231 protein-coding genes, 5 tRNA genes, 1 pseudogene and 1 riboswitch (2 of these 238 only partly in view) are annotated in these 220,073 nt (G+C 71.7%); of the genes and pseudogenes, 145 read left to right on the top strand and 92 right to left on the bottom strand.

Features of this window, described 5'->3' with window-relative positions; all coding sequences use genetic code 11:
* Together K6T13_RS15525 and K6T13_RS15520 are read right to left on the bottom strand one after the other, a co-directional pair.
* Positions 1-2,493, bottom strand: partial view of a PAS domain S-box protein gene (locus K6T13_RS15525; RefSeq protein ID WP_222895432.1) — the 5' portion only. 279 nt of this gene lie to the left of the window's left edge; the window shows 2,493 of its 2,772 coding nt (coding positions 1-2,493); the start codon lies at positions 2,491-2,493; the stop codon falls past the left edge of the window.
* A 135-nt stretch (positions 2,494-2,628) separates the two neighbouring features.
* A tRNA-Phe gene (locus tag K6T13_RS15520) sits at positions 2,629-2,705 on the bottom strand.
* 130 nt (positions 2,706-2,835) lie between these two features.
* On the opposite strand from K6T13_RS15520, the gene K6T13_RS15515 reads away from it, so the two are divergent.
* The 3 genes from K6T13_RS15515 to K6T13_RS15505 all read left to right on the top strand — a co-directional run bounded on the left by K6T13_RS15515 (position 2,836) and on the right by K6T13_RS15505 (position 3,528).
* Positions 2,836-2,908: transfer RNA gene (locus tag K6T13_RS15515), tRNA-Glu, on the top strand.
* A 92-nt stretch (positions 2,909-3,000) separates the two neighbouring features.
* A tRNA-Asp gene (locus tag K6T13_RS15510) sits at positions 3,001-3,074 on the top strand.
* 100 nt (positions 3,075-3,174) lie between these two features.
* A complete protein-coding gene (locus K6T13_RS15505; protein ID WP_222895431.1) occupies positions 3,175-3,528 on the top strand; it encodes a metallopeptidase family protein in 354 nt (117 codons plus the stop codon).
* On the opposite strand, the gene K6T13_RS15500 is transcribed toward K6T13_RS15505, so the two are convergent.
* Complete coding sequence (locus tag K6T13_RS15500) at positions 3,525-4,463, bottom strand: ATP-binding protein (RefSeq protein WP_222895430.1); 939 nt, start codon at positions 4,461-4,463, stop codon at positions 3,525-3,527. The genes K6T13_RS15505 and K6T13_RS15500 overlap by 4 nt on opposite strands.
* A 149-nt stretch (positions 4,464-4,612) precedes the next feature.
* Here K6T13_RS15500 and K6T13_RS15495 point away from each other — a divergent pair, with 149 nt between their 5' ends.
* From K6T13_RS15495 to K6T13_RS15485, 3 genes are all read left to right on the top strand, one after another.
* Positions 4,613-6,115, top strand: coding sequence for an NAD(P)/FAD-dependent oxidoreductase (locus tag K6T13_RS15495; protein ID WP_222895429.1), 1,503 nt, complete (start codon positions 4,613-4,615; stop codon positions 6,113-6,115).
* Positions 6,116-6,190: 75 nt separating this feature from the next.
* Complete coding sequence (locus tag K6T13_RS15490; RefSeq protein ID WP_222895428.1) at positions 6,191-7,501, top strand: CehA/McbA family metallohydrolase; 1,311 nt, start codon at positions 6,191-6,193, stop codon at positions 7,499-7,501.
* 235 nt (positions 7,502-7,736) lie between these two features.
* On the top strand, positions 7,737-9,071 hold the full coding sequence (locus K6T13_RS15485; RefSeq protein WP_222895427.1) for a NupC/NupG family nucleoside CNT transporter: 1,335 nt from the start codon (positions 7,737-7,739) through the stop codon (positions 9,069-9,071).
* Between the two features lie 36 nt (positions 9,072-9,107).
* On the opposite strand, the gene K6T13_RS15480 is transcribed toward K6T13_RS15485, so the two are convergent.
* Positions 9,108-9,260 (bottom strand): hypothetical protein, encoded by a 153-nt coding sequence (locus K6T13_RS15480; protein WP_222895426.1) that lies wholly within the window; start codon positions 9,258-9,260, stop codon positions 9,108-9,110.
* 136 nt (positions 9,261-9,396) lie between these two features.
* Positions 9,397-10,083, bottom strand: coding sequence for an InlB B-repeat-containing protein (locus K6T13_RS15475; RefSeq protein ID WP_222895425.1), 687 nt, complete (start codon positions 10,081-10,083; stop codon positions 9,397-9,399).
* 583 nt (positions 10,084-10,666) lie between these two features.
* Here K6T13_RS15475 and K6T13_RS15470 point away from each other — a divergent pair.
* From K6T13_RS15470 to K6T13_RS15455, 4 genes are all read left to right on the top strand, one after another.
* Positions 10,667-12,784, top strand: a complete 2,118-nt coding sequence (locus K6T13_RS15470) for a DUF262 domain-containing protein (protein WP_283247929.1) — start codon at positions 10,667-10,669, stop codon at positions 12,782-12,784.
* The gene (locus K6T13_RS15465; protein WP_222895423.1) at positions 12,781-13,578 is read left to right on the top strand and encodes a hypothetical protein; all 798 of its coding nucleotides are present in this window, start codon (positions 12,781-12,783) and stop codon (positions 13,576-13,578) included. Before K6T13_RS15470 ends, K6T13_RS15465 begins: the two co-directional genes overlap by 4 nt.
* A 1,042-nt stretch (positions 13,579-14,620) precedes the next feature.
* A complete protein-coding gene (locus K6T13_RS15460; protein WP_222895422.1) occupies positions 14,621-14,842 on the top strand; it encodes a hypothetical protein in 222 nt (73 codons plus the stop codon).
* Complete coding sequence (locus K6T13_RS15455) at positions 14,839-15,642, top strand: DNA/RNA non-specific endonuclease (RefSeq protein WP_346729093.1); 804 nt, start codon at positions 14,839-14,841, stop codon at positions 15,640-15,642. The genes K6T13_RS15460 and K6T13_RS15455 overlap by 4 nt, the downstream gene beginning before the upstream one ends.
* A 363-nt stretch (positions 15,643-16,005) precedes the next feature.
* On the opposite strand, the gene K6T13_RS15450 is transcribed toward K6T13_RS15455, so the two are convergent.
* Positions 16,006-16,081: transfer RNA gene (locus K6T13_RS15450), tRNA-Lys, on the bottom strand.
* A 39-nt stretch (positions 16,082-16,120) separates the two neighbouring features.
* Entirely contained in the window at positions 16,121-16,972 is an 852-nt protein-coding gene (locus tag K6T13_RS15445; RefSeq protein WP_222895420.1) for a response regulator transcription factor, read from the bottom strand.
* 256 nt (positions 16,973-17,228) lie between these two features.
* Between K6T13_RS15445 and K6T13_RS15440 the strand changes: the two genes are divergently transcribed.
* The gene (locus K6T13_RS15440; protein ID WP_222895419.1) at positions 17,229-18,071 is read left to right on the top strand and encodes a hypothetical protein; all 843 of its coding nucleotides are present in this window, start codon (positions 17,229-17,231) and stop codon (positions 18,069-18,071) included.
* 69 nt (positions 18,072-18,140) lie between these two features.
* On the opposite strand, the gene K6T13_RS15435 is transcribed toward K6T13_RS15440, so the two are convergent.
* Positions 18,141-19,388 (bottom strand): S8 family serine peptidase, encoded by a 1,248-nt coding sequence (locus K6T13_RS15435; RefSeq protein ID WP_222895418.1) that lies wholly within the window; start codon positions 19,386-19,388, stop codon positions 18,141-18,143.
* Positions 19,389-19,775: 387 nt separating this feature from the next.
* Here K6T13_RS15435 and K6T13_RS15430 point away from each other — a divergent pair, with 387 nt between their 5' ends.
* The gene (locus tag K6T13_RS15430; protein WP_028650227.1) at positions 19,776-19,979 is read left to right on the top strand and encodes a cold-shock protein; all 204 of its coding nucleotides are present in this window, start codon (positions 19,776-19,778) and stop codon (positions 19,977-19,979) included.
* 159 nt (positions 19,980-20,138) lie between these two features.
* Complete coding sequence (locus tag K6T13_RS15425; protein ID WP_222895417.1) at positions 20,139-20,300, top strand: hypothetical protein; 162 nt, start codon at positions 20,139-20,141, stop codon at positions 20,298-20,300.
* Positions 20,301-20,313: 13 nt separating this feature from the next.
* On the opposite strand, the gene K6T13_RS15420 is transcribed toward K6T13_RS15425, so the two are convergent.
* Positions 20,314-21,363 carry a hypothetical protein gene (locus tag K6T13_RS15420; protein WP_222895416.1) on the bottom strand — a complete coding sequence of 350 codons (1,050 nt, stop codon included), beginning with the start codon at positions 21,361-21,363 and terminating at the stop codon, positions 20,314-20,316.
* 42 nt (positions 21,364-21,405) lie between these two features.
* Between K6T13_RS15420 and K6T13_RS15415 the strand changes: the two genes are divergently transcribed.
* The 5 genes from K6T13_RS15415 (at position 21,406) to pstB (ending at position 26,214) form a co-directional block, all read left to right on the top strand.
* Entirely contained in the window at positions 21,406-22,275 is an 870-nt protein-coding gene (locus tag K6T13_RS15415; RefSeq protein WP_222895415.1) for an NUDIX hydrolase, read from the top strand.
* Between the two features lie 166 nt (positions 22,276-22,441).
* Positions 22,442-23,395, top strand: coding sequence for a PstS family phosphate ABC transporter substrate-binding protein (locus tag K6T13_RS15410; RefSeq protein ID WP_249423820.1), 954 nt, complete (start codon positions 22,442-22,444; stop codon positions 23,393-23,395).
* Between the two features lie 122 nt (positions 23,396-23,517).
* Positions 23,518-24,372 carry a phosphate ABC transporter permease subunit PstC gene (gene pstC, locus K6T13_RS15405; RefSeq protein WP_249423819.1) on the top strand — a complete coding sequence of 285 codons (855 nt, stop codon included), beginning with the start codon at positions 23,518-23,520 and terminating at the stop codon, positions 24,370-24,372.
* Positions 24,372-25,274: a phosphate ABC transporter permease PstA gene (gene pstA / locus K6T13_RS15400; protein ID WP_222895413.1), complete on the top strand. Its 903-nt coding sequence runs from the start codon at positions 24,372-24,374 to the stop codon at positions 25,272-25,274. The genes pstC and pstA overlap by 1 nt, the downstream gene beginning before the upstream one ends.
* A gap of 169 nt (positions 25,275-25,443) precedes the next feature.
* Entirely contained in the window at positions 25,444-26,214 is a 771-nt protein-coding gene (gene pstB, locus K6T13_RS15395; RefSeq protein ID WP_222898326.1) for a phosphate ABC transporter ATP-binding protein PstB, read from the top strand.
* A gap of 147 nt (positions 26,215-26,361) precedes the next feature.
* Here pstB and K6T13_RS15390 read toward each other — a convergent pair whose 3' ends face one another.
* Together K6T13_RS15390 and K6T13_RS15385 are read right to left on the bottom strand one after the other, a co-directional pair.
* Complete coding sequence (locus tag K6T13_RS15390; RefSeq protein ID WP_222895412.1) at positions 26,362-27,438, bottom strand: hypothetical protein; 1,077 nt, start codon at positions 27,436-27,438, stop codon at positions 26,362-26,364.
* A 210-nt stretch (positions 27,439-27,648) separates the two neighbouring features.
* Entirely contained in the window at positions 27,649-29,730 is a 2,082-nt protein-coding gene (locus K6T13_RS15385; protein WP_222895411.1) for an RNA degradosome polyphosphate kinase, read from the bottom strand.
* An 82-nt stretch (positions 29,731-29,812) separates the two neighbouring features.
* Here K6T13_RS15385 and K6T13_RS15380 point away from each other — a divergent pair, with 82 nt between their 5' ends.
* Positions 29,813-30,859 (top strand): alpha/beta hydrolase, encoded by a 1,047-nt coding sequence (locus K6T13_RS15380; protein ID WP_249423818.1) that lies wholly within the window; start codon positions 29,813-29,815, stop codon positions 30,857-30,859.
* On the top strand, positions 30,859-31,326 hold the full coding sequence (locus K6T13_RS15375; protein ID WP_249423817.1) for a nitroreductase family deazaflavin-dependent oxidoreductase: 468 nt from the start codon (positions 30,859-30,861) through the stop codon (positions 31,324-31,326). The genes K6T13_RS15380 and K6T13_RS15375 overlap by 1 nt, the downstream gene beginning before the upstream one ends.
* Here K6T13_RS15375 and dtd read toward each other — a convergent pair.
* Positions 31,304-31,729 carry a D-aminoacyl-tRNA deacylase gene (dtd, locus tag K6T13_RS15370; RefSeq protein ID WP_222895409.1) on the bottom strand — a complete coding sequence of 142 codons (426 nt, stop codon included), beginning with the start codon at positions 31,727-31,729 and terminating at the stop codon, positions 31,304-31,306. The genes K6T13_RS15375 and dtd overlap by 23 nt on opposite strands.
* A gap of 18 nt (positions 31,730-31,747) precedes the next feature.
* On the opposite strand from dtd, the gene K6T13_RS15365 reads away from it, so the two are divergent.
* Entirely contained in the window at positions 31,748-32,599 is an 852-nt protein-coding gene (locus tag K6T13_RS15365; protein WP_249423816.1) for a beta-keto acid cleavage family enzyme, read from the top strand.
* 16 nt (positions 32,600-32,615) lie between these two features.
* Here K6T13_RS15365 and K6T13_RS15360 read toward each other — a convergent pair whose 3' ends face one another.
* On the bottom strand, positions 32,616-32,978 hold the full coding sequence (locus tag K6T13_RS15360) for a DsrE family protein (protein WP_222895408.1): 363 nt from the start codon (positions 32,976-32,978) through the stop codon (positions 32,616-32,618).
* 23 nt (positions 32,979-33,001) lie between these two features.
* On the opposite strand from K6T13_RS15360, the gene K6T13_RS15355 reads away from it, so the two are divergent.
* The 3 genes from K6T13_RS15355 to ygfZ are packed head-to-tail and all read left to right on the top strand — an operon-like array spanning position 33,002 to position 34,858.
* Entirely contained in the window at positions 33,002-33,514 is a 513-nt protein-coding gene (locus K6T13_RS15355; RefSeq protein ID WP_222895407.1) for a heme-binding beta-barrel domain-containing protein, read from the top strand.
* A 1-nt stretch (position 33,515) separates the two neighbouring features.
* The gene (locus tag K6T13_RS15350) at positions 33,516-33,932 is read left to right on the top strand and encodes a Fur family transcriptional regulator (protein ID WP_222895406.1); all 417 of its coding nucleotides are present in this window, start codon (positions 33,516-33,518) and stop codon (positions 33,930-33,932) included.
* On the top strand, positions 33,929-34,858 hold the full coding sequence (gene ygfZ / locus K6T13_RS15345) for a CAF17-like 4Fe-4S cluster assembly/insertion protein YgfZ (protein ID WP_430228246.1): 930 nt from the start codon (positions 33,929-33,931) through the stop codon (positions 34,856-34,858). Before K6T13_RS15350 ends, ygfZ begins: the two co-directional genes overlap by 4 nt.
* Positions 34,859-34,924: 66 nt before the next feature.
* Here the strand turns inward: ygfZ and K6T13_RS15340 are convergent, their stop codons facing one another.
* The 3 genes from K6T13_RS15340 to K6T13_RS15330 form a co-directional block, all read right to left on the bottom strand.
* The gene (locus tag K6T13_RS15340; protein WP_222895404.1) at positions 34,925-35,881 is read right to left on the bottom strand and encodes a hypothetical protein; all 957 of its coding nucleotides are present in this window, start codon (positions 35,879-35,881) and stop codon (positions 34,925-34,927) included.
* 130 nt (positions 35,882-36,011) lie between these two features.
* On the bottom strand, positions 36,012-36,836 hold the full coding sequence (mshD, locus tag K6T13_RS15335) for a mycothiol synthase (protein ID WP_222895403.1): 825 nt from the start codon (positions 36,834-36,836) through the stop codon (positions 36,012-36,014).
* 78 nt (positions 36,837-36,914) lie between these two features.
* Complete coding sequence (locus K6T13_RS15330) at positions 36,915-37,646, bottom strand: response regulator transcription factor (RefSeq protein ID WP_222895402.1); 732 nt, start codon at positions 37,644-37,646, stop codon at positions 36,915-36,917.
* Positions 37,647-37,694: 48 nt separating this feature from the next.
* On the opposite strand from K6T13_RS15330, the gene K6T13_RS15325 reads away from it, so the two are divergent.
* The gene (locus K6T13_RS15325; protein WP_222895401.1) at positions 37,695-37,967 is read left to right on the top strand and encodes a MoaD/ThiS family protein; all 273 of its coding nucleotides are present in this window, start codon (positions 37,695-37,697) and stop codon (positions 37,965-37,967) included.
* 119 nt (positions 37,968-38,086) lie between these two features.
* Here the strand turns inward: K6T13_RS15325 and K6T13_RS15320 are convergent, their stop codons facing one another.
* On the bottom strand, positions 38,087-38,512 hold the full coding sequence (locus K6T13_RS15320) for an Hsp20/alpha crystallin family protein (RefSeq protein ID WP_222895400.1): 426 nt from the start codon (positions 38,510-38,512) through the stop codon (positions 38,087-38,089).
* A gap of 113 nt (positions 38,513-38,625) precedes the next feature.
* Between K6T13_RS15320 and K6T13_RS15315 the strand changes: the two genes are divergently transcribed.
* Entirely contained in the window at positions 38,626-38,892 is a 267-nt protein-coding gene (locus K6T13_RS15315; protein WP_249423815.1) for a MerR family transcriptional regulator, read from the top strand.
* Here K6T13_RS15315 and K6T13_RS15310 read toward each other — a convergent pair.
* Positions 38,889-41,009: an alpha/beta hydrolase gene (locus K6T13_RS15310; protein ID WP_222895399.1), complete on the bottom strand. Its 2,121-nt coding sequence runs from the start codon at positions 41,007-41,009 to the stop codon at positions 38,889-38,891. The two genes, K6T13_RS15315 and K6T13_RS15310, sit on opposite strands and share 4 nt — an antisense overlap.
* Positions 41,006-42,088, bottom strand: a complete 1,083-nt coding sequence (locus K6T13_RS15305; protein ID WP_222895398.1) for a class I SAM-dependent methyltransferase — start codon at positions 42,086-42,088, stop codon at positions 41,006-41,008. Before K6T13_RS15305 ends, K6T13_RS15310 begins: the two co-directional genes overlap by 4 nt.
* 132 nt (positions 42,089-42,220) lie before the next feature.
* Between K6T13_RS15305 and K6T13_RS15300 the strand changes: the two genes are divergently transcribed.
* From K6T13_RS15300 to K6T13_RS15260, 9 genes are all read left to right on the top strand, one after another.
* Positions 42,221-44,959: a helix-turn-helix transcriptional regulator gene (locus K6T13_RS15300; protein ID WP_222895397.1), complete on the top strand. Its 2,739-nt coding sequence runs from the start codon at positions 42,221-42,223 to the stop codon at positions 44,957-44,959.
* A 167-nt stretch (positions 44,960-45,126) separates the two neighbouring features.
* A complete protein-coding gene (locus K6T13_RS17600) occupies positions 45,127-50,400 on the top strand; it encodes a beta strand repeat-containing protein (protein WP_222895396.1) in 5,274 nt (1,757 codons plus the stop codon).
* A 4-nt stretch (positions 50,401-50,404) separates the two neighbouring features.
* Positions 50,405-51,103 carry a sortase domain-containing protein gene (locus K6T13_RS15290; protein ID WP_222895395.1) on the top strand — a complete coding sequence of 233 codons (699 nt, stop codon included), beginning with the start codon at positions 50,405-50,407 and terminating at the stop codon, positions 51,101-51,103.
* A 46-nt stretch (positions 51,104-51,149) separates the two neighbouring features.
* Positions 51,150-51,722, top strand: a complete 573-nt coding sequence (locus K6T13_RS15285) for a TlpA family protein disulfide reductase (RefSeq protein ID WP_222895394.1) — start codon at positions 51,150-51,152, stop codon at positions 51,720-51,722.
* Between the two features lie 86 nt (positions 51,723-51,808).
* On the top strand, positions 51,809-53,218 hold the full coding sequence (locus K6T13_RS15280) for a coiled-coil domain-containing protein (RefSeq protein WP_222895393.1): 1,410 nt from the start codon (positions 51,809-51,811) through the stop codon (positions 53,216-53,218).
* Positions 53,215-54,264, top strand: a complete 1,050-nt coding sequence (locus K6T13_RS15275) for a coiled-coil domain-containing protein (protein WP_222895392.1) — start codon at positions 53,215-53,217, stop codon at positions 54,262-54,264. Before K6T13_RS15280 ends, K6T13_RS15275 begins: the two co-directional genes overlap by 4 nt.
* A gap of 304 nt (positions 54,265-54,568) precedes the next feature.
* On the top strand, positions 54,569-55,039 hold the full coding sequence (locus K6T13_RS15270; RefSeq protein WP_222895391.1) for a DUF4395 domain-containing protein: 471 nt from the start codon (positions 54,569-54,571) through the stop codon (positions 55,037-55,039).
* 114 nt (positions 55,040-55,153) lie between these two features.
* Positions 55,154-56,002 carry a sulfurtransferase gene (locus K6T13_RS15265; protein ID WP_222895390.1) on the top strand — a complete coding sequence of 283 codons (849 nt, stop codon included), beginning with the start codon at positions 55,154-55,156 and terminating at the stop codon, positions 56,000-56,002.
* A gap of 237 nt (positions 56,003-56,239) precedes the next feature.
* Positions 56,240-56,536: a DUF1416 domain-containing protein gene (locus tag K6T13_RS15260; RefSeq protein ID WP_222895389.1), complete on the top strand. Its 297-nt coding sequence runs from the start codon at positions 56,240-56,242 to the stop codon at positions 56,534-56,536.
* A gap of 81 nt (positions 56,537-56,617) precedes the next feature.
* Here the strand turns inward: K6T13_RS15260 and K6T13_RS15255 are convergent, their stop codons facing one another.
* On the bottom strand, positions 56,618-57,538 hold the full coding sequence (locus tag K6T13_RS15255) for an LCP family protein (RefSeq protein ID WP_222895388.1): 921 nt from the start codon (positions 57,536-57,538) through the stop codon (positions 56,618-56,620).
* Positions 57,539-57,730: 192 nt separating this feature from the next.
* Between K6T13_RS15255 and K6T13_RS15250 the strand changes: the two genes are divergently transcribed.
* The 5 genes from K6T13_RS15250 to K6T13_RS15230 are packed head-to-tail and all read left to right on the top strand — an operon-like array spanning position 57,731 to position 60,544.
* Entirely contained in the window at positions 57,731-57,970 is a 240-nt protein-coding gene (locus tag K6T13_RS15250; RefSeq protein WP_222895387.1) for a hypothetical protein, read from the top strand.
* A gap of 51 nt (positions 57,971-58,021) precedes the next feature.
* Positions 58,022-58,294, top strand: a complete 273-nt coding sequence (locus K6T13_RS15245; RefSeq protein ID WP_222895386.1) for an SAV_915 family protein — start codon at positions 58,022-58,024, stop codon at positions 58,292-58,294.
* Complete coding sequence (locus K6T13_RS15240) at positions 58,287-58,583, top strand: hypothetical protein (protein ID WP_222895385.1); 297 nt, start codon at positions 58,287-58,289, stop codon at positions 58,581-58,583. Before K6T13_RS15245 ends, K6T13_RS15240 begins: the two co-directional genes overlap by 8 nt.
* Entirely contained in the window at positions 58,573-59,751 is a 1,179-nt protein-coding gene (locus tag K6T13_RS15235) for a WXG100 family type VII secretion target (RefSeq protein WP_222895384.1), read from the top strand. Before K6T13_RS15240 ends, K6T13_RS15235 begins: the two co-directional genes overlap by 11 nt.
* Positions 59,752-59,770: 19 nt before the next feature.
* Positions 59,771-60,544, top strand: a complete 774-nt coding sequence (locus K6T13_RS15230) for a hypothetical protein (RefSeq protein WP_222895383.1) — start codon at positions 59,771-59,773, stop codon at positions 60,542-60,544.
* On the opposite strand, the gene K6T13_RS15225 is transcribed toward K6T13_RS15230, so the two are convergent.
* The gene (locus tag K6T13_RS15225; protein WP_222895382.1) at positions 60,541-61,977 is read right to left on the bottom strand and encodes an O-antigen ligase family protein; all 1,437 of its coding nucleotides are present in this window, start codon (positions 61,975-61,977) and stop codon (positions 60,541-60,543) included. The two genes, K6T13_RS15230 and K6T13_RS15225, sit on opposite strands and share 4 nt — an antisense overlap.
* A gap of 153 nt (positions 61,978-62,130) precedes the next feature.
* Here K6T13_RS15225 and K6T13_RS15220 point away from each other — a divergent pair, with 153 nt between their 5' ends.
* The 7 genes from K6T13_RS15220 (at position 62,131) to K6T13_RS15190 (ending at position 69,229) form a co-directional block, all read left to right on the top strand.
* Positions 62,131-62,883, top strand: coding sequence for an FkbM family methyltransferase (locus K6T13_RS15220; RefSeq protein WP_283247928.1), 753 nt, complete (start codon positions 62,131-62,133; stop codon positions 62,881-62,883).
* A 131-nt stretch (positions 62,884-63,014) separates the two neighbouring features.
* Positions 63,015-64,208 (top strand): glycosyltransferase family 4 protein, encoded by a 1,194-nt coding sequence (locus K6T13_RS15215; protein WP_222895380.1) that lies wholly within the window; start codon positions 63,015-63,017, stop codon positions 64,206-64,208.
* The gene (locus tag K6T13_RS15210; protein ID WP_249424050.1) at positions 64,208-64,960 is read left to right on the top strand and encodes a sulfotransferase family 2 domain-containing protein; all 753 of its coding nucleotides are present in this window, start codon (positions 64,208-64,210) and stop codon (positions 64,958-64,960) included. The genes K6T13_RS15215 and K6T13_RS15210 overlap by 1 nt, the downstream gene beginning before the upstream one ends.
* Positions 64,961-65,345: 385 nt before the next feature.
* Entirely contained in the window at positions 65,346-66,332 is a 987-nt protein-coding gene (locus K6T13_RS15205; RefSeq protein ID WP_222895378.1) for a lipopolysaccharide biosynthesis protein, read from the top strand.
* On the top strand, positions 66,329-67,189 hold the full coding sequence (locus K6T13_RS15200; protein ID WP_222895377.1) for a glycosyltransferase: 861 nt from the start codon (positions 66,329-66,331) through the stop codon (positions 67,187-67,189). Before K6T13_RS15205 ends, K6T13_RS15200 begins: the two co-directional genes overlap by 4 nt.
* Positions 67,190-67,223: 34 nt before the next feature.
* A complete protein-coding gene (gene gmd / locus K6T13_RS15195) occupies positions 67,224-68,258 on the top strand; it encodes a GDP-mannose 4,6-dehydratase (protein ID WP_222895376.1) in 1,035 nt (344 codons plus the stop codon).
* Positions 68,255-69,229, top strand: coding sequence for a GDP-L-fucose synthase family protein (locus K6T13_RS15190; RefSeq protein WP_222895375.1), 975 nt, complete (start codon positions 68,255-68,257; stop codon positions 69,227-69,229). The genes gmd and K6T13_RS15190 overlap by 4 nt, the downstream gene beginning before the upstream one ends.
* Before the next feature lie 20 nt (positions 69,230-69,249).
* Here K6T13_RS15190 and manA read toward each other — a convergent pair whose 3' ends face one another.
* The 3 genes from manA to cysD are packed head-to-tail and all read right to left on the bottom strand — an operon-like array spanning position 69,250 to position 72,753.
* Positions 69,250-70,497, bottom strand: coding sequence for a mannose-6-phosphate isomerase, class I (manA, locus tag K6T13_RS15185; RefSeq protein ID WP_222895374.1), 1,248 nt, complete (start codon positions 70,495-70,497; stop codon positions 69,250-69,252).
* Between the two features lie 22 nt (positions 70,498-70,519).
* Positions 70,520-71,812: a sulfate adenylyltransferase subunit CysN gene (gene cysN / locus K6T13_RS15180; protein ID WP_222898322.1), complete on the bottom strand. Its 1,293-nt coding sequence runs from the start codon at positions 71,810-71,812 to the stop codon at positions 70,520-70,522.
* A 20-nt stretch (positions 71,813-71,832) separates the two neighbouring features.
* A complete protein-coding gene (gene cysD / locus K6T13_RS15175; protein WP_222895373.1) occupies positions 71,833-72,753 on the bottom strand; it encodes a sulfate adenylyltransferase subunit CysD in 921 nt (306 codons plus the stop codon).
* Between the two features lie 316 nt (positions 72,754-73,069).
* Here cysD and K6T13_RS15170 point away from each other — a divergent pair, with 316 nt between their 5' ends.
* The gene (locus tag K6T13_RS15170; RefSeq protein WP_222895372.1) at positions 73,070-73,387 is read left to right on the top strand and encodes a hypothetical protein; all 318 of its coding nucleotides are present in this window, start codon (positions 73,070-73,072) and stop codon (positions 73,385-73,387) included.
* Positions 73,388-73,462: 75 nt separating this feature from the next.
* Positions 73,463-75,199: a DUF4012 domain-containing protein gene (locus tag K6T13_RS15165; protein WP_222895371.1), complete on the top strand. Its 1,737-nt coding sequence runs from the start codon at positions 73,463-73,465 to the stop codon at positions 75,197-75,199.
* Here K6T13_RS15165 and K6T13_RS15160 read toward each other — a convergent pair whose 3' ends face one another.
* From K6T13_RS15160 to cysC, 3 genes are read right to left on the bottom strand one after another with little or no spacing between them, the layout of a single operon-like run.
* Entirely contained in the window at positions 75,200-76,207 is a 1,008-nt protein-coding gene (locus K6T13_RS15160; protein ID WP_222895370.1) for a sulfite exporter TauE/SafE family protein, read from the bottom strand.
* On the bottom strand, positions 76,204-76,743 hold the full coding sequence (locus tag K6T13_RS17505; protein ID WP_249423813.1) for an arsenate-mycothiol transferase ArsC: 540 nt from the start codon (positions 76,741-76,743) through the stop codon (positions 76,204-76,206). Before K6T13_RS17505 ends, K6T13_RS15160 begins: the two co-directional genes overlap by 4 nt.
* Positions 76,740-78,032, bottom strand: coding sequence for an adenylyl-sulfate kinase (gene cysC / locus K6T13_RS15155; protein ID WP_249423812.1), 1,293 nt, complete (start codon positions 78,030-78,032; stop codon positions 76,740-76,742). The genes K6T13_RS17505 and cysC overlap by 4 nt, the downstream gene beginning before the upstream one ends.
* Before the next feature lie 52 nt (positions 78,033-78,084).
* On the opposite strand from cysC, the gene K6T13_RS15150 reads away from it, so the two are divergent.
* From K6T13_RS15150 to K6T13_RS15135, 4 genes are all read left to right on the top strand, one after another.
* Positions 78,085-78,447: a phosphomannose isomerase type II C-terminal cupin domain gene (locus K6T13_RS15150; RefSeq protein WP_249423811.1), complete on the top strand. Its 363-nt coding sequence runs from the start codon at positions 78,085-78,087 to the stop codon at positions 78,445-78,447.
* Positions 78,444-79,421, top strand: a complete 978-nt coding sequence (locus K6T13_RS15145) for an asparaginase (RefSeq protein WP_222895369.1) — start codon at positions 78,444-78,446, stop codon at positions 79,419-79,421. Before K6T13_RS15150 ends, K6T13_RS15145 begins: the two co-directional genes overlap by 4 nt.
* Positions 79,422-79,635: 214 nt before the next feature.
* Positions 79,636-80,022: a helix-turn-helix domain-containing protein gene (locus K6T13_RS15140; protein ID WP_222895368.1), complete on the top strand. Its 387-nt coding sequence runs from the start codon at positions 79,636-79,638 to the stop codon at positions 80,020-80,022.
* An 8-nt stretch (positions 80,023-80,030) separates the two neighbouring features.
* Entirely contained in the window at positions 80,031-80,645 is a 615-nt protein-coding gene (locus tag K6T13_RS15135; protein WP_222895367.1) for a hypothetical protein, read from the top strand.
* 169 nt (positions 80,646-80,814) lie between these two features.
* Here K6T13_RS15135 and K6T13_RS15130 read toward each other — a convergent pair whose 3' ends face one another.
* Positions 80,815-82,230: a tyrosine-protein kinase domain-containing protein gene (locus K6T13_RS15130; RefSeq protein ID WP_222895366.1), complete on the bottom strand. Its 1,416-nt coding sequence runs from the start codon at positions 82,228-82,230 to the stop codon at positions 80,815-80,817.
* A 91-nt stretch (positions 82,231-82,321) separates the two neighbouring features.
* Here K6T13_RS15130 and K6T13_RS15125 point away from each other — a divergent pair, with 91 nt between their 5' ends.
* Positions 82,322-82,609: a DUF2516 family protein gene (locus K6T13_RS15125; RefSeq protein ID WP_222895365.1), complete on the top strand. Its 288-nt coding sequence runs from the start codon at positions 82,322-82,324 to the stop codon at positions 82,607-82,609.
* 9 nt (positions 82,610-82,618) lie between these two features.
* On the opposite strand, the gene rfbB is transcribed toward K6T13_RS15125, so the two are convergent.
* Positions 82,619-83,617: a dTDP-glucose 4,6-dehydratase gene (rfbB, locus tag K6T13_RS15120; RefSeq protein WP_249423810.1), complete on the bottom strand. Its 999-nt coding sequence runs from the start codon at positions 83,615-83,617 to the stop codon at positions 82,619-82,621.
* Between the two features lie 73 nt (positions 83,618-83,690).
* Here rfbB and rfbA point away from each other — a divergent pair, with 73 nt between their 5' ends.
* Entirely contained in the window at positions 83,691-84,560 is an 870-nt protein-coding gene (gene rfbA, locus K6T13_RS15115) for a glucose-1-phosphate thymidylyltransferase RfbA (protein WP_222895363.1), read from the top strand.
* Here the strand turns inward: rfbA and K6T13_RS15110 are convergent.
* Positions 84,554-86,008 (bottom strand): sugar transferase, encoded by a 1,455-nt coding sequence (locus tag K6T13_RS15110; RefSeq protein WP_222895362.1) that lies wholly within the window; start codon positions 86,006-86,008, stop codon positions 84,554-84,556. The genes rfbA and K6T13_RS15110 overlap by 7 nt on opposite strands.
* Positions 86,009-86,223: 215 nt before the next feature.
* Positions 86,224-87,201, bottom strand: a complete 978-nt coding sequence (locus tag K6T13_RS15105; RefSeq protein ID WP_222895361.1) for a GDP-mannose 4,6-dehydratase — start codon at positions 87,199-87,201, stop codon at positions 86,224-86,226.
* Between the two features lie 211 nt (positions 87,202-87,412).
* Between K6T13_RS15105 and galE the strand changes: the two genes are divergently transcribed.
* Positions 87,413-88,426 carry a UDP-glucose 4-epimerase GalE gene (gene galE, locus K6T13_RS15100; protein WP_222895360.1) on the top strand — a complete coding sequence of 338 codons (1,014 nt, stop codon included), beginning with the start codon at positions 87,413-87,415 and terminating at the stop codon, positions 88,424-88,426.
* On the top strand, positions 88,426-89,193 hold the full coding sequence (locus K6T13_RS15095; protein WP_222895359.1) for an N-acetylmuramoyl-L-alanine amidase: 768 nt from the start codon (positions 88,426-88,428) through the stop codon (positions 89,191-89,193). The genes galE and K6T13_RS15095 overlap by 1 nt, the downstream gene beginning before the upstream one ends.
* 26 nt (positions 89,194-89,219) lie before the next feature.
* Here K6T13_RS15095 and K6T13_RS15090 read toward each other — a convergent pair whose 3' ends face one another.
* The 5 genes from K6T13_RS15090 to K6T13_RS15070 form a co-directional block, all read right to left on the bottom strand.
* On the bottom strand, positions 89,220-89,690 hold the full coding sequence (locus tag K6T13_RS15090) for a hypothetical protein (protein WP_222895358.1): 471 nt from the start codon (positions 89,688-89,690) through the stop codon (positions 89,220-89,222).
* A gap of 128 nt (positions 89,691-89,818) precedes the next feature.
* Positions 89,819-90,571 carry a calcium-binding protein gene (locus K6T13_RS15085; RefSeq protein ID WP_249423809.1) on the bottom strand — a complete coding sequence of 251 codons (753 nt, stop codon included), beginning with the start codon at positions 90,569-90,571 and terminating at the stop codon, positions 89,819-89,821.
* Between the two features lie 14 nt (positions 90,572-90,585).
* Positions 90,586-91,188: a signal peptidase I gene (locus K6T13_RS15080; RefSeq protein ID WP_222895357.1), complete on the bottom strand. Its 603-nt coding sequence runs from the start codon at positions 91,186-91,188 to the stop codon at positions 90,586-90,588.
* Positions 91,189-91,191: 3 nt separating this feature from the next.
* Positions 91,192-91,857, bottom strand: a complete 666-nt coding sequence (locus tag K6T13_RS15075; protein ID WP_222895356.1) for a hypothetical protein — start codon at positions 91,855-91,857, stop codon at positions 91,192-91,194.
* Between the two features lie 85 nt (positions 91,858-91,942).
* The gene (locus K6T13_RS15070) at positions 91,943-92,674 is read right to left on the bottom strand and encodes a hypothetical protein (RefSeq protein WP_222895355.1); all 732 of its coding nucleotides are present in this window, start codon (positions 92,672-92,674) and stop codon (positions 91,943-91,945) included.
* Between the two features lie 195 nt (positions 92,675-92,869).
* Here K6T13_RS15070 and npdG point away from each other — a divergent pair, with 195 nt between their 5' ends.
* The 3 genes and pseudogenes from npdG to K6T13_RS17670 form a co-directional block, all read left to right on the top strand.
* Positions 92,870-93,547, top strand: a complete 678-nt coding sequence (gene npdG, locus K6T13_RS15065; RefSeq protein WP_222895354.1) for an NADPH-dependent F420 reductase — start codon at positions 92,870-92,872, stop codon at positions 93,545-93,547.
* Between the two features lie 3 nt (positions 93,548-93,550).
* A complete protein-coding gene (locus tag K6T13_RS15060; RefSeq protein WP_222895353.1) occupies positions 93,551-94,021 on the top strand; it encodes a SixA phosphatase family protein in 471 nt (156 codons plus the stop codon).
* An 86-nt stretch (positions 94,022-94,107) separates the two neighbouring features.
* Positions 94,108-94,446, top strand: a pseudogene (locus tag K6T13_RS17670) (GNAT family N-acetyltransferase); the annotation flags it as partial.
* Positions 94,447-94,643: 197 nt separating this feature from the next.
* Here the strand turns inward: K6T13_RS17670 and K6T13_RS15050 are convergent.
* Positions 94,644-95,534: a dihydropteroate synthase gene (locus tag K6T13_RS15050; protein ID WP_222895352.1), complete on the bottom strand. Its 891-nt coding sequence runs from the start codon at positions 95,532-95,534 to the stop codon at positions 94,644-94,646.
* Positions 95,535-95,571: 37 nt separating this feature from the next.
* Between K6T13_RS15050 and K6T13_RS15045 the strand changes: the two genes are divergently transcribed.
* Positions 95,572-96,231 (top strand): dihydrofolate reductase family protein, encoded by a 660-nt coding sequence (locus K6T13_RS15045; RefSeq protein WP_222895351.1) that lies wholly within the window; start codon positions 95,572-95,574, stop codon positions 96,229-96,231.
* A 9-nt stretch (positions 96,232-96,240) separates the two neighbouring features.
* Here K6T13_RS15045 and K6T13_RS15040 read toward each other — a convergent pair whose 3' ends face one another.
* Together K6T13_RS15040 and K6T13_RS15035 are read right to left on the bottom strand one after the other, a co-directional pair.
* A complete protein-coding gene (locus K6T13_RS15040) occupies positions 96,241-96,762 on the bottom strand; it encodes a type 1 glutamine amidotransferase domain-containing protein (protein WP_222895350.1) in 522 nt (173 codons plus the stop codon).
* A 180-nt stretch (positions 96,763-96,942) separates the two neighbouring features.
* Positions 96,943-98,109 carry an acyl-CoA dehydrogenase family protein gene (locus K6T13_RS15035; RefSeq protein WP_222895349.1) on the bottom strand — a complete coding sequence of 389 codons (1,167 nt, stop codon included), beginning with the start codon at positions 98,107-98,109 and terminating at the stop codon, positions 96,943-96,945.
* 83 nt (positions 98,110-98,192) lie between these two features.
* On the opposite strand from K6T13_RS15035, the gene K6T13_RS15030 reads away from it, so the two are divergent.
* Positions 98,193-98,789, top strand: a complete 597-nt coding sequence (locus tag K6T13_RS15030) for a rhomboid family intramembrane serine protease (protein WP_222895348.1) — start codon at positions 98,193-98,195, stop codon at positions 98,787-98,789.
* Positions 98,790-98,911: 122 nt separating this feature from the next.
* Complete coding sequence (locus K6T13_RS15025) at positions 98,912-99,541, top strand: hypothetical protein (RefSeq protein WP_222895347.1); 630 nt, start codon at positions 98,912-98,914, stop codon at positions 99,539-99,541.
* A 34-nt stretch (positions 99,542-99,575) separates the two neighbouring features.
* On the opposite strand, the gene K6T13_RS15020 is transcribed toward K6T13_RS15025, so the two are convergent.
* On the bottom strand, positions 99,576-100,163 hold the full coding sequence (locus K6T13_RS15020; RefSeq protein WP_222895346.1) for a TetR/AcrR family transcriptional regulator: 588 nt from the start codon (positions 100,161-100,163) through the stop codon (positions 99,576-99,578).
* A 94-nt stretch (positions 100,164-100,257) separates the two neighbouring features.
* On the opposite strand from K6T13_RS15020, the gene K6T13_RS15015 reads away from it, so the two are divergent.
* On the top strand, positions 100,258-101,013 hold the full coding sequence (locus K6T13_RS15015; protein ID WP_222895345.1) for a hypothetical protein: 756 nt from the start codon (positions 100,258-100,260) through the stop codon (positions 101,011-101,013).
* Positions 101,014-101,078: 65 nt separating this feature from the next.
* Here K6T13_RS15015 and typA read toward each other — a convergent pair whose 3' ends face one another.
* On the bottom strand, positions 101,079-102,953 hold the full coding sequence (gene typA, locus K6T13_RS15010) for a translational GTPase TypA (protein WP_222895344.1): 1,875 nt from the start codon (positions 102,951-102,953) through the stop codon (positions 101,079-101,081).
* Positions 102,954-103,103: 150 nt separating this feature from the next.
* Between typA and K6T13_RS15005 the strand changes: the two genes are divergently transcribed.
* Entirely contained in the window at positions 103,104-103,385 is a 282-nt protein-coding gene (locus tag K6T13_RS15005; RefSeq protein WP_222895343.1) for a sigma-70 family RNA polymerase sigma factor, read from the top strand.
* Between the two features lie 12 nt (positions 103,386-103,397).
* The gene (locus K6T13_RS15000; protein ID WP_222895342.1) at positions 103,398-104,282 is read left to right on the top strand and encodes a ribonuclease HI family protein; all 885 of its coding nucleotides are present in this window, start codon (positions 103,398-103,400) and stop codon (positions 104,280-104,282) included.
* 167 nt (positions 104,283-104,449) lie between these two features.
* Here the strand turns inward: K6T13_RS15000 and K6T13_RS14995 are convergent, their stop codons facing one another.
* Together K6T13_RS14995 and K6T13_RS14990 are read right to left on the bottom strand one after the other, a co-directional pair.
* Entirely contained in the window at positions 104,450-105,139 is a 690-nt protein-coding gene (locus K6T13_RS14995) for an aspartate/glutamate racemase family protein (RefSeq protein ID WP_222895341.1), read from the bottom strand.
* A 43-nt stretch (positions 105,140-105,182) separates the two neighbouring features.
* Positions 105,183-105,929, bottom strand: coding sequence for an SDR family NAD(P)-dependent oxidoreductase (locus K6T13_RS14990; protein ID WP_222895340.1), 747 nt, complete (start codon positions 105,927-105,929; stop codon positions 105,183-105,185).
* 83 nt (positions 105,930-106,012) lie between these two features.
* Between K6T13_RS14990 and K6T13_RS14985 the strand changes: the two genes are divergently transcribed.
* Complete coding sequence (locus K6T13_RS14985; protein ID WP_222895339.1) at positions 106,013-106,405, top strand: hypothetical protein; 393 nt, start codon at positions 106,013-106,015, stop codon at positions 106,403-106,405.
* 10 nt (positions 106,406-106,415) lie between these two features.
* Here K6T13_RS14985 and K6T13_RS14980 read toward each other — a convergent pair whose 3' ends face one another.
* The gene (locus K6T13_RS14980) at positions 106,416-106,763 is read right to left on the bottom strand and encodes a thiol-disulfide oxidoreductase DCC family protein (protein ID WP_222895338.1); all 348 of its coding nucleotides are present in this window, start codon (positions 106,761-106,763) and stop codon (positions 106,416-106,418) included.
* A gap of 79 nt (positions 106,764-106,842) precedes the next feature.
* Between K6T13_RS14980 and mshA the strand changes: the two genes are divergently transcribed.
* Both mshA and K6T13_RS14970 read left to right on the top strand, forming a co-directional pair.
* On the top strand, positions 106,843-108,099 hold the full coding sequence (mshA, locus tag K6T13_RS14975; RefSeq protein WP_430227530.1) for a D-inositol-3-phosphate glycosyltransferase: 1,257 nt from the start codon (positions 106,843-106,845) through the stop codon (positions 108,097-108,099).
* The gene (locus K6T13_RS14970) at positions 108,096-108,596 is read left to right on the top strand and encodes a type III secretion system chaperone family protein (RefSeq protein WP_222895337.1); all 501 of its coding nucleotides are present in this window, start codon (positions 108,096-108,098) and stop codon (positions 108,594-108,596) included. The genes mshA and K6T13_RS14970 overlap by 4 nt, the downstream gene beginning before the upstream one ends.
* Here K6T13_RS14970 and K6T13_RS14965 read toward each other — a convergent pair.
* From K6T13_RS14965 to K6T13_RS14955, 3 genes are all read right to left on the bottom strand, one after another.
* Positions 108,593-109,525, bottom strand: a complete 933-nt coding sequence (locus K6T13_RS14965; protein ID WP_249423808.1) for a DMT family transporter — start codon at positions 109,523-109,525, stop codon at positions 108,593-108,595. The genes K6T13_RS14970 and K6T13_RS14965 overlap by 4 nt on opposite strands.
* A gap of 96 nt (positions 109,526-109,621) precedes the next feature.
* Complete coding sequence (locus K6T13_RS14960; RefSeq protein ID WP_222895336.1) at positions 109,622-110,302, bottom strand: response regulator transcription factor; 681 nt, start codon at positions 110,300-110,302, stop codon at positions 109,622-109,624.
* Complete coding sequence (locus K6T13_RS14955) at positions 110,299-111,429, bottom strand: sensor histidine kinase (RefSeq protein WP_222895335.1); 1,131 nt, start codon at positions 111,427-111,429, stop codon at positions 110,299-110,301. Before K6T13_RS14955 ends, K6T13_RS14960 begins: the two co-directional genes overlap by 4 nt.
* Positions 111,430-111,549: 120 nt before the next feature.
* Between K6T13_RS14955 and phoU the strand changes: the two genes are divergently transcribed.
* Positions 111,550-112,200, top strand: coding sequence for a phosphate signaling complex protein PhoU (phoU, locus tag K6T13_RS14950; protein ID WP_222895334.1), 651 nt, complete (start codon positions 111,550-111,552; stop codon positions 112,198-112,200).
* A 59-nt stretch (positions 112,201-112,259) separates the two neighbouring features.
* Here the strand turns inward: phoU and K6T13_RS14945 are convergent, their stop codons facing one another.
* Together K6T13_RS14945 and K6T13_RS14940 are read right to left on the bottom strand one after the other, a co-directional pair.
* Positions 112,260-113,333: an S-adenosylmethionine:tRNA ribosyltransferase-isomerase gene (locus K6T13_RS14945; protein ID WP_249423807.1), complete on the bottom strand. Its 1,074-nt coding sequence runs from the start codon at positions 113,331-113,333 to the stop codon at positions 112,260-112,262.
* Positions 113,330-114,040, bottom strand: a complete 711-nt coding sequence (locus K6T13_RS14940; RefSeq protein ID WP_222895333.1) for an SDR family NAD(P)-dependent oxidoreductase — start codon at positions 114,038-114,040, stop codon at positions 113,330-113,332. Before K6T13_RS14940 ends, K6T13_RS14945 begins: the two co-directional genes overlap by 4 nt.
* Before the next feature lie 53 nt (positions 114,041-114,093).
* On the opposite strand from K6T13_RS14940, the gene soxR reads away from it, so the two are divergent.
* Positions 114,094-114,573, top strand: coding sequence for a redox-sensitive transcriptional activator SoxR (soxR, locus tag K6T13_RS14935; RefSeq protein ID WP_222895332.1), 480 nt, complete (start codon positions 114,094-114,096; stop codon positions 114,571-114,573).
* A gap of 113 nt (positions 114,574-114,686) precedes the next feature.
* On the opposite strand, the gene K6T13_RS14930 is transcribed toward soxR, so the two are convergent.
* The 3 genes from K6T13_RS14930 to K6T13_RS14920 are packed head-to-tail and all read right to left on the bottom strand — an operon-like array spanning position 114,687 to position 116,738.
* Entirely contained in the window at positions 114,687-115,430 is a 744-nt protein-coding gene (locus tag K6T13_RS14930) for a phosphoglyceromutase (protein ID WP_222895331.1), read from the bottom strand.
* A complete protein-coding gene (locus K6T13_RS14925) occupies positions 115,430-115,960 on the bottom strand; it encodes a hypothetical protein (protein WP_222895330.1) in 531 nt (176 codons plus the stop codon). The genes K6T13_RS14930 and K6T13_RS14925 overlap by 1 nt, the downstream gene beginning before the upstream one ends.
* Before the next feature lie 31 nt (positions 115,961-115,991).
* Positions 115,992-116,738, bottom strand: a complete 747-nt coding sequence (locus K6T13_RS14920) for a UbiA family prenyltransferase (protein ID WP_222895329.1) — start codon at positions 116,736-116,738, stop codon at positions 115,992-115,994.
* A 198-nt stretch (positions 116,739-116,936) separates the two neighbouring features.
* Between K6T13_RS14920 and K6T13_RS14915 the strand changes: the two genes are divergently transcribed.
* A complete protein-coding gene (locus K6T13_RS14915; protein WP_222895328.1) occupies positions 116,937-117,422 on the top strand; it encodes a CarD family transcriptional regulator in 486 nt (161 codons plus the stop codon).
* 139 nt (positions 117,423-117,561) lie between these two features.
* Entirely contained in the window at positions 117,562-117,918 is a 357-nt protein-coding gene (gene nirD / locus K6T13_RS14910) for a nitrite reductase small subunit NirD (RefSeq protein WP_346729092.1), read from the top strand.
* A 3-nt stretch (positions 117,919-117,921) separates the two neighbouring features.
* On the opposite strand, the gene ispF is transcribed toward nirD, so the two are convergent.
* On the bottom strand, positions 117,922-118,404 hold the full coding sequence (ispF, locus tag K6T13_RS14905; protein ID WP_430227520.1) for a 2-C-methyl-D-erythritol 2,4-cyclodiphosphate synthase: 483 nt from the start codon (positions 118,402-118,404) through the stop codon (positions 117,922-117,924).
* A 33-nt stretch (positions 118,405-118,437) separates the two neighbouring features.
* On the opposite strand from ispF, the gene K6T13_RS14900 reads away from it, so the two are divergent.
* On the top strand, positions 118,438-119,949 hold the full coding sequence (locus K6T13_RS14900; RefSeq protein WP_222895326.1) for a molybdopterin-dependent oxidoreductase: 1,512 nt from the start codon (positions 118,438-118,440) through the stop codon (positions 119,947-119,949).
* Between the two features lie 3 nt (positions 119,950-119,952).
* On the opposite strand, the gene K6T13_RS14895 is transcribed toward K6T13_RS14900, so the two are convergent.
* Positions 119,953-121,179, bottom strand: coding sequence for a C39 family peptidase (locus K6T13_RS14895; protein ID WP_222895325.1), 1,227 nt, complete (start codon positions 121,177-121,179; stop codon positions 119,953-119,955).
* 105 nt (positions 121,180-121,284) lie between these two features.
* Between K6T13_RS14895 and cysS the strand changes: the two genes are divergently transcribed.
* The 6 genes from cysS (at position 121,285) to K6T13_RS14865 (ending at position 127,424) form a co-directional block, all read left to right on the top strand.
* Positions 121,285-122,679, top strand: a complete 1,395-nt coding sequence (gene cysS, locus K6T13_RS14890; RefSeq protein ID WP_430227516.1) for a cysteine--tRNA ligase — start codon at positions 121,285-121,287, stop codon at positions 122,677-122,679.
* Positions 122,679-123,641 (top strand): 23S rRNA (guanosine(2251)-2'-O)-methyltransferase RlmB, encoded by a 963-nt coding sequence (gene rlmB, locus K6T13_RS14885; protein ID WP_222895323.1) that lies wholly within the window; start codon positions 122,679-122,681, stop codon positions 123,639-123,641. The genes cysS and rlmB overlap by 1 nt, the downstream gene beginning before the upstream one ends.
* Positions 123,641-125,278, top strand: coding sequence for a metallophosphoesterase (locus tag K6T13_RS14880; RefSeq protein WP_222895322.1), 1,638 nt, complete (start codon positions 123,641-123,643; stop codon positions 125,276-125,278). Before rlmB ends, K6T13_RS14880 begins: the two co-directional genes overlap by 1 nt.
* A gap of 124 nt (positions 125,279-125,402) precedes the next feature.
* Positions 125,403-126,035, top strand: coding sequence for a hypothetical protein (locus K6T13_RS14875; RefSeq protein ID WP_222895321.1), 633 nt, complete (start codon positions 125,403-125,405; stop codon positions 126,033-126,035).
* A 46-nt stretch (positions 126,036-126,081) separates the two neighbouring features.
* Positions 126,082-126,666, top strand: a complete 585-nt coding sequence (locus tag K6T13_RS14870; protein WP_222895320.1) for an RNA polymerase sigma factor — start codon at positions 126,082-126,084, stop codon at positions 126,664-126,666.
* The gene (locus K6T13_RS14865; protein WP_222895319.1) at positions 126,663-127,424 is read left to right on the top strand and encodes a hypothetical protein; all 762 of its coding nucleotides are present in this window, start codon (positions 126,663-126,665) and stop codon (positions 127,422-127,424) included. The genes K6T13_RS14870 and K6T13_RS14865 overlap by 4 nt, the downstream gene beginning before the upstream one ends.
* Positions 127,425-127,443: 19 nt before the next feature.
* On the opposite strand, the gene K6T13_RS14860 is transcribed toward K6T13_RS14865, so the two are convergent.
* Both K6T13_RS14860 and malQ read right to left on the bottom strand, forming a co-directional pair.
* Positions 127,444-128,655 carry a DUF4032 domain-containing protein gene (locus K6T13_RS14860; protein WP_222895318.1) on the bottom strand — a complete coding sequence of 404 codons (1,212 nt, stop codon included), beginning with the start codon at positions 128,653-128,655 and terminating at the stop codon, positions 127,444-127,446.
* A gap of 89 nt (positions 128,656-128,744) precedes the next feature.
* A complete protein-coding gene (gene malQ / locus K6T13_RS14855; RefSeq protein ID WP_249423806.1) occupies positions 128,745-130,853 on the bottom strand; it encodes a 4-alpha-glucanotransferase in 2,109 nt (702 codons plus the stop codon).
* A gap of 36 nt (positions 130,854-130,889) precedes the next feature.
* On the opposite strand from malQ, the gene K6T13_RS14850 reads away from it, so the two are divergent.
* Positions 130,890-130,962, top strand: a tRNA-Thr gene (locus K6T13_RS14850).
* 59 nt (positions 130,963-131,021) lie between these two features.
* Here K6T13_RS14850 and pdxY read toward each other — a convergent pair.
* From pdxY to K6T13_RS14820, 6 genes are all read right to left on the bottom strand, one after another.
* Positions 131,022-131,864 carry a pyridoxal kinase PdxY gene (gene pdxY, locus K6T13_RS14845; protein WP_222895317.1) on the bottom strand — a complete coding sequence of 281 codons (843 nt, stop codon included), beginning with the start codon at positions 131,862-131,864 and terminating at the stop codon, positions 131,022-131,024.
* Between the two features lie 46 nt (positions 131,865-131,910).
* The gene (locus K6T13_RS14840; RefSeq protein WP_222895316.1) at positions 131,911-132,495 is read right to left on the bottom strand and encodes a hypothetical protein; all 585 of its coding nucleotides are present in this window, start codon (positions 132,493-132,495) and stop codon (positions 131,911-131,913) included.
* Positions 132,496-132,559: 64 nt separating this feature from the next.
* On the bottom strand, positions 132,560-133,333 hold the full coding sequence (locus K6T13_RS14835; protein ID WP_222895315.1) for a dioxygenase family protein: 774 nt from the start codon (positions 133,331-133,333) through the stop codon (positions 132,560-132,562).
* A gap of 15 nt (positions 133,334-133,348) precedes the next feature.
* Positions 133,349-134,053, bottom strand: a complete 705-nt coding sequence (locus K6T13_RS14830; protein WP_222895314.1) for a uracil-DNA glycosylase — start codon at positions 134,051-134,053, stop codon at positions 133,349-133,351.
* A 32-nt stretch (positions 134,054-134,085) separates the two neighbouring features.
* Complete coding sequence (locus K6T13_RS14825; RefSeq protein ID WP_222895313.1) at positions 134,086-135,174, bottom strand: SMP-30/gluconolactonase/LRE family protein; 1,089 nt, start codon at positions 135,172-135,174, stop codon at positions 134,086-134,088.
* The gene (locus K6T13_RS14820; protein WP_222895312.1) at positions 135,171-136,670 is read right to left on the bottom strand and encodes a flavin monoamine oxidase family protein; all 1,500 of its coding nucleotides are present in this window, start codon (positions 136,668-136,670) and stop codon (positions 135,171-135,173) included. The genes K6T13_RS14825 and K6T13_RS14820 overlap by 4 nt, the downstream gene beginning before the upstream one ends.
* A gap of 58 nt (positions 136,671-136,728) precedes the next feature.
* Here K6T13_RS14820 and K6T13_RS14815 point away from each other — a divergent pair, with 58 nt between their 5' ends.
* Complete coding sequence (locus K6T13_RS14815; protein ID WP_222895311.1) at positions 136,729-137,391, top strand: TetR/AcrR family transcriptional regulator; 663 nt, start codon at positions 136,729-136,731, stop codon at positions 137,389-137,391.
* On the opposite strand, the gene K6T13_RS14810 is transcribed toward K6T13_RS14815, so the two are convergent.
* Positions 137,388-139,106: an alkaline phosphatase family protein gene (locus K6T13_RS14810; RefSeq protein ID WP_222895310.1), complete on the bottom strand. Its 1,719-nt coding sequence runs from the start codon at positions 139,104-139,106 to the stop codon at positions 137,388-137,390. The genes K6T13_RS14815 and K6T13_RS14810 overlap by 4 nt on opposite strands.
* 162 nt (positions 139,107-139,268) lie before the next feature.
* On the opposite strand from K6T13_RS14810, the gene K6T13_RS14805 reads away from it, so the two are divergent.
* A complete protein-coding gene (locus tag K6T13_RS14805; protein WP_222895309.1) occupies positions 139,269-139,679 on the top strand; it encodes an MmcQ/YjbR family DNA-binding protein in 411 nt (136 codons plus the stop codon).
* Between the two features lie 4 nt (positions 139,680-139,683).
* Here K6T13_RS14805 and K6T13_RS14800 read toward each other — a convergent pair whose 3' ends face one another.
* From K6T13_RS14800 to K6T13_RS14790, 3 genes are all read right to left on the bottom strand, one after another.
* A complete protein-coding gene (locus K6T13_RS14800; protein ID WP_249423805.1) occupies positions 139,684-140,877 on the bottom strand; it encodes an alpha/beta fold hydrolase in 1,194 nt (397 codons plus the stop codon).
* A 63-nt stretch (positions 140,878-140,940) separates the two neighbouring features.
* On the bottom strand, positions 140,941-142,374 hold the full coding sequence (locus K6T13_RS14795) for an alpha,alpha-trehalose-phosphate synthase (UDP-forming) (RefSeq protein ID WP_346729091.1): 1,434 nt from the start codon (positions 142,372-142,374) through the stop codon (positions 140,941-140,943).
* Between the two features lie 10 nt (positions 142,375-142,384).
* Positions 142,385-143,386, bottom strand: a complete 1,002-nt coding sequence (locus tag K6T13_RS14790) for a Gfo/Idh/MocA family protein (RefSeq protein ID WP_222895306.1) — start codon at positions 143,384-143,386, stop codon at positions 142,385-142,387.
* Between the two features lie 146 nt (positions 143,387-143,532).
* On the opposite strand from K6T13_RS14790, the gene napA reads away from it, so the two are divergent.
* The 8 genes from napA to K6T13_RS14750 all read left to right on the top strand — a co-directional run bounded on the left by napA (position 143,533) and on the right by K6T13_RS14750 (position 149,979).
* Positions 143,533-143,829 (top strand): nucleoid-associated protein NapA, encoded by a 297-nt coding sequence (gene napA, locus K6T13_RS14785; protein ID WP_222895305.1) that lies wholly within the window; start codon positions 143,533-143,535, stop codon positions 143,827-143,829.
* A complete protein-coding gene (locus K6T13_RS14780; RefSeq protein WP_249423804.1) occupies positions 143,826-144,338 on the top strand; it encodes a LytR C-terminal domain-containing protein in 513 nt (170 codons plus the stop codon). The genes napA and K6T13_RS14780 overlap by 4 nt, the downstream gene beginning before the upstream one ends.
* 41 nt (positions 144,339-144,379) lie before the next feature.
* Positions 144,380-145,228, top strand: coding sequence for a trehalose-phosphatase (gene otsB / locus K6T13_RS14775; RefSeq protein ID WP_222895304.1), 849 nt, complete (start codon positions 144,380-144,382; stop codon positions 145,226-145,228).
* A gap of 145 nt (positions 145,229-145,373) precedes the next feature.
* A riboswitch (SAM riboswitch) is annotated at positions 145,374-145,501 on the top strand.
* A gap of 11 nt (positions 145,502-145,512) precedes the next feature.
* A complete protein-coding gene (gene thrC / locus K6T13_RS14770) occupies positions 145,513-146,793 on the top strand; it encodes a threonine synthase (protein WP_249423803.1) in 1,281 nt (426 codons plus the stop codon).
* Positions 146,794-146,816: 23 nt separating this feature from the next.
* Entirely contained in the window at positions 146,817-147,095 is a 279-nt protein-coding gene (locus K6T13_RS14765; protein ID WP_222895302.1) for a MoaD/ThiS family protein, read from the top strand.
* A 75-nt stretch (positions 147,096-147,170) separates the two neighbouring features.
* Positions 147,171-147,986, top strand: coding sequence for a hypothetical protein (locus K6T13_RS14760; protein ID WP_222895301.1), 816 nt, complete (start codon positions 147,171-147,173; stop codon positions 147,984-147,986).
* Between the two features lie 140 nt (positions 147,987-148,126).
* A complete protein-coding gene (locus K6T13_RS14755) occupies positions 148,127-148,537 on the top strand; it encodes a TadE/TadG family type IV pilus assembly protein (protein ID WP_222895300.1) in 411 nt (136 codons plus the stop codon).
* Positions 148,534-149,979, top strand: a complete 1,446-nt coding sequence (locus tag K6T13_RS14750) for a pilus assembly protein (protein WP_222895299.1) — start codon at positions 148,534-148,536, stop codon at positions 149,977-149,979. Before K6T13_RS14755 ends, K6T13_RS14750 begins: the two co-directional genes overlap by 4 nt.
* A 19-nt stretch (positions 149,980-149,998) precedes the next feature.
* Here the strand turns inward: K6T13_RS14750 and K6T13_RS14745 are convergent, their stop codons facing one another.
* Together K6T13_RS14745 and K6T13_RS14740 are read right to left on the bottom strand one after the other, a co-directional pair.
* A complete protein-coding gene (locus K6T13_RS14745; RefSeq protein ID WP_222895298.1) occupies positions 149,999-150,472 on the bottom strand; it encodes a GDYXXLXY domain-containing protein in 474 nt (157 codons plus the stop codon).
* A complete protein-coding gene (locus tag K6T13_RS14740; protein ID WP_222895297.1) occupies positions 150,469-151,674 on the bottom strand; it encodes a DUF2157 domain-containing protein in 1,206 nt (401 codons plus the stop codon). Before K6T13_RS14740 ends, K6T13_RS14745 begins: the two co-directional genes overlap by 4 nt.
* 272 nt (positions 151,675-151,946) lie before the next feature.
* On the opposite strand from K6T13_RS14740, the gene groL reads away from it, so the two are divergent.
* The 8 genes from groL (at position 151,947) to K6T13_RS14700 (ending at position 159,767) form a co-directional block, all read left to right on the top strand.
* Positions 151,947-153,578 carry a chaperonin GroEL gene (groL, locus tag K6T13_RS14735; RefSeq protein ID WP_222895296.1) on the top strand — a complete coding sequence of 544 codons (1,632 nt, stop codon included), beginning with the start codon at positions 151,947-151,949 and terminating at the stop codon, positions 153,576-153,578.
* Positions 153,579-153,678: 100 nt separating this feature from the next.
* Positions 153,679-154,980: a serine hydrolase domain-containing protein gene (locus K6T13_RS14730; protein ID WP_222895295.1), complete on the top strand. Its 1,302-nt coding sequence runs from the start codon at positions 153,679-153,681 to the stop codon at positions 154,978-154,980.
* A gap of 41 nt (positions 154,981-155,021) precedes the next feature.
* The gene (locus K6T13_RS14725; RefSeq protein WP_222895294.1) at positions 155,022-156,089 is read left to right on the top strand and encodes an alpha/beta hydrolase family protein; all 1,068 of its coding nucleotides are present in this window, start codon (positions 155,022-155,024) and stop codon (positions 156,087-156,089) included.
* A gap of 40 nt (positions 156,090-156,129) precedes the next feature.
* Positions 156,130-156,675: an RNA polymerase sigma factor gene (locus tag K6T13_RS14720; RefSeq protein WP_222895293.1), complete on the top strand. Its 546-nt coding sequence runs from the start codon at positions 156,130-156,132 to the stop codon at positions 156,673-156,675.
* Positions 156,672-157,301, top strand: a complete 630-nt coding sequence (locus K6T13_RS14715; protein WP_222895292.1) for a hypothetical protein — start codon at positions 156,672-156,674, stop codon at positions 157,299-157,301. Before K6T13_RS14720 ends, K6T13_RS14715 begins: the two co-directional genes overlap by 4 nt.
* 65 nt (positions 157,302-157,366) lie before the next feature.
* On the top strand, positions 157,367-157,927 hold the full coding sequence (locus tag K6T13_RS14710; RefSeq protein WP_222895291.1) for an NADPH-dependent FMN reductase: 561 nt from the start codon (positions 157,367-157,369) through the stop codon (positions 157,925-157,927).
* Between the two features lie 99 nt (positions 157,928-158,026).
* Positions 158,027-158,593 carry a nucleotidyltransferase family protein gene (locus K6T13_RS14705; protein ID WP_222895290.1) on the top strand — a complete coding sequence of 189 codons (567 nt, stop codon included), beginning with the start codon at positions 158,027-158,029 and terminating at the stop codon, positions 158,591-158,593.
* 43 nt (positions 158,594-158,636) lie between these two features.
* Positions 158,637-159,767 carry a phospholipase D-like domain-containing protein gene (locus tag K6T13_RS14700; RefSeq protein WP_222895289.1) on the top strand — a complete coding sequence of 377 codons (1,131 nt, stop codon included), beginning with the start codon at positions 158,637-158,639 and terminating at the stop codon, positions 159,765-159,767.
* A 9-nt stretch (positions 159,768-159,776) separates the two neighbouring features.
* Here the strand turns inward: K6T13_RS14700 and K6T13_RS14695 are convergent, their stop codons facing one another.
* A complete protein-coding gene (locus tag K6T13_RS14695) occupies positions 159,777-160,220 on the bottom strand; it encodes a pyridoxamine 5'-phosphate oxidase family protein (RefSeq protein WP_222895288.1) in 444 nt (147 codons plus the stop codon).
* Between the two features lie 90 nt (positions 160,221-160,310).
* Between K6T13_RS14695 and K6T13_RS14690 the strand changes: the two genes are divergently transcribed.
* The 4 genes from K6T13_RS14690 to K6T13_RS14675 all read left to right on the top strand — a co-directional run bounded on the left by K6T13_RS14690 (position 160,311) and on the right by K6T13_RS14675 (position 164,566).
* The gene (locus K6T13_RS14690) at positions 160,311-161,189 is read left to right on the top strand and encodes an AAA family ATPase (protein ID WP_222895287.1); all 879 of its coding nucleotides are present in this window, start codon (positions 160,311-160,313) and stop codon (positions 161,187-161,189) included.
* Entirely contained in the window at positions 161,186-162,301 is a 1,116-nt protein-coding gene (locus K6T13_RS14685) for a vWA domain-containing protein (RefSeq protein WP_222895286.1), read from the top strand. The genes K6T13_RS14690 and K6T13_RS14685 overlap by 4 nt, the downstream gene beginning before the upstream one ends.
* Entirely contained in the window at positions 162,294-163,412 is a 1,119-nt protein-coding gene (locus K6T13_RS14680; RefSeq protein ID WP_222895285.1) for an XdhC family protein, read from the top strand. Before K6T13_RS14685 ends, K6T13_RS14680 begins: the two co-directional genes overlap by 8 nt.
* Positions 163,413-163,621: 209 nt before the next feature.
* Positions 163,622-164,566, top strand: coding sequence for a glycine betaine ABC transporter substrate-binding protein (locus K6T13_RS14675; protein WP_222895284.1), 945 nt, complete (start codon positions 163,622-163,624; stop codon positions 164,564-164,566).
* 83 nt (positions 164,567-164,649) lie between these two features.
* On the opposite strand, the gene K6T13_RS14670 is transcribed toward K6T13_RS14675, so the two are convergent.
* From K6T13_RS14670 to K6T13_RS14660, 3 genes are read right to left on the bottom strand one after another with little or no spacing between them, the layout of a single operon-like run.
* Positions 164,650-165,510, bottom strand: coding sequence for an ABC transporter permease (locus K6T13_RS14670; RefSeq protein ID WP_222895283.1), 861 nt, complete (start codon positions 165,508-165,510; stop codon positions 164,650-164,652).
* A complete protein-coding gene (locus K6T13_RS14665; RefSeq protein WP_222895282.1) occupies positions 165,507-166,670 on the bottom strand; it encodes an ABC transporter ATP-binding protein in 1,164 nt (387 codons plus the stop codon). The genes K6T13_RS14670 and K6T13_RS14665 overlap by 4 nt, the downstream gene beginning before the upstream one ends.
* Positions 166,671-166,699: 29 nt before the next feature.
* Positions 166,700-167,359, bottom strand: coding sequence for an ABC transporter permease (locus K6T13_RS14660; protein WP_222895281.1), 660 nt, complete (start codon positions 167,357-167,359; stop codon positions 166,700-166,702).
* 140 nt (positions 167,360-167,499) lie between these two features.
* Between K6T13_RS14660 and K6T13_RS14655 the strand changes: the two genes are divergently transcribed.
* Positions 167,500-168,738 carry a GAF domain-containing protein gene (locus tag K6T13_RS14655; RefSeq protein ID WP_222895280.1) on the top strand — a complete coding sequence of 413 codons (1,239 nt, stop codon included), beginning with the start codon at positions 167,500-167,502 and terminating at the stop codon, positions 168,736-168,738.
* A gap of 54 nt (positions 168,739-168,792) precedes the next feature.
* Positions 168,793-169,554: a hypothetical protein gene (locus tag K6T13_RS14650; protein WP_222895279.1), complete on the top strand. Its 762-nt coding sequence runs from the start codon at positions 168,793-168,795 to the stop codon at positions 169,552-169,554.
* Positions 169,555-169,574: 20 nt separating this feature from the next.
* Here the strand turns inward: K6T13_RS14650 and crcB are convergent, their stop codons facing one another.
* Positions 169,575-169,916, bottom strand: a complete 342-nt coding sequence (gene crcB, locus K6T13_RS14645) for a fluoride efflux transporter CrcB (protein ID WP_222895278.1) — start codon at positions 169,914-169,916, stop codon at positions 169,575-169,577.
* A complete protein-coding gene (locus K6T13_RS14640; protein ID WP_222895277.1) occupies positions 169,913-170,284 on the bottom strand; it encodes a fluoride efflux transporter FluC in 372 nt (123 codons plus the stop codon). Before K6T13_RS14640 ends, crcB begins: the two co-directional genes overlap by 4 nt.
* Positions 170,285-170,369: 85 nt before the next feature.
* Between K6T13_RS14640 and K6T13_RS14635 the strand changes: the two genes are divergently transcribed.
* Genes K6T13_RS14635 through K6T13_RS17500 form a run of 4 tightly spaced genes read left to right on the top strand, consistent with a single transcriptional unit; the run spans position 170,370 to position 175,028 of the window.
* The gene (locus K6T13_RS14635) at positions 170,370-170,861 is read left to right on the top strand and encodes a (2Fe-2S)-binding protein (protein WP_222895276.1); all 492 of its coding nucleotides are present in this window, start codon (positions 170,370-170,372) and stop codon (positions 170,859-170,861) included.
* Positions 170,858-173,320, top strand: coding sequence for a xanthine dehydrogenase family protein molybdopterin-binding subunit (locus K6T13_RS14630; RefSeq protein ID WP_222895275.1), 2,463 nt, complete (start codon positions 170,858-170,860; stop codon positions 173,318-173,320). The genes K6T13_RS14635 and K6T13_RS14630 overlap by 4 nt, the downstream gene beginning before the upstream one ends.
* Positions 173,317-174,171 carry an FAD binding domain-containing protein gene (locus K6T13_RS14625; protein ID WP_222895274.1) on the top strand — a complete coding sequence of 285 codons (855 nt, stop codon included), beginning with the start codon at positions 173,317-173,319 and terminating at the stop codon, positions 174,169-174,171. The genes K6T13_RS14630 and K6T13_RS14625 overlap by 4 nt, the downstream gene beginning before the upstream one ends.
* Positions 174,171-175,028: an SRPBCC family protein gene (locus K6T13_RS17500; RefSeq protein WP_249423802.1), complete on the top strand. Its 858-nt coding sequence runs from the start codon at positions 174,171-174,173 to the stop codon at positions 175,026-175,028. The genes K6T13_RS14625 and K6T13_RS17500 overlap by 1 nt, the downstream gene beginning before the upstream one ends.
* Positions 175,029-175,038: 10 nt before the next feature.
* On the opposite strand, the gene K6T13_RS14615 is transcribed toward K6T13_RS17500, so the two are convergent.
* On the bottom strand, positions 175,039-175,650 hold the full coding sequence (locus K6T13_RS14615; RefSeq protein WP_222895273.1) for an alpha-ketoglutarate-dependent dioxygenase AlkB: 612 nt from the start codon (positions 175,648-175,650) through the stop codon (positions 175,039-175,041).
* A 143-nt stretch (positions 175,651-175,793) separates the two neighbouring features.
* Between K6T13_RS14615 and K6T13_RS14610 the strand changes: the two genes are divergently transcribed.
* Entirely contained in the window at positions 175,794-176,507 is a 714-nt protein-coding gene (locus K6T13_RS14610) for a GntR family transcriptional regulator (RefSeq protein WP_222895272.1), read from the top strand.
* Here K6T13_RS14610 and K6T13_RS14605 read toward each other — a convergent pair.
* Positions 176,476-176,844, bottom strand: a complete 369-nt coding sequence (locus K6T13_RS14605; protein ID WP_222895271.1) for a hypothetical protein — start codon at positions 176,842-176,844, stop codon at positions 176,476-176,478. The two genes, K6T13_RS14610 and K6T13_RS14605, sit on opposite strands and share 32 nt — an antisense overlap.
* A 61-nt stretch (positions 176,845-176,905) precedes the next feature.
* Here K6T13_RS14605 and K6T13_RS14600 point away from each other — a divergent pair, with 61 nt between their 5' ends.
* Both K6T13_RS14600 and K6T13_RS14595 read left to right on the top strand, forming a co-directional pair.
* On the top strand, positions 176,906-177,631 hold the full coding sequence (locus tag K6T13_RS14600) for a copper homeostasis protein CutC (RefSeq protein WP_222895270.1): 726 nt from the start codon (positions 176,906-176,908) through the stop codon (positions 177,629-177,631).
* On the top strand, positions 177,628-177,888 hold the full coding sequence (locus K6T13_RS14595) for a DUF4031 domain-containing protein (protein ID WP_222895269.1): 261 nt from the start codon (positions 177,628-177,630) through the stop codon (positions 177,886-177,888). The genes K6T13_RS14600 and K6T13_RS14595 overlap by 4 nt, the downstream gene beginning before the upstream one ends.
* A gap of 7 nt (positions 177,889-177,895) precedes the next feature.
* Here the strand turns inward: K6T13_RS14595 and K6T13_RS14590 are convergent, their stop codons facing one another.
* Both K6T13_RS14590 and K6T13_RS14585 read right to left on the bottom strand, forming a co-directional pair.
* Positions 177,896-178,474: an HD domain-containing protein gene (locus K6T13_RS14590; RefSeq protein WP_222898313.1), complete on the bottom strand. Its 579-nt coding sequence runs from the start codon at positions 178,472-178,474 to the stop codon at positions 177,896-177,898.
* A gap of 2 nt (positions 178,475-178,476) precedes the next feature.
* Positions 178,477-179,361, bottom strand: coding sequence for an oxygenase MpaB family protein (locus K6T13_RS14585; protein ID WP_222895268.1), 885 nt, complete (start codon positions 179,359-179,361; stop codon positions 178,477-178,479).
* Positions 179,362-179,473: 112 nt separating this feature from the next.
* On the opposite strand from K6T13_RS14585, the gene K6T13_RS14580 reads away from it, so the two are divergent.
* Both K6T13_RS14580 and K6T13_RS14575 read left to right on the top strand, forming a co-directional pair.
* Positions 179,474-179,896, top strand: coding sequence for a hypothetical protein (locus tag K6T13_RS14580; protein WP_222895267.1), 423 nt, complete (start codon positions 179,474-179,476; stop codon positions 179,894-179,896).
* Between the two features lie 52 nt (positions 179,897-179,948).
* Positions 179,949-181,142, top strand: a complete 1,194-nt coding sequence (locus K6T13_RS14575) for an MFS transporter (protein WP_222895266.1) — start codon at positions 179,949-179,951, stop codon at positions 181,140-181,142.
* On the opposite strand, the gene K6T13_RS14570 is transcribed toward K6T13_RS14575, so the two are convergent.
* Positions 181,106-181,303: a PspC domain-containing protein gene (locus K6T13_RS14570; RefSeq protein ID WP_222895265.1), complete on the bottom strand. Its 198-nt coding sequence runs from the start codon at positions 181,301-181,303 to the stop codon at positions 181,106-181,108. The two genes, K6T13_RS14575 and K6T13_RS14570, sit on opposite strands and share 37 nt — an antisense overlap.
* A gap of 92 nt (positions 181,304-181,395) precedes the next feature.
* On the opposite strand from K6T13_RS14570, the gene K6T13_RS14565 reads away from it, so the two are divergent.
* Together K6T13_RS14565 and K6T13_RS14560 are read left to right on the top strand one after the other, a co-directional pair.
* Positions 181,396-182,082: a hypothetical protein gene (locus K6T13_RS14565; protein ID WP_222895264.1), complete on the top strand. Its 687-nt coding sequence runs from the start codon at positions 181,396-181,398 to the stop codon at positions 182,080-182,082.
* A gap of 34 nt (positions 182,083-182,116) precedes the next feature.
* Positions 182,117-182,422, top strand: coding sequence for a DUF1905 domain-containing protein (locus tag K6T13_RS14560; protein ID WP_222895263.1), 306 nt, complete (start codon positions 182,117-182,119; stop codon positions 182,420-182,422).
* Between the two features lie 20 nt (positions 182,423-182,442).
* On the opposite strand, the gene K6T13_RS14555 is transcribed toward K6T13_RS14560, so the two are convergent.
* The 3 genes from K6T13_RS14555 to K6T13_RS14545 are packed head-to-tail and all read right to left on the bottom strand — an operon-like array spanning position 182,443 to position 186,959.
* Positions 182,443-184,077 (bottom strand): DNA repair helicase XPB, encoded by a 1,635-nt coding sequence (locus tag K6T13_RS14555; RefSeq protein ID WP_222895262.1) that lies wholly within the window; start codon positions 184,075-184,077, stop codon positions 182,443-182,445.
* Between the two features lie 54 nt (positions 184,078-184,131).
* Positions 184,132-184,659 carry a CGNR zinc finger domain-containing protein gene (locus K6T13_RS14550; protein WP_222895261.1) on the bottom strand — a complete coding sequence of 176 codons (528 nt, stop codon included), beginning with the start codon at positions 184,657-184,659 and terminating at the stop codon, positions 184,132-184,134.
* A gap of 20 nt (positions 184,660-184,679) precedes the next feature.
* Positions 184,680-186,959 (bottom strand): helicase-associated domain-containing protein, encoded by a 2,280-nt coding sequence (locus K6T13_RS14545; protein WP_222895260.1) that lies wholly within the window; start codon positions 186,957-186,959, stop codon positions 184,680-184,682.
* 66 nt (positions 186,960-187,025) lie between these two features.
* Between K6T13_RS14545 and K6T13_RS14540 the strand changes: the two genes are divergently transcribed.
* The 6 genes from K6T13_RS14540 (at position 187,026) to K6T13_RS14515 (ending at position 193,973) form a co-directional block, all read left to right on the top strand.
* Complete coding sequence (locus K6T13_RS14540) at positions 187,026-187,844, top strand: PP2C family protein-serine/threonine phosphatase (protein WP_222895259.1); 819 nt, start codon at positions 187,026-187,028, stop codon at positions 187,842-187,844.
* On the top strand, positions 187,841-188,890 hold the full coding sequence (locus K6T13_RS14535) for an FHA domain-containing protein (protein ID WP_222895258.1): 1,050 nt from the start codon (positions 187,841-187,843) through the stop codon (positions 188,888-188,890). The genes K6T13_RS14540 and K6T13_RS14535 overlap by 4 nt, the downstream gene beginning before the upstream one ends.
* A complete protein-coding gene (locus K6T13_RS14530) occupies positions 188,890-189,864 on the top strand; it encodes an RDD family protein (protein WP_222895257.1) in 975 nt (324 codons plus the stop codon). The genes K6T13_RS14535 and K6T13_RS14530 overlap by 1 nt, the downstream gene beginning before the upstream one ends.
* A gap of 5 nt (positions 189,865-189,869) precedes the next feature.
* The gene (locus K6T13_RS14525; RefSeq protein ID WP_222895256.1) at positions 189,870-191,720 is read left to right on the top strand and encodes a helix-turn-helix domain-containing protein; all 1,851 of its coding nucleotides are present in this window, start codon (positions 189,870-189,872) and stop codon (positions 191,718-191,720) included.
* Positions 191,721-191,808: 88 nt separating this feature from the next.
* Complete coding sequence (locus K6T13_RS14520; RefSeq protein WP_222895255.1) at positions 191,809-192,579, top strand: 3-hydroxybutyrate dehydrogenase; 771 nt, start codon at positions 191,809-191,811, stop codon at positions 192,577-192,579.
* Positions 192,580-192,608: 29 nt separating this feature from the next.
* Positions 192,609-193,973, top strand: coding sequence for an MFS transporter (locus K6T13_RS14515; protein ID WP_222895254.1), 1,365 nt, complete (start codon positions 192,609-192,611; stop codon positions 193,971-193,973).
* A 48-nt stretch (positions 193,974-194,021) separates the two neighbouring features.
* On the opposite strand, the gene K6T13_RS14510 is transcribed toward K6T13_RS14515, so the two are convergent.
* Positions 194,022-194,801: an inositol monophosphatase family protein gene (locus K6T13_RS14510; RefSeq protein ID WP_222895253.1), complete on the bottom strand. Its 780-nt coding sequence runs from the start codon at positions 194,799-194,801 to the stop codon at positions 194,022-194,024.
* 45 nt (positions 194,802-194,846) lie between these two features.
* Complete coding sequence (locus K6T13_RS14505; RefSeq protein WP_222895252.1) at positions 194,847-196,964, bottom strand: S8 family serine peptidase; 2,118 nt, start codon at positions 196,962-196,964, stop codon at positions 194,847-194,849.
* Between the two features lie 124 nt (positions 196,965-197,088).
* On the opposite strand from K6T13_RS14505, the gene larE reads away from it, so the two are divergent.
* Positions 197,089-198,510: an ATP-dependent sacrificial sulfur transferase LarE gene (larE, locus tag K6T13_RS14500; RefSeq protein WP_222895251.1), complete on the top strand. Its 1,422-nt coding sequence runs from the start codon at positions 197,089-197,091 to the stop codon at positions 198,508-198,510.
* Positions 198,511-198,613: 103 nt separating this feature from the next.
* Positions 198,614-199,009, top strand: coding sequence for a cold shock domain-containing protein (locus tag K6T13_RS17595; RefSeq protein ID WP_222895250.1), 396 nt, complete (start codon positions 198,614-198,616; stop codon positions 199,007-199,009).
* A 1-nt stretch (position 199,010) separates the two neighbouring features.
* Here K6T13_RS17595 and K6T13_RS14490 read toward each other — a convergent pair whose 3' ends face one another.
* Positions 199,011-200,432, bottom strand: coding sequence for an MFS transporter (locus K6T13_RS14490; protein WP_222895249.1), 1,422 nt, complete (start codon positions 200,430-200,432; stop codon positions 199,011-199,013).
* A gap of 78 nt (positions 200,433-200,510) precedes the next feature.
* On the opposite strand from K6T13_RS14490, the gene K6T13_RS14485 reads away from it, so the two are divergent.
* Complete coding sequence (locus K6T13_RS14485) at positions 200,511-201,296, top strand: DUF3027 domain-containing protein (RefSeq protein WP_249423801.1); 786 nt, start codon at positions 200,511-200,513, stop codon at positions 201,294-201,296.
* 51 nt (positions 201,297-201,347) lie between these two features.
* Here the strand turns inward: K6T13_RS14485 and K6T13_RS14480 are convergent, their stop codons facing one another.
* On the bottom strand, positions 201,348-201,656 hold the full coding sequence (locus K6T13_RS14480) for a DUF2530 domain-containing protein (protein ID WP_249423800.1): 309 nt from the start codon (positions 201,654-201,656) through the stop codon (positions 201,348-201,350).
* Between the two features lie 73 nt (positions 201,657-201,729).
* Here K6T13_RS14480 and K6T13_RS14475 point away from each other — a divergent pair, with 73 nt between their 5' ends.
* The 7 genes from K6T13_RS14475 to tuf all read left to right on the top strand — a co-directional run bounded on the left by K6T13_RS14475 (position 201,730) and on the right by tuf (position 209,605).
* A complete protein-coding gene (locus K6T13_RS14475; protein ID WP_222895247.1) occupies positions 201,730-203,214 on the top strand; it encodes an NCS2 family permease in 1,485 nt (494 codons plus the stop codon).
* A gap of 184 nt (positions 203,215-203,398) precedes the next feature.
* Positions 203,399-203,848, top strand: a complete 450-nt coding sequence (locus K6T13_RS14470) for a MarR family winged helix-turn-helix transcriptional regulator (protein WP_249423799.1) — start codon at positions 203,399-203,401, stop codon at positions 203,846-203,848.
* The gene (locus K6T13_RS14465; protein WP_222895245.1) at positions 203,845-205,116 is read left to right on the top strand and encodes an MFS transporter; all 1,272 of its coding nucleotides are present in this window, start codon (positions 203,845-203,847) and stop codon (positions 205,114-205,116) included. Before K6T13_RS14470 ends, K6T13_RS14465 begins: the two co-directional genes overlap by 4 nt.
* A gap of 182 nt (positions 205,117-205,298) precedes the next feature.
* A complete protein-coding gene (gene rpsL, locus K6T13_RS14460) occupies positions 205,299-205,673 on the top strand; it encodes a 30S ribosomal protein S12 (RefSeq protein WP_222895244.1) in 375 nt (124 codons plus the stop codon).
* Complete coding sequence (rpsG, locus tag K6T13_RS14455; protein WP_222895243.1) at positions 205,673-206,143, top strand: 30S ribosomal protein S7; 471 nt, start codon at positions 205,673-205,675, stop codon at positions 206,141-206,143. The genes rpsL and rpsG overlap by 1 nt, the downstream gene beginning before the upstream one ends.
* Before the next feature lie 126 nt (positions 206,144-206,269).
* Entirely contained in the window at positions 206,270-208,330 is a 2,061-nt protein-coding gene (fusA, locus tag K6T13_RS14450; RefSeq protein ID WP_430228243.1) for an elongation factor G, read from the top strand.
* A gap of 81 nt (positions 208,331-208,411) precedes the next feature.
* Positions 208,412-209,605, top strand: a complete 1,194-nt coding sequence (gene tuf / locus K6T13_RS14445) for an elongation factor Tu (protein ID WP_222895241.1) — start codon at positions 208,412-208,414, stop codon at positions 209,603-209,605.
* An 88-nt stretch (positions 209,606-209,693) separates the two neighbouring features.
* On the opposite strand, the gene K6T13_RS14440 is transcribed toward tuf, so the two are convergent.
* The 5 genes from K6T13_RS14440 to K6T13_RS14420 are packed head-to-tail and all read right to left on the bottom strand — an operon-like array spanning position 209,694 to position 212,805.
* Entirely contained in the window at positions 209,694-210,137 is a 444-nt protein-coding gene (locus K6T13_RS14440; protein WP_222895240.1) for a VOC family protein, read from the bottom strand.
* A 9-nt stretch (positions 210,138-210,146) separates the two neighbouring features.
* Positions 210,147-210,599, bottom strand: a complete 453-nt coding sequence (locus tag K6T13_RS14435) for a helix-turn-helix domain-containing protein (protein WP_222895239.1) — start codon at positions 210,597-210,599, stop codon at positions 210,147-210,149.
* On the bottom strand, positions 210,596-211,942 hold the full coding sequence (locus K6T13_RS14430) for an aspartate aminotransferase family protein (protein ID WP_249423798.1): 1,347 nt from the start codon (positions 211,940-211,942) through the stop codon (positions 210,596-210,598). The genes K6T13_RS14435 and K6T13_RS14430 overlap by 4 nt, the downstream gene beginning before the upstream one ends.
* Positions 211,943-211,965: 23 nt before the next feature.
* A complete protein-coding gene (locus K6T13_RS14425) occupies positions 211,966-212,298 on the bottom strand; it encodes a hypothetical protein (protein WP_222895238.1) in 333 nt (110 codons plus the stop codon).
* Positions 212,299-212,352: 54 nt separating this feature from the next.
* Positions 212,353-212,805, bottom strand: a complete 453-nt coding sequence (locus K6T13_RS14420; RefSeq protein ID WP_222895237.1) for a GyrI-like domain-containing protein — start codon at positions 212,803-212,805, stop codon at positions 212,353-212,355.
* A gap of 113 nt (positions 212,806-212,918) precedes the next feature.
* On the opposite strand from K6T13_RS14420, the gene trmB reads away from it, so the two are divergent.
* On the top strand, positions 212,919-213,647 hold the full coding sequence (gene trmB, locus K6T13_RS14415) for a tRNA (guanosine(46)-N7)-methyltransferase TrmB (protein ID WP_222895236.1): 729 nt from the start codon (positions 212,919-212,921) through the stop codon (positions 213,645-213,647).
* On the opposite strand, the gene K6T13_RS14410 is transcribed toward trmB, so the two are convergent.
* Positions 213,642-213,992, bottom strand: a complete 351-nt coding sequence (locus tag K6T13_RS14410) for a hypothetical protein (protein WP_222895235.1) — start codon at positions 213,990-213,992, stop codon at positions 213,642-213,644. The genes trmB and K6T13_RS14410 overlap by 6 nt on opposite strands.
* A gap of 396 nt (positions 213,993-214,388) precedes the next feature.
* On the opposite strand from K6T13_RS14410, the gene rpsJ reads away from it, so the two are divergent.
* The 12 genes from rpsJ to rplN form a co-directional block, all read left to right on the top strand.
* Positions 214,389-214,697 carry a 30S ribosomal protein S10 gene (gene rpsJ, locus K6T13_RS14405; protein ID WP_008360994.1) on the top strand — a complete coding sequence of 103 codons (309 nt, stop codon included), beginning with the start codon at positions 214,389-214,391 and terminating at the stop codon, positions 214,695-214,697.
* 10 nt (positions 214,698-214,707) lie between these two features.
* The gene (gene rplC / locus K6T13_RS14400) at positions 214,708-215,382 is read left to right on the top strand and encodes a 50S ribosomal protein L3 (RefSeq protein WP_222895234.1); all 675 of its coding nucleotides are present in this window, start codon (positions 214,708-214,710) and stop codon (positions 215,380-215,382) included.
* A 2-nt stretch (positions 215,383-215,384) separates the two neighbouring features.
* Positions 215,385-216,293, top strand: a complete 909-nt coding sequence (rplD, locus tag K6T13_RS14395; protein WP_222895233.1) for a 50S ribosomal protein L4, sunset domain variant — start codon at positions 215,385-215,387, stop codon at positions 216,291-216,293.
* A complete protein-coding gene (rplW, locus tag K6T13_RS14390; RefSeq protein WP_222895232.1) occupies positions 216,290-216,586 on the top strand; it encodes a 50S ribosomal protein L23 in 297 nt (98 codons plus the stop codon). The genes rplD and rplW overlap by 4 nt, the downstream gene beginning before the upstream one ends.
* Before the next feature lie 23 nt (positions 216,587-216,609).
* Positions 216,610-217,443, top strand: coding sequence for a 50S ribosomal protein L2 (gene rplB, locus K6T13_RS14385; RefSeq protein ID WP_222895231.1), 834 nt, complete (start codon positions 216,610-216,612; stop codon positions 217,441-217,443).
* A 14-nt stretch (positions 217,444-217,457) separates the two neighbouring features.
* Positions 217,458-217,739: a 30S ribosomal protein S19 gene (gene rpsS, locus K6T13_RS14380; RefSeq protein ID WP_222895230.1), complete on the top strand. Its 282-nt coding sequence runs from the start codon at positions 217,458-217,460 to the stop codon at positions 217,737-217,739.
* A 33-nt stretch (positions 217,740-217,772) separates the two neighbouring features.
* Positions 217,773-218,201, top strand: a complete 429-nt coding sequence (gene rplV, locus K6T13_RS14375) for a 50S ribosomal protein L22 (protein ID WP_222895229.1) — start codon at positions 217,773-217,775, stop codon at positions 218,199-218,201.
* On the top strand, positions 218,201-219,007 hold the full coding sequence (gene rpsC / locus K6T13_RS14370; protein WP_222895228.1) for a 30S ribosomal protein S3: 807 nt from the start codon (positions 218,201-218,203) through the stop codon (positions 219,005-219,007). The genes rplV and rpsC overlap by 1 nt, the downstream gene beginning before the upstream one ends.
* Before the next feature lie 5 nt (positions 219,008-219,012).
* Positions 219,013-219,432, top strand: coding sequence for a 50S ribosomal protein L16 (rplP, locus tag K6T13_RS14365; protein ID WP_222895227.1), 420 nt, complete (start codon positions 219,013-219,015; stop codon positions 219,430-219,432).
* Positions 219,432-219,677 carry a 50S ribosomal protein L29 gene (gene rpmC / locus K6T13_RS14360; protein ID WP_222895226.1) on the top strand — a complete coding sequence of 82 codons (246 nt, stop codon included), beginning with the start codon at positions 219,432-219,434 and terminating at the stop codon, positions 219,675-219,677. The genes rplP and rpmC overlap by 1 nt, the downstream gene beginning before the upstream one ends.
* Positions 219,674-219,943, top strand: coding sequence for a 30S ribosomal protein S17 (gene rpsQ / locus K6T13_RS14355; protein WP_222895225.1), 270 nt, complete (start codon positions 219,674-219,676; stop codon positions 219,941-219,943). The genes rpmC and rpsQ overlap by 4 nt, the downstream gene beginning before the upstream one ends.
* 84 nt (positions 219,944-220,027) lie before the next feature.
* Positions 220,028-220,073: the 5' end (the start) of a 50S ribosomal protein L14 gene (gene rplN / locus K6T13_RS14350; RefSeq protein WP_222895224.1), read on the top strand. 323 nt of this gene lie beyond the right edge of the window; the window shows 46 of its 369 coding nt (coding positions 1-46); it begins with the start codon at positions 220,028-220,030; the stop codon falls past the right edge of the window.

The raw sequence follows: 220,073 nt of genomic DNA, 5'->3' as shown, positions 1-220,073 counted from the left end.
GCGCTGGAACAGGCTGAGCCCGTCCTTGACCAGCTCGTGCAGCATGTCGATGCGGGCGAGGTCGAGGACGTCGCCGCGCGGTCCGGGCAGCTGCGGCTGCACGGTCTCGGCCGAGGCGGTGCCGTCGATCCACCCCCGCACGACCTGCTGCAGCCGCGCCGAGTCGACCGGCTTGGTCAGGAAGTCGTCCATCCCGGCGGCGAGGCAGCGCTCCCGCTCGCCCTCCAGCGCAGATGCGGTCATCGCGATGATCGGCACCCTCGTGCCGAGCGGCTCGTTGGCGCGGATCTCCCGGGTGGCGGCGAACCCGTCCATGCGCGGCATCCGGCAGTCCATCAGCACCGCGGCGTACTGGTGCCCGTCATGCAGCGCCGCCACCGCCTCGACGCCGTCCTCGGCCACGTCGGCCTCGAACCCGGCGTTCTCCAGCAGCCCGACCGCCACCAGCTGGTTGACCTGGTTGTCCTCGACGACGAGCACCCGCTGCGGGGCCGCCGTCGGCGGGGTGGCCCCGTCCTGGACCGCCGGCTTGTCCATGGCGTCACGGGTCGCGGTGCCGAAGACGGCGGTGAACCGGAACGTCGAGCCCTTGCCGGGGACGCTGTCGAGGGTGAGGCGGCCGCCGAGTGCGTCGACGAGCTGCCGCGCGATCGCCAGGCCCAGGCCGGTCCCGCCGTGGCGTCTGGTCGTGGAGGGGTCGAGCTGGGTGAAGGCGTCGAAGAGTCCCGGCTGGGCGTCGAGCGGCACCCCGGGTCCGGTGTCGGACACTGCGACCGCGATGACCGTGCCCAGGGTGTCTCGCGGCTCCACGCCGACGCTGACCTCGACGTGCCCCGCGTCGGTGAACTTGACCGCGTTGGAGAGCAGGTTGGCCAGGATCTGGCTCCAGCGCACGGCGTCGCCGCTGACGTACGTCGGCACCTCGTCGCCCACGGTGAGGGTGAGGTCGAGGCCCTTGTCGACGGCCTGGGCGCGGAGCAGGTCGACCGCCTGTCCTGCCACCGTCCTGACGTCGAAGTCCACGACCTCCAGCTCCAGCTTCCCGGCCTCGATCTTGGACAGGTCGAGGATGTCGTTGATGATGCCGCGCAGGGTGCGTCCGGCGCCGTGGAGTGCCTCGGCGAGCCGCCGTTGCTCGGGGTCCAGGTCGGTCCGCAGCAGCAGGTCGTTGAGACCGATCACCCCGTTCATGGGCGTCCGGATCTCGTGGCTCATGGTCGCCAGGAACTCCGACTTGAGCCGCGATGCCTCCATCGCCTCGTCGCGGGCCTCGGCGAGCTCGGCGGCGGCGCGCTCGCGCTCGGCGACCCGGCCGAGCTGGGTGGCGATCTGCGTCATCAGGTCGCGGGAGGCGGTGTCGGGCGGCACCTCGTCGCCGACCAGCTCGACGACACAGGCGACGCCACCGCCGTGGGCGATCGGGAGCGCGACCAGGCTGTGGGTCTCCTCGCGGCCGATGACGGGCAGGTGCTCGACCTGCCCGCTCTGCCAGGCGCGCTCGGCGAGCTCGAGGTCGGGCGGCTGGTGCCACGGCAGCTCGGGAGTGCTGAGGTCGAGCGCCGCCAGCGACCCGTCCGCCTCGCGGACGATCGCGGCGAGCGGCTCCCAGCCCGGGGTGTCGGCCAGGGTGTCGGCGGCCCTGGCCAGGGTCTCGACGAGGTTGGTGGACTGGTTGGCTGCCTCCGCGACCTCACGCAGCAGGGCGAGCCGTCGGGTGTACTCCGCGACCTCCCGCTCGGCGGTGACCTGGTCGGTGACGTCCTGGTTGGTGCCGATGACCCGGATCGGGCGTCCGGCGTCGTCCCGCACCACCTGCCCCATGCCGTGGCACCACAGGATCCGGCCGTCGTCGCCGCGGACAACGCGGGCGGTGAACTCGAAGTCGTCGGCGCCCTCGAAGATCGAGGAGATGGCGGCCTGCACCTGCTCGCGGTCCTCGGGGTGGATGCGGGAGAGGTAGCCGGCGAAGTCGGCGACGAAGTCGCGGCCCACCCCGTAGGTCTCGTAGAGCTGGTCGGACCACCACGTCTCGTCGCGCAGCACGTCCCACTCCCAGCTGCCGATGCCGGTGATGGCCTGCGCGTCGGCCATCAGCTGCTCGCGCTGCTCGAGGGCCTTGAGCTCGAGCCGGTGCTCGGTGTGGTCGTGGTACTGGTGGAGGAAGCCGACGCGGCTCCCGTCTGCGGCGTGGACGGGCCGCCAGCTGGCCTGCAGCCAGATCGGGGAGCCGTCGGCGCGCAGGTACATCGCCAGCCGGTCGTCGTGGCCGGGGTCACCGTCGCGGGCGTGCTTCATGTGCTCGGCGAACTGCGCCTTCCCGAGCTCGTCGTGCACGTCGTAGGCCGAGAGGCCTTCCATCTCCGCGGGGGTGCGGCCCAGCATCTCGGCCATCCGCGCGTTGGCGTAGAGCGTCCGGCCGTCGTCGTCGAGCAGCCACACGCCCGCGGGGCTGGTCTCCACCAGCGCGCGGAACAACGCCACGTCGTCGATCACCCGGCCTCCTAGGTAGTGGGACCATTCTGGCGCGACGTTGCCGGGATTTGCCGCCAAACGGCAAAGTCACGCGAGCACGACCGACCACGAGCACAACGAGGGCCGTACCCCTGGGGGTACGGCCCTCGTCGCTGGTGGTGGCCAGGGGCGGGGTCGAACCGCCGACCTTCCGATTTTCAGTCGGACGCTCGTACCAACTGAGCTACCTGGCCGGGTTCCGGGGCGGCGGGCCGCCGCCGGACCGAGGGAACCATACCCGAGCCCGCGCGGGCGGTCCTAGTCGGGGCGGACGCCGGATTGGTCGCCGCGACGCCGCCCCGCCTATGCTGGGCCGGCAGTCCGGCCCCCATCGTCTAGCGGCCCAGGACCCCGCCCTTTCACGGCGGTAGCACGGGTTCGAATCCCGTTGGGGGTGCCGCTCGCGGGGGCGCCGATCTCGATTGGGACGCGGCGCCGCCCATGGGTTAGAGTTCCACCGCTTCCGCACCGGGAGCACAGCACGATCGAGGCCCCGTAGCGCAGTTGGTTAGCGCGCCGCCCTGTCACGGCGGAGGCCGCGGGTTCGAGTCCCGTCGGGGTCGCAGAGCGACGACAAGCCCCGGACCACCACGGTCCGGGGCTTGTGTCGTCCGGCCCGTCTCTCGGGGCTTGTCTCATCGGGGGCGGAACTAGGCTGGACCCATGCCGGTGACGATGGGGCGCGAGGAGTTCGAGCGGCTCGTCGAGGCCGCCCTCGACGACATCCCCGACGAGATCGCCGAGCTGATCCGCAACGTCGTCGTCCTCGTCGAGGACGACCCGCCGCCCGACGACCCCGACCTGCTGGGCCTCTACGACGGGGTGGCGCTCACCGAGCGGTACGGGGAGCCCAACCTCGAGCTGCCCGACCGCATCTTCGTGTTCCGCCGGCCGCTGCTCGCCTTCGCCGAGGACGAGGAGCACCTCGTCGAGGAGGTGCGGATCACGGTCGTCCACGAGGTCGCCCACCACTTCGGGATCGAGGACGACCGGCTGCACGACCTCGGCTACGCCTAGGCGCGGACGCGCTGGGGCTGCTCCCGGGCGAAGGGCAGCGGCGACTGACCGGCCTGCTGCCGGATGAACTCGGTGAGGAACCAGGTCTGGAACGACCGCTGCTCGGGGCTGCGCGCCAGGGCCAGCATCCGCTCCTGCCGGCAGAACTCGTCGGCGAAGTCGAGCAGCTCCACGAACCGCCCCATCGTCTCGGCACTCTCCCGGGACAACCGCACGGTGAGGTCGGTGGTCGCCTCGCCCGCCTCCCGCGCCCGGCGTACGTCGTCGCTGTCGAGGCCCTCGCGCAGCTCACGCTGCATCGACCCGAAGAGCGCCGAGAGGTTCTTGGCCAGCGGGTACTCGTCGTCGTGGGCCAGCGCCAGCAGTCGCACCTCGCGACGCAGCTCGCGGTAGTGGCGCTCGAAGTCGGCGAGGTGACGGACCGGTGCCCCCAGCAGGTGGAACGGGATGTTGTCGGGGCTGGGGCTGCGCTCGAGCAGCTCGGTCAGACCGCTGATCGTGCCGAGCGTGCCGTGCTCGCGGGTGGTGAGCGCGGGGGTGAACCAGACGACCTTGCCGGTCTCCTCGATCTCGGCTCCCCAGGCGTCGGACGAGCGGGCCACGATGTCGAGCCCGCGGCCGAAGGTCACCATCAGGTCGGCCTCGTCGACGTCGGCGAGGGGGTCGAGCTCGGAGGGCTGGGGCAGCACGGGCGGTTCGGTGGAGCCGTCACGGACCTCGATGCGGGGGTGGCCACGGGTACCGCGGACCAGCACGGAGATGGGGGGCTCGGCGTGGAGGACGGCGTTGGTGACCAGCTCGGAGACTGCGAGCTCGGCGGGCTCGGACAACTCGGGTCGGCCGATGTCGGCGAGCACCTCGACCACCCAGCGGCGCGCGGCGTGGACGCTGCGAGGCCCGGTCCCCACAGCAAGCGCAGGCCTGCTCAGCGGCATGCCGGCCCCCATCCACGGTCGACTTCTTGTGCGCACCCGCCGGGAGTGTTCCCCAAGCATTCCACCACCAAACGTCGCCGGAGGCGGGCTGCCGCTCTGATGGCGGGACGCGATGGGGACGTTCTGGCCGATCGCGAGACAATGGGGCCATGGTGAGCAACCAGCCGACCAACGAGCCGGCCACCGAGCCGGTCGACGGCCAGCGACACCGGGTGGTGGTCATCGGCTCCGGTTTCGGAGGCCTGTTCGGGACCAAGGCGCTCCGGCGGTCCGACGTCGACGTCACGATGATCGCCAAGACGACGCACCACCTCTTCCAGCCGCTGCTCTACCAGGTGGCCACCGGGATCCTCTCCGAGGGCGAGATCGCGCCGCCCACCCGTGAGGTGCTGAGCCGCCAGAAGAACGCCCGGATCCTGCTCGGTGAGGTCACGGGGATCGACCTGGAGCAGCGGCTGGTGACCTCCGAGGTCCTCGGCCGGCCCACGGTCACGCCCTACGACTCGCTGATCGTCGCGGCCGGCGCGGCCCAGTCCTACTTCGGCAACGACCACTTCGCCGAGCACGCGCCCGGGATGAAGAGCATCGACGACGCGCTGGAGCTGCGGGGCCGCATCTTCGGGGCCTTCGAGATGGCTGAGCTCGGCGCCACGCGCGGCGACGACGTGGACCACCACCTCACCTTCGTGGTCGTGGGCGCCGGTCCCACCGGCGTGGAGATGGCCGGCCAGATCGCCGAGCTGTCGCGGCGCACCCTGGAGAAGGACTTCCGCGCCATCAACACCCACTCGGCGCGGGTGATCCTCGTCGACGCCGCCGGTCAGGTGCTGCCGCCCTTCGGTGCGCGGCTCGGGGCCAAGGCGCAGGCCGAGCTGGAGAAGCTCGGGGTCGAGGTCGTCCTCGGCGCGATGGTCACCGACGTCGACGAACGCGGCCTCGAGCTCAAGTACAAGGACGGGCGCACCGAGCGCGTCAACGCGGTCACCAAGATCTGGGCCGCGGGCGTGCAGGCCAGCCCGCTGGGCCGGACGCTGGCCGAGCAGACCGGGGCGCCACTGGACCGGGCCGGCCGGATCGGTGTCAACGCCGACCTGACGCTGCCCGGCCACCCCGAGGTCTTCGTGGTCGGCGACATGATCGCCCTCGACAACCTCCCCGGCGTCGCGCAGGTCGCCATCCAGGGCGCCAAGTACGCCGCCAAGGAGATCGACGGCCGGCTGCAGGGCAAGGCGCCGCAGAAGCCGTTCAAGTACTTCGACAAGGGCTCGATGGCGATCATCAGCCGCTTCGACGCGGTCGCGATGGTCGGCAAGCTCCGTTTCTCCGGGCTGCTGGCGTGGTTGAGCTGGCTGGCCGTCCACCTCGTCTACCTGACCGGCTTCAAGAACCGGGTCACCGCGCTGCTGCGCTGGACGATCTCGTTCCTCGGCAGCGGCCGCTCGGAGCGGACCACGACCGAGCAGCAGATCTTCGCGCGGTCCGCCCTGGCCCGGCTCAAGGGCGGAGCGGCCGACCTGGTCTCGCCGCCCGGGGCCTACGACGCCGCCCGCGACCTGATCGAGGTGACCAGGCGCGAGCTGGAGGAGCGGGCCGAGGAGGAGGCGCGGCTCACCGACGCGGGCGTCCGCGGCGTACCGTCCGACGGGCGCTGACCCGACCCCCTGCTGGTCGCGGACTGTTCACCGGCCCGTCAGTGACCTGCGGCGGGCTCGCCCGTTGTGCCGGGCATGTGCGACGGCCACCACCACGGCACCCCGCCCCACCGACCGCTCACCCGACGTACGGCGCTGGCGACGGCGGGCACCGGCCTGCTGCTCGCCGGACTGACCTCGCCCGAGACCGCCGCGGCACGGGCCCCCGGATCGCGGCCGGCGACGGGCGCGGCCCGCAGCTCGCGGATCACGGCCGGCCGCACCCTCGTGCACGCCGACCTGCACAACCACACCCTGCTCTCCGACGGCGACGGCGACCCCGCTCTTGCCTTCGACTCGATGCGGAGCGCGGGGCTCGACGTCGCGGCCCTCACCGACCACGCGACCATGTCCGACAACGCGCTCGGGGACCTGATCAAGGACGCGATGCCGCAGGACTACCACCAGGTGGGCGGGCTGACGCCGCAGGGCTGGGACCGCACGGCCGCCTATGCCGACGCCGCCGACGTCGACGGGGCGTTCACGGCCGTCCGCGGCTTCGAGTGGTCCCACCCGCTGCTCGGCCACATGAACGTGTGGTTCAGCGAGCACTACACCGACGTCGTGCAGTCGGGACTCATGGCGCCCTTCCTCGAGTGGCTCCGTCGCGAACCCGGGCTGGTGCTCGACGGCGGCGGCGACGGCATCGCGGGCTTCAACCACCCGGGTCGCGAGCCCGGCCGCTTCGAGGAGTTCCGGTTCGACCCCCGGCTGCGCGACCGCGTGGTCTCCCTGGAGATGTTCAACCGCACCGACGACTACCTCTTCGAGGGGTACGCCGACGGCCGGAGCTCGCCGCTCTCGGCCTGCCTCGACGCCGGCTGGCGCACCGGCATCACCGGCGTCACCGACGAGCACGGCACCGACTGGGGCCACCCGGAGGGCAAGGGCCGGACCGGGCTGTGGGTCGCCGAGCACACCCGGGCCGGCGTCAAGGCTGCGATGCGTGACCGGCGCTTCTTCGCGACCCGGACCTCGGGGCTGCGGGTGGACGCCGTGGCGGCGGTGCAGGGTCGTCGGCCGGCGCCGATGGGGTCAGCGCTGCCACTGCGACGGGGTGACGTCACCTTCGTGCTCGACCTGGCCCGGGACGACAGCTGGCGTGGCCGGATGCTGTCGGTACAGGTGCTGCGGCCGGGCGGGAGGGTGCCGGAGGTGGTGGCGACGCGGGACTTCCGGGTGGGGGGACTGGTGGCCGTCACGGTGCCGCTCGACGTAGCGGACGGTGACTGGGTGCTGCTGCGGGTCGCGGACCCGCACGCGCGCAACGAGACGCCCGGGCCCGACGGGCACCCCGGCAACCTGCGGGGGATCGCCTACACGAGCCCGTGGTGGCTCACACCGTGACCGGGCGCTCGCCGTCCTGCCGCTGCGTCCGGGGCTCGTGGTAGGCGAGCCACCGCTGCAGCAGGTCCATGGTCTGGAGCGGCCTGGTGGTGACCGGTGCCGCCATGCCTCCGATAGCCATGCCCCGTCAACGAGGTGACCTGGGTCACGTTACGCCCGGTCTGGACCACCGGGGTGCCGCTGGGGGTGGTCGTCGTGGCACGCTCGGTCGCCACGTGACCCGGAGGTGGAACGAATGATCGACGTCGTGTGGGGCATCGGCGGCATGGCCGGTCTGCTGGTGATCGCGCTGGCGCTGTCCAGCAACCGCAAGGCCATCCGCTGGCGCACCGTCCTGGCCGCGCTGGGGCTGCAGGTCGGATTCGGCGTCATCGTGCTCTCGTGGTCGCTCGGCCAGCGCGGTCTCGAGGCGGCCTCGCGGGGCGTCCAGGCGGTCATCGACTCCTCGCGGGAGGGGATCGGCTTCCTCTTCGGGCCGGTGCTGCCCGAGGAGGGGGACGGCGTGGTGTTCGCCTTCCAGGTGCTGCCCGTCATCGTCTTCTTCGCCGCCCTGACCGCCGTGCTCTACCACTGGGGGGTCCTGCAGCGGGTGGTCTCGTGGCTCGGTGGGGCGCTGGGGCGCCTGCTCGGGACGTCGCACGCCGAGTCGGTCAACGCGGCCGCCAACATCTTCGTGGGCCAGACCGAGGCGCCGCTGGTGATCCGCCCCTTCGTCTCGGGGCTCTCCCGATCGGGGCTCTTCGCGGTGATGGTGGGAGGTCTGTCGACGGTCGCGGGGTCGGTGCTCGTCGGCTACTCGCTGCTCGGCGCGCCCTTGGAGTACCTCATCGCCGCCAGCTTCATGGCGGCCCCGGGCGCGCTGCTGATGGCGAAGATCATCGTTCCCGAGGACGACCCGGACGCCGTGGCGAGGGAGCGCGAGCTGGTGTCCTCCACCTCGTCGGCGCGGGCAGCCGGTGCCGGGGACAGCTCCGCCGACGTACCGCCCGCGGAGGTCGAGGACGACGCGCGCGAGGAGGAGGACCGCGGGGAGGCGGAGTCCGACGGGCTGCACCACCGCAACACGATCGACGCGGCGGCATCGGGAGCGGCCGACGGCCTGCGGCTGGCCGCGACGATCGGCGCGATGCTGCTGGCCTTCATCTCGCTGATCGCGCTGATCAACCTCGCGGTCGGGGGCGTGGGCGGCTGGTTCGGCCAAGAGGACCTGACTTTCGAGCAGATCCTGGGGTGGATCTTCGCGCCCGTGATGTCGATGATCGGCGTGCCGTGGGCCGAGGCCGCGGAGGCCGGCAGCTTCCTGGGTCAGAAGGTCGTGGTCAACGAGTTCGTCGCGTTCACCGGGTTCGGGCCGGAGATCGGCAGCTACAGCGAGAAGACCGCCGCCATCATCACCTTCGCGCTCACCGGCTTCGCGAACCTGGGGTCGCTGGGCATCCTGCTCGGCGGGCTGGGCGGGATCGCGCCCGAGCGCCGCCCCGACATCGCGGCGCTCGGCCTGCGCGCCGTGCTCGCGGCGACGCTGGCCAACCTGATGAGTGCCGCGATCGCGGGCATCCTCATCGGTTGACCGGAGTCGCTGGTCGGGGCGGGAGTCCCGCCCCGGTCAGCGGTACGGGTCGGCGATCCGGACGTGCTCCGGGTGGTCGATAGCCACCGTGTCGAGGCACTTGTCCCGGAACTCCAGCCACTTCTCCAGCAAGTCCAGCCCCTGCACCGGTCCACGGACCTCGGGGGCTGCCATCCCCATGATTGCCATGCCTGCTCAACGGTGTGACCCGGGCCACGTTACGCCCGGTCCAGACCACCGGCTTTCCGTGGCAAGGGCCGAGCTCAGAACGCCGTCCGGGCCGTGCGCCCCGCCGCACGGCCCGGACGACCTTGGCTGCGAGCTGCTAGCCGGCCACCTGAACCGCCAGGTCGATATCGGAGTCAAGCGTGAGAGTGCACGAGGTCACGTTCGTGTCTGTGCACGGCCCGTTGAGCCAGTTCACGGAAAACCCGAGCGTGCTGGCTGTGAGAGTGACCTGCGTACCGACGTCGTAGGTCGCAGTGCACGACCTTTGGGTCCCGGATCCGGTGGTGGTGCACGGATCGGGACTGAGGCTCGGCTCCGGACTAGCGACCATGGCCATGGTCCGGTGTCCCTGCTGTAGGAGAACCACCCTGAGCGTGACCTGCTCGATGAAGGTCGCCGCAACTGTCTTGTCGCTGTTCATGGTCACCGTGCACTCACCCGTTCCCGTGCAGGCGCCGCTCCAGCCGGCGAAGCGGTAGCCGGCCGTCGGGGTCGCGGTCAACGTGACCTGGTCACCGCCCGGCAGGACGGTTGAGCACGTCGTGCCGCAGCTGATGGCGCCGCCCGAGACTGTCCCGCCGTCGGTCGCGCTCTTGGTGACCGTCAGGGTGTGGATCGTGCTCGGGACGCACGTCAGGCTCAGCTCGCGGACAGCGTCAGTGACGGGTCCGTAGCCGATCTCGATCACGCCCTCCCCGACCTGGCCGACGCGGCACGGCAGCCCGTCGAGGCACGGTGAGCAGGCATGAGTGACTCGCTCGCCGGTCTCCTGCAGTAGCTTCACGCGTTTCGAGGTAGGCGCGATTGGGAGCCGTTCCATACCGCCAGGAATCTGGCAATGGCTATGGCCGCCGAAGCCGGCGAGGTCTTAGCGGAGCTGCAGTTGAGCTAAGACCATGAGGTCGAGCTCGCGTTGAGCGAGCCAGCATCTGACCTGCGCGGCCGCCTATCAGCCGAGCTGGCGATGTCCTGATCTACCTAGTTCTGTTGGCAGATCGGACGGGCGTTGACCGGGAGCATTGGCCATGGCCAAGCACGCGCGCAATGAGCGGCTCTTCCCACCCCAGTAGGTCGGACCGCTTCCATGTCTGCTCATCATGATGCCCAAGCACGCGCCGCGACTGTCGGACCCGTCCGCGGAACACACTGGACCCCAGGTGGGGTATGAATAGCCCCATGCTCGGGACTCGGAAGTCGTGCAATCCGCGTCGGGACTCACTCCCTGCCCTGACAATCGAGCAGGCTCCCAGCGGAGGGTTCCTGCTACCAAGTGCTCCACGACGTCCGCCCTCGACGCCAGACCAGGACTGAACCGACGAGTTTCATCGCGTGCTTCTTCCAGCTACGCACAATCGTGACGGAGAGTAATGAAGGCGACCGCAATCACAGTTCATCGGCTGATCCAGGGATCGAAGGTGTTCCTGATCCCCACGTTTCAGCGTCGATACACGTGGCGCAAAGAACAATGGGAACAGTTGTGGAATGACCTGCTTATCGAGTACGGCCTCGAGCACCCAGACGACCCCGAGGCTCTATACGGCCATTTCCTCGGAAGCGTCGTGCTTCATCCAGCGCTCGGCCCCGCATCGACGCTAATGCGACACCAGGTTATTGATGGCCAGCAACGGTTGACAACCATCCTGATCCTGCTCGCCGCATTACGCGACGTCAGGAAGGAAGCCGACCCCACTTGGAATCCAGGCTCCATCGACGATCAATACTTGCGTAATCCGTTCAGCACGGACTTCCCGGACCGCCTCGTCCCCACCAAACTCGACCGCGAAGCCTACGAGCGAACTGTACGACTCCAGGACCCGACAGGGGATATTGGGGTGGCGTACAATTTTTTCAAGATGGCTATCGAACGCGCCATGCGTACTGATGATCTATCGCTGGACCGTCTAGAGAATACGCTGCTGCTTAACATGCTGCTAGTGGAGATAACAACCAAAACCGGCGATTCGGTCAATAGCATTTTCAATACGTTGAATTCGAAAGGCATGGACCTCTCAGCTGCCGATCTCGTTCGCAATGAAGTGCTTCACCACATTGGCACAGGCGCTGCTGACGAAGCGCACAGCGAGTACTGGGTGCCGATGGAGGTCAACCTCGTCACTCCGCGATCGAAGTCTCCTGATCGCGAGTTCGTCACTTTTCTGTGGTCTCGCGAGGTCGCGATCAACCCCAAGACTTCTCGGGACGACCTTTTCTCGAAGTTCGAGAAGCGGCTTCGAGTCACTCTCAACGCATTGCCCGCTCAAGAACGAAACGACCACGCTCTGGGCGTTCTCCAGGAGATGTACGACGATCATCTCCTGTTCCTCATCGTGCGGGACCCCGCTCGCGGGCAAGCCGATAGTCGCATCGCACGTGAACTGCTCGAATCTCTGCAGACCCTCAAGGATTGGCGATCCGAACCAGCTACCCCCGTTGCCCTTTGGCTCTTGAAAGCGGCCATGGCGGGTGACATCGAGCAAAGCGACGCCGCGGCCGCCATCGACGTCCTCATGAGTTACCTTGTCAAGCGTACTCTCAATGGCGTTCCCACCAACCAGCTTAACCGGCTCCTAACTCCCGTGGCGCACGATCTCGCGCAGCGCGGCGCCAATGAGTCTGTAAGCGAGCGAATGAGATTGCTCTTGAGCAAGCAGGGGTACTACTGGCCCACAGATGATCAGGTACGTGCCGCGGTCGTCGGGAATCCGATCTACGCCTCTGCGCGCCGGTACGTGAAGTTTCTACTCTCAGTTGCTGAGGAACGCCTCCCCGGGATGGAGTCGGCCGACCTTTCCAAAAGCCAAATCGAGCATGTCATGCCGCAGTCGCTTTCCGGGGAGTGGCGGGCGTACTTCGAGTCGGCCGATATTGACCTCTCTGACGCGGAGGCCCTCACACACACACTCGGCAATCTGACCTTGACTGACAATAATCAGCGAATGGGTAACTCGAGTTTCAAGGTGAAGACCCAGGAGTTCTTCGATCAGTCAGCTTTGCGGCTAAACAGGGCACTCGCCGAAATGCCGCGATTCTATCCGGCGGATATCCAAGCCCGTAGTGAATCCCTGGCGAACTCTATCCTCGAAAGGTTCCATCATCAACCGCTGGCCAGCTCCGCTGACGCCAGTCAGGACGAGTCCGGAGCTTCGGTGCGGGATCGACTGCAGTCTCTGCTACAGAGCTTGCCTGTGACCCGGTGGGTCACCGAGGACGACCTGGTTGCCGTTCTAGGTGCGGCCCATGACGACATTCGAGAGATCGTTGCAACGCTCGACGCAACACTTGCCCGGCTAATTCGGACGGAAAGCAAGGCAATCCCCACTTGGCTACCGGGTGAGCTCAAGTCGAGGGTGGCTGACCAAGACCGGGCACAATTCGACCTCGGCAAGAGAATGCAGTCGGAGGAATTGAGCGAGTTTACGGCTAAGGCAGATCGCCAGGACGGCGATCCCGATGACACCGGCGACACTTTCGATGATGAGCAGTGACTGACATCGACCCTGGAGAAGAGCGGGCGCCGTCATCCCTGCGACGCAGATTGTGGGCGGCGATGGCTGCCATACCAGTCGTCGTGATCCCAGCGCTCGAGTGGCTTCCTTGGATTCCGGAACAGGCTCGTCCCTATGCGATCTTGGTGAGCCTGGTGCTTGCAGTCGCTGGCCTCGTCCTCTTGAGACGCGATGAGCGAGATGTGGAGCGACGGTTAGTTGAGAATCAGCGGCTGCGGCAAGGTATACGAACTGCGCAACCTGAGTATTTACTACGGCAAATAGCGGGCACGCTGTTCGCGAAGGGAGCCTGGAGGCTGACCGTGTACAAGAAGCAGCACTCTTCGGAGTCGCATATTGGGGACCACTTGGTAAGGCTGGCGACAGCAGCAAGCGACAAGGACCAGGAGGAGCTGGGCGCGACTCAGCTGCTGATAACTGCAGACACAATGTTCGAGTTCACTTTTCGCGCGAACCTAGCAGACCCTAAGTTCCGGCAACCAGTCCAGTCTGGCCTTTCACCGGAGGACGTTCATTCGTCTGCGTGGAATGACTGGCGGGACGAGATATTTGGCGTTGCCGCGGTCGTAGGCGACACCTCGACGTTCCGCGCACGCAAAATGGTGTGGTACGCGGCGCAGGACCCAGAGCGTCAAACCATCTACTGCGCTATCGCCGAATCCGCCGACCCAGAAGGCATCGTGGTCGACCACTTGGACCATGGATTCACTCCTGCCTGGCTGTTCTTCGTTGCACGAGTTGCGGAGATGCGGTCAACGGTGGCGAGCAACTAGGACCGACTCCCTCTCGTCCCCGGGGGGACCCCGCCGGAAGTAGCTCGTTCACCGGAGCGTCTTAGCAGCCGGGAATCCGCCACGGTTTAGGCTGCGTTTCTATCGATGGCACCGGCAAAGCCCTCGGTCGCGCAACAAGTGGGCCCTTGTGGGTAAGAGGCAGTGCTTGGACCCAACATCGCCCTAGTCTGCTGCGCATTCTGGTTGTCTGCACATGAGGCTGCCGATGTTCTTGGCGTTGTCGTAGGTACGGTTTATAACCTCGCGAGCGATCGCCTGTTGGGAGGGCGCGCGCCACTGATCGAGGTGGTCGCAAGCCGGGTGCAGCGACATCGCGTGGACGGCTAGGGTCACTCCGGCGAGGGCAAGTACCGAAGCACGCTCGAGCACCTCACCAGCCGTTTGCATGCCTAAACGGTCGTCCACCAGTCGGACGCGAACCCGACAGCAAGGACACACCACCGTGGTCTGCGCAATCAGCCACCTCTGACCACCTGACTCACAGGTTGAAGGCACGGGCCGGGCAGTCAATATCTAGGTCTCCAGGTAAGAACTGAGTGGCGAGCTCCTCCACGCACGCGATGATATGAACCTTTGCAGACAGCACGAAGCCACGTTCGTCGATGCGCCACCGGCACGCACGGCGTGTGATCGCGCAATGCCGAGGCAGAACGGGGGCTGCGGGAACCCCAGTCGCGGGCGCTTCGACTGCCCGAACCGCGTTAAGGACGCACCGCCCGCTCGTTGTCCGCCCAGCCGACCGTCCAGGTTCATTCCGACTATCTGCCGTCGGTCGACGCCGCGGCAGGGCAGTGTGACCCGACTCTCTTGGACCCTCGACGAATTGAACTCGGTAGGTCTGACTCCTTACGCCCCGGAACATCCCTAGTTAGGGTGACGTGAGTCACACTTGCCTGAAAGGACTGGGACCTTGCCTTCACTGACACCCGACTACCTCCGCGGTCACATCGATACGCGAATCCAGAACGCAGACGGAGCGCCAGATGCTGGCAACGCTGGGGACGCCGAATACGGAGAGCTCATGTACAACATGATTCTCGAGGCGGCTGCCAAGCAGATGGAAGAGTCGGGAGAAGCATCCGCGGATGAGGTGACCGTCGACCTGAAGGCGCGGCTGCGGCCCAAGGAGCTCCCTGAGGGCGAAACTCATCCGCTCGGCGGGTGTGTGGAGGTCTGCGTCGGAGTAATCGTTCAGGTCTGCTATCACCGCAACTTTAAGGGAAGTCGGCCCGGGAAAGGATGAATCAGGGCACAGAGGCGGTTGGCTTCGACCCAGACTTTCTGCGCGAACCCCTCGCGGTGCCCTCGGCCCCCGGGATGGCAACGGCGCAGCTTGACTATGTGCATTTCTCCCTGCAGTTGAACACCGAGCGACGGCTCGCGTGGTGGGTCGCTTGGAACATTGACGGCCGGCGCCTCTTCAGTGCGGACGGCATCCATCGCGTCGACTTCCGAGCTGACGACCGCCTCTCTGACGAGCTTCAAACCCTCAACGACTTGTACCTCGACAACCACTTAGACAGAGGCCACATCGCGCGACGAGCTGACCTGCTGTGGGGCACGCTGCCCGAGGCCTTAGCCGGCAACCGCGACTCCTTCTTCTACACGAACATCACTCCTCAAATGCGTGACTTCAATCAGTCGAGGCGCGACGGAGTGTGGGGGCTGCTTGAAAATGCAGTGCTTGAGCTCGACAAGATCGAGAGTCGGCGAGTGACCTTGTTCGGGGGTCCAGTTCTTGCCGCCTCCGATCCTGTCTATCGCGGCAGGCAGATCCCCAAAGATCACTGGAAGGTCGTTGCCTATGCAGTCGGAGGACAGGTGCAGTTCCGCTGCTTCGTACTTTCACAAGATCTCAACCCTGACCGCATCGAGACCATGGACTACCTCGATGAGTTCAAGACCCACCAAGTGACCTTGACCGACCTGGAGATGCGGACAGGACTCCAATTTGAGAGCCTTCGAAGCCACGACGACGGGCTCCTGGCCCGCGCGTTGGAGGGGGGGAGGGTCGTCGCGGACGCTAGGGACGTTGAATGGTGAGCGGACTTCCGGCGCCCAAGCCAGCTCAAACCGGGGCCTCGGCGGCACAACGTCGGCCGCCTCTAGAGACTGACCCTTACCGTAGCTGCATCCGCTCGAAGCGGGAACCATTGCCGCGACGCGAGGTCACGACTTCGGAATCGCGATCGCCAGCGCGGGCCAGCGCACCCTCAGCGTCTGAGGCGTTGAGGGAGCGTTTCGTCAACGGAACGGGCACATGAGGACAAGACCAAAGCCACGCGAGCCTGGTGGTGGAGGACTCTCGTGAACCCATTCGAGCCCAGGTGCTAGCAGGTGCGTAGCAGGGACGCTCGCGCGGCGAATCCCAGGTCGGAGGCGCAGGCCGCTGACCTGGGCTAATGCTGGTAGGCCCTGTGGGACTCGAACCCACAACCAACGGATTAAAAGTCCGGAGCTCTGCCAATTGAGCTAAGGGCCCGGCAGGGACTCTAGTCGGGGTCGGCGGACGGGTCGGCGGTCAGGCCGTCCGGGGGCTTTCGTCGTACAGCCGGGCAGGGGTGGGGCTGGTCCAGCGGAACTCGAGCGGTACGGCGTCGAGGTCCGCCCCGCCCGCGCGCCCGGTCGCGAGCACCCCGAGCTCCTGCGCTGCGAGCACGGCACGCATCCGGTCGCCCACGCCGAGCTTGCGGTAGATGCTGCGCAGGTGGGCGTGGACGGTCCGCGGCGAGAGCTGCATCCGGTGACCGATGGCGACGGCGGTCAGCCCCTCCTGCAGCAGGGCCAGCACCGCGACCTCCCGCGCCGTGAGCCCGACCCCCTGCAGGTGGGGTGGCTGGCCCTCGAGCAGCTCGGTCTGGCGTTCCAGGACGGCGAGGAGCGTCTGGATCCGGCGGGCAAGCTCGAGCTCCTCGTCGGTGAAGTCGTCGCTCGAGCGCGCCATGACGAACGTGCGGTACCTGCCCGGCGCGAGCACGTAGGGCATGGAGAGCTGTTGCTCGAAGCCGTAGGGCTCGAGCACCTCCTGCACCAGCGCGAAGCCGTCGGGGGGCACGAGGTCGCGCGGGACCCGGCCGTTGGTCATGGCCGTCGCGTCACCGGTCCGCGTGAACCAGCACACCAGCGGGTGCTTGAGGAGCGCGTCGGCCATCCACGCCCCGTCGTCGGCCGTGGTGGCGAACCCCGGGAGGGGCCCCGAGGTCTCCCAGCCGAACCGGCCTCCCTCGTCCATCCAGTTCCACGAGATGTTGCAGTCGAAGGTGTCGAAGAGCTGCTCGGCGATGATGGCCCGCGGGAACGGCCCGTTGTGATGTCGGGTCAGGTCGGCCAGCAGGTCCAGCCACTCGTCGTACCGCGCTCGAGCGCTCCTCATCGATCCCACCCCCGCAGCGACCGGTGCGGCCGCTCTCGGCCGCATTCCGGACGCCATCGGCATCAGTGCCGGATACCCGAACAGATTGCACCCGGTGCCCGGTGGGGGCAAGACCGGTGTCCGCAACCGGACACCCGCTCGGCGGTCGCGGTCACCGGTTTAGACCATCTGGGTGATGGGGGCGCGCGGCTCGTGGCCCTACCGTGGCCTGAGGCGACCCTGTGGGTGGTGGGGTCCAGCGCGCAGGGGGTCCCACATGTCCACGACGAGGTCTCGGCGCGCGCGGCGGGTCCTCGCCGCCGGCGGCGCGCTGCTGGTGTGCCTGCCGCTCGCACTCTCCGGACCGGCGTACGCCGCGCCGCCGCCCAACGACGACATCACCGGTGCCACGCGCATCAGCCAGGAACCCGCGAGCCACCGCTTCGACTCCACCGAGGCGACCCGCGAGGCCGGCCGGCTGCCGTGCGTCGGCTCACGGAGCGTGTGGTTCCGCTTCCGGGCCACCGACACCGAGCGGCTGCGCCTCACGACAGCGGGCTCCTCGTTCGACACCGTGCTCGCGCTCTTCAGCGGGCCGCGCCGGTCGCCGACCCTCATCGACTGTGACGACGACGCGCGGTTCGACACCACGTCCTCGCTGCGCCAGCAGGTGCGGCAGGGCGGCCGATACTGGATCGCGGTGAGCTCCTTCGGCGGCGGCCCCGGCGGCGAGGGCGTGCTCACCGTCGGCGACCCCGTGCCCCCGAGCGTCGAGGTCACCATCGAGGAAGCCCGTGCCGGGCGCGCGTCCGGGCGCCTCGTCGTCGTGGGCGAGATGACCTGTGCCTCGCCCAACAGCTTCAGCGTCGCCGTGCTCGTGAGCCAGCGGGTGAGCAGCGGCGGAGTGGCTCGGGGCACGGGTTTCGGCGACGCCCCCTGCGACGCCGACACCCGGACCTGGGAGGCGGTCCTCGACAGCGAGACCGGTTGGGCCTTCGAGGACGGTCCGCTGGCTGTGGACGTGGTCGCCCAGTCGTGGAACGGATTCGCCCGCGCCCGTACCGAGGAGTCCGAGATCCTCACCGCCTCCAGCGACTCCAACGCCCGCCCCGGCCGCTGAGGCGGCACAGACCACCGCCCGGCTCCCCCAGGGCAAGGGGAGCCGGGCGGCGTGCCGGGGCGGGAAGCGTCAGTACGTCGCGACGTTGAGCAGCTTCTCCTTGGTGTTGTCGGGGTCGTCGACGTCGTTCCAGTTGGTGGTGGCGGAGCCCTGCAGCGCGCTCTTCACCTGCGCGGGCGTCGCGCCCGGGTGGGTCGCCGCCCACAGCGCGGCGCCGCCGGCGACGTGCGGGGCAGCCATCGAGGTGCCCGACAGCGTCGAGTAGGTACCGGCCATGGAGGTGCTGCGGATGCAGACACCGGGGGCGATGATGTCGACGTCGGCGCCGTAGTTGGAGAAGTTGGCGAAGGTGTCGTCGACGTCGGAGCGGCAGGTGCTGGCCGCCCCACCACCGGGCGTGCCGTTGAAGTCGGCGAGGGCGCTGACGGTGATCACCTCGTCGTACGCCGCCGGGGTGGAGTTCTTGGCGTCCTCGGAGTCGTTACCGGCGGCGACCACGAAGGTCACGCCCGCGGCCACGGCGTCGCAGATCGCGGCGTGCATGGCGTCGTTGTTGCTGGCGCCGCAGTTGCCGTCGTCGGAACCGCCGCCGCCGAGGCTCATGTTGGCGATCTCGATCTTGTCGGCGTTGGCAGCGACGTAGTCGATGCCGCAGATCACGTCGGAGTTGAGGCCCGTGCCGACGGCGGTCAGCACCTTGACCGGCCAGATCCGGGCACCGGGGGCGACGCCGACCACGCCGGTCTTGTTGTCGAGCGCGGCGACGGTGCCGGCGACGTGGGAGCCGTGGCCGTGGTCGTCCTCGGCGCCGAGGCCGACCGAGCAGTTCTTGGCGCCCTGCCGATAGACGTTGAGGTCGGGGTGGTCGAGGTCGACACCCGTGTCGATCACGGCGACGTCGACGTTGACGCGCTGGTCGACCCCGTTGATGGCGGCCGTGGGGGAGGCGTCGGCGTCGACGCGGTTGACGCCGGTCGGGGTGGACTGGGCGGTGGCCTTGACCGGCGTGTCGCGCTGCACCCACGCGACGCCGGGGAGCGCCTCGACGGCCGCCGCGGTGGAGGGGGTCATCGTGGTGGAGTAGCCGTCGATGGCCGTCGTGTAGACGTGGCCGAGCTCGAGGCCGAACCGGTCGGCGTGGGCGTTGGCGACAGCCTTCGCTGCCGCGCCGTCCTCCAAGACGACGATGTAGTTGTCGGGGGCGCTGCCCGGCTTGCCGCTGGGCTCGGCGGACGCGGTGGCGGGGGCCAGCGCCGCTGCACCAAGCGCGAGGGCGGCCGCGCCTGCGGCCGCCATGGTCAGGGGGGTCCTGTGCATGGGGATCCTTGTCCGAGATGGTCGCCGCGAGGTGCGGCCTGACGTGAGGGCCAACGAGGCCCCGCGCGCAGGAGTGACGGCCGGTGTTGCTTCAGGTCTCTGCAACGCAGGTCTCTGCAGCGACGACCTCACCGACTGGCCACCGGACGTTCGTCTCCGTCTGCGGAGAAAACGCCGCTCCGAATCTTCCCTTGTGCGCCGAGGTTGGTAGTGTCAGGGCCGCAACAGGTGCAAGTTCCAGCAGGTCTGACGCCCGCGGAGTTTGTGAGCCAACGGCGTTTCTTCGGGTGTGCCTTCCAGTCACGCAAGTCGGAGCGACGTGTCACCGCACCTGGTGTGGGCCGTCGAAGTGGCGGCTCTCGCCCCGACGAAGGAGTAACGAGCACAATGGCTCAGGGCACCGTGAAGTGGTTCAACGCCGAGAAGGGTTTCGGCTTCATCGCGCAGGAGGACGGCGGCGACGACGTCTTCGTGCACTACTCGGCCATCCAGAGCCAGGGCTACAAGTCCCTGGACGAGAACCAGAAGGTGGAGTTCGACGTCACCCAGGGCCCCAAGGGTCCCCAGGCTGAGAACGTCCGCCCCCTCTGATCAGCACCTGATCAGGCTTCGACGAGGCCCCACCCGCTCGGGTGGGGCCTCGTCTTTTTCAGGGATTTTTCATCCATTCCGCGTTTGGCTGTCAGACCGACCGGGCATCGTTGACAGTGGGAGCAGCAGCAAGACACGGGGGTGGGAGGAATCATTTCGGTGCACGACCAGTTCGACGTGTCCCTCGAGGACGCCGACCTCCTCGGCGAGGTCGAACTGACCACCACTCTGATCATCGCCGCGAGCGAGTCGGAGGATCACCTCACGCCCGAGGAGATCGACCGCATCCTCGGCGTCACGCCCCACACCGAACGCACCTGACTCGGCTCCAGACTCAGCAGGTCGCGAAGAGCACCGGGCCGCTCGACAGGTCCGACAGCACGTAGCTCCCGGCCAGCGGGTCCAGCCGCATCGTCACCACGGATCCCTCGGCCGTGACCCGGCCCAGCGTGAACCGGTCTGCGAAGTCGCCCCCCTGGCCCGGTGCCGGCCCGCTCGCCAGCCGGGCCCGCGAGTCGGCGTTGGCGCGGGCCTGCTCGTCGCTCTCGAACGACATCGCCACCCGTACGCCGCCACCGGGCTGGGCCGACATCGCGAACCCCGTCAGCGGGTCGACCCTCCCCGCGGCCGCGATCAGCTGGTCGGCCTGGTCCTGGTCGGAGTCGCCGGCCGAGCCCATCGCCAGCCGTCCGCAGACGACCTCTCCGTCGAAGACCGCCGCCGCGAGTGGCTCGCCCGAGGCGTCCACGACCTCGTCGAGTCCGTCCAGACCACCCTCGCCGCCGGTCACGGCGGGCAGCGCCTGCTCGAGGTAGCCCTGGGTGTCGGAGGAGACGACGACCCGCTGACCCTCGTCGAGGGCGAGGAACTGCAGCTCCGGGGTGAGGGTCCCGATCCGGGGCAGCAGGTCGATGCCGCCGACCCACACCCCGTCCTCATCCTCCGGCCGCTGGTAGCCCAACCCCTCCAGCCGGTCGGCCAGCTCCTCGAAGTCGGTGCCCTCGACGACCCGCATCACGACCACGGCGCCGTCCTGCGACTGGCTCAGCAGCTCCCAGTCCAGCGTGGCGGGGGAGAAGCCGAACCGCTCGTGCATCACCTCCGTCGACTCCGGCAGCGCCGACATCGACGACAGGTCGCGATCGAACGCGCGGGTCATGAACGCCGACACCTCGCCACTGGGGGCGTCGGCTGCGATCTCGACGCCGAGCTCGCGGCGTACGTCGCCCCAGTCGGTGAAGGTCAGCCGCTGCGCGTCGGGCGGGGCCCAGGAGATCGCCCGCTGGAAGTCGTTCTGCTGCAGGGTGCGCCACCACCACGCCACGCCGGCGAGCAGGGCGAGGACGGCGACCACGGCGACGACGGCCCACCAGCGGTTGCGCACCCAACCCTCCTGTCCGGCTCGAAGTGGTGTGAGACTAGCCCCATGCCGTCTGCCAGGGACGTGGTCGCCGCCGGCGTCGTCACCTTCCGCCCAGGCCGCCAGGTGCTGCTGGTCCACCGTCCCCGCTACGACGACTGGTCCTTCCCCAAGGGCAAGCTCGACCGCGGCGAGCTGGCTCCCGTGGCCGCGGTCCGCGAGGCGGCCGAGGAGACCGGCCTCCACGTCAGGCTCGGGCCGCCGCTGGCCAGCCAGCGCTACCCCATGGGCGGTGACCGGCACAAGGTGGTCCACTACTGGGTCGCCTGGCCGGTCGACGACCACGACGTGTCGGGCTACCGCGTCAACGACGAGATCGACGAGGTCGTGTGGCTCCCCTACGACCAGGCGCTCCACCGGCTCAGCTACGCCCGGGACCGCAACACCCTGGTGGAGGCCAAGCGGCTGCGGAAGCGGACGCGGGCGCTGGTCGTGCTGCGGCACGCCAAGGCCCGCTCGCGCAAGGGGTGGGGCAGGAAGAAGGACGATCTCGCCCGACCACTCATCTCGCTCGGCCACGGCCAGGCCAGCCGCCTGGTGCCGCTGCTGTCGGCGTACGACGCCACCCGGGTGGTCAGCTCGCCGGCGGCCCGCTGCGTCGACACCGTGCGGCCCTACGCCGACGCGTCCGGCTGGAAGGTCGAGGAGCTGGACGGCATCAGCGAGGAGGGCGCGTCGGCAGAGTCGGTGGTGACCGCCGCCGACGACCTGCTCGCCGGCCACGACAGCGCGGTCATCTGCACCCACCGGCCGGTGCTGCCCGCGGTGTTCGACGCCCTCGCCCTGCCCGACCGCCCCCTCGACCCGGGCGGGATGGTCGTGGTCCACCACCGCAAGGGGACGGTGGTGGCGACCGAGGTCCACGAGCGGCCCTGAGCACCTCGCGCGGGCCCGTTCACGTGACGGTGGTCTCACGCTCGGCCGTTTGTGGCCGAATCGCCCGGTCTCGTTCACCACCCGTTCACCTGTCGCCACGGGTCCTGCAACCTCGGCTCCCTAGCGTCGCCGCTGTCAGACCCGACTGATACTTCAGGAGACCGAAGTGAAGACCACGTCCATGCGCCGGGCGCTCGTGCCCGGCATCGCGGCCCTCGGGCTGCTCCTCACCGCCTGCGGTGGGGGCCAGACCGGTGCTGGTGGCGCTGGGGGCGTCAGCGGCTCGGTCGCCGTCGACGGCAGCTCCACCGTCTTTCCCCTGAGCGACGCGGCCGCCGAGCTGCTCGCCGAGGAGAACCCCGACATCCGCGTCACCGTCGGCGAGGCCGGCACCGGTGGCGGCTTCGAGGTCTTCTGCCAGGGCCAGACCGACGTCTCCGACGCCTCGCGCCCGATCGAGGAGGACGAGGTCGAGGTGTGCGAGAAGCAGGGGATCGAGTACACCGAGCTCCAGGTCGCCACCGACGCGTTGACCATGGTGGTCCACCCCGACCTCGACGTCGACTGCCTGACCGTCGACCAGGTGAAGAAGCTGTGGGGACCGGACTCGAAGGTCGACAACTGGCAGGACCTCGACCCGAGCTTCCCCGACCAGGAGATCTCGCTCTTCGGTCCCGGCACCGACTCCGGAACCTATGACTACATGGCGGCCGACGTGATCGGCGACGAGTCCGAGTCGACCCGTGACGACTACGAGTCCTCCGAGGACGACAACCAGCTGGTCTCCGGTGTCGCGGGCACCCAGGGCGCGACCGGCTACTTCGGCTACACCTACTACGAGCAGAACGCCGAGCAGCTCAAGGCGCTCCAGATCGACAACGGCGACGGGTGCGTGGAGCCGTCCCCGGAGACCGCTGCCGACGGCACCTACACCCCGCTCTCGCGGCCGCTGTTCATCTACGTGAACAACGCCAAGTACACCGAGAACGAGGCCACCTCGACGTACGTCGACTTCTACATCGAGAACCTGGCCGAGCTCGCCGAGGCGGCGCAGTTCATCCCGCTGAACGACGAGCAGTACGCTGACACGCAGTCGAGCCTCGAGGGCATCTCCGGCTGAACGAAGCCACAAGAAAGCGCTGCATGACTACGACTACCTCTGGTGCCGCAGGCCCGCCCCCCGGGGCGGGCCTGCGGTCCGCTCCCCGATCCCTGAAGGGGCGCTCCCGCCCCGGCGAGACCGTGATCAAGGCGGTCCTCTTCGTCGCCGCGATGATCTCGATCCTGACGACCATCGGCATCGTCGTCACCCTGCTGCGGCCGAGCCTGGACTTCTTCGCCGAGGCCTCGATCATCGACTTCCTCATCGGCACCGACTGGGCGCCCCGGCGCGGCGAGTTCGGCGCCGTGCCGCTGGTCAAGGCGACGTTCCTGATCACGCTCATCGCCCTGCTGGTGTCGGTGCCCGTGGGCCTGGGCGCGGCGATGTACCTCTCGGAGTACGCCTCCGCCCGTACCCGCAAGATCTTCAAGCCGGTGCTCGAGCTGCTGGCCGGTGTGCCCTCCGTCGTCTACGGGTTCTTCGCCCTGACGGTGATCACCCCGTGGCTGCTGCAGGACCTGCTGGCGCTGGACGTCGGGTTCACCAACGCCCTCGCCGCCGGCCTCGTCCTGGGCGTCATGATCGTGCCGACCGTGGCGTCGCTCTCGGAGGACGCGATGAGCGCCGTACCGCTGGCACTGCGGCAGGGCTCGCTCGCGATGGGCGCCAACAAGATGCAGACCACGCTCCGCGTGGTGTTCCCGGCCGCGCTCTCCGGCATCGCGGCCGCGATCGTGCTCGGTCTGTCGCGCGCCGTGGGGGAGACCATGATCGTCACCCTCGCCTCGGGGTCGCTGCCCAACATGAGCGCCGACCCGCGGGACGGCATGCAGGCCATGACGGGCTACATGGCGACCACCGCCGGCGGTGAGAACCCCGTGGGGTCGCTCGAGTACAACACCCTGTTCGCCATCGGGCTGCTGCTGTTCGCGATCACCCTCGTGATCAACATGGTCAGCATCAGCCTGGTCCGACGCTTCCGCCAGGAGTACTGATGGCCACTGCTGTAGCCACCACACGCCCCGGCGCCATCGCGACCGGGCGCAGCCGCGACCGCACCCCCGGATCCATGGCCTTCCTCATCGCGCTGTGGGCGTCCCTGTTCTTCGGGGTGACGGTGCTGCTCGTGCTCATCGTGTCCACGGCGCTCGACGGCGCCGCACGCATGGACGGCGCCCTGTTCTCCAACTACCTCTCCTCGCTGCGGCCGGAGTCGACGGGCTTCCGGGCCGGCATCCTCGGCTCGATGTGGCTGATGCTCGGCACGGCGCTGCTCTCGGTGCCGCTAGGCATCGCCTCGGCGCTCTACCTCGAGGAGTTCGCCGACCGGAACCGCTGGTACAACCGGCTGATCGAGCTCAACCTGCAGAACCTCGCCGCCGTACCCGCGGTCGTCTACGGGCTGCTGGCCGTCGCGGCGATGGCGCTGCTGGGCTTCCAGGAGACGGGGATCGTGCTCGGCGGCTCGCTCGCCCTGGCGCTGCTGATCCTGCCGGTCGTCATCATCACCACGCGCGAGGCCGTCCGGGCGGTGCCCAACGAGATCCGGTTCGGATCGCTCGCGCTGGGGGCCACGGTGTGGCAGACCACCTGGCGTCAGACCCTGCCCTCCGCCGTACCCGGCATCGCGACCGGCACCATCCTCGGGCTGTCGCGCGCCATCGGTGAGGCGGCGCCGCTGCTGTTGCTCGGTGTGGCCGTCGGCATCCGGTTCGACCCCAACGGCTTCCTCAGCCAGTTCACGGCCCTGCCGATGCAGATCTACAACCAGACGTCGCGGTCGCAGGAGGAGTTCCAGACCGCCGCGGCCGCTGCCATCATCGTGCTGCTGGTGATGATTCTCGGGATGAACGCGCTCGCAATTTTCATCCGCAACAAGTTCCAGAGGACGTGGTGAGACCATGGCCACACACCCGCACACCTTCTCGACCCGTGAGGACAGCGCCGTGACGACCGCCGACCGCGACACCACCGGGACCGTGGACGACACGGCCGGCAGCGTGAGCGGCCTCGCCGCTCCGGGCTCGGCCGAGCGCGAGCTGCCCGACGCCCCGCCGGACCCCGTGATGGAGGCCTTCGGGCTCAACGTCTACTACGGCGACTTCCACGCCGTGCACGACGTGAACCTGTCGTTCGGCAAGAACGAGATCACCGCGCTGATCGGCCCGTCGGGCTGCGGCAAGTCGACCGTGCTGCGCTGCCTGAACCGGATGAACGACCTGGTGGCGGGCGCGCGCGTCGAGGGCGACATCCTCTACCACGGGCAGAACATCTACGGCCGCGGCGTCGACCCGATCGCCGTGCGCACCCACATCGGCATGGTGTTCCAGAAGCCGAACCCGTTCCCGAAGTCGATCTACGACAACATCGCCTACGGCCCCCGGGTCATCGGCATGAAGGTCGACAACATGGACGACACGGTCGAGGAGGCGCTGCGCGGCGCCGCGCTGTGGGACGAGGTCAAGGACAAGCTGAAGGACTCGGCGTACGGGCTGTCCGGCGGTCAGCAGCAGCGGCTCTGCATCGCGCGGACCATCGCCACCAAGCCCGACGTGATCCTCATGGACGAGCCCTGCTCGGCCCTCGACCCGATCGCGACCTCGCGCATCGAGGACCTGATGGTGGGGCTGCGCGAGGAGTTCACGATCATCATCGTGACCCACAACATGCAGCAGGCCGCGCGCGTCTCCGACCGGACGGCGTTCTTCACCGCCCGCCCCGACGAGACCACCGGCAACCGCACCGGTCTCCTGGTCGAGTACGACCTCACCAGCCGGATCTTCACCAACCCCAACGACAAGCGGACCGAGGACTACATCTCCGGCCGTTTCGGGTGACCGGGGGCCCGGGGGACCCCGGGGTCGGGCCCGGGCCGCAGGGTCGGTAGTCCCTAACGAAGGGGCTGCCGAACGGGCACTTTCTCAGCCCTTTCGTTAGGGACTACCCCACCCCCCGGGGTGTGCAAGGGCGTCGGACGGACGGCGTCACCTACGCGGGGTGCCGGGGAGCCCACCGGTCCGCAACCGGTGGCGGAGCAGCCGCGAGCGCATACTCGGGTCGAGCGCCCGGCGTTGGTCCACCGTCACCGTGGGCGTCCACCACGGCGGTGGCTCGATGGTCCAGGCGCGCGTGCTCTCCGCTGCGTGCGCGGCGCGGGCGTACGTCGCGTGCAGGCGGGAGACGAACCCGTCGATGTCGCTGAAGTCGGGTGCCAGCATCACCACGTACTCGAGCCCGACCGACCGGAACAGGTGCTCCCGCCGGACGTCCCTGGCCCGCTGTCGCCCGGCGAGGTGGACCGCCCCGTCGTACTCGCCGACGACTCCCGCCACGGGATCGAGCAGGTCGGGAACTCCGAGGAGTCGGCCGGCCCGGTCGAAGACGGGTCGGTTCGTGAGGGGCCGGGGCTTGCCGGCGTCGACCTCCCACACGAGCCGCATCAGGGACTCGCGGACCGACCAGCTGTTCTCGTCGGCCAGCGGCAGGGCGGCCCGGCACTGGGGGATCCCGGTCCACCCGTTGAGCTCGTCGGCGAACGCGGCCGCTTCCGAGATGCTCACGAGGTCGGAGTACGCCGCCATGTCGAGGACCACCGCAGCTGACCGTTCGTCCGCGGCGTACCGCATCTCGAAGGTCGCCGAACGCACCGCCGTGGTGACGCGCAGCCCGTCGACCTCGGTGAGGTCCTCCGGCCGACACCGTTCCTCGCTCATGGTGATCCCCGGTTGCGAGCGACCGTGGAACATCCCGGTGGCGAGAGTCACCGGCCGTGGAGTCACCCCGTCGGCGCCGAGTCCGTCGAACCACGGCGCGTGCTGCCAGCGGAGGGCTGCCCAGCCGGTGACGCCGCCGTACGGCAGCAGACAGGCCGCAGCCTCCACGATGCGCTGCTCGACGACGGTGGGGTCGAGGTACGCCGGGACGTACCAGCCGTGGGCGCTGGCCCGCCACCTCGGCCCCCGTGCCTGGCCTCTGGTCGGCCCCGCCAGGCCGGCCGGGTCGATGCGGACCGGAGCCACGAGCCCGGGCCGGTTCGGGTGGAACGGAGGTGGGTGGAACACCCCGACATGCTCACCGGTCCCGGGGAGCCTGGGCGCCCCTCATCCACAGGGGGCTGGGGGGTGCGGTCGGTGGTGCCGCCGGTGGGCTCGCCCCGAGCGAGGTAGTCCCTCACGAAATGGCTGTGTTTTGGGCCGTGAGCCAGCCCTTTCGTTAGGGACTATCCCACTCAGCGGACCAGGGTCGACGGGCCAGGTCGGCGGGCCAGCCGGCTAGCGACGTTGCCTCTCGATGAGCACGTCGTGCAGGTGCACGGTGCCGGCGTTGCGCTGCCAGCGGCCGTCGGGCTGCAGGATCCAGGCGGCCGTGTCGTCGTCGAAGGCGACGTCGAGGAGCTTGCCGAGCTCGGCGACCTCGTCCTGGCCCGCGACCTGGACCAGCACCTCGACGCGCCGGTCGAGGTTGCGGTGCATCAGGTCGGCGGAGCCGATCCAGGCGGTCGGCTCGCCGCCGTTCTCGAACCAGAAGATCCGGCTGTGCTCGAGGAACCGCCCGAGGATCGAGCGCACCGTGACGTTCTCCGACAGCCCGGGGACGCCGGGCCGCAGCGCGCTGATCCCGCGGATCAGCGCCTCGACCCGCACCCCCTCACGGGAGGCGAGGTAGAGCGCGTCGATGACTGCCTCGTCCACCACCGAGTTGGCCTTCATCCGGATGGCCGCCGGCAGCCCCGAGCGCGCGTTCTCGATCTCGCCGTGGATCCGCTCCACCAGCCCCGACCGGACCGAGCCGGGGGCGACCAGCACGCCGGCGTACGACGCGTTGCGGGAGTAGCCGGAGAGGTTGTTGAACAGGTGGGCGACGTCCTCGCAGATCGCCTCGTTGGTCGTGATCAGTCCCAGGTCCTCGTAGTGGCGGGCGGTCTTGCCGTTGTAGTTGCCGGTGCCGATGTGGACGTAGCGCCGGATGCCCTCCGGCTCGTCGCGCACCACCATCGCCAGCTTGCAGTGGGTCTTGAGCCCGACCTGCCCGTAGACCACGTGGCAGCCCGCTTGCTCCAGCTTGCGGGCCCAACGGATGTTGGCCTGCTCGTCGAAGCGCGCCTTGATCTCCACGATCACCAGCACCTGCTTGCCGGCCTCGGCGGCGTCGATGAGGGCGTCGATGATCGGGGAGTCGCCCGAGGTGCGGTAGAGCGTCTGCTTGATCGCCAGCACGTGCGGGTCGGCGGCGGCCTGCTCGACGAGCCGCTGGACGCTGGTCGCGAACGAGTCGTAGGGGTGGTGGAGCAGCACGTCGTGGCGGCGCACGGCCTTGAACACGTCGACCGGCGTCGCCGTCTCCACCTCCGCCAGGTGGCGGTGGGTGGTCGGGATGAAAGCCGGGAACTTCAGCTCCTCCCGTGCGAGGTCGGCGATCCCGTGCAGCCCGGACAGGTCGAGCGGCCCCGGCAGGGTGAAGACCTCCTCCTCGGTGACGCCCAGCTCGGAGGTCAGCAGCTCGAGCACGTCGGGCGTCATCGACTCCTCGACCTCGAGCCGCACGGGGGGCCCGAACCGGCGGCGCAGCAGCTCCTTCTCGAGCGCCGCGAGCAGGTTCTCGGCGTCGTCCTCCTCGACCTCGAGGTCCTCGTTGCGGGTGACCCGGAAGGTGTGAACCTGCAGCACCTCCATGCCGGGGAAGAGCTTCTTGAGGTGCTCGCGGATCACGTCCTCGAGCGGCACGAACCGGTCGTTGCCCAGCTCGACGAAGCGACCGAAGTTGGGCGGCACCTTCACCCGGGCGAAGTGCTCCTTGTCGGTCTGCGGGTTGCGGACCAGCACCGCGAGGTTGAGGGACAGCCCGGAGATGTAGGGGAACGGGTGGGCCGGGTCGACGGCCAGCGGCGTCAGCACCGGGAACACGCGGTCCTTGAAGAACCTCTTGCAGTGACGCTGCTCGTCGCGCTCGAGGTCGGGCCAACGCACCAGCTGGATGCCGTGGTCGGCCAGCTCGGGCACGATCCGCTCGCTGAAGAGCGAGGCGTGGCGCGGCGCCAACCGGCGCGTCTCCTCCCAGATCGCCTCCAGCACCTCACGGGGCAGCAGCCCGGACGCGGCGCGGACGGCGACGCCCGCGGCCATCCGGCGCTTGAGCCCGGCCACGCGGACCATGAAGAACTCGTCGAGGTTGCTGGCGAAGATCGCGGCGAACCGGACCCGCTCGAGCAGCGGCACCTGGGGGTCCTCGGCCAGCTCGAGGACCCGCTCGTTGAAGTGGAGCCAGGAGATCTCGCGGTCGAGGAACCGGTCCTCGTGCTTGGCGATCTCCTCCAGCGCTGCCTCGTGGGTGTCCGGGGCGGCCTCGGTCGTCATGGCCCGAGTCTCCCACCACGAGGTGAACGCCCGGTACGGCCTCCGGGATCCGCGGCGGCCGGCCGGCGGTAGGTTCGGGGACGTGAGGATCCTCGAGCGGCTGGAGCGGCTGTCCGTGGCTGGGGCTTTGGCGCTGCCCGAGCAGGTGCAGCGGCGGCTGCTCGGCCGGCCCGTGGTGCGCGACGGGCTGACGCTGTCGACGGAGTGGCAGTGGCTGTTGTGGCTCCAGCGGCTGGCCCGGATTCCCGGGGCCGAGACGCTGCCCCTCGACCGCGCCCGCGACGTCGTACGCCGGCAGGCGCGCCTGGTCGGCGGCCACCAGTCCGTGGGGTCGGTGAGGGACGTCCGCGTCGGGGACCTGCCCGGCCGCCTCTACACGCCGGAGCACGCGGTGTCGCCCGGCCCGCTGCTGGTCTTCTTCCACGGCGGCGGGTTCGTCTACGGCGACCTCGACTCCCACGACGCCGCCTGCCGCTTCCTGACTCGCCGCGCGGGGGTCCGGGTGCTGGCGGTCGACTACCGGCTCGCCCCCGAGCACACCTTCCCCGCCGCCCACGACGACTGCGTCGCGGCCTACCGCTGGGTGGTGGAGCACGTCGCGGAGCTCGGTGCCGACGCCGATCGGCTGGCGGTCGGGGGTGACTCCGCCGGCGGCTGCCTTGCTGCCACCACCGCCATCGCCGCCGCCCGTGAGGGTCTCCCGCTCGCCTTCCAGCTGCTCGTCTACCCGGTGACCGACCTGCGCGGCGACACCGAGAGCCGGCGCACGTTCGCCGCCGGCTTCTACCTGACCGAGGAGTTCTCCGACCTCGCGGAGCGCTGCTACCTGAACAGCCCCGCCGACCGCACCGACCCGCGCGCCTCGCCGCTGCTCGCCGACCTGCCGGCCGGGCTCGCGCCGGCGTACGTCGCGACGGCGGGGTTCGACCCGCTGCGCGACGAGGGCGAGGCCTACGCAGCGCGGCTGGAGGAGGCGGGGGTGCCGACCGAGGTACGCCGCTTCGAGGACCAGATCCACAGCTTCTTCAACGTCGTCGGGGTCGGTCGCTCCGCCCGGGCGGCCAACGAGGAGATCGCGGCGGCGCTGCGCACCGGACTGACCACGGCCGCGGAGCGCTCGCCGGGCTGATGCGAGGCCTGGCCGCCCTGGGCGCGCTGGTGCTGCGGACGCCGGCGCTGGCCCGGGCGCCCGTGCCGCTCTACCGGCACGGCCTCGGGTGGCTGCTCGGGCCCCGGCTGATGATGCTCGAGCACCGCGGCCGCCGCACGGGCGAGGCCCGCTACGCGTGCCTCGAGGTGGTCGAACGCCCCGAGGCGACACGGGTCGTCGTCGCGAGCGGCCTCGGCGAGCGGGCGCAGTGGTACCGCAACCTGCGGGCCGACCCCACCTGCTTCGTGAGCGTCGGCCGGCTGCGTCGCCGCCCGGCGACCGCGCGGGTGCTGGGTGACGCCGAGGCCTCGGCGGTGCTGGAGCGCTACCGGGAGGCCCACCCGCGGGCGTGGCGCACCCTCCGGGCCGCCATCGAGGCGGCGGGCGGGCCCGCCGACCACCTGCCGGTCGTCGAGCTGGTGCTCAGCGCTCCAGCCAGACCGTGACCGGTCCGTCGTTGACCGACGCCACCCGCATGTCGGCCCCGAACCGGCCGCGCGCCACCGTCGCGCCGAGCCGTTCGAGCTCGTCGCAGAAGGCGTCGTACGCCGGTTCGCTGACCGGCCCGGGTGCGGCGGCCTGCCACGTCGGCCGGCGACCCTTTCGCGCGTCGCCGTAGAGCGTGAACTGGCTGACCACGAGCACCGGCGCATCGACCTCGGAGGCCGACTTCTCCTCACGGAGCAGCCGCAGGTCCCACACCTTGCGGGCCGTCCACGCGATCTCGGCCGGGCCGTCGTCGTGGGTGACGCCGAGGTAGACCAGCAGCCCGGGACCGTCGATGGCGCCGACGACCTCGCCGTCCACGGTGACCGACGCCGACAGCACCCGCTGGACCACCGCTCGCATGGCGCTAGTCTCCCAGCCGTGAGCCAGCCCGACCTGCCTGCCGACCGCCTCCTGATCACGGTCGCCCCGACGGGGGCGGAGACCGCCAAGGCGGACTGCCCCCAGCTGCCGACGACGCCGGAGGAGATCGCCACGACGGCGGCGGAGTGCGAGGCCGCGGGGGCGGCGATGATCCACATCCACGTCCGTGACGCCGACCACCGCCCGACGCTCGACCTGGGCCTGCTGCGCGAGTGGGTGGCGGCCGTGCGGTCGGCCTCCTCGATGGTGGTGCAGCTCTCCACCGGCGGCTCGGTGCACGACCCCCTCGAGGACCGGCTGCGGGTGCTCGACGCCGAGCCGGACTCCTGCTCGCTGACCATGGGCACCACCAACTTCGGTGACGACGTGTTCTCCAACCCGTGGCCGTTCGTGTGCGAGCTCTACCAGCTCTCGCAGGAGCGGCAGGTGGTGCCGGAGTTCGAGCTCTTCGACCTCGGGCAGGTCCACGCGCTGGCGCGGCTGCTCGACAAGTTCGGTCTGCCCTACGGCGGCCGGGTGCACTGCGACCTGGTGATGGGGGTGCCGGGCGGCATGAACGGCACCGCCGACGCGCTGGTCGCCGCGGTCCGCGACCTGCCGGCTGCGGTCACCTCGTGGTCGGCCACCGGCATCGGCCGCTCCACGCTCGCGGTGGCGCTGGTCGCGCTGAGCAAGGGCGGCCACCTGCGGGTCGGGATGGAGGACGTGCTGACCCTCGCCCGCGGCGTACCCGTCGAGCACAACCGGCAGCTGGTCGAGCGCGCCGCGGCGCTCGGGGCGCTCGCGCAGCGCACGCCGATGACCCCCGACGAGGCGCGGGTGCTGCTCGGGACGCGCGCCGGGAGCTGAGGCGGCACCCGCCCCGTCAGTAGACGAGCGCCTGGACCCCGTCCTCGAGCACGGCCTCGGCGAACACGGCCGCCCCGGCGATCCGTACGCCGTCGAGCACGCCGTCCTCGCCGATGTCGCGGCGCGCGGCGCACTGCGAGCAGAGGGTCACCGACCCGCCCGCGAGGACCGCGTCGCGCAGGTCCGCGAGCGGGGTCGCCAGCGGCAGGTCGAACTCCTCGGCCCTGCCCGGTACCGCGAACCACGCCGCTTCCCCGGTCAGCCAGAGCGAGACCGAGGCCCCTGACGCGAGCGCGGACGCGGCCACCGTGAACGCCTGGTTGCAGCGCTCGGGGTCGTTGGCACCGCAGGTCACCTTCACCACCAGTGAGCGAGACATGCGCCGACTCTAGACTCGTGGCCATGCCGTTCGAGATCCCCCAGAACATCCACGAGAACTGCGCCCGCCTGGCGTGGCTCATCGGCACCTGGCAGGGCAACGGCCACGGTGAGTACCCCGGCATCGAGCCGTTCCAGTTCGGGCAGGAGGTCATCTTCCAGCAGGACGGCCGCCCCTTCATCCACTACTTCAGCCGCGCGTGGGTCACCGACGCCGAGGGCAACGAGATCCGCCCGGCCGCGCAGGAGACCGGCTTCCTCCGGCCGCAGCCGGACGGCACCCTCGAGATGGTGCTCACCCACAACCTCGGCTTCGTGGAGGTGTGGCAGGGCGAGATCCACGCCGAGCAGCCGCGGTTCGAGATCGTGACCGACGCCGTGGGCCGCACGGCCACCGCCAAGGAGTACGCCGGCGGCAAGCGGCTCTACGGCTACGTCAACGGCGACCTGATGTACGCCTTCGACATGCAGGCGATGGGCCACCCGCTGCAGCCGCACACCCACGCGCAGCTGAGGCGAGTGGCGGACGGAGGGTGAGGTGTCGACCCGGGACGACTGGCGGGAGAGGCTCCGCGGCAGCGGCTACCGGCTCACGCCCCAGCGCGAGCTGATCCTGGCGTCGGTGGAGCGGCTGGGTCACGCCACGCCCGACGAGGTGCTGCGCGACGTACGCCGGCACTCCGAGGCGGTCAACGCCTCCACGGTCTACCGGACCCTGGAGGTCCTCGAGGAGCTCGGCCTGATCCGCCACGCCCACCTGAGCGACCGCGCGCCGACCTACCACTCCGTCACCGACCACGAGCACTTCCACCTGGTCTGCCGGAATTGCCGGGAGGTGTTCTCCGTTGATCCTGATGTGCTCTCCGAGCTGCAAGAGACCCTGGAGGCCGACCACCGGTTCGCGATCGACGTCGGCCACCTGACGATCTTCGGAAGGTGTGAGAAGTGCCGCTGACCAGTCCCTTGCTCGACCTCCCCGACGCCGTCGCGGCCGAGGGGATCGACGCGGGTGTCGCCGCCCACTACGGCTCGTTCAACCGCGAGCAGCGGACCCTCGAGGCGGGTGACGGGTTCGTCGACCTCTCGCACCGCGAGGTGGTCCGGGTCACCGGCCCCGACCGGTTGACGTGGCTCCACTCGCTGACGACCCAGCAACTCACCGCCGTACAGCCGGGGGAGTGGACCTGGTCGCTCGTGCTCAGCCCGCAGGGACACGTGGAGCACGCCTTCGCCATCATCGACGACGGCGAGACCGCGACCCTCCACACCGAGCCGGGCGCCGGGCAGCCGCTGCTGGAGTTCCTGCAGCGAATGGTGTTCATGACCCGCGTCGAGGTCACCGACGCCACCGACGAGCTCGCCGTCACCTGGCGGCCGAAGGGCTACGACCTCGTGCCGCGCGAGCGGTTGACGGCGTACGCCGAGGCGGCGGGCCCGGCCTGCGGCATCTGGGCGTTCGAGGCGCTGCGGATCGCCCGCGGCGAGGCGCGGTTCGGGCTCGACACCGACCACCGGACCATCCCCAACGAGGCCGGCTGGATCCCCTCGGCGGTCCACCTCGACAAGGGCTGCTACCGCGGGCAGGAGACGGTCGCGCGCGTCCACACGCTCGGCCGGCCACCGCGCCGACTGGTCATGCTCCACCTCGACGGGTCCGAGAACCGGCTGCCCGAGCGCGGCGCCGACCTGCTCAACGGCGAGAAGGTGGTCGGCTTCGTCGGCTCGAGCGCCCGCCACCACGAGCTCGGCCCGATCGCGCTGGCGCTGGTCAAGCGCAACGTGCCGGTCGACGCGGTGCTGACGGCCGACGGCCTCGTGGCGGGCCAGGAGGTTGTGGTCGACCCCGACGTGGGGCTCCACGTCCGCCCCAAGCTCGGCTGACCCGGGCGGTCGCGGGACCGCCGACGTTCCGGGCCGCCCGGTGACTCGGGTCGTCGGCCATGTCCGTCACGCGGCCACGCGGCAGGCGGGACAGGCGCGCACCTGGCCGCACCAGCCTCCTCGGGTCAGGAGCCGACCGACCGCGGCGGCCGTGCGGCACGGTCGGCCGAACACCTGTCCCCATCCCAGACGCACGGCCCGCCGCCCGGCCACGGCCGACGCCAGGTCGCGATCCAGGTCGAGGTCGCGGGCTCGCGCGTTGTCGTGGAACAGTCGACCATCGAGCTCGAGATCGAGCGCGTACGCGGCGTACCTGACGTCGCGGAGGACGGGTCCGCGGGCCGAGTCGCGACACTGGCGTGCGGCCGCCGGCAGCCCGTGCGGGCGTTCGACGCGACTGAGGTAGCCGTGCTCGAGGACCGAGCAGGTGCCGGCCGCGACGTCGCCCAGGACGCCGGCGATGAAGTCCCGGCGTGCGATCCGGGTCCGGCCGTCGAGGGCCGTGCGGATCCGGTCGGCCGTGGTCAGCCGCGCTTGGACGACGTCCGCCAGCCGCGCGATGGTCGTCAGCTCGTCCGGCGCCCCGGCGGCGACGTCGAGCGCTGCCTGCTCGATGCGCACGCGGGGCGGTGAGGCGTGCCAGAGCGTCTTGCTGGAGAGGTCGGCCAGGTGGTGGATCCGGACCCCCGGCGGCGCCACCAGGCTGCGCCGTTCGCGCGCGACCGCCACGTGGATGATGCGGTCCTCGGCGACGCGGAGGCCCGGACCGCAGACGGCGCGGATCGCCGACTCGTGGGACAGGGCGGCCGGCGCCGTCGCCAGCACTCCCGCCCAGGCGCGCTGGAGCCAGGTGGGGTGACCGGTGTGGTCGAGGTAGACGCCGGCGTGGACGGACGAGAGCTCTCGCCGGCGCACGAGCCGCCTGAGGTCGTGCGGCTGCAGGCCGGCGTCGAGGGCCTGGGAGCGGGAGATCACGCCGGACTGGATGCCCAGCAGGTCGGCGATCGCGGCGGGGACGGCCATGCCTGACCCTGCCGCGGCGGCGAGGCGGGCACAACGGGGTCGGCCACGGCCTGTGGATGACGGGACAGCCGCCGATCCGCGCCACCCCGTGGCACCGATCGTCGGCCGTGACGTCCGGCCCGGGACGGGGTCAGCCGCGCTGGTACATCACGTGGGTGTCGCGGGCCTCGTGGACGAAGCCCAGCCCCTGGTAGAGCCGGATCGCCGGGGCGTTGTCGGCCTCGACGTAGAGCAGCACCTCGGTGATGCCGCGCTCGGCCAGGTGGGCCAGCCCGGCGCGGGTGAGGGCCCGCCCGAGGCCCATGCCCTGCGCGGACGGGTCGATCCCCACGACGTAGACCTCGCCGACCTCGGCGGAGTGGGCCTTGGTCCAGTGGAAGCCCAGCAGCCGTCCCTCGTCGACGGCCACCAACAGCCCGGAGGGGTCGAACCACGGCTCGGCCATGCGCTCGGCCAGGTCCTCGGCGGTCATCTTCCCCTGCTCGGGGTGGGTGGCGAAGGCGGCGGCGTTGATGCGGAGCAGCTGCTCCTCGTCGCGCTGGTGGTAGCCGCGGATCGCGACCCCCTCGGGCAGGGAGACCTCGCCGGCCGGCTCGGCGGCGCGCCGTCGCATCACCCACAGCTCACGCACCTTCGTGAAGCCGTGGCGCTCGGCCAGCCGGGCGGCAGCGGGGTGGTCGACGTGGGACCAGGCCCGCAGTGCCCCGTCGTACGCCGGCAGGAGCGCCTCCAGCAGCGACCCGCCCACGCCCTTGCCGCGCGCGCCGGGCCGCACCACCAGCGACAGCTCGTCGCCGATCAGCAGCACGAACCCGTCGCCGGTGACGTGCCCCTCGAGGTCGTCGGAGCGGTGTCGCAGCGCGAGCCAGGCCGCCTCGTCGAGCGGGGAGGTGCCGTCTGCTGCCTCGGCGTCGGCAGCGATGTCGGCGATGAGTCGCACTCCGTCGGCGTCCACGGTCCCGAGGTTATGCGGTGCCGGTGACGAACGGATCACCCCCCGGGGTACCCCACGCCGCCGGCCGCGGCGGGGCGCTCACACGTCCTGGGAGTCGCGCTCCTCGACCTCGGCCGTGGCCGCCGGGGACCGCGCCGGGAGCACGAACCGGTAGCCGACGTTGCGCACCGTGCCGATCAGCGTCTCGTGCTCGGGCCCGAGCTTGGCGCGCAGCCGGCGGACGTGGACGTCGACGGTGCGGGTGCCGCCGAAGTAGTCGTAGCCCCACACCTCCTGCAGCAGCTGGTCGCGGCTGAACACCCGGCCGGGGTGCTGGGCGAGGTGCTTGAGCAGCTCGAACTCCTTGAAGGTCAGGTCGAGCACGCGGCTGCCGAGCCGGGCCGTGTAGGCCGCCTCGTCGATGACCACCTCGCCGGACCGGATGACGTGGGCCTCGGGGTCCTCGGCCTCCTTCTGCGCGGTGAGCCGGCCGGTGGCCAGCCGGAGCCGCGCCTCGAGCTCGGCCGGGCCGAGGGTGTCGAGCACCACGTCGTCGATCCCCCAGTCGTGGCTCACCGCGGCGAGACCGCCCTCGGTGAGCACCAGCAGCACCGGTACGTCGACGCCGGTGGTGCGGATCAGCCGGCACAGGTCGCGGGCCTGGGCGAGCTCGCGGCGGCCGTCGACGAGGATCACGTCGGACTCGGGGGCGTCGAGGAGGGCGCTGCCCTCGGCGGGCAGGATCCGCACGTGGTGCGCGAGGAGCGCCAGGGAGGGCAGCACGTCGGCGGAGGGTTGCAGCGAGCTCGTCAGCAGCAGCACCTGGCTCATCACACGGCCTCCCTCGGTCTGCGGGCCCGTGCGCAAGGATAGTGAACGATGAACGAGCCCGAGATCACCGTCCATTTCTGGGCGGCCGCGCGCGCGGCGGCCGGCACCGGCGAGCTGAGGCTGCCGGTCGAGGGCCCGGTCACGCTCGCCGACGTCGTACGCCGGGTGGTGGCCGAGCGGCCAGAGACCCGGCTCGCGGGCGTGCTGGAGGTGTGCTCGGTGCTCGTGGGTGAGCGGCCGGTCACCACCCGCGACCCGGCGCAGGTGTGGGTCGAGCCGGGGGAGACCGTCGAGTTCCTGCCGCCGTTCGCCGGCGGCTGAGGGAAGCCCCCGGGGGGCGGTAGTCCCTAACGAAATGGCTCGCTATCGCGCGGATCGGCGACCGTTTCGTGAGGGACTACCCACCCCACCGGGGGAGGCACCAGCCTGGTCGGACCGGGTCAGGCCTCGATCGCGGTCCGGTCGGAGGACTGCCCGCTGATCTCGATCTTGCGCGGCTTGGCCTTCTCGGCCACCGGGACGGTCAGCCGGAGCACGCCGCCGTCGTAGCCCGCCTCGATCCGGTCGAGGTCGAGGTTGTCGCCGAGCACGAGCTGCCGGCTGAAGACGCCCCGCGGCCGCTCGGTCGCGAGCATCTCCCAGTCGCCGTTGCGGGGCACCCGCTCGGCGCGCACGGTCAGCACGTTGCGCTCGACGTCGAGGTCGATGCTGTCCCGGGCGACGCCGGGCAGGTCGAACTCGATGACGAAGTGGTCTCCCTCGCGCCAGGCGTCCATCGGCATCACCGCGGGGCGGTTCGTGGTGCCGAGGAGCTGCTGGGTGAGACGGTCGAAGTCACGGAACGGGTCCGTGGAACGCAGCAACATCACAAGTCCTCCTCCGGATCGTGATCGGTCGTTGTTGGTGATGTCCGACAGGTGTAACCTGCAATGACAGTTATAGATTCCCTCCATCGCAGATTTCAAGTAGGAGGTACGCCGTGGCGCGGTCGCACGGGGTCTACGCCATCTCGGTGGTGGCCGAGATGGTCGAGATGCCCGCCCAGAACCTGCGGGTCTACGAGCGCCACGGGCTGGTCGAGCCGGCCCGCACCGACGGCGGCACCCGGCGCTACAGCCGCGACGACGTCGACCGGCTCCACCGGATCCGGGACCTGCTCGCCGAGGGCCTCAACCTCGCCGGCATCGCGCGGGTGCTCGCCCTCGAGGAGGAGGTACGCCGGCTGCGCGCCCGGCTGGACGCCTAGAGCAGGTCCGCGAGCAGCTGAGCCGCCCGGGCGGCCCCGTCGCTCTCCACGGGCCGGTAGTCGACCTCGCGACCCATCTCGCCCACGACCGCCTCGACCAACGCGTCGGGGTCGGCCGCGGCGTCGTAGTCCAGGCAGCGGCCGGCGCCGTAGCGCTCGAGCCGGTGCCGCACGTGGCGGTTCTGCTCGAAGTGGTGCCGCAGCGGCACGTAGACGAACGGCCGGCGGGCCGCGGTCAGCTCCATGGTGGTGGTGAGCCCGCCCTGGACGACCGAGATGTCGGCGGCGGCGAGGTGCCGGTAGAGGTCGGGCACGTGCCCGCGCACCGTCACCCCGCGCCGACGGGGGAGCGAGGCGGGGTCGATCCGCGGCCCGCCGACCACGAGCACGCGCATCCCCGGCACCTCGCGCCGCAGCGCGGGGACGGCGTCGAGGACCCGGCGCAGCAGCGGCTGCCCCACGCCGGACCCGCCGACGGTCACCACGCAGTAGGGGCGGTCGGGCTCGATGCCGAGCCGGGCTCGAAGGGCGCCGCGGTCGGCCACCGACGCGGGGTCGAAGCCGGTCACGTAGCCGGCGAAGTCGAAGTGGCCGCGCACCCAGTCGTCGATCCGCGGCAGGCCGGGCCCGAACGCGTCGGCCACGACGTCGTCGGGGTTGCCCACGAACACCGACCGGTCCCGCACCGCGGCGTACCGCGCGCGCTGCTCGAGCATCTCGGCGTTGTAGTCGGCGGTGAGCCGTGCCTCCTCCTCGCCGCCGTCGGGCATGGGCAGCCAGCCGACGAAGTCGGTCAGCCAGGCGAAGGGGAACCGCTTGAGCTCGGGGTTCTCGTGGAGGAAGTAGTCAACGTCCCAGGCCTCGTCGCCGATGACGAGGTCGTAGTGCTCCTCGGCGACCACGTCGGCGAAGACCAGGAAGTTGTTGACCAGCGTCTCGTCCATCCGCCGGATCGCCTGGAAGGCGTGGAGGTCGTGCTCGCCGGCCTCGTGCTCGATGTGGGCCGACTCGTTGGCCAGCCACCGCGAGGCCGGGTGAATCCGCTCGCCGGCCTGCTCGAGTACCGCGGTCACGGGGTGCTGGGCGAGCCAGTCGACCTCGAGGTCGGGGTGGAGCTTGCGCAGCTCCTGCGCGGTCGCGAGGTCGCGGCGGGCGTGCCCGAGCCCGATCGGTGAGGAGAGGTAGAGCGCCCGCCGACGGCGTGAGGCGGCGGCCGGCCAGGTCCGTCGGGTCACCGGCGGCCGGATCCCCGCCACGAACTCCCGGATCAGGTGGTTGACCTTCACCGGCTGCCGCGCGTGCGGTCCGTGGCCGGTGCCCTCGAGCAGCACCAGCGAGCCGCGCGTACGTCGCGCCAGCTCCTCGCCCACCGACGCCGGCACGACCCGGTCGTCCGTGCCGTGGACGACCGTGACCGGGCACCGGACCTGTTCGCACAACGGCCCCAGCGGCTCCGTCTCGGCGCCGTCGGTGCCCATCCGGCCGCAGACGGTGTCGACCAGGGTCACCGGGTCGATCTCGCGACCCCAGCCGATGCAGTCCTCGATCTGCTTGGTGGAGTGGGCCTCGGCGAACATCTGCCCGAAGAAGAAGTGCAGGAAGTCGTCGTAGCCGCCCTCGGTCCAGTAGTGCCGGTTGTAGGTCCGCCACCCCGCGTGATCCTCGAGGTCGGCGTCCCAGTCGGCGTCGCGGGGATAGGCCCCGAACCGGCAGGACGGCCCGATCGCGAAGAGACCGAGCACCCGGTCGGGGTGGCGCGCGGCCACGTGCACGGCGTGGGTTGCCCCGGCCGAGAGCGCGACCAGCACCGCCCGGTCGGTGCCGGTCGCGTCGAGCACGGCGACCGCGTCGGCGGCGAACTCCCGGTCGGCGTACGCCGCCGCGCCGCTCGGCCGGTCGGAGCGGCCGCTCCCGCGGCCGTCGAAGGTGACCACCCGGAAGTGGCGCGCCAGGTAGGGCACCTGCGCCTTCCAGAAGCGCGAGTGGACGATCACCCACGTCGGCATCAGCAGCAGCGTGGTGTCGCCGTCGCCGAAGACCTCCCAGGCGAGCCCGACCCCGTCGCGGACGACGGTGCCGGAGGAGTCGGGCTCGCGTGCCCGGACGGCAGGGGTCACGGCCTGACCTCCAGCACCATGTTGAACGGCGTCTCGGCGACCTTGGCGAAGCGGGAGAACCCGCCCGTCGTGACCACGTCCCGCAGCCTCGCGGGGCCCGCCTGCGTCCCGAGCGCCAGTCCGACGTCCTGCGACAGCGACGCGGGGGTGCACAGCAGCGTGGAGAAGCCATAGTAGGCCCGCCCGACGGGGTTGAGGTTGTCCTGCAGGGCATCACCGGCGAGCGGCTCGACGACCATCCAGGTGCCGTCGTCGGCCAGCGCGGCGCGCACCCGGCGGGCGGCGCCGACGGGGTCGCCCATGTCGTGGAGCGCGTCGAAGGTCGTCACCAGGTCGTAGCCGTCGCCGGGGAAGTCCTGGGCCGTCGCGACCTCGAAGTCCACCCGGTCGCCGACGCCGGCCTCGGCGGCCCGGGCGCGGGCCTGCTCGATCGACGCGGGGTGGTAGTCGAACCCGATGAAGGTCGACTCCGGGAAGGCCTGGGCCATGATGATCGTCGAGGCGCCGTGGCCACAGCCGAGGTCGGCCACGCGGGCACCGCTCCGCAGCCGGTCCACCACGCCGTCGAGCGCGGGCAGCCACTCGGCGACCAGGTGGGCGGCGTACCCGGGCCGGAAGAACCGCTCACAGCCCTCGTGGACGTCGTGGTGGTGCTCGTGCCAGCCGAGGCCGGCGCCGCTGCGGGCCGCCTCGAGCACCCGGTCGGCGTCGCGGGCGGTGCCGAGGGCGATCTGGAAGAACCCGGGCAGGTACGCCGGCGACGACTCGTCGGCGAGGGCGACGGCGTGCTCGGGGGGCAGCTCGAAGCTCCCGGCGTCGGCGTCGTAGCTGACGAAGCCGCCCGCGGCCTGGGCGCTGAGCCACTCGCGGGCGTAGCGCTCCGAGGTGTCGGTGCGGTGGGCGAGCTGGGTCGGGGTGACGGGACCGGCGTCGGCCATCGCCCGGTAGTAGCCGAGCTGGTCGCCCATCACCACCAGCGCGGTGTTGAGGGTCGCGCCCACCTCGTCCACGGCGCGGAAGACGAAGCCCATCAGCTTGTCGACGTCGATCTCGGTGGGGCGCTGCTGCACATCGGTCATGGTGGTTCCCTCCCAGTGGTGGTGTGTGGTCCAGGAGGCCGAACCTAGGAACGAGGGACGCCGGGTCGCATCAGGTGACCCCCCTGGTCGTGGACCGTCGAGCCGGTCCCCGGTCGGACCTACAGTGGGCGGGTGCTGGTCGGGCGGGACCTGGAGCGCCGGGCGCTGGCGGAGCTCCTCGCCGGGGCCCGGGTCGGCGAGGGTCGGGCCCTCGTCGTGTCCGGGGAGCCCGGCGTCGGCAAGACCGCGCTGCTCGAGGACGCGGCGGGGCTGGCGACAGGGATGCGGGTGCTGCGGGCGCAGGGTGTCGACGCGGAGCGCATGCTGGCCTTCGCCGGCCTCTCCCAGCTGCTGGCGCCGCTGCTGCCGCTGCTCGACGAGGTCCCCGGCGTTCAGTCCGAGGCGCTGCGGTCCGCGCTGCTGCTGGGGGACGCCGACCCGGGACCGGTCCCCACGCGGTTCGCGGTGGGGGCGGCGGCGCTGAGCCTGTTGAGCCGGGCTGCGGAGGACCGGCCGCTGGCCGTGCTGGTCGACGACGGCCACCTGCTCGACGAGGCGTCGGCCGACGCGCTGGTCTTCGCGTCCCGGCGGCTGACCTCCGACGCGGTCGCGGTCCTCGTCGCGCTGCGGCCCGGCGAGCCGGAGCAGGCGTGGTCGCCGCTGCCGCGGCTCGACCTGGCTGGGATCGACCTCCCCGCTGCGGCGACCCTGCTCGGTGAGGAGACGCCCGAGGACCGGGTACGCCGGCTGCACCACGCCACCGGCGGCAACCCGCTGGCGCTGCTGGAGCTGCGCGACGCCGACCTCGGGCCAGGTCCGGCCGACCTGCCGCTGCCGGTGTCGGTCACCGTCGGTCGCGCCTTCCTCGACCAGACACGGGACCTGGACGACGACGCCCGCACCACCCTGCTGGTGGCCGCGACCGACGGCAGCAGCCTGGTGCGGGTGCTCGACGCCGCCCGTTCCCTCGGCGTGGCCGCGCCCACCCTGACCCTGGCCGTCGACGCCGGACTGGTCTCGGTGCGCGAGGACCGCGTCGAGTTCCGCCACCCCCTGGTCCGCTCCGCCGTGTACGGCGCGGCCCCGCCGGCCGTGCGCCGCGACGTCCACCGGGCCCTGGCCGCGGTGGTGCCACCTACCCAGCCGGAGCGGCTGGCCTGGCACCTGTCCCAGAGCGCGGTGGCGCCCGACGACGACACCGCCACGACCCTGCAGTCGGTGGCCCGGACCGCCACCAGCCGCGGTGCGCACGCGGTGGCCGCGACCGCCCTGGAGCGGGCCGCCGAGCTGGCCGGGACCGCGGCGCACCGCGCGGGACTGCTGGTGGAGTCGGCGTACGGCGCCTGGCTGGCCGGGTGGCCGCAGCGGGCGCTCGACCTCGCCGACCGTGCCGTCGCGACCGCGCCCGACGCCCGGGTGCGGGCCCAGCAGCTGCGGGGCGCGGTGCTGACCCGCGCGGGGTCCCTGCCCGAGGCGCAGGCGACCCTGCTGGCGGCCGCTGCCGAGGCGGCGGACGCGGATCCCGCGCTGGCGGTGTCGCTCTACTCCGACGCCGTCCACGCGACGTTCCTGCTCGCCGACGCCGCGGCGGCGACGCGGTGCTGCACGGCGCTCGACCGGCTGCTGGAGACGGTGACCGACGCGGACGTGGTCGCGCTGGCCCGGATGGCCTCGGGGATGGCGCTGGTCGTGTCGGGGCGCGGGGCCGAGGGGGTCGACCGGGTCCGGGAGGCGCTGGCCCCGGTCGCGGCGGGGACCGCCTCCGACCAGGACCTGCTCCGCCACCCGCTGCTGCTGCAGGGCGCGCTGTGGGTGCGTGAGCGCGGCCCGGTGCGTGACGCGGTGATCCGCGCCATGGGGGACCTGCGCGACCGGGCGGCGCTCGGGTCGCTGCCGCTGCTGCTGATGCAGCTGGGCCGGGAGGCGGCCACGACCGACCGCTGGGACGACGCCGCGTCGGCGTACTCCGAGGGCATCCGGCTGGCCCGCGAGACCGGGCAGACCAACGACCTGGCGATGGCGCTGGCCGGGCTGGCGGTGCTGGAGGCGCGCCGTGGTCGGGCCGAGCCCTGCGAGGCGTACGCCGCCGAGGCGGCCGGGATCGCCGAGCGCGACACCGTCCGGGTGGCGGGCCTCTGGGCCGCTGCGGCCCGCGGCGACCTGGCGGCCGGCCGTGGCGACCCCGCGGCGGCGGTCGGGCCCTACGAGCGGGTCGAGTCGCTGCTGGCCGGGACCGGGTTCGCCGACCCCGACCAGTCCTGCACCCCCGAGCTGGTCGAGGTGCTGCTCCACCTCGGGCGGCCCGCAGAGGCCGCGGAGCGCGCCGCAGCCCACGCCGGCCTGGCCGAGCAGAAGGGCGAGGCGTGGGCGCTGGCCCGTGCGGCCCGGACCCGCGGGCTCTGTGCGGACACCCCGGAGCAGGCGGAGGCGGCGTTCGCCGAGGCGCTGGAGCTGCACGCGGGCACCCCCGACCGCTACGAGGCGGCCCGCACGCGGCTCGCCCTCGGCGCCCGGCTGCGGCGCGAGCGCCGCCGGGTCGACGCGCGGCCGCCGCTGCGCGAGGCGCTGTCGGCGTTCGAGGACCTCGGTGCCCGTCCCTGGGCGGACCGGACAGCCCAGGAGCTCGAGGCCACCGGCGAGACCGCGCAGCGGCGCGACCTCGGCCCGGTCGAGCAGCTCACCCCGCAGGAACGGCAGATCGCCCAGCTCCTCGCGGAGGGCCGGACCACGCGCGAGGCGGCGGGCGCGCTGTTCCTCAGCCCGAAGACCGTCGAGTACCACCTGCGGCACGTCTACCAGAAGCTCGGCATCCGCTCCCGGACCGAGCTCGCCGCGGCGATGGCCGACCGGTCCTCCACCCCGACGGGTTAGTCCGTTCGGACCATTTCGTCTGGTCCCTTCGTCCACGGCTGGGCGATTCACCAACCTGTTACCGACCTCCCCACCCACGATGGCCACGCGCGGCCGCCCGGGCGTCCCCCGGGGACCGCGCGCCGTGCTGTCTCGGACCCCCCGCGTCGACCTCGGAAAGGCCCCCCGTGAGCCACCACCCCCGGACCGTCCACCCGCGCCAGACCACCCCGTGGCGGCGGCGTGGCAGCCTGCTGCTGGCCGCCGCGCTGACGGCCGCGGGTCTCGCCGTGGTCGACGCCGTCGCGCTGCCTGCCCCGAAGGCGTGGGCGCTGCCGGCGCTGGAGTGCCCCAACGTCTACTCGCTCCAGGGCCAGGCACCGCGCAACCTGTGGGAGGTCGACGTCGACACCGGCACCCAGTCCTCGGTGGGCAGCGAGTTCGACATCGCCGGCAACACCAACAACCTCAACGGTCTCGGCATCGCCGGCGACGGCTCCCACGCGATCGGCGTCATCCCCACCACGGGGAGCGGCCGCGCCGTCTACCGGTACGACCGGGCCACCGACACCACCGCCCAGCTCGGTGCCGGCGTCGCCAACGCCGCCACCACGCACGGCGCGATCGACCCGATCTCCGGCATCTACTACTACGGGGGCCTGAGCGGCAGCACCCTCAACGTCTACGGCTTCAACCCGGCGACCGCCACGTCGCTGGGCCTCGTCGCCACCGGCACGATCCCCAACAACGGCGCCAACGGCGACTTCGCCTTCGACCGCCGCGGTCGCCTCTACGTCGTGGCCGGCAACGCCGGCAGCAGCGTGTTCTCCAGGGTCGACCAGCCGATGCCCGCGACCGGTCCCGCGATCACCATCACCGCGACCAAGATCTCCGACATCCCGGCACCGCAGGCGATCAACGGCATCGCCTACTCCGGCACCGGCTACCTCTACGTCTCCAGCGGCGCGAACATCTACCAGATCAACCCGAGCTCCGGCGCGGTCGTCTCGACCAACGCCTTCTCCCAGACCGGCTCGGTCGACCTCGGCTCCTGTGCCACCCCCAGCACCGTGTCGGTGGTCGGCAGCTTCCCCGACGGACGCTCCGCCCCCGGCCACCAGGTCACCCTCACGGTCACCGGCGGCGGCATCAGCCAGGGCAACACCGCCACCACCACCGGCACCGACCCCGGGCCGCAGACCGAGCCCGGCGAGGTCGTCGGCCCGATCCCCGGGCTCCCCGACACCACCTACACCGTCAGCCAGTCCGGCAGCGGCACCGGCTCCGGCTACACGAGCACCTGGCGGTGCGTCGACGAGAACGCCGGGGACACGGTCGTGGCCAGCGGCACCGGCTCCACCGGCACCTTCACGATGCCGTGGGGCGGCCACGAGGGCGCCGCGGTCGTCTGCACCTTCACCAACGCCCTCTCCGCCCCGGCGGTCGCGCTGGACAAGCAGGCCGGGACGCTGGTCGACGCCGACAACGACGGCCGGCCGAGCCCCGGTGACACCGTCGACTACACCTTCGTCGTCACCAACACCGGCAACGTCGACCTCGCCGCCGTCTCCGTCAGCGACCCGCTGGTCGGCACCGTCACCTGCCCCGCCGGGACGCTCGCGCCGACCGCGTCGGTCACCTGCACCGCCGCGGCGTACGCCGTCACCCAGGCCGACATCGACACCGGCCGGGTCGACAACACCGCGACCGCCACGGGCCAGCCGGCCGACTCCTCGCTGGCCGACGTCACCTCGGCCCCCGACGCCACCAGCACCCCGCTGCCGAAGCGGCCGCGACTGCTGCTCGACAAGGTCGCCGGGACCCCCCAGGACGACAACGCCTCCGGCAAGGCCGACGCCGGCGACTCGATCAGCTACACGTTCGACGTCACCAACACCGGCAACGTCACCCTCCACGCCGTCGCGGTGGACGACCCCAAGCTGGGCGCGGTCACGTGCACCGACACGGTGCTCGCCCCGGGCGCCTCGACCAGCTGCACCGCGAGCCCCCACACGATCACGGTCGCCGAGGAGAACGCCGGCAGTGTCGACAACACCGCCACCGCGCGGGCCCTCGACCCCGACGACGAGCCGGTGACCTCCGAGCCCGACTCGACCTCCACCCCCGTGCAGACCGCCAACCCCGAGCTGACCCTCGACAAGGCGGCCGGCACCCCGGTCGACGTCAACGGCAACGGGCTGACCGACGCCGGCGACACCATCGCCTACACCTTCACCGTCACCAACACCGGCGACGTGCCCGTCAGCGGGATCTCCGTCGGCGACCCGCGGCTGACCGGCGTCACCTGCGCCGAGACCGCGCTCGCGCCCACCGCGTCGACCAGCTGCACCGCCGACCCCTACACGGTCACCACCGACGACGAGCTCGCCGGCAGCGTCGACAACACCGCGGTCGCCTCCGGGCGGGACCCCGACAGCGCCGACGTGGTCTCCGCGCCCGACTCGACCTCCACCCCGGTGACCGCCGCCGACCCGTCCCTCACCGTGGACAAGGTCGCCGGCACCCCGGTGGACGTCAACGGGTCCGGCATCACCGACGCCGGTGACACCATCGCCTACACCTTCACCGTCACCAACACCGGCAACGTCACCCTGAGCGGCGTCGGCGTCGACGACGCCCTGGCCGGCCCGGTCACCTGCGACGCCACGACCCTCGCCCCGGGTGCCGACACCGCATGCGCGGCCGACGCCGCCTACGTCATCACCGCCGACGACGAGACGGCCGGTGTGGTGACCAACACCGCGACGGCGTCGGGCACCCCCGCCGGCGACAGCAGTGCGGTCACCTCCGGCCCCGACACCACCAACACCCCCGTGACGGCGCAGGCGCCGGCCCTGACCCTGGACAAGGTCGCCGGCACGCCGGTGGACGTCAACGGGTCCGGGCTGACCGACGCGGGCGACACGATCGCCTACTCCTTCACGGTCACCAACGACGGCAACGTGCCGGTCCGCGACGTCCGGGTGGTCGACCCGCTGGTCGGCGCGGTGACCTGCGACGCGGTCCGGCTCGCGCCGACCGAGTCGACGAGCTGCACGGCCGACGCGGCGTACGTCGTCACCGAGGCCGACGAGAGCGCTGGCTCGGTCGACAACACCGCGGTCGCCCGGGGTGACGACCCCGACGGGGACCGGGTCGACTCGCCGGAGGACACCACCTCGACGCCGACCGACGTGCCGGCGCCGTCGCTGGCCCTGGTCAAGACCGCCGGCGCCCCCGTGGACACCAACGGCTCGGGCCTGACCGACGCCGGCGACACGATCGCCTACTCGTTCACCGTCACCAACGACGGCAACGTCCCGGTGACCGACCTCCGGGTGGTCGACCCGCTCGCCGGGGCGGTCACCTGTGACGTCACGAGCCTCGCCCCTGCCGCCTCCGCGCACTGCACGGCCGACGCGGCGTACGTCGTCACCGAGGCCGACGAGACGGCCGGCTCAGTCGACAACACCGCGGTCGCCCGGGGCGATGACCCCGACGGCGTCCGGGTCGACTCGCCGGAGGACACCACCTCGACGCCGACCGCCGTGCCGGCGCCGTCGCTGGCCTTCGAGAAGACGGCGGGTACGCCGGTGGACGTCAACGGCTCGGGCCTGACCGACGCCGGTGACACGATCGCCTACTCGTTCACGGTCACCAACGACGGCAACGTGCCGGTCTCGGGCCTGACCGTGGTCGACGCGCTCGCGGGCCCGGTCACCTGTGACGTGACCACCCTGGCGCCGGCCGAGGCCACCGACTGCGTGGCCGACGCGCCCTACGAGGTCACCGGCGCCGACGAGACCGCCGGTTCGGTCGACAACACCGCTCACGCGCAGGCGACCGACCCCGACGGCGGCGACGTGACCTCGCCGGAGGACAGCACCACGACGCCGACCGCCGTGCCGGCACCCTCGCTGCTGCTGGAGAAGACGGCCGGGACCCCGGTGGACGTCAACGGCTCCGGCCTGACCGACGCGGGTGACACGATCGCCTACTCGTTCACGGTCACCAACGACGGCAACGTCCCGGTGACCGGCATCGCGGTCGTCGACCCGAAGGCGGGCGCGGTCACCTGCGCCGACACCAGCCTGGCGCCCAGCGCGTCGACCAGCTGCACGGCCGACGCGGCGTACGTCGTCACCGAGGCCGACGAGCTCGCCGGCGAGGTGGTCAACGAGGCGCGCGCCGAGGGCGTCGACCCCGACGGCGCCGACGTGCTCTCGCCGGAGGACTCCACGACCACGCCGACCGACGTACCGGCGCCGGCGCTGCTGCTGGACAAGACCGCGGGCGAGCCGGTGGACGTCAACGGGTCGGGCATCACCGACGCGGGCGACACCATCGCCTACACCTTCACCGTCACCAACGACGGCAACGTGCCGGTCTCCGCAGTCGCGGTCGACGACCCCCGCGCGGGCTCGGTGACCTGTGACGACACCACCCTCGCCCCGGGCGCGAGCACGGCGTGCGCCGCGGACGCGGCCTACGTTGTCACCGACGACGACGTCGCGGCGGAGGTCGTGACCAACACCGCGACCGCCCACGGCACCGACCCCGACGGCGGACCGGTCGCCTCCGACCCCGACTCCACCAACACCCCGGTGACCGCCCAGGCGCCGGTGCTGACGCTGGAGAAGCACGCGGCCGACCCGGCCGACGCCAACCGCGACGGCATCGTCGACGCCGGTGACACGATCGCCTACACGTTCACCGTCACCAACGACGGCAACGTGCCGGTCGCCGGCATCGCCGTCGACGACCCGCTGGTGGGTGCGGTGACCTGTGCACCGGTGCGGCTGCTGCCCGGCGAGAGCGCCGACTGCGCGGCCGACGCGGCCTACGAGATCACCCGGGCCGACGAGCGCGACGGCAAGGTCGTCAACGTGGCCGTGGCCACCGGCACCGACCCCGACGGCGGCGACGTGCTGTCCAACGACGACAGCACCAGCACGCCGGTGGACACCCCGCAGGCGAGCCTCGCGCTCGACAAGCGGGCCGGTGAGCCGGTCGACCGTGACGACAACGGTCGGGTCGACGCGGGCGACACGATCCTCTACACGTTCACGGTCACCAACACCGGCAACGTCATCGCCCGCGACGTGCGGGTGCGCGACCCCAAGCTGGCGAAGGTCCGGTGTGCCACGACCACCCTGGAGCCGGGGCAGTCGACGCTGTGCCGGGCGACCGAGCCCTACGTCATCACCAAGGCCGAGGTCCGGGAGGGCAGCGTCGACAACACGGCGTACGCCCGCGCGGACGTGCTCGGCAGCTGGCTGAGCTCGCCCGACGACAGCGTCACCACCCCGACGGCGGTCGCCGGTGGCGGTGCGGCCGAGCCGCCCGCCCTGCCGGAGACCGGCGGCCCGTCACGGCTGGTGGCGGGCGCCGGGCTGGGGCTGCTCGCCCTCGGCTCGCTGCTGCTGGTGGCCGGGCGACGGCGTCGGGAGCAGACCGGCTGAGCCGATGACCCGTACCCGCTACACGCCACGCCACCGCGCCGCCCGGCCCGTCCGGGCCGGCGGCCGGCGCGTGGTCGTGTGGTCGGGGGCCTCGCTCGCCCTCGCCGGGGTCGGGGTGCTGGCCTGGGCCGGCTGGCAGTACGTCGGCAGCAGCTGGGTCAGCGAGCGGCGCCACACCGCGATCGTCGACGACCTCGCCACCGCCTGGCAGGGGGGTGAGGACCGGGTCGGCGCGGCCGGGTCGGCGGCCTCGGCGGTGGTGCGGATCCCGCGGTTCGGCGAGGACTACGCCGTACCCCTCCTCGCCGGCAGCTCCGAGGAGGTGCTCGCCGCCGGCATCGGCCATCTCGAGGGGACGGCCGGGCCGGGGCAGCGCGGCAACTTCGTCGTCGCCGCCCACCGGGTCACCCACGGCGAGCCGTTCGCGGAGCTGCCGGCGCTCGAGCCGGGGGACGAGGTGGTGGTGGAGACCGCCCATCACCGGTTCACGTACGTCCTCGACACCGGCGGTGACGAGCTCACCGTGCGGTTCAGCGACGGCTGGGTGACCGACCCCAGGCCGGTCAGCCCCGACGGCCGGGTCGAGCCGCCGGCCGGGGTGGGGGAGCGGCTGATCACGCTGACCACCTGCGCAGAGCTGTTCCACACCGACGACCGGCTGGTCGCCTTCGGCCACCTGCGCAGCGTCGAGTCCACCGTCTGACCCACGCCACGGAACAAGGGGCCGCGGTGGGAGTGTTGAGGCTGCCATGACCACCGGCGCCTGGGTCCTCGTCGCGAGCCTGCTGCTCGTGGTGGCCGTCGCGCTGTGGCGCGGGTTCACCGACGGCCGGTTCCGCGGCACCCACCGCGTCCGCGGTCTCGAGCAGTCCCCCGCCGACGCGGCACCCCCCGCGGGTACGCCGGCACCCGCCGGTACGCCGGTCCCGGAGGTCGAGGTGCAAGGGCGTGCGGGGTCGCCGGAGGTTGAGGTGCGAGGGCGCCCCGCGCCCGAGCCTCGAAACCACCGGCCCTCCCCCGAAGACCCCATCCTCTCCGCCGACCAGCTCGGCGAGCGCGCGACGCTGCTGCAGTTCTCCAGCGCCTTCTGCGCGCCGTGCCGCGCCACCCGTCGGGTGCTCCACGACGTCGCCGAGACCGTCCCCGGGGTCACCCACGTCGAGATCGACGCCGAGCACCACCTCGACCTGGTGCGTCGGGTCGGTGTGCGCCGTACCCCCACGACGCTGGTCCTCGACGCGGCCGGCAACGAGGTCACCCGGGCAGCCGGCGCACCCCGACGCGAGCAGGTCCTCGCGGCGCTCGCCCGGACCGAGGCCTGATCTCGACGCTGCTGGTGACCTCAGCCCTCGGTGGAGGTAACTTGAGCCCAGCCCGTCACCCCTCTCGGATTGATCAGAGTCGCCGCATGACTGCACAGGACACGTCTGCCGCTGCGCTGCTGCAGCACGCGCAGCAGGTCGCCGACGAGCTCCACGCCGAGGCGCGGCGTACCGTCGAGGAGGCCAAGGCCCGGGCGGCCGAGCTGCTCGAGGAGGCCCAGCGGCTCCACGACGAGGTGACCCGCGACCGCGAGGACGCCGACCACGCGCTGGAGGCGGCCCGCGCCGAGATCGCCGCCAGCGGCGAGGAGGCCCGCCAGCTGGTGGCCGACGCCGGCGACCAGGCCACCGCGCTGATGGAGGCGGTGGAGCAGCAGCGCGCCGAGACCCTCGCCGAGCTGCAGCAGACCGAGGCCGAGCAGCGAGACCGGCTCGCCCGCGCGGACGCCGAGGCCCGCGAGCAGGCCGACTCCCTGGTGGCCGAGGCCCGCGCGGAGGCCGAGCGGCTGCTCGCCGAGGCGGGCCAGCAGGTCGAGCAGCGCACCACCGACCACGAGGCCGAGCTCGCCGCAGCGCAGAACGCTGCGCAGGAGGAGGCCGAACGGCTGGTCCGCGAGGCCCAGGAGCAGGCCGCCGCGCTGCGGGCCGAGGCCGAGCAGGCCGCTGCCGGCCTGCGCGACGACGCCACCCGCGAGGCCGAGGAGCTCACCGCCCGCGCCCGGACGGTGGAGGAGCAGGCCCAGGCCGCCGCCGACCAGCTGGTCCTCGAGGCCCGCAAGGAGGCCGAGCAGACGCTGGCCGCCGCGGCAGACCAGATGACCTGGACCCAGCAGACGATGGCCCACGTGCTCGGCTCGGCCGAGCTCGAGGCCGAGCGCACCCGCGCCGCCGGCCACCAGGCCGCGGCCACCCACCTGCGCGCCGTACGCCGCGACGTGCAGGCCATCATCGGCCGGCTGCGCCGCCGGCTCGAGGAGGCCGTCGCCGAGGCCGACGCCAGGGTCGCCGAGCTCGACGAGGACGGCCAGGAGCTGATGGCCTCCGCCGCCGCCCGGGCCGCCGCGGTGGTCGCCGAGGCCGAGGCCTCGGCCGCCCGCATCGACTCGGCCGCCGAGGCCCGCGCCCAGGCCACCGAGGAGCGGGTCGCGCGCCGCCTCGAGGAGGCCGAGAGCAGCACCAAGATCCTGCGCGAGCGGGTCGCCCAGGAGGTCATCCGCAACCAGCGGGCCGCCCAGGACGAGCTCCGCTCGGCTCGCGAGGAGGCGACCCGCACCGTCGCCGAGGCCCGCGAGGAGGCCGACGACATCCGCACCCGTGCCCGCACCCTCCTCGAGGACGCGCGCAGCGAGGTCGCGGTGCTGACCAAGCAGCGTGACGAGATCGCCGAGGAGCTCAGCGGGCTCTCCGGTGTGATCGCCGCGCTCGCCGTACCCGAGCCCGACACCCCCCACGACCCACCCCCCGACCACCAGCAGCAGGAAGAGGACCACCGATGAGCGAGACCCAGCCCCAGTTCCGGATCGCCCGCCGCGGCTACGAGCCGGCCGACGTCGACCGGGTCGTGGCCGACCTCACCGCGGAGCTCGACACCACCCGCCGCCGGGCGCACGCCCTCGAGGCGAGCCTCCAGGAGGCGCAGCAGCAGCGGGGCGAGGAGGGGGAGCAGGCGCCGGTCGACTCGTCCTCCTTCGCCCACCTCGGGGAGCGGGTCGGTCAGATCCTGGCGCTGGCCGACGAGGAGGCCGCCGAGCTGCTCGCCAACGCCCGCGAGCAGGCCGCCCGGTCGCAGCAGGAGGTCTCGACCGCCGCGCAGGCAGCCCGCGACGAGGCCGACCACTACGCCGCCCAGCGGCGCAGCGAGGCCGACACCGAGGCCGCGCGGATCCTCGAGGACGCGAAGCGCGCCGCCGACGACCGGCTCGACACCGCCGACCGTGACGCCGCGGCCCGGCTGCAGGAGGCCGAGGCGGTCTACGAGGACCAGCGCGCCCGGGCCGCCAAGGCCGCGGCCGACTTCGAGACCACGCTGGCGCACCGCCGCAAGCTGGCCGAGGAGGAGTTCGCGATGCAGTCCGAGGAGAACCGCGGCCGCCTCGAGGAGCTCGAGCAGCAGGTGGAGCGGATGCGCCGGGAGGCCGACCAGGAGCGGGCCGAGGCCACCAAGGAGGCCCGCCGGATGGTGCAGGAGGCCCAGGAGCAGGCGACGACGCTGGTCACCGAGGCCAAGGCCACCGCCGCCCGGGTGCGCGCCGACTCCGAGCGCGAGCTCGCCGCCGCCAGCCAGCGCCGCGACGCCATCAACTCCCAGCTCGCCAACGTGCGGCAGATGCTCGCCACCCTCACCGGTGCCGCACCGGCCGCGTTCCTGGGTGACCAGGTGCCCGAGGCCGCCGGTGGCGACGAGGGTCCCGAGGGTGCTGCCGCCGTCCAGGCCCAGGCGCCCGACGCGCCCGAGGCAGCCCCGGAGGCGGACGGCGAGCAGGTCGAGGATGCGGAGCAGGCCGAGGAGGTCGGCGAGCCCGCCGAGGGCCGCCAGGCCTGATCACACCCCGCGGGGAATCCACCGGCCCGCCCGGTGGTTCTCCCCTGCGTGGGTACGACCGACCGAGCCGGTGTCCAGATCGTGGATGACCGTCTCACCGACCGGGATGCGGTGGTGAGGGCAGCCCGCCCGCGCCGTAGTGTTCCCGCCATGTCGTCGACCCTGCTGACCAAGCGCCGCGCAGTGGACCACTGCCTGGTGTGGTCGGCCATGTGTCACCTGTCCTGATCTCCGCCCGTCCGGGGCTCCGCCGTCACCGGCGCCCGGGCACCCCCTCCCGCACCTCAGGACAGGATCTCCTCTCATGACGACCCAGATCGACCCTCGCGGCGCGCGTTTCGCCGCCGCCGTCACCGCGACCGTGCTCGCGGTGGTGCTGCTGACCTCCCCCGGCCCGGCCGCGACCGGCCTGTTGGCCTTCCAGACGGCGGTGTTCGCGCTCGGCGCGGGGCTGGGGGTGCAGCGGACGCCGTACGCCGCGTTGTTCCGCTCCCTGGTCCGGCCTCGGCTCGGCCCGCCGCACGAGCTCGAGGACGCGGCGCCCCCACGCTTCGCGCAGGCTGTGGGCCTCGGGTTCTCTCTGGTCGGCCTGGTGGCGCTGCTCTCCAGCGCGACCACCATCGGACTGGTCGCGGTCGGGTTCGCCTTCGCCGCGGCCCTGCTCAACGCCACGACCGGGTTCTGCCTGGGCTGCGAGGCCTACCTGCTGATCAAGCGCGCCACCACGCGCCCCACCACCCGCACGACCACCACCACCACCTCCGTCGGAGGTTGAGGTGGAAGCGCCCCTCCGGAGGTTGAGGTGCGAGGAGCGCTAGCGACGAGCCTCGAAACCCCGTAACCCATCACGCCAACGAACCACCGCCACAGCAACCGAAAGGCACACACCATGAGCCGCGACACGACCCTCGTCTCCGCCCAGTGGGTGGAGGACAACCTCGACAACCCCGACGTCGTCCTCATCGAGGTCGACGAGGACACCACGGCCTACGACAAGGGCCACATCAAGGGCGCCATCAAGCTCGACTGGACGACCGACCTCCAGGACCAGGTCCGCCGCGACTTCGTCGACAAGGGGCAGTTCGAGGCGCTGCTGTCCGATCGCGGCGTCGGCAACGACCACACCGTCGTCCTCTACGGCGGCAACAACAACTGGTTCGCCGCCTACGCCTACTGGTACTTCAAGCTCTACGGCCACCAGGACGTCAAGCTGCTCGACGGCGGCCGCAAGAAGTGGGAGCTCGACTCCCGCGAGCTGGTCGACGAGGTCCCCACCCGCGAGAAGACGTCGTACTCCGCGCAGGAGCAGGACTCCGCGATCCGCGCCTTCCGCGACGAGGTCGTCGAGGCGATCGGCACCCAGAACCTGGTCGACGTCCGCAGCCCCGACGAGTACGCCGGGCGGCTGCTCGCCCCGGCCCACCTGCCGCAGGAGCAGGCGCAGCGGGCCGGCCACATCCCGACCGCGGCCAACGTGCCGTGGAGCAAGGCGGCCAACGACGACGGCACCTTCCGCTCCGACGAGGAGCTGAAGCAGATCTACACCGACGCCGGCGTCGACTGGGACAAGGACACCATCGCCTACTGCCGGATCGGCGAGCGCTCCAGCCACACCTGGTTCGTGCTCAAGGAGCTGCTCGGCCAGGACAACGTGAAGAACTACGACGGCTCGTGGACCGAGTACGGCTCCCTCGTCGGCGTCCCGGTCGCCCTCGGCGACGAGAAGGGCGAGGCCTGACCCACGCGGTACGCCGGTCGAGCCTGTCGAGACTAAGGCCGGAGGTTGAGGTGCGAGGAGCGCCAGCGACGAGCCTCGAAACCCCCGGCCCCACAACGCCAAGCCGACCCACGCCGGCGTACGCCGGAGGTTGAGGTGCGAGGAGCGCCAGCGACGAGCCTCGAAACCCCCGGCCCCACACGGCCAACCCGACCCACGCCGGTCGAGCCTGTCGAGACCACAGAGAGGACAACGAACATGTGCGGAGCAACCGAGGGCGGACTGTCCCTCGACGGCGTCGACGTCGCCAAGGAGGCGATCATCCAGGGGCAGGTGACCCGCGGCGGCGACCCGGTCGGCAACGCCTACGTGCGGCTGCTCGACCGGACCGGCGAGTTCACCGCGGAGGTGCCGACTAGCGCCACCGGCCACTTCCGGTTCTTCGCCGCCGACGGCGACTGGACGCTGCGGACCCTCGCCCCCCAGGCCGACCCCGTCGACCGGAAGGTGAGAGCTGCCACGGGGGAGGTCGTGGAGGTCGAGGTCTCGCTCTGAGACGGGGTTCGGGAGCGGGCACGCACCCAGCCCTGCAGCGCGTCGCGGAGCGGGCGACCGCCGAACCGCCCTCGTCGACGGTCAGTCGGTGCCGACGATCCTGTCGAAGAGCGTCTGCGTGCGAGGAGTGTCGAGGCGGACGATGCTCTGCCCCGCCACGGTCGCCGTCCCCGAGTGGGGCGCTGTCGAGGTCAGGACGTCGGACGGTCCGATGCCACGCGCTGACCACGCGAGCTTCGTCATCGTGGCACTCGTCAGCCCCTCGTCGACCGAGACGAGGTCGTCCAGGCGCCCGACCAGCCGACTGCTGCTGACGGGATTGGTCAGCACATTCCTGTCGTGCAGCCCCTTGAGCACCCCGAGGAGGAACTCCTGCTGTCGCACCACCCGGTCGAAGTCACCCCGAGGCAGGGACTTGCGCTCGCGGACGTACGTCAGCGCCTCCTCGGCGTCCAGCTGCTCGTCTCCGAGCTGGATGCCTCCCAGGGCCTCCGTGATCCCCCGGAACCCGTCCCAGTCCACGACCATGACGTGGTCCAGGCGGATGTCGGCGACCTGCTCGACAGTTCGCGTCAGCAGCGCCGGGCCCCCGTAGGAGAAGGCGGCGTTGATCTTCTGTCGGCCGTACCCGTCGATCGGCACCCAGGAGTCGCGCGGGATGGACACCAGCTCGGCTCTGCTCCGGTCTCCGGGGAGGTGGAGGACCATGATCGCGTCGCTGCGGAACACGCCCGGTTCCCACTGCTCTGACGCGAGCATCTCGCGCAGGTCCCCGCGGTCGCCGTTGTCGACGCCCGCCAGGAGGAGCGTCACCGAGTCCTGGTCGGGAGACGGTTCGGGCCGCTGGTACTCGCCCGAGGGTTCGTCCACGTAGAGCTCGAACCGCGTGATGTCGTCCAGCCCGGAGAAGACGGTCACGAGCCAGGTGGAGAGTGCTCCGACCAGCAGCACAGCCGTGCCCAGCACGGTGGCCATCACGGTCCTGCGCCGTGTCCAGGGCATGACGGAGAGGGTAGCTACTCGTGCCCGGGTATCCGGTCAGCCGGTCCTCACCACGGAGCGTGTCCGGGGAGGAGGGGCTGGAGCAGATTCACCCCCCGCGGGGGGTGCAGGCGGCAGGGACTCGGCGCGGGGTTTGCGACCAGGTCACGCTGGGCACGACGGGGGGCCGAGGCCGACGACAAAGGAGCACCTGTGACCGATCAGCAGCAAGCCCGCACCGAGGCCCTCGAGCGCGTCGTCGAGCGGGTGACCTCGTGGCAGGAGACCGCCACCGAGGGCACCGTCCACGAGGAGCTCGACCGGGGGCTGCGGGAGGCCGGGGTCACCCTGACCCAGGACCAGCGCGACCGGGTCGCCCACCAGATCTCGGAGGGCGAGGAGGTCGACGTGCAGGAGCTCGCCGCCGACAGCGAGGGCGGTGGGCCGGCGTAGCGCTGGCCCGCGCGGGTTTGCGGGGGCGGTCGGTCGGGCAAGAGTGAGCCCATGGACCGACCGCCCCCGCTGCCGCCCGTGGTCTATGCGCCGACGCTGACCGACGCCGACGGCAACACCCGGCTGCACATGCACCGGATGCGGGACGAGCGGGTGGCGTTGTTCGTCTACTCCGCGATCGACCGGCTGCAGGCGCAGTACGGCGAGGCGGCGCCGTGGGTGCTGCTGACGCTCGCCGACCTCGAGCGTGCCCACCAGGCGGCGCCGTACGACCTGCTGCTGCTCGACCGCGAGCTCCACCCGCAGGAGGCCGCGCATGGCTGAGGAGCTGCGGGTGCCGCCCGCCGCCCTCGACCAGATCCGGGCCGAGCTGGGCCGCGGCCGCAGCGCCCTGGAGGAGTGCGGGCCCTCGACGCCGCGCGGCATCGACGCCGGCGAGATGACCGCGATGCTCACCGGGATGCTGTCGCGGGTGCTCGACAGCGCCGCGGCGATGTCGGAGGGGCTGGCGGCGGTCAGCAGCCAGGTGGGGGAGGCCGGCACCACCTTCTGGGAGACCGACGCGAGCGTCGCGACGACCTACGCCGGCGGGAGGCTCCGCGGTGTCGATTGAGACCGAGATCGAGGGCTCGCCGGCCTCGATCCGGTCCGCGGCCGGGTGGCTGTCCGGGTCGCTGCGGCCCGCCGTGGAGCGGGGCGGGGAGGCGCTGGTGGCGGCCCGGCGGACGGCGTCGGCGGACTGGCGCGGCGAGACCGCCGAGGCGTTCACCGGGGCGATGTCACGGGCGGTGACCCAGACCGACCGGGTCGAGGACGCGGTCCGGATGGTGCGCGACGCCTTCGACGACTACGCCGACACCCTGCAGCGCTGCCAGCAGCGGATGGCCGAGATCCGGGAGCAGGCCCGGGCGGCGGGGCTGACGGTCGCCGGGTCCACGGTGCTGCCGCCGGGCGACGGGCCGGCCCACCCGGGTACGCCGCCCGCGGCACCGACCGCGGGGCAGGCGGCGGCGTGGGACGCCACCGTGGCGGCGTACAACGCCCACCAGGAGCGGATCGAGGCCTACAACCGGCTGGTGCGGCTGGCCGACGAGGTGTGGGCCGACCTGCGGCGGGCGTGGGAGCGGGTGACGGCGAAGGACCGCTCGCTGGACGGGGTCAACTGGACCTTCGTAATCACCGACGTCGCCAGCGGCTTCGCGGGGGCGGTGCTGGGCGTGCACGGCAGCATCCTGCGCGACTCGGCGCGCTACTTCGGCAACGTGTCGCAGACCAACCTGATCCGGCTGCAGGGGATGGACCGGGTCCACGACGCCGCGCGCTACTACGACGACCTCGACCACTACCGGCGGCTGGGGGCGGGGGCCGCCGACGACGCGGCCCGCGGCGCCCGCTTCCTGGCGGCCGGCAAGGCGGTGCCGCTGGTGACCGGCGGCCTGCTGACCGGTGTCGGGGTCTGGTACGACATGGAGCACGGCGGGGAGAGCGCCGCCCAGGCGGTGACCTCCAACGTGGGTGGTTTCGCGGCGTCGGTGGCGGCGGGGGCGGCGATCGGCTCGATCGGCGGCCCGGTCGGGATCGTGGGCGGCATCGTCATCGGTGCGGGGGTGGGGGTGTTCACCTCGGGGATGATCGACGGGCTGTGGGAGAGCGGCGGCGACGTGGGCGAGGCGCTGATGGCGGGTGCTGACACGATCGTCGACACCGGCGGCGCGCTGCTGGAGGGGGCGGGCGACGTCGGCGGGGCGATCGTCGACGGCATCGGCGGGTTGTTCGACTGACAGTGAGAGGCTGCACGCCATGTCCTCGGTGACGATCCCCCGGTCCGACGCCCGGCCGCTGTGGCTGCGGCTGCTGGTGTGGTCGGGGCTGGTGCTGCTGATCGCGCTGACGCCGGTGTTCCTGCTGTTCGGCCTGGTCGAGCTCGACGAGCCGCAGGGGAGGTTCCTGCTGTGCTTCGGGCTGCTGCTGCTGATCGGGTCCGTCGCCGGGATCGCCCGGGAGGTCGTCGAGCGGCGGCTGGTCACCGACCCGGTCCAGCCGCGCCACGAGACGCTGCACGACGGCGAGCGGGCGCTGTTCCTGCCGCGCGCCGTCTCCCCGACCCTGATCAGCTCGTGGCAGCTGCTCGGCTTCGGGGTGGTGCTCGTCCTCGCGACCGTCTTCGCGACGCTGGAGCGCTCCTGGGGTCTCGCGGTCGTCCTGGCTGTGGGCGCCGGCTGGCTGCTGCTGACGGCGGTGCCGCACCGCGCCGCGGAGCTGGCGGGTGGCCTGTGGCTGACCCCGACCCGGGTGATCGACGCCTACCGCGGCATTCGCTGGGAGCTGCCATGGGAGCACGCCACCGGCGTCGACGCCCACCACCCGCAGCGGGTCCTGCTCGTCGTACGCCATGACCGCGTCCCGCAGCTCCACCGCACCGGCCCTCGCGGCCGCGCCTGGAAGCCGCTGCGCGCCGGCAACGTCCTCGTCATCGACGCCAACCACCTCCCCGGCGGCAGCGGCTACGCCGGTGGTCTCCTCAACCAGCGGCTCCACGAACCGTCCGCTCGGTCGCTACCAGGCACTCTCTAGTGGTGCGATACCCGCTGCGGGCGCACCAAGGAGAAGCGTCGGCGGGTCACGGGTGCTTGCGACCGCCTGAGGCGAGCGCCGAGAGCGGCCCGTTCCCGGCCACGGCTTCCCAACGGCTCCCGGGACAGATGCTGTTCGCCGGAGGAGGGACCCCGAGGCGCTGGCTGTGGACTCGTTGCCCCGCCGTTCATCAGCAGCAGGGCCACGAGCGCCCACGTCAGCCAGTCTGGCGATCCGAACGACCAGGCTCTCTCTGTGGCACCGATGGTCAATGAGGGAATCAGCACGACGGCAAGCTGGCGGACCTGAGTTCGGTTCTCACGCACAAGCGCGATGAGCCACCAGGCCAGCAGCAACACCCCGAGCCAGCCGAGAGCGTACTGAAGCTCAAGCCATTGGTTGTGGGGAGAATAGATCGCCCCTTCGCTGATCTCGCCGGTGTCAGTGGCCAGACGTGACCAGGCCGCGGCGCCGAAACCCAACCAGGGCGAGTCCTCCGCCATGCGGGTATGGGCCAGCTGCCACAAGTACCCTCGCAGGCTGAACGCAGACGCCTCGATGTCGCCAATGCGCGGCAAGAGGAAAGTGATCGCCGCGGCCAAGGCGATTCCCAACCGGGCGAGGGTGTCTCGGCTCTCAGGACGCGCACCAGCTGTGGGGCGGTACACCGCAATCGCGAGGATCGTCACGGCGACAGCGATGAGCGATGTGCGGCTACCGGTCAGCCATACGACCCCCAACGTGTGGGCGATGGTGATGGCGCGCAGAGGCCCTCGAAACGCCAGGTGCATGAACGGGAGCGCGAGGGCCATGACCAAGGCGAGTGCGTTCTCGGAGATCGTGAGTCCGTTCACGAGCAAGTCGAGAGGGCCGCACTTGCTCAACGTGCAGTCGCGTGTTCCGGTGGCCGGGTCGAGGGCGACGAATGCCAGCGACGCCGTGGACATGGTGAGCCCGAACAGTGCCGCCCCCAGACGCGCTCCGTCGCCACGGGGCATCACCGTTGCTGCAACAAGAGTGACAACCATGAAGCTGGCGCCGACGGACACGACAGGTAGGCCGGATAGGGCATTGGTGGCGTTCATGAGTACGCAGATCGTCACCGCCAGCACCGCAGACACGTGCAGGCGACCGTGGTGTGGCAGGTGGCGGAAGGCAAGTAGTCCGATGGCAAGAGCGCCGACCACCATGACGTACGAAAAGGTGCGGACATCCGCACCGACAAGCTCGCGAACACGAATGTTCGAGATGGGATCCAGGCGCTCCACATAACGACCGCTCGTCAACGCCAGCACGGCTGCGGAGTTCACGAGCCAGCCGATGAGGAGGACGAACGACGTAGAGGCGTTCCACTCCTCGCGGTGGGTCCTGAATGCGGCAACCAGGAGGAGACTGCCCACAAGGGCCATCCCCAGTGCCACCGCGACTGTCACGCGCGCGACCTTACGTGAGTCCGGGGGAGGTTCCCGCTGACATTTGGATGATGGTCCACACCCCATGCCCTGTGAGCAGTCTTTGACCACCGCCCGCGCCCGACGTTGTCCGAGCACAGGCGCGACGCTCGAGTGACCGCTACTGTGCCGCTCATGTCGAGCCCAGGGTCGCTCAGGTATCGAGCGCGCCAGGTCGTCCGGCGAAGAGTTGCCGAGAACGGCCCAGTCCGGTGGCTTCGGTGGGCGCGTGGCTCCGCGACGCACACCCCGGTCGTTCTGCGAAATGCCTTGGCGCTGGCCGGGGAGATCCGCACGGTCATTGACGTCGGAGCTTCAGATGGGCGGTGGACCGCCAGATATCGGTCGATGCTGCCCGAGGCGTCGTTCCTTCTCTTCGAGGCCAACCCGGTGCACCACAGGCGACTGAACCGATATGCGGCCCGGGCCGGGGTGCACGTGGAGCACAGCGCAGCCAGTGATCGCGTCGGTGAGGTCAACTTCCTCGCGGATCCAGGTAACCCGCTCGGCGGTGCGGCGAGCAGCGTCGGCTTCGACCGTCACAACATCAAGGCGCCCACCAAGCAGATCGACGAGGCAGTGCGCGAGCGCAACCTGGTGGGCCCCTTCTTCCTCAAGCTCGACACCCAGGGCCACGAGAGGGAGATTCTGGCCGGCGCGAAGCAGGTGCTCGAAGAGACGAGTCTGCTCTTCATCGAGGCCTATGGGGTCGACGACCCCGGCCGGATGGCTTTTGACGAGCTGTGTGCGCTTCTGCGGGAGCGCGGCTTCCGGACTGCCGGCATCGCCGATCCGGTGAACCGTCCGAGCGACGGGATCCTCTGGCAGATGGACTTGGCCTTCATTCGTGACAGTCATCCGGCGTTCCTCGACACGAACTACCACTAGCCGAGTCAGCCGGTCGGTTGCATGTCTGTGCGGCAGAGTTCATGGCAGCATTCGTGTGTCGTGATTCGTGGGGAGCGAGGGATCTTCAAGCCGTGAGGCAAGAGGACGGGCGGACGATCGCCTTTGTAGGCGTGAACTACGCACCGGAGCCATCCGGCACTGCGCCGTTCACGACGGATTTCGCGGAGCACCTGGCCTCGCGGGGGCACACGGTTCAGGTCGTGACCGGACTTCCGCACTACCCTGAGTGGCGCGTCCGTCCGGAGTGCCGTGATGGCGGAATCGAACAACGCAACGGCGTGACGGTTCTCAGGGTTCGCCATTTCGTGCCTGCGCGTCAGTCACTTGTAAGCCGGTTGCGTTATGAGTTGTCATTCGCGTTGCGGAGTCTCCCCGCGCTGGTTCGCACCGTCCGCCGCGCAGATGTTGTTGTGGCAGTGATCCCGGGGCTCTTCTCTGCCGTGTCGGCTTCGCTGATCTGCTCGGTCCTGGGCAAGCCATTCGTGGTCTGGAGCCAGGACTCGATGACCCGAGGTGCCTCGCAGACCGGACTGGGGGCGCAGGGGCTCGTCACCCTCGTGCTGTCCTCCCTGGAGTCCTTTGTGTTCAACACGGCGGACCGAGTCATCGTGATCAGCGAGACGTTCGCCGAGCGGCTCGGGAGCCCGGGTGTCGGCCGGATAGCGGTCGTCAGGAACTGGACCTTCCTGCCCGAAGCCGACCGCCCCGTGCGAGCGACTCGTCGAGCGCTGCAGTGGCCGGACAGCCAATGGGTCGCACTGCACGCGGGGAACATGGGGCTCAAGCAGGGGCTCTCGTCGGTCGTCGAGGCTGCACGGACCAGCGACGCGTCCACGCGCTACGTGCTCCTCGGAGCTGGCAGCCAGCTGTCCCGCCTGCGGCAGAGTGCGTCGGGCGTCCAGAACCTGGAGTTCCTGCCCAGCGTGGACAATCAGGACTACGTCAACATCCTGGGCGCCGCCGACGCGTTGATCCTGTGCGAGAAACCCGATGTCAAGGACATGTCGTTGCCGAGCAAGCTGACGGCGTACGCGCGCGCGGGACGACCTATCGTCGCATTCGTGGATCCTGACGGTGCCACGGCCCGCGAGCTTCGGAGCGCATGCTGCGGAGTGGTCGTCGACAACAGGGGCCGACCGGAGACCCTCGACGCGGCAATTCAGGCACTACGGGGCGATCGCGAGCTGTGTCAGCGTCTCGTGGAGAACGGTCGTCGCTACGCCGAGGCAGAGTACGGGCGCCGCGCCAACATGGCCAAGCTGCAGAGCTTGGTCCTGGCGGCCCCCGTTGCGTCGGAGCAGTGATGCGCGACCTGCGTCGACTTGTCGATGGGTGGATCGCTGGCTCGCCGGTCTTCCCCCGCAGGTACGAGCTCGCCTTCCCAACATCCGGGTTGCGTTACACCTACATCCCCAAGAACGGGTGCTCCACCCTGAAGTTGTCACTCGGCCGCCATGAGGGATGGCTTGCAGCGGGGAGCGACCCCCACGCCATCAGCGCGCGTCACCGACTTTTGGGGCTGGTCAGGTGCCGCAGGCCGGAGGTGCGATTCGTGGTGCTCCGCGACCCACTGCAACGGCTGGCCAGCGCCTTTCTCGACCGGTTCTCCAAGCCGGCCGACCACTCCACACAGTCGCTGAAGAAGCTGGGACTGCTCAGTCGTGGTCAGACCTTGGGCGATGTCACGTTCGAGCAGTTCGTCGAGTTCTTGTTGGACCTGCCGCGCGGACGAATGGATCCGCATTGGCGACCCCAGGTCGACTTCATGTATGGGCCCTACACCCACTACTTCAGCTTCGAGAATTTCGATCACTGCCTCTCGATGCTGCGTCAGAGAGGGGTGTCCATCCACCAGCATCGTCCTCACGCCACCTCCAGGTATCGGCCGGTGGGACGGTTCGTTGGGCAGCTCCCAGCACGCGAGTTGCTGGAACTGCGGTCCAGCCGATCCATAGCTCCCACCGCCGAGGAGCTCGTGAGCCCGCGCGTCAGCAGCTTGGTCACGACGCTCTATGCCAGCGACTACGCGTTGATGGAGAACGTTGACTTCGCGTAGTCCTGCCCAGCAGGGGGGACTGGTCCGACACCTGACGAGGAGCGCCGCGGGTTACTCACTGTCCAGGTTTGTCGGCTTCGCCTCCCTGATCGTGGTCCTGCCCTTGGTGGCGGACACCTATGGGCTGGCCGGCATGGGGATCTATGCCGCACTCACGAGTCTCACGGCTTTCTTGTCTGCTCTCGACTCTGGTGTGGGTGGCAGCGCACGAACGTCGGTTGTCGAGGCCGTGGGCGGGAGCGGTCCCCCGTCTCGAGATCTCGTCCGTGCCGTCCGGCGGGACGCCTCACGGTGGACGGCCGGGGCCGTGCTGATCGCGACTGTCCTGGCGCTGGCCATTCCATGGGAACGCCTGTTGCTCGAGCGCGATTCCCAGTCCCCCACCGTGTCCCTCAGCATGGTCGTCGCCGCCTTTGCCGCCATCTATCTCGCGGGCGTTCTGCAACAGGTCAACACGAGGATGCTGGAGGGAGTAGGTCGGCCTGGGCTTGCAGCAGCCCTCAGCGTCGTAGGGCCCGTCTTCACCGTCGTGTCGACAGTGGTGGCTTGCACGATGCATGCACCCCTCATGGTCACTGTGATTCTCCCGGCTTTCGCGCCGCTGTTGACAGGCTTGGCCGGCCGACTGGCACTGCATCGACTCGTGCGCGAGACCGTGCCCGAGTCGGCTGGGAGCACCAAAGGGGTCGAGGCTGCGGTTGCCCTCCCCATGATTGCCATCTCCTTGACCTACGCCGTCAGCTACAACGTGGACTACTGGCTTGTGTCCGCGCTCTTGGGGGTCGAACGAACGGGGGAGTACGCCGCCGCCGCACGGCCCGCCCAGCTCTTCCTCGTTCTCGCGTCCGCCTCTGCGCCTGTGCTCTGGACCCACTTCGCGCGCGCGCGTGTCGCAGGGGAGTCAGCCGTCCTCGGCGCTCGAGCTGTGACGCGTATGTGCATCGGGTTTCTTGCCGTCGGGTTGCCAGCGGGTGCGGCCTACGCTGGGGCGGTCGGCGTCCTCGGCTCGCATCTCACGGCGGGACTGGCCACTCCCGGTGCCCCACTGATCCTTGCCTTTGCTGTTTGGGGAGTGGCTCTGGTCAGCCATCAGCCTTTCGCCATGGTTCTCAACACAGCGCCGGGGCTGCGCTTCCAGCTTCTCTCCATGTGTGCGGCGGCGATCGTCAACGTGAGCCTGAAGCTCGTCATGACCCCTGCCTTCGGGCCCGCCGGTGCGGTGTGGGCCTCCTGCCTCTCGTTGATGGGCGTCCACATTCCGCTGCTGGCGTGGTGGGTCTGGCGATCCTCGCGACGAGTGACCGTGCCGGGGCGCCTTGCTAGGTTGACCGGCGACCCGCCCGCCTTCCTTCAGGACGACGAGGTGCCGTGAAGTTCTCCATCGTGACGCCCTGCTACAACGCGCAGGGCTGGATCGCCGACACCGTCAGGTCGATTCGCACGCAGAGCGCCCTGAACGATGACGATGTCTTTCTTCAGTACATCGTCGTGGACGGCGGTTCGACCGACGCTACCGTCGCAGAGGCTCGCGGCTCATGGGCGGATCACGAGCGTGCCGAGCTGCGGGTCATCAGTGAGCCGGATCAGGGGATGTACGACGCCCTGGTCAAGGGGATGATGCTCGCCGACGGAGACGTGGTGTCGTATCTCAACGCCGGCGACTACTACTCGCCACACTGCCTGTCGGTGGTGCGTGAATGCTTTGAGAACGTCGGGACAGAGTGGTTGACGGGTATGCGCGCCATCTACGCACCTTCTGGGGCTTTGATCTCCGCCAAGGTGCCTTGGCGATATGACCAGAGGTTGATTCGATCCGGCCACTACGGCGTTCGCGGAGGGCGATTCATCCAACAGGAGTCGACGTTCTGGCTGCGCACGCTGCACCGTGAGCTGGATTTCGAGCAGCTCGCGACGCTGAGGCTCGCGGGTGATCTCTACCTGTGGACTAGGTTCGCGCGATCAGCGCAGCTCGATGTCGTGGCTGCCCACCTGGGTGGTTTCAGGTTTCACGGCGAGCATCTATCCGATGCGATAGAGACCTATCGCGCGGAAGCCCAAGGATTCCTTGAGCGAAGGCTTCTCTCGGGCTACGTCCGAGCACCAGCTCACGAAGTGCTGTCATGGCTGCCGGTTCCGATCCGGAGATCGCTCGGCGCCACGCCCGGCCTCATCAGCTGGGATCGAGGGCAAGGCGTGTGGACGCGCACGGGCCGGTCCAGGCTCGCCTAGGCTGTGCCCGCATCCAACATCGGCAGGGGAGAGCATGAAGCGCGCGCTGATCACGGGCATCACCGGGCAGGACGGGTCCTATCTTGCTGAGCTGCTGCTGGGCAAGGGGTACGAGGTTCACGGCCTGATCCGCCGGGCGTCGACCTTCAACACCTCGCGGATCGACCACCTCTACGTCGACCCGCACGACCCGGAGGCCAAGCTCTTCCTGCACTACGGCGACCTCTCCGACGGCGCACGCCTGACCACGCTCCTCGCCGAGATCGATCCCGACGAGGTCTACAACCTCGCCGCCCAGTCGCACGTCCGGGTCAGCTTCGACGAACCCGAGCACACGGGCAACACCACGGGAATCGGTGCCATGCGGTTGCTCGAGGCGGTTCGTGTCGCCGGTGTGAAGTGTCGGTACTACCAGGCGTCGTCGTCGGAGATGTTCGGCGCCACGCCCCCGCCCCAGAACGAGCAGACGCCCTTCTACCCGCGATCGCCCTACGGTGCAGCGAAGGTCTACGCCTACTGGGTCACCAGGAACTACCGCGAGGGCTACGGGCTCTTCGCCGTCAACGGGATCCTGTTCAACCACGAGTCGCCCCGCCGCGGAGAGACGTTCGTGACGCGGAAGGTCACGCGGGCGGTGGCCCGGATCCAGGCGGGACTCGACGACTACGTCTACATGGGCAACCTCGACGCCGTCCGCGACTGGGGTTATGCCCCCGAGTACGTCGAAGGCATGTGGCGGATGCTGCAGGCGGATGAGCCGGAGGACTACGTGCTGGCCACGGGAGGCAGCTTCACCGTCCGGGACTTCGTGGTTGCCGCCTTCGAGCACGCCGGGCTCGACTGGGAGAAGCACGTGCGTTTCGACGAGCGCTACCTCCGGCCAACCGAGGTGGATGCCCTCGTTGGCGACGCGACCAAGGCGAAGGAGAAGCTCGACTGGGTGCCGCAGGTCGACACGGCCGAGCTGGCTCGGATCATGGTCGATGCGGACATCCAGGCACTCGATCACGAGGGCGAGTACTGGATCGACCAGGTTCGGCTGCCCGGCTGGCCCGGGGCCGATCAGTGACGCTCGACTACACCCCAGCCCCGCTCGATCGGGACGCCGTCTTCTACGTCGCCGGCCACCGGGGTCTTGTCGGGTCGGCGATCTGGCGCAAGCTCGAGAGTGAAGGGTTCGGGCGCCTGGTGGGTGCGAGCTCGTCCCAGCTCGACCTGCGTGACCGCGGGGCAGTGGCCGCTTTCCTGAGCGAGCATCGGCCGCGCTACGTGGTGCTCGCCGCTGCCAAGGTCGGCGGGATCCTCGCCAACAGCACGTACCCGCACGAGTTCCTCAGCGACAACCTGCAGATCCAGCTCAACGTCATGGACGCCGCGCTCGAGCAGCGGGTCGAGCGTCTGCTGTTCCTGGGATCCTCGTGCATCTACCCCAAGCATGCGCGCCAGCCGATCCGGGAGGACGCGCTGCTGACTGGCCACCTCGAGCCGACCAACGACGCCTATGCGATCGCCAAGATCGCCGGCATCCTCCAGGTGCAGGCAACGCGTCGTCAGCACCAGCTGCCATGGATCTCTGCCATGCCGACGAACCTCTACGGTCCAGGGGACAACTTCTCTCCGACGGGGTCGCACGTCTTGCCCGCGCTGATCCGCCGGTACGACGAGGCGAAGCGAGCAGGGGCGCCGCAGGTGACCAACTGGGGCACCGGCCGGCCCCGCCGCGAGTTCCTGCATGTCGACGACATGGCCGACGCCTGCCTCCACCTCCTCGAGAACTACGACGGCCCTGAACAGGTCAACGTGGGGACGGGCAGGGACGCGACCATCGCAGAGATCGCAGGGCTCGTCAGCGATGTCGTCGGCTTCGACGGCGAGACGTCGTGGGACACCTCCAAGCCCGACGGGACTCCGCAGAAGCTGCTGGACGTCACCAAGCTCGCCACGGCGGGCTGGACGGCACGCATCGGCCTCCGCGACGGTCTCGAGTCAACCGTGGAGTGGTACCGGCGGCACGTCCAGACCGTCCGAGAGGTCGGCTGACGTCTGCGTCGCGGGCGCTGTCACCCCATGGCAAGTCCGCCGGGACACCGGCCGATGGCGACGCGGCCCTGCGCCGCGTCGACCTGCGCGTCCACCGACTGCACGTACGCGGCCTCGCCGGCCGCCAGCGTGCTGGCCTCCCCTGCTTCCACGACATCGACCGAGCCGCTGAGGGCCAGCACCAGCGACGGTCCGGCACCGATCCGCACGTCTCGACGCCGAGCTGCCACGAGCAGCTCGAACTCGTCGACCGGTGGCCGGAACAGCTCCAACCCGAACCGGACCGGCTCCGCCGGTGCCCACCGAGGTGGCGGTGTCGGGTCGAAGTCGGCGATGCGAAGCAGCTCGGGGATGTCGACGTACTTCGGCGTGAGACCCGCCCGGACGACGTTGTCGGACGACGCCATGATCTCGACACCGAACCCCGACGTGTACGCGTGGATGTTGCCGGCGGGCAGAAACATCGCCTCTCCTGCTGCGAGCACGACGTGGTTCAGCAACAGGGTCACGATCACCCCCGGGTCTGCCGGGTATCGAGCTGCCAGGGACGGGGCCATCTCGCACACCCGCAGCGCCTCCCGTTGCACGCTCTCGGCCGACACGTACGCAGGACGTCGCCGGCCTGGTGGGCGGTGAAGTCTGCGGCGGGCCTCCTCGGCAGCGGTCGCGAGCTGCCTCAGCGTGCGCTCCACCTCCTCGGGCTGCCAGCCAAGGATCTCGCCGACCACGGAGCGCAGGGCGCTGCTCGGGTCTCGCGCGCCCTCCAGACGGTCGGCGATGGTGTCCAACCAGTCGAGGCGCAGCTCGCGGAGGATCAGGGCCGTCCGATTGGCGTCGCGGAACCCGGCCATGCCCTCGAAGCGCGTCAGGGCGTAGATCAGCTCAGGCTTGTGCGACGCGTCGCGGTAGCACCGTTCCGGGGCATCGAGGCCGATGCCGGCGGCGTCCTCCGCCGCGAAGCCGCGCGCGGCCTGCTCGCTGGTCGGATGGACCTGCAGCGACAGCGGCTCGCCGGCTGCCAGCAGCTTCATGAGGAACGGCAGCCGGCCGAACGACGAGGCGACTGGTTCGCCCAGCATGCTCCCGGGATCGGCGGCGATCACCTCGTCGAGGCGCGTGCCGTCGTCCAGCAGGGAGGGGTCGCTGGGATGGGACCCCATCCACAGCTCGGCCCACGGCCGTCCGTCGGGCTGCTCGCCGAGGGCACGGGGTATGTGGAAGCCGGAACCCCATGCGTAGTGACGCACGGGGTTCCGGAGGCGGTACATGGGTCTGCCCGAACGCAGGACCTCAGCTGCCGGTGTTGATCATGCCGGCGCCGACGGTCACGCCGGTCGCCTCGTCGATGAGGATGAACGAGCCGGTCGTCCGGTTCTTGGAGTAGGGGTCGCACAGCAGCGGCACGGTCGTGCGCAGCTGGACCCGACCGATCTCGTTGAGCTCGAGCTCGGTCGCGTCCTGGTCGCGGTGGAGGGTGTTGACGTCCAGGCGGTACTGGATGTCCTTCACCATCGTCCGGCCGGTGCGGGTGGTGTGCTTGATGGCCAGCTTCTGCCGCGGCCGCAGCGGGGTGTTGGTCATCCAGCAGACCATCGCGTCGATGTCCTGCGCCGGCTTCGGAGCGTTCTTGATCCTCGCGATCATGTCGCCGCGCGAGACGTCGACGTCGTCCTCGAGGTGGACGGTGACGCTCATCGGCGGGAACGCCTCGTCGATCTCCTCGTCGAAACGGTCGATCTTCGAGATCTTCGACGTCATCCCCGACGGCAGGACGACGACCTCGTCGCCCGGCTTCAGGACGCCGCCGGCGACCTGGCCGGCATAGCCGCGGTAGTCGTGGTAGTCGTCGGACTTCGGCCGCACGACGTACTGCACCGGGAACCGGACGTCGACGAGGTCACGGTCGGAGGCCACGTGGACGTGCTCGAGGTGGTGGAGAAGCGTCGAGCCGGAGTACCACGGCATGTGCTCGCTGCGTTCGACCACGTTGTCACCCTTGAGGGCCGAGATCGGGATGACCTCGAGGTCGGGGATGTTGAGCTTGGTCGCGAACTGCTTGAACTCGGCGTGGATCTTCTCGTAGATCTCCTGCGAGTAGTCCACCAGGTCCATCTTGTTGATCGCCAGCACCAGGTGGGGCACCCGCAGCAGCGACAGCAGCACCGCGTGGCGACGGCTCTGCTCGGTCAGGCCCTGCCGCGCGTCGACCAGCACCAGCCCGAGGTCGGCGGTCGAGGCGCCGGTGACCATGTTGCGGGTGTACTGGATGTGGCCGGGGGTGTCGGCGATGATGAACTTGCGGTTGGGCGTCGCGAAGTAGCGGTAGGCCACGTCGATGGTGATGCCCTGCTCGCGCTCCGAACGCAGGCCGTCGGTCAGCAGCGCCAGGTCGGTGTAGTCGTAGCCCTTGGCCTGCGAGGACGACTCCACGGCCTCGAGCTGGTCCTCGAAGATCGACTTCGAGTCGAGCAGCAGCCGCCCGATCAGGGTCGACTTGCCGTCGTCGACAGAGCCGGCGGTCGCGAACCGCAGCAAGTCCATGTTCTGGGTGACGTTCTCCACGGCCTGCTCGCCGGTGGTCATCTCGGTGTCGCTCTGGGCCATCAGAAGTAGCCCTCCTTCTTGCGGTCCTCCATGGCGGCCTCGGAGAACTTGTCGTCTCCGCGGGTGGCGCCGCGCTCGGTGACGCGGGCGACGGCGATCTCCTCAATGATCTCCTCCACCGTGCTGGCCGTGGACTCCACGCAGCCGGTCAGGGTGATGTCGCCGCAGGTGCGGAAGCGGACGGTGCGCTCCTCGGCGACCTCGCCGTCCTTGCACGGGTTGAGCGGGGTCTCGGTCATCAGCATCCCGCCGCGCTCGAAGACCCGTCGCTGGTGGGCGAAGTAGATGCTGGGGATCTCGATGCCCTCGCGGGCGATGTAGGACCATACGTCGAGCTCGGTCCAGTTCGAGATCGGGAAGATCCGCATGTGCTCGCCCTCGTGGAGCCGGCCGTTGTAGAGGCTCCACAGCTCGGGGCGCTGGTTCTTGGGGTCCCACTGGCCGAACTCGTCGCGGTGGGAGTAGACGCGCTCCTTGGCCCGGGCCTTCTCCTCGTCGCGGCGACCGCCACCGAAGGCGGCGGTGAAACCGTTCTCCTCGATCGCGTTGAGCAGGGTGCCGATCTGAAGGCGGTTGCGGGAGGTCTTGCCGTCGTCGACGACGATGCCCTTCTCGATGGCCTCGTCGATGCTCGCGACCACCAGGTTGACGCCGAGGCGGCTCACCCAGCGGTCGCGGGTCTCCAGCACCTCGGGGAAGTCGAGGCCGGTGTCGACCTGCAGCACCGGGAACGGGATCTTGGCCGGGAAGAAGGCCTTCTCCGCGAGCCGGAGCATCACGATGGAGTCCTTGCCGCCCGAGAACATCAGGACGGGCTTCTCGAACTCGGCGGCGACCTCACGGAAGATGTGGATCGACTCCGCCTCCAGCTGGTCGAGCTGGCTCAGCTGGTAGTCGACATGCGTCGGGGGTGCACTCATCAGCTTGGGGTACCTCTCCTCGTGCTGGGCGGAGCCATGCTAGCCGGGGTCTCCGGCGGGGGCTCAAATCCCGGTCTCAACCGGCAGCCCGCACCCACCTCCCCGCCGTGCCCCGGAAGTGACTGCATCCGGGGACAGCCTGTGCTTGAGTAAGCCCACCATTCGCAAAATCGTGGGAGATCTCATGCGAAAGTTGACGAGCTACGTTGCCATGAGCGTGCTGGTGGCCAGCGGGCTGGTAGGGGTGTCGGCTTCTCAGTCGGCCGCCGAACCGCCCCGGGGCGGGGCCACCGAACCGCCGCCGTACCCGGGTTCGGTGAGCACGACCTGCACCGGCCAGGCCATCAACAGCCCCCGGGTCGGGGCCCCGGCCAAGGTCAAGCTCCGTGTCGACCCCGGCGAGCCCCAGGGATGGGCGACCTTCACGTACGAGCGCGCGCGCAACGGCCTGATCGTGGCGGAGCACCGGCGCCGTTACAACGGGCCCGGCTGGAACAAGTACTCGTTCCGCAAGAAGCTGCCCCGGGGCAACTACATCGTGCGGGTGTGGTTCAACTCCACCCCCAGAGACTCCGTCTACACGAACTGCCGCGACACGTTCGAGCAGCGCGTTCGCCCGCGCGGCCGTCGCTGAGCGGTCAGACCCTGGCGCTGACGCCTCGGCCGTGGTGACGGCTGGGGCGTCGGCACGCCTGGAATGAGCGCGAACGTGCTCACCCCCCGACGCCTCCTGGTCCTGACTGCGCTGCTTGCCGTCCTGGCCGCCGGGACCCACACCGGCTGGCTGGTGCTCCAGGTCCGCTCCGATCTGCTCGATGCGCGCTCGGCCGCCGAGCGACTCCGGCAGACCGCGGATGAAGGCCAGCAAGCGCAGCGTGACGCTGCGGACGACCTCCGCGCGGCAGCGGCAGACGCAGCCGAGCACACGGACGGTCTCTGGTGGTCCGTGATGACGCGGGTTCCCGTGGTGGGAGACGATGCCGCCGCGGTCCGCGCGCTGAGTGGTTCGCTCGACACGCTCACCGGTCGCGGGCTCGACCCGCTCGCCACGGTCCTCGACCTGCTCCCCCGCCTGAGCCACGACGGTCGGGTCGCCATCGGCGTCGCCCGGCAGCTGCAGGCCCCCGTCGCGCAGGCTCATGGTGCGGTCGCGTTGGCACGGGACGAGGTGGCCGGTATCGAGGCGAGCGACCTCTCCGGCGCCGTCCGCGAGCAGTTCGAGGAGTACGTCGAGATGGTCACCGACGCCGATGCGGCCCTCGCGTCTGGCCTCACGGCAACGAGAGCGCTGCCGACCATGCTGGGCGGCGACGAGCCGAGGCGTTATCTGTTGATCTTCCAGAACAACGCCGAGATCAGGGCGACCGGTGGTCTACCCGGGTCGTGGGCCACCGTCGAAGCTGACCGGGGCCGGCTTCGGATGGCGCGCCAGGGCGCCGGAGGCGGGTTCGCCGTGCTCCCCGAGCCCGTGGGTCTGTCGAAGGCGGAGCGAGGCATCTACGGCGACGTCCACGGCACCTACTTCGTCAACGCCAACTTCACGCCGGACTTCCCTCGCGCCGCCGAGCTCTGGCGCGAGCGATTCGCCCTGGACTACCCGGAGGAGCCCCTGGACGGGGTTGTCGCCCTCGACCCGGTTGCCCTCTCCTACCTCCTCGGGGGTGCCGGACCAGTCGAGACGCGCGGCACGACACTCACGCCCGACAACATCGTCGATGAGCTGCTCCACCGCCCCTATCTGGAGCTGACACCGGGGGAGCAGGACCGGCTCTTCGCCGACACCGCCCGGGCGGTCTTCGACGCCGTCACCGGCGACCCGGAGTCGCCCGTCGATCTCGTTCAGGGTCTGTCTCGCGCGTCAGCCGAGGGCCGACTCCTGGTGGCGCCGTTCGAGAACGCCGAGGCCGAGCTCCTCGCGGGTTCCGACGTTCTCGGGGCGCTTCCCGGTGACGACGGGGAGACCCCCCATGTCCATGTCGCGCTCAACGACGCAACCGGCTCGAAGATGTCCTACTTCTTGCGCTACTACGGCGACGTCAGTGCGGGCGGTTGTCAGGATGGGCGCCAATCTCTCCAGGGCTCGGTGACGCTCCGCCAGTCCATCTCGCCGCGGGACGCGCGGGTGCTGCCGGACTACGTGACCGGGGGCGGCAGGTATGGCACCACGCCGGGGTCGCAGCTCGTGCTCATGCGGATCTACGCCCCCCATGGGGGGTCGATCGGGGAGATCCGGCTCAACGGTGAGCGCGTCGACAAGTTCACCAAGATCGTCGAGCTCGACGGTCGCCCCGTCGCGACCGTGGTGGCGGCACTCTCGTCCACCGACGACGTGGTGGTCCGGTGGGACATGGAGACCGGCCCCGGCCAGACAGCGGACGGCGTGCTCGAGATGACCCCCAGCGTGGTCCCGGGCCGCAACCGGTGGGGCTTCAGCAGCGCCTGCTGATCAGATCTTCTTCATCCCGACGATGCCGGGCCGATAGCTCGGATCCTCGAGCTCGGCGACCGTGGGGGAGCCGAACATGGGCATGCCCTGGGTCCGGCGGATGACGCCCCAGACCAGGGGCACCAGGAACACCATCACGAGACCAACCACGGCGATCAGCAGCGGCGAGGTCTCGTCCTCGCCGGCGCCGAGCGGGGCCCAGCCGGCCTTGTCGAGCAGGGCCACGCCAGACATGGTCAGCACCACGACGATGCCGCGGCGGATGAACGACTGCTTGACCCGAGGCGCCAGCCGGGCGCCGAGGATGGTGCCGGGCACGGAGCCGATGAGCAGCGGGATCAGCACGCCCCAGTCGAGGCCGTGGAGGGCGATGTTGGACAGCGCGGCCGCGAGCACCAGCGGTACCGCCTGCACGAGGTCGGTGCCGACCAGCTTCGCGGCGGAGAGGCCGGGGTAGAGCATCAGCAGGCAGATCATGATGACCGAGCCGGAGCCGACGCTGGTGATGCCGACCAGGAGGCCACCGACGGCGCCGACGAGCAGGGTGGGGACAATCCGGATCTTGGGGTTGTCGTTCTCCTCGTGCTTGCCGGCCCGGACGCGTCGCAGGTTGATCCACAGCCGCAGCGCGTAGGTGAGTGCGGCGAGCAGCAGCGCGAAACCGATGCAGAGCTTGAGGACCCGGTTGAGCTCGTCGGTGTCCTCGGTCATCCACGACACGAGATAGGGCCCGAGAAGGGCGGTGGGGACGGACCCGATGATCAGCCACTTGGCGAGCGTGAGGTTGGGCGTCCCTTCCCGCTGGTGCACCACGGCGCCACCGGTCTTGTAGACCGCGGCGGCGGTGAGGTCGGCCGTGACCACGGTGGCGGCGTCGCCGACGCCGAGGAAGATCAGGGCCGGGGTCATCAGGGCGCCACCGCCCATGCCGGTCAGACCGACGACGATCCCGACCAGGAAGCCGGCCGCGAGGATCGCGAAGAAAGCGGTGGTGAGCAGGTCCATCATGCGCTGATCCTCCCGGATCGGGTGAGGGCGGGGATGACGACGCGCACCAGCGCCTCGATCTGGTCCGAGGCCGTCGCGGCTGCTTCGGTCCCGCGGCCGTAGGGGTCGACCACGTCGAGGTCGGGGTCGGCCGGGGGTCGGCGGGTCCCGACGGTCTCGAGAAGGGCGTGTCCGGTGGCGTCGCCGGAGTCCTCGACCGCCGCTGCGAACTGGCCGAGGGTGAACACCTTGCGGAACGCGCCCGGTTGGTCGGCCAGGATGATCGTGCGGTGGGCTCCCTCGGCCGTCAGCACCAGGTCGGCGGCGTCGACCAGCTCGCGGGTGAGGGACCGGCTGCGGAACCCGCGGCTGGTCAAGCCGCGAGCAGTCAGCTGCGCCGCCATCACCGGATCCATCTCGTGGTCGTCGAAACCGTGGGTGCCGGCACTGCTCACCGTGACGCTCTCGTCGGCGAGCGAGTCGGCCAGCAGCTCCATGAAGGGGGAGCGGCAGATGTTGGCGGTGCACACGAAGAGCACCCTGAGGGGCTCGGTCACGGCGGCGCGTCCTGCAGGTCGAGGTAGCCGTGCTCACGGAGCGCGTGGGTGACGTCGTCAAGGGCGTCCTCGATGGAGCGGCCGGTGGTGTCGACCCGCACGACGGCGTCGTCCGGCTCCTCGTAGGGGGAGGAGATGCCGGTGAACTCCGGGATCTCGCCGCGCCGCGCCTTGGCATAGAGGCCCTTGCGGTCGCGTCGCTCGCACTCCTCGAGCGGCGTGGCCACGTGGACCAGGAAGAAGGCACCGCCCGCGGCGTCGACCATCTCGCGCACCTGCTCCCGGGTCTCGGCGAAGGGGGCGATCGGGCTGCAGACGGCGATCCCGCCGTGGCGGGAGATCTCGGCTGCGACCCAGCCGATGCGGCGGATGTTGGTCTCCCGGTCCGCCTTGGAGAAGGTGAGACCGGCCGAGAGGTGGCGACGGACGACGTCACCGTCGAGGCTGGTGACCGGTCGGTCGGTCTGCTCGAGGATCCGGTCCATCAGCGCGCGGGCCAGCGTCGACTTGCCGCTCCCGGAGAGGCCGGTGAAGAACAGCACCAGGCCCTGCTCGTCGGGGGGCGGCTGGTCGGCCGCGACGATGGCGGCGATGTCGTCGGGGTAGAGGTCGGTGAGGGTGGTCTCGACAGGCTCGACCGGCGTGGAGTGGGTGGGCGTAGGGCCTTCCGTGGTCTCGACAGGCTCGACCGACGTGGGGTCGGGCTCGGCAAGGGCGTGGACGGGGTCCGGGCCGGCGTAGGCGGTGACCACCCGGACGCCGAGGTCGTGGTCGACCTCGGGGTCGCCGTGGCTCGCGAGCGGGATGGCGACCACCGCGCCGCCCAGGCGGTCGGCCGCGAGCAGGGTCGCGCGGACGGTGGCGGTCGGCGAAAGGTCGGGCGTGCCGGTGCCGATCAGGGCCAGCAGCACCAGCTTGCGGTCGAGCCGGGCGAGCTCGTCGAGCTGGGCGCGGGTCAGCGCTCCGGTCACGGGCACGAAGGTCCGCCCGGCGTACTGCTCCCTGACCTGGTCGGGGGAGAGATAGAGCCGTCGGAACGGGCCGTGCTCGTGGTGGCTGAGGACCTCCAGCTCGCCCGTCGCCTTGCTTACCCGTGCCAGCGGAAGGCCCTCCGGGTCCACCAGCTCGACGGTTTCGGCCTCCCCGAGTTCGGCGGGCAGTGTGAGCGTGACGGGGCTGCCCGGCTCGTTGAAGGCTGCGGTCGGCGCGAGCGCACCCGAGGCCAGGAGCTCGAGGTCGTCGAGCTCCCGCGGGCTGGGGCAGTGCTGGGGCACGGACGGCGGTGGCACGGATGCATCCTGCCACCCAGACCGCTCAGGACCACTGGCTAGGGTGCAGGCTGTGTCATCCCACGAGATGTCGGCCGAGCGCCCCTGGGGACGCTGGAGCGTGCTGGACGAGGGCCCGGGCTACAAGGTCAAGCGGATCGAGGTCAGCCCCGGCCACCGGCTGTCCTACCAGACGCATGAGCACCGCTCGGAGCACTGGCTCGTCGTGGCCGGCACCGCCACCTGCATCATCGACGGTGAGACCGTCGTCGCGCGGCTGGGTGAGCACGTCGACGTACCGGTCGGGGCCGCGCACCGGATCTGCAACAACGGTGACGAGCAGCTGGTGATCATCGAGATCCAGCGGGGCCACTACACCGGGGAGGACGACATCGTGCGACTCGAGGACGACTACAGCCGGTGCGGGACCTCATGAGCGCGCCGGTGACCGTCGCCGAGATCGTCCGGTCGGGCTTCGTGGAGGGACACCACTACGGCTCGCTGCTCGCGTTGCGTGCGGACGGCTCGACGGACTGGTCGGTCGGCGACGTCGTGTCGCCGGTGCTGCCACGGTCGTGCAACAAGCCGATCCAGGCGCTGGCGATGGTGCGGCTGGGCCTCGACCTAGAGCGGGAGCTGCTGGCCCTCGCCTGCGCCTCCCACTCGGGCGAGGAGATCCACGTCGACGGGGCGCGGCGGATCCTCAAGGGTGCGGGGCTCGATGAGTCGGCGCTGCAGACGCCCCCGGACTATCCGCTGGACGACGAGGCGCGCGAGGCGGTCATGCGTGGTGGCGGGGGGAAGGCGCAAGTCCTCATGAACTGCTCCGGGAAGCACGCCGCCATGCTCGCGACCTGTGTCGTCAACGGCTGGGACACCGCGACCTACCGCGACCCCGAGCACCCGCTGCAGGTGGCGATCCGGGAGACGTTCTCGGAGATGACCGGTGAGCCGGTGACGGCCGTTGCCGTCGACGGGTGCGGGGCGCCGCTGCTGTCGACCTCGCTCACCGGTCTGGCGCGATCGTTCCGGCGGCTCGCGCTGGGGCTGGACGGGAACGACCAGGACGACGAGCGGTCGCGGCGGGTGGCTGACGCGATCCGGGCCCACCCGGAGTACGTCTCCGGGACGCGGCGCGACGAGCGCGAGCTCCTGACCGCGATCCCCGGCGCGATCGGGAAGGCCGGGGCCGAGTCGTGCTACGCGGTGGCGCTGCCCGATGGGCGGGCGTTCGCGCTCAAGACCGACGACGGAGCGGTGCGGGTGCGGCCGGTGCTGATGGCGGCGGCCTTGGAGCGGTCGGGAGTGCTGGACGAGCCCGGTGTCGACGCGGAGGCCGTGCGGCGTACCGGTCGGTTCGAGGTGCTCGGGGGCGGGAAGCCGGTGGGGGAGATCCGCGCCTGCTTCTGAGGTCTCGACAGGCTCGACCTCCGTGGGGACGGTCGGAGGTTGAGGTGCGAGCGCCAGCGAGCCACGAAACCCCCTGCGTGGTGGGTTGGCGTGGTGGGTCCGGGCCTGGCCTGCAGCGTGGTCTCGACAGGCTCGACCTCCGTGTTGGGCTCTGTGAAGGGCATCACGCTAGCTGTGTTTGCATTTTGCTAGCAGCGGCTAGCACGATGGAGGCATGGCCAAGGGAAAGGTCGGGAAGACCGTCGGGTCTCTCGGTGACTACCTCCGGGAGCAGCGCCTCCAGGCGCGGCTCTCGCTGCGGCAGCTCGCCGAGCAGGCTGGCGTGTCCAACCCCTACCTGAGCCAGATCGAGCGGGGACTCCGCAAGCCGTCCGCCGAGGTCCTGGCGCAGATCGCCAAGGCGCTCCGGATCTCCGCAGAGAACCTCTACCTCCGGGCCGGGATCGTGAGTCCTGAAGAGACCCCGCCCCCCGGGGATCGGGCGGTGGAGCTGGCCATCCTCAGCGACGGCAAGCTCACCGAACGACAGAAACAGTCCCTGCTCGATGTCTATGCGTCCTTTCTGGCGCTGAACACCGCAACCACCAACCCAGAGGAGTGAACTGGTCCATGGCCACGTTCGACATCAAGACCGCTTCCAAGCCGTTCTACGCCGGCGTGGGTGTGACCGACCTCGCCGTCGAGCTCGTCCGCGACTACGTCACCGAGGCCCAGAAGCGCTTCGCCGACGTCCAGAAGAACGTCTCCAAGATCGAGCTCGAGCCCAGGGCGCTGCGCGACCAGGCCACCACCGTGGTCAACTCCCGCGTCGACGCGATCTCCAAGGACGCCAAGGCCCGGCGCGCCGCCATCGAGAAGCGGATCACCGAGCTCCAGGGCGAGGCCCTCGAGCTGCCCGCCAAGGTCGGCGACGTCTACGGCGACCTGGTCGTCCGGGGTGAGGGCCTGGTGACCCGGGTCCGCAAGCAGGAGTCGACCAAGCGGACCGCGTCCAACGCCAAGACCACCACCACCAAGGCGAAGACCACCGGCACGCAGGCCAAGAAGGCCTCGAAGTCGACGGCCAAGAGCGCCAAGTCGACCGCCAAGAAGACGACCTCCACCGCCAAGAAGTCGAGCTCGCCGGCGCAGAGCAGCGCCAAGGCGACCGCGACCGCGGCCAAGAAGACCGCCGAGTCCGCTGCCGAGGCGGCGACCGACGCGGCCGCGAAGGTCGGCGACTGAAGGAGTGACGACGAGCAGCTGATGCTGTTCTGACGTGTGAGACCCCCGGACCTGTTGGTCCGGGGGTCTCTGCGTGCGCTTGGGGGCTCCGGGCCGTTGCTCGCTGGCGCTGCTCGCACCTCAACGACCGCAGCAGCGGGAGGTCAGGTGCGGCGGCTCGCCGACGGTCTCAGGCGTCCCGGCGGGAACGTCGCCCCTTGGCCCTGCGACTGGTCGGCTTGGAGGGCTCCGGACCGTACGTGTAGTTGCCGTAGCCGTAGCCGTAGCCCGAGCGAGCCTTCTTGGCCGGTATCAGGTTCATGACGATGCCGGCGGTCTTGGCGTCGACCGCCTCCACCCGGTCGAGGGCATGGTCGAGCTGGTCGCGCGTGGTCTTCCCGTGGCGCACCACGACGATCGCGCCGTCGGCCTGGGCCGACAGCAGCGCTGAGTCCGTCACCGGCAGCAGCGGCGGGGCATCCAGGATCACGACGTCGAAGCGGTCGCGAAGGTCGCCGAGCAGCTTCTCCATCGCCACCGACTGCAGCAGCTCCGACGGGTTGGGTGGGATGGGACCCGAGGTGAGCACGCTGAGGCCGGTGCTCCGGTACGGCTGCAGCGCGTCGTCGATGGAGACCTGGCCGATCAGCACGCTGGTGGTGCCGACGGCGTCGTCGAGCTTGAGGCGCTTGGCGACCATCGGGCGGCGCAGGTCGCACTCGACGAGCACTACCCGCTGCTTGGCGAGGGCGAGCGTGACGGCGAGGTTGACCGCCGTCGTCGACTTCCCCTCCCCGGGCAGGGCGCTGGTGACCACGAAAACCCGCTTGTTGTGGTCGACCTCGACGTACTGCATGTTGGTGCGGAGGACTCGGAACGCCTCGGACCAGGGGGTGGCCGCCTTCAGCACACTCGCCGGGTGCTCGGACACGGCCTTCGGATCCGTGTGCAGGTTGCCGAGGATCGGCGCCTCCGTGACCGTGCGCACGTCCTCTGGCGAGGAGACAGAGGTGTCCAGCAGCTCCCTGGAGACCGCCAGCCCCACACCGAGCATCAGCCCGAGGACGACGGCGAGCCCGAGATTGCGTACCGGCTGTGGGGACACCGGTGAGTCGGGGACCTGGGGGTAGCCGTACATCGACGCGTTGATCGGGGCCCGGTCCTTGCCCGCGGGGGTCTCGAGGTCGGCCACGATCTCGCGCATCCCGGTGGCGTAGGTCGCCGCCACGTCTCGTGCCACCTCGGCGTCCGGGTGGGTGAAGCTGATCTCGAGGATGACGGTCTCGGGAACCACCGTTGCCTCGACGTTCTCCTCCAGCATGGTCGGGTCGAGGTCGCCGCCGAGGGCGCTGGAGACCCGCTCGGCCGTGGAGGGCTCGTTCACCAGGTCGGCGTAGGACGCGACGCGTTGGGTGGCGAAGAGCCCGCCCTGATAGGCGGTCGCGGTGTCCTTCTCGCTGGTGGAGACGAAGACCTTGGCGGTGGACTGGTAGAGCGGGGTGGTCTGCCAGGTCACGAGGGACGCCGCGGCGACGGCCAGCACGAGACAGGCCACCACTGTCACCCACCGGCGGCGGATCGTGTTCCAGTAGTCCCTGAGCTCCACTGAGTCCCTCTTCGGTGGGGGGCGTCCGTCCACCGAACTGTAGACCCCGCGGGCGCGTCTGGCAGGAACCGTCGACGGTTAGGCTGGAACGGTGAACGTTTTCCAGATCGAGGGCACGATCATGCTGGTGGCCGCCCTCGCCCTCCTCGCCGTGAAGATCTTCGCCCTCGTCACGTCGCTGATGTTCACCCCGGAGCATTACCGGGCCGCTGACAAGCTCACCAAGCCCGCGTGGGTGGCCATCCTCGGCCTCGGCGTGGCCGCCAACCTGCTCTTCGTCGGCAACCCGATGAACCTCATCAACCTGGCGTTCACGATCGCCGCCCTGGTCTACCTCGCCGACGTACGTCCGGCGCTCAGCGGCCTGCGCCAGCGCTGAACCAACCTCTCACTGCCCCTTGGCGGCGTACGCCTCTTCGGTGGCGTGCTTGTGGGGCTGCCACCAGTCGGCGTGGTCGCGGTACCAGTCGATGGTGCGGGACAGGCCCTCCTCGAAGTCGCGGTAGCGCGGCTCCCAGCCCAGCTCGGTGCGCAGCTTGGTGGCGTCGATGGCGTACCGCAGGTCGTGGCCGGCGCGGTCGGTGACGTGGTCGAAGTCGTCCTCAGCGCGGCCGAGCGCCTTGAGGATCATCTGCACGACCTGCAGGTTGTTCAGCTCGCCGTCGGCGCCGATCAGGTAGGTCTCGCCCTGCCGGCCGCGCTCGAGGATGGTCAGCACCGCCGAGCTGTGGTCGTCGACGTGGATCCAGTCGCGGACGTTGGCGCCGGCGCCGTAGAGCTTGGCTCGGCCGCCGTCGAGCAGGTTGGTGATCTGGCGGGGGATGAACTTCTCGATGTGCTGCCAGGGGCCGTAGTTGTTGGAGCAGTTGGAGATCGTCGCGTTGACCCCGAAGCTGCGCACCCACGCTCGGACCAGGTGGTCCGAGCCGGCCTTGGAGGCCGAGTAGGGGCTGCTCGGCCGGTACGGCGTCTCCTCGGTGAACTTCGCGGGGTCGTCGAGCTCCAGGTCGCCGTAGACCTCGTCGGTGGAGACGTGGTGGAGCCGGGTGCCGGCCCGCCGGACCGCCTCGAGGATGGTGAAGGTGCCGACCAGGTTGGTCTGCACGAACGGGCTCGGGTCCGACAGCGAGTTGTCGTTGTGTGACTCGGCGGCGAAGTGGACGACAGCGTCGTGCTCCCCGATCAACCGGTCGACCACGGTCGCGTCGACGATGTCGCCCACCACCAGCTCCACCCGATCGTTGGGCAGCTCGGCGAGCGCCTCCTCGCTGGCGGCGTAGGTCAGCTTGTCGAGGACGGTGACCCGCGCCTCGGTGTGGCCGACGAGGTGGTGGACGAAGTTGGCGCCGATGAAGCCGGCGCCGCCGGTGACCAGGATCCGCTGCACGGTCGAGCAGTCTACGGCCGCCCGCGCGGCATCAGCGTTCGAGCCTCGGCGGCCCGACGCTAGGGTCTGGCGCATGCGCGGCATCATCCTCGCCGGGGGCACCGGCTCGCGGCTGCACCCGATCACCAGGGCGGTCAGCAAGCAGCTGGTCCCGGTCTACGACAAGCCGATGATCTACTACCCGCTGTCCACGCTGATGCTGGCCGGGATCCGGGAGATCCTGGTCATCACCACCCCCCACGAGGCCGACCAGTTCGAGCGGCTGCTCGGCGACGGGTCGGCCTTGGGGCTGACGATCACCTACGCCGTGCAGCCCAGCCCTGACGGGCTCGCGCAGGCCTTCACCATCGGCGAGGAGCACATTGGCGGCGAGAGCGTCGCCCTCGTCCTCGGCGACAACATCTTCTACGGCGGCGGGCTGGGCATCCACCTGCGGCGGTTCCGGGACATCGACGGCGCGGCCGTCTTCGGCTACCGGGTGTCCGACCCGACGGCGTACGGCGTCGTGGAGTTCGACGAGAACGGCACCGCGATCTCGCTGGAGGAGAAGCCGGCCAAGCCGCGCAGCCCGTACGCCGTGCCCGGGCTCTACTTCTACGGCCCCGACGTGGTCCAACGGGCCCGCGAGCTGAAGCCGTCGGCCCGTGGCGAGCTCGAGATCACCGACCTCAACCGGATGTACCTGGAGGAGGGGCGGCTCAAGGTCGAGGTACTGCCCCGCGGGGCAGCGTGGCTCGACACCGGGACCTTCGACGACCTCAACGACGCCAGCGACTTCGTCCGCGCCATCGAGAGCCGGCAGGGGCTCAAGATCGGCTGCCCGGAGGAGGTCGCCTGGCGGATGGGGTTCATCGACGACGAACAGCTCCGGGCCACCGCCAAGGGGCTCGAGAAGAGCGGCTATGGGGACTACCTGATGGCGCTGCTGGAGGAGGATCAGTAGGCGCCCTTCGCGCTGATGACTGCGCGCACGGTCTTCATCAGGATGATGATGTCCTGCATCATCGACCAGTTGTCCACGTAGTAGAGGTCCAGCCTGACCGAGTCGTCGACATCGAGGTCGTTGCGTCCCGAGACCTGCCACAGGCCCGTCAACCCCGGACGGACGTGGAGACGGCGGGCCATGAACTCGTCGTACTGGGCTACCTCGGCAGCCACCTGGGGACGCGGCCCGACCAGGCTCATGTCGCCGCGGAGTACGTTGAAGAGCTGCGGCAGCTCGTCCAGTGAGTAGCGCCGCAGCCACTTGCCGGGACGTGTGATGCGGGGGTCTTCCTTGTCCTTGAAGAGCAGCGCCTGTCGTCCGAGCCGTCGTCGCAGGCCGTCGACCTGCGCATCGGCGTCGGGCACCATCGTGCGGAACTTCAGGCAGCGGAAGTGCTCGCCGTCCCTGCCGATGCGTGTGTGGCCGAAGAGGACGGGTCCTCGGTCGTGCTTCTTGATCAGAAGGGTGATCACCGCCAGGGCAGGGAGTGTCATCACGATGAGGCCGAGCGAGCCGAGGACGTCGAAGCTGCGCTTCCCCCAACGCGACGCGCGCAGCGTGCGGGTTCCCTGGACGTGGATCAGGGGGAGGCCCGCCACAGGGCGGATCTGCACGCGCTCCTTGGACACGTCGGTCACGCTCGGCGCCACGACGACGTTGATGTTGTCGCGCTCGAGCTCCCAGACCGTGCGCCTCATCTCCTTGGCCGAGGACATGCCCCCACCCGTGAAGAAGACCAGCTCGGCTCCCAGGCGCGGAGCCAGCTGCACAGCCTCGTCGACGTTCCCGAGCACCGGGACTCCGACCCTGGTTTCCGAGTCGAGCTCCGTCTGTGGCGTGAGTGCACCCACGATCTCGTAGCCGAGCCACGGCTCCCGACGCAGGGTGCGAGCGATGTCGTCGACACAGCCCATGTGGCCGACGAGCAGGATCCTGCGACGCAGGTGGCCGCGCCGCCGGGCGCGGTGCAGAGTCTTTCGCAGCAGGTAGCGCCCGGTCAGCAGCATCGGGATGCCCACCACGAACGCGAAGACGAAGAAGCCGCGCGAGAGCTGGTACTTCATCATGTAGCAGCCGATACCGATGGCGGCGGCCGCGGTCGCCGAGGCCGTTGCGACGCGCTTGAACTCGTCGAACCCTGCGCCGAAGACATCGCGGTCGTAGCCACCTCTGACCGCGATCAGGCAAACCCACCCGGCCGCCATGACGGTGCCGGGCACGGTGAGGTTGTTCAGCGCTGTCTCTGAGTCGAGCAGGAATCCGGTTCGCCGGAGCTGTGCTGCGACGAGGATCGAGATCCCGACAACCCCGAGGTCGATGAGCAGTGCTGTTGCCGGGAGCGCGGCGAGGGCGCGATACCGGGGCTCGGCGGGCAGCTGCACCCTGGAGGCGACGGTCGTCGTCATGGGGTCATCCCGAACCCGTCCGGCTCGCGCCAGACGCACGTCATCGGTGATCCCATGCGGCCAGTTCTACCGCGCCGGGGGCCCGGAGGTCTGGCGATCCGTACCACTCGCCCGCCTTTTCTGACAAGTCCCCGATCCGCACCAGCCGCACCCGACCAGGAGTCGAGCACCAGTTCAGGCAGCGGCGTCAGTGGCCCACGGCTCTCGGCACGCGGTCACCCCGGGCGCGACGCCTGGAGATCGGCCTCCACCATCATCTGCACCAGCTCGGGGAACCGCACCGTCGGCCGCCAACCCAGCACGCGCTCGGCCTTGCTGGCATCTCCCACGACACGGTCCACGTCGGCGGGCCGACGCAGGTCAGGATCGTGCCGGACGTACCGCGTCCAGTCGTCGATGCCAACAGCTCGGAAGGCCGCGTCGACGAACTCGCGGATCGAGTGCGCCTCGCCGGTGGCGATGACGTAGTCGTCGGCCTGGGGCTGCTGCAGCATCAGCCACATGGCTTCCACGTAGTCACCCGCGAAGCCCCAGTCGCGCTGGACGTCGAGGTTGCCGAGGGTGAGGTGGTCCTGCAGCCCGAGCTTGATCCGAGCGACAGCCCGGCTGATCTTGCGGGTCACGAACTCAGGGCCCCGGCGAGGTGACTCGTGGTTGAAGAGGATGCCCGAGCTGGCGTGCATGCCGTAGGACTCGCGGTAGTTGATGGTCATGTAGTGGGCGAAGACCTTGGCGACGCCGTACGGCGAGCGGGGCCAGAGCAGGGTCGTCTCGTTCTGGATGTCAGCCTGCGCCTTGCCGAACATCTCCGAGCTCGACGCCTGGTAGAAGCGGACCCGGCCGGGGTCGTCGCCGGTGTGGAGCCGGACCGCCTCCAGCAGGTGGAGCACGCCCTTGGCGGTGACGTCGGTGGTGAGAGAGGCGTTCTCCCACGAGTAGGCGACGTAGGAGATCGCGCCCAGGTTGTAGACCTCGTCGGGGTCGGCGTCGCGCAGCGCGCGGATCAGGCTCGACATGTCGGTCAGGTCGCCGGTGTGGAGGCGCACGTCGGGCACGAGGCTCTCCACCAGGTCGCGGCGGGGGTTGTTCTGGCCGCGGATCAGCCCGTGCACGTCGTACCCCTTGGCGAGCAGGAGCTCGGCGAGGTAGAGGCCGTCCTGACCCGTGATGCCGGTGATCAGCGCGGTCGGCATGCGGGAATCATGCCAGCGTGGTGGGATCTCGACGGGCTCGACCTCCGTGGGGTGGCTTGGGTGTGGGGGGCCGGGCGTTTCGAGGCTCGTCGCCAGGGCTCCTTGCACCTCAACGTCCGGACGTGGGCTGCGCCGGAGGTTGAGGTGCGAGCGGAGCGAGCCACGAAACCACCGGGCGGGCCTACCCACGCCGCCCAGTAGTCTGCCGCGCATGAAGGTTCTGGTCAGTGGTGGTGCCGGCTACATCGGGTCCCACACGGTGGTGCGGCTCGTGGAGGCCGGCCACGACGTGGTGATCGTCGACAACTTCAGCAACGCCGTCCCGGCGGTGCTGGGCCGGCTGGAGGCGCTCACCGGGACCGCGATCCCGTGCCACGCCTTCGACCTCACCGACCACGACAAGACCGCCCACCTCTTCGCGGCTGAGGCCTTCGAGGCGGTCATCCACTTCGCCGGCTACAAGGCGGTGGGGGAGAGCGTCGCCAAGCCGCTGGACTACTACGAGAACAACCTCGGCTCGACGTTCTCGCTGCTCCGCGCCATGCAGCGCCACGACGTGACCAAGCTGGTGTTCTCCTCCAGCGCCACTGTCTACGGCACCGACCAGGCCGGCGCCACCGAGGACCGGCGGACCTTCGCCACCAACCCCTACGGCTGGACCAAGGTCATGCAGGAGCAGATCATGCGCGACGTGGCGGTGGCATCGCCGGAGATGCGGTTCGCGCTGCTGCGCTACTTCAACCCCGTCGGTGCCCACCCCTCCGGCACCATCGGCGAGGACCCCTCCGACGTCCCCAACAACCTGATGCCCTACATCGCCCAGGTCGCCGTCGGCCGGCGCGAGAAGCTGCAGGTCTTCGGCGACGACTACGACACCCCCGACGGCACCGGCGTCCGCGACTACATCCACGTCGCGGACCTCGCCGCCGGCCACGTCGCCGCCCTCGAGGCGCTCGACCGCACCCAGGACGCCGTCAACGTCTGGAACCTCGGCTCCGGCCGCGGCACCAGCGTCCTCGAGCTCCTCCACGCCTTCGAGAAGGCCGTCGGCCGCGACCTGCCCTACGAGATCGTCGGCCGGCGCCCCGGCGACGTCGCCTCCTCCTACGCCGACCCGGCCAAGGCCAACGCCGAGCTCCACTGGCGCACCGAGAAGTCGGTCGAGGACATGTGCGCCGACACCTGGCGCTGGCAGTCGCAGAACCCGCAGGGCTACGCCGGCTGATGCTGCGGCGCGCCGGCCTGGCGCTGGTCGCGGGGGTGCTCGCGGCCGGGTCGCCGGCGCCGTACGCCGCCGCGCAGGACGACCCCGGTCCGGCCGCCGGTCGCGCGCAGCCGCTCGCCGGGCGGACGGTCGTCCTCGACGCCGGGCACCAGCTCGGCAACCAGCGGTACCCGCGGCAGACCACCCGACTCGTGCCGGCCGGTGGGTTCCGCAAGCCCTGCAACACCACCGGCACCGAGACCGCCACCGGCGTGGCCGAGACCACCGTCAACTGGCGGGTCACCCGGCTGCTGCAGCGGCGGCTCGAGGCGCTCGGCGCCCGGGTGGTGCTGACCCGCACCAGCAACCGGCTCGACCGGTGGGGGCCGTGCGTCGACGCCCGCGGCCGCGCCGGCAACCGGATCGGCGCCGACCTCAAGCTCAGCATCCACGCCGACGGCGCCGCCCCCGGGCAGCGCGGCTTCCACGTGGTCACGCCGACCTCCCGGCCGCGGTGGACCCGCGACATCGCCCGGCCCTCCCGACGGCTGGCGGTGGCCGTGAGGTCCGGGCTGCAGGGCCGGTCGTTCCGCACCGTGCCGTACGTCGCCGGCGGGATCGACCGCCGCGGCGACCTCGCCACCCTCAACCTCTCCGACGTGCCGGCGGTCGTCGTCGAGCTCGGCAACCTCCGCGACCGGCGTGACGCGCGGCTGCTGACCTCGCCCCGCGGGCAGGCCCGGGCCGCGGCCGGGCTGCTGGCCGGCGTACGCCGGTTCCTGGGATAGCTCCCGCACTGCTTGGTGCGGGTCGGTCAGTGCGAGCGACTGCCGACCACGTGACCATGTCGGCTGGTCAGCATCCATCGCAGACCGAACTCGAGGGAGTCCGACTGTACGACGTTGGCACTGGCCTCGGGCAGCCACAGCGTCACGGCGACGCCGGCGGTGCGACCAGAGGGTCCAAAGTTGGCCACCTTCACGTCCTCCAGGCCGGACAGGGATCCGCGATACTGCAGGGCGCCGTTCGAGCGCACCATCACCTGGAGGTGGCCGGGCAGCTCGCCCTGATGCGGGTCGCAGGTGTTGTCTCCGGCTTCCCTCTCGTTCTCGGTACATCCGTTCTCGGCCTGCGAGAGCTCGTGCGTGGACACGGTCACCCGTACCGGCAGCTTGGTGGCACTGATCAATCGGACCTGCCTCGTCAGCGGCTGCCCGGGCGCGAGGGCCAGCTCGGTGAAGAGGGGACCGTCGGCAGGCTGCCACCGGCCCTCGACGAGCTGCATGACGTGGAGCGGCCCGCCTCGACCGGCCGCATCGGATGAGGCGCCACCTCCCGCGACGACGATGATCACGAGCGGGACCAGTGCCGTCCGGAAGTGTCGTGAGAACCGGGGCCTCGAAGCTCGATGTCTCATTCCTCACCCCCCGTGACGTCGGTCCCGGTTTCCTCCGAGGGGCCGGGCTCGCTGCTCTGCCCCTCTTGCGTCCCGCTGGTCGACCCGGTCCGGTCGGTCTCGTCCTCGGTCTGCTCAGCCGCTTCCTTGCCGTCGCCCTCGTCCTCGTGGTCGTCCTCGTCGTCGTCCTCGTCGTCTTCGACGAGCCCCTCGTCGCCCTGGGGGTTCTTGTCGTCGTCCTCGTCGTCCTCGTCGTCGTCTTCGGTGTCCCCGAGAGCCGGGTGAGGGACCTCCTCGCAGTCGACGATCAGTCCGGACGCGAAGCCAAAGCACGTGTCCCAACCCTCGCCGCCGTAGAGCGCATCCCTGCCGGGCAGGTCCGGTTGGTGCGGCAGGCTCAGAGCCACGAGCAGATCGTGTCCGGTTCCTCCCAGCAGGGTGTCGACATCGCCGCCGCCGATCAGGAGGTCGTTGCCGGAGCCGCCCACGAGACAGTCGTTGCCGTGCGCTCCGTAGATCTTGTCGTTGCCGCCATGCCCCAGGATGAGGTCCCGCGCGCTCGACTTGCCGATGAGCAGGTCCGGCCCCGGAGTTCCGACGATCACCTTGTCGAAGACCATGCCCGCGCACTCCGTCGGGACGTCAGAGAGGCGCGTGCCTGCCGCCACGCGGTTCTGGGGGTTGGCGTCGGCGTCCCCGAGCCTCGCAGCCGTAGTCGTCGCGCCCGCCAGCGAGAACCCCGACGTGAAGCACGCCAGGGCCACGACCACGGCCCCGGGCCTCCTCACTGCTCCTCCTCGTCGGGACGCCTGCGGGATGTGGACCCGAGGTTGCGACGCAGGTTGCGCAGCTCGCCGGCGATGATGAGGCCCGCAGGGATCGCCACGAGGCCCATCAGCAGCGTGGGATCACGCTGTAGGCGATCAACCACCCAGCCGAGGCGGGGCACGTCGAAGGCCACCTCACCGACGACGTCGCGGGGTGGCACCAGTCCCGCATCGGCGGTGTCGTTGGCGTCGCCCTGGGTACGGAAGTGCTGAACGCCCTCGACCGGGACGAGCTCGACGACCCGGTGCGTCACGGTGGCCGTCGAGGTCGTGGGCGACGTGAACACAAGTGGGGTCCCGACTTCGACGTCCGCGGCAGTGACGGGCTTGACGAAGGTGAGAGTGCCGACGGGGTACGTCGGTTCCATGCTCGGCGTGCTGATGATCATGATGTCCCAGCCGAGGATCCGCGGCGCGATGGGGACAGCCAGGGCCAGAAGGACGGCCGAGGCGACGACCGTGGTCGCAAGGACGGACGCGACCCGGCCCCAGAGGCGGCGCTTCACCGGCGCCGAGGGCGCCACCGCGGCGGTCTGGTCAGTGAGGTCGGTGGTGGGCATCGATCACACCACCTGGGCCAGCGTCCACACGAGGTCGAACTCCGCGGAGTCCCCGTTGGCCCGGTCTCGATCGAGCGGGCCGACAGCGTCCGGCGCCATCGGCCAGTCCACTGTGAGAGACACACAGGTGTGCGCGCCGCCGGGCAGGGCCGAGACGCCAGTACCCGCCTTGAGCTGGTCCATCGTCAACCACTGCTGTGGTGCAGGCGTGGCGAGGCAGCTGGCGCCGGTGGGCGTGTAGGTGGCGATGCCGAAACGCAGCTGGTCCGACAGCTCGCCCTGGAGAGGGCCGCACGACACGTCAGCGGCTTCGCTCTCGGGGTCGATGCAGGTGTTCTCGAAATCTCGGACATCGGTCGCCTGGACGGAGACGGCGCCGTCGATGGTGCCGCCGTTCCTGAGACAGACGGTGGTCGCGCGTGTCTCGCCCGGCCGCAGGTCGCCGAAGGAGGGAAGGGTGAAGGTGGCGCGCCAGTCGTCGGCGGCCAGGTCCGCCGGGCTGCAGGAAGCTGCCGCCGCCGCGTCCTGACGGGGTGAGCCAAAGAGCTCGATGGACCCGCTCGTCAGCCGGTTGTCCGGGTTGTCGTCGGCGTCCAGCAGGAATGCGGTGGTCGCGACCCCGGCACACAATCCCAGTGCCGCCGTGGCACTGGCCACGCCGAACAGCATTGCTCTGGTCATCCCAGCCCCCCTGGAAATCGGTGGCTCGGTGGGGGCCGCCGGGCGGCCCCCACCGAGACTCACGAGGTGTGACTCAGGCCTGGTTCAGCGTCCACTGGATGTCGAACTCAGCCGTGTCGTCCATGGCCTGGTTTGGGTCGAAGCCCGGGCCGTCCTTCCACCAGAACTTGAGACCGACGCACGACGCCTGGCCGGCGTTGAGGCTGCCGAGCGAGATGTCGGGGTCACCCTCAAGGTCCTTCAGCGTCTTGTTGACGCCGGTGGAGTTGGGGGCGGCCTCTGCGAAGGTGCACGTACCGTCGCCGTTGGGCGCCCACCGGATGTAGCTCAGCAGCACCTGGTCGCCGAACTCGCCCGTGCCCGGGGTCGCGTCGCCGGCCTCCTGCTCGGGCTCGAGGTGGGCGTTCTCGTAGTCGCGGACGGTGCCGTTCGGGATGTCGATCGACAGGTTGCCGTCGATGTTGCCGTCGTTGCGGATGCAGACCACCTTGAACGCCTCGGCGTAGGTGCCGTCGCTGGCACGTCGCCCGCCGGCTCCAGGACGGAACTTGTCGAACGGCGGCGCCTGAAAGCCCGCCGTGTAGTCGTCCTGCTGGTAGTCGTCACACTGGTTCGGCGGCACGTCGCTGGCGTTGTCACCCTCGGTCTGGGTGTCGGCGGACAGCAGCAGGGTGCCGGCCCGCAGCTGGTTGTTGTTGTTGTCGTCGACGTCGACGAGTGCGGCGAAGGTCCCCGCGCCGGCGACGAGGCCGACAGCCGCGACGATCGTGGCTCCGCTGAAGAGGAGCTGCTTCTTGCGCTTCATCTGTGTACCCCCTGGTGCTGGCTCCGGTCCCCCCGCAGCCCCTGGAACTGACCGCAACAAGAGACCAGAGGTGATGTCGGGGCCTCTACGTCAAAATCAATGAAACGGTCTCCGCCCCATCGAGATCGCGCGTGGATTCGAGTGAGGCTGCGTAAGCGGTCGGTGGCGTGGACTGAACCACTAGGCTCACCCGCCATGACCGACCTCCCCGAGCCGCTGGCCGACCGGACGGTGGCCGTGCTCGGCGGCACCGGGCCGCAGGGCCGTGGGCTGGCACGGCGCTGGGCCACGGCGGGCCTGCCGGTCGTGCTCGGCTCGCGGTCGGCAGAACGGGCCGAGGAGGCCGCCGCAGCGCTGGCTGCCGACACCGGCGGCCGGGTCACGGGCGCCGACAACGCCGCCGCCGCGGCCGCGGGCGACGTGGTCGTGGTCGCCGTGCCGTGGGACGGCCACGCCGACCTGCTCCGCGAGCTCGCCGGGCCGCTGGCCGGCAAGGTCGTCGTCGACTGCGTCAACCCGCTCGGCTTCGACAAGCAGGGTCCCTTCGCGCTCGCCGTCGAGGAGGGCTCGGCCGCCCAGCAGGCCGCCGCGCTGCTGCCCGACTCCGTCGTCGTCGGCGCGTTCCACCACGTCAGCGCCGTCCTCCTCGACGACCCCGAGGTGGCCGAGGTCGACACCGACGTGCTGGTCCTCGGCGACGACCGCGACGCCACCGACCTGGTCCGGGCGCTGGCCGACGCGATCCCCGGGATGCGGGGCGTGTACGGCGGGCGGCTGCGCAACGCCCACCAGGTCGAGGCGCTCACGGCCAACCTGATCGCCATCAACCGCCGCTACCAGTCCCACGCCGGCATCCGGGTCACCGACGTCTGAGCCATGCCCACCCTGGTCCTCATCCGGCACGCGAAGTCCGACTGGTCCGCCACCCGCGCCGACCGCGACCGGCCGCTCGCCGCGCGCGGCCAGCGGCAGGGCGCCGAGGCCGGCCGCTGGCTCGCCGAGCACGGACCCACCCTCGACGTCGCCGTCGTCTCACCCGCCACCCGCGCCCGGGCCACCTGGGACCTGGTCGCCGAGGAGCTGCCCGACCCGCCGCCCGCCGAGATCCACGAGGCGGCCTACACCTTCGACGGTGAGGACCTGCTCGAGATCGTCCGCGGCCTCGACGAGCGGCTCGATGCGGTCGCGCTGGTCGGCCACAACCCGGCGATGGAGGAGCTGCTGCGCTCGCTGACGGGGGAGTGGCACACGATGCCGACCTCGTGCATCGCGGTGCTGCGGTGGGACGGCCCGTGGTCGACGCCCGACGACGTCGAGCTGGTCGCGCACGGCCGGCCGCCGACGTGACGGCCGAGGTCCGGCCGCGCACACCCGGCGACGTACCCGTGCTCGGGGAGGTGCTCGCCGCCCAGCAGCCGACCAGCCGTTACCCGATGCGGTGGCCGCTGCCGTTCCCGGTCGCCGACTTCATCGTGCGGCCCGGGGAGCTGGCGGCGTGGACGGCGCTGGTCGGCGGCCGGCCCGTGGGGCACGTGGCGGTGACCGAGGTCGGCGACGACGGGTTCGCGGCAGCGTGGTCGGCCGGGCACGGACTCCCGACGCCGCGGCTGGGGGTGGTGACCAGCTTCTTCGTCGACCCGGCCCAGCGGCGTACCGGCCTCGGGCGGCAGCTGCACGACACCGCCGTCGGCTGGTTGCGGGCCGCCGGGCGGGGGCCGTGCCTCGACGTGGTGCCGCTGCACGAGGCGGCGACCGCGATGTACGCCGGCCTCGGCTGGGTCGAGGTGGGTCGCGGGCGCCCTGGGTGGCTGCCGGCGTACGCGCCGGACGTGGTGGCGATGGTGCTGCCTCGGGGAGTGCCCGCGGGTCGGTGCCCGCCGAGGTTGTCAGGCAATTCTGGCCGTTGTCCGGTGTTGCTTCGCCTGACAACCGGCAGTTTCCCCGGCCGACCGGGGAAACCGCGGAGCCCCTACCGCACCGCCAGCGCGTCCATCGCGCCGAGCACGGTGCGGATGTGGGGCACTTCGTGCACCCGCAGCAGGTGGGCGCCGCCGAGGGCGGCGAAGACCGCGAAGAACCCCTCCGCCTTGCGGAACTCGTCCTCGAACAGGTCGAACGCGTGCGGCAGCGCGTGGCCCGCCGGTACGCCGAGCTCGCGCAGCCGCAGCGCCTGCACCAGCACCCGCAGCTGCACCTTCGCCTTGGCGACCCCGCTCAGGTTGGGGAAGGAGAACCCCATCCCGGGGTCGATGACGACCCGGTCCACGCCCAGCGACCGTGCCCGCTCCAGCCGCGGCCCGAAGTGGTCGAGCAGCACCGGCACCAGGTCGGCGTCAGCCGGCAGGTCCTCGGCGTCGCGCACGTTGTCGCCCTGGCTGAAGCACATCAGCACGCTCGCGTCGTGCTCGGCGACGAGACGGAGCATCTCCTCCTCGTGCTCGGTGCCGGTCAGGTTGATCATCCGCGCCCCGGCGGCCAGCACCGACTTCACCACCGCCGGCTCGTAGGTCTCCACCGACACCGCTACCTCGTCGGCCAGCTGCTCCACCACGGGCAGCAGCAGGTCGAGCTGCTCGTCGGGCCCCCGGCGCTCGGCGTCGCTGCCGCTGGCCTCCGCGCCGACGTCGACGATCGTGGCGCCCTGCGCCACCTGGGTGCGGGCCTTGCGCACCGCCGAGGCGGTCGACACCGCGACGCTCTCGCGGTAGGTCGAGTCGCGGGACAGGTTGACCGTCCCCATGATCGTCACGTGGCCGTCGCCGACCGTGACGTCGTCGCTCACCCGCACCGGCGCCACCGGCCGCTCCAGCTCGGCCCCGTGGTCGGCGTACAGCTGGGCGAGGGCTTCGAGCGTGATCACCCCACCAGCCTAGGAGGGTGCCACTAGCGTGGGGCGGGTGAGAGTGCTGATCGGACCCGACGCCGCCCTGCCCGAGGTGTACGCCGCCAGCCGCTCGCCCTGGCTGCGGTCCAACATGGTGGCCACCGTCGACGGCGCCACCACCGGCTCCTCCGGCACCAGCAAGACCATCAACTCCGACGCCGACAGCGAGGTCTTCGCGCTGCTGCGCGAGCTCGCCGACGTGATCATCGTCGGCGCCGGGACGGCCCGGTCGGAGAACTACGCCCCCAACCCGAAGCCGATGGTGGTGGTCAGCCGCAGCGCGTCGGTGCCCGAGAGCCTGCTCGAGGGCGAGCACGGGCCGGTGCTGCTCGCCACCGTCAGTCGTGCCGACAAGCTCGACCACGCCCGCGAGCTCCTCGGGCCCGACAACGTGCTGGTCCTCGGCTCCCACCGGGTCGACCTCGCCGAGCTGCGCCGGCTCCTCGAGGCCCGCGGCTACCAGCAGCTGCTCGCCGAGGGCGGGCCGCACCTGCTGCGCGACCTGCTCGACCAGGGCTGCGTCGACGAGGTCGACACCACCGTGGTGCCCCAGCTCATCGGCGGCACCCACCCGCGGATGCTGGACGGCCCGCCCGTCGACGTACCGCTGCGGCTCCACACGCTGGTCGAGCAGGACGGCACCCTGCTCGCCCGGTGGCTGGTCGACCGCTGAGCGAGAGGCTCAGACGGCGTCGAGCAGCGTCTTGATGAACGCCGGCAGGTCGCCCGGGTTGCGGCTGCTGATGAGGTTGCCGTCGACGACGACCTCCTCGTCGACCCAGGTGCCGCCGGCGTTGCGGATGTCGGTCTGCAGGCTCGGCCAGGCGGCCAGCCGCTTGCCGGAGAGGACGTCGGCCTCGACGAGGGTCCACGCGGCGTGGCAGATCGCCGCCACCGGCTTGCCCGAGGCGACGAAGTCCCGGACGAACGACACCGCGTCGGCGTCCATCCGCAGCGCGTCGGGGTTGGCGACACCGCCGGGCAGCACCAGCGCGTCGTAGTCGTCCACGCTGGCCTCGGCGACCTTGCGGTCGACCGGCCGGGTGTCGGCCTTGTCGAGGTGCTCGAAGAGCTGCACCTCGCCCTCCTCGGGGGAGAGCAGCTCGGCGGTGTGGCCGGCGCCGGTCACGGCGTCCCACGGCTCGGTGAGCTCGACCTTCTCGATGCCTTCGGACGCGGTCAGGAACGCAATCTTGGTGGTCATGGGGTCGACGGTAGGAGGCCGATCAAGCCCGTGGACCACCCTGACGGGGGAGTCGGCGTGCGGAGGTCCGGAGGTTGAGCCTGTCGACACCGGGTGGTCTCGACAAGCTCGACCGGCGTGGGGTCGGGTGGTCTCGACAAGCTCGACCGGCGTGGGGTCGGGTCGACGTACGGCGGTGCCTCAGCGGTGGGTGATGGTGCCCGGGCTGCCCTTGGCGAGGTCGCGGGAGATCACCATCCGCTGGATCTGGTTGGTGCCCTCGAAGATCTGCATCACCTTCGCCTCGCGCATGAAGCGCTCGACCGGGAAGTCGCGCGTGTAGCCGTAGCCACCCAGCACCTGCACCGCGTCCGTGGTCACCTTCATCGCGTTGTCGGTGCACACCAGCTTGGCGACCGACGCCTCCCGCGAGTAGGGCAGGCCGGCGTCCTTGCGGCGGGCCGCGGCGAGGTACGTCGCGCGCGCCGACTGGACCGCGGCCTCCATGTCGGCCAGCACGAACGCCAGCCCCTGGTGGTCGATGATCGGCTTGCCGAAGGTCTCCCGGTCACCGGCGTACGCCACGGCGTGGTCGAGCGCCCCCTGGGCGAGCCCGGTGGCGACCGCCGCGATCCCGAGCCGGCCGGCGTCGAGTCCGGCCAGCGCGATCCGCAGCCCGTCGCCCTCCTCGCCGAGCCGCCGCTCCACCGGCACCCGGACGCCGTCGAAGCGCATCGTCGCGGTCGCCGACCCGGTCAGCCCCATCTTCCGCTCCGGCGGGTCGGCGGAGAGCCCGTCGCTGTCGGCCGGCACCAGGAAGCAGGAGATGCCGTTGCGGTCCTCCGACGTGCGGGCCATGACCTTGTAGAAGTCGGCGTGGCCGCCGTGGGTGGTCCAGGCCTTGGCGCCGTTGATGACGTAGTGGTCGCCGTCCAGCTTGGCGCTGGTGCGCATCGCGGCCGGGTCGGAGCCGGCGTGCGCCTCCGAGAGGCAGTAGGCACCGAGCAGCCCGCCGCCGAGCATGTCGGGCAGCCACTGCTGCTTCTGCTCGTCGGTGCCGCGCGTGGCCAGCCCGAAGCACGACAGCGCGTGTACCGACACGCCCACGCCGACGCTCGACCAGACCGCGGCGATCTCCTCGAGCACCTGCAGGTAGGCCTCGTAGGGCTGCTCGCCGCCGCCGTACTCCTCCGGGTAGGGGAGCCCGAGCACCCCGAGCTCCCCGAGCTGTGCGAACACCTCGCGCGGGAAGGTCTCGGTCGCCTCGGCCTCGGCGCTGCGGGGCAGGAGCTCCTTGGTGGCGAAGTCGCGCACGAGCTGCACCAGCTCGGCGGACTCCTCGGTCGGCATCACCCGGGTCGCGGGCATCGGTGTCGTCCTCCAGGGGTGGGGTCGGGACGGTAGTCACAGTAGTCCGGGCCCGTTTCCGCGCCCCGGGTAGGTTCAGGAGCGTGACCGCCCGTACGCCGGAGGTCGACCCGACCCGACACTGGGTGGCGGCCTTCGTCCTCAACCTCGGCTTCGTCGGGCTGCTCTGGGCGATCGAGATCGCCGACGCGGTGACCCCGGCGGCCCTGGACAGCTACGGCATCCGGCCCCGCTCCGAGGACGGGTTGTGGGGCATCCTCGTCGCCCCGCTGCTGCACGGCGGCTGGGGACACCTCGAGGGCAACTCGGTCCCGCTGCTGGTGCTCGGCTTCCTCGTCGCGGTCGTCTCGACCGCCCGCTGGTTCATCGTGATGGCGTGGTCGTGGGTGGTCAGCGGCCTGGGGGTGTGGCTGCTCGCCCCCGCGGCGTCGGTCACGATCGGCGCCTCCGGGCTGGTCTTCGGGCTGCTCACCTACCTGCTGGTGGCCGGCTTCCGCGAGCGCAGCGCGACGAGGATCCTGGTCAGCGTCGCGGTCTTCATCGTCTACGGCGGGCTGCTGCTCGGCGTGCTGCCGACCGATGCCCGGGTCAGCTGGCAGGGGCACCTGTTCGGCGCCGTGGGCGGGGTGCTGGCGGCGTACGCCCACGCGGGACGGCGCCGGGTCCCGGCCCGGGTGTGACCAGCCGCCCCACCACCCGAACGGGCCATCTTTTTCCTAGTACCTGCCCCGGGTCCCCGGCCGACCCCTAGAGTCGACAGACTGCTCCCCTCCGCGCAGCTCGGGACCCGAAAGAAGTCAACATGCGAATCGACTGGCTGCCGTTCTCGGCGTCGGCGTTGGTGGCGGGTGCCACCGCGCTGTCGGTGGCCGCCCTGCTGACCCCGGCCACCGAGAGCTCCGCCGAGGCCCTGCGCCTCGCCTCCGAGCAGCGCGACGCGCGCTGGCTGCTGGTGGCGGGCATGTTCTTCCTGGCGTCGGTGGCGCTGACCCTCGGGATGCCGGCCATCCTCACCCTGCTCGACGCGCGCAACCCCCGGCTCGGCCTGACCGCCGTCGCCGTGTTCGCGGTCGGCTGCATCGGCACGGCCGGCTACGCGATGATCCTCGCGTTCTACAAGGCGCTGGTGAACGCCGACGCGCTGGTGGCCGAGGTGCTCGACCAGCTCACCCGCGACTGGACGTTCGCGATCTTCCTCTACGGCTGGATCGCGGCGTTCTACCTCGGCGAGCTGCTGATCGCGATCGCGCTGCTGCGCGCCCGCACGGTGCCGCGCTGGGTGCCGATGCTGCTGCTGGCCCACGTGGCGACGCTGCCGCTCTCGCAGCTGGTGCCGGCCGACGTGGCGTCGTTCGCGGTCCTGCTCCCGACGATCGCGTTCGCCGGGATGGGCATCGAGGCCAACAGCCGGCACCTCGTCACCGCCGCCTGACGACGGGCGTCCTCCCTGCCCTGAGGCAGTCGGCTCACGCCAGCAGGAGCCGCTCGAGGGCCGCTCGGGTCCAGCGGTCCCACTCGGTCAGCGACCAGCCGTAGTCGTCGAGACACGTGAGCGCCACGCGGGAGTCGGTGAGGACCGCCATCGTCGCGGCAGCCTGTGGCGCGGGTACGGCGAGGGCGTCGAGCCCCGCCAGCCGTCCCGCGATGCCGTCGACGCCCGCGCGGTGCCGCTGACGGCCGACGGCAGCGACCTCCGCCAGCTGTGGCTCGGAGCTCGCGGCCCCGAACGTGGCGCGGACCAGGTCGCCGCACCGCTCCATGAGCTGCCGCGTGATCTGCACCGGCAGCGCGACGAGCGCGCGGGGGTCCTCCAGCGTGCCGATCGTGCGCGCCAGCTCGCCGATGCCGGCCTCCTCGTCGATCAGCTCGTTGAGCGCGGCCGCCAGTGCGGCCTTCGACCCCACCGCGTCGTAGATGGTCTGCACCGACACCCCCGCCTCCGCCGCCACCTGCGTGACGCTGGTGCGTGCGTAGCCCTGGGTCGCGAAGAGCCGGCGGGCGGCGGCCACGATCTCCCGTCGCGTCTGCGCGGCCTGTTCCTCACGTCGACCCATGCTGCTCCTGTCACTTGACGGTCGTTCCAGTGAATGTAATGGTGTTCAAGTCAATGGAACGTCGATCCAGTCACTCTAGTGCGCGGGAGGACCCATGAACCACAGCGACGCGACCACCTCGACCGACCCCCGGACGGCCCCTCGGACCGCCGCACAGACGGAGAGGCCCCGCCAGCTCGCCGGGGACGCCGATGCGGCACAGCGCTGGCGTCGCACCGGCGGCGCCGCCGGCCTCTTCTTCGCCGCCAGCGTCATCGTCCAGAACCTCGTCCGCGGCACGGACGCACCCGCGGTGGGTGCCTCGGCCGAGGAGGTGCAGTCCTGGGCCGCCGGCGCCACCGTCTCGACCGCGCTGGTCACGGTCCTGGTGGCCCTCAACCTCGTCGCACTCGGGCTCTTCGTCGGCGCGGTCGTGCAGGAGGCGTGGGGGCGACGTCCGGCCCTGGCCGTCGCCGGGCTGTTCGGGGTGGCGGGCCTGATGGCCATGTTCTTGGTCACGGCCCTGGTCCCGGTCGTGGTGGTCGCGCGGGCGGCCGACCTCGAGGACGGGGTGCTGGTGGGGCTCATGGCGGTCCACGACGCCGCCTTCTCCTTCTCCCACCCGGCCCTCGGCCTGGCCCTGGCCGCGCTCGGGCTCGCCGGGGTGGCGGCCGGGATCACACCGCGGGCCTTCGCCGTGCTCGCACCGCTCGGCGGCGCCTTGCTGGTGCTCGCCGGCGCCGCGGCGTACTGGGTGGTCGGCGGCTCCCCGCTGCTGGTCGCCGCGCTCGCCGGGTTCCTCCTGTGGGTGGCCTTCCTGGTCGCGACCGGGCTCCGGCTGGTGCGACGCACCCCACCGGCCACGCACTGACTCCCACGCCGTCCCGCGCGCCTCGGCGCGGGCGGAGGCGACCCGGGGTCGTGCGAGGGGTCCGGTCAGGCGGGGGCGGCGCCGCGGCGGGCGCGCGAGGCCTGCTTGGCCCGCTCGTTGGCGTCGAGCACGACCTTGCGGATCCGCACCGTGTCGGGGGTGACCTCGACGCACTCGTCCTCGCGGCAGAACTCCAGGCACTGCTCGAGCGACAGCTTCCGCGGCGGCACCAGCTTCTCGAAGTTGTCGGCCGTGGAGGAGCGGATGTTGGTCTGCTGCTTCTCCTTGGTGATGTTGACGTCCATGTCGTCGGCGCGGGAGTTCTCGCCGACGATCATGCCCTCGTAGACCTCGGTCGTCGGCTCCACGAAGAGCACGCCGCGCTCCTGCAGGTTCGTCATGGCGTACGACGTCGCCGCACCCGCCCGGTCGGCGACCAGCGACCCGGAGGCGCGCGAGCGGATCTCGCCGGCCCACGGCTCGTAGGACTCGAACACGTGGTGGGCGATGCCGGTGCCGCGGGTCTCGGTGAGGAACTCGGTCCGGAAGCCGATCAGCCCCCGCGCCGGCACCAGGAACTCCATCCGCACCCAGCCGGTGCCGTGGTTGGTCATCTGCTCCATCCGGCCCTTGCGGGTGGCGAGCAGCTCGGTGATGATGCCGAGGTACTCCTCCGGGGCGTCGATGGTGAGCCGCTCCACCGGCTCGTGCACGGTGCCGTCGATCTCGCGGGTGACCACCTGCGGCTTGCCGACGGTCAGCTCGTAGCCCTCGCGGCGCATCTGCTCGACCAGGATCGCCAGCGCCAGCTCGCCGCGGCCCTGCACCTCCCAGGCGTCGGGGCGCTCGGTCGGCAGCACCCGCAGCGAGACGTTGCCGACCAGCTCGGAGTCGAGCCGGTCCTTGACCAGCCGCGCGGTGACCTTGGCGCCCTTGACCCGGCCGACCAGCGGCGAGGTGTTGGTGCCGATGGTCATCGAGATCGCCGGCTCGTCGACGTGGATCAGCGGCAGCGGCTTGGGGTCCTCGGCATCGGCGAGGGTCTCCCCGATGGTGATGTCGGGAATGCCCGCGACGGCGACGATGTCGCCGGGGCCCGCGCTCTCGCCGGGCTTGCGCTCCAGCCCCTCGGTGACCAGCAGCTCGGTGACGCGGACGTTCTTGGTGGTGCCGTCGCGGCGGATCCAGGCGACGGTCTGGCCCTTGTTGAGGGTGCCCTGGTGGATCCGCAGCAGCGCGAGCCTGCCGAGGAACGGGGAGGCGTCGAGGTTGGTGACGTGGGCCTGCAGCGGTGCGCCCTCGTCGTACGTCGGCGCGGGGATCGTCTCGAGGATGGTCCGGAACAGCGGCTCGAGGTCCTCGGAGTCCGGCAGCCCGCCGTCGGCGGGGGCCTCGAGGGAGGCGCGGCCCGCCTTGGCGCTGGCGTAGACGACCGGGAAGTCCAGCGCGTCCTGCCGGTGGGTGTCGTCGAGCAGGTCCATGAACAGCTCGTAGGTCTCGTCGACGACCTCGCTGATCCGGGCGTCGGCGCGGTCGACCTTGTTGACGACCAGCACGACCGGCATGTCGGCGTTGAGCGCCTTGCGGAGCACGAACCGGGTCTGCGGCAGCGGACCCTCGGAGGCGTCGACCAGCAGCACGATGCCGTCGACCATCGACAGCCCGCGCTCGACCTCGCCGCCGAAGTCGGCGTGGCCCGGGGTGTCGATGATGTTGATGGTCATCTCGCCGTACTGGACCGCGGTGTTCTTGGCGAGGATCGTGATGCCCTTCTCGCGCTCGAGGTCGCCGGAGTCCATGACCCGCTCGGCGACGCCCTCGGCCTGGTGGGCCGTGAAGGCACCGGCCTGGTGGAGCATCGCGTCGACCAGCGTGGTCTTGCCGTGGTCGACGTGGGCGACGATCGCGACGTTGCGCAGGTCGCTGCGGGTGGTGGGCATGCGGGGACGTCACTTTCTGAGGGGGTGCGGCCACCGGATCGTAGTCGCGCGGAGGGCCCGCTCTGGAATCGGTGGGGGTGGCGCTTCATCCGATGAACCTCTACAGTAACCTCAACAAGACGTCGAGGTAGAACCGAGGGGAGGGGCGTCATGGCGATGCTGATGGGGACCCGCGTGAGCGTCCACGAGCTGTTGCGTCGCAGCGCCGGCGGCGACCGGGCCGCCTTCGGCGAGCTCTACGACCTCACCTCCCGCGCCGCCTGGCTGACCGCCCGCGGCTCCGGCTTGGCCGACCCCGACGCCGCGACCGTGCTGCGGCGGGTCTACCGCGAGCTGTGGGAGCGCGCGGGCGAGGCCGACGTGCAGGCCGACCCCCGAGGCTGGCTGCTCGGCACCGTCCACCTCGCCGCCCGAGGGCTCCAGCCGCTCTGACACGATGACGCGGTGACCCTCGTCGCCGCCGCCGACGGCTCCGCACTCGGCAATCCCGGGCCCGCCGGCTGGGCGTGGTACGTCGACGACCACTGCTGGGCCAGCGGCGGCTGGCCCCACGGCACCAACAACATGGGTGAGCTGACCGCGGTGCTCGACCTGCTCCAGCAGACCGCCGGCCACGACGACGACCTGCTGGTCTACTGCGACTCGAGGTACACCATCAACTCGATCACCAAGTGGATGCCCGGCTGGAAGCGGCGCGGCTGGAAGAAGGGCGACGGCAAGCCGGTCGCCAACGTCGAGATCATGAAGGCGCTGGACGCGGCGATGCAGGGTCGGCGGGTGCGGTTCGAGTGGGTGAAGGGCCACGCCGGTCACGAGCTCAACGAGGCCGCCGACCGGCTCGCCAACGCGGCCGCGCTGGCCTACCAGAACGGTGAGCAGCCGGCCCACGGACCGGGGTTCGGCGACACGCGGTCGGAGCACGCGTTCGAGGTCACCCGGGCGCCCGAGCCGGACGCCGACCTGTTCTCGCTGGTCGACGAGTCGGCCCCCTCCGAGGAGGAGCAGGTCGTGGCGCTGGAGCGGTCGCTGCTGACCGACGAGGTGCGCGGCGACCCCGCGGCCGTCGCGGCGCTGCTCGATCCCGCGTGGGAGGAGATCGGCCGCTCCGGGCGGCGGTGGACCCGGGAGGAGATGGTGGCCGAGATCGGCCCGCTGGCCGACCCGGTCGACCTGGAGGTGCTGGCGGTCGAGCGGGTCGCCGGCGACGTACTCCTGCTGGTGTGGCGCTCGGTCCCCGCCACCGGTGAGCCCTCGCTGCGCAGCTCGCTGTGGGTACGCCGGGACGGCCGCTGGCTGCAGCGGTTCCACCAGGGGACCCCGGAGGCCTGACCGCCAGCCCACGCGGCTCGGCCTGGCCCCCTGCATGCGGGGTGCCGCTGCCAGAAGTGGGTAGTCCCTAACGAAAGGGCTCCCAGAAGGGCGTTTCGGGAGCATTTTCGTTAGGGACTATCCCCCACGCCGCGGGGGCAGGCAGGCCGACAGCCGAGAGGGACCCCTCAGGCCAGGGCGCGGTCGAGCGCGGCGTTCACGTGCAGCGTGGTGCAGGGGTACGCCGGCAGGTCGATGTCGGACTGGTGGATCAGCAGCTCCAGCTCGGTGCACCCCACGAGGATCCCCTCCGCGCCGGCGTCCCAGAGCTCGTCCACGATCCCGACCACCCGGCGGCGGGTGTCGTCGACGACGTTGCCGTGCACCAGCTCCTCGTAGATGGCGGTGTTGAGGAAGTCGTGGTGCGCCGGCGCGGGGACGATCACCTCGACCCCGTGGCCGGCCATCCGGTCGATGAAGAAGCTGTCGGACATCGCCACGGTGGTGCCGATCAGCCCGACCTTGCCGGCACCGGCGGCCTTGACGGCCTCGGCGACCACGTCGGCGAGGTGGAGCAGCGGGATGCCGACCGCGGCCGCCACCTGGTCGGCCACCTTGTGGAACGTCGTCGTGCACAGCACCAGGAAGTCGGCCCCGGCCCGCTCGACGCCCCGGGCGGCCTCGGCCAGCAGCTCGCCGATCCGGTCCCAGCGCTCGGCGTCCTCCAGCGCGGTCAGCTCCGCGAAGTCGACGGTGCTGAGCACCAGCTTGGGGGAGGAGAGCCCGCCGAGCCGCTCCTGCACGCCGAGGTTGAGGTCGCGGTAGTAGACGAGGCTGGACTCCCAGCTCATGCCGCCGACGAGGCCGATGGTCTGCACGTCGCTGAGTCTGTCACGGATCCCGCGACGGCCAGCGGGCCTCTCAGACCCGGTGGACCTTGTGCTGGGCCGCCTGGGCCCGCGGCCGGATCACCAGCTCGTCGATGTTGACGTGCGAGGGCCGGGTGGCGATCCAGCCGATCGCGTCGGCCACGTCCTCGGCGACCAGCGGGTCGGGTACGCCGGCATAGACCGCGTCCGCCGCCTCCTGGTCACCCTCGAAGCGCACCAGCGCGAACTCGTCGGTGCGCACCATCCCGGGCGCCACCTCCGAGACCCGGATCGGCTCGCCCACCAGCTCCAGCCGCAGCGTCTCGGTCATCACCTGCACGCCGTGCTTGGCGGCGGTGTAGCCGCCGCCGCCCTCGTAGGCGATGCGGCCGGCGGTCGAGCCGACGTTGACGACCAGCCCGTCGCCGCTGGCCCGCAGCGCCGGCAGCAGCGCCTGGGTCACCTGGAGGGTGCCGAGCACGTTGACGTCGTACATCGCCCGCCACTGCTCGGGGTCGGCCGACTCCACCGGGTCCGCTCCGAACGCGCCGCCGGCGTTGTTGACCAGCACGTGCAGGGACTCGCCCACGGCGGCGGCGAGGCCGGCCACGGAGTCGCGTGAGGTGACGTCGCAGGCGATCGCGACGCCGTCGATCTCGGCTGCGAGCGCCTCGATGCGGTCGGTACGCCGGGCGGCGCAGAACACCCGGAACCCGGCCGCGGCCAGGGTCCGGGCGGTCGCGGCGCCGATGCCGCTGCTGGCTCCGGTCACGACGGCGTTGCGCGCGGTCACGGTCATGCCGGAGATTGTGCCGGGTACCCGCCCCTCACCCGGTCGGGTGGTGGCAGACTTGGCCGGTCCGAAGAGCTCCGGGAGCGTGCATGAACCTGCGTGTCCTCGCGTCGTCGGCCGCCGTGGTCGGTGGGCTGTGCTGGCTGGTGCGGTGGGTCGTCGACCTCACCGCCGGCGACCCCGGCTGGGGCGGGGTGGCCCACTGGGTCGGCCTCGGACTGCTCGCGGTCGCGGTCGCCGTGGTCGGCGCCGGCCTGGTGAGCAGGAGCGCGCTGTGGCTGTGGGTGATCGTCGCGCTGGCCGCGCCCCTGCTGGCGTGGTCGGTCTACGCGGTGGTCAGGGGCGACGGCGAGGGCACCACGCTCGATGGCGTGCTCGGCATCGTGGCGCTCCTGGCGGGTGCTGCCGGCCTGGTGCGGGGGCGTGGCGAGCGCGAGTCCGAGGCGCCGCGCCAGCGGCCCGGCCGCCGCGCCGCGCGCTGAGAGGCGGGCCTCAGCCCGGATCGCCCAGCCACGACGGGAACCGGCCGCGGTTGGCCGCCACCCACCGGTAGGCCCGGTCGGCGACCGGCGCCAACAGTCGGCTCGCGATCGCCCGACCCGCGAGCCGCACGGGCAACCAACGCGAGGTCTGCAGCACCTGCGACACGGCCAGGTAGCCGCCGTACGTCGCGCCCTCACCGTCGACCCACCAGGCCGCTTCGGCGAAGTCGCGCCGGGTCAGGCCCAGCGGCTCCGGGTCGACCTCGTCCGACGGCACCGCCTCGAACCGGGTGCCCAGCCTGCGGGCCCAGCCCAGGCTCCGCTTGCAGAAGCCGCAGCGGCCGTCGTAGATGAGCACCCCTCCAGCGTAGGCACGGAATGCCAGCGGAACGGCCCGGGTTGTACCTCGTTGGACCCCCGGACCGACAGGAGAACGCGTGACCAGCATCGGGCGTGTGGCGATGATCAGCCTGCACACCTCACCCCTCGACCAGCCCGGCACGGGTGACGCGGGGGGCATGAACGTGTACGTGATCGAGCTCGCACGGCGGCTGGCCCGCCGCGGGGTGGAGGTCGACGTCTTCACGCGCGCCACCACCTCCGCGCTCCCGCCCACAGTGGTGGCGGGCGACGGGGTGCAGGTCCACCACGTCGCTGCCGGCCCCTACGAGGGGCTCGCCAAGGAGGAGCTGCCCGGCCAACTGTGCACCTTCGCCCGCGAGGTGCTGCGGGCCGAGGCCTCCCAGCCGCTCGGCCACTACGACGCGGTCCACTCCCACTACTGGCTCTCCGGCCAGGTCGGCGCCCTGGCCCGCGACCGGTGGGGCGTGCCGCTCATCCACTCCATGCACACCATGGCCAAGGTCAAGAACGCCGCGCTCGCCGACGGCGACACCCCGGAGCCCGACGGCCGGATCATCGGCGAGGAGCAGGTGGTCGAGGCCGCCGACATGCTCATCGCCAACACCGACATCGAGGCACGTCAGCTCGTCGACCTCTACGACGCCGACCCCGCCCGGGTCGAGGTGGTCCACCCGGGAGTCGACCTCGAGGTGTTCCGCCCCCACGCCCGGGCCGCCACCCGCCGGGCCCTCGGCCTGCCCGAGGACGGCCACGTGCTGCTCTTCGCCGGCCGGCTGCAGCCGCTCAAGGCTCCCGACGTCCTGCTGCGCGCCGTCGCGGTCATGCTCGCCGAGACGCCGGGGCTGCGGTCACGCCTCGTGGTGCCCGTCGTCGGCGGCCCCTCCGGCAGCGGCCTCGAGCACCCCGAGTCGCTCGCCGAGCTCGCAGCCGAGCTCGGGGTGGCCGACGTCGTGAGGTTCGTGCCGCCCGTGGAGCAGGCCGAGCTGGCCCAGTGGTGCTCGGCTGCCGACCTGGTCGCCGTCCCGTCCTACAACGAGTCCTTCGGCCTGGTCGCCGCCGAGGCGCAGGCCACCGGTACGCCGGTCGTCGCCGCCGCTGTGGGCGGGCTCCCCACCGTCGTCAGCGACGGCGTCTCCGGGCTGCTCGTCGACACCCACGACCCCCGCGACTGGGCCGGTGCGCTGCGCCGGCTGATCTCCGACGACGATCTGCGCGAGCGGCTCTCGACCGGGGCCTACGAGCACGCGGCGGAGTTCTCGTGGGAGCGGACCGCCGAGGCGACCCTCGACGTCTACGAGGCCGCGCGCCGGCCCGCGGCGGTGCCCGCGTGAGTGTCGCCGACACCATCCGGGCCTACCTCGCCGACGCCGAGGTCGAGCACGACGAGATCGGCGAGGGCGTCTTCAGCATCACGATGCCCGGGGAGCGCAAGCTGCAGGTGCCGGTCCGGCTCGACGTGGGCCCGCACGCGCTCGGCGTCCACGCCTTCGTCTGCCGCCGACCCGACGAGAACGCCGAGGGCGTCTACCGGTGGCTGCTGCAGCGCAACCTGCGGATGTACGCCGTCGCCTTCGGCATCGACCCGCTCGGCGACATCTACCTCGACGCGCGGCTGCCGCTGGCCACCGTGACCCCCGAGGAGCTCGACCGGCTGCTCGGCTCGGTGCTGAGCTATGCCGACGAGTCGTTCAACCACATCCTCGAGCTCGGCTTCGCCTCCTCCATCCGCAAGGAGTGGGAGTGGCGCACCTCTCGCGGGGAGCCCACCCACAACCTCGAGGCGTTCCGCGGCTGGCTGGAGTCGGACCGGCAGCGCACCGAGTCCTAGCGTCCCGCGAGCGCCGGCGCCGGCGGTGCGGGCGGCACCTCTGCCCGCGGCCTCGGTCGGCGCCGGGCGACGGAGACGCCGACCAGCGCCAGCACCCCGCCCACGTAGGCGATCGGTGCCGGCGTCTCGCCGAGCAGCAGCAGCCCGAGCACGATGGTGATCGGCGGCACCAGGTAGGTCGTCACGCCGAGGTTGCTGGCGCTCATGTGCTTGAGCGCGTAGGCGTAGGTCGAGAACGCGATCGCGGTCGGGAACACCCCGAGGTAGACCAGCCACCACAGCGAGCTCGCCGGCGCCACGGCCGCCTCCGACCACAGCTGCCCCGCGAACGGCAGGCACGAGACCGCGCCCACCGTGCACGCCAGCCACGTGACGTGCACGCCACGCAACCGGGCGACCAGGGGCTTCTGCAGCACCAGGCTGACGGCGTACGCCGCCGCGGCGGCCACGCACAGGGCGACCCCCAGCACGTCCCGCTCACCGGTCGGTGAGTCCGCGAGCCCGATCAGCGCCACCCCGCCGAACGCCAGCCCGAGGCCGATGCCGAGGGTGGCGGTGAACCGCTCGTCGAGGAACACCGCCGCCAGCAGCGCGATCAGCACCGGGGCGACCTGGATCAGCATCGCGGCCGTGCCCGCGTCGACCCGCTGCTCGCCCTCGTTGAGGGCGAGGTTGTAGATCCCGAACCACAGCACCCCGATCAGCACGATGGAGCGCCACTCGCGTCCCGTGGGCCGTGGCAGGCCACTGGCCAGCGCGACCGCGCCGAGCGCCAGCGCGCCCACCAGGAGCCGGCCCAGCGACAGTGCGCCGGGCGAGAAGTCGTCGCCGAGGTGGCGGATCGCCACGAACGCCGAGGCCCAGAACACCAGCGTGCAGGAGACGGCGGCCAGCGGCAGCCAGGCCCAGCGGGCGGGGGAAGTCGTCACGCAGCGAGCGTAGGCAGCGCGAAACCGGCCTCACCAGCGGATATCGGACGTCGTGACGCGACTTACGGCCAGATCCTGAGGTCGATCAGAGGCCGATCAGAGGTCGAGCTTGTAGCCCAGGCCGCGGACCGTCACCAGGTGCTGCGGGCTGGAGGGGTCCGGCTCGAGCTTGGCGCGCAGGCGCTTCACGTGGACGTCGAGGGTCTTGGTGTCACCGACGTAGTCGGCACCCCACACCCGGTCGATCAGCTGGCCCCGCGTGAGCACCCGACCCGGGTTGCGCAGGAACATCTCCAGCAGCTCGAACTCCTTGAGCGGAAGCCGCTGCTCCTCGCCGTTGACGGTGACGACGTGGCGCTCCACGTCCATGCGCACCGGTCCCGCCTCGAGCGTGGCCTGGTCGACCTCCGGGTCACCGATGCCGCGGCGCAGCACCGCCCGGATCCGGGCCACGAGCTCGCGGGGGGAGTAGGGCTTGGTGACGTAGTCGTCGGCGCCGAGCTCCAGCCCGACCACCTTGTCGACCTCGTCGTCCTTGGCCGACACCATGATCACCGGCACGTTGGACACGGCCCGGATCTGGCGGCACACCTCGGTCCCGGGCAGTCCGGGCAGCATCAGGTCCAGCAGCACGATGTCGGCGCCGTTGCGCTCGAACTCGCTGAGGGCCTCCGGGCCGGTGGTCGCGAGCGCCACCTCGTAGCCCTCCTTGCGGAGCATGTAGGCGAGCGCGTCGCTGTAGCTCTCCTCGTCCTCGACGACCAGTACGCGGGTCACCGGCTGTTCTCCTGTCTCCTGCGGGGGAGGGTGAGGGTGAACGTCGACCCCTGTCCCTCCACCGACCACACCCGGATGTCGCCGCCGTGGGTGGCCGCGACGTGCTTCACGATAGAGAGTCCCAGCCCGGTGCCGCCGGTCGACCGGTGGCGAGCCGGGTCGACCCGGTAGAAGCGCTCGAAGATCCTCTCGACCTCGTCCTCGGGGATGCCGATGCCCTGGTCGACCACCGAGACCTCGATGGTGTCGTCGTGGCCCTTGGTGTTGACCACCACCGTCGACCCGTCGCCGGAGTAGGTGATGGCGTTGGCCACGAGGTTGGACACCGCGGCGGTCACCTGCTCGGAGCTGCCGAAGACCTCCAGGCCGGTGGCGCCGCCGACGACCACCGTGATGTCCCGGGCGTCCGCGTCGATGGCGTTGGCGTCGACCGCGTTCTTCACGACGTCGTCGACCTGCACCGGCACCGGGTGGTCGACCGGGTCGTCGCCCTGCAGCCGCGAGAGCTCGATGATCTGCTGCACCAGGCGGGCCAGCCGGTCGGACTCGAGGATCATCCGGTCACTGAACCGCTGCACCGCCTCGGGGTCGTCGGCCGCGTCGCTGGCGGCCTCGGCGAGCAGCCGGATGGCGCCCACCGGCGTCTTGAGCTCGTGGCTGACGTTGGCGACGAAGTCGCGGCGTACGGCGTCGACCTGCCGCTCGCGGGTGCGGTCCTCGACCAGCAGCAGCACCAGCTGGGAGCCGAGCGGCGCGACCCGGGCGGTCACGTGGCGCGGCGTCATGCCGGGACGGCTCATCAGCAGCTCGGTCTCGCGGATCTGTCCGTCGCGGCGGACCTGGCCGACCAGCTCGGCGAGCTCGGGCGCGGCCAGCGCGTGGCCCCGCACCACGCCCATGGCGTAGGCGGGCGCACTGGCCTTGACGACGGTGTCGTCCTCGCCGAGGACGACAGCGCTGCTGCGGAGCACCGAGAGCACGGTGGCCACGCCGGGGGGGAGCACCGGCTCACCCACGGTGGGGACACGCCGCTGCCGGCGGTCGGTCAGGGCCCACGCGAGCACGACACCGCCGGCGACCAGCGCACCGGTCAGCGCAGCCAGGAACGCCTGCGTCGTCTGGTCCACGCTGTCAGCGTACGCAGGATTTCATCCGGCATTCCGTCGAGGGACGCGGGTCCACCCACTGTTCACGACCCGTTCACGGATCATCCCCGACTCGTCACCTCGGCGGTCTACGGTGGGACCATGCGTGAGGCTTTCCACGAACAGCTCGACTCCATCATCACCGACCTGGCTGGCATCTGCGAGCAGGTCGAGCAGTCGGTGCGCCAGGCGTCGCACTCCCTGCTCGAGGGCGACGCCGCCGTCGCCGAGCAGGTGATCAGCTCCGACGCCGCGATCGACGCCGAGCGGGAGAAGGTGGAGGACAACTGCTTCACCCTCCTCTCCCTGCAGCAGCCGGTCGCCGGTGACCTGAGGGTCGTGATCTCGGCGCTGCGCATGGTCAGCGAGCTCGAGCGGATGGGCGACCTCTCGGTCCACGTCGCCAAGATCGCCCGGATGCGCGTCCCCGACAGCGCCGTCCCCGACCAGCTGCGGCCCACCATGAGCCGGATGGCCGAGGTGGCCCAGGACATGGTGTCGCGCGTCGCGCGGATCATCCGCAACCAGGACGTCGAGTCGGCCATCGAGCTCGGCCGCGACGACGAGGTCATGGACCGGCTGCGCCGCCAGAGCTTCCGCGAGCTGCTGGAGGGGGAGTGGCCCCACGGCATCGAGGCAGCCATCGACGTGGCGCTGCTCGGCCGCTACTACGAGCGGATCGCCGACCACGCCGTGTCGGTCGCCAACCGGATCGTCTTCGTCGTCACCGGCCAGCAGCCCGTCGACGCCTGAGACGGGTCCTCCGCGCGAAGCGCGGCGGACCGTCTCGAAACCCGTCCGGCGCAGCGGCCTCAGTCACCCCGCAGCAGCAGGCCGGCGTCGCCGAACTCGTGCCACAGGTAGCCCTGCGTGCTCGCGGCGTCGTACGCCGCCTGCGTCAGCGCGGGTCCGGCGACCGCCTCGACCAGCAGCAGGTGTGAGGCGCCGGGGTCGTGCCAACCGGTCACCAGACCGTCCACGACCCGCGGTGGCTCCGCGGGGGTGACCACGCGGGTGGTCCAGCCGCGACGTGCTGCCACCTGGCCGTCCTTACCGGCCGCCGACTCCAGGGCGCGGGTGGCGGTGGTGCCGACGGCGACCACCCGGCGACCGGCGGCGCGCGTGGCGTTCACCTGCCGGGCCGTCGCCGCCGGCACGTCGTACCGCTCCGGCTGCGGTGCCTCTCCGGCCTCCTGGGAGGAGAAGCCGGTGTGCAGGGTCACCGGGGCGATGCCGATGCCGCGCGAGACCAGCGCCGTCACCAGGTCGGTGGTGAACGGGCGCCCGGCCGAGGGCATCTCGGCGCTGCCCGGCACGGTGCTGAAGACCGACTGGTAGGCCGCGAGCGGGTAGTGGTGGTCGAGGTAGCCGTAGCTGATCGGCCGGCCGCGTCGCCGCAGCAGGCGGTCCAGGTCGCCGGCGACGGCCGCGCGCCAGAGCCGGTTGCCCTCGCCGGTGGGGGAGGAGCCGGGCTCGGGGTACGGCGCCAGCAGCCGTAGCCGGACCCGGCCGGCGTGCACCTCGTCGCCCGCACCGGCGTCGAGCACCGAGCGGTCGGCGTCCGGTGCGGTCCTGAGCTCGACCACGCGGGTGTCGTCGTCGAGCCGCGCCCCCACGTGCAGCACCACCGGATCCACCCTGGCCCGATGTCGCAGACAGGCGTCGAGCTGGCCCGCGACGGTGGCGGAGTTGTTGACGACCAGCAGGTCACCCGGGTGCAGGTGGTCGGGGAGGTCGGAGAAGCGGGCGTGGGTGAGGCCGGACGGTGTCGCGACCAGCAGTCGCACGCCGTCGCGGGCGAGCCCGCGCGACTCGGGAGGCCCCGCCGCGAACGCGTCCGCCGGCGCGGTGAACGTGGTCGTGGGCTGCAGCGCCAGCGTGGTCACGCGACCACCTCGGCCACCGGCAGGTCGCTCGCACGGTAGCGGCCTGACGGAGCCCGCCGGTCGAGCAGCGAGAGCAGCCGCGGCACCACGGTGGCGGGCAGCGGCCGGTCCGAGATGTCATCGTCGGGGAAGGCGTCCTGCTGCATCCGGGTGCGCATGTCGCCCGGGTCGACGGCGTACGCCGGGAGGCCGGTCTCGGCGCCGAACGTCTGCACCAGGTGGTCGAGGGCGGCCTTCGCCGCCCCGTAGGGACCCCAGGTCTCGTAGTGCTCGACCGCCGCGTCGGAGGAGATCCCCACGACGGTGCCGCCGCGGCGGAGCAGTTCGTCAGCCGCCTCGATCATCAGGGCGGCGTTGGCGCCCGCGGTGAGCCGCAGCGTCTCGTCGAGCTGCGCCGCGGTCAGCGCGCGGAGTGGTCGCATCGGCAGCGGGCCCAGCGAGCTGGCGTTGAGCACCAGGAGGTCGAGGCCGCCGAGGTCGCGTGCCAGGGCGACGAGGTCGGCGCGGTGCTCGGGGTCGGTGACGTCACCGGGGACGGCGCGGACGAGGTCCCGGGGGAGGTCCGCCAGGTTCGCGTGGAGACGGGCGGCGTCGCGGGCATCGGTCACGACGGTCCAGCCGCGGCCGGTGAGCGCCCGGACGAGCTCCAGCCCGAGGCCCTCCGAGCCGCCGGTGACGAGTGCAGTGCGGTTGTCTTCGGTGGTCATGGCTGACAGTATTCAAGTTGAAGTGAACTTGAGTTCAAGGGGAGGAGGGTGTGATGGACTCGCATGACCTGCTGTCGATGGGCGAGGTCAGCGAACGCAGCGGCTTCGCCGCCTCGGCGTTGCGCTACTACGAGGCCGAGGGGCTCATCACGGCGTCCCGCTCGCCGGGGGGCCGCCGCGTCTTCGAGCGCGGCATGCTGCGACGGCTGGCCTTCATCCGCGCGGCCGCCAACGTCGGGCTGACCCTGCAGGAGATTCGCGACGAGCTGGACCGGCTGCCTGCCGGCCGTACGCCGACGAAGGCTGACTGGGCACGGATATCCCGCCACTGGCGCAGCCGCCTCGACGAGCAGATCGCGGCCCTCGAGCGGCTGCGGGACGGGCTCGACGGCTGCATCGGCTGCGGCTGCCTGTCGCTGCAGAACTGCCGGATCTACAACCCGGACGACGTCCTCGCCGACTCCGATGCCGCACCCGGCGCGGCGCGCCTCCCGGCCACGCTTCGCCGGCCCCACCGGCCCGCCGCGGGGTGATGCCCGGCGTCACGACCGAGGTCTCGACAGGCTCGACCTCCGTGGGGGCCCGTTGGTTGAGCCTGTAGAAACCATCGACAGCTCGACCTCCGTGCGTGGGGTCGAGGTGGGGGCTACCGCCCCTGCTTGGCGACGGCGGCAGCGGCGGCCTCGGCCGCCTCGGGGTCGAGGTACTCGCCGCCGGCCACGGTGGGCTGCAGCTGCTCGTCGAGGCGGTAGACCAGCGGCATGCCGGTCGGGATGTTGAGGCCGGCGATGTCGTCGTCGCTGATGCCGTCGAGGTGCTTGACGATGGCCCGCAGGCTGTTGCCGTGCGCGGAGACCAGCACCACCTTGCCGTCGCGCAGGTCGGGCACCACGGCCGAGTCCCAGTAGGGCAGCAACCGCGCGATGACGTCCTTGAGGCACTCCGTGCGGGGCATCTCGTCGCCGAGGTCGGCGTAGCGCGGGTCGCCGACCTGCGACCACTCGGCGTCGTCGTCCAGCGGCGGCGGTGGTACGTCGAAGGAACGGCGCCAGGTCATGAACTGGCTCTCGCCGTACTGGTCGAGCGTCTCCTTCTTGTTCTTGCCCTGCAGGGCGCCGTAGTGGCGCTCGTTGAGCCGCCAGGAGCGCTTCACCGGGATCCAGTGGCGGTCGATCGCGTCGAGCGCCAGGTTGCTGGTGTTGATCGCCCGACGCTGCAGCGAGGTGTGGACGACGTCGGGCAGCAGACCCGCCTCACGCAGCTGCTCGCCGCCGCGGACCGCCTCCTCGCGTCCCTTGTCGGTGAGGTCGACGTCGACCCAGCCGGTGAACAGGTTCTTGGCGTTCCACTCGCTCTCGCCGTGGCGGAGCAGGATGAGCGTGTGGGCCATCAGTGGGCGCCCTCCTCGTGCTCGATCTCGCACGTGTCCTCCGACGACGTCGCACCGCCATCACCGCTGACGTCGAGGCCTTCCCACTCGTCGCACGCCGGCACGACGGGGACGTCGAGGTCGACGAGCTCCCCACCGGACACCTGGATCTGCATCGGCACCACGCCGCCGGCGGCCAGGTCGCCCTCGACGGTCACGGCGTCCTCCTCCTCGGCCTGCGCGAGGTTGAGCAGGCCGCCCGCGGCGATCTGGATGGGCGTGAAGGAGACCTCGGCCGCGCCGGACTCGACAGCCTCGATGGTGGCGTCGCTCTCGGTGTCGTTGTTGACGAACGTCGCGATGAACGTGCCCGACCCCTCATGGTCCGAGACCACGACCGCGTTGAGCACGTCGACGGACGCGTCGCGGTCGGAGGTGCCCGCGGTGATGGTGTTGACCCGGTCGGTCGCCAGGTCGAAACCACAGGAGGTCAGCGGCGTGGCCAGCAGGAGCGCGCCGGACACCAGCGCCAGGGAGCGTCGCATGTGCATGGGCGGCATGCTATCGGTCCGCTCGGTGCCCTTACTGACGCAACCCGACCTGGGCCCCGGCCGCGAGCAGTCCCGCGAGGACGAGCCCGGTGAGGACCAGCATCAGCCACAGCAGCCGAGGCGCTCCGATCCGCAGCCCGACCCGGAGTGCGAGGTGGCGTCGTCCGGCCTCGTTGTCGAGCACCAGGCCGGGCAGGGCGACCAGGACGTGGACGCAGACGCCCAGCGCGCCGGCGAGGACGGTGACCAGGATCTCGGGCGGGGCGCTGCGGCCCTCGCCGGCCCAGCCGCCGTAGGCCAGGAACGCCGGGTAGAGCGCGAAGGCCGCGGCCCACGACCACCAGGACAGCCAGGTGTGGCGCAGCAGCAGGTTGCCGAGCATGCCGAGGGCGATCGTGGCGAGGTAGGCCGTCCCCGCCCACAGGCCGTGGGCGATCGACAACGGCACCACGACCAGCACGGCGCAGGCCAGTGCGAAGGCGAGGTCACCGGGGTCGAGCAGGCCGAGGGCGACCGGCTTGTCGGCCCGCTCGTCGGCGTGGTCCCGCCGACGGTCGACCAGGTCGTTGTGCCACCCGAGGATCGCCTGCCCCACCAGCACCGTCGCCAGCACGAGCGCCACCTCGCGCGTCGTGCGGCCGCTGAGGGCTGCCGCGCCGGTCAGGCCCAGGGCGCTGACCATGCCCAGCCGCGGGTGGGCGGCCCGGACCAGCAGCACCGGGAACAGGCTGCTGACGCGGCCCTGCGTACGTCGTCGGGCGGTCACGGTCGCAGCCATGGGGGCAGTATCGACCACGGCGTGACATGGGTCACGGAACTCGCACGGATATACCCCGGCCGGCGTCGTCCGGAGCTCGTGCCACCACACCGTGCCGCGTTCTGTCAACCCCCGATTGCCTTCCTGACCTGCGCAAACGCGTCAGGAGCACTGGTCGGGCCGTGTTAGACTGGTCACCTGGAAAGGGGTACTTGACATATGACCTTCACCGTCGGCGAAACGGTTGTCTATCCAAATCACGGGGCCGCAGTCATCGAGGACATCGAGACTCGCACGATCAAGGGGGAGGATCGCCAGTACCTCGTTCTCCGGATCGTCGCACAGCAGGACCTGGTCGTCCGGGTTCCGGCCTGCAATCTCGATCTCGTGGGTGTCCGCGACGTCGTGGACAAGGAAGGTCTCGACCGTGTGTTCGACATCCTCCGTGCCGCGCACGTCGAGGAGCCGACGAACTGGTCCCGCCGCTACAAGGCGAACCTCGAGAAGCTGCACAGCGGCGACGTCATGAAGGTGTCGGAGGTCGTGCGCGACCTGTGGCGCCGCGAGCGTGACCGCGGCCTCTCGGCCGGTGAGAAGCGGATGCTGGCCAAGGCACGGCAGATCCTGGTCTCGGAGCTGGCGCTCGCCGAGCACACCAACGAGGACAAGGCCGAGGCGATCCTCGACGAGGTCCTCGCCAGCTGATCCATCCGTCCGTCGCAGCGGCCCCCGGGAGCACCCGGGGGCCGCTGCTGTTTCGTCACCTGCCCGAAACACGAGGGACCCCGCCTGAAACCTGCGCTCCGTAGGTTCGGTCAGGACCGCGAGTCCTGGAGGTGCCCGAGTGAGCGTGCCCGACCCGGAACGCTTCTGGCCGGTGTGCCGGTACGACGACCTCCGGGCCGGCCACGGTGCGGCCGCCCTGGTCCACGGGCACGCGGTCGCGATCTTCCGCACCGAGGACGGGACGGTGCACGCGCTGGCCAACCACGACCCGTTCGGCCGCTCCTCCGCCCTCGCCCGGGGCGTCGTCGGCAGCCGCGGCCCGGTGCCGGTCGTCTCCTCGCCGGTCCACGGCCACGCCTTCGACCTGCGCACCGGGCTGTGCCTCGACGAGGAGGGGGTGCGGGTGGCCTGCTACGAGGTCCTCGTCACCGACGGCACGGTGCACGTGGGTCCGCGCCGGGTGGTCACCGCCTGAGCGTCACCGCTCGCGGTGCACCAGGGCGGTGGCGACCGCGGCCACCCCCTCGCCGCGGCCGGTGAGGCCGAGCCCGTCGGTCGTCGTGGCCGACACGGTCACGGGAGCACCGACCGCCGCGGTGAGCGTGGCCTCCGCCTCGGACCGGCGTGGCCCCAGCCGGGGCCGGTTGCCGATGACCTGGATCGCCACGTTGCCGACCTGCCAGCCCGCGTCGTGGAGCCGACGCACTGTCTCGGCGAGGAGCTCGACCCCGGCGGCGCCGGACCACCGCGGCTCGGAGGTGCCGAAGTTGCTGCCGAGGTCTCCGAGCCCGGCCGCGGACAGGAGGGCGTCGCAGGCGGCGTGGGCGGCGACGTCGGCGTCGGAGTGGCCCTCCAGACCGGCGGCCTCCTCGGGCCAGGCGAGGCCGGCCAGGTGCAGGGGGATGCCGTCGGCGAGGCGGTGGACGTCGGTACCGATGCCGACGCGGAAGGTGGCAGCCACGGTTCTGATCATGCCTGAGGCAGAATTGATCCGATGGGCACCATGCGCGGGTCGTGGTCGGTCGCAGGCCTGGCGGCGGGTGCCGCCGGCCTCGCGACCAGCTACGCGACCGCCAACGTGATGGCGGTCCGCTCCTCCCCGGTGGTCGCCGTGGCGGAGCTGATCATCGAGATCACGCCGGGCCGCGTCATCGAGGAGTCGATCGCCGTCCTGGGGTTCCAGGACAAGACGGTCCTGGTCGCCGGCATCTTCGTGTTCCTGGCCCTGGCCTTCGCCTGGGCGGGCCGGCTGGCGGCCCGCCGGTGGTGGGCGCCCGTGGCCGTCTTCGCCTGTCTGGCGGCGATCGGGGTGGTGGCCACGGCGGTCACCGAGGCCCCCGCCACCGCGGCCTACCTCCCGCTCGCGGTCGGCCTCGTCACATGGGTCGTCGTGCTGAGCCTGCTGGCCGAGCGGCTCCACCGACCGGCGCGGACCGGTAGCGAGTCCTCGCGCCGCGGCTTCCTCCTGGGGGCCGGCGCGGTCGCCGTGGTGGCGGTGGGCGTGGCGGTGCTGGGCCGGGTCTGGGGCAGTGGCCGCCGCGGCGTCGAGGAGGCCCGGCGGTTGCTGCGGATCACCGGCGTGACCGAGCCGCGGGTGCCCGAGTCCACGCGGGTCGGGGTCCCCGGCGTCACCCCGTGGGCCACCCCTGCCGAGGACTTCTACCTCATCCACACCGCCATCGCGCTGCCCACGATCGCGCCCGACGAGTGGTGGCTCCGCATCCACGGGCTGGTCGAGCGCGAGGTGACCATCAGCTACGCCGACCTGATCGCCCGTGAGCGCAGCGAGGCCTGGATCACCCTCAACTGCGTCTCCAACCCGGTCGGCGGCGACCTCATCGGCAACGCCTGGTGGAGCGGGGTGCGGCTCGCCGACCTGCTCGCCGAGGCAGGACCGCTCGCGGAGGCGGACGCCGTGCTGCAGACGTCCGAGGACGGGTGGACGTGCGGGACGCCCCTGGCCGCGCTGACCGACGAGCGGGACGCGATGCTGGCGGTGGCCATGAACGGGCGGCCGCTCCGGGTCGAGCACGGCTTCCCGGTGCGCACCATCGTGCCCGGCCTCTACGGTTTCGTCTCCGCGTGCAAGTGGGTGGTGGACCTCGAGGTCACGCGGTTCGACCGGATCTCGGCGTACTGGACCGGGAAGGGCTGGGCCGAGCAGGCGCCGGTCCGGCTGGCGTCACGGATCGACGTGCCCCGCGACGGGGTCGACGTCGAGGCGGGCGAGCTCCCCGTGGGCGGGGTCGCCTGGCACCAGCAGACCGGCATCGAGGGGGTCGAGGTGTCCCTCGACGGCGGGCCCTGGCAGCCGGTCGAGGTCGCCGGGTCGCCCAGCGACGACACCTGGGTGCAGTGGGGAGGCAGGGTCACGGTCGACCGCGGCGACCACGAGCTGCGGGTCCGGGCCGTCAGCAAGGCGGGCGAGGTGCAGACCGGGGTGGAGCGTGAGGTGGTGCCCGACGGCGCCACCGGGTGGCACACCGTCAGGTTCTCCGCCGGCTGAGCCTCACCAGTTCGTCTGCCGGCCACCGGGCAGCGCCCGGTCGCCGTCGGTGATCACGTAGACCAGGCCGCCGGACGTCGGCAGCCACGCGTCCTCGAACTGACCACGGTCGTAGGTCCGCCGCACCGAGCCGTTGCTCCGGGCCGCGGGGTCGTTGACCACGACGTCACCGCCGTCGGTGAAGCCGGCGATGACCAGCAGGTGGCCGTTGGTCGAGCTGATCGGCGCGCCCGAGAGCTCGCCGGACCGGAAGGAGACCGACGCAATCAGCGGGATCCCCTTGCGGATGAAGCGCTCCGCCTGCCGCAGGCTGGTCAGCCGCGTCACGAACGCCTCGCCACCGGTCTGCCGGGCGGCGTACGCCGTGTTGAAGGGCCAGTTGCCGGTGCCGCGGTAGCCGTGGTCGTAGGTCATCCGGGCCGCGTGGTCGACCCACGCCTCCCCGTGCCCGTCGGCCACCCACCGGTAGTCGCGCGGCTTGGGCAGGGCGTCGTAGTAGCCCAGCACCATCGACGTGGAGGTCGGGGAGCACCACGCCTGGCCGCCTCCGCCCCAGGCTGGGTAGTGACCGGAGTGCACCATCTGCGAGAAGCGGGGCACGTCGAGCACCGTGCCCCGGCGGAAGCGGGGCTTGGAGGTCGCGACGTCGTCGACGTCGGGGAGCCGCGAGGCCATCGCACCGATCGCGTGCAGCTGCGGCGAGCGCTTGCCGGCCTGCAGCAGGTTGACGCGCAGCTGCCAGCGCGCGAGGCCGCCACCCGCGACCCAGGTGTCGACGTTGACCCGGGCCAGGTCGTCGGCCTGGCCGCTGATCGTGGTCCGCCGCACGTGGTTGTCGGTCGCGGCCCAGCGGGCCAGGGTGTCCCAGCTCGACCGCCGGCCCGACGCGGTGCGCCCGCGAACCTGCACCTCGATGAAGGAGTTGCCGGGCGTGGTCGCGGTCCACGACGCGATCAGCTGGGTCAGGTCGAAGCCGGGCTCGTGCCACGGTGAGAGCCAGCGTCCGACGTCGTAGGTCGTGCTGCCCACGCGGCGAGTGCCGACCGGCGCGACGATCCGGACCTTGCCCCGGCGCACCTCGGTGCCGAAGCGGCGGCCGTCGCCCAGGTCCTGGCCGCGCCACTCGGTGTAGTCGACGCGGCGCGGTGTGGGGGCGGCGGTCGCGGGGGGCGCGGCGGCGAGCGGTGCGACGAGCGCCAGGACGAGCGCGGGCAGCAGGCGGGGGGACACCCCTCGAGGGTACGGCGGAAACGTCACTCCTGTCCCACAAGTCACACGAGTCGGTGTCGGTCGGCGATGCGGGCCGGTCCGCGGCCCGCCCCTAGAATCTGCCGGGTGACGCTCAGGCTCTACGACACCGCGACCCGCGAGGTCCGCGACTTCGTCCCGCTGCGCGAGGGACGGGCGGGGATCTACGTGTGTGGCCTGACGGTGCAGTCCGAGCCCCACGTGGGTCACGTGCGCTCGGCGGTCAACTTCGACGTGCTGCGCCGGTGGCTCACCCACGAGGGCTACGCGGTCGACTTCATCCGCAACGTCACCGACATCGACGACAAGATCCTCACCAAGGCCGCCGACCGGGGCATCCACTGGTACGCGCTCGCGCAGGCGATGCACCGCGAGCTCGACCGGGCCCTGGCCGCCATCAACGTGCAGCCACCCAGCTACGAGCCCGCGGCGACCGGTCACGTGCCCGAGATCCTCGAGCTCATCGACCGGCTGGTGGCGAAGGGCCATGCCTACGCCGCCGAGGACGGCTCCGGCGACGTCTACTTCGACGTGCGCTCGTGGCCGGCCTACGGCGAGCTGACGCGGCAGCGGCTCGACGACATGGAGCCCGCCGGTGACGCGGACCCCCGCGGGAAGCGGGACCCGCGCGACTTCGCGCTCTGGAAGGGCCACAAGGAGAGCGAGCCCGAGACCGCGGCCTGGCCCTCGCCCTGGGGTCGTGGTCGGCCGGGGTGGCACATCGAGTGCTCGGCGATGGCGCGGAAGTACCTCGGCGCCGCCTTCGACATCCACGGCGGCGGGGTCGACCTGCGATTCCCCCACCACGAGAACGAGCAGGCCCAGTCGCGCGCGGCCGGCGACGCGTTCGCGTCGTACTGGCTCCACAACGCCTGGATCACCACCGCCGGCGAGAAGATGAGCAAGTCGCTCGGCAACTCGCTGCTGATCCCCTCGGTGCTCGAGCGGGTCCGCGGCATCGAGCTGCGGTTCTACATGGTCAGCACCCACTACCGCTCGACCGTCGAGTTCTCCTTCGAGGCGCTGGAGGAGGCGGCGACGTCGTTCCGGCGGATCGAGTCCTTCCTCGAGCGGGCCGGACAGCACGTGACCGGCGGCTGGGTCGCGGGCGTCCCGACGGCGTTCCGCGCCGCGATGGACGACGACCTCGGCACCCCCGCGGCGGTCGCCGTCATCCACGACACGGTGCGGGAGGGCAACCGGCTGCTCGCCGACGGGCCCTCCGAGGAGCTAACCGCGGCGTACGGCGCGGTGCTGGGCATGCTCGACGTGCTGGGCCTGAACCCCCAGGACTTCGAGGAGACCCACGGCGACGAGCAGTTGACCGGCGTGGTCGATGCCCTGGTGCGCGGCATGCTGGAGGAGCGGGCGCAGGCCCGGTCGGAGAAGGACTGGGCGCGCGCCGACGCGATCCGTGACCGGCTCAAGGGCGCCGGTGTCGAGATCGAGGACACCCCCGACGGCCCGAAGTGGAGCGTGTGATGGCCGGCAACAGCCAACGGAAGGGCTCGGTGCGCAAGAGCTCGAAGAAGCCGACGGCGGGCTCCGGCGGCCGGGTGCGCCGCGGCCTCGAGGGCAAGGGGCCGACGCCGAAGGCCAAGGACCGTCCCAACCACAAGGCCTACAAGGCCCGGCAGCAGGCGGCGCGTCAGCAGGCCGCCCGACCGCGCCGCAAGAGTGGCACCGATGCCGAGTGGGTGGCGGGCCGCAACGCCGTGGTCGAGGTGCTCCGCGCCGGGATCCCCGTCACCGGGATCTACGTCGCCGAGGGGACCGACCGCGACGGCCGGTTGCGCGAGGCCTTCAAGCTGGCCGCCGACCACGGGATCAGCCTGCTGGAGGTGACCCGCACCGAGCTCGACCGGCTCACCGACGGTGCCGTCCACCAGGGTCTGGCGGCACGGATCCCGGCCTACGAGTACGCGCACCCCGACGACCTGCTGGCCCGGGCTGCCGACGCCGGCGAGGAGCCGTTGGTCGTCGCCCTCGACTCGGTGACCGACCCGCGCAACCTCGGCGCCGTGGTCCGCAGCGCCTCCGGCTTCGGCGCCCACGGCGTCCTGGTGCCCGAGCGGCGTGCCGCCGGGATGACCGCGGCCGCCTGGAAGACCAGCGCCGGCGCCGCCGCCCGGATCCCCGTGGCCCAGGCCGTCAACCTGACCCGCCAGCTCAAGGCCTACCAGGAGGCCGGTTGCATGGTCGTCGGCCTGGCCGCCGACGGTGACGTCTCCCTCCCCGAGCTGACCTCGCCGGACGGGCTCGCCACCGGCCCGCTGGTCCTCGTCGTCGGCGCCGAGGGCGACGGGCTCTCGCGCCTGGTGGCCGAGACCTGCGACCAGCTGGTGTCGATCCCCATGGCCAACCAGCTGGAGTCGCTCAACGCCGGCGTGGCCGCCTCGGTCACCCTCTACGCGATCGCCCAGGCGCGGGGTCTCACCCGCTGATGGCGCGCAAGCGGCTCCTCCGGGGGCTGGGGCTCGCGGCCGTGTGGCTCGTGGTCGCCGTGGCGACCGCCGTCACCGTCTTCCTCAACTCCGAGCGCGAGGTCGTCGTCGCCAGCCACGACACCGTGGTGCGCCCGACAGTCGGCGGCGAGGTGCTCGTGCGCACCGGGCCGGTGCTGCCGGACCTGCGGCTCGACACCGACCAGCGGATCGGCGTCGACGTGACCCTCGGCAAGACCACGGCCGAGACCATGGGCCAGCTGGTGGAGCGGTACGCCGTCATCGCCGGCCAGCCCGACGGGTCGGTGGCCAAGGTGGAGTCCGCGGTCACCGACATGGCCCTCGACGCCGCCGGCAGGGGTGCCGTCGCGGGGCTGGTCCCCGTCGGGATCTGGCTGCTGGTCGGCCACCGGCGCCGCCAGGAGCTCTGGGACGTCGTACGCCGCCGGCGGCTGCTCGAGATCGGGCTGGTGCTCGGGGTGGTCGCCGCCGGCTTGCTGGTCTGGGCGCCGTGGCGGCAGGCCGAGCCCTCGGTCCGGGCCGAGCAGGAGTGGCTCACCCTGGCGGAGTTCCTCGGACCCGACGTGCCGCTGCCCGCCGACCTGCCCCCCGTGGAGGTGCGCAGCAGCGCCGGCGCGATCGACTCGCGGCGGCTCGTGGCCAGCGCCGTCTCCACCTACCGCAAGGCCAACCGCTTCTACGACCGCGCCGCCGAGGAGGCGGCCGACCTGGAGCTGCGGGAGCCGGAGGAGGGGGAGACGGTCGCCGTCCTCGTCTCCGACCGCCACGACAACATCGGCATGGACCCGGTCGCGAGGGCGATCGCCGACCGCGCGGGGGCGACCGTCGTGCTCAACGCGGGCGACGACACCTCCACTGGTCAGCGCTGGGAGGCCTTCAGCCTCGACTCGGTGTCGGCGGCCTTCGAGGGTCTGCAGCGGTTCGCCGTGGCGGGCAACCACGACCACGGCGACTTCGTGCGCGACTACCTGGGGGACCGCGGCTGGACGATGCTCGACGGCACCGTCGTCGAGGGCCCCGGTGGCGGGACCCTCATCGGTCTCGACGACCCGCGCTCCAGCGGTCTCGGTGACTGGCGCGACGAGACGGGCCTCAGCTTCTCCGAGGTCGCCGAGCGCTTCAGCGAGGAGATCTGCGCCGCCGACGAGCGGGTCAACACCGTCCTCGTGCACGACACCAACCAGGCGAGGAGCGCCCTCGAACAGGGGTGCGCCGACCTGGTGATCGGCGGTCACGTGCACGTCAAGATCGGGCCGGAGGCCGTGACCGGACCCGACGGTGAGACCGGGTACGCCTTCACCACCGGCACCACCGGCGGGGCGGCGTACGCCATCGCGATCGGCAGCAAGCCGCGCCGCGACGCCATGGTCACGCTGATCACCTACGACGCCGAGGGCCGCCCGATCGGGTTGCAGCCGGTCACCCTCCAGACCAACGGCACCTTCCTCGTGGAGCCGTGGCAGCCGCTGACCTACCCGACCGACGAGACGGACGACACCGGGCCCACGGACGAGCCGGACGAGCTCGACCCCACCGAGGACCCCGACCAGGCCGAGGCGGAGGGCGAGCCCGCCGACGAGGCCGGCGGCGGGATGGTCCTCGAGCTGACCCCCTGAGGTCCTCGGCGCCCGTCGACGCGGACTAGACCAGCCGCGGCCCGGCGTACCCCTCGCGCCCATCGGTGCGATGACGGGGGTGAGCGACCCCCCGGATCGCCACCACACGGAGAGGAACCCCCCCATGAACGACACCACCCCCCGGCCTCGTCGGATCGCCATCGGGCTCACGGCCTGCTTCGCCACGCTCGTGGTGCCCCTGGCCTCGCTGCCGGCGATGGCTGCCGGTGGCGACCGCGACGGGGACGGCATGCCGAACCGGTGGGAGCTCAGGCACGGCCTGAACCCCAACCGGGCCGACGCCGCCCGCGACCGTGACAAGGACGGGCTGCGCAACATCGCCGAGTACCGCCTGCACACCGATCCCACCGACGAGGACACCGACGACGACGGCCACGACGACGGCGACGAGGTCCACGACGGCTACCGCTCGACCGACGTGCTCGAGTCCGACACCGACGACGACGGGATCGAGGACGGCGACGAGGACGCCGACGGCGACGACGTCGCCAACGAGGACGAGGACGACGCGACCGAGCAGTGCCGCGCCGACGACGACGACACGGACAGCGACGGTGTCGCGGACGAGGACGAGAACGAGCTCGGTCTCGAGGTCGGCGACGCGGACTCCGACGACGACGGCATCGAGGACGGCGACGAGGACGAGGACGAGGACGGCGTCGACAACGAGGACGAGGACGACGACGCGGACGACGACTGCGATGACGACGACGAGGACGAGGGCGACGACGACTGACCGCGGTGCGTCCCGCCCCCGCGTGGGGCGGGACGCACCCGGTGTCGTGCCCGCGTCAGCCGATCCCTTCGGCGAGCTGCTCGACGCAGCCGCCGGCGGCGCACCGTGGGCCTGCCGTGAGCTGTGGGAACGCTTCGCCCCCGGCGTCGTCGGATTCGTCCGGAGTCACGGGGCCGTCGATCCGGAGGGCCTCACCAGCGAGGTCTTCCTGGCGGTGTTCCGGGCGCTGCCACGGTTCGTGGGCGACGAGGGGGGCCTGCGAGCCCTGATCTACACGATCGCCCGGCGGCGACTGGTGGACGAGCACCGCCGACGCGGCGCCCGCCCGACCGAGGTCGCGTGGGAGGCGACCTCGGACCGGCGGTGCACCCCGAGCGCGGAGGAGCTCGCCCTGGACGGCATCGCGGAGGTCGACGTGTCGGCGCTGCTGGCGACCCTCGCCCCCGACCAGCGCGAGGTGCTGACGCTGCGACTCCTCGGCGACCTCACCGTCACGCAGGTCGCCGAGCTCCTCGGGAAACGACCCGGCGCCGTGAAGGCGCTGCAGCGGCGGGGGTTGGCGAACCTGCGCCGATCCCTGGAGGCCGCCGGCTGGAGCCCCGCCGGCGCTACGGAAGGAACCCGATCATGACCAGCAGCGCGCTCAGCGACCTCGACGTCGAGCTGGTGCTCACCGGCGCCGACGTCTCCGGCCGCGACGACCTCCGCGAGCTGCAGCAGCTGGTGGCCGCGACCCGGGACCGGCTCGCGACGGCCCCGGTGACGCCCAGCCCCGAGCTCGACGCCTTCTTCCGGACCGGCCTGCTGCCCGACCTCGAGCCCGACCTCGACCTGGACCCGGTGCTGGTGCCGCTGCCGTCGAGCCGTCCCCGCTCGGGGCGTCGCGGTCTGAAGGCGGCGCTCGGCGCCACCTTCCTGTCCGCCACCTTCGTGGGTGCCGCGGCGGCGGCCGGGCTGCTCCCGGAGCCGGTGCAGGACGTGGTCGACCGGATCGTGCACCCCGCGCCGGAGACGCTGCGCCCGGCGCCGGTGCCCGGACGCGAACCGGCGCCCGGGCCTCGCTCTGTGCTCGTGCCCGCGCCCGTCCTGGTGCCCGAGGGCGGGGGAGAGGGGCAGCCGGACCAGGCCGAGCGGGACGGAGCCGCGGGTCCCGGGGAGAGCCTCACCCCGCAAGGCGGGGCGTCGGGACCGGCACCGGGGGCGCCGGGCGGGGTGGACGACGACGTCGAGGAAGACCCCTCGGAGGAGGACCGGGAGCCCGAGCGTGACGTCGACCCGCCCGAGCAGGAGGACACCGACCCGCACGAGCCCGAGGAGCCCGAGGGTCCCGACACTGATCCGGTCGACCCCGAGGAGGAGCTGGACCCGGGGCTGGACGGAGGCGAGTGACGCCGGGCGTCACCGTCGGTCAGTCCGGCGTCGCGGTGACCGCTTCCTCCGGTTTCGTGCTGAGCACGGTGTCGATGTAGTCACGGGCGGTGTCGAAGATCGAGACCTCCTTGCCCGCCTGCTCGGAGAGGTACCAGCGGTGCACGAGGATCTCGTGGAACACCTCGGCGGGCTCCAGCTTCCCGCGGGCGTCGGCCGGGACCATCGCGATGATGGGCTCGTAGATCTCCGTGAGCCAGCGGTTCGCCACGAGGTGCCGGTCCTCGCGTCCCAGATCGAAGTTGGCGGTGAACGACGCCAGGTCGTTGAGCAGCCGGCGGGCCTGGTTGTCCTCGACGTTGAGCCCCGTCAACGCCTGCAGCTCCTTCTGGTGGTGGCCCAGCTCGACCACCTTGGGCTGGATCCGCAGCGTGTCACCGCCGAAGTCGGTGACGATGTCGAGCTCGTCCACGTCGAAACCGAGGTCGTTGAGCCGCTCGATCCGCTGCTCGATGCGCCACAGCTCGTCCGCACCGAACTCCTCGGCCCCGGTCAGCTCCGCCCACAGCGCGGCGTACTGCGTGCGCAGCCTCTCCACGACCTCGGCGCCGGCCACCTCGCCGGTCACGGTGCCGCTGGCCTGCAGGTCCATCAGCTCGCCGAAGACGTTCTCGCACCCGACCGTGAGGTCGTGCTCGCGCAGCTGGGGACTCAGCTCGTCGCGCAGCTCCCCGGTCTCGGCGTCCACGAGGTAGGCGGCGAAGTCACCGGCGCTGCGCCGGAACAGCACGTTGGAGAGCGACACGTCGCCCCAGTAGAAGCCGGTGAGGTGGAGCCGCACGAGCAGCACCACCAGCGCGTCGATCAACGACGTGACGTTGTCGACCGAGAGCCCGTGGGAGAACAGGCTCCGGTAGGGCAGCGAGAACTGCAGGTGCTCGGTGATGAGTGCTGCGGGCAGCTCCTCCTCACGGTCGTCGGTGCGGCCCGTGACCACGCCCTGGGGTACGACGGCCGGCAGCCCGAGCCGCTGCAGGTCGCGCAGCAACCGGTACTCGCGGAACGCGATGTCCTCGACGGTCTCCTTCACGGCGTACACGCGGTCGTCGAGCCGCACGATGCGGACCACGTGACGGGAGAGGCCGCGGGGCAGGGGTACGACGACGTCGTCGCCCCAGTCCTCCAGCGGCGTCGACCACGGCAGGGTGACGATCGCCGGGTTCGGGCGGCTGGCCACGATCCGCAGCGCCATGGCCGTCAGCCTAGCCGGGCGCGACGGAGCAGCGCACGGCGCGGCGGAGGACGGCGGACGGACGCACGCGCGGGCTCGTCGGCCTCGCTCTAGCTGTCGCGGGTCCGGTTGAGGCGCTCGGCCAGCGACCTCGGGCGCGGCAGGTCGGCGAGGTCCTCCAGCAACAACGGCTTGCCGTCGGGGCCGGACAGCGGCACCCGCCAGTTGGGGTACTCCCGGTGGGTGCCCGGTTGGTTCTGCGTACGCCGGTCGCCGACCAGGTCGGAGACCATGACGCCGAGCAGGCGACTGGGGGAGCGGGTGAGCAGCTCGTGGAGCGCCTCCACGACCTCCTGCTCCTCCGCGCCGCCGTCGACCATGCCCCGCTCGCGCAGCTGGCTGAGGACCGCCTCCTGCTCGTGGGCGGCCGCCTCCAGCTCCTCCTCGACCGAACGGGTCAGCAGCCCGAGCGACTCGCGGAGCCTGATGTGCTCGCGGGTCAGGTAACCGGCCGTCGGCGGCAGGTCGTGCGTGGTGACGGTGGCCAGGCACAGCTCGCGCCAGGTCTCGGGTGGGCGGGCCCGGCCGTCGTCCATCTCGAACCAGAGGATCGAGGTGCCGAGCACGCCCCGCTCGGCGAGGTAGTCGCGCACGAACGGCTCGACCACGCCGAGGTCCTCGCCCACCACGAACGCCCCGCCGCGGTGTGCCTCCAGCAGCAGGATGGACACCATCGCCTCGTAGTCGTAGCGGAGGTAGGCGCCCTCGACGGGGCTGCCGCCCTCGGGGATGCACCACAGGCGGAAGAGCCCCATCACGTGGTCGATGCGCAGGCCGCCGGCGTGCCGCAGCGCGGCCCGTAGCACCGCGCGGTACGGCGCGTAGCCCTGCTCGGCCAGCACGTCGGGGCGCCAGGGCGGCTGTGACCAGTCCTGGCCACGCTGGTTGAACGCGTCCGGTGGTGCCCCGACGGTCAGCCCGCGGGCCAGCACGCGCCCGAGCGTCCAGACCTCCGCCCCCGCCGGGTGCACCCCGACGGCGAGGTCGGTCAGGACGCCGACCGACATGCCAGCGTCGAGGGCTGCGGACTGGGCGGCGGCGAGCTGCTCGTCGCTCACCCACTGCAGCCACCGGAAGAAGTCGACGCGGTCCGCGAGGCGCTCGGCGGCGGCGGCGACGGCCGGGTCGTCGGGGTCCTGCAGCTCGGCCGGCCACTCCACCTCGCCCAGCGACTCGGCGAGCGCGCACCACGTGGCGAAGCGGTCGAGGTCGGCACCCTGCTGCGCGCAGAACTCGGCGTAAGCGCGCTCCCGGGCCGCCGACCGCGGGACCGCGTGCACGAGCTCGAGCGCGGCCAGCTTGGCGGCGTACGACGCCTGCCGGTCGATCAGGTCGCCGTCGTCGAACTGTCCCTCACCGTGCGCGGCGACCCGGCCCTGGTCGGCCGGGTCGAGGCCGTCGACCTCGGGGATGTCGGTGACGCGCACGTAGATCGGGTTGAGGAAGCGGCGTGAGGTGGGCAGGTAGGGGGAGTCCTCCATCGGGGGGACCGGCTCGCCCGCGTGGAGCGGGTTGACCAGCACGAACGCGGCACCCAGGTCGGCGCCCCAGCGCGCGAGACCGGCGAGGTCGCCGAAGTCGCCCACGCCCCACGACTCGCGGGACCGCACCGAGTAGAGCTGCGTCATCAGCCCCCACACCTGTCGGGCGAGCGCCGGCGGGAGGTCGAGCCGGTCGGGGGCGACGACGAGCAGCCCTTCGCCCGCGACGTCGCCGCCGTCGGCGCGCAGGGTGTGATAGCCGGGCGGCAGGTCGGCCGGCAGCTGGAACCGGGCCTCGCCGGTGACCGTGCCGTCCACGGTCCGCGGCGCGACGTCGTGGGTGACCTGGGTCGCGCTCGCCGTACCGCCGCCCTCGAGGGTGACCGTCACCGCGACCTCGACACCGTGGGGCACGTGCACCAGCACCTCGGCCGCGGTGCCGGCCCGGCCGACGGTCACGAGCGGCACCACCCGCCTCCAGGGGGCCTCCTCGTGGGCCGCGATCGCGGTGCGGACCGCCTCGTCGGTCGATGCGTCGACGTCGAGCGCGGCCAGCATGGCCTGCACGGTGGTGATCGCGACGGGGACGCGGTTGCCCTGCCAGTCCCAGTAGTCGCGCGCGATGCCGTAGCGGTCGGCGAGGTCGGCGAGCGCGGGCCACTGGTCGACGTCGTTCACGGTGTCAGCCTAGGTCCCGTCTACGATGAGCCCTCCGCCGCGTTAGCTCAGCTGGTAGAGCACCGCTCTTGTAAAGCGGTTGTCGACGGTTCGATCCCGTCACGCGGCTCCCGTCGCCGCGTGTGCCCCAGCGTGCGCCCCAGCGCTCGCTGGGACACACGCGAGTGGTCAGCGGACCCGGCGGACCTCGAACTCGCACGCCGGCTCGGCGATCGCCTGCTGGGCGTCGACCAGCCGCAGCTCCCGCTCGCCGGAGTCGAGGGTCTGCCGCAGCACCGCGAACACCGAGCTGACCGTGCGGGCTACCGCCTCGTCCGGCGAGCCGGTCGCGTGCAGGTGGGCGGTGAAGAGGGCGGCGGTGATGTCACCGGATCCGTTGGCCTTCATCGGGAGCAGCGGCGTCTCCACGAGCCAGGCCCCGTCGTCGGTGACCGCCATCAGCCCGATCGAGTCGACACCGGTCTCGACGCTGGTGACCAGCACGGTCGACGGACCCATCTCCCGCGCCTTGTCGGCGCTCTCGAGGACCTCCTCGAGGGTGGACGGCTCGGTGCCGGTCAGGAAGCCGAGCTCGAACTGGTTGGGGGTGATCACGTCGGCCACCGGCACCACCCGCTCGCGGATGATGGGCGGGATCTCCGGGTTGACGAAGCAGCCTGACTTCGCGTTGCCCATGACCGGGTCGCAGGTGTACGTCGCCGACGGGTTGGCCGCCTTGACCCGCTTGACCGCGTCCACGACGACGTCGGCGATGGCGGGACTGCCCTGGTAGCCCGACAGCACCGCGTCGCAGCTCCCGAGCACGCCGCGCTCCTCGATGCCGATGATCACCTCGGCGACCTCGCCCGGGTCGAGCAGCGGACCGCGCCAGTCGCCGTATCCGGTGTGGTTGGAGAAGTTGACCGTCAGCACCGGCCACACCTCGTGGCCGAGCCGCTGCAGCGGGAAGACGGCCGCGGAGTTGCCGACGTGCCCGTAGGCCACGTGGGACTGGATCGACAGGATGCGCATCCCACGATCCTGCCGCCGCTCGCACCGCCGCACAAACGCGGCAGGCTCACCCCGCCGGGGACTCGCCCTCGCCGAAGCCCCCGTCGGACGTCCAGCTCAGCGACCTGCCGTGCCCGGTCCAGCGGACTTGTTCGTCGTCCATGGTCAGCGAGGTCCACCCGTCGAAGCCCTCGACGACGTCGACGTCCCACTCGGTGAGGTCTCCCGTCGACACGGCGGCGAGCGACTGCATCGGGGGCTCGCCCTCATGGCACCACAGGCCGAAGTCGGCGATCGCGGCGACGATGCCGTTCTCCTCGACGATGTCGATGCCCTGGCAGGGGTGGGACTCGTCGGACACGAAGACGACCTGGGGCTCGGTCCAGGCCTGCTCGTCCGGCGAGTAGTGCTGCTCGAGCAGTCGGTCGCCGGACCGGGCGAACCAGAGCCGCACCTTGCGCCCGTCGGACAGGGTCGCCTGCTCCTCGAACTGGTGGCGGAAGTCCAGGTCGAAGGAGTCGTCAGCCGCGGCGTGGTCGTAGACCGAGGAGTCCGCCCGGGCGTCGTAAGCCCCGGGGGTGTCCCCGCCGCAACCTGCGGTGAGTGCCAGGAGCAACACCCCGAGGCTCGCGCGGGTGGGCAGCGTGGTCATCGGGGTCCCCCTGGTCCGGTCGGTTACCCCAGTGTGGGGCCGACCGACCATCGCGGTCAGGACTTCAGGCGACCTGCAGCGAACGCTTCGACAGCCCCATCCAGAACCCGTCGATCACCTGCGTGACCGGCTCGGTGGGGTCGGTGGCGGCGCCGAGGGTGACGAAGAGCGGGGTGTAGTGCTCCACCGTCGGGTGGGCGTAGGGCATGCCTGGCGCGCTCGCGGCGTACGCCGCCAGGGTGTCGACGTCGCCGCGGGTCAGTGCCTCGGCTGCCCACCTGTCGAACTCGGTGGACCACGCGGGTGCCGGGGCGTCGATGCGGAACTCGGTGACGAAGCGCAGGCCGTGGGTGAGGAACCCCGAGCCGATCACCAGCACGCCCTCGTCACGCAGCGGCCGCAACCGCTCGCCGAGCCGGAGTAACCGGCCGGGGTCCTGCGTGGGCAGTGACATCTGGAGGACGGGGATGTCGGCCGCGGGGTACATGAGCTTGAGCGGCACCCACGCGCCGTGGTCGAGGCCGCGGCCGGCGTGCTGGTGGACCGGCTCGTCCGGCGGCATCATCGCGGCGACGCGAGCGGCGAGGGTCGACGCGTCGGGGGTGTCGTAGCGCTCCTGGTAGTACCGCGGCGCGAAGCCGCCGAAGTCGTAGACCAGCGGGACACCACTGGCCGAGAGCGACACCGGCGCCGACTCCCAGTGGGCGCTGACGATGAGGATCGCGGTGGGGCGGGGCAGGTCGACGGCCCATGCCGCGAGCTGGGCCGACCACACCGGGTCGTCGAGGAGTGGTGGGGCGCCGTGGCCCAGGTAGAGGGCGGGCATCCGGTCGGACATGGCTGCTCCTGTAGTTCAGGATTCAACCATAGCCCATCCGCGGTCCCACGCGACCGGCTCGCCTCCCTGGTCCTGCAGCAGCCGGTCGACCCGGCTGAAGGGCCGCGACCCGAAGAACCCGCGCCGGGCCGAGAGCGGCGAGGGATGGGCGGACTCGACCCAGGGGACGCCACCGAGCAGCGGCTTGAGGGACTGCGCGTCGCGGCCCCAGAGGATCGCGGCCAGCGGCCCACCCCGCGCGGCCAGCGCCCGGATCGCGCACTCGGTGACCTCCTCCCACCCCTGCCCGCGGTGGCTGGCGGGCTCGCCGGGCCGCACGGTGAGGACCCGGTTGAGCAGCATCACTCCCTGCTCGGCCCACGCGGTGAGGTCCCCGTGACGGGGCGGCTGGACGCCGAGGTCGTCCTTGAGCTCGACGTAGATGTTGCGCAGGCTCGCCGGGATCGGCCACACGTCGCGGGCGACCGCGAAGCTCAGCCCGATCGGGTGGCCCGGAGTCGGGTAAGGGTCCTGGCCGACGACCAGCACCCGGACGTCGGCCATCGGCCGCTCGAAGGCGCGGAGCACGTGGTCGCCGTGGGGGAGGTAGGGCCGGCCGGCGGCCATCTCCTCGCGCAGGAAGCGCCCCATCGCGGCGATCCGGTCGTCGACGGGCGCCAGCGCCTCGGCCCAGTCGGGGGCCACCAGCCCCCGGTCGACCAGCCCCGCCAGCGCGCTCACGACGGGGACGCTAGCCGACCGCCCGTGGCAGGTCAGCGCCAGTACGCGCGGCGCGGCAGGTGGGGCGGGCGACCCCGCTCACCGACGTAGACGTCCAGGATCGCGTGGTGGTCGCGGTTGCCCGCGTACGACTGGTTGGCCACCAGCACCCGCCGGCCCAGGAAGGTCGCGTTGGACGGGGTGTGGAACGGGATGGGGGAGCCGTTCTCGCCCGTGCCCGGCGCGTCGGGGAACCGGTCGAGCTCCTCCCCGGTCGGCGACAGCACGACCAGCTGGTTGGTCGGCCCGGCGTTGGCGAGGTAGATCCGGCCGGTCCGCCGGCCGATGCCGAACCCGTCGGGCAGGTCGCTCGGCAGCGAGGTCCACAACGTCCGCATGCGACCCGGACCGCCCGAGCGGCGGACGGGCAGTCGGTAGAGCTTGCCGTTGGTCGGCGCGGTGCCGTCGGTGGCCGTCGACTGCTGGCTGATCAGCAGGTCACGCCGGCCGGGCCGGAAGACGATGCCCGTGGTGCCGAAGTCTGTGCCGTCCAGCCGGGGCGAGGTGAACCACGGCTGCGGCTGACGGGTCCGGCGGGGGATCCGCCAGATCACGGCCTGGGCGTAGTCGGTGACGAACAGCGCGCCGCGGGGGCCCCACGTGGCGTAGTTCGGGATCGGCGCCTCGTCCTGCACGTTGGGCGAGCAGGGAGCCTCCCCGCCCCCGCAGGCCGGCAGGTCCGGGATGGTGGCCCAGGTCCGGAACCGTCCGGTGCGGGGGTTCAGCGTCATCACGCGGGCCGTCGACTTCTCCAGCAGCACCAGCCGGCCGCGGCGGTCCTGGTGGGCGACCTGCACGCCGTGGTCGCGGGACAGGTCCTGCCCCGGCACGGTCCACGACCGCAGCAGGGTTCCGTCGCCGGTCCACTCGCGCACCAGCGACGGCGTGGTGTCGCCGCGCGGGTCGGTGTAGGTGCCGGCGTAGACCCGGCCGTTGCGGTGGACGTGGACGTACGCCGGGAAGCCCGGTGCGCCCACCCGGGCGAGCACCCGCGTGTCCCACCGCTCCCGCTCGGCGGCCTGCGCCGGCGCGACCGGCAGCAGCAGCGCCAGGGCCAGCGCCGCCGCGGCGAACCGGGTCACCGCAGCCGCTCCAGCACCTCGAGCGCGGCACGCTTGCCGGCCCGCACGGCGCCGTCCATGTAGCCGGCCCAGTAGGTGGAGGTCTCGGTGCCGGCCCAGTGGACGCGGCCGAAGGGCCGACGGATCGCCGGGCCGTGGGCCGTCATGGTCCCGGGCGCGTAGTTGGCGATCGGTCCGCCGCGGGTCCACGGCTCGTCGAACCAGTCCTGCTCGACGTACTCGATCGGGTCGAGGGCCTGCTCGCCGAACATGTCGGCGAAACCCTGGAGGACGGCACGCCGACGCTCGCGCCGCGACCGGATGCCGTACTCCTGCCAGGTCGCACCGCCGACGAAGGCGAGCAGCACCCCCGGCTCCCCGCGGCGCGGGCAGTTGTCGAAGGCGACCCGGACCGCCCCGGCGTCGTTGAGGCCGAAGCCGTTGAGCCCCGCCTCGCGCCAGAACGGCTTCTCGTAGACGGCGTCGCACTTCATCAGCCGACCCATGTCGAGCTGGCGCAGCAGCCGGGCTCGCTGGCGGGGCAGCTGAGGGTGCCAGTCGATGTCGAGCACCAGCGGCGGTGGGCAGGCGACGACGACGCGCTTCGCCCGGACGGATCCGCGGGCGGTGTGCACGACGGCGTGCCCGTCACGCTGCACGATGCGCCGCACCGGCGCCTCCAGCGCCACGACGTCGCCGAGCTGGCGGGCCAGCCGCAGCGGGATCAGCTGGGAGCCGCCGACGTAGCGACGCTCCTGGGCGCCGTTCGTGGTCTCGCTGTTGCGCTCGAAGGTGCCGACGTTGCGCTCGTTGCCGGAGCAGGCCACGAACCACAGCACGTAGAGGAAGGAGAGGTCGGCGGGCTCGGCCCCGAAGCCGGGCTGGGTCCAGCACTCGATGAGGTTGGAGACGCCCTCGCCGTTGACGGCGTTGTCCATGATCCACTCCCGCAGGGTGATGGCGTCCCACTCGGCTGCGCGCGGGTGGCGCCACGGCGCGTCCACGGGGATCTCCGCGGCGTAGGAGTTGATGCGGTTCAGCAGGATCCCCGCGTCCGGGAGGATCGTGGGGTCGGGCGGGATCGTGCCCTGGTACTCCACCCGCCCCGTGGTGGAGGAGATGTAGACGGAGTTGCCGTCGACGTACTCCTTGAACTCCGCGACGCCGAGCTGGCGGGCGAGCTTGCGGATGTGGTTCTGGGTCGGGCCGACGAAGGCGCCGCCGGACTCGACCACGCCGCCGCTGTCGAGGTGGTGGTTGAGGACGCGCCCGCCGACGCGGTCGCGGGCCTCGACCAGCACGACGTCGACACCGCGGCGCGCCAGCTTGCGGGCGGTGACCAGGCCGGAGATGCCGCCGCCCACGACCACCACGTCGGTGGAGCGGGGCAACGGACCCATCCGTCCGGCGACGGCGGGGGCCGTGAGGATGCCCGTGGTCAGGCCGCCGGCGGCGAGGCCACCCAGGGCGGCGCCGCCCAGCAGCGTGCGGCGGGTCAGGTCGGTCGACGGGGACATTCACCCTCCAGAAACATGAACCTGTGTCAGATTCGGGTCTCAGGGTACACTGGTGCGCGTGCCTGTGGTCCGGGACAACGAGCGACCTCCCCCGAAGCGACGTGTCCCCACGCAGGAACGCAGCCGCCGCCGCGTCGAGATGATCCTCGACGCGGCGGAGCGGCTGGTGCTCGAGCACGGCGTGGAGCACCTGACCACCCGCGACGTCGCGCAGGCGGCGCAGGTCCCGGTGGCATCGCTCTACCAGTACTTCGCCGCCAAGGAAGACGTGCTGATCGCACTCGCCGAGCGCCACATGGCGGAGATGGACGAGCAGGTCATGACCGACCTCGCCGCGGTCGACCCGCTCACCGTCGAGGGCCTCGTCCGCAGCGTCATGCAGTCCTTCCGGCGGGTCTACGACCGGAGGCGGGCGTTCGTGGTGATCTACCTGCGCGGTCGTACCAACACCGCCGTCCACCGCTTCGGTCGCGACCACAACCGGCGGGTGGCGCGCATGCTCCGGGAGTTCGCCGTCGACGCGGGGATCGCGGAGGCAGACCTGCCTCCGGCGGCCGCGGAGCTCGCCGTCGAGATCGGCGACCGGGTCTTCCAGCTCGCCTACGACAAGGACCTGCGCGGTGACGACTTCCTCGTCGAGGAGGGGATGGCGATGGTGGCCGGCTACCTCGAGCAGTACGCCACGCCCGCCGGTCGCACCGGGGTCCCGCTGGACCGCTAGGGAGCAGCAGGGCCCAGCCCGAGGTCGGCGTTGAACTCGCTTCCCGGGATCGCCCCGAGGTCCAGCAGCCCGGTCGCCAGGTTCGCGACCTCGCCGTTGCGCACCGGCTGCACGACGTCGTACGCCGGCTGGCCGGTGGCCGGGTCGAGCCGCTCGGGGTTCTGCACGTAGAGGTCCTCGCCCGCCGGGACTCCGTCGCCCCACACGAAGAACGGGATCGTGTAGTTGGCCGGGTCGGTGGTGTCGAGGTGTCCCGTGCCGGTGCCGCCGTGGTCGCCGGTGAGCACCACGACGGTGCTCGCGGCGAGGCCGGGGTCGCCGGCGACGGCGTCCAGGACGGCCCCCACCAGCTCGTCGGTGCGCCGGACCGCCTGCAGGTACTCCGGCGAGAGCCACCCGTGCGTGTGCCCGGCGTCGTCGGGGTTGTCGAGGTGCAGGAAGCTGAACGACGGCGGGTTGCTCAGCAGCCGCTCGACGAGCAGCTCGGTGAGCCGGCCGGAGTCGACGTGGTTGACGTAGATGTCGATCTTGTCGCGGCCGTTGTCCGGCCCGGTGGTGTCGGGCGCACCGTTGACGGCGTTCCACGACTGGTCGAGGACGTCGAACTTGGGCTTGCCGACGTAGAGCGCGGTCGTCCCGCCCGCGTCGTGGACCAGGTCGAAGACGCTGTGGACGTACTCACCCGCGGCCTGGTGCACCGTCACGGTGCTCTTGTAGTTGAAGGTCACGCCGTGACCACCGGGCAGGTCGATGCGCCGGCCGGTGACCATCGAGGTGTGGTTGGGCAGGGTCCGGGTCACCTCGATCATCGTGCGGGCGTTGAGGGTGCTCGACCCCTCGGCGGCCAGCCGGTGGTAGCTCGGGATGTCGGCGGGGCCCAGGAGCGGCCACGCCGCGGGGCTGAGGCCGTCGACGGAGATTGCCACGACGTGGGTGACGTCCTCGCCGGGCGGGTCGGCCGGAGGCTCCGGCGGCGGGGTGCTGCAGCCGGCCGCGAGCCAGGTCGCGGCCGCGTCGAACATCGCCCAGCCCGCGGCCGTGAACCGGCGGACACCGATGTCGCCGGCCGGGAACGAGAGCCGGCAGGCGGGAGCGGGCTGCCCCGAGAACAGGGGGTCGCCGGCGGCGACGGCGAAGATGGTGGAGCGTGGTCCGCTGGTGGCGACGGTGTGGCCCGACGCGGTCGGCACGCCCCAGGACATGCGGGTCGTGGACCCGGTCTGGATCGTCACCGTGCCGCTGTACCCGGCGGCCAGCGGGTGGGCGGGATCGGTGATGACCACGTCGGTGGCCCGGCGGTTGCCGTAGTGCGTGCCGAGCGTCGGGCCGGTGAGCCCGTAGTCGTCGAAGAGCTGTGGCTGCGCGACGACCAGTGGCGCGGTCGCGGCGGAGAGAGAGGCCACGCCGGCGAGCCAGTGCTTGGCGGTCTGCGCGACCAGGACGAAGGCATGGCCGGTGGCGTCGCCCGGTCCCACCGTGTTGTCGTCGGCGAGGACCGGCGTCAGCCCGAGCGACTGCAACCGGGCCAGGATCTCCTGGTCGCCGGCGCTCGGAGTGGTGGGCCGGGAGACGACGACCAGCACGGTGGAGCTCACGGGGGCGGCGCCGCTGGCGCTGTCGTCCGGCAAGGGGCCCGGCAGGGTCGCGGCGAGACACGCCCCGACGCCGGCGATCAGCACCGCGGCTCCCCGGGACCGGACTCGTCGTCCCTCCATGCCGACCGCCTCCCCCCGAACCACTGGTGATGTGGCCTGACGGTCGCATCGAGTCCGCTGCCTCGGCACCGTCACCGACGTCGGACCCTCGCGAGGCTAGAGGACGATCACCGTCGGGTAATCCCTCATTTGCGGTACGCCGCGCGGGCCTACGCTGGCCCGATGGGTCGCCGCGCCACGGTCGAGGACGTCCATGCCCTTGCCCGGGCCATGCCCGGCGCCCGGGTGGCTGCCGGCGGGAGGACGGTCTACCAGGTGTCGGGCCGCAGCTTCGTGTTCTTCCGCAACCCGCGTCCGGACGCGGTCGACCCGGAGACGGGGGAGCGTTACGACGACGTCATCGTGCTCTGGGTGGAGTCCGACGAGGCGAAGCAGGCCCTGGTCCTCGACCAGAGCACCCCCTTCTTCACCACGCCCCACTTCGACGGCCATCCCTCGGTGCTGCTGCGGGGTGCCCACGTGGGACGGCTCTCCTACGACGAGCTCGCCGAGGTCGTCCAGGACGCGTGGCTCTCGCGGGCCTCCCGCACGGCCGCCCGGCGGTGGCTCGAGGAACGAGGGCTGGAGAGCTAGCCGCTCAGCGTGACAGTGCGCGCGACCCGCCGGAGCCGTAGCGACGACGGGGGTTGGCGCCGATGGCGTCACGCGACGGCCCGCCGCGGCGCTGCGCGCGACCGGCCGGAGTCGTGACGGGCTCGGTGGTGTCGGTCGACCACCGGTCGATCCACTCGTCCATGACCACCCACGTCGACCCGCGGGCGTCGCGGCCGGTGAGCATCCCGAGGTGACCCCCGGGAACGACCTCGAAGCGGACCTCCTGCGAGCCGCTCAGGAGAGGAACCACGGCCTTGACCGCCGGGATCGGCGCGATGCCGTCGGTCGAGCCCCCGAAGACGAGGACCGGAGCGGTGACGTCGCCGAGCCGGATGGTGCGGTCGTCGAGGTCGAAGGTGCCGTCGACCAGCGCGTTGTTCTTGATGAAGCGGTGGTAGAGCTGGCCGAAGGACCGGCCGGGGTAGGCGATCATGTTGTCGGTGAACCGGTCGACGGCCTCGAGCTGGGCCAGGAAGTCGGGGTCGTCGAGGTTCTGTGCGATCGCCAGCGGCTTGGTCACGAGCTTCTGGAACGACGAGAGCTGGAAGGCCCACTTCACCAGCGGCTTCGGGGCCCCGCCCATCGCCTGGTAGGCCCGGGTGATCGCGCCGCGCCCGCCGGTCACCCGCAGCAGGGGGCGCAGCGGTGCCACCAGCGGCACCCGGGTGATGTCGAAGGGCGAGCCCACCACGGTCAGCGAGGCGATCGGCAGGTCGGGGGCGTCGGCGGCGGCCAGCAGGGTGAAGATCCCCCCGAGGGACCACCCCACGACGTGCACCGGCCGACCCCCGGCATGGGCGGAGGTCTCCCGGACCGCGGCCGGGACCACCTCCTCGATCCAGTGCTCCATGCCCAGGTTGCGGTCGCGGAAGGACACCGCGCCGTACTCCACGAGGTAGGTGGGCCGCCCGGCGTCGACGAGGTGCTCCACCACGGAGCAGCCCCGCCGCAGGTCGTAGCAGAGGGACGGGGCGGCCAGCGGCATCACGAGCAGCACGGGGTCGCCCTGCTCGCGCACCTGCGCGACGGGCCGGTAGTGGTAGAGCTCGCGCAGCGTCCCCTCGTCGATCAGCGTCCGCGGCATGGGGCGCAGGTCGGCCAGGCCGCCGTAGAGCACCTTGTGGGCGACGTTGCCGGCCGCGGACACGACCTGATCGGGCTTGGGGATCAGATCCATGGCGCCGAAGTTACCCGACCCCGGGCCCATCGCCCGGTGACCGGTCGCCGGGGCTCTGGTGCCTCACTCGGGTGACACGGGCTTCACGGCCTTGCCGTGCCCCGGACGGATGTCTGCGAGGGCCTCGAGGAAGCTGCCCGCCCAGGCGGTGACGTCACGGGTGAGGACCGTCTTGCGCATGGCCCGCATCCGCTTGGTGGTCTCCTTCTCGTCGGCCCGGTAGGCCTCGAGCATCGCCGCCTTGATGCCGTTGATGTCGTAGGGGTTGACCTGCCAGGCCTGCCGCAGCTCGGCGGCCGCCCCGGCGAACTCCGAGAGGACCAGGGCGCCGGCGTCGTCGTAGCGGCAGGCGACGTACTCCTTGGCCACGAGGTTCATGCCGTCACGGAACGGCGTGACGACCATGATGTCGGCGGCACGGTAGAGCGCGGCCATCTCCTCGCGCGGGTACGCCGCGTGGAGGTAGCTGATGGCGGGGCGGCCGATCCGTCCCAGGTCGCCGTTGACGTGACCGACGAGCCGGTCGATCTCGTCGCGGAGGATGCGGTACTGCTCGACCCGCTCCCGCGAGGGGCTCGCGACCTGGACGAACACCGCGTCCTCGACGTCGAAGTGGCCGTCCTCGATCAGCTCCCCGAAAGCGCGGAGCCGGGCGTGGATGCCCTTGGTGTAGTCGAGCCGGTCGACCCCGAGGAACACCTTGGTGGGGTTGCCGAGCGCTTCGCGAATCTCCTTGGCGCGCGCCGCCACGGAGTCCTGCCGGGCCAGCTCCTCGAAGGAGCCTGTGTCGATGGAGATCGGGAACGCCGCGGCCCGGACCGTGCGGTCGTCGGGCAGGTAGATGAGGTCGCGGTGGGTCTTGTGGCCGACTCGTTGCCGCACCAGCCGCACGAAGTTCTGGGCGCCCCCGGACATCTGGAAGCCCACGAGGTCGGCGCCCAGCAGGCCCTCGAGGACCTGTCGGCGCCACGGCAGCTGCGCGAAGAGCTCCGCCGGCGGGAAGGGGATGTGCAGGTAGAAGCCGATCCGCAGGTCGGGCCGCGCCTCGCGCAGCATCTGCGGCACGAGCTGGAGCTGGTAGTCGTGCACCCAGACGGTCGCCCCCTCCTCGGCGACCTCGACCGCCTTCGCGGTGAAGCGCTCGTTGACGCGGACGTAGGCGTCCCACCACTCGCGGTGGAACTCCGGCTTGGCGACGACGTCGTGGTAGATCGGCCACAGGGTGGCGTTGGACATCCCCTCGTAGAACTCCTCGACCTCCTCGGCCGTGAGCTCCACGGGCACCAGCGACAGGCCGTCGTCCTCGAACGGCTCCAGGTCCGTCTCCGTGCCGCCGGGCCAGCCGATCCAGACGCCGTCGTTGGCGCGCATCACCGGGTCGAGCGCGCTGACCAGGCCGCCGGGGGAACGGCGCCAGCCCCGCGACCCGTCGGGCAGGTCGACGCGGTCGACCGGCAGCCGGTTGGCGACGATGACGAGCTGGCTCCGAGAGGTCACGGGGCCCAGCCTAGGTCGCCACACCAGCGGCGTCCGCTCCGTAGCGGACGCCGATCTGCCGCCGGACGTCGTCCATGAGCTGCATGACCCGCAGCGACCGCGCGTGGGGGACCCATGGGCTCTCACCCAGGCCCTCGCGGACGCACCGGCCGACCTCGGCGGCCTCGTTGCCCAGGCCCGAACCCAGGACCGGCTCGGGTGGGTCGATCCGCTCCGGCTCACCACCGACCGGGGTCCAGACGGCGTACGCCGGGTGGTGGAAGTCGCCGGGCAGGTCGATGCGGCCGGTGTCGGTGGCGAGGCTGGCGGTGCGCGGGGAGGCGGAGGTCATCGAGGCGGTGCTGACCGACACCGCCTCGCCGTGGCGCGCGGCCACCGCGACGTCGACGTCGACGCCACGCTCGTCGAGCACCGCGGTCGCGCGGACCTCCGTGGCCGGCCCGAGCAGCAGGTCGGCCAGCGTCAGCGGGTAGACCCCCATGTCCAGCAGTGCCCCCGCACCGAGGGCCGGGTCCCGGAGCCGGTGCTCCGGCGGCACCTGCACCACGAAGCCCAGGTCGGCGTGGAGCTGCCGGGGCGCGCCGAAACGGCCCGACCGGAGCCCATCGGCGACCGCCCGCACCACGGGGTGGCAGGCCATCCACATCGCCTCCATGAGGAAGAGCCCGCGCGTCGAGGCGAGCGCCACCAGGGTCTCGGCCTCGGAGAGGTTGAGGGTCAGCGGCTTCTCGCACAGCACGTGCTTGCCTGCCTCGAGGGCCATCCGGGTGTCCTCGAGGTGCAGCGCGTGCGGGGTGGCGACGTAGACCACCTCGACCTCGGGATCCTCGACGAGCGCGCGGTAGGTGCCGTGTGGCCGCCCGCCGTAGGCGGCTGCGAATCGGTCGGCCGAGGCCTGGGTCCGGGAGCCGACAGCGACGAGGCGGGCGCCCGGAACCTCTCGCAGTTCACGGGCGAAGCTCTCGGCGATCTTGCCGGTGGCGAGCACGCCCCAGCGCACGGGTTCCTCCATCGGTCCATCCAACCTCATGCGCGACCCGCTGCGACGGGGGCGAGCTGTGCGACTTGTGCGACGACTCGCCCCGATCGAATGACACCGTTGTGGTTCGGACCGTTAGAGTGACGCTCAGCAACGAGTCGATCCCAGGGGAGATGCGCATGGACGCCGCGAACGCCCTCCACGGCCACGAGGCCGGAGGCCAGCCGGGCCTGAGCGACCGCGACCGCGAGATCCTCGAGTTCGAGCGGCACTGGTGGAAGTACGCCGGGGCCAAGGAGACCGCGGTCCGCGAGAAGTTCGACATGTCCTCGACCCGCTACTACCAGGTCCTCAACGCCCTCATCGACCGTCCGGAGGCGCTGGAGGCCGACCCGCTGCTCGTCCGCCGGCTGCGCCGGCTCCGCGCCGCACGCCAGCGCCAGCGCTCGGCGCGGCGCCTCGGCTTCGAGGTGTGACGGTGCGGCCGCCGAAGTCGCGCAGCCAGCGCGGCGTCGCCTTCCCCTCCCCGGTCGCGATCCTCAGCATCATCGCCGTGGCCATGGCCGGCGTCGCCTTCGTCGCGACCCAGGGCCAGGAGCCCACCGAGCGCGAGGTCACGCCTGTCGCCCAGCCCGACGCCGGCAAGGCCTCCCCGACCCCGACCCAGCAGCTGCCCTCGGCCAAGCCCGAGAAGATCCGGCCCCAGGTCGTCCGGGGCGACGTCTACGTCGAGGTCTACAACAACTCCGGGATCACCGGTCTGGCCGGCCGCTACGCCGGTACCGCCACCGAGGTCGGCTGGCAGGTCGTCGGCTCGGACAACTGGTACGGCACCGTCACCGCCTCCACCGTCTACTACCCCGCGCGGCTCGAGGCGGCCGGCAAGCTGCTGGCCCTCGACCTCGGCATCAAGCGCGTCGTACCGGCGATCGACTCGATGCGCCTCGACCGGCTGACCGTCGTGCTGACCGGGGATGCTGCCTGACCGACCCTTCCCCCCGGGTCGAGCCGTGGTGAGATGGGACGGTGGAGTTCACGTCGCCGGAGGCCGAGCAGCGCTACGCCGACCTCGGCGGCGCCCTGGCCGCCACCGTGGTCGGGCTCGACTTCGACGGCGTCCTCTCCCCGATCGTCGAGGACCCGTCCCAGGCCCACATCCACCCCGGTGCGGCGTCCGTGCTGGCCGACCTCGCGGAGGTCGTCCGCGCGATCGCGGTGATCACGGGCCGACCCGCCCGACAGGCGCTGGCGCTGGGTGACCTCGACAACCTCGGCGCCGAGATGGGGGAGCACGGGCGCGAGCTGTTCGTCTTCGGCCAGTACGGCAACGAGCGCTGGTCCTCGACACAGCGTCGGGTGATCTCCCCACGACCGCCGCACGGCCTGGCGACCTTCCAGCGCGAGCTGCCGGGTCTGCTCCGCCGAGCCGACGCCGCCGAGGCGCACGTGGAGGAGAAGGGCCTCGCGGTGGCGGTGCACACCCGGCGGCTCCCCGACCCGGCCGGTGCCCGGGAGCGGCTGCTGCCGGCGATGCGGGAGCTCGCGGAGGCGCACGGTCTCGTGGTCGAGCCGGGGCGCAACGTGGTGGAGGTCCGCTCCTCGGGCATGACCAAGGGTCACGCCGTCGAGACCCTGGTGGGGGAGCTGGACGCGGGCGGCTTCCTCTTCGCCGGTGACGACCTCGGTGACCTCGAGGCCTTCGCCGCGGTCGAGAAGCTGCGCGCGGAGGGCATGCCGACCCTGCTCGTGTGCTCGCTTTCCGATGAGGAGTCGGCGCTGGCCGACCGGGCCGACGTCGTCGTCGACGGTCCCGACGGGGTCCTCGACCTGCTCCGCGACCTGACCCGCCGCGCCACTGCGGAGATCTCCGGGTAACGCAACGTCCGTGCCGCTCCCGGTACGCCGCAACGTGCCGGGAGCAGCACCGCCGTTGCGTTACCCGCGATCGACCGCTGGAGCGCCCATCCAGCATGCGGGACCGTCGTACGGATGCTGAGACATCCGCCGTAGGGTCGTGACCAGCTCATCGAGAGGGACCGAGGGAACGGCCCGTTGACGTCCCGGCAACCGCCACCGCCAGCTCCGACCGGCAGTGGAGACGGTGCCAAGTCCGGCCCACGGCGAGAGTCGCCGCGGGGAAGATGAGGAGGAGGATCCCCGTGAGCCTGACGACCCGACCGGTCGCCGACCCCACCACCCCGACCCGGGAGGGCGCCTTCGGCCACGCCCGGACCCTGTCCTGCCGCGAGTGCGGGCACCAGGCGCCGCTCGGCCCCCACTACGCCTGTCCGGAGTGCTTCGGCCCGCTGGAGGTGGCCTACGACTTCCCGACGGTGACGCGCGAGCAGATCGAGGCCGGGCCCCGCAACATCTGGCGCTACAAGGCGCTGCTGCCGGTCCCCGACGACATCGAGCAGAGCCCCAACACCGAGCCCGGCTTCACCCGGCTGCTGCGCGCCGACAACCTCGCCCGGGAGCTCGGCCTGACCCGGCTGTGGGTCAAGGACGACTCGACGAACCCCACCAACTCCTTCAAGGACCGCGTGGTCGCCTGCGCGCTCAGCGCCGCCCGGGAGCTGCACGCCAGCGTCTTCGCCTGTCCCAGCACCGGCAACCTCGCCAACGCCGTGGCCGCCGCCGGGGCCCGCGCCGGCATCCGGACGGTCGTCTTCATCCCCAGCAACCTCGAGCACCCCAAGCAGGTCAACTCCGCCGTCTACACCGACCGCCTGGTGGCGGTGAACGGCAGCTACGACGACGTGAACCGGCTCGCCTCCGAGATCGCCGGCGAGGAGGAGGGGTGGGCGTTCGTCAACGTCAACGTGCGGCCCTACTACGCCGAGGGCTCCAAGACCCTCGGCTACGAGATCGCCGAGCAGCTCGGCTGGCGACTGCCCGACCAGGTCGTCATCCCGGTCGCCTCCGGCTCCCAGCTCACCAAGGTCGACAAGGCGTTCCGCGAGCTGGTCGAGCTGGGTCTGGTCGAGGACAAGCCGTACCGGATCTTCGGTGCCCAGGCGACCGGCTGCTCGCCGGTCAGCACCGCGTTCAAGTCCGGTACGGACGCGGTCCGCCCGGTGCGGCCGGACACGATCGCCAAGAGCCTCGCGATCGGCAACCCCGCCGACGGCGTCTACGTGCTCGACATCTGCCGACGTACCGGCGGTGCGGTCGAGGACGTCAGCGACGACGAGGTCCGCGAGGGGATCCTGCTCCTGGCCCGCACCGAGGGCATCTTCACCGAGACCGCCGGTGGGACGACGGTGGGTGTGCTGCGCAAGCTGGTCGCGACCGGCCGGCTCGACCCCGACCTCGAGACGGTCGTCATCAACACCGGGATGGGCCTGAAGACGCTCGACGCCGTCGCCGACCGGGTCGGGGCGGCGGCCACCATCGAGCCCTCCTACGACGCCTTTGCCGCCACCGGCCTCACCGGCTGACCACCCTGGGAGAGAGGAGACCCATGAGCGTCCAGGTCCGGATCCCGACCATCCTGCGCACCTACACCGGCGGCGAGTCCGAGGTGAGCGCGAGCGGCACCACCCTCGCCGAGGTGCTCGACGACCTCGAGGGCAGCTATGCCGGCATCCGGGGTCGCATCGTGGACGAGACCGGCGAGCTGCGTCGTTTCGTCAACGTGTACGTCGGGAACGACGACGTCCGCTTCCTCGACAACCTCGCCACACCCACCCCCGACGGCACCCAGGTCTCGGTGATCCCGGCGGTCGCGGGCGGCTGCTGAGCAGCCATCCGCAGGGACCGGACCCGATCCCTCGAATCGGCCCCGGCGGTGCGGCTGCGGTGGCACCATGACCCCGTGCCGCACCGGACCCACGCCCTCGTGGCGACGGTGCTCGTACTCGGCCAGGGCGTCCTCACCCCGGGAGCGGTGAGCACCTCAGCACCGTCGCAGCCGGAGGCACCCACCGGCGTGACCGCCGCCGCGGGGGAGCAGCGGGCCACGGTCGCCTGGGTGCCCCCGGCCGCCGGCACCGTCCCCCCACCCGAGACCCGGATCACCCGGGGACCCCGGCCGCGCGGCGTCGTGCCACGCCGCAGCTCCCGCTTCACCTGGGCGAGCACGCCTGAGGGGCTCCCGACGCGCTGCACGCTCGACCGTCGCGCCGTGCCGTGCGAGGACGGGGAGCTGCGTCTGTCCGGCCTCGGGCCGGGCACCCACGGCTTCACCGTCGCCGCACGGGATCCCGACGGTGGCGAGGACCCCAGCCCGGCGGCGCGCTTCTGGACCGTCCCCCTCGACGACCGGCACCTGGACGTCGGATCCGGGTGGCGGCGCGGCCGCCAGCCGGCCGCCTACCGGGGGACGCTGCTGCGAGCGACCAGGCGCGGTGCGACGCTCAGCACCCCGGGCATCGACGTACGCGCCCTCGCCCTCGTGGCCTCGGTGGGCCCGCGGGCGGGCTCTGTCACGGCCTTCCTCGGCGGGCGGCGACTGGGGGAGTTCGACCTGCAGGCGCCCTCGCGCCGCACCCGGCGGGTGATCCCGCTGGCGAGCTTCGCGGGCGTCCACAACGGACGGATCCGGGTCGTCGTCCGCAGCCGCGGGAAGCCCGTCGTTGTCGACGGGCTGGCGGTCGAGACGTGGTTCGTCGCGCCCCGCCAAACCGACTAGACGGCTGCGTAAAGAATCCCCGGAAACCGGGCGTCCGCGGCGTCGGGTGGCTTTACTGATGGGTCTGGGGATTCTCGGGGTGGGGATTGTCCGGGCCGTGGGTGCCCGGACGTGGGGTCATGTTGGGGAGTGAGGCCCGTATGCGTCGTCAAGCGCGGGACCGGGGAGCCGCCGCCGTCGAGTTCGCCCTCGTCGTGCCGCTGCTGATCATGCTGGTCTTCGGCATCATCGACTTCGGCTACCTGATCAACCGGGTGTCGGTCGTCAACAACGCGGCGCGGGACGCCGCCCGGGTCGCGAGCCTGAACGGCACCGAGGCCGAGGTCTCGGCGACCGCAACCCAGGCGCTGAACGGGATCCCGGGCACGAGCGTCACGGTCACGTGCCGCAAGGCGGACGGCTCGAACTGCGGGAGCTACGACACCGACGCCGACAGCGGGGGCACCGCGGTGGTGACCATCACCTACGTCCACGACATGATCACGCCGGTCGCGGCGATCTTCGCCGACTCGATCAACCTCTCGCGGACCGCCGAGATGAGGATCGAGTGAAGCGCGTCGTACGCCGCGCAGCGCGGCGTGGCCAGGAGCGCGGCGCGGTCGCCCTCATCGTCGCCGTGCTGGCCGTGGTGCTGCTCGGCATGGCGGCCATGGGCGTCGACATCGCCCACCAGGTCGCGAAGAAGCAGTCGCTGCGCGACACGATGGACACCGCCGCCCACGCCGGCGCCTACGAGCTGCCCGACAACGGGGCCGGGGCCGCTGCTGCGGCCGTGGCCATGGCCAAGGCCAACGACCCCACGGCGAACCCGGTGGCCGACCTGTGGTGCGTGGTGGGCTCCGTGGGGACGCCCCCGACCGTCAACGTCGCCCACATCCCCTCGTCCTGCAACCCGGGACCTGCGCCCTACACCGCCATCACCTATCCCGGCCTGGTCTGCGACGACTCCATCTGTGCCATCCCCTGCGTCCCCGCCCAGGGCGACACGTGCAACACCCTGCGGGTGGCGGACTCCAAGGACGTGCCGTTCGCCTTCGCGCCGGTGCTCGGCTACGACGAGGGCAGCACGGGCGTCGTCGTGAGCACGGCGTGCAAGGGCTCGTGCGGCACAGGTGCGCCCAACCCGATGGACGTCGCGGTGGTGGCCGACCGCACCGGCTCGATGAGCTCGGCCGACAAGAACTCCATGATCGCCGGCATCAAGAGCATGTTCTCGGTGATGACGCCGGCCCAGCAGTACGTCTCGCTGGGCACGATCGGCCCGGCCCGGACCTCGGCGGCCAGCGATCCTGTCTGCCGCACCGACCCCTACAGCGGGTCGCTGTCCTCCAGCGGGACCAGCTGGAAGTGGATGAGCCTCCCGTTCCACAACGACTACCAGAGCGCCCCCGGCGTGGTGAACAACAACAGCAACCTGGTCAAGGCCGTCACCTGCCTCACCCGCGCCTCGAGCACGGGCACGCACCTCGCCGCGCCGATGAAGGGGGCCGCGCGCTACCTCCTCGGCAAGGACGCCAACAACCTGAGCAGCCTGCCCGCGCGTTCGGGCACGCCGCGGAAGGTCATCATCTTCCAGACCGACGGGCAGCCCAACGAGAAGTTCTCCGGAGGCAGCACCGACCTCAACAACGCGAGCTACCCCGGTGACGGCGACGGCGACGACGCCTGCAACAACCTGCGCGACGTGGCCACCCGGGCCAAGGCGCAGAACGTCCTGGTCATCACGGTCGCCTACAACCTGACCACCCAACGGTGCGAGGGCAGCAGCGGACCGACCGTGACCGGCACCCTCGCGGCTTCCGCGTCGGTCGACCCGAGCGGCGCTCCGAGCGACGCCGACAACGCCTGCAGCAACGTCGCCCAGCGGGCGATCGAGAACAGCGACGGCGACTTCTTCTTCTGTGCCGCCAGCGGCGACGACATGGCGTCGGTGTTCGTCACGGCGATCACCTCTGCGAGCGGCGGCATCAAGCTCATCCAGCTCCCCAGCTGATCGCCCGGCCGGTGACGGCTCACTCGCCGTCGACCGCCATCACGGTGCCCACGCCCCGGTCGTCGATGCGCACCGTGGCGACGCCGCCATCTGCGAGCCCCTCCTCGAGCCGGAGCGCCTCGTCCTGCGGGGCGAAGAAGGACTCGATGCCGCAGCGCAGCTCCCAGCTCCGGTCCTGGCAGGTGAGGTAGGGGCCGTCCTCGGGCCGGGTGCGGGTCCGCTCGTCGAGGACCCAGAAGCCACCCTCCTCGACCAGCGTCAGGTAGACCTCGCCGTCCTCGCCTCGCGTCCCGCGATCCTCGCCCAGCCTGAGGTCGGGGTAGCCGAGGGTCACGTAGGCACCGCGGAACGGGTCGATCGGGTCGACCGGTGCCACGCGCATGCGGTAGTCCTCACCGGTGGTGCGGCTGATCAGCTGGGGTGCGACCGCCCCACCCACCAGGGCGAGCTGGGCGGCCGCCAGGGCCACGATCCGGGTCGTCGACATGATCATCGGTCGTCTCCCTCGAGTGCGGAGGCCAGCTCACGGCGGGCCCGGTCGAAGAGGAACCCGGTGCCCAGGAACACCAGGCCGAGCACCACGAACAGCCACGCGCCCTGGATGATCTGCGCGAAGACCGCGAAGGCCTGCACGGTCGTGAACACGACCAGCCCCGCCGTGGCGAGCGCCGTCAGCCGCCAGCTGTCGCGCAGCGTCCCGAGGACGGCGACGCCGACCGCGACGACGACGTACACCCCGACGCTGACCAGCGCGTGGAGCCAGTCCTGGAGGTCCAGGGCGCTGGTGTCGACGTCGGGGTCCCAGAGGACGAGGCCGATGCCGACCGCGGCGACGGCGACGGCCGCCACGGGCTCGAGCCGCTGCGTGCCCCGGGCGAGCGCGGTGCCGGCGCCGACGGCCAGGGCCGCGGCGACTGCGGCGACCACGAGCCCCGCGGTCCAGGCGAAGTCCTCGGTCGTGATGTCGGGGAGCGCCGCGACGAACAGCCCGACCAGCGCCAGCGCGGCACCGAGCTCGCGGTACGCCGGCGCGAAGTGGGTGATCCGGGTGCTGTGGACGGCGGCCACGCCGAGGAGGACCACGGCGGCCAGCAGGATGGACAGGATCACCCCCATCACGCTCGGTTCGGACCACGCGGCCTCCCAGACCAGCCACACCACGCCGGCGCCCAGGCCGACCAGCAGCGGGCCGAGCGACCGGGCGGCGTACGCGTGCAGGAGGGCGGCCACGGCCCAGAAGCCGAGCAGCTTCGGCTCGTACGCCGCCACCTGGAGGCTCTGCGCCGCCTGGAAGAGGACCGCTCCGACCGCGAGCGCCGCCGCCAGCCGGAGCGAGAAGACCAGCGCGACCGGCGCCCGTCCGGCCTGCGCCCGCCGGGCGAGCAGCTCGCCCGAGAACAGCAGGGTGAGCCAGATGGCGACCATCAGGCCGAACCGGGTCAGGGGGGAGAGCTGGTCGAGGTTGGCGGCGACCAGCCAGATCAGACCGATCCCGACGAAGAGACCGCCGAGCGCGAGCAGCAGCCGGGCCACCGAGAACCGCCGGCTGACGCGGTAGCGGCCCCAGATCGCGGAGGCCTGGTCGTCGGCGAGCAGCCCCTCCCGGCGCCACTCGTCGAGCTGGGTTCGCAGCCACGCCAGCTGGGCCGGGGTGGCCACGTGGGTGTCGTCGCGGTGGACGAGGTCGGTGTTCATGGTTCCAGCGTCCTCCTCCGCCGCCGGCGCCACATGGGTAGGAAGACTCACGACACGTGGTCCGAACGGGTCCCCCGACTGTTTGCACTCGACCACCCCGAGTGCTAAACATTGAGCTGGCACTCGTAGCATGAGAGTGACAACAACCGACGCGGTGACGTTGAGGTCCGCCCCCGGTCCGGCGAGCAGGGTTCGCCGCCTCCGGACGGGCCGTCCGTCGCGGGCAACCCACCGGGTCACCCATACGACTCCCAGAAGGAATCACAGGAGTTATGCCGAAGCTGATTTCGTTCAACGAGGAGGCCCGCCGCGGGCTGGAGAAGGGTATGAACACCCTCGCCGACGCGGTCAAGGTCACGCTCGGTCCCAAGGGCCGCAACGTCGTCCTCGAGAAGAAGTGGGGCGCGCCCACCATCACCAACGATGGTGTGTCGATCGCCAAGGAGATCGAGCTCGAGGACCCCTACGAGAAGATCGGGGCCGAGCTCGTCAAGGAGGTCGCGAAGAAGACCGACGACGTCGCCGGTGACGGCACGACGACCGCGACCGTCCTGGCCCAGGCGATGGTGCGCGAGGGTCTGCGCAACGTCGCCGCGGGTGCGAACCCGATGAGCCTCAAGCGCGGCATCGAGACCGCCGTCGACGCGGTCGCCGAGCAGCTGCTGGGCATGGCCAAGGACGTCGAGACCAAGGAGCAGATCGCCGCGACCGCGTCGATCTCCGCTGCTGACACCACCGTCGGCGAGATCATCGCCGAGGCGATGGACAAGGTCGGCAAGGAAGGCGTCATCACCGTCGAGGAGTCCAACACCTTCGGGCTCGACCTCGAGCTGACCGAGGGCATGCGCTTCGACAAGGGCTACATCTCGGCGTACTTCGTCACCGACCCGGAGCGGATGGAGACGGTGCTGGAGGACCCCTACGTCCTCATCGCCAACTCCAAGGTGAGCAACGTCAAGGACCTGCTGCCGCTGCTCGAGAAGGTCATGCAGTCCGGCAAGCCGCTGGTCATCATCGCCGAGGACGTCGACGGCGAGGCTCTGTCCACGCTGGTCGTCAACAAGATCCGCGGCACCTTCAAGTCGGTCGCCGTCAAGGCTCCCGGCTTCGGTGACCGGCGCAAGGCCATGCTGCAGGACATCGCGATCCTCACCGGCGGCCAGGTGATCTCCGAGGAGGTCGGCCTCAAGCTGGAGAACGCGGGCGTCGAGCTGCTCGGCCAGGCGCGCAAGGTCGTCATCACCAAGGACGAGACCACGATCGTCGAGGGCGCCGGCGACGCCGCCCAGATCGAGGGTCGGGTCAACCAGATCCGCGCCGAGATCGAGAACAGCGACTCCGACTACGACCGCGAGAAGCTGCAGGAGAGGCTGGCCAAGCTCGCCGGCGGCGTGGCGGTCATCAAGGTCGGCGCGGCCACCGAGGTCGAGCTGAAGGAGCGCAAGCACCGCATCGAGGACGCGGTCCGCAACGCGAAGGCCGCGGTCGAGGAGGGCATCGTCGCCGGTGGTGGCGTCGCGCTCCTGCAGGCCGCCCAGTCCGCCTTCGAGAAGCTGGACCTCGCCGGCGACGAGGCCACCGGTGCCGCCATCGTGCGCGCCGCGACCGAGGCGCCGCTGAAGCAGATCGCGGTCAACGCCGGGCTCGAGGGCGGCGTCATCGTGGAGAAGGTGCGTGGTCTGGAGGCCGGTCACGGCCTCAACGCCGCCACCGGCGAGTACGTCGACATGATCGGTGCCGGCATCCTCGACCCCGCCAAGGTGACCCGCTCGGCGCTGCAGAACGCCGCGTCGATCGCCGCACTGTTCCTCACCACCGAGGCTGTCGTCGCCGACAAGCCCGAGAAGGCCCCGGCCATGCCGGGTGGCGGTGACATGGGCGGCATGGGCGGCATGGACTTCTGAGGAAGCTCCCGCTGCTCGGCTGAGCACGACGCACAGGGCCCCGGTTCTCCCGAACCGGGGCCCTGTTGCGTGTCCGCACGCCCGACGCCATGCTGCGCGCGTGGACGTCGAGGGGCTGCAGCGGGCGCTCGAGGAGCTGGCCGGGAGGCGGTGGTTCCAGGGGGCGGTGGCGTTGTCCGGCCCGGACGGCGGGGTCGTCGAGGCGGCCGTCGGGCTCGCCGACCTCGAGGTCGGCCGGCTCTTCACGCCCACGACACCTGCGGACACCGGGTCGGTGGCCAAGACCTTCACCGCCGCACTGGTCTGGCAGGCCCACGACGAGGGTGCCCTCGACGTCACCGAGCCGGTGGCGACGTACCTCCCGGGGCTGCCGTCGGAGCTGACGGTCCTGGACCTGCTGACCCACCGCACCGGTGGGCTGCCCGACTACGGCTGGTACTTCTCGCGGCTGCCCGAGGGGGAGTGCCTCACCAACCGCCACCTGCACGAGCTGACGGTCGCGGGCGGCTGGACGCCCGAGCGCGACCGGGACGACTGCTTCGACTACGACTCCACCGGCTACGACCTCGCCGCACTCGTGGTCGAGCGGGCCCTCGACACCTCGTACGCCGACCTCCTGGCCAGCCGCGTCACCCAGCCGCTCGGCATGGCCGGCACCTTCGTGCGCCCGGCCCGGGTCGCCGACTGGCCCGGTGAGCGTGCCCGCGGCTACCGACCCACGCCGGAGGGCTGGGAGGAGCACGACATCGAGGACGGCGAGGGCTTCCACGGCGGATCCAACGTGTGGTCGAGTGCGCGCGACCTGCACCACTGGGGGCGCAGCCTGCTCGAGGCCGACCGGTTCCCGGTGTCAGGGCGGACGCTGGCGCGCGCGGCGCAGCCAGTCGACTACCCGAGCGGCGCCACCGGGCGACTCGACCAGCTGAGCTGGTACGTCTCCGGTGGCGGGACGACCCGCCACTACCCCGGGGTGCTGCAGGGCTTCTTCGCCGTCGTCCTGGTCGACCGTGCCACGCGGTGCTGCGTGGGCCTCACCTCGACCAGCGACACCCCTCACGGCCTGCGCTGGCCCCTGGTGCGGATGCTGCGCCACGTCGCCGCAGGCGGACCGGCGGTGCCGCCCGAGCCGCCGTCCGACGTCGTCGGGGGTCAGGAGCTGGTCGGGCACCTCGGCACCTACGGCGGCGACGAGACCGACGTGAGCCTGGTCCTCGACGGCAGCGACCGGGTGCGGTTCCGGCCCGCCGGCGGGCCGGCGTACCAGGTGTTCCCGCTCGACGAGACGACCTGGTACGTCCCCGGTCTCGACCACTACCTCTCCTTCACCGCGAAGGGCCGACTGCGGCTCGACACCGCTGACGGGCTCCGCGTGCTGGAGCGCGACCGGTCCCGACCGGTCTGACCGTCAGCGGGCGGTGTGGGTCGGGCCGACACACTGGATCCATGTCCCGGTCGCCCGCCGCCCTCCTGGCGGCCCTGGTCCTGCTCGCCGGCGGGTGCTCTGCCCCGGAGGCGCCCAGGACCGAGGCGCCTCGGGCCGAACCGGCTGCCCCCACGTCGGGAGCGGCACCCACCCCCGACGCCGGCCCGTCCCTGAGCGAGCGGCCGGCGACCTCGCCGACCCGGGCCCGCGGCCCGCTGCCGCCGGTGCGCCACCGGCCCTCCCTGCCCGCGCTGATGCGCCAGCGGCCCGACAGTGGGCGCCCCCGGATCACGACCACGGAGTACGCGACCGACCGCTACACCCGCCACCAGGTGCTCTACCGCAGCGGCGACATCGACGTCTCGGGCGTCCTCATCCGGCCACGGGGGCGGGGACCGTTCCCGGCCGTCGTGCTCAACCACGGCTACATCGAGCCGTCGGTCTACCAGCCCGGCCAGGGCCTCGCCCGCGAGCAGGACGCGCTGGCCCGAGCCGGGTTCGTGGTGCTCCACACCGACTACCGCGGCCACGCTGCCTCCGACCCGGCGGGAGAGGCGGAGCGCTCCGCGCGGATCGGGTACGCCGCCGACGCCATCAACGCGGTCGCCGCGCTCCGCGCGCTGCCCTACGTCGATGACGACCGGCTGGCCATGCTCGGCCGCTCGATGGGGGGCGGGGTGACGATGAACGCCCTGGTGGCGCAGCCGGGGCTGGTCGACGCGGCGGTGATCTACGCCTCGGTCAGCTCCGAGATCGTGGAGAACATCGAGCACTTCACCGATCCCGGGGAGGGCAAGCCGCTCTACGAACGCTTCGGTCGGCCGCGGCAGCGGCCGGGGTTCTACCGCCAGCTCTCGCCGCGCACGTACTTCGACCGGATCACCGAGCCCGTGCTGGTCCACCACGGCCGGCTCGACGACACCTGCCCACCCCGGTGGGCACGGCAGACGCAGCGGCTGATGCGGCGAGAGGGCGTGGACTCCCGTCTGGTCTGGTACGCGGGGGAGGGGCACACGTTCGACGCCCGGTGGCGGCAGTCCATGGACCGCACCATCGGCTTCCTGCGGCGCGAGCTCGGACGCGGGTGAGCCGGCCGGCGGCTCGTGGCCGGTGTGGCACGGTGGACGCGTGGGGACCGTCGAGCACCCGAACCTTCGCCGCGCGCGCTTCGAGGCGCTGGCCCGCGACGAGCTGATCGAGCCGATCCGTCGCTACCTCCACCGGCGTACCGACCCTGCGACGGCCGACGACGTCCTGGCCGAGACCCTGCTGGTCTGCTGGCGCCGCCTCGACGAGGCCCCCGACCCCGCGCTGCCGTGGGCCTACGGCGTGGCGCGGAACTGCCTCGCCAACGCCGAGCGTTCCGCCCGCCGGCAGCGGCGAGTGGCCGCGCGGGTGGCGGCGGTCGACCCGCCCGTCGAGGCGGTCGAGGGGCCCGACGCCGGCGACCCGGTCCTCCACGCGGCGCTGGGCCGGCTCCGCGCCGAGGACGCCGAGCTGCTGCGGCTCTGGGCCTGGGAGCAGATGACCCCGGGGGAGATCGCCCAGGTGCTCGGTGTGACCGCGAACGCGACGAGCGTGCGGCTGCACCGCGCCCGGACCCGGTTGCGGGAGGAGCTCGGTAAGGACGGCGCCACAGCCGGACATGAGCAGCCGGAAGGAGGTCGCCGATGACGGGGCAGGAACCCGACGACCCGCTGCGGGCGCGGCTGCGCCGTGCCGACCCGGCGGCCTCGCTGCCCCCGCTCGGGGGCGACCGGGTCGACCGAATGCTGGAGGACGTCGTGGGGCACGACACCACGACCGAGTCGCGCGAGAGCGGCACACGAGGCCGCAGCCCGTTCACCTGGGTGGTGGCCGCGGCCGCCGCGCTGGTCATCGCCGGCGTCGGCGTCCTCGCGCTCACGGGAGGGGATCCTGCGACCCCGCCGCCCGCGGCCCAGCCGGACCCGACGGTGACCGAGCTGACCCTGCCGGCCACCGCGCCCGGGCGGTGCCTCGTGCCCAACGCCCAGACCCTCGCCGGAGCAGCTCATGCCGTGGACGGCGAGGTCACCGGCGTGACCGGCACCGTCGCCACGCTCGCGGTGAGCCGGTGGTACGCCAGCGAGCCGACCGACGAGCTGCGCGTCGACGCCGTCGAGGCAGGACGCACGCCTCTCATCGGCGCACCGACCCTCGAGGTCGGCGACCGGTACCTGCTCGCCGCGACCCGGGACGGCGACCTGCTGGTGTGCGGGTTCTCGGCGCCGTACTCCTCGGAGCTCGCCGCGCTCTACGCCGACGCGTTCGGCGCCTGAGGGAATAGTTGCCGTTTCAACTTGTTGGGTGGGGTGAGTCCTGACCCCCACCCCCAGGAGCACTCATGAAGATCGGCATCGTCCTCGGCAGCACCCGACCCGGTCGCCTCGGCACCGGCGTGGCGGAGTGGGTGGCCAAGCAGGCCGCCGACCGCGACGGCACCACCTACGACCTCCTGGACGTGGCGGACTTCGACCTCGACCTCCTCGGTGAGCCGGTCGTCCCCGGAGCCGCGAACCGCCAGTACGAGAACCCCCGGACCCAGCGCTGGAGCGAGACCGTCGACGACTACGACGGCTTCGTCTTCGTGACACCGGAGTACAACCACGGCGTGCCCGCCGCGCTGAAGAACGCCTTCGACGTGCTCGGTCCCGAGTGGCGGCAGAAGGCGATCGGCTTCGTGGCCTACGGCGCCGACGGCGGCGTCCGCGCCGTGGAGCACTGGCGCACCATCACCGCCAACATGGCGATGCTCGACGCCCGCAACCAGCTGGCGCTATCGCTCTTCACCGACTTCGGCGACCACGGCTTCGTGCCGAGCGAGCGTCGCGAGGGCGAGCTGGGCGTCCTGCTCGACGAGCTCGAGTCGCTCACCGAGGCCGCCGCGGGGCTCCGGGCCGCCTGAGGGCAGGGTCCAGGTCGGTTCACCGCCACCTGCCCCCGTCGCTCCGTCCGGCCACGCTTTCCGCGCGGCGGCGGGGTGGAGGTCTGACAGGCTGGTGGCATGAGCGTCCACGGCCTGCTGCTCGCGGCCGGCGCCGGCTCCCGGATGGGGCGGCCGAAGGCGCTGGTCGTCGAAGACGACGGGACACCGTGGCTGACCCGTGCGGTCGAAGCGCTGCTCTCGGGCGGCTGCGAGGCCGTCACGGTGGTGCTGGGCGCCGCCGCCGACGAGGCGGCGTCGCTGCTGCCCGAGGGGTCGGCCCGGGTCGTCGTGGCCGACGACTGGGCGGCCGGCATGGGGGCCTCGCTGCGCAACGGACTCGCGGCCCTGGCCGCCACGGACGCCGACGCCGTCCTCGTGACCCTCGTCGACCTCCCAGACGTCGGGCCGGAGGTCTGTCGCCGGGTGCTGGACGCCGCCACCGGTCCCGACGCACTGGCGCGAGCGACGTACGCCGGGAGGCCGGGCCACCCCGTGCTCCTGGGCCGGCACCACTGGGCCGGCGCGGCCGGCTCTGCCGAGGGAGACACCGGGGCCCGCGCCTACCTGGCCCGCCACGCGGTGACCGACGTCGAGTGCGGTGACCTCGCAACCGGCCACGACGTCGACACCCCGCCGGTGCCGTAGGCCGCACGCGGCCGTCGCGCTCCGGTGCCCTAGGCTCCGGCGCGTGCACACTTCTCGGGCCCACACGGTGGTGGGACGCGTCCTGTCGGGGATCCTGGCGGCGGGGCTGCTGATCCCCCTCCTGACCACGACACCCGCCCACGCCGTCGACCCCGGCTACGAGGCGAAGCCCGGTGCCCACTTCGAGACCCCCCGCAACAGCAAGCTCACCAACCTGCTGCTGCGCAACATCGAGAACACTCCGTCGGGCGCCTGGATCCGGGTGGTGGCCTGGTCGTTCACCAACGGCGCCATCGCCGACGCGCTCAGTGACGCCGCCGACCGAGGTGTCGTGGTGCGGGTCCTCATGGCGCGCGGCCAGATGGGCGAGACCGCCACCCGTCTCCAGACCGCCCTTGCGGCCCACGACCAGTCGTGGCTCCGGGGCTCCCGCAACTCGGCCCGCGGGGCGAAGCGGTTCGCCGGGAAGTACACGACGCTGCACCAGAAGTCGTGGACGTTCTCGACCACCGGAGCGAGCAGGCGGGTGTCGATCGTCGCCTCGGCCAACCCCACCGACAACGCCACCGACGTCCAGTTCATGGACGCCATCCAGTTCGTGGGCAACGACCGGGTCTACGACAAGCTGCGCACGGTGTTCGAGAAGCAGACCCGGGACAAGAAGGTGCCGAAGCCGTTCATCCGCTGGGGGAGCAAGCACGCGGCCCTGATCTTCTCGCCGTGGAACTCGCCCACCATGGCCGACCCCGTCGTCGGCCGCATCGAGAACCTGCCGCCCCACGCACGCGTCCGGATCGCCAACTCCGCCTGGTACGGCCCCCGCGGGGCCCGGATCGCCCAGGCGGTGGCCGCCCACGAGCGCGGTCAGCGCGGGCGCGACGTGTGGGTGCTGGCGAGCAAGCCCATGGGTGAGGACGTGCGCTCGATCCTGCGGGGCGCGGGCATCCCCGTCCACAAGGGCTGGTGGAGCAAGCGGCGCTACCACCACCACAAGTACATGACCGCCCGCTGGCGCGGCCGCGGTGGCGACCCCGTGACGCGGGTGTGGGCCGGCTCGGAGAACTGGAGCGAGCCCCCGCGCGGCAACGACGAGCTCGTGGCCATGGTCAAGTCGTTCGCGACGCACGAGAAGTACGTCGCGTTCTTCGACAAGGTGGCCGGGCTGCCCGACTGACGCCCGGGCTCAGACCACCCGGCGTGTCTCCGCGGTGTCGCGGGGCTCCCAGCCGGAGCCGAGCTTGCGGCCGCTCACCTCGTTCCACCGCAGTCGGATGTGCAGCGGCCGGGTTCCGGTCGCCCACGGCTGCGGTGGCCACACCCGGTCGATGTGGGCGATCTCGGCAGGGTCGGTGACCGGTTCGCCGCGCCCACGCACCAGCACGCTCCAGCCACGCTGCCGCTCGTGGTCGAACTGGTCGATCTCGAACGCCAGTGGCGCCTCGCGGCCGAGCCGGCCCAGCACGCCGTACGGCGCCGTCCGCAGCAGGATGGTGCTGTCGACCACGGAGTAGTTGACGGGGAAGACGTAGGGGCCGTCGGGTGCCGCAAGTGCCACCCGTCCGACGACGTGCGCGCGGAGCAGCGACTCGCACTCCCAGGTGCTCAGCTCGATCGGTTCCCTGGCCATGCTCCACTCTCCGACGGGCAGGACGCGCCCGGACAGGGCCGAAGGTCCCGAGCCAACCGCGCGCCAACACCGCCACCGTAGCCTTGGGGCATGGACGCAGCAGCCGACCTCGCGGCCCGCCTCGGCGAGACCGGCTACCTCGCCGACGACGAGCTCGCCACGGTGCTCCACCTCGCGCTGCGGATGCAGCGACCGCTGCTGCTGGAGGGCGAGCCCGGCACCGGCAAGACCGCGCTCGCCGAGGCCGTCGCGGAGGCCCTGCAGCTGCCCCTGATCCGGCTGCAGTGCTACGAGGGCATCGACGCCACCCAGGCGCTCTACGACTGGGACTTCCCCCGCCAGATCCTCCACCTGCGCGCGCTCGAGGCCGTCCACGGCGAGGGCGTGGGACAGAGCGTCGAGGAGGCCGAGAAGTCCCTCTACCAGGAGCGGTTCCTGCTCGCCCGTCCGGTGCTGCAGGCGCTGCAGCAGGCACCCGCGGTGCTGCTCGTCGACGAGGTCGACCGCGCCGACGACGAGTTCGAGGCGTTCCTGCTCGAGGTGCTCTCGACCTACCAGGTGTCCATCCCCGAGCTCGGCACCGTCGTCGCCGCCGAGCCACCCGTGGTGGTCCTGACCTCCAACCGGACCCGCGAGCTCCACGACGCGCTGAAGCGGCGCTGCCTCTACCACTGGATCGAGCACCCGGGTCTGCAGCGTGAGGTCGCGATCGTGCGCTCCCGCGCGCCGGAGGTGTCGGCCGAGCTCGCCGACCAGGTGGTGCGGGTCGTCCAGCAGCTGCGCACCCGCGACGACCTGCTCAAGCCGCCCGGCGTCGCCGAGACCCTCGACTGGGCCCGGGCACTGCAGCACCTCGGCACGACGACCCTGGACCTCGAGACGGCGTCGCTGACCCTCGGAGCCCTGGTGAAGTACCGCGAGGACGGCGACCGCGTGCGCGAGGCCCTGGACCGGATGCTGGCGGGATGAACGTCGAGACCGCCCACGCGCCCGAGGAGATCCTGCTCGGCTTCACGCGCGCGCTCCGGGCGGCGGGCGTCCCGGTCACCGCCGACCGTGCCCAGGGCTACCTGGATGCGACCGCGATCGCCGGGCTCGACGACCGCCGTGCGACCTACTGGGCCGGCCGCGCGACGCTGTGCGGCAGCCCCGACGACCTCCACCGCTACGACCAGGTCTTCGACGCCTGGTTCAGCAGCCGCGACGGGCTGCCGGTGGCACGACCGGGGGCGAGCCCGGCAGCCCCGGTGACCTCGTTCCCGGAGGCCGAGCCGCACGGGCCGGGCCGTCCCGACGAGTCCGACGTGGTCCGGGCCCGCGCCAGCGCGAGCGAGGTGCTGCGCCACCGCGACGTCGCGGACCTCAGCGCCGCGGAGAAGCAGCGGCTGGCCGCGATGTTCGCCACCCTCACCTGCCGACCACCCCTGCGGCGTACCGCCCGTCACCGCCGCTGGCACCGGGGCGAGGTCGACGCCCACCGCACGCTGCGCGCCAGCCTGCGGCGGATGGGCGAGCCGGCCGAGATCGCGTGGCGCCGCCGCGGCACCCGCCCCCGGCGGCTGGTGCTGCTGGTCGACGTGTCGGGCTCGATGAGTGGGTACGCCGACGCGTTGCTGCGGCTGGCGCACCGGTGGACCCAGACCGGCGGCGCCGTCGTGGAGACCTTCACCGTCGGGACCCGGCTGACCCGGGTGACCCGGGCGATGCGGCTGCGTGACCCGGACCGGGCGATCGTGGCCGCGGGCGACACCGTGCCCGACTGGTCCGGCGGCACCCGGTTGGGCGAGACGCTCCGGATGTTCCTCGTGCGGTGGGGCCGCCGCGGGCTGGCGCGGGGGGCGGTGGTGGTCGTCTTCAGTGACGGCTGGGAGCGCGGCGACCCTACGCTGCTGGCCGAGCAACTGGAGGCGCTGCGGCGGATCGCCCATCGGGTGGTGTGGGTCAACCCCCACCGTGGCAAGGCGGGCTACGAGCCGGTGCAGGCCGGTGTCGTGGCCGCCCTGCCCCACTGCGACCACTTCGTGGCCGGCCACTCGCTGGCCACCTTCGCCGAGCTGACGGAGCTGGTGTCCCGTGCGTGACGTCCTGGAGCAGCTGCTGGGGTGGTGGGAGTCCGGGGACACCGTGGGGGTCGGCACGGTCGTGGCGACGTTCCAGTCCGCGCCCCGGCCGGCCGGCGCCTCGATGCTGGTGGGTCCCGACGGGTCAGCCGTCGGCTCGGTGTCCGGCGGCTGCGTCGAGGGCGCGGTCTACGAGGCCGCCCAGCAGGTGGTCGAGACGGGCGTGCCGGTGCTGGAGCGCTACGGCGTCTCCGACGACGACGCGTTCGCCGTGGGCCTGACGTGTGGTGGCATCCTCGACGTCTTCGTGGAGAAGGTCTCGCGCGAGACCTTCCCGGAGCTCGGTGAGATCGGAGCCGACGTCGCCGCCGGCCGCCCGGTCGCGCTGGCGACCGTCATCGACCACCCCGACCCCACGTGGGTCGGCCGACGGCTGGTGGTCCGGCCGGACGCCGACACCTCCGGGTCGCTCGGGTCGCAGCGGGCCGACGACGCGGTCCACGACGACGTGCTGGGTCTGCTGGCCGCCGGCCACAACGCCACCCTCACCTACGGCCCCGAGGGCGAGCGACGGGGTGAGGGGATGCGGGTCTTCGTGTGGGCCTTCGCCCCCAAGCCGCGGATGCTGGTGTTCGGGGCGATCGACTTCGCCGCCGCCGTGGCGCGGGTCGGATCCTTCCTCGGGTACGACGTGACGGTCTGCGACGCCCGGCCCGTGTTCGCCACCCGCAGCCGGTTCCCCGACGCCGACCAGGTGGTCGTCGACTGGCCGCACCGCTACCTCCAGGGCGAGGTCGAGGCCGGCCGCATCGACGGTCGCACCGTGATCACCGTGCTGACCCACGACCCGAAGTTCGACGTCCCGCTGCTCGAGGTCGCGCTGCGGCTGCCCGAGGTCGCCTACGTCGGTGCGATGGGGAGCCGGCGTACGCACGAGGACCGGTTGGAGCGGCTCCGCGAGGCCGGGCTGACGGAGAAGGAGGTCTCCCGGCTCTCCAGCCCCATCGGGCTGGACCTGGGCGCCCGTACGCCGGAGGAGACGGCCGTCAGCATCGCCGCTGAGATCGTCGCCCTGCAGTGGGGCGGCACCGGGGACCGGCTGGCCTCACGGGAGGGTCGGATCCACCACTGATCCGACCGGCGCGGGCGAATCGAGACGCAATTGTTGCCCCATCTGGTGGTGCGACCGCAGCACCCTACGCGGTATGCCCGCTAGGTTCGAAGCACACCGCAGTGACGCTCGGGGCCCGTCGTCGGGCCCCGGAGTGCCTCTCCGGGGGCACGGCCGCACGTCGCTGGCCCGGGTAGTCGACGGGTCCACGGAACGACCGGAGGAGAGAGATGCGCAACCGACAGAAGCTTGTCAGCGGACTTGCCGCCGCAGCCCTGGGACTGACCCTGGCTGGGTGCGGAGACGATGGGGGAGGAAGCGCCTCGCCGGGCGGGGACGCGCTCGAGGGCGTCTCCATCACCGTCGGGTCCAAGGACTTCACGGAGAACATCATCCTGGGCGAGATGTTCGCCCAGGCGGCCGCCGCTGCGGGGGCAGATGTCACGAACCAGATCAACCTGGGCGGCACCTCGGTCAACCGCGACGCGCTGATCAGCGGTGACATCGACGTCTACCCGGAGTACAACGGCACCGGGTGGACGGTTCACCTCGGCAACGAGGACCCGAGCAGCGACCCGCAGGAGCTCTTCGACGTCACCTCTGAGGCCGACCTCGAGGAGAACAACGTCAAGTGGGTGGGCCGCTCGGAGTTCAACGACACCTACGGCTTCGCGGCCAACGGTGACCTGGCCGAGCAGGAGGGCGGCTTCGACTTCCAGTCGATGGCCGACTACCTGGAGGCCAACCCCGACGCCACGGTCTGCATGGAGACCGAGTTCCCCGACCGTCCCGACGGCCTGGTGCTGTGGGAGGAGGCCACGGGCTACGAGCTGCCCCGCGAGCAGACCAAGATCCTCGACGCGGGCCTGATCTACACCGAGACCTCGGAGGGCAACTGCGACTTCGGTGAGGTGTTCACCACCGACGGCCGCATCACCGCCCTCAACCTCGACCTGGTCGACGACCCGGGCGTGATGATCATCTACAACGTCTCCTTCACCATGAAGGACGACCTCTACCAGGCCAACGCTGAGGCGTACGACCAGATCGTCAGCACCATCCTCGAGGGCCTCGACAACGAGAAAATGGCCGAGCTCAACGCGCAGCGCGACGTCGAGGGCCAGCCCGCCGAGCGGGTGGCCGAGCAGTACCTGGAGGAGATCGGGCTGCTCTGAGGCCCGCCGCTCCGACGTACGACGCCGCCGAGACCCCGAGGGTCTGGCGGCGTCGTCGCGTCCGGGGGGTCTGTTCGGCCGGGTCAGAGGCCCCGTGGGTGCAGGTACTTCTCCGCCACCGCGCCGACCCAGTCGAAGCTGAGCGCGACGAGCGCGACCAGCCCGGCGCCGACGATCAGCACCGGGTCCTGGTTGAGCTTCAGTCCCGAGTTGATGGTGATGCCGAGCCCGCCGCCCCCGATGAGGAACGCGAGCGTGGCCATGCCGATGTTGATGATCATGGCGGTCCGGATGCCGGCGACGATGATCGGCACCGCCAGCGGCATCTCGATGCGGGTGAGCACCCCGAGCCGGGTCATACCCATGCCGCGTCCGGCCTCGATGATGCTCCGGTCGACCCCGTCGAGCCCGACCATGGTGTTGCGCAGCACCGGCAGCAGCGCGAAGAGGGCGAGCGCCCAGATGACGGTGATCTTCCCCTGGCCCATCAGGTTGAGGAAGATCACCAGCAACCCGTACGCCGGGAGCGCCTGCCCCGAGTTGGCGACCGTGAGCACCGCCGGGCTGATCCGCCGCAACCCAGGTCGGGTGAGCCCGATGCCGAGGGGGACGGCGACGAGCACGACGATGACGGTGGACCAGAACGCGATCTGGAGGTGCTCGACCGTCTGGGGCCACAGGTTCGCCTCCCACGCCAGCGCCGAGCGCTGCTGGATCGTCGCGTTCTCGAGGTCGAGGCTGCGCACGTACAGGTAGAGCAGCCCCGCCAGGCCCGCGATGAACAAGGGCGCCAGCCAGAGGCCGGCCTCGCGGAGCTGTCGGGCGCGCCGCTGCGCGGTCGGGGCCGCTGCTGCGTCGGGGCCGTCGTCCGGCTCGGGTGCCGGTGGGTCCTGGCGGGTGAACTGGTCATCCCGCTGGTAGGCGACCGGGGGCAGCGAGCTCATGCCTGGGCTCCCTCGAGCTCCTCGTAGTGGAGCTGCGCCTCGCGTTGCGCCCGCCTGATCGCCGAGGAGAGTGCGGGCATCTCGACGCACCCCTGGAAGGTGCCGTGCTCGTCGACCACCACGCTGCAGCCCGAGGCGCTCTGCACCATCTGCTCCAGGGCCTGGAACAGCGTGTTGTCGGACTGCAGCTGGTCGCCCAGCTCGTCGCCACGCTCCAGCAGGGAGCCTTCACCCCTCAGGTCGCGTTCGTGCAGCCACCGCAGGGGGCGTCGCTGGTCGTCGAGCAGCACCAGCCACTCGCCGCCGGTCTCCTGCAGCCGGGCCCGCGCGGTGTCGGCGGACTCGGAGGTGGTGAGGGAGGGGTACTCGGTGAGCTTCAGCGAGGCGACCTTGAGGAAGTTGAGGCCCTTGATGGTCGACCCGGTCCCGATGAAGTCGTCGACGAACTCGTCGACGGGGTAGGCGAGGATCCGCTCGGGGGTGTCGACCTGCCGGATCTGGCTGCGGTCGCCGAGGATCGCGATCCGGTCGCCCATCTTGATCGCCTCGTCGATGTCGTGGGTGACGAAGACGATGGTCTTGTGCAGCTGGTCCTGCAGCCGCAGGAACTCGTTCTGCAGCCGGTCCCGCGTGATCGGGTCGATGGCCCCGAACGGCTCGTCCATGAGCATGATGTCGGGGTCGGCGCCGAGCGCCCGGGCGACGCCCACCCGCTGGGCCTGGCCACCGGAGAGCTCCTTGGGGTAGCGGCCGCGGTACTGCTCGGGGTCGAGCCCGACGGTCGTGAGCAGCTCCTCCACCCGCTCGGTGGTGCGCTCCTTGTCCCAGCCCAGCATGCGCGGCACCGTCGCGATGTTCTGGGCGATGGTCTGGTGGGGGAAGAGGCCGATCTGCTGGATGACGTAGCCGATCCGCCGGCGCAGCTTGTCGGGGTTGGCCTGGGTGACGTCCTCGCCGTCGAGCAGGATCCGGCCGCCGCTGGGCTCGATCATGCGGTTGATCAGTCGCAGGGTCGTGCTCTTGCCGCAGCCGGAGGGTCCGACCAGGACCAGGATCTCGCCCTCGTGCACGTCGAGGCTGAGCTCCTCGACGGCCGGCACCTTCGTCCCGGGGTAGGTCTTGGTCACCCGGTCCAGGTGGATCTTGGCCTCGGAGCTCATGGGGTTCCTCTCCATCGGTGGGACGGTGGTCAGATGCGCAGGCCGCGGGACGTGGTCAGCCGCTGGGTCGTCGCGAGCACGGCGTCGAGCACCAGACCCAGCAGCACGGTGAAGACGACGCCGACCCACACGGAGTTCTCGGCGTTGGGCAGGCCGCGTCGGGTGAGCCCGGACTGGATGAAGGAGCCGAGTCCGTCGCCGCCCACGAGCACCGCGATGGCCGCGATGCCGACGGTCAGGAGCGTGGAGACCCGGACCCCGGTCACGATGACGGGCCAGGCCAGCGGCATCCGCACCTTGAGCAGCTGCTGGGTCGAGCTCATGCCCATGCCCTTGGCCGACTCCACCACCGCCGGGCTGACCGAGTCGAGGCCCGTGACGGTGTTGCGCAGGATGGGGAGCAGTGCGTAGAGGAACAGGGCGAACATCGCGGGTGGGTTGCCGATGCCCACGAGCGGGATGAACAGCGCGAAGAGGGCCAGCGACGGGATCGTCAGGAAGACCCCCGCCACCGCCAGCACGAGCGCGCGGGCGACGGGCCTCCGGTGCACGGCGACCCCGAGCAGCACCGAGAAGACGGTGGCCAGCGCCACCACGATCAGGACGATCCGGGCGTGGGCCAGGGTCTCCTCGAGGATGAAGTCGAGGTTGTCCTGCACATAGGTGAACCAGCTGCTGAGTGCTCCCACGGCTGCCTTTCGGTGGACGCCTGTGCTGTCACCCTACTGAGAAGCCGCCCCGCGCGCGGGCGGGCACCCTCGCTGGCCTGCCCGGATGCGGGGCGCCGCGCTACCGTGACCACCATCACCACCTGGCACGGGGGGCGTCTTTGAGGGCCGACGAGGAGCTTCGCATCCGCCGGCGTGACTCCGTCCGCGCGTGGACCGCCTTCGTCGAGCACGGGGACGGCGTCGAGGCGCTGGTGCGGCCGCAGATCCTGGACAGCTGGCAGCTCTCCACCGCCGCGATCACCCCGGACGTGTCCAAGGCCCCGCTGGACGACGAGGCCGAGACGGCGGCGTACCTCCGGGGTTCGCCGCTGCAGCTGGCGCTCGACCGGGTCGAGCCGGAGCTGCGACGTACGGCCGAGGACGGTGACCTGGTGCTGGCGGTCACCGACGCGCAGACCCGGATCCTGTGGACCTACGGGGGCCGGGTGATGCGTCGGAAGGCGGAGACGGTCAACTTCGTCCCGGCCGCGCGCTGGGACGAGGCGAGCGTCGGCACCAATGCCCTTGCCATCGCGGCCCGGACCGGCGAGCCGTCCATGGTGTTCAGTGCCGAGCACTACGCACCGATCGTGCACAACTGGGTGTGCTGGGCCGCACCGATGCACGACCCGGCAACGGGGGAGCAGCTGGGCGTGATCGACCTCAGCACCACCTGGGACCGCACCCATCCGATCGGCCTGGCGACCGCTCGGGTCCTGGCGCGGCTCATCGAGACGGCGATGCCGCGCTCGCGCCCCTGGGGGACGTCCGCCGGCCAGCTGCCGCCCGGGGAGCCGGGCCTCACCCTCTCGTTGCTCGGGACGGCCGAGGCGTGGCTCGACGGTCAGCGGCTCCTGCTCAACCGGCGGCAGACCGAGATCCTCGCCGTGCTGACCCTGCACCCGGAGGGGCTCTCGCTCGACCGGCTCCACGGCATGGTCTACGGCGAGCAGCCGGTGACGCAGTCGACGTTGAAGGCCGAGGTCTCCCACCTCCGGTCGGCCCTCGGCGGCCAGCTCGCCTCCCGGCCCTACCGGCTGATGATGCCGGTCCGCACCGACGTCGAGGACGTCATCGACCTCCTCGGGCGGGGCGACGTGAGCGGCGCGGTGGCCGCCTACGGCGGTGACCTGCTGCCCGGCACCGACGCCCCCGCCCTCGAGGAGCTCGCCGACTACCTCGCCGTCGCGGTCCGCGAGGCCCTGCTGGCGCGGCCGGAGCCGCGGGCGGTGCTGCGCTACAGCGAGCTCGCGCCGTACGACGTGGCCGTGGTGGAGCGGTGCCTCGAGGCGCTGGGGCCGCAGGACCACCCGGCCAAGGCGCTGCTCAAGGGGAGGCTCGCCGCCGGCGGCAGGTGATCTGGGGCGGGCCCGCTGGTCCGCCCGGTCGCGGCGCTCCCTAGGCTGCGCGCCGTGACTCGGCACCTCCTCCTCGCCCTCGTGATGGTCGGCTCGCTGCTGGCCTCGTCCCCTGCGCACGGCACCGGGCCGGACCCTGCCCTCGAGCCCGACGTCTACGTCAACGCCCGCCACTGGATGGCGCCGACGGCACTCGTCGAGATCGACTGGTTCGGCGACGAGGAGGTCGCCGGGTACGACGTCCGGGTGTCCCGCACCGACCCGCGACGAGGTCGCCGGTCCCCGTGGGCGCGACCGGCCCGCTTGCAGGGTGGGACCGACGAGAGGTTCCGACTGCCGACGCGTCCCGGGTCGACCCTCTGCGTGACCGTGCGTGGCCACACGGCCGCAGGATCCGTCAGCACCTGGAGCGACCCGCAGTGCTCCACGCGGGCCTTCCCGACGGGGATGCTGCGTCGAGAGGGTCGGGTGTCGGCCGTGCGGGACGACAGGATGTGGGGTGGCCGGGCCCTGGTCACGCGAGGTGCCGGTCGCGTCGTCCTCCCCGGCCTGCGCCACGGGAACGCCGTGGGGTTCCTGGTCACGCTCCCGCGGTGGGACGGACGCCAGCGCGGCTACGAGTTCACGACGTCGTGCGCGCGGCAGCCCCGGCTCCTCGACGTGAACGAGCGCGGCGACCGGCTCGCGCGCAACCGGCCAGTCGCGCTCGGGATCTCCACGCGGGTGGCACGTTGCCGCCTGGTGTTCCATCGCGCCGAGGGGACGGGCAGCAGCTTCCCGCTCCAGGGGCTGATGGTCTGGCCGCGCTGGCGCTGAAGGAGTGGTGTGGCCTGACGTCAGGCCGGGCTCAGCCACCAGCCGGTCGCGAAGGCCGTGACGCCGAGCACCAGGTTCAGCCCGACGTTGGCGAGGGCGCGCCACCGGTGCCCGTTGCGGTCGAGCAGCACGGTGTCCAACGCGAACGCGGAGTACGTCGTGAGCGCCCCCGCCACGCCCGTCCCGAGCAGCGTGCGGGCGTTCCCATCGGCCGCGGTCGCGACGAGACCCAGCAGGAGGCACCCCGCGACGTTGACCAGCAGCGTCGCCCACGGGAAGCGGGCAGTGGCGAGTGCGCGGCCCACGAGGTAGCGCAGCGCCGCCCCCAGGGCGCCGCCCACCGCGACGAGGACGACGGTCATCGACGCTCCAGCCGCCGGCCGGCCGACAGCCCGGCGGCCGCAGCAGCCAGGCAGAGCACGAGGGTGCCGGCGACGTACGCGAGGGCGGACAGCAGGTTGTCACCAGCCAGCCGCTGTGCGTCCAGCAGGTGCGTCGAGAAGGTGGTGTAGCCCCCGAGGAACCCGATGCCGGCGAACCGACGCAGCCGGGGACGGTGCACCAGCAGCCACCCCGAGAGCAGCCCCAGCACGAAGCAGCCGGTGATGTTGGCGACGAGGGTGGGCCACGGCCCGGGGAGCGAGGCGAGCCACCAGCGGGCGACGCTGCCGAGCGCCCCGCCGGCCGCCACCAGGGCGACGTCGAGGGCAGGGCGGTCGGGCGGCGGCACGCGGCGAGGCTAGCCAACCATCCGCCAACCTCGCGGACCTAGCGTGACGGGAGTCACAGGTCCCAGTCCTGCGAGGAGGACACCCATGGTCCGGATAAGCCTCGACGTCGACGGAGACCACGTCTCCGACGAGGTCGAACCGCGCATGCTCCTCGTGCAGTACCTGCGCGAGAAGCTCGGCAAGACCGGCACCGTCGTCGGCTGCGACACCAGCAACTGTGGCGCGTGCACGGTGCACCTCGACGGGCGCAGCGTGAAGTCGTGCAACGTGCTCGCCGTCCAGGCCGACGGCCACGAGGTCACCACCATCGAAGGGCTCGCCGACGGCGACGAGCTGCACCCCGTGCAGGAGGCCTTCCGCGAGTGCCACGGGCTCCAGTGCGGCTTCTGCACCCCCGGCATGATCATGCAGGCCATCGACGTGCTCAACGAGCACCCGCAGCCCACCGAGGAGGAGGTGCGGCTCGGCCTCGAGGGCAACCTCTGCCGCTGCACCGGGTACCACAACATCGTCAAGAGCGTGCTGTACGCCGCCGAGCACTCGGGCAGCACCGCGGGTGCGGGAGGTGCGCAATGACCGCGACCCAGGATCGTCCCACCGCCGAGATCGGCCGGGACCGGCGGCGCAAGGAGGACCAGCGGCTGATCACGGGCCGGACCCGCTGGACCGACAACATCGCGCTGCCGGGCATGCTGCACCTCGCGATGGTCCGCAGTCCCTTCGCCCACGCGACCATCACCGGCATCGACACCGAGGCCGCGGCGGGCGCCCCCGATGTGGTGGCCGTCGTCACCGGCCGGGACCTCGCCGACGTCCAGGGCAGCATTCCCACGGCCTGGAACATCACCACCGACCAGAAGTCACCGCCCCACCCCGCCATGGCGGTCGACCGGGTCGCCTTCGCCGGCGAGGTCGTCGCAGCCGTGGTGGCACGGTCGGCGGCCGCGGCGCGCGACGCCGCCGAGCTCGTCGACGTCGACTACGACGAGCACCCCGCCGTCCTCGACCTCAAGAAGGCGGCCGACGACAGCACCCTCGCCCACCCGGACCTCGGGACCAACAAGTCGGCCTTCTGGCAGTTCGACTCCGCCGGCGCCGGCACCGGCGGCAGCATCGACGAGGCCATCGAGCAGGCCAGGTCCGGCGGGATCCTCATCGAGCGCGAGTACCGCCAGCAGCGGCTGATCCCGGCGTTCATGGAGCCCCGCTCCTTCGTGTGCGACCCCAACGGCGAGCAGCTGGTGCTGTGGTCTGCGACCCAGATCCCCCACATCACGCGGTTCTTCCTGGCGGCGGTGCTGGGCATACCGGAGAGCAAGATCCGGGTCATCGCCCCCGACGTCGGGGGTGGGTTCGGCGGCAAGCTGCAGTTCGTCCCCGAGGAGATCATCACGGTGCTGGTGGCGCGCCGGACCGGCAAGCCCTGCAAGTACACCGAGACCCGCTCAGAGTCGCTGATGGCGGCCCACCACGGCCGGGACCAGTGGCAACGGCTCACGCTCGCCGCCGACAGCGAGGGCACGGTGACCGGGCTCAAGGTCGACCTGTTGTGCGACCTGGGCGCCTACGCCGGCACGGTGGGCGGCGGCGTACCAATCCTCGGGGCGTTCATGTACAACGCGATCTACAAGTTCCCCGCCTACCAGTTCAACTGCACCAACTACTACACGAACAAGACGCTCACCGACGCCTACCGCGGAGCCGGTCGGCCGGAGGCGACCTTCGCGATCGAGCGGCTCATGGACGAGCTCGCTGCCGAGGTGGGGGTGGACCCCCTGGAGATCCGGGAGCGGAACTGGATCGGTCACGAGGAGTTCCCCTTCTCCACCGTGGCCGGCCTGGAGTACGACTCCGGCAACTACGAGGCCGCCACGGCCAAGGCCAAGGAGAGCTTCGGGTACGACGAGCTGCGGGCCGAGCAGCGGCAGCGCCGCGAGTCCGGTGACCGGGTGCAGCTCGGGATCGGGATCTCGACCTTCACCGAGATGTGCGGCCTGGCGCCGAGCCGGGTGCTGGGTGCGCTCAACTACGGCGCCGGCGGCTGGGAGCATGCGCAGGTCCGGATGGGCGGCACCGGCAAGGTCGAGGTGGTCACCGGCGCCAGCGCCCACGGCCAGGGCCACGAGACGGCCTTCAGCCAGATCGTCGCCGACCGGCTCGGCGTCCCCTTCGAGGACGTCGAGGTCCTGCACGGCGACACCCAGATCTCCACCAAGGGCTACGACACCTACGGCTCGCGCTCGCTGGTCGTGGGCGGCGAGGCCCTGGTGCGGGCGGCCGACAAGGTCATCGAGAAGGCGAAGCCGATCGCCGCCCACCTGCTGGAGGCCTCCGCCGACGACATCGAGTTCGAGAGCGGCCGGTTCTCGGTCCGCGGAACCGACCAGGGCATGGGGCTCGCGGAGATCGCGACCGCCGTCTTCGCCGCCCACAACCTGCCCGACGGCATCGAGCCCAACCTCGACTCCGAGGCGACCTTCGACCCCGTCAGCTTCTCCTACCCCCACGGGACGCACCTGTGCGCCATGGAGGTCGACACCGAGACCGGCGAGGTGCGGATGCGGAAGTACACCTGCGTCGACGACATCGGCAACATCATCAACCCGCTGATCGTCGCGGGGCAGGTGCACGGCGGCCTCGTGCAGGGGATCGCCCAGGCGCTGTGGGAGGAGGCGGTCCACGACGAGGCCGGCACCCTGGTGTCGGGGTCCTTCGTCGACTACCTGCTGCCGACGTCGGCCGACACGATCAGCTTCGACATCGACCACACCACCTCGCCGTCGACGACCAACACGCTCGGGACCAAGGGCGTCGGCGAGGCCGGCACCATCGCCTCCACGCCGGCGGTCGTCAACGCGGTCGTCGACGCCGTGCGGCACCTGGGGGTGACCGACGTCCAGATGCCCTGCACGCCCGAGCGCGTGTGGCGCGCGATCCATGCCGACGGAGCGGGCGGCTCGACGGAGGGCGCGGCGATGCCCCACTTCGACGACGCCGAACCGGGCCGCGACAGCACGGAAGGAGCCGGAGCATGATCCCCGCCCCGTTCGACTACGTGGCACCCACCTCGGTGGAGGACGCGCTCGCCGCCCTGTCCGAGCACGGTGACGACGCCAAGATCATCGCGGGCGGCCAGAGCCTGCTGCCGGTGCTGCGGATGCGGCTCAACGCGCCGGAGGTGGTGATCGACCTCGGCCGGATCGACACGCTACGCGGGATCCGTGAGGACGGCGACGCCCTGGTGATCGGTGCGATGACCACCCATCACGACGTGCGCACCAACGACCTGGTGCGGGAGCACGCGACCGTCATCGCGCTGGCCACCGACGAGCTCGCCGACGACCAGATCCGCCACCGGGGGACCTTCGGGGGCGCCCTCGCCCATGCCGACCCGGCAGGCGACCTCGGCGCTCCCGCGCTCGCGCTCGGGGCGGAGTTCGTCATCGCCGGCAGCGGTGGCACGCGGACCGTGCCGGCGGCGGAGTTCTTCGTCGACCTCTTCGAGACCGCCATCGGTGACGACGAGATCCTCACCGAGGTGCGGATCCCCAAGCACACCGGCTGGGGCGCGCGCTACGAGAAGTTCGTCCGGGTCAAGCACCAGTGGCCGATCGTGGCGGTCGCTGCGACCGTGCGGACCGACGGCGACACCATCGCGGAGGCGCGCGTGGGGCTCACCAACATGGGGTCGACCCCGGTGCGCGCCACGGCCGTCGAGGACGCACTGGCCGGCGTCGCGGCCACCGAGGACGGCGTACGCGCGGCGGCGGAGCGGGCGGCCGAGGGCACCGACCCGCCGGCGGACCTCAACGGCGACGCCGACTACCGGCGCCACCTCGCGACCGTGCTGACGCGGCGGGCGGTGCTGGCAGCGGCGGGGCGCTGATGGAGCTCCAGCACCGGTTCACCGTCCCCGCGGACCTCGAGGAGACCTGGGCCCACTTCACCGACATCGAGGGCGTGGCCGGGTGCTTCCCCGGGGCGGTGGTGACCGAGGCCGACGCGGAGTCGTTCGCGGGCACCGTGAAGGTCAAGCTCGGTCCGATCGCGCTGGTCTACAACGGGACCGGCACCTTCGTCGAGAAGGACGAGGCCGCGCGCCGGATGGTGATCGACGCGCGCGGCAAGGACAAGCGCGGCAACGGCACGGCCGGCGCGATGGTCACCGCGACGATGAGGGAGGTCGAAGCCGGGACCACCGAGGTGTCGGTCGACACCGACCTCACCATCACCGGCAAGGCGGCCCAGTTCGGTCGCGCAAACGTCGTCAAGGACGTCTCCGACAAGCTGCTCGGGCAGTTCGTGGCGTGCCTCGAGCAGCAGCTCGCCGCGCCCGCGGGCCGTCCCCCGGAGGAGGACCCTGCACCTCCTCCGGGGGACGCGACCGGTCAGGCGACCGGTCAGGCGACCGGTCAGGCGACTGGGCCGGTCGCGCCGCCGGACCCCGAGGCGCCGACGTCGTCCGGGGACCAGGGCCCCCGTGGCGGCGCGGTCCCCGACCCGGCTGCTCCGCCGCCCGCGCCGGCGGGGCAGGCCACCAGTGGGGCGCCGGGGGGTGGACAGCCTGGTGGACCCCCCCGGGGAGCACCTGGTGCCCGGCCCGAGCGGCCGTCCTCGGCGCCGCGCAACGAGGAAGCACTGGACCTCGGGCGCACCGTGCTGCCCGTGCTTGCCCGGGCGTACTGGAAGCAGGCCCTGGCGGTGGTGGTGATCGTCGCGGTGGTCGTCTGGTTGATCCTCTAGGTCGGTCGGCTCAGAACACGTTGAACGGCCGGAACTGGACCGACAACCTCGGCCCGGCCTGGGCGACCTTGGGCACGGCGTGCTCCCACGTCCGCTGGCAGGAGCCACCCATCACGACCAGGTCGCCGTGGCCCATCTCGACGGCGAGGGAGTCGCCACCACCGCGCGGTCGCAGCGCGAGCCGGCGAGGGTCGCCGACGGAGACGATCGCCACCATGGTGTCGTGGGTGCTGCCCCGGCCGAGCGTGTCGCCGTGCCACGCGACGCTGTCGCGGCCGTCGCGGTAGTAGCAGCAGCCCGCCGTCCGGAACGGCTCACCCAGCTCGGGCAGGTAGTGCTCGCTCAGCGCCTCACGAGCCGCGGACAACGCGGGATGGGGGAGCTCCTCGCCGATCATGTAGGTGTAGGTCAGCCGCGGGATGTCGACGAGCCGGTCGTACATCTGGCGCTGCTCGGCCCGCCACGGGACGTCGCGGACCAGCGTCGCGAAGACCTCGTCGGCCTCCGGCAGCCACGTCCGCTGGACGTCGAGCCAGGCACCCGCCCCGAGGTCGGTCCGCTCGGGCGCCAGCGACGGCGGCAGGTCGGACCCGGCGTCGAAGAGGGTGCTCTGGAACTGCATGGGCCGACGCTAGCACGGGATCGAACACGTGTTCGGATCCGAGACATGTCGGCGCGTCGCGGCGTCGTGCGACCGAGCACGTGGTAACGGTGCGTCTCCCCGAACGCGGGACGGGGCGGGGCGGTTCGTCGTAGCCTTGAGCAATGGAGGGTCTGCTGGTGGGGTCCGGAGTGCCGAAGCACGTCCAGGTCCGCGAGTACGTCCGCGGCCTCATCCGCGACGCCGAACCCGGCACCCCCGCCCCCTCCGAGCGCGAGCTCGTCCACCAGTTCCACGTCGCCCGGATGACCGTCCGGCAGGCCGTCGACGCCCTCGTCGCCGAGGGGCTGCTCGAGCGCATCCCGGGCCGGGGCACCTTCGTCTCCCGGCCGCGACCGGAGATCGGACGCCTGCTCAGCTACACCGAGGAGATGGTGGCGCGCGGCCTGCTCGCCGAGTCGCAGACGCTGCTGGCCCGACGCGAGCAGTCCGGTCCCGGCGTCGCTCGAGCGCTCGGCCTGACCGCCGGCGACCCGGTGATCCACTGGCGACGCCTCCGGCGCGCGGACGGCGTGCCGATGTGCCTGGAGGACGCCTACCTCAACGAGGTGCTCCTGCCGGGCTTCCTGCAGGCCGGGATGCCGACCAGCCTCTACGAGGCCCTCGACGCGCGCGGGCTGCGACCGACGTGGTCCGACGACTCGATCTCCGCCGACCTGGCCGCCGAGCACGAGGCGGGGCTGCTGGAGATCGACCCGGGCGCGGCGGTCATGCGCCACTCGCGGCGGGCCTTCGCGGAGGACAAGATCGTCGAGGTGTCCCGGTCGGTCTACCGGGCCGACCGGTTCACGTGGTGGGTCCACCTGGGTCGGGGCTGAGCCGACCCAAGCCGGCCACCGGCACCCCTGACTCCTCGCACACCCACACCGGGTCCGGGCCCCCGAGATCGGGGTGGATGTGGAGGGCGTGCTCCGGGGCCTCACCGCAGCTGCGGCACACCGGCCACCGCTCACCGGCGTCGACGGCTGCGTCCTGCACGTCCTGCGCCACCAGCCCGGCGACGTACACCTCGCCCTCGGGCCACTGCTCGGCCCACCAGCGACGCGCCTCCACGGCGTCCTCGAGCGCGGACACCAGGTCGACCGAGGCGCGGCCCCTGGCGTGCAGATCGGCGAGCACCTGCGCCCTGACCGCGAGGAACAGCCGATGGTCCATCCGTCCATTGTGCCCCGCGCGCCCACACCACCCTCGGCCGTCGCGGACCTACAGTGGCGGCATGAGCAAGGCCCTGCTCGAGGTCCAGGTGCGCTCGCCGCGCGACGTGCCCGGGGCCGACGAGGGCGGCGCCGACCGGCTCCACCTGGTCGGCGAGCCCGCCGACACCGGGGCGCTCTCGCCCGAGCCGCAGCTCACCTCCGCCGTGTGCCGCGACACCGAGCTGCCGGTGTTCTGCCTGCTGCGACTCAACGACTCCTGGACCACCACCGGCGGTGAGCTCACGCGGCTCGCCGGCCTCGCCGAGGACTACCTCGGGTGCGGTGCCGCCGGGGTGTCCTTCGGGTTCCTCGACGCCGACCTCGAGGTCGACACCGAGCTGTGTGCCGCGCTGGCCGACCGGTTGCCCGGGGTGCCGTGGACCTTCCACGAGGCCTTCGACCTCACGCTCGACGCGACCCGGTCCTGGGCCCGCGTCGTGGACCTGCCGGGCCTGGTGGCGGTCAGGTCGTCCGGGTCGCCCCAGGGGCTCGCGGTGGGCTACGACGAGCTGCTCGAGCTGGCCTCGTCATCGCCACGGGTCGCGAGCCTGGTGATGCCCGGCGGCGGCCTCCAGGGCGAGCACGTCCCGTGGTTCGCCCGAGCCGGGGTCCGCGCGTTCCACCTGGGGCCGCAGGCACGCCCGGGCGGCACCCTCAAGGCCGACGTCGACGCCGCTCACGTGCGGTCGTGGCGGCTGCTGCTCGACGACGCGGTGGCCCGGGCGGACCGGTCCGTCGCCGGATGATCCTGATCGACCCCCCGCTCGCCGCCGGTCGGGGCAGGCTCTGGTCGCACCTCGCCAGCGACAGCTCCTACGACGAGCTGCACCACTTCGCCCGCGAGATGGGCATCCCCGAGCGGGGCTTCGACCGCGACCACTACGACGTGCCCGAGGAGTGGTACGACGCGATGGTCGCGGCCGGTGCCGTCCCGGTCTCCTCCCGGGAGCTGGTCGCCCGGCTGGTCACGGCCGGGCTGCGTCGGCGCAAGCGGGAGGCGTGAGGCCGGGTCAGTCGTGCAGCCGGTCGAGCTCCGCCGTCACGTTGGCGCGCGCGCGTGCCTCCCACCGGTCGCGGGCGACGTCGGTGTGGAACAGGTCGGGCTTGGCGAGCAGGTCACGCAGCACGGCGGCACGGCCGGCCGCGAAGTCGGCGTCCGCGACGGCCGCGTACTCCCGCCTGATGTCGCGCGTGTACTCGGCGTACCGCTCGGCGGGGGCGGCCAGGATCGCCAGGTCGGCGTCGCTGAGCAGCTGGCCGCGGGCGTCCTCGGCGTCGGGGCGGTGAGTGGCCGTCATCCGCACCAGCCGGGCAACGTCGGCCGCCGGCGGGTCCGGGAGCGCCCGCTCCGCCCACTGCGCCGAGCGCTCCTCGTCGTCCTCGCGGCCCTCGTGGACCGCGTCGTGGAACCAGGCGGCCAGCACCACGACGGGGTCGTCGCAACCGAGCTCCCCGAGCCGGTCCAGCACCTCGGTGAGGTGTCGCAGGTCGTGGTAGCCGCGGCCGTCGTCGGCGTACGCCGCCAGCAGCTCGTCGCGCAGCCGGGTCAGCTCGGGGAGCGGCCAGCGCCCGGCCAGCGCCGAGGTCATGCTCACGCGGCCCCCGCCTCGCGCCGGGCAGCCAGCTCCCGGGCGGTGTCGCGGCCGGGTGACAGCGCCCAGCGGATGGTGCGGGTCGCGGCGGAGCCGAGGACCGGCACCACGGTCCGCTCGGCCAGTGGCCACCGCGGAAGCCCGAGGGGCGCCCGCGTCCAGGCCGGCATCAGTCCGACCGCGGCCCCGACCAGCACGCCGTACGCCGGGCGGGCGACCAGCGGCAGCGGTGGCCGCCGCAGCAGGTAGTCGACGGCCTCCCGGGCGTGATCGGTCGCCGCGAGCTCGGGTCGGAACGCCTCGATCCGCTCGGCGAGCTCGGCCTCGGTGCGGGGCGGGTCGGCCGCGCCCAGCTTGCGGGCGACCACGGCCGTCTGCGCGACGTACTCGTCGCGTCCGGCGGCGTCGAGCGGGCGGTCGCCGTAGGCGGTGTGGGCCACGAGGAAGCTGTCGACCTCGGCGATGTGCACCCAGGTGAGCAGGTGCGGGTCTGAGGCGGCGTAGGGGGTGCCGTCGGCGAGCGTGCCGACGACGCGGTCGTGGATGGCCCGCACCGCTGTGGCGGCCCGTTCGGCGTCCTCCTCGTGACCGAAGGTCGTGACGGCGAGGAAGCGGCTGGTCCGGGCGAGCCGGCCGAGCATGTCGCCGCGGTAGCCGGAGTGCTCCGAGACCGCCGTCATCGCTGCCGGGTGGAGTGCTTGGAGCAGCAGCGCCCGCACGCCGCCGACGAACATGGACGCGTCGCCGTGGACGACGCCGATGGGGGAGGCGGGGTCGAACCAGCGCGGTCCCGGGCGACCGTGGATCCGGTCGCGGTGCCGCGGGCCGTCGGGGCCGGCGGCAACCCGGAAGATCGCCTCTCCCAGCCGGTCGCGCACGGTCACGGTCCCGAGCGTACGAGAGCGCTCCACATCGGGGAGGTCGTCACCGGCGGCTGGCTACGCTCGCCGACGTCGTCCTGGGACGACCGGGGACCCGCCGGGGAGGGGGAGGGACGTGATCGACGCCGGACTCGTCCTCGCGCTGGTGGCCCTGGGCCACGCGGGGTTCCAGCTGACCGTGACGGTGGTCGTCTACCCCGCGCTGGCCGCGGTGCCCCAGACGTCCTGGTCGGTCTCGCACGACGGTCACTCGCGCCGCATCAGCCTCCTGGTCGTGCCGTGGTACGCCGCGCTGCTGGCGAGCTCGGGCTGGGCGCTGGTGGCCGCGGACCGGTCACCGTCGCTGCTGGTGGCGGTCGCAGCGCTCGTCGCCGTGGTGGTCGTCACCGGCGTCGCCGCCGCACCCCTGCACGGGCGCCTGGGACGCGAAGGGCCCCAGGGTGTGCTGCTGCGACGGCTGCTGCTCGTCGACCGGCTGCGCCTCGCGCTGGCGCTGGTCGGCGCGGTGGCGGCGGTGGCGGCTCACGGCGTCGGCTGAGGCGTCTGGTCCGCGGCTGCGCGGCGTCGTCACCCGGGTCTACCGTTCCTCCATGCCCGACGAGGCGCGACCGCGGCTGCTGACCCGCTCGTTCGTGCTGCTGGGAGTCGCGGACCTCGCCTACTTCACCGCGATCGGGGTGGCGATCCTGGCGCTGCCGCTGACCGTCACCGGACGGATCGGGTCGGACGAGGCCGGCGCCGGCCTGGCCTTCGGCGCCTTCGGCGTCACCGCGCTGATCTGCCGGCCCTTCGCCGGTCGGCTCTCCGACAGCCACGGTCGCCGACCGCTGATGATCGCGGGCGCGACGGTCTGCGGCGTCGGGATGCTGCTCGTCCCGTTCGTGGAGTCGCTGGCCCTGGTGATCGCGATCCGGCTGCTGCAGGGCGTGGCCGAGGCGGCGTTCTTCGTCGCCGGGTTCGCGCTGCTCGCCGACCTGGCGCCGCCGTCGCGGATGGGGGAGGCGCTCAGCTACAACTCGCTGGGGCTCTACCTCGGCATCGCCCTCGGTCCACCCCTCGGCGAGGTGCTGGCCCGGACCTGGAGCCTGGACGTCGCCTGGTACGGCGCCACGGTGCTCGCCCTGCTCGCGGCCGCGCTCACGCTCCTGCTGCGCGAGCCGCCGCGGACCCGGGAGGGCGGGGGGCACGGCCGGCTGATCCACGTCCCGGCCATCCCGCTGGCCCTGGGGTTCTTCGCCTCGCTGGCAGCCGTGAGCGGGTTCCTCGCCTTTGCGGCCCTGCACTCGCGCGAGATCGGGATGAGCAACACCTCGACCGCGCTGCTCACCTACGGGCTGGTGGTCGTCGGCTGCCGGATCGCGTTCGCGCGGATCCCGGACCGGCTGCCGTCGCTGCCACTGGCGGCCGCCTCCCTGGTGGCGATCGGCGTGGGGCTGACGGTGATGGCAGCCTGGCAGGCACCGGCAGGCCTCATCCTGGGCGTCGTGATCGCGGCCCTCGGCGTCACGTTCGCCACACCGGCCTTCTTCTCCGCCATCTTCGCCACGGCGACGCCCTCGGAGCGCGGAGCTGCGTCCGGGACCGCGAGCGCCTTCATCGACCTGGGACTGGGTGCCGGCCCGGTGCTCATGGGGCTGGTCGCCCGGGCCGAGGGGATCCCGGCGGCGTTCGCCATCGGCGCCGGCATCGCCTTCGTGGGCTGTGCGTGGACGTTGCTGCTGGCCCGGCGCGTGACGCGCGCGCTGCGTCAGTCGCTCGGCACCAGCACCCAGAGCGCGATGTAGACGACGAACTGGGGCCCGGGCAGCAGGCAGCTCAGCACGAAGATCACGCGCACCGTGGTGGGCGTGACCCCGAAGCGCTGGGCGAGTCCGGCGCAGACGCCGGCGATGATGCGCTTGTCCTGGGGCCGGACGAGGGGACGGGGCGGGTAGGAGACGCTCATGGCTCCACCGTCCCTCGCCCGGCCGAGGATTGCATCCCCGAGGCACCGAAATCAGGGTGCGGTCAGGGTGGGCGCGGGCTCATGATGACGGGGTGAGGCCGACCGCAGACTCCTTCCACGCCCTGGCGCGCAGCTCGCCGTGGCGCTGGACGAGCCTGCACGTCCGCCACCGCCGCGGTGGCGAAGCCGCCTCGCCCGGGACCGACGTGGAGGCCTGGCTGACCCGGCCGGACGGCGTGCGGATCCTCGCCGCCGACGGGCGGTCGATCAGCAACAGCCTGGGGACGCAGCGGGCCGACGGCGCGGCGAGCGGTCCGTGGCGGCCACCGGTGCCGACCTACCGGCAGGACGGGCTGGTGGCGCGGCGTCCGGGCGCCGGCTCGGCGGCGGACCGCTACCTCGACGACGGCCTGTTCTGGGAGAGCTACACCTGGGTCGCCATGCTCGACCCGGCCGAGCTGAGCCACCACGTCCGGGTCGAGGACCTCCGCGAGGTCGAGGTGGCGGGACGGCCCGCGTGGCGGGCCCGGCTCACGGCCGAGACCGGCTACGCGCCGCTGTGCGGCGGCGACTGCTGCGAGCTGCTGCGCAGCGAGGCGGGCGCCCGGTCCGACCTCGCCGACGGCGAGGACCTGCCCGCCCGATCGGCGGGCGTCACCTGGCCCGAGGCCTACGACGCGGCCCTCGACGTGGCGACCGGCGTCGTGGTCCTGCTGCACCCGGTGGGGGGCACCGGCCGGGACCTGTGGCTGGAGAACGACATCATCGCCTCGGCCTGACGCGGGTGTCGGTGGTGCGGCCTACGGTGTCTGCATGGACGCGTGGACGTTCACCGCACCGCTGTGGCCGTGGGAGGCGCGCCCCGACTCCTGGGTCTTCCTGACGGTGCCGCCCGAGGTCTCCGACGAGATCGAGGACCGCATGGTCGCCCGGGCGCCGCGCGGCTTCGGGTCCGTGAGGGTCGAGGTCACCATCGGCGGCTCGACGTGGCGCACCAGCGTCTTCCCGTCGAAGGAGGAGGCGGCGTACGTACTGCCGGTGAAGAAGGCGGTGCGCCGGGCCGAGGACCTCGAAGCGGGCGACGAGGCCGAGGTCCGGCTGACCGTGCTCGACTCCTAGCCGCCGCGCACCGACCGGCCTCAGAGGTCGGCGGCGTCCACGATCCGGTAGGCGTAGCCCTGCTCGGCGAGGAAGCGCTGCCGGTTGGCGGCGAAGTCCGCGTCGACCGTGTCGCGGGAGACGATCGCGTAGAACCGGGCCGTCCGGCCGTCGGCCTTGGGTCGGAGCAGCCGGCCCAGTCGCTGTGCCTCCTCCTGGCGGGAGCCGAAGGACCCCGAGACCTGGATCGCGACCGCCGCCTCGGGGAGGTCGATGGAGAAGTTGGCGACCTTGCTGACGACCAGCAGCGAGATCTCGCCGGCGCGGAAGGCGTCGAAGAGCCGCTGCCGCTCCTTGACCGGGGTGTCGCCCTTGATCACCGGTGCGTCGAGGTCGGCCCCGATCTCGTCGAGCTGCTCGAGGTACTGCCCGATCACCAGCGTCGGCTCGCCGGCGTGCTGCTCGACCAGACGCTCGGCGACCCGGGTCTTGGCCGGCGTGCACGCCGAGAGCCGGTAGCGCTCCTCGAGCTCGGCAGTGGCGTAGGTGATCCGCTCCGACTCGGGCATCGTCACCCGCACCTCGACGCAGTCGGCCGGCGCGATCCATCCCTGCGACTCGATGTCCTTCCACGGGGCGTCGTAGCGCTTCGGCCCGATCAGCGAGAAGACGTCGCCCTCACGGCCGTCCTCGCGCACCAGCGTCGCCGTCAGCCCGATCCGGCGCCGTGCCTGCAGGTCGGCGGTCATCCGGAAGATCGGGGCCGGCAGCAGGTGCACCTCGTCGTAGACGATGAGCCCCCAGTCGCGGGCGTCGAAGAGCTCGAGGTGGGGGTAGACGCCCTTCCGTCGCGTCGTCATCACCTGGTACGTCGCGATGGTGACCGGTCGGATCTCCTTGACCTGCCCGGAGTACTCGCCGATCTCCTCCTCGGAGAGCGAGGTACGCCGCACCAGCTCGTCCTTCCACTGCCGGGCCGAGACCGTGTTGGTGACGAGGATCAGCGTGGTGGCCTGCGCGTGGGCCATCGCGGCAGCGCCGACCAGCGTCTTGCCGGCGCCGCACGGCAGCACGACGACGCCCGAGCCGCCGTGCCAGAACGACTCGGCCGCCTCGCGCTGGTAGCCGCGCAGCGACCAGCCGTCCTCGGCCAGCTCGATCGGGTGGGCCTCGCCGTCGACGTACCCGGCGAAGTCCTCGGCCGGCCAGCCGAGCTTGAGCAACGCCTGCTTGAGGTTGCCCCGCTCGCTGGGATGGACCGCGACGGTGTCGTCGTCCAGGCGAGCGCCGAGCATGCCGGCGACCCGCTTGGCGCGCAGCACCTCCTCGAGGACGGGGCGGTCCGTCGTGACCAGCACCAGGCCGTGGGTGGGGTGCTTGTCCAGGCGCAGCCGACCGTAACGAGCCATGGTCTCCGCGACGTCGACCAGCAACGCGTGCGGCACCGCGAACCGGCTGTAGGTCAGCAGAGTGTCGACCACCTGCTCGGCGTCGTGGCCCGCGGCCCGCGCGTTCCAGAGGCCGAGCGGCGTCAGCCGGTAGGTGTGGATGTGCTCGGGCGACCGCTCGAGCTCGGCGAAGGGCGCGATCGCGCGGCGGCAGTCTGCCGCCTGCTCGTGGTCGACCTCGAGCAGGAGCGTCTTGTCCGACTGGACGATGAGGGGGCCCGCATTCACAACCGGCAAGCCTACGCAGCCGCGCCAACGGCCGACGCCGGGCCGACCGGCCGGTCAGACCCCCGAGTCCGCCTTCTGCCGTGCGCGGTACGCCGCGACGTTGGCCCGGGAGGAGCAGCGCTCGGAGCAGTAGCGCCGCGACTGGTTCGGGGAGGTGTCGACGTAGACGTTGGTGCAGGGCGTCGCCGAGCAGACGCCGAGCCGGGTCGGCCCGAGGTCGCACACCAGGGTGGCCAGCCCGAGCAGTGACTCGCCGATCAGCAGCTCGGACACCGACGCCGAGCGGGTCGCGACGTGGAGGTGGAGGTCGTCGGGGTCGTGGTCGGAGATCATCGGGGTGATGGGGTACTTCTCCATCAGCGCGTTGAGGGCCTCGATGACACCCGCGGCGTCGCCGGCGTCGGACGCCTCGAAGACCGGCCGCAGCTCGCGCTGGAAGCGGCGGAGCACGAAGGCGTCGCGATCCGTGCAGGACGGGTGGAGCCACTCGCGGTGCGCGAGGTGGGCGACCAGCGCGCCGTCGTCGGGCAGCTCCGCGTTGAGCAGGCCGGCCGACGCCTCGGCGTACCGGATGAAGTCCACCGGTCCACTCTACGGCGGTCTCAGGCGTCCTCGACCGCACGCACGGAGGTGACCCGGTGGATGGCGAAGGTGCGGGTGTCGTCGCTGCGTACGTCGTACGCCGTCAGCTGCCCACCCTCCACGCGGACCGGCTCCACCAGGCGTTCGCTGCGGCTGCCGTGGTTGTCGACGTACCCGATCACGACCGCCGCCCCCGTCTCGATCGCCTCCCGCAGCGCCGCGAGCGAACCACTGGGCGTGAGGGGTCGCGCCGCCGCCGGGCGGGACGCGGTCACGCGGTCGCCGGCCCGGACCGCGGCCACCACCTGGGCGACGTGGGCGGCTTCCCGGGCGCGCGCCGTCGCGGCGCCGCGGGCCTCGCGCGGGGTGCGGGCCCGCAGCTGGTCGGGCCGGGCGATCTGCACGGTGCCGTCGGCCGCCTCGACCACCGGCGCGGCACCGATGTCACGCAGCCGGGGCAGCAGCACGTCCAGCGGGGTGTCGCTCACCAGCACCGTGGGGGCGAGGCGCCGCAGTCCGAGACCACCGGCCTTCGGGTGGTGGAGCAGCTCGGTCAGCACCGTCTCGTCGTCGGCGCGGAGGAACGCCTCGGCGTGGCCGGCCCGGATGCTGCCGAAGGTGCGGGCGCTGTCGTCGACGAGGTAGCGCAGCGGCTGCGGCACGTCGGTGGCGGCCACCTCGTCGAGGAGCTCGTGCACCTCGTGAGCCGACCATCCCAGGTCGAGGGCACGTCGGACCGACCCCGGGGTGAAGCGGTAGACGGTGGCGCCGCCGCGTGACTCGACCTCGGCGACGAGGTGCAGCCGCCGCGCCACGCTGGACTCCAGCGGGCCCGGCGCCACCGCGGTCAGGTCGGCCTGCAGCACGACCTGCTCGAGCGGCTTCGGCAGCAGCGGCGCCAACGTCGCCACCGCGGCCTCGTGGTCACCGTCGAGCAGCAGCCGACCATGGCCAGCGAGGCCGCCGAGCCCGGTCACGCCCAGCACGCCCGCCTCCGCCACCGCCCAGGCCACCTGGTCGGCGCGGGCCCGTGGCCGCCGGGGTCGCTGCCAGGTCAGCCGCGCGACCAGCGACGGGACACCGGTGCCCGCGGCGAGCTGGTCGCCCTCGGGCAGCGTGGCCAGCGCCTCGAGCGTCATCCGCCTGGTCTCCGCCGCGATCGGGCTGGTGAGGTCGGGGGCGAGGGCGTTGCGTCCCTTGCCGGCCTGGTCACGGCTGCCGACCAGTCCCGGCACCCGCGGGCTCTGCAGCCAGTGCCGAGCCAGCGCCAGCCACCGGTCGGCCAGCTCGTGAGCCGACCAGAGGTCGAAGGCGTCGGTCGGGACCCACACCGGGACGCCGTCGCGGTCGGCCCGGGTCGCGACCAGCCCCGCCGCGGCGGCGACCTCGATCAGCAGTGCCGTGTCGCGCTCGTCCGCGTGCAGCATGGTGGCGGCTGCCTTGAGGTCCCGGACGGAGAGCCCTCCTGACCGGAGCTCGCCGGGCGGGTGGGCGCCCCAGTGGTCCAGGAGCAGCTCGACCCGGTGCACCGCCTCCAGCGCGGCGCCGGCAGCCGCCCGGTCGACGAGCTCCGGCGAGCGGGACGTGGCGGCGATCGCCGGGACCTCGTCGACGCGCTCCCGCGTCGTGTGCCCACCCCGCAGCGCCAGGCCGACCTCGCCGGGAAGCACCACCACCCCGCCGGACCGGGGCACGAGCAGCCTGCGGGCCAGCAGCTCCTCGGCCGGGGAGGCAGCCTCGTCGGTGGACACGGTCGTCCGTGAGGACCCGGTGGTCCCCTGACCGCCGTGCGCCTCGACGTGGTCGAGGAGCCGGCGTGCCTGCGGGCTCAGCTCGGACAGCAGCTGCGCGAGCCGCTCCCCGCCGGGAGGCTTCTCGGAGCGTGGGCGCAGCCCGCTCACCCCCGGGCCGCCGGAGGCGAGTGCCTCGACCACGCCGGTCAGCGGACGCAGCCCCTCCCGCGCCTCCCACACCAGCGCGAGGTCCAGGAGCCGCTCGATCGCGGCACCCGTGGCGGCCGCATCGGCGTTCACGAGCCGGGAGATCTCCTCCCGGGTGGTTTGACCCGCGACGACGAGGGCATCAAGGACGCAGAGCTCGGGCAGCGTCAGCTGGTCGAGCGCGCGTACGACGGAGGACCGGGTGGCGGCACGCGACGCCAGCTGGCCGGAGTCCTGAGGAGCTGGCGTGGCGAGGTCGGGTCGGTCGCTGAGCAGACGGGCGAGCCGGTCCTCCGGCCACGCCCGCAGCTGCTCGGCCAGGGTGCGGTACGTCGCCCCGGCGCCTCCTGCTCCCGACATCCGTCCCACGCTACCCGGCTGCCCGCGTCGGCGACCCCGTACGCTGCTGCCCGGCCAGGAGGTGGGATGAAGCAGGTCGAGCTGCACCACGGCGCCCGTACCGACGTCGGTCGGGTCCGCGAGGTCAACGAGGACGCCTACCTCGCCGCCCCGCCGGTCTTCGCGGTGGCCGACGGCATGGGCGGTCACGAGGGCGGTGACGTCGCGAGCCGCGTCGTCGTCGAGGAGCTGGGCCGGCTCGCCGACCGTGCCCTCGACCCGACCGAGGCCCGTGAGCAGCTCGCCGCCGCCCTGGCCACCTGCCAGCAGCGCATCGCCGAGATCGGCGCCGACGGCGAGACCTCCCGACAGGCTCGCTCGTACGCCGGCACCACCGTGGTCGCCGCGATCGTCGTCGACGACGGCGGCCCGGCGTGGTTCCTGGTCAACCTCGGCGACTCGCGCGCCTACCGGCTCTCGCAGGGACGGCTCAGCCAGGTGAGCACCGACCACAGCCTGGTCCAGGAGCTCGTCGACGCCGGCTCCCTGAGCACCGAGGACGCCGCGACCCACCCCGAGCGCAACGTCATCACCCGCGCGCTGGGTGGTCGGGAGGCCTCGGAGCCCGACTACTTCCTGCTCCCCCTCGCGGAGGCGCCGCGGCTGCTGCTCTGCTCCGACGGCATCAACGGCATGATCGACGACGCGGCCATCGAGGAGATCCTCGGTGCGACCGACGACCCGCGCGACGCGGCCGACCGGCTGGTCGAGGCCGCCCTCGCCGCGGGCGGCCGTGACAACGCGACGGCAGTCGTCGTCGATGTGGTGGGATGGGCCGACGTGCCGGACTACGACGCCGACCGTCAGCGATCGAGCCTCGAGCGGAAGCTGGGGGCCCTGCCGTGACCGACGCGTCGGCACACAGCTACCGACCGGGCCCGTGGTTCGCCGTCGTCGGCGAGCACGCCACGGTGCTGCTGCCTCCGGCCGAGAAGGAGCGGGTCGCCGAGCTCTGGTCCGTCGTCGACGACGGCGGTGGTTTCGACGTCGTGCTCGACGCCCTGATCTCCCGCGGGCTGCGTGACCTCACCGGGTTCGTGCTCGTGGCCACCGCGGAGGGCACCACCAGGCTCGTCGTCCGCGGCCCGGCGCAGGCCCACGTCGTGGCCGACGACGGCGAGGTCACCGTCGACGGCACGGAGGCCACGACCTGGGCCGAGCGGACGCTGAGCGGGGTCTCGTCATTGCGCCTGGTGGTCGCCGACGCCGCTGAAGAGGCCGCCCTCCACACCATGACCGGGGGACTGGTTCGCGTGAGCGAGCTGACCACGCCCGCGGAAGTCGGGGGCCACCAGCACGAGGACGAGGTCGAGGTTCCCGCCGACGAGCCGGACCCCGACCCCGGCGCCGAGCTCCCCACCACCGGTCCGATGCCGGTGCCCGAGGCGCCGCCGGGCCCGCTCGGCCCCGAGACCGACTGGTCGCAGCCCCCGCCGGAGCCGCCGATCGGCGTCCCTTCCGGACCGCCCCCGCCGGTCGCGGTCACGCAGCCGGTGCCGCTGCAGTCGTCGGTGCCGGGACCTGAGGAGTCCGAGCCTGCCGCGGTCGTCCGCCTGGTCTTCTCCCACGGCGAGGAGGTGGCCGTCGACCGCGCCGTCGTCGTCGGTCGCGCGCCCCAGGCCGGGCGCTCCCGCGGCACCGGGGAGCCACAGCTGGTCACCGTGCCGAGCCCCGGTCAGGAGATCTCCTCGACCCACCTCGAGGTCCGGCCCGGGAGCGGCAGCGACCACGGCCACGCCGTCGTCGAGGACCTCGGATCGACCAACGGCACAGTGCTCGTCCGGCCCGGCCAGGCCGCCGAGGAGCTGACCGCGGGCACCCCCGTCGTGCTGGTCCCCGGGGCGGTGCTCGACCTCGGCGACGGGATCACCATCACGGTGACCGCTCCCTGATGTCGACGCACGCCCGGTCGGAGGCCGACCCGACCCACCCGCCCGCCGGCACCGACCGCCGCTTCTACGCCTTCGTGCTCGACCGGCTGTGGGCCTGGCCGCTGCTCGCCCTGGTCGGGTACGCCGGTTGGCTGGTGTCGTGGCGGCACGGGGGGCTGTGGGGTGGCCTGGTCCTGATCGTCCTCGGCGTGCTGCTGGTGGTCGCCGCGACCGCCGTGGGGGTCGGCCTGTGGGGTCTCACCCCGGGCAAGGCCCTGCTGGGGCTCCGGGTCGTGGACGCCGCCACCGGGCGGCCGATCGGTGTGCCCGCCGCCCTGCTGCGAGGGCTCGTGCTCGCGGGCGCCGCCCTCCCGACGTTCGGCATCGGCCTGGCCACGCTGGCCCAGACCGCGGTCAGTGACCCGCACGGCCGGCGTCGGGGGTGGCACGACGTGCTGACCGGCAGCGTCGTGGTCGACGTGCGACCGGTGCCCGAGCCCGCCGAGGTCGTCGAGGAGCTGCCGCGCCCGGTGCTCAACCTCACGGCGATGCGGCTCGCGCCGGCACCGGCGGGCCAGGGCGCCGTCGCGCCCGGGCGCCGGGCGGCAGGGGCCCACCCGGGTGCCGATGAGGCCTCGGCCCCCGTCGGGGTCATCCCCGTCCCGCGGTGGCGCGTGACCCTCGACTCCGGGGAGTCGCTGGCGGTCGAGGGACTCCTGCTGCTGGGACGCCGCCCCGAGGGCCGACCCGACGAACCGGTCGGCCGCCCGGTCGCCCTCACCTCCCACGACCTCTCGGTCTCCAAGACCCACGCCGCGATCGCGGTCGCCCCCGACGGGTCGCTGGTGGTCACCGACCGCGGCTCGCGCAACGGCACGGTCCTGATCCGGGCGGGGTCCTCGCGACAGCTGCTGGCCGACGATCCGGCGACGCTCCAGGCCGGCGACACCGTACGGCTGGGCGACCGCACCCTGACGGTGCAGCGCGAGGCCTGACCTCGATGTCCGACCCGCGGCGCTCGTTCCTCCAGCTCCTCTACGAGGAAGCGCCCCGCAGCGCCTTCGACCAGGTGGTGGCCGACGCGGTCGAGGCGGGGGTCGGGCCCGACGAGCTCGTCCGGCTCCGCGAGGAGTACGACGTCGCGCTCCGGCTGCGCGAGCTCATCGCCCGGCAGCAGGCGCGCGAGGCGGAGATGCGGGCCCTCTACGAGACGGCCAACGACCTCACCGCGATCCGCGACGTCGACACGATCCTGGCCGCCATCGTGCGTCGTGCCCGGCAGCTGCTCCAGGCGGACATGACCTACCTGTCCCTCAACGACGAGGCCGAGGGCGCGTCGTACATGAAGGTCACCGAGGGCGCACTGACCCCGGAGTTCAAGCAGCTCCGGCTGCCGCTCGGCACCGGGCTGCTCGGCCTGGTCGCCCAGACCGGGGAGCCCTACTTCACCGAGGACTACCAGTCCGACGAACGGTTCGTGCACCGTGGCTACATCGACGAGGCCGTGGCGGGGGAGGGCATCCGCGCGATCCTGGGCGTCCCGCTCGTGCTGGAGGGGCGGGTGATCGGCGCACTGCTCGCGGTCCACCGGTCGGTGCGGCCGTTCCCGCCCCACGAGGTGACGCTGCTGACCTCCTTCGCCGCCCACGCCGCGGTGGCCCTCGAGAACGCACAGCTCTTCGCCGACCTCGACGACGCCCACCGCACCATGACCCAGCACACCGCTGCGGTCGAGGCGGCGGCGCTCGCCCACGACCGTCTCACCGACCTCCTGGTCGCCGGTGGCGGCGTGGAGGAGGTGGCCGACGTGATGGCCGACGTGATGGGTGGACCCCTGGCCGTCCTCGGGCCCGACGACGAGCACCTGGCCGGCGCCGAGGCTCCTGGCGACTGGTCGACAGCGGCGGCGGAGTCGGTCGCCTCGGGACGCGCCGTGCGGCGCGGGCGCCACTACGTGACCGCGGCCCAGGCCGGCACCGAGCACGTCGCCACCCTGGTCCTCGACGCGGGTGGTCGCGAGCTCGACCAGCCGGCGCTGCGGACCCTCGAACGTGGCGCCCTGGTCACCTCGCTGGTGATCCTCTTCGCCCGCACCGTCGCCGAGACCGAGGACCGGCTCGGGGGTGAGCTCCTCGCCGACCTGCTCGAGGCCCGACCGAGCGCGCTGCCGGCGCTGCGCGAGCGGGCCCGCCGCCGCCAGGTCGTCCTGGAGCCGCCGCTGGTCGTCGCGGTCGCCGCGGTGACCGGGCTCGACCGCTTCCCGGCACGGCGGGCGTTGACCCGCCTGGCAGCCGAGCACCAGGGCCTGGCCGGTGACCACCTCGGCAGGCTGGTGCTGCTCGTCCCGGGTGAGGACCCCCTCGAGGCGGGGGCGCGGCTGGCCGAGGCGGTCGCCGCGCGCGGCGGCTCCGCCACGGTGGGCGTCTGCGCGGCCGACCCCGACGCGCTGGGAGACGGTCACGCCGAGGCTCGCCGGTGCCTCGAGACCCTGCTGACCCTCGGCCGCGTGGGGGAGGTCAGCGACCCCGCGGGCCTCGGGGTCACCCGCCTGCTGCTCGGCGACAACGATCCCGAGCACCTGGCGACGTACCTCGCCACGACCCTGGGTCCCGTCCTGGCCTACGACGAGGCCCGCTCCACCAGCCTCGTGGCCACGCTGGAGGCGTGGTTCGCGACCGGTGGGACGGTCAAGGAGGCTGCGGCCCGGCTGCACGTCCACCCCAACACCGTCTCCCAGCGGCTGGAGCGGATCACCGGCCTGCTCGGGCCGGAGTGGCGCGAGCCCGAGCGGGCGCTGGACCTGCAGCTCGCGCTGCGGGTGCACCGGTTGCGCCGCAGCCCCTCCCGCTGACCGATGTGGGCCGCGGCCACCCTGCGGCCGAATCTGTGGTTCGCAAGCACATGGTTGAGCTGCGATTCCCCGGACTAGCGTCCCCCGCATGCCTGAGACCCCTGTCACCCGTCCCGCCGCGCTCGACGGCCGGCGTGCCGTCGTGACCGGCGGGGCCAGCGGCATCGGCGCCGGGGTCGCCAGCCGGCTCGCCGAACTCGGGGCCGCGGTGCTGGTCCTCGACCGCGACGAGGAGGCCGCCGCCAAGCACGCCGCCGACATCGGCGGCGAGCACCGCGTCGTCGACCTCGCGGACACGACATCCGTCACCGCGCTGGACCTGACCGCCGACGTCCTCGTCAACTGTGCCGGCATCCAGCACGTCGCCCCCGTCGAGGAGTTCGAGCCGGCCAGGTTCGAGCTGATCCACCGGTTGATGCTCGTCTCGCCGTTCCTGCTCACCCAGCAGGTGCTGCCGGGGATGTACGAGCGCGGGTGGGGCCGGGTCGTGCACGTGTCGAGCGTCCACGGCCACCGCGCGTCGGCCTACAAGTCGGCCTACGTCAGCGCCAAGCACGGCCTCGAGGGGCTGTCGAAGGTGATCGCCCTCGAGGGTGCGGGCAAGGGCGTCACCAGCAACACCGTGTGTCCCGGCTACGTCCGCACCCCCCTGGTCGAGGGCCAGATCGCCGACCAGGCGCGCACCCACGGCATCGACGAGAGCGAGGTCCTCGACGACGTCCTCCTGGCACGCCAGGCCATCAAGCGGCTCGTCGAGCCCGTAGAGGTGGCCGAGGCGGTCGCCTTCCTCTGCGGCCCGGCCTCGGCCTCCATCACCGGCAGCTCCTTCGTGATCGACGGCGGCTGGTCCGCCGCCTGACCCACCCTCCTGGAAAGGAAACGCACGACATGACCACCCAGTCCGTCAACGCACCCGACACGGGGGGCACCGAGGAGCAGAGCTCGATCGTCAAGGTCGTCTTCGCCAGCCTGGTCGGCACCGCCGTCGAGTGGTACGACTTCTTCCTCTACGGCTCGGCCGCAGCCCTCGTGTTCGGCACCCTGTTCTTCCCCGAGTCCGATCCCGTCAACGCCACCCTGCTCGCCTTCGGCACCTACGCCGTCGGCTTCGCGGCGCGGCCCCTCGGCGGGATCGTCTTCGGCCACTTCGGCGACCGGGTCGGTCGCAAGAAGATGCTGGTCGTCGCGCTCATGCTGATGGGGGTCGCGACCTTTGCGATCGGCCTGCTGCCGACGTACGCCTCGATCGGTGTCGCCGCCCCGATCCTGCTGCTGGTCTGCCGGCTGCTGCAGGGCTTCGCCGTCGGCGGCGAGTGGGGTGGTGCGGTGCTGATGGCGGCCGAGCACGGCGACCCCGAGCGCCGCGGCTTCTGGTCCTCCTGGCCGCAGGCCGGCGTGCCGCTGGGCAACCTGCTCGCGACCGGCGTGCTCTTCGTGCTGGCCGCCGTCCAGAGCGACGAGGCCTTCGAGGCCTGGGGCTGGCGGATCCCGTTCCTGCTGTCGGCCGTGCTGGTGCTGATCGGCCTGTGGGTGCGCCTGCAGCTGGAGGAGTCCCCGGTCTACCGGGAGGCGAAGGCGGAGATCGCCGACCAGAAGCAGGAGGCCTCCCACATGCCGCTGCTCGAGGTGATCAAGACCTACCCCAAGGAGGTCCTCATCGCCATGGGCATGCGGATGGCGGAGAACATCTCCTACTACATCTTCACCGTCATCTCGATCACCTACGTCACCACCTACCTGGAGGCGGACAAGGACCTGATCCTGCAGATGCTGCTGATCGGCGCCGCGGTGCAGTTCTTCATGATCCCCGCCTTCGGCGCCCTCTCCGACCGGATCGGGCGGCGCCCGCTCTACCTGGTCGGCGCGGTCGGCGTGGCGGTGTGGTCCTTCGTGTTCTTCAACCTGCTCGACTCGATGACCGGCACCGCCGTGCTCACCGCCGTGCTGGTCGGACTGCTGTTCCACTCGATGATGTACTCGCCGCAGGCTGCCTTCTTCTCCGAGCTGTTCGGCACCAGCGTCCGTTACACCGGCGCCTCGGTCGGCTACCAGCTGGCGTCGATCTTCGCCGGTGCCCTCGCGCCGATCATCGCGGTGCAGCTGCTCGGCTCGGTGGAGGAGAAGAACACCACCGCTGTCGGCATCTACGTGGCAGTCGCCTCGGTGATCACCGTGATCGCGGTGCTCTTCGCCAAGGAGACCCGGGCGTCGTCGCTGCGCCACGACCGCGTGGTGCGTGCCGCGCACCACTGAGCCACCCAGCGCGCAGGCCTCCCCGGGAAGACCCCGGGGAGGCCTGTGTCACGCGAGGGCGTCGGGGACCAGCCCCTGCACCAGGTCGTACGTCGCACGGTCGGCGGCGGTGATCAGGGCCCGCGGCACGCCGGCCTGGGGCCGGTAGGGCTCACCGTCGAAGGTCCCGACGAAGCCGCCGGCCTCGGTCAGCAGCAGCGAGCCGGGGGCGTGGTCCCAGGGCCGGGAGCGGCCGTAGAGCGCGTAGTCGGCCTCGCCCTCGACGAGCTTGGGGTAGTCGACCCCGCAGCAGACCCACGTCAGCTCCAGCGCCTGCAGTGTCCCCACCGCGCGGCCCAGCCACGAGCGCCGCGACGTCACCCCCCGCACCCGCTCGCCCACCGGGGGCCGGGTGAGTCGCTTCCCGTTGCCCCAGGCGCCCGCGCCGCGCTCGGCGACGTACGCCTGCTCGTGCTGCGGCTGCCAGATCCACGCGCGCACCGACTGCCCGCCGCGCACCTCGGCCACCATCACCGCGTGGTCCGGGGAGCCGTGCACGAAGTTCCGGGTGCCGTCGACGGGGTCGACGGTGAAGGCGTGCTCGGCGGTGCGGTACCGCTCCAGGAGGGCGGGGTCCTCGGCACAGGCCTCCTCGCCCAGGATCACCGCGTCGGGGTAGGCCGCGACGAGGGCTCGCGTGAGCAGCTGCTCGGACTCGCGGTCGGCGACGGTGACGAGGTCACCGGGGTTCTTCTCGTCGACCTGGTGGTCGGCGAGGTCACGGAACCGCGGGGTGATCACCTCGTCGGCGACCTCGCGGATCAGGTCGAGCACGGCGTCGGTGTCCACGGCGCCACGCTACTGGGGTGCCGGGTCCGCGCGACGGCCCCGGTGTCAGCGGCCGATCGCGACCGGCACCCGCACCCGGCTGCCGTCCCCGGCCACCCAGGTGATGGCGCCGTCGTCGAGGCCACCCATCTCCGAGCCGCTCACGGTCACGCGGTAAGTCGCCGAGCGGCCGGGCCGGAGCGTGACGGTCGAGGGGGAGACCGTCACCGCGTGGCGCTCGAAGCCGCTGACCTCGGCCCGCCACGTGTCGGCACGGCCGCCGACGTTGGTGACTCGGCGCTTTGCCGTGCCGTCCCCCCGGAAGAGCAGCGAGGGTGCGTTGACCTCGTCGACCTTGCCGGCCAGCCACCGGCGGTAGGTGCGGGGGCCGACGGTGTGGGCGAGCCGACCACGCTGGGCGGCGCGCAGGTCGAGGGCGCCGGAGCCGCTGCGGATGACGCTGTCGCCCGTGTCGCGGCCACTGCCTGCCAGCACCGACCGGACGACGTCGGGTGACCAGCCGCGGCGGGCCAGCAGCGTGGCGGCGGCGCCACTCGCCCTGGCCGTCGCGGCGGAGGTCCCGGACAGGAACGCCCACCGGGCCTCGGCCACCGTCGGCGGTACGGCGCTGAGCACGCCGGTGCCGCCGCCGACGAGGTCGGGCTTGAGGACGCTGCCCTGGGGGTCGCCGGCTGGCGACCACCCGGCCACGCGGGGGGCGCTGCGCCGGGCGTCGCTCGGGGCGAGCGTGATCGTGCGGCCCCGGTCGGAGGACAACCGGGCGAGCAGCGTGCGACCGGCACCCCGTCCGAGGTGCACGGTCGGGACGGCGTGCAGGTCGTGGGCGAGCTCACCGCGCCGGACGTTGACCAGCACCATGCCGACCCCACCGGCCAGGTCGACTGCGGCGGACTTGGCGACCCGGCCGACCACACCTCGCTCGCAGACGACGACGCGGCCGGAGGCGCGGGCCGCGTCGAGGCTGCCCGGGGCGCAGCGGGCCGCGTCACGGGCGGTGCGACCGGGAGCGGCGATGTCGCGGGCGACGACGGCGGCTGCGCGCACGGGTCGGCGGGCCGTCATCAGGCCGTCCAGTCGCTCACCGCGGCCGAGCACGACACCCCCGGCGTTGCCGACACTGGTGAGACCACCCACGGTGGTCACCCAGGGGGAGACGTGGGTCGCGTAGCCGTCGGCGCCGTCGTTGCCGGCGGCTGCCATCACGACGGTCCCGGCCTCCGCGGCTCCGAGGAGGGCTCGCTCCACCGTGTCGATGCCGGGCGCGCCGGCCACGGACAGGTTCAGCACGTCCACCCCGTCGCGGGTGGCACGGTCGATGGCCGAGACCAGGTCGGCGGTCGCGCAGCCGTCGTCCTCGGGGTCGGGCGCGCTCCAGCATGCCTTGTACGCCGCCAGCCGGGCGCGCGGTGCGACACCGCTGTAGTCGCCGCGCAGCCCCGGGGCGCTCACGGTGACTCCGGCGTTCCCGGCCGCGATCGAGGCGACCTGGGTGCCGTGGCCGCGGACGTCCCGGGGGGACAGCGGCTCGTCGGCAGCGACCGCGTCCTCACCGAAGCCGTCGACGAACCAGGCTGCGGCCACGAGCTTGTCGTTGCACACGCCGCGGTCCCAGTCCTCCGCCGGTGTGCAGGCGCCGACGAAGCGCGCCGGTCGGGGGCCGATGCCGGGGGAGTCGCCGAAGACCGGGCTCTCGGGCCAGATGCCGGTGTCCACCACGCCGACCACCACGCCGGCTCCCCCGCGACCCTGCGGGGCCGGAGCCGACGCGGCCGGGGCCGCCGCGGTCGCCAGCGGGCGGACTGCGTTCTGCTCCACCAGCGCGACGTCGGGCTGCGAGCGCAGCTCGGTCGCCTGCCGGTCGGTGAGCTCGACGGCGACTCCGCTGAGCGCGGTGGTCCAGCGGTAGACGGGCTCGGGCGCGGAGACACGTGCCAGGGCGGAGTCCTGACGATCGCGAAGCTGTTCCCGCACGTCGGCGGGGTCGCGGTCACCGCGACGACCCGCGGTGCCGGGCTCGTCGAAGGTCACCAGGTGGAGGGCAGCGCCCTCGGCGTCGTCGCCGTGCGCGGCGCTCAGGGGCGCCACGGCGAGAGCCCCGGTGAGCGCGACGAGCAGCGGTACGGTCGCCAGACCGCACCGGGCGCGACGCCCACGACGCACCACCGACACCTCCTGTACCACGAAAATGCGAACACACAGTGTCCCTCACCGGGCCTCGTCGCGCAGCAGGTACCCACAAGTCGCGGCGACGACGGCCCGGGGAGGGAGCGGTCCTACGCTGGGATCCATGGCTGTGCCCCCCACCGTCGGGTTCGACCTCGACATGACCCTCATCGACACCGTCCCGGGGTTCTCGGCGACCTTGGCGGCGCTGGGCGAGGAGCTCGAGGTGGCCTTCCCGGTCCTCGAGCTGACCTCGCGCCTGGGGCCGCCGCTCGACCACCTGCTCGGGGAGCACCTGACGGTGGACGCGATCGGGCCGGCCGTCGACCGCTTCCGCGCCCTCTACCCCGACCACGCGGTCGCCCCGGTCCCCCTGATGCCGGGTGCGGTGGAGGCGCTCGAGGCGGTGCGTCACGCGGGTGGCCGCGTCGTGGTGGTCACGGGCAAGTACACCCCCAACGCCCAGCGCCACCTCGACCACCTCGGCGTCGAGGTCGACGTGCTGGTCGGCGAGGTCTGGGGGATCGGCAAGGCCGAGGTGCTGCGGCGCGAGGGTTGCACGGTCTACGTCGGTGACCACGTCCACGACGTGGAGGGCGCCCTGGGCGCCGGCGTCACCAGTGTTTCCGTGCTGACCGGCGGGTGTGGCCGCGAGGAGCTCGTGGCCGCAGGCACCCACGTCGTGCTCGACGACCTCACCGGGTTCGCCGAGTGGTACGACGGCCACCTCCTCGACACGCGGCTGGCGGCCCTCGAGCGGGACCTGCGCGAGCGGGGCTCGCTGCTCGTGGCCTTCAGCGGCGGGGCCGACAGCGCGCTGCTGCTCGCTGCCGCGGTCCGGGCCCTGGGGGCCGACCGGGTCGCCGCGGCCACCGGTTACTCCCACTCGCTGCCACAGGCCGAGCGCGACCCGGCCCGCGACTTCGCCGCGTCGCTCGGCGTTCCCGTCCTGACGCCCGAGACCCGGGAGATGGACCGGGCCGGCTACCGCGCCAACGCCGGTGACCGCTGCTTCTTCTGCAAGGCCGAGCTCCTCGACGTCCTCACCCCGCTCGCCGAGGAGCTCGGCCTCGCCCACGTGGCCACCGGCACCAACGCCGACGACGTCGTCGCCGGCTTCCGCCCCGGGATCCGGGCCGCAGCTGAGCGCGGTGCCGTGACCCCGCTGGCTGACGCCGGTCTGACGAAGGCGCAGGTGCGGGCGGCCTCCCGCCGGTGGGGCCTGCCCACCTGGGACAAGCCGCAGGCGGCATGCCTGTCCTCCCGCATCGCCTACGGGGTGGAGGTGACGCCCCACCGCCTGGCCCGCGTCGAACGGGCCGAACTGGCGGTCCGCGCCTGGGGTGAGGCCCACGCGGTGACGCTGCGCGACCTGCGGGTCCGCGACCGTGGCTCCCACGCGTCGGTGGAGCTCGACACCGCCCTCCTCCCGCTCCGCCCGGAGCTCGAGGCGGCCCTGCTCGAGGCGGTCTGCGGGACGGGCTTCGACCAGGCCGAGGTCGACCCCCGGGGCTTCCGGTCCGGGTCCCTCAACGAGCTGCTCTGAGCCGAGGTCACCCACTCGGTTGGCCCGGTTCACCGGGGCCACCTAGGCTTGACCGCTGCCGCGGCGATCGGTCGTGGTGTGGCGAGCGAGAGAGGTCACCGTCGTGCCCACTGGCAAGGTGAAGTGGTTCGACCCGGAGAAGGGCTTCGGCTTCCTGTCCCAGGAGGACGGGCCCGACGTCTACGTGCACGCTGATGCGCTGCCGGAGGGTGTGACCACCCTGCGCAACGGTGCCCGCGTGGAGTTCGGGATCGCCCAGGGACGCCGCGGCGACCAGGCCCTGCAGGTCCGCCTGCTCGATGCGCCGCCCTCGGTGCAGCGCAACCAGGCCGCCTCACGTCGCAAGCCGCCCGAGGACATGGTGACGATCGTCGAGGACACCATCCGGCTGCTCGACGACGTGGGCGGCTCCTACCGGCGTGGCCGGCACCCCGACGCCCGGACGGCGCGGCCGACAGCCAAGCTGCTCCGCGCGCTGGCCGACCAGCTCGAGGCCTAGCTCACTCCGGCCCCACGGGCACCTGCACGGGTCGGCCCGGTCGCGACGCCAGCACGAACGCCGCCCACGACCCCAGGACGGCGACGGCGACCCCCAGCCCGAGTCGCGCCGGCTCGAGCGGCAGGGCGATGCCGACGAACCCGCCGACGACCCACGCGAGCTGCAGGGTGGTGTCGCTGCGCGCGAAGGCGCTCGCCTGGACGCGGGTGGGGATGTCGCGCTGGATGGTGGCGTCGAGGCAGAACTTCGCCAACGACTGGGCCAGGCCCGCCGCCAGGCCCAGCACCACCAGCGGGACCACCCCGTAGAAGACGGCCGCGAGCAGGGTGGCCGCCACGGCCGTCAGCAGGGTCAGCACGACGGTGATCGCCGGGTTGATGCGCTTGAGCAGCGAGGCGAGGAGGATGCCGAGGGCGTTGCCGGCGGCTGCCGCTCCCACCACGAGGCCGACGAGGACCTCGGCGCGCAGGTCGGTGGCGGGCGGGTTCTCGCGCAGCAGGAACGCCATGAACATGATGAGGAAGCCCGAGAGCCACCGCGGCCCACAGTTGGCCCGGAGCGCGAAGGCGACCGCCGCCGGGATCCGGGTTCGTGGGCGGCCGCGTCGGCTCGTCGTCGAGGTGTGCTCGCGCAGCACCATCTCCTCCTCGCCCACCGAGGAGTCGACCTTCTCGGGCAGCCGGATCGCGCAGATCGTCCCGATCACGAAGATCAGGAAGGCGTAGCGCAGGGACCACTCGGGCCCGATGAGCGACAGGAGTCCTGCGACCGGGGCCGACACGGTCGCTCCCACGGTCCCGGCCAGCGACACCCGTCCGTTCGCCCGCACCAGCGTGAACGCGCGGGGGAGCAGCCGGGGGACGGCGGCGGCCCGCGTGACGCCGTACGCCTTCGACGCCACCAGCACCCCGAGCGCGGCAGCGAAGAGCCAGGGGGAGTCGGTGGCGACCGAGGTGGCCAGGGCCCAGCACAGGAACGCGCGGACGGCCATGGTGCCGCCGATCGCCCAGCGGCGGCCGTGGGCGAAGCGGTCCAGGAACGGGCCGATCAGCGGCGCCACGATGGCGAACGGCAGCATCGTGAGGCCGAGGAACAGCGCCACCTGGCCGCGGGCCTCGCCGCTCGGCACCTGGAAGAACAGCGATCCGGCGAGCGAGATCGCCACCGCGGAGTCCCCGGCGGCGTTGAAGAAGTGCATCTGGATCAGCCGCGACAGGCCCGACTCGCCGGCGCCCTCGGCCTCCGAGGCGCGGGTCGCCTGCTTGACGGTGTAGCGACTGGCCCGGCCGGTGGCGCGGGCAGCACCCGCGGCGCCTCGGGCGGTGGCCCGGGCGCCGGTGCGCAGCCCACGGCCGACGCTCCGGGCGCGGGAGCGGCGCTCCTGCTCCGCAGCGGCGTCGGTGCCGGGCTGCTCCTCGCTCATGGCGTCCATCCTGCCAAGATCGCCCAGCACCGTCGCCTGCGCGCCCCGACCTGACACGGGGTGTCCCGGTTTGCGATGATGCCGCGCGTGAGCCCGACCCTGCGCGTGAAGCCGGACGCCGTCGCCGTCCAGGCCGTCGACGCCGCCCGCGCCGCCCTCGTTGCCGACGTGGGTGAGGCCGAGGTGGGCGACCACCTCGGTCACGAGGTGGAGGGGGAGCGCCTGGTCACCCATCTCTTCGCGTGCACGCGGCGGGGGTACGCCGGCTGGCTCTGGTCGGTCACGGTGGCCCGGGCCTCACGGCAGCGTGGCGTGACGGTCGACGAGATCGTCCTCGTGCCGGGTGCCGAGGCGATCGTGGCCCCGGAGTGGGTGCCCTACAAGGAGCGGGTCAAGCCCGGCGACCTCTCGCCCGGCGACCTGCTGCCGGTCGAGGACGACGATCCCCGGCTGGTCCCCTCCTACGCCTTCGGCGACGACCCGCTCGATGCCGACGACAAGGCGCAGGTCCGCGAGGTCGCCCGCGAGCTCGGCCTCGGCCGGGTGCGCACGCTCTCGCGCGAGGGTCGCGACCTGGCGGCCGAGCGGTGGTACGCCGGCGACGCGGGCCCCGGCTCGCCGCTGGCGAAGGCCGCCCCCGACCTCTGCACGACCTGCGGCTTCCTCGTGCGGCTCGCAGGTCCGCTCTCGGAGATGTTCGGGGTCTGTGCCAACGGCAACGCCAACGACGACGGTCGGGTCGTCTCCCTCGACCACGGCTGCGGTGCCCATTCCGAGGTGCAGCTGGCCCGGCGCCACGAGCCGCAGCCGCTGCCCGATCACGTCTACGACACGATGGCGACCGACGAGCTCGAGTCCTTCTGAGCGGCCCGGTCTGAGCGGCCCGGTCTGAGCAGGTCCGGTCCGCGGGGACGGTCAGTCCGCCGTCGCCCCCGGCTCCGCCTGGGCGAGACGCTCGGCTCGCGCGCGCCGGCGCCGGCGGCAGTACTCGAGCCCGAAGAGCCCCAGGCCGAACCCCGCGAGGCAGGTCCACATCCACCACAGGTTGCCGTCCTGCTCGAGCCGCCCGTAGAAGGGGAGCAGGGCCAGGAACCCGAGCAGCCAGAGGGCTGAGCCCACCTCCACCGTGCGCACACCGTCGACGTCGAGCGGTTCGACGTCCGCGACCAGGTAGGTCCGGTTGCCGATCTCGTGCTTCATCGGCTGCTCGTCGCGGAACTCCACGGGGCCAGCGTATCCACCGGCGACGCGGGCCGACGTCCCTCACCCCGGGGCCGCCCTCTGCCACACTGCCGGCGTGAGCGAGAACAACCCGCAGCAGACCACCCGAACCGCTCCCGCCCGAGGACGTGGCGTCGACGGCTTCTTCCGCATCACCGAGCGCGGCTCCACCGTCGAGCGGGAGGTCCGCGGCGGCGTCGTCACGTTCCTGACGATGGCCTACATCGTGGTCCTCAACCCGATCATCCTGCTCGGCGGCACCGACATGAACGGTGAGCTGCTCGCCGGCGGCGACTTCGCGGCGATCAGCGCGGCGACCGCGCTCGCGGCCGGCGTGCTCACGATCCTCATGGGGGTCGTCGCCAACTACCCGCTGGCGCTGGCCACCGGCCTCGGGCTCAACGCGTTCGTCACCTTCTCGATCGCCAGCCAGATGACGTGGGCCGACGCGATGGGCCTCGTGGTCATCGAGGGCCTGATCATCCTGGTGCTGGTGCTCACCGGCTTCCGCGAGGCGGTCTTCCGTGCCGTCCCGGCGGCACTGAAGGTCGCCATCTCGGTGGGCATCGGGCTGTTCCTCACCATCATCGGCCTCGTCGACGCCGGCTTCGTGCGCCGGATCCCCGACGCCGCGGAGACGACCGTGCCCGTGCAGCTCGGACCGGCCGGACAGCTGGCCGGGTGGCCGGTCCTGGTCTTCTGCCTCGGCCTGGCGCTCGTGTTCTCCCTGTACGCCCTGCGGGTCCGCGGCGCGATCCTGATCTCGATCCTGACGATGACCGTCGTCGCGATCGTCGTCGAGCGGGTGGCCCAGGTCGGTCCCGCGTTCTCCGAGGCGGGCTACAACCCCACCGGCTGGGGGCTCAAGGTGCCCGCCCTGCCCGACGAGCTGATCGCGCTGCCCGACCTCCAGCTCATCGGCGAGTTCAACCTGCTCGGCTCGTGGGAGAACGCCGGCATCGTGGTCGCCGCGCTGTTCGTCTTCACGCTGCTGCTCGCCGACTTCTTCGACACCCTCGGCACCATGACCGCCGTCGGTGCCGAGGCCGGGCTCCTCGACGAGGAGGGCAACCCGCCGAACACCAAGCGGATCCTCGTCGTCGACTCGGTCGCCGCCGCCGTCGGCGGGGCGGCGTCGGTCTCCTCCAACACCTCCTACATCGAGTCGGCCTCGGGTGTGGCCGAGGGTGCGCGCACCGGCCTGGCCAGCGTGGTCACGGGCCTGCTGTTCCTGCTGACGATGTTCTTCTCGCCGCTGGTCAACACCATCCCGAGCGAGGCCGCCGTCCCGGCGCTGGTGCTCGTGGGCTTCCTGATGATGCAGCAGGTCCGCGGCATCGACTGGAACGACCTCGAGATCGCCATTCCGGCGTTCCTCACCATCGTGCTGATGCCCTTCACCTACTCGATCACCGTCGGGATCGGTGCCGGCTTCCTGGCGTTCGTGCTGCTCAAGCTGGTCCGTGGCAAGCCCGGTGCCGTCCACCCGCTGATGTGGGTGGTGGCCGGCCTGTTCGTCATCTACTTCGCCATCAACCCGATCACCGCCTGGCTCACCTGACCCTGCCGAGCCGTCACTCCGGCTGGTTTGTCACCCGCCGAGCCGTCACTCCGGCTGGTTCCTGACCCGCCGAGCCGTCATTCCGGCTGGTTCCTGACCCGCCGAGCCGTCACTGACTGACCCCACCGGTGCGAGAACGGCGACGCCGGAATGATTAGCAAAGGTAATGAGTTACGCTAACGACATGCCAACCTCGGTCGAGAACGCAGTGCGCACCGATGCCGGGCTCGCCAGCCACCTCCGGCTCTCGGTGATGCGGCTGCGTCGGCGCCTCGCCAACGAGCGCCACCCCGACAACGAGCTGAGCCTGGGCGCCATGGCCGTGCTCGGCTCCCTCCACCGCCACGGCGAGCTCACCGTGGGCGAGCTGGCCGCCCTCGAGCGGGTGCGCCCGCCCTCGATGACGCGGACCGTGACCTGCCTGGTCGAGGAGGGACTCGTCGTACGCCGCCCCCACGACACCGACGGCCGCCAGGTCGTCGTGTCACTCACCGAGCAGGGCGCCGCGACCCTGCTGGCAGACCGCCGCCGTCGCGACGCCTGGCTGGCCCGGCGGCTCTCCGAGCTCACCCCGCACGAGCGCGCCGTCCTCCGTGAGGCGGCCCCGATCCTCGAGAGGCTCTCGTCTAGTTGAGTCCCACGTTCCGTTCCCTCCGCAACCCCAACTACCGGCTCTACGCGGCCGGTGGTGTCGTCTCCAACACCGGCACCTGGATGCAGCGTGTTGCCCAGGACTGGCTGGTGCTGCAGCTCACGGCGAACAGCGCCGCCGCCTTGGGCATCACCACCGGGCTGCAGTTCCTGCCGTTCCTGCTGCTCTCGCCCTTCGCCGGCCTGGTGGCCGACCGGATGCCGAAACGACGGCTGCTCCAGCTGACCAACCTCGGGATGGCACTGCCCGCCGTGGTGCTGGGTCTGCTCGCCGTCACCGGCACCGCCCAGATCTGGCACGTCTACGTGCTGGCGTTCGCCCTCGGCACGGCCGCCGCCTTCGACGCGCCGGCTCGGCAGAGCTTCGTGTCGGAGATCGTCGACGGTGACGACCTGGCCAACGCCGTCGGTCTCAACTCGGCGAGCTTCAACGCCGCCCGGCTGGTGGGCCCGGCGCTGGCGGGCGTGCTGATCGCTGCCCTGGGTGGCGGGGTCGCCGCGACCGGCTGGGTCATCCTCGCCAACGCCGTCAGCTACGCCGCCCCGATCACGGCACTACGACGGCTCGACGGGTCGGGGCTGCACAGCCCGGAGCCGACCCGCCGGCAGCCCGGGCAGATCCGGGCGGGCGTGAGCTACGTGCTGGGGCGGCCGGATCTGCTGCTGGTCCTGGCGATCGTCTTCTTCACCGGGACCTTCGGGCTCAACTTCCAGATGACCTCCGCCCTGATGGCCACCCAGGTCTTCGACCGCGGCGCGACGGCCTACGGACTGCTCGGCACCTTCCTGGCCGTGGGCTCGCTCACCGGTTCCCTGGTCGCGGCCCGCCGGGTCCGGGTCCGGCTGCGCCTGATCGTGGTCGCGGCCCTGGTCTTCGCCCTCCTCGAGGTGGTCGCCGGCCTGATGCCCACCTACCTCACCTTCGCGCTGATGACACCGCTGCTGGGGCTGAGCGCGCTGACGATGATCACCGCAGCCAACACCTTCATGCAGCTCCACAGCGATCCCGGGATGCGGGGGCGCGTGCTGGCGCTCTACATGATGATCTTCATCGGCGGTACGCCGCTGGGGGCGCCCTTCATCGGGTGGATCGGCGAGGTGGCCGGCGCCCGCTGGACGTTGATCCTGGGCGGGTCGGTCACCGCCGTCGGCGTGCTGGCCGCCAGCGCGGCGTACCTCCACCGACAGCGCCTGGCCGAGAGGCCGCGGGCGATCTCCGCCCCGGCTCCCGCTACCGCCGTGGCGGGCTGATTCCGCCGTTTTGACCCCCCTGTGGCGCGGGAGTAGTCTCAATCCTCGTGTCTGGGACGACCAGACCGTTGCGCGCGCCCGCAGTCGCCGGCGCTCCACCACAGGCACATGCAACACCGCAGGACCCCGTGCCCGGCAAGGTGCCGGGCCGTGATGACAGGCAGAGAAAGGGAACCACCCAGGTGCCCACCATTCAGCAGCTGGTCCGCAAGGGCCGCCAGGACAAGGTGTCCAAGAACAAGACGCCTGCCCTGAAGGGATCCCCGCAGCGACGCGGCGTCTGCACGCGCGTCTACACCACCACGCCGAAGAAGCCGAACTCCGCCCTCCGCAAGGTCGCCCGCGTGCGCCTGTCGAGCGGCGTCGAGGTCACCGCTTACATCCCGGGTGTCGGTCACAACCTCCAGGAGCACTCCATCGTGCTCGTCCGTGGCGGTCGTGTGAAGGACCTGCCGGGTGTCCGCTACAAGATCATCCGCGGCACGCTCGACACCCAGGGCGTCAAGGGTCGCAAGCAGGCCCGCAGCCGCTACGGCGCGAAGAAGGAGAAGAGCTGATGCCGCGCAAGGGTCCCGCTCCGAAGCGTCCGATCGACGTCGACCCCGTCTACGGGTCGCAGCTGGTCACCCAGCTGGTCTCGAAGGTGCTGCAGGACGGCAAGAAGCAGGTCGCGCAGCGCATCGTCTACACCGCGCTCGAGGGTTGCCGTGAGAAGACCGGCACCGACCCCGTCGTGACGCTGAAGCGTGCGCTCGACAACGTCAAGCCGGCCATCGAGGTCAAGTCCCGCCGTGTCGGTGGTGCCACCTACCAGGTGCCGATCGAGGTCAAGGGCACGCGAGGCACCACCCTCGCCCTGCGCTGGCTGGTCGGGTACGCCCAGGACCGTCGCGAGAAGACGATGTCCGAGCGACTGATGAACGAGATCCTCGACGCCTCCAACGGCCTCGGTGCCGCGGTGAAGAAGCGCGAGGACACCCACAAGATGGCCGAGTCCAACAAGGCCTTCGCCCACTACCGCTGGTGACAGCGCGGCGGGTGGCCGCCTCACCGGCGCCACCCGCTGCCCACCACCCGACCACCAAGGAACTGTGATCTTCTAGTGGCTGTCGACATCACCACGGACCTCAACGTCGTCCGCAACATCGGCATCATGGCGCACATCGATGCCGGCAAGACCACCACCACCGAGCGCATCCTGTTCTACACCGGCATCTCCTACAAGATCGGTGAGGTCCACGACGGTGCCGCCGTCATGGACTGGATGGAGCAGGAGCAGGAGCGCGGCATCACCATCACCTCCGCCGCGACCACGTGCTGGTGGAAGGACCACCAGATCAACATCATCGACACCCCGGGTCACGTCGACTTCACCGCCGAGGTCGAGCGGTCCCTGCGCGTGCTCGACGGTGCGGTGGCCGTCTTCGACGGTGTCGCCGGCGTGGAGCCGCAGACGATGACCGTCTGGCGGCAGGCCAACAAGTACTCCGTGCCCCGGATGTGCTTCGTCAACAAGCTCGACCGCACCGGTGCTGACTTCTTCCGCTGCGTCGACATGATGGTCGACCGCCTCAACTCGACGCCGCTGGTCGTCCAGCTGCCGATCGGCGCGGAGAGCGACTTCCTCGGTGTCATCGACCTGGTCGGGATGCGTGCGCTGACCTGGCGCGGCGAGACCCGGATCGGCGAGGACTACGAGATCGAGGAGATCCCGTCCGAGCTGCAGGCCCAGGCCGACGAGTACCGCGAGAAGCTGCTCGAGACCCTGGCCGAGGCCGACGACGAGATCATGGAGAAGTACCTCGAGGGCGAGGACATCTCCGTCGAGGAGCTCGAGGCCGCCATCCGCCGCGCGACCCTGGCCGACAAGGTCAACCCGGTCCTGTGCGGCACGGCGTTCAAGAACAAGGGCGTGCAGCCGCTGCTCGACGCCGTCGTCAAGTACCTCCCGAGCCCGCTCGACGTCGAGGGCATCGTGGGCCACAAGGTCGACGACGAGGACACCGAGATCGTCCGGAAGCCCTCCGACGAGGAGCCCTTCTCGGGTCTCGCCTACAAGATCGCCTCCGACCCGCACCTCGGTCAGCTGATCTACGTGCGCGTCTACTCCGGCAAGCTGGAGGCCGGCGGTCAGGTGCTCAACTCCGTGACCGGCAAGCGGGAGCGGATCGGCAAGGTCTACCAGATGCACGCCAACAAGCGTGAGGAGATCGCGTCGGTCGGCGCGGGTCAGATCGTGGCCGTGATGGGCCTGAAGGGCACCAAGACCGGTCACACGCTCTGCGACCAGCAGAACCCCGTCGTCCTGGAGTCGATGACCTTCCCCGCTCCGGTGATCGAGGTCGCCATCGAGCCCAAGACCAAGGGCGACCAGGAGAAGCTGGGCATGGCGATCCAGCGGCTCTCCGACGAGGACCCGACCTTCACGGTCAAGACCGACGAGGAGACCGGCCAGACGATCATCGCCGGCATGGGCGAGCTCCACCTGGAGATCCTCGTCGACCGGATGAAGCGCGAGTTCCGGGTCGAGGCGACGGTCGGCAAGCCCCAGGTCGCCTACCGCGAGACCCTGCGCAAGCGGGTCGAGAACCACAGCTACACCCACAAGAAGCAGACCGGTGGTTCGGGTCAGTTCGCGAAGGTGGTCGTCACCCTCGAGCCGAACGTCGACCCCGAGACCGGAACCGGCGCGGGCTACGAGTTCGCCAACAACGTCACCGGTGGTCGGGTGCCGAAGGAGTACATCCCCTCGGTCGACCAGGGCGGTCAGGAGGCCATGGAGTTCGGCGTGCTCGCCGGCTACCCGATGGTCGACGTGAAGTTCACCCTCGAGGACGGCGCCTACCACGACGTCGACTCCTCCGAGCTCGCGTTCAAGATCGCCGGCAACCAGGCCTTCAAGGAGGCCGCCCGGATGGCGAAGCCGGTCCTGCTCGAGCCGATGTTCGCGGTCGAGGTCACCACGCCCGAGAACTTCCTCGGCGACGTGATCGGCGACATCAACAGCCGGCGCGGGCAGGTGCGCAACATGGAGGAGAGGCACGGCGACCGGGTGGTCGACGCCCTCGTCCCCCTGTCCGAGATGTTCGGGTACGTTGGCGACCTGAGGTCCAAGACCTCCGGTCAGGCGTCGTACTCGATGGAGTTCGACTCGTACGCCGAGGTTCCCCAGAGCATCGCCGACGAGATCGTCAAGAAGGTCCGCGGCGAGTGATCCTGCGGGATCACTGGCACTGACCCTCGGTCACCACACACCCAACGAGTCAAGAAACAACCACACCAGGAGGAGCCCACAGTGGCTAAGGCGAAGTTCGAGCGGACCAAGCCGCACGTCAACATCGGCACCATCGGTCACATCGACCACGGCAAGACCACGCTGACGGCTGCCATCTCGAAGGTGCTGCACGACAAGCACCCGGACCTCAACGAGGAGTCGCCGTTCGACTCGATCGACAAGGCCCCCGAGGAGCGCCAGCGCGGTATCACGATCTCGATCGCGCACATCGAGTACCAGACCGAGGCGCGTCACTACGCCCACGTCGACTGCCCGGGTCACGCCGACTACATCAAGAACATGATCACCGGCGCTGCCCAGATGGACGGTGCGATCCTGGTGGTGGCCGCGACCGACGGTCCGATGCCGCAGACGCGTGAGCACGTGCTGCTCGCCCGCCAGGTCGGCGTGCCCGCCCTGGTCGTCGCGCTGAACAAGTGCGACATGGTGGACGACGAGGAGCTCATCGAGCTCGTCGAGATGGAGGTCCGCGAGCTGCTGACCGAGTACGAGTTCCCGGGCGACGACGTCCCGGTCGTCAAGGTCGCGGCGTTCCCGGCCCTGCAGGGCGAGCAGAAGTGGGCCGACTCCATCGGCGAGCTGATGGACGCTGTCGACGAGTACATCCCCCAGCCGGAGCGCGACACCGACAAGCCGTTCCTGATGCCGGTCGAGGACGTCTTCACCATCACCGGCCGCGGCACCGTGATCACGGGCCGCATCGAGCGCGGCATCGTCAAGGTCAACGAGGAGGTCGAGATCCTCGGCATCCGCGAGGGCTCGCAGAAGACGACCGTCACCGGTGTCGAGATGTTCCGCAAGCTGCTCGACGAGGGCCAGGCCGGTGAGAACGTCGGTCTGCTGCTCCGCGGCACGAAGCGCGAGGACGTGGAGCGCGGCATGGTCGTGGCCAAGCCCGGCACCACCACTCCGCACACCAACTTCGAGGCCTCGGTCTACATCCTCTCGAAGGAGGAGGGCGGCCGTCACACGCCGTTCTTCAACAACTACCGTCCGCAGTTCTACTTCCGGACCACGGACGTGACCGGCGTCGTCACCCTGCCCGAGGGCAAGGAGATGGTCATGCCGGGTGACAACACCGAGATGACGGTGGAGCTCATCCAGCCGATCGCCATGGACGAGGGCCTGCGGTTCGCCATCCGTGAGGGTGGCCGCACCGTCGGCGCCGGCCGGGTCACCAAGATCACCCAGTGATCGGTGCCGGTCCCTGACCGGCTGATCCACACGCAAGGCCCCGGACCGCCAGGTCCGGGGCCTTCGTGCGTCTTGGGGGCAACGGCCCTCAGCCGAGGTCGACGCCCTCGAAGTCCTCGGGGGAGTAGTCGCGCTTCTCCACCAGGACCATCCAGTTGCCGGAGTTGTCGCGCATCAGCGCCTCGATCCCGTAGGGCCGTTCCTCGGGAGGCTGCAGGAACTCCACCCCCTTCGCGCGGAGCTCCTCGTAGGTCGCCCGGCAGTCGTCGACGTTCATCCCGACGCCCGGCAGCCCGCCCTCGTCCTGGGCCCGGTTCATGGCCTCGACCAGGTAGTCGGGGAGCGGGTTGCTGGGTGTGGACAGGTGGAGCTGGATCTCGGGCTGCGCCGGGTGGACGACGGTGCACCACCGGAAGTCGGGGCCGAGCTGGAGATCCTCCCCGACCTCGAAGCCGAGCACGTCGGTGTAGAAGGCCTTGGACTCGTCGATGTCCTTCACCCACAGGGACAGCAGGGAGATGTTGGTGATCATGCCCCGACCCTAGGGACGCCCCCCGTCGGCCGCCTTCTCCTGCGTTGCGGTGCTGCGCTCGACGAGGCCGGCCATGAACACGTAGCAGCCGGGGATCCGCGGGGTCCCCTGCGCGGCGTAGCGCCGCTGGAACTCGCTGGGGGATTCTCCGACGATCTCCCGGAACGTCGAGCTGAACGACCCGAGGCTGCTGTAGCCCACGGCGTGGCACACCTCGGTGACGGTCAGGTTCGCCGCACGCAGCAGGTCCTGGGCACGCTCGATGCGCCGTTCCGCGAGGTAGGCGGCGGGGGTGAGCCGGTAGGTCGCGGCGAAGGACCGCAGGAAGTGGAAACGGCTCAGCCCGGCCAGCCTGGCCAGCAGGTCGAGGTCGAAGTCGTCGGCGAAGTGGCGGTCGAGGTGGTCACGGGCGCGCCGCAGGTGGATGAGCACGTCGCCGGGCACGCGTGGCGCGTCGGTCATCCGGTGACCAGGGTCGCGACGGCGTCGGCGAACACCTCGGTGTGGCGGTCGACGTCCGCCTCGGTGTGGACCGGGCTGAACAGCGCCATGTTGTGGAACGGGGTGAGCAGCACTCCCCGGTTGAGGCACCACAGGTGCAGGAATCCCTCGAGCTCCTCGTCGACCGCGGCAGCAGCGGTGGCGCCGTCATGAGGTGGGGGACAGAACCAGTACTCCGCCCGGCACCCCAGCCGTTGCACGTGCCACGGCAGCCCGTGCTCGTCGATGACGGAGGCGACGCCGTCGGTGAAGCGCTCGGCCAGCGGCACCGCCCGGGCGAAGTCCTCCTCGCGCAGGCACGAGGAGAGGGTCGCCCGGACCGCCGCCAGCGCGAGTGCGTTCCCGGTCAGGGTGCCGCCCACGCCGGCCACGTCGATCTCGTGACCCAGCATCGGGCCGGCCAGTCGCTCGGCCACCTCCGCCGTCATGCCGTACGCCGCCACCGGCACGCCGCCGCCGATCGGCTTGCCGACCACCAGCAGGTCCGGCTCGAGGTCCCAGGCGGCGGTGGCCCCACCCGGCCCGACGCAGAGGGTGTGGGTCTCGTCGTTGACCAGCAGCACGCCGTGACGGCGGGTGATCTCGCGTACGCCGGCCAGGTAGCCCTCCTCCGGGAGCACGATCCCGATGTTGGTGAGGGCGGGCTCCATCAGCAGGCAGGCGACGTCACCCTCCCCGAGCCGCCGGTCGAGCGCGTCGAGGTCGTTGAAGGGCACGACCGCGGTCGTCACCGACACGTCGACCTGCGGTCCGAGGGCCCCCGGGCGCGGCACGACGCGACCACCGTCGAGCACCGCGAGGGTCTCGTCAACGGTGCCGTGGTAGCACCAGTCCATGACGGCGACCCGAGGGCGTCCGGTGAGGTGGCGCGCGAACCGGAGCACGAACCGGTTGGCGTCCGTGGCCGACATGGCGAGCTGCCACGCGGGCAGCCCGAAGCGGCGCCCGAGCTCCTCGGCCACCCACCCGGCGTCGGGGGAGGGCAGCATGGTCGTGACGCCGCGCTCGGCCTGCGCGGTGAGCGCCTCGGTGACCTGGGGCAGCGCGTGCCCGGTCATCGCGCCGGTGTCGCCGAGACAGAGGTCGACGTACTCCAGGCCGTCGACGTCGGTGAGCCGGGCGCCGGCGGCCCGGTCCGCGGACAGGGGGAAGGACCCCGGCCAGCGAGTCATCCATGGCATGGGAACTCCCGCCAGCAGGGAGCTCGCGGCCGCGGCTGCCAGCTCCGCGGAGCGGGGGTGGAGGTCCTCGAAGCGGCGCTCCTCCTCGGCACGGAGCGCGGCCAGCCGGTTGCGGTCGATCATGGCAGCAATCTAGGGGGGTGTGGTCAGCGGCAGAACGCGTGGACGCGCTGGACCTCGGTCGGCTCGCCGAAGACGTGCTCGAGCGCGAGGCCGACCATCGCCGGGCTGTCGTGGAAACGCGTCTCCCCCGCGTGCGTCACCACCACGCCACCCGGGTAGCCGACGTCGGGAGGCGCCTCGCCCGTCCAGCAGTCGTGGTGGCGAATCAGCCGCTCCACTTCCAGCAAGGCCGGGTCCCGGGTCGTGCCCTCCGGGCCCCAGACGATGACCGGGTTGCCGACCCCGCCCGTCGCGACGAGTCCGCCGACCGCGAAGCCGGCGAGGAAGAGCAGCACCCGGGTGCGATGACGTCGCATCGGTGGCCTCCGCCTGGCCGCTGCGCTCAGCCGGCCCCGACGAGGTCGCTCCGCTCAGTCGGCGAGGGGCCAGGAGACCCGTGTGCGCATCTCCTCCGGAGGGTGGTCAGGGCCGGTGAGGTACTCCTCCCACATCGCGGTCTCGTCCAGCTTCCTCCCTCGCGCCTCGGCGGTTGCCCGCAGCGCGTCGTAGGTCTTGGGCAGCGTGTCGTAGGACCCGACGTGGACCCCTCTCACGACCTCGCGCTCCGGAACCTCGCGGTCGACGACGCCGTCGCCCTCGCGGATCGGTGGGTCGACGAGGAAGCCAGCCGAGACCCGCATGCCCTCCTCGCCGACCTCGTAGTACGCCATCGCGGGCCCGGTGGGCAGGATGTTCTCCCGGTCCAGGAACCTCGCCACGGCGCCGAACGCCTCGCCCATCTGCTCGCCGACGTGGTCCAGGTCGAGGTCGAAGCGTCGGGCCGCGAGGTGCCGAGCCGGTTCGCTGGTGATCTCGATGTCCATGCGTCCTCCTCCACTCCGCACCGACGCTAGGAGCACCTGACCGCCCGGATCAGGGCCGAAGGGCCCTCGTCGGCCGTGTACTGGTCCCGGCATGTGGCTGGGAGGATGAGTCCATGGCACCCGAGCACGCCCACCCCGCGCGCCCCCACCACCGATTCACCGAGGACGGGCGGCGGATGAGGGAGGTGCTCAGCTACTCGCGGCGCGGGAGCCGGTTCACACCGTCCCAGGCCGAGGCGTGGGAGCGGTACGCCGAGGCGTGGGTGATCCCGGAGGAGGCGGTCGACGAGCCGGGCTTCGAGCTGGCCACGTGGTTCGGCCGTTCGGCGCCGCTGATCGTCGAGATCGGTCCGGGGGTCGGCGAGGCCACCGGCGTCCTGGCCGCGGCCCGCCCGGAGTGCGACGTGCTGGCTCTCGAGGTGTGGCGCCCGGGTGTGGCCAGCGGACTCGCGGAGGTGGCGGCGGCCGGGGCCACCAACGTCCGGTTCTGCTCGGTCGACGCGGCCTGGTCCCTGCGCCACCTGGTGGGCGAGGGCCGGCTGGAGGAGCTGTGGACCTTCTTCCCCGATCCCTGGCCGAAGAAGAAGCACCACAAGCGACGTCTGGTGCAGCCGGAGTTCGCGCACCTGGCCGCGACCCGGCTCCGGCCCGGGGGCACCTGGCGACTGGCGACCGACTGGGCCGACTACGCCGAGCAGATGCGCGAGGTGCTCGACGGCGAGCTGCTGCTCGAGGGTGGCGTGGTCGAGCGCTGGGACGAGCGACCGGTCACCAAGTTCGAGCGCAAGGGGCTCGCCGTGGGGCGCGTCATCACCGACCTCGCCTACCGCCGGCGCTCATAGCCGGGGCAGGAGCCCTGCCTCGATCATGTGGTCCTCCAGCCGCTCCCGCTCTCGGTCCAGGGACAGTCCCGGGGGCAGGACCCGCATCAGGTGGTCGATCTCGAGGGTGTCGGCCGCCTCGGCGAGCACCTGGTCGTAGGAGCGGCGGTAGCCCTCGTACTTGGCGAAGCGCGTCCCCTCCACGTGGAAGCGCGCGGAGATCCGGCGTACGTCGGCGGCGATGGCCTCGATCGGCCGGCCGGCCGGGACGGGGGCCCGGCGGCGACGCCGGACGTCGTGGAGCGTCGCGGTGGCGGTCAGCACCACGAGGAGGGCGAGCGAGACCATGGCCTCCAGCCCGGTCATGACCCCACGATACGCCGGTGTGCGGCATGGTCGGGAGGGCTGCGACCGGGGGCGTGCGGGCGATTTTGCGTGGACGTGGGGCGTCTGCCAAGATAGTCCGGTTGCTTCGGCGGGTTGCCGGGGTGCGGAACATCTTGACTACTGAATCGCGTCTCACGCTTTCTTCGGTGGTCGGCTTGCGTCCACACCGAACCGTGAGACCCGATCGGCCCGGCAGAACCGCCGGGCGGCCACCAACAACGAGCAGGACCCCGGCGGTCCGTGCCGCGTGGAGAGCGCGACACGCCCGACCGCGGGGGTCGGAGCCGAGGTGGTCGGCAGCAGGGCGGGACGGCATCAACCGAGAGGTCGTCCCGGGACAGACGCGGCACTGACTACGAAGGACGAGAGAGACCTATGGCGGGACAGAAGATCCGCATCAGGCTCAAGGCCTATGACCACGAGGTGATCGACACCTCGGCGCGCAAGATCGTGGACACCGTCACCCGCACGGGTGCCAAGGTCGCCGGCCCCGTGCCGCTGCCGACCGAGAAGAACGTCTACTGCGTCATCCGCTCGCCCCACAAGTACAAGGACTCCCGCGAGCACTTCGAGATGCGCACGCACAAGCGGCTCATCGACATCATCGACCCCACGCCGAAGACCGTCGACTCGCTGATGCGGCTCGACCTCCCCGCCGGCGTCGACATCGAGATCAAGCTCTGAGGTCAGCACGATGACTCACACTCTGGAACGCAACGTGAAGGGCCTGCTGGGCACCAAGCTCGGCATGACCCAGCTGTGGGACGAGGACAACCGCATCGTCCCCGTCACCGTGATCGACGCCCGCACCAACGTCGTGACGCAGGTCCGCACGCCCGAGCTCGACGGCTACAACGCCGTGCAGGTCGGCTTCGGCGAGATCGCGGGCCGCAAGGTCACCAAGCCGCTGGCCGGGCAGTTCGGCAAGGCCGGCACCACCCCGCGCCGCCACCTCGTCGAGATCCGCACCAGTGACGCCGCGGCCTACTCCGTCGGCCAGGAGCTGGGCGTCGACACCTTCGCCGCGGGCGACGAGATCGACGTGACCGGTACCTCGAAGGGCAAGGGCTTCGCCGGAACCATGAAGCGTCACGGCTTCTCCGGCGTCGGTGCCTCCCACGGTGCCCACCGCAACCACCGCAAGCCGGGCTCCATCGGTGCCTGCGCGACCCCGGGTCGCGTCTTCAAGGGTGTCCGGATGGCCGGCCGCATGGGTCGCGACACCGTGACCCTGCAGAACCTCACCGTGCACGCGGTCGACGCCGACAAGGGCTTGATCCTCGTCAAGGGCGCGATCCCCGGCCCCAAGGGCGGTCTCGTCGTGCTGCGGTCCGCCGCCAAGAAGTCCGCCGAGAACGGAGGGGCCTGAGCATGGCTGACGTGAAGACCCTGAAGGTCGACCTCCCCGCCGCCATCTTCGACGCCGAGGTCAACGTGCCGCTGATCCACCAGGTCGTGGTGGCCCAGCAGGCTGCTGCCCGCCAGGGCACCCACGCGACCAAGACGCGTGGCGAGGTCCGCGGCGGTGGCCGCAAGCCCTACAAGCAGAAGGGCACCGGCCGCGCCCGCCAGGGCTCGACCCGGGCGCCGCAGTTCGCCGGGGGTGGCGCCGTCCACGGCCCGCAGCCGCGCAGCTACGACCAGCGCACCCCGAAGAAGATGAAGGCGGCCGCCCTGCGCGGTGCCCTCTCCGACCGGGCCCGCAACGGTCGCATCCACGTGGTCGAGGCCCTCGTCAGCGGCGAGAAGCCGTCGACGAAGTCGGCCCTCTCCGCGCTGGTCGGGCTGAGCGAGCGCGCCAAGTACCTCGTCGTGCTCGAGCGCACCGACTCCCTCACCTGGCTCTCGCTGCGCAACGCCCCTGAGGTGCACATCGTGGCGGTCGACCAGCTCAACACCTACGACGTGCTGGCCGCCGACGACGTGGTCTTCACCAAGGGCGCCTACGACGCCTTCGTGGGCAAGGCCGAGGGCTCGGCTCCCGCCGCCGCACCGGCCACCCAGGAGGCCGCGCCTTCCGCCGAGAAGGCTGCGCCTTCCGCCGAGAAGGACACGGCCGCCACCGAGGAGGAGCCGGTGCTGCCCAAGGGCGCCAAGGCTCCGCTGAAGAGCGCGCGTGCGCCGAAGGGCTACGAGGTCATGGGCCAGGCTGCGGGCACCTACCGCCTGCCGGAGGACGCCGGCTACGACGCCACGGCCGCCGACTTCTGGTTCAAGTCCGCCGAGGACGCCGAGGCTGCCGGGATGACCCGCGCCGAGGAGAAGGAGAGCGACCAGTGAGCACCCTGCACAAGGACCACCGCGACGTCCTGATCGCGCCGGTCGTGTCCGAGAAGAGCTACGGCCTGCTCGACGCCAACAAGTACACGTTCCTCGTGCGTCCGGACGCCAACAAGACCGAGATCAAGATCGCGGTCGAGAAGGTGTTCGACGTCAAGGTGACGTCGGTGAACACGATCAACCGCCAGGGCAAGTCGCGCCGTACCCGCTACGGCGTGGGCCGGCGCGCCAACACCAAGCGCGCCATCGTCAGCCTCGCTGAGGGCCACCGCATCGACATCTTCGGCGCCTGAGCGCCACCCGAAGGAAGACAGACATGGCTATCCGCAAGTACAAGCCGACCACGCCGGGCCGTCGCGGCTCCTCCGTGGCCGACTTCGTCGAGATCACCCGGACCACGCCGGAGAAGTCGCTGACCCGTCCGCTGCCCAAGAAGGGCGGCCGCAACAACCAGGGTCGGATCACCACCCGGCACCAGGGCGGCGGTCACAAGCGCGCCTACCGGATCGTGGACTTCCGCCGCTACGACAAGGACGGCGTCCCGGCGAAGGTCGCCCACATCGAGTACGACCCCAACCGCACCGCCCGCATCGCGCTGCTGCACTACGCCGACGGCGAGAAGCGCTACATCATCGCGCCGAAGGACCTGGCGCAGGGTGCTGCGGTCGAGGCCGGCCCGAACGCCGACATCAAGCCGGGCAACAACCTGCCGCTGCGCAACATCCCGGTCGGTACCACGATCCACTGCATCGAGCTCCGTCCCGGCGGCGGCGCCAAGATCGCCCGGTCCGCCGGCATCAGCGCGCAGCTGGTCGCCAAGGAGGGCTCCCGCGCCACGCTGCGGATGCCCTCCGGCGAGATGCGCTTCGTCGACGTGCGCTGCCGCGCCACCGTCGGTGAGGTGGGCAACGCCGAGCAGTCCAACATCAGCTGGGGCAAGGCCGGCCGGATGCGGTGGAAGGGCAAGCGCCCCACCGTCCGTGGTGTGGTCATGAACCCGGTCGACCACCCGCACGGTGGTGGTGAGGGCAAGACCTCGGGTGGTCGCCACCCGGTGTCCCCGTGGGGCAAGCCGGAGGGTCGCACGCGCAAGCGCAAGCCCTCCGACGCCCAGATCATCCGCCGCCGCAAGACCGGCAAGAAGCGCTGAGCAGGAGATAGAGGATGCCTCGCAGCCTGAAGAAGGGCCCCTTCGTCGACGACCACCTGATGAAGAAGGTGGACGCCGAGAACGACAAGGGCACCAAAAACGTGATCAAGACCTGGTCGCGTCGCTCGATGATCGTGCCGGCCATGATCGGCCACACGATCGCCGTGCACGACGGCCGCAAGCACGTCCCGGTGTTCGTGACCGACGCGATGGTCGGCCACAAGCTGGGCGAGTTCGCCCCGACCCGCACCTACCGCGGGCACGTGAAGGACGACCGGAAGGGCCGCCGTCGCTGACGGCCCGACGACTGGACTGGAGACGAAAGACTCATGAGCGTTACTGAGCGCCGGCGCACGAGCGCCCGCCGCGAGTCGCTGCTCGGCGACCAGCCGGGCGCCTTCGCGAGTGCCCGCTTCGTGCGGATCACCCCGATGAAGGCCCGCCGTGTCGTCGACATGGTCCGTGGCCTGCCGGTCGACGAGGCCCTGTCCCTGCTGCAGTTCGCGCCGCAGGCAGCATCGGAGACCGTCTACAAGGTGCTGGAGAGCGCCATCGCCAACGCCGAGACCACCGAGGGCCTCGACCGCAACGGCCTGGTCGTCTCCATCGCGCGGGTCGACGAGGGCCCGACCATGAAGCGGTGGCGGCCGCGCGCCCAGGGGCGCGCGACCCGCATCCTCAAGCGGACCAGCCACATCACGCTGGTCGTCCAGCCTGAGGACGCGGTCACGGCCACGAAGAACGGAAAGGGTGCCTGATGGGCCAGAAGATCAACCCGAACGGCTTCCGTCTCGGCATCTCCACGGACCACAAGTCCCGGTGGTACGCCGACAAGCTGTACAAGTCCTACGTCGGCGAGGACGTGGCGATCCGCAAGCTGCTCTCCAAGGGCATGGAGCGGGCCGGCATCTCCAAGGTCGAGATCGAGCGGACGCGTGACCGGGTCCGGGTCGACATCCACACCGCCCGCCCGGGCATCGTCATCGGTCGCCGTGGCGCCGAGGCCGACCGCATCCGTGGCGAGCTCGAGAAGCTGACCGGCAAGCAGGTCCAGCTCAACATCCTCGAGGTCAAGAGCCCCGAGGTGGACGCGCAGCTGGTCGCCCAGGGTGTCGCCGAGCAGCTGGCCGGACGCGTGCAGTTCCGTCGTGCCATGCGCAAGGCGATGCAGACCGCGATGCGCTCCGGTGCCAAGGGTGTCCGGATCCAGTGCTCGGGCCGGCTCAACGGCGCCGAGATGTCGCGCACCGAGTTCTACCGCGAGGGGCGGGTTCCGCTCCACACGCTGCGTGCCGACATCGACTACGGCTTCTACGAGGCCCGCACGACCTTCGGCCGGATCGGCGTGAAGGTCTGGATCTACAAGGGCGAGGTCGCCGGCAGCCGTGCCGAGCGGCAGGCCCAGCAGGCCGCCCGCGCCGGTGTCCCCGGTCGCGGTGGTCGTGGCGGCCGGGGCGAGCGCCCCAGCCGTGGTTCGCGCCCGTCGCGTGCCGACCGTGCTGCCGAGGCCCCCGCGGCCGAGGCCGCCCCGGCGGCTGCGCCCGAGTCCGGAACGGAGGGCTGAGCATCATGCTGATGCCCCGTCGTGTGAAGCACCGCAAGCAGCACCACCCCAAGCGGCGTGGTGTGGCCAAGGGCGGTACGTCGCTCGCGTTCGGTGACTTCGGGATCCAGGCGATCGAGGGTCACTACGTGACCAACCGCCAGATCGAGTCCGCGCGTATCGCCATGACCCGCCACATCAAGCGAGGCGGCAAGGTGTGGATCAACATCTACCCCGACCGCCCGCTCACCAAGAAGCCGGCCGAGACCCGGATGGGTTCCGGCAAGGGTTCGCCCGAGTGGTGGGTCGCCAACGTCAAGCCCGGCCGCGTCATGTTCGAGCTGTCCGGTGTGTCCGAGGAGGTCGCCCGCGAGGCGATGCGCCGCGCGATGCACAAGCTCCCCATGAAGTGCCGGTTCGTGTCCCGAGAGGAAGGTGAGTTCTGATGGCCAGCAAGTTGCGGGCGCACGAGCTCGACGAGCTGACCAACCAGGACCTCGAGGGCAAGCTGCGCGAGGCCAAGGAGGAGCTGTTCAACCTGCGCTTCCAGGCGGCCACGGGCCAGCTGGAGAGCCACGGTCGGCTCCGTACGGTCAAGAAGGACATCGCCCGGATCTACACCGTGGTGCGCGAGCGCGAGCTCGGCATCCGCACCGCTCCGGACGCTGAGAAGGAAGAGGCTTCCGCATGAGCGAGCAGCAGGTCACGAGGAACGCGCGCAAGGTCCGCGAGGGCCTGGTCGTGTCCGACAAGATGGACAAGACCGTGGTGGTCGCTGTCGAGGACCGCGTCAAGCACGCCCTCTACGGCAAGGTCATGCGCAAGACGTCGAAGCTCAAGGCGCACGACGAGAGCAACGAGTGCGGCATGGGCGACCGGGTCCTGATCATGGAGACCCGCCCGCTGTCGGCCACCAAGCGCTGGCGGGTCGTCGAGATCCTCGAGCGCGCCAAGTAACCAGGCGCCAGCCCCGAACAGACACAGCAGTTCCCCAAGGCTTGGTCCCAGGCCGAGAACCAGGGCGACAAGGAGAGACAGAAGATGATTCAGCAGGAGTCGCGACTCAAGGTCGCCGACAACACGGGTG

The sequence above is a fragment of the Nocardioides coralli genome (assembly GCF_019880385.1).
Classification (GTDB): Bacteria; Actinomycetota; Actinomycetes; order Propionibacteriales; family Nocardioidaceae; genus Nocardioides; species Nocardioides coralli.
This window is presented reverse-complemented; position numbering and strand designations above follow the sequence as displayed.

What these genes read in the sequence shown, in the direction of transcription:
- K6T13_RS15220 (WP_283247928.1), top strand. Translation starts at nt 62,131, where the DNA reads ATGTCGAGCCCAGGGTCGCTCAGGTATCGAGCGCGCCAGGTCGTCCGG.
- K6T13_RS14610 (WP_222895272.1), top strand. Translation starts at nt 175,794, where the DNA reads ATGGAGGGTCTGCTGGTGGGGTCCGGAGTGCCGAAGCACGTCCAGGTC.
- rpmC (WP_222895226.1), top strand. Translation starts at nt 219,432, where the DNA reads ATGGCCAGCAAGTTGCGGGCGCACGAGCTCGACGAGCTGACCAACCAG.
- cysD (WP_222895373.1), bottom strand. Translation starts at nt 72,753, where the DNA reads ATGAGTGCACCCCCGACGCATGTCGACTACCAGCTGAGCCAGCTCGAC.
- K6T13_RS15325 (WP_222895401.1), top strand. Translation starts at nt 37,695, where the DNA reads ATGAACGAGCCCGAGATCACCGTCCATTTCTGGGCGGCCGCGCGCGCG.
- K6T13_RS15210 (WP_249424050.1), top strand. Translation starts at nt 64,208, where the DNA reads ATGCGCGACCTGCGTCGACTTGTCGATGGGTGGATCGCTGGCTCGCCG.
- K6T13_RS14745 (WP_222895298.1), bottom strand. Translation starts at nt 150,472, where the DNA reads ATGATCATGTCGACGACCCGGATCGTGGCCCTGGCGGCCGCCCAGCTC.
- K6T13_RS14665 (WP_222895282.1), bottom strand. Translation starts at nt 166,670, where the DNA reads ATGAGCTCCGAGGCCAAGATCCACCTGGACCGGGTGACCAAGACCTAC.
- crcB (WP_222895278.1), bottom strand. Translation starts at nt 169,916, where the DNA reads ATGACCGTCGTCCTCGTCGCGGTGGGCGGCGCCCTGGGGGCGGCGCTG.
- K6T13_RS14600 (WP_222895270.1), top strand. Translation starts at nt 176,906, where the DNA reads ATGAGCAAGGCCCTGCTCGAGGTCCAGGTGCGCTCGCCGCGCGACGTG.
- rpsG (WP_222895243.1), top strand. Translation starts at nt 205,673, where the DNA reads ATGCCGCGCAAGGGTCCCGCTCCGAAGCGTCCGATCGACGTCGACCCC.
- K6T13_RS14930 (WP_222895331.1), bottom strand. Translation starts at nt 115,430, where the DNA reads ATGGCCCACACGCTCATCCTGCTCCGCCACGGCGAGAGCGAGTGGAAC.
- K6T13_RS15040 (WP_222895350.1), bottom strand. Translation starts at nt 96,762, where the DNA reads ATGACCACCAAGATTGCGTTCCTGACCGCGTCCGAAGGCATCGAGAAG.
- K6T13_RS14860 (WP_222895318.1), bottom strand. Translation starts at nt 128,655, where the DNA reads ATGGCGCTGCGGATCGTGGCCAGCCGCCCGAACCCGGCGATCGTCACC.
- K6T13_RS14690 (WP_222895287.1), top strand. Translation starts at nt 160,311, where the DNA reads ATGGACGCAGCAGCCGACCTCGCGGCCCGCCTCGGCGAGACCGGCTAC.
- trmB (WP_222895236.1), top strand. Translation starts at nt 212,919, where the DNA reads ATGGCACCCGAGCACGCCCACCCCGCGCGCCCCCACCACCGATTCACC.
- K6T13_RS15430 (WP_028650227.1), top strand. Translation starts at nt 19,776, where the DNA reads ATGGCTCAGGGCACCGTGAAGTGGTTCAACGCCGAGAAGGGTTTCGGC.
- K6T13_RS15285 (WP_222895394.1), top strand. Translation starts at nt 51,150, where the DNA reads ATGACCACCGGCGCCTGGGTCCTCGTCGCGAGCCTGCTGCTCGTGGTG.
- K6T13_RS14985 (WP_222895339.1), top strand. Translation starts at nt 106,013, where the DNA reads ATGAACCTGCGTGTCCTCGCGTCGTCGGCCGCCGTGGTCGGTGGGCTG.
- K6T13_RS14530 (WP_222895257.1), top strand. Translation starts at nt 188,890, where the DNA reads ATGTCGACGCACGCCCGGTCGGAGGCCGACCCGACCCACCCGCCCGCC.
- galE (WP_222895360.1), top strand. Translation starts at nt 87,413, where the DNA reads ATGAAGGTTCTGGTCAGTGGTGGTGCCGGCTACATCGGGTCCCACACG.
- K6T13_RS15375 (WP_249423817.1), top strand. Translation starts at nt 30,859, where the DNA reads ATGCGAGGCCTGGCCGCCCTGGGCGCGCTGGTGCTGCGGACGCCGGCG.
- rfbA (WP_222895363.1), top strand. Translation starts at nt 83,691, where the DNA reads ATGCGCGGCATCATCCTCGCCGGGGGCACCGGCTCGCGGCTGCACCCG.
- fusA (WP_430228243.1), top strand. Translation starts at nt 206,270, where the DNA reads ATGGCGCACATCGATGCCGGCAAGACCACCACCACCGAGCGCATCCTG.
- K6T13_RS15255 (WP_222895388.1), bottom strand. Translation starts at nt 57,538, where the DNA reads ATGCCCTGGACACGGCGCAGGACCGTGATGGCCACCGTGCTGGGCACG.
- K6T13_RS14790 (WP_222895306.1), bottom strand. Translation starts at nt 143,386, where the DNA reads ATGGAGGAACCCGTGCGCTGGGGCGTGCTCGCCACCGGCAAGATCGCC.
- phoU (WP_222895334.1), top strand. Translation starts at nt 111,550, where the DNA reads ATGCGTGAGGCTTTCCACGAACAGCTCGACTCCATCATCACCGACCTG.
- rpsQ (WP_222895225.1), top strand. Translation starts at nt 219,674, where the DNA reads ATGAGCGAGCAGCAGGTCACGAGGAACGCGCGCAAGGTCCGCGAGGGC.
- cysN (WP_222898322.1), bottom strand. Translation starts at nt 71,812, where the DNA reads ATGACCACCGGCGAGCAGGCCGTGGAGAACGTCACCCAGAACATGGAC.
- K6T13_RS15495 (WP_222895429.1), top strand. Translation starts at nt 4,613, where the DNA reads ATGGTGAGCAACCAGCCGACCAACGAGCCGGCCACCGAGCCGGTCGAC.
- K6T13_RS14560 (WP_222895263.1), top strand. Translation starts at nt 182,117, where the DNA reads ATGGACGCGTGGACGTTCACCGCACCGCTGTGGCCGTGGGAGGCGCGC.
- K6T13_RS15070 (WP_222895355.1), bottom strand. Translation starts at nt 92,674, where the DNA reads ATGAAGCGCAAGAAGCAGCTCCTCTTCAGCGGAGCCACGATCGTCGCG.
- K6T13_RS15090 (WP_222895358.1), bottom strand. Translation starts at nt 89,690, where the DNA reads ATGCAGCTCGTCGAGGGCCGGTGGCAGCCTGCCGACGGTCCCCTCTTC.
- K6T13_RS15355 (WP_222895407.1), top strand. Translation starts at nt 33,002, where the DNA reads ATGCCGTTCGAGATCCCCCAGAACATCCACGAGAACTGCGCCCGCCTG.
- K6T13_RS14695 (WP_222895288.1), bottom strand. Translation starts at nt 160,220, where the DNA reads ATGGCCAGGGAACCGATCGAGCTGAGCACCTGGGAGTGCGAGTCGCTG.
- larE (WP_222895251.1), top strand. Translation starts at nt 197,089, where the DNA reads ATGGCTGTGCCCCCCACCGTCGGGTTCGACCTCGACATGACCCTCATC.
- K6T13_RS15230 (WP_222895383.1), top strand. Translation starts at nt 59,771, where the DNA reads ATGTCCTCGGTGACGATCCCCCGGTCCGACGCCCGGCCGCTGTGGCTG.
- K6T13_RS14875 (WP_222895321.1), top strand. Translation starts at nt 125,403, where the DNA reads ATGAACGACACCACCCCCCGGCCTCGTCGGATCGCCATCGGGCTCACG.
- K6T13_RS15435 (WP_222895418.1), bottom strand. Translation starts at nt 19,388, where the DNA reads ATGCACAGGACCCCCCTGACCATGGCGGCCGCAGGCGCGGCCGCCCTC.
- K6T13_RS14805 (WP_222895309.1), top strand. Translation starts at nt 139,269, where the DNA reads ATGGGTCGCCGCGCCACGGTCGAGGACGTCCATGCCCTTGCCCGGGCC.
- K6T13_RS15025 (WP_222895347.1), top strand. Translation starts at nt 98,912, where the DNA reads ATGCGAATCGACTGGCTGCCGTTCTCGGCGTCGGCGTTGGTGGCGGGT.
- K6T13_RS15095 (WP_222895359.1), top strand. Translation starts at nt 88,426, where the DNA reads ATGCTGCGGCGCGCCGGCCTGGCGCTGGTCGCGGGGGTGCTCGCGGCC.
- K6T13_RS15500 (WP_222895430.1), bottom strand. Translation starts at nt 4,463, where the DNA reads ATGCCGCTGAGCAGGCCTGCGCTTGCTGTGGGGACCGGGCCTCGCAGC.
- K6T13_RS15105 (WP_222895361.1), bottom strand. Translation starts at nt 87,201, where the DNA reads ATGCCGACCGCGCTGATCACCGGCATCACGGGTCAGGACGGCCTCTAC.
- K6T13_RS14540 (WP_222895259.1), top strand. Translation starts at nt 187,026, where the DNA reads ATGAAGCAGGTCGAGCTGCACCACGGCGCCCGTACCGACGTCGGTCGG.
- K6T13_RS14740 (WP_222895297.1), bottom strand. Translation starts at nt 151,674, where the DNA reads ATGAACACCGACCTCGTCCACCGCGACGACACCCACGTGGCCACCCCG.
- K6T13_RS14670 (WP_222895283.1), bottom strand. Translation starts at nt 165,510, where the DNA reads ATGAGCTCGCTGCCCCCGGTCGCCTACCAGCGGGATGACCAGTTCACC.
- K6T13_RS14900 (WP_222895326.1), top strand. Translation starts at nt 118,438, where the DNA reads ATGGGCACCATGCGCGGGTCGTGGTCGGTCGCAGGCCTGGCGGCGGGT.
- pstA (WP_222895413.1), top strand. Translation starts at nt 24,372, where the DNA reads ATGGCCACTGCTGTAGCCACCACACGCCCCGGCGCCATCGCGACCGGG.
- K6T13_RS14420 (WP_222895237.1), bottom strand. Translation starts at nt 212,805, where the DNA reads ATGGACATCGAGATCACCAGCGAACCGGCTCGGCACCTCGCGGCCCGA.
- K6T13_RS14590 (WP_222898313.1), bottom strand. Translation starts at nt 178,474, where the DNA reads ATGACCTCGGCGCTGGCCGGGCGCTGGCCGCTCCCCGAGCTGACCCGG.
- K6T13_RS14800 (WP_249423805.1), bottom strand. Translation starts at nt 140,877, where the DNA reads ATGGATCTGATCCCCAAGCCCGATCAGGTCGTGTCCGCGGCCGGCAAC.
- K6T13_RS15015 (WP_222895345.1), top strand. Translation starts at nt 100,258, where the DNA reads ATGAACCACAGCGACGCGACCACCTCGACCGACCCCCGGACGGCCCCT.
- K6T13_RS14915 (WP_222895328.1), top strand. Translation starts at nt 116,937, where the DNA reads ATGACCTTCACCGTCGGCGAAACGGTTGTCTATCCAAATCACGGGGCC.
- K6T13_RS15305 (WP_222895398.1), bottom strand. Translation starts at nt 42,088, where the DNA reads ATGACCGATGTGCAGCAGCGCCCCACCGAGATCGACGTCGACAAGCTG.
- K6T13_RS15245 (WP_222895386.1), top strand. Translation starts at nt 58,022, where the DNA reads ATGGACCGACCGCCCCCGCTGCCGCCCGTGGTCTATGCGCCGACGCTG.
- npdG (WP_222895354.1), top strand. Translation starts at nt 92,870, where the DNA reads ATGACCGACCTCCCCGAGCCGCTGGCCGACCGGACGGTGGCCGTGCTC.
- K6T13_RS15005 (WP_222895343.1), top strand. Translation starts at nt 103,104, where the DNA reads ATGGCGATGCTGATGGGGACCCGCGTGAGCGTCCACGAGCTGTTGCGT.
- K6T13_RS14520 (WP_222895255.1), top strand. Translation starts at nt 191,809, where the DNA reads ATGCCTGAGACCCCTGTCACCCGTCCCGCCGCGCTCGACGGCCGGCGT.
- K6T13_RS14570 (WP_222895265.1), bottom strand. Translation starts at nt 181,303, where the DNA reads ATGAGCGTCTCCTACCCGCCCCGTCCCCTCGTCCGGCCCCAGGACAAG.
- K6T13_RS15240 (WP_222895385.1), top strand. Translation starts at nt 58,287, where the DNA reads ATGGCTGAGGAGCTGCGGGTGCCGCCCGCCGCCCTCGACCAGATCCGG.
- K6T13_RS15445 (WP_222895420.1), bottom strand. Translation starts at nt 16,972, where the DNA reads ATGAGGAGCGCTCGAGCGCGGTACGACGAGTGGCTGGACCTGCTGGCC.
- typA (WP_222895344.1), bottom strand. Translation starts at nt 102,953, where the DNA reads ATGCCCACCACCCGCAGCGACCTGCGCAACGTCGCGATCGTCGCCCAC.
- K6T13_RS14765 (WP_222895302.1), top strand. Translation starts at nt 146,817, where the DNA reads ATGAGCGTCCAGGTCCGGATCCCGACCATCCTGCGCACCTACACCGGC.
- K6T13_RS15110 (WP_222895362.1), bottom strand. Translation starts at nt 86,008, where the DNA reads ATGACGACGACCGTCGCCTCCAGGGTGCAGCTGCCCGCCGAGCCCCGG.
- K6T13_RS14490 (WP_222895249.1), bottom strand. Translation starts at nt 200,432, where the DNA reads ATGAGCGAGGAGCAGCCCGGCACCGACGCCGCTGCGGAGCAGGAGCGC.
- K6T13_RS14630 (WP_222895275.1), top strand. Translation starts at nt 170,858, where the DNA reads ATGACCGCGACCCAGGATCGTCCCACCGCCGAGATCGGCCGGGACCGG.
- K6T13_RS15460 (WP_222895422.1), top strand. Translation starts at nt 14,621, where the DNA reads ATGTACAACATGATTCTCGAGGCGGCTGCCAAGCAGATGGAAGAGTCG.
- K6T13_RS15470 (WP_283247929.1), top strand. Translation starts at nt 10,667, where the DNA reads ATGAAGGCGACCGCAATCACAGTTCATCGGCTGATCCAGGGATCGAAG.
- K6T13_RS15270 (WP_222895391.1), top strand. Translation starts at nt 54,569, where the DNA reads ATGACGACCCAGATCGACCCTCGCGGCGCGCGTTTCGCCGCCGCCGTC.
- K6T13_RS14625 (WP_222895274.1), top strand. Translation starts at nt 173,317, where the DNA reads ATGATCCCCGCCCCGTTCGACTACGTGGCACCCACCTCGGTGGAGGAC.
- rplB (WP_222895231.1), top strand. Translation starts at nt 216,610, where the DNA reads ATGGCTATCCGCAAGTACAAGCCGACCACGCCGGGCCGTCGCGGCTCC.
- K6T13_RS15340 (WP_222895404.1), bottom strand. Translation starts at nt 35,881, where the DNA reads ATGGCCGTCCCCGCCGCGATCGCCGACCTGCTGGGCATCCAGTCCGGC.
- K6T13_RS14575 (WP_222895266.1), top strand. Translation starts at nt 179,949, where the DNA reads ATGCCCGACGAGGCGCGACCGCGGCTGCTGACCCGCTCGTTCGTGCTG.
- K6T13_RS15020 (WP_222895346.1), bottom strand. Translation starts at nt 100,163, where the DNA reads ATGGGTCGACGTGAGGAACAGGCCGCGCAGACGCGACGGGAGATCGTG.
- K6T13_RS15505 (WP_222895431.1), top strand. Translation starts at nt 3,175, where the DNA reads ATGCCGGTGACGATGGGGCGCGAGGAGTTCGAGCGGCTCGTCGAGGCC.
- rplC (WP_222895234.1), top strand. Translation starts at nt 214,708, where the DNA reads ATGACTCACACTCTGGAACGCAACGTGAAGGGCCTGCTGGGCACCAAG.
- K6T13_RS14685 (WP_222895286.1), top strand. Translation starts at nt 161,186, where the DNA reads ATGAACGTCGAGACCGCCCACGCGCCCGAGGAGATCCTGCTCGGCTTC.
- K6T13_RS14835 (WP_222895315.1), bottom strand. Translation starts at nt 133,333, where the DNA reads ATGTCCGACCGGATGCCCGCCCTCTACCTGGGCCACGGCGCCCCACCA.
- K6T13_RS14755 (WP_222895300.1), top strand. Translation starts at nt 148,127, where the DNA reads ATGCGTCGTCAAGCGCGGGACCGGGGAGCCGCCGCCGTCGAGTTCGCC.
- K6T13_RS14840 (WP_222895316.1), bottom strand. Translation starts at nt 132,495, where the DNA reads ATGACCACGCTGCCCACCCGCGCGAGCCTCGGGGTGTTGCTCCTGGCA.
- K6T13_RS15145 (WP_222895369.1), top strand. Translation starts at nt 78,444, where the DNA reads ATGAGCGCGCCGGTGACCGTCGCCGAGATCGTCCGGTCGGGCTTCGTG.
- K6T13_RS14675 (WP_222895284.1), top strand. Translation starts at nt 163,622, where the DNA reads ATGCGCAACCGACAGAAGCTTGTCAGCGGACTTGCCGCCGCAGCCCTG.
- K6T13_RS15490 (WP_222895428.1), top strand. Translation starts at nt 6,191, where the DNA reads ATGTGCGACGGCCACCACCACGGCACCCCGCCCCACCGACCGCTCACC.
- K6T13_RS14880 (WP_222895322.1), top strand. Translation starts at nt 123,641, where the DNA reads ATGGCGCGCAAGCGGCTCCTCCGGGGGCTGGGGCTCGCGGCCGTGTGG.
- K6T13_RS14810 (WP_222895310.1), bottom strand. Translation starts at nt 139,106, where the DNA reads ATGGAGGGACGACGAGTCCGGTCCCGGGGAGCCGCGGTGCTGATCGCC.
- K6T13_RS15265 (WP_222895390.1), top strand. Translation starts at nt 55,154, where the DNA reads ATGAGCCGCGACACGACCCTCGTCTCCGCCCAGTGGGTGGAGGACAAC.
- dtd (WP_222895409.1), bottom strand. Translation starts at nt 31,729, where the DNA reads ATGCGAGCGGTGGTCCAGCGGGTGCTGTCGGCGTCGGTCACCGTGGAC.
- K6T13_RS14635 (WP_222895276.1), top strand. Translation starts at nt 170,370, where the DNA reads ATGGTCCGGATAAGCCTCGACGTCGACGGAGACCACGTCTCCGACGAG.
- K6T13_RS14940 (WP_222895333.1), bottom strand. Translation starts at nt 114,040, where the DNA reads ATGACCACCGAAGACAACCGCACTGCACTCGTCACCGGCGGCTCGGAG.
- K6T13_RS14545 (WP_222895260.1), bottom strand. Translation starts at nt 186,959, where the DNA reads ATGTCGGGAGCAGGAGGCGCCGGGGCGACGTACCGCACCCTGGCCGAG.
- soxR (WP_222895332.1), top strand. Translation starts at nt 114,094, where the DNA reads ATGGACTCGCATGACCTGCTGTCGATGGGCGAGGTCAGCGAACGCAGC.
- K6T13_RS15275 (WP_222895392.1), top strand. Translation starts at nt 53,215, where the DNA reads ATGAGCGAGACCCAGCCCCAGTTCCGGATCGCCCGCCGCGGCTACGAG.
- K6T13_RS14425 (WP_222895238.1), bottom strand. Translation starts at nt 212,298, where the DNA reads ATGCGACGTCATCGCACCCGGGTGCTGCTCTTCCTCGCCGGCTTCGCG.
- rplV (WP_222895229.1), top strand. Translation starts at nt 217,773, where the DNA reads ATGAGCGTTACTGAGCGCCGGCGCACGAGCGCCCGCCGCGAGTCGCTG.
- K6T13_RS14595 (WP_222895269.1), top strand. Translation starts at nt 177,628, where the DNA reads ATGATCCTGATCGACCCCCCGCTCGCCGCCGGTCGGGGCAGGCTCTGG.
- K6T13_RS14430 (WP_249423798.1), bottom strand. Translation starts at nt 211,942, where the DNA reads ATGATCGACCGCAACCGGCTGGCCGCGCTCCGTGCCGAGGAGGAGCGC.
- K6T13_RS15075 (WP_222895356.1), bottom strand. Translation starts at nt 91,857, where the DNA reads ATGCTGTTCGGCGTGGCCAGTGCCACGGCGGCACTGGGATTGTGTGCC.
- K6T13_RS14710 (WP_222895291.1), top strand. Translation starts at nt 157,367, where the DNA reads ATGAAGATCGGCATCGTCCTCGGCAGCACCCGACCCGGTCGCCTCGGC.
- K6T13_RS15080 (WP_222895357.1), bottom strand. Translation starts at nt 91,188, where the DNA reads ATGCCCACCACCGACCTCACTGACCAGACCGCCGCGGTGGCGCCCTCG.
- groL (WP_222895296.1), top strand. Translation starts at nt 151,947, where the DNA reads ATGCCGAAGCTGATTTCGTTCAACGAGGAGGCCCGCCGCGGGCTGGAG.
- K6T13_RS15290 (WP_222895395.1), top strand. Translation starts at nt 50,405, where the DNA reads ATGACCCGTACCCGCTACACGCCACGCCACCGCGCCGCCCGGCCCGTC.
- K6T13_RS14925 (WP_222895330.1), bottom strand. Translation starts at nt 115,960, where the DNA reads ATGCACATGCGACGCTCCCTGGCGCTGGTGTCCGGCGCGCTCCTGCTG.
- K6T13_RS14615 (WP_222895273.1), bottom strand. Translation starts at nt 175,650, where the DNA reads ATGCAGTTCCAGAGCACCCTCTTCGACGCCGGGTCCGACCTGCCGCCG.
- rpsC (WP_222895228.1), top strand. Translation starts at nt 218,201, where the DNA reads ATGGGCCAGAAGATCAACCCGAACGGCTTCCGTCTCGGCATCTCCACG.
- K6T13_RS15280 (WP_222895393.1), top strand. Translation starts at nt 51,809, where the DNA reads ATGACTGCACAGGACACGTCTGCCGCTGCGCTGCTGCAGCACGCGCAG.
- K6T13_RS15485 (WP_222895427.1), top strand. Translation starts at nt 7,737, where the DNA reads ATGATCGACGTCGTGTGGGGCATCGGCGGCATGGCCGGTCTGCTGGTG.
- K6T13_RS14820 (WP_222895312.1), bottom strand. Translation starts at nt 136,670, where the DNA reads ATGTCCCCGTCGACCGACCTGACCCGCCGCACGCTGCTGGGCGGCGCC.
- K6T13_RS15415 (WP_222895415.1), top strand. Translation starts at nt 21,406, where the DNA reads ATGCCGTCTGCCAGGGACGTGGTCGCCGCCGGCGTCGTCACCTTCCGC.
- manA (WP_222895374.1), bottom strand. Translation starts at nt 70,497, where the DNA reads ATGTACCGCCTCCGGAACCCCGTGCGTCACTACGCATGGGGTTCCGGC.
- rpsS (WP_222895230.1), top strand. Translation starts at nt 217,458, where the DNA reads ATGCCTCGCAGCCTGAAGAAGGGCCCCTTCGTCGACGACCACCTGATG.
- rpsJ (WP_008360994.1), top strand. Translation starts at nt 214,389, where the DNA reads ATGGCGGGACAGAAGATCCGCATCAGGCTCAAGGCCTATGACCACGAG.
- K6T13_RS14440 (WP_222895240.1), bottom strand. Translation starts at nt 210,137, where the DNA reads ATGATCACCAACATCTCCCTGCTGTCCCTGTGGGTGAAGGACATCGAC.
- K6T13_RS14410 (WP_222895235.1), bottom strand. Translation starts at nt 213,992, where the DNA reads ATGACCGGGCTGGAGGCCATGGTCTCGCTCGCCCTCCTCGTGGTGCTG.
- K6T13_RS14435 (WP_222895239.1), bottom strand. Translation starts at nt 210,599, where the DNA reads ATGACCGACGCGCCACGCGTGCCCGGCGACGTGCTCATCCACCTGCGG.
- K6T13_RS15060 (WP_222895353.1), top strand. Translation starts at nt 93,551, where the DNA reads ATGCCCACCCTGGTCCTCATCCGGCACGCGAAGTCCGACTGGTCCGCC.
- K6T13_RS15480 (WP_222895426.1), bottom strand. Translation starts at nt 9,260, where the DNA reads ATGGCAATCATGGGGATGGCAGCCCCCGAGGTCCGTGGACCGGTGCAG.
- napA (WP_222895305.1), top strand. Translation starts at nt 143,533, where the DNA reads ATGGACGCCGCGAACGCCCTCCACGGCCACGAGGCCGGAGGCCAGCCG.
- K6T13_RS15140 (WP_222895368.1), top strand. Translation starts at nt 79,636, where the DNA reads ATGGCCAAGGGAAAGGTCGGGAAGACCGTCGGGTCTCTCGGTGACTAC.
- K6T13_RS15160 (WP_222895370.1), bottom strand. Translation starts at nt 76,207, where the DNA reads ATGATGGACCTGCTCACCACCGCTTTCTTCGCGATCCTCGCGGCCGGC.
- K6T13_RS14525 (WP_222895256.1), top strand. Translation starts at nt 189,870, where the DNA reads ATGTCCGACCCGCGGCGCTCGTTCCTCCAGCTCCTCTACGAGGAAGCG.
- rlmB (WP_222895323.1), top strand. Translation starts at nt 122,679, where the DNA reads ATGGCCGGCAACAGCCAACGGAAGGGCTCGGTGCGCAAGAGCTCGAAG.
- K6T13_RS15440 (WP_222895419.1), top strand. Translation starts at nt 17,229, where the DNA reads ATGTCCACGACGAGGTCTCGGCGCGCGCGGCGGGTCCTCGCCGCCGGC.
- K6T13_RS14485 (WP_249423801.1), top strand. Translation starts at nt 200,511, where the DNA reads ATGCCGCGCGTGAGCCCGACCCTGCGCGTGAAGCCGGACGCCGTCGCC.
- K6T13_RS14715 (WP_222895292.1), top strand. Translation starts at nt 156,672, where the DNA reads ATGACGGGGCAGGAACCCGACGACCCGCTGCGGGCGCGGCTGCGCCGT.
- K6T13_RS14515 (WP_222895254.1), top strand. Translation starts at nt 192,609, where the DNA reads ATGACCACCCAGTCCGTCAACGCACCCGACACGGGGGGCACCGAGGAG.
- pdxY (WP_222895317.1), bottom strand. Translation starts at nt 131,864, where the DNA reads ATGCGCATCCTGTCGATCCAGTCCCACGTGGCCTACGGGCACGTCGGC.
- K6T13_RS15455 (WP_346729093.1), top strand. Translation starts at nt 14,839, where the DNA reads ATGAATCAGGGCACAGAGGCGGTTGGCTTCGACCCAGACTTTCTGCGC.
- K6T13_RS14865 (WP_222895319.1), top strand. Translation starts at nt 126,663, where the DNA reads ATGACCAGCAGCGCGCTCAGCGACCTCGACGTCGAGCTGGTGCTCACC.
- K6T13_RS14605 (WP_222895271.1), bottom strand. Translation starts at nt 176,844, where the DNA reads ATGGACCATCGGCTGTTCCTCGCGGTCAGGGCGCAGGTGCTCGCCGAT.
- K6T13_RS14990 (WP_222895340.1), bottom strand. Translation starts at nt 105,929, where the DNA reads ATGACCGTGACCGCGCGCAACGCCGTCGTGACCGGAGCCAGCAGCGGC.
- K6T13_RS15385 (WP_222895411.1), bottom strand. Translation starts at nt 29,730, where the DNA reads ATGACGACCGAGGCCGCCCCGGACACCCACGAGGCAGCGCTGGAGGAG.
- K6T13_RS15320 (WP_222895400.1), bottom strand. Translation starts at nt 38,512, where the DNA reads ATGTTGCTGCGTTCCACGGACCCGTTCCGTGACTTCGACCGTCTCACC.
- K6T13_RS15330 (WP_222895402.1), bottom strand. Translation starts at nt 37,646, where the DNA reads ATGAGCCAGGTGCTGCTGCTGACGAGCTCGCTGCAACCCTCCGCCGAC.
- K6T13_RS17500 (WP_249423802.1), top strand. Translation starts at nt 174,171, where the DNA reads ATGGAGCTCCAGCACCGGTTCACCGTCCCCGCGGACCTCGAGGAGACC.
- K6T13_RS15135 (WP_222895367.1), top strand. Translation starts at nt 80,031, where the DNA reads ATGGCCACGTTCGACATCAAGACCGCTTCCAAGCCGTTCTACGCCGGC.
- K6T13_RS14705 (WP_222895290.1), top strand. Translation starts at nt 158,027, where the DNA reads ATGAGCGTCCACGGCCTGCTGCTCGCGGCCGGCGCCGGCTCCCGGATG.
- K6T13_RS15035 (WP_222895349.1), bottom strand. Translation starts at nt 98,109, where the DNA reads ATGCCCGCGACCCGGGTGATGCCGACCGAGGAGTCCGCCGAGCTGGTG.
- K6T13_RS15360 (WP_222895408.1), bottom strand. Translation starts at nt 32,978, where the DNA reads ATGTCTCGCTCACTGGTGGTGAAGGTGACCTGCGGTGCCAACGACCCC.
- K6T13_RS14725 (WP_222895294.1), top strand. Translation starts at nt 155,022, where the DNA reads ATGTCCCGGTCGCCCGCCGCCCTCCTGGCGGCCCTGGTCCTGCTCGCC.
- rplD (WP_222895233.1), top strand. Translation starts at nt 215,385, where the DNA reads ATGGCTGACGTGAAGACCCTGAAGGTCGACCTCCCCGCCGCCATCTTC.
- rplP (WP_222895227.1), top strand. Translation starts at nt 219,013, where the DNA reads ATGCTGATGCCCCGTCGTGTGAAGCACCGCAAGCAGCACCACCCCAAG.
- pstB (WP_222898326.1), top strand. Translation starts at nt 25,444, where the DNA reads ATGGAGGCCTTCGGGCTCAACGTCTACTACGGCGACTTCCACGCCGTG.
- K6T13_RS15260 (WP_222895389.1), top strand. Translation starts at nt 56,240, where the DNA reads ATGTGCGGAGCAACCGAGGGCGGACTGTCCCTCGACGGCGTCGACGTC.
- K6T13_RS14920 (WP_222895329.1), bottom strand. Translation starts at nt 116,738, where the DNA reads ATGGCTGCGACCGTGACCGCCCGACGACGTACGCAGGGCCGCGTCAGC.
- gmd (WP_222895376.1), top strand. Translation starts at nt 67,224, where the DNA reads ATGAAGCGCGCGCTGATCACGGGCATCACCGGGCAGGACGGGTCCTAT.
- K6T13_RS14470 (WP_249423799.1), top strand. Translation starts at nt 203,399, where the DNA reads ATGCCAACCTCGGTCGAGAACGCAGTGCGCACCGATGCCGGGCTCGCC.